The following is a 216,035-nucleotide window of genomic DNA, read 5'->3' as shown; positions in this document are numbered from 1 at the left end:
GTTCCAGTTCCAGTTCCAGTTCCAGTTCCAGTTCCAGTTCCAGTTCCAGTTCCAGTTCCAGTTTAAGGGCTGCTTCTCATCAAGTAAAGTCTCACCCTCATCTAATTTTCAATATTCCTGCAATTATGCATCTTTTCGCACCTGATTTAACCCAAAATCAGTAAATTCCTGCAATTGTGCATCTTTTTGAAGCATTATGCGGACTAAAGGCTGAAAAAACAGAAAAATTCCTGCACAATTGCAGGAATTCCCATTTTTCTCGCCATTTCGCTGAAAATGCCTGCACTTTCGCAGGTTTTCAAAGGTTTTCAGCATCCGGCTGGCAGATCCGCTACACTAAGCCGTGCCTCCTGCCTCCGTTCACCGCGTCTTGCGAAATATTCCTGCAAATATGCATCTTTTTGAACTTGATTTAACCCAAAATCAGTAAATTCCTGCAATTGTGCATCTTTTTGAAGCATTATGCAGACTAAAGGCTGAAAAACTGAAAAATTCCTGCACATTTGCAGGAATTCCCATTTTTCTCGCCATTTCGCTGAAAATTCCTGCACTTTCGCAGGTTTTCAAAGGTTTTCAGCATCCAGCAGGGAGATCCAGCACCCTCAAGCCGTGCCCCATACCTTCCCCGATCCCCTGAGAAAAATCCCTACAATTATGCATCTTTTTGCTCTCTGCTTAACCCAAAATCAGAGAATCCTACAATTAAAAGTATCTAATCCATCTACTTCTAACCATTCAACCCTATTCAGCAGACTGCCTAAACGAAGTAGGCGAAACGCCCATCACGCGCTTGAAAGCTCTGCGGAACGAATGCGAGCTGTTGTAGCCGACATGCGTGGCGATTTCATCCACATTGAATTCGTTTCGTTTTAGCAGAACAGCTGCGTGATCCATCCTTACTTTTTCCAAATGATCGGATAAATTGGTGCCCGTTACTTCTTTAAACAACTGGGAGATGTACTTCTCTGGACGTTCTACTTTTTCAGCGATTCGATATAGATTCAGATCCGGGTCCGAATACATCTCTGCGATAAACTCGTTAATTTGTTTCACGGTTTTGATATGGATATCGCTCTTTTTACTCGAAATAACCTCACACATCGCGACGATAATGTCTGATATTTCTCGGGAAATGATTTCAATTCCATCCTGCGTTTGAATACCAATGATTCGGTCTTTGATTTTCTCAAATAGGGGGGACTCCATCAACGCTTTCTGATCCAGCAGCTTCAGCAGGGTACCCTTCAATTCGCCGATAAATTGATGCTTCATTTCCATCGACAGCTCTCGATTACGCGTGTTTTGTTCAATAATGGATTGAACGATGCGCTCAGCCTCATGGATGTCTCCTGCTCTAATCGTACTGATCAAGCGCAGCTCCACATCAATAGGATAATAATAGGTGTTGCTCTCAATCTGAGTGTCGCTGAACCAAACGATCCCTTTTCGATTCATATAAACGGCGTATTCCCACGCTTGCCTAGCTTGCTCATAGGAACGGCTGACCTCCACAATGGAGGAAAAAGGATCGCTGATTGCTGCTGTAATCGTAATACGATATTCACTAAAGGCTGATTCAGCCAGCGTATTCATGAGTCCCTCGATGTCTTCCTTACGAATTTCCTCTAGTTCATCCTGCTCAACAGCGGTGAAAATGGCTACTATGCGATCAGAGCCAACATCTGTCATTTGAACGTTCAATGGACTGCCGGATTCCAGCAGGAATTGCTTCAAAATAAGCCTAGCGGCATTAAGCTCATTCAGAATTTCAACGCTGTCCATGCCTGAATAGCCGTTGATTTGCAAAATACCGGTATAGCCGGCATTCATACTCAAACCCGTATCCGCTTGCGCCGCAGCAGAAATAATCTCTTCTCTGGATTGAAATTCCCCGGCAATAAGCCGTTTCAGAAAAGCATCCCGAATGAGGGGAAGCTGGCGATTCAGTTCAGACTCAAGCCGCTTGTTGTTCGTAATAATATGAGAAATGTTGCCCTGCAAGAAGTCATATTCATTACGCCCCAGCGTCGCATCCTTGCCGAACTGCTCTTTCATTACACCCAGCAGCTTCGTGATAGGAGCGGTATTGCGATAGGATAACAGAAACCCTACAATGAGCCCAATAAGCAGCGCAACGCCCGTTACAGACCAAGTGATGTATTTAATTTTGTTCGCATTCTCCATTAAATTGTGTCTGGGAATGCCTGCACGGTATACCCAACCGGACGAATCGGAACGAATCGTAATGACGAGGTCATCGGCATAAAATTGACTCATTTTCTTTTTATCCAAACGGCTGTCCGAGGATAGCTGGTCAATCTCCTGCTGTTTGATGCCCTGCAAACTAAGCGTACGTCCCTGCGCATCGCTAATATACGTCCAACCGCCATCTGGGTCCCGCAGTCCAGAGAGCACGCCATTGATCGTTTGCTCATCGATAACCGTAACCACCATAGCGGGCGATGTATCATTGAAGCTGTCTAATGGGAGCGATTGCATAAAGGTAATCACAGACGTTTGCACGCCATTATTGATAAAAGGACTAAGCGGCAGCATCTCACTTCTATGAGTTTTGTCTAAAATACTGCTTTTCCATTCCTCCAATGTTAAATTGGCATAACGCGAGGTCTGATAATAATGCTCGGGCCGAAAATAGGCATTTCCCGGTGTGATGATCACATTGAAATTTCTTAAATAAATGTAAAAATGCTTTAAAAAATCATTGGTCTGGCTGTAAGCCTTAATGTCTCTCGTGATTTTCCAGATGCCATACACGTTTGCTTTCTCATCCACTAGATTTTCGCTCAACAATAAGCTTAAATCTTGATTTAGAGCCAGCTGTCTTGTAAAGCTCTCCACTTCGGCGATTCGACGCTCCAAAATCTCTTGACTCTTTTGCAGCTGCGTCACTTTATTTTCGATGGAGATGGATTGGGTAACCGAAATAGCCGTACGATAGGACATATAACCGGCAATGCTCGGAATGATTAAAATAACAATATAGGAGATCAAAAATCTCCGAAAAATACGTGAATATTTAGGCACGGCAATTCTCCCTTCCAATTTGGAAGTTTCGGAATGCTTTTGATGATTAAGCGGTATCGCTCAAAATGAATGCTATGCTCGTATGAAGCGAATATGCTCACCTGGTGTTGTTGGCATCGTGATCATGTGTCCAAATTTTGTTTCTTCTCCGCTTTGGCGTAAGCACCTCACGCCCTGTTCCCATGGATTATAAAGGCGAAGCTCCGAGCCTGCTTCACTATAAATTTCTATCCACTGGATATCGCCTTGATTCGCCTCTGCACTAACAAGAAATCCGCCTACAGCACGCAAGGTAGAGAACTCCGCACGGGTCTCCAGCGACCAGTTGGGAAAGAAGCGCAGGATGCCATTATAGCTTTGCAGCAAACATTCATTAATAACAGCAGGCAAAGCGAAATTCTCAAACCAGACACCCATTTCTCCCATGTAGCCATACTCTGTCGTATCGGAGTATCTGCCTCCGGATTGCAGCAATTTGTCCGTACAGGTCCCATTGGGCAGCATGCAGTAGGCCACGTGACGCTTAAAACGTTCTAGATCAAGCTGACCTAAACGAGCCCCGGCAAGATGATAAAAGACAAGATCATTGCCGCCTTCATTGCGGTGATTCCGATAGGAATTAACGGCGATCTCATACGTTTCCGGATCCGAATGCAAGCCATGGTCTTCTCCGGGAAATACCGTTGATACCCCATTAGGGACATTATAGACCACCTCCGGGTCCTCGCTTGGAACAGATACGAATACCTTGCCCCGCTGCGACTGCGCAACCGGATAGTCGGGAAATTTAAGCAACACCTCTTCAACTTCAGCCAGCAGTTCCGCCTCATCTTCGCTTCGCTCAAGCTCACTGCACGCTTGCTTATAGGCATGAAATAGAAATTTCGTTAAAGTCAGATCCACGATGCAGTCGCTGTTCTTTTTGAAGCCAGGCGTTAGCTCGTATAGCTCCGGCACCACTGTCGGGAAAATGTGATAGCGGTCATCTCCCCAGGATTCGCCGTGCGCATCCGGCCGTTTCATATAATCCACCATAAACAGAACCGCTTCTTTCATTGGCCTGAAAGCCCGTTCAGCCAAGAACGATTTGTCCATCGTATATAAATAATGCCACCAAAGGCTCTGCACCGTCCATGGAGTTTCGCATATCTCCCATCCCCAATGAGGCACTGGATACGGCATTACATTCATCTCAACCGGGTAAGCAGAATGTGGATAGTAGGCACCTCGAAGCCCATAGTAGTTTTTGGCCCATTTCTGGCTAATAGGCAGGACATGGTCCACCATATTCACGTAAGCCAGATGCTTATCCACATGATTGCTTGAGAACGCGACCCAAAAAGGCTGCTGTGTATTATAATTCATATGGTAATCGCCATGCCACTCCGCACCGATCCTGCCATAGCTCCAATTGGCAAAAATGCCTGGACATGTCGCTTCCGCTTTCACTGAGCAGTGGAAGAAATATAAATTTCGATACCACATTTGCTCCAGAAACGCATCTTCCAAGGCAACACCCGAACGAGACCAGTAAGCCTGCCAACTTCTTTCGGATTCCGAAAAAGCGGATTCGCAAGACTGCTTCGTAGGTGAATCGATCGGCTTAACTAATTCGGTAACGGTTGACGCAAGTCCTTCTTCCAATTGGACACAAACGAAGAAATCAGTTCCACTCCCGAGCCGCAGCTCCAGCTCCTGATCACTTTCCTGAACCGGGATGGTGGCGGAGAGCTTCGCGGATAAGCGAAAGGCGCGGTCTTGGGAAATATCCGCTGACGCATCTTCTTCTCTATCGGAGTACGGCAAAGTTTGACGAAAGGCAACCTCTTTGCTTGAAATATCAACCATAGATTGAAAGCGGGGAAGTTCTTGCGGCGTGGAAGGGTCAGGTATCAGCTTTAGTCGATTGACAAAGGAAGCTATCGAATCGGTCAGACTCTCTTCTTTCATAGCAACCCATAGGCGATCAGCTTGCTGATCAACAAATACTTGGAGCGTGGCAGGTGCCCCATGAACTAGAAAATGAATATCGCATCGTCCATTGTCGATATGTAAAGTATGTCCAAGCACTTCCGTCGTGCGTTGGTCAAAACCGAGCAGCAAGGAACCGCAAGGCATTGGGCGCGGATACGGATAGCTATAGTTCTCAGCAGCCATAGCAACGTACTCTTTGTACCAGTTCTCTTCACTTAATGAATCATAATGCTCAGGGATTTCCTTCAGTCTTGCAAATAAGCTCTCAAATGTGCCAAGTTGATCTTGGTTTTGCTCCGCAATTCTTATATCCCAAACGTTGTTATGACCAAAATGAATAAGCACCGAATCGGGGCGTGTCGTAACAACAGCTCCCAATCCTCCATTGCCCAGCAATGCCCCTTCAAAAAAGTGAACAGCTGGACGATCGTATAATATTGCATGCTGACTTGCCTGATGGAACGTATTCATTTTTTTAACCTCCCCAAATTACCCAAGAAGCATCAAACCATATCTCTATAATGATAGCGCTTACTTGATACACGCTGATTATATCGACTTTGGTTCATGCCGCCTAGGTACAATTGGGGTGCAGAGCATACAAATTTCCTTATTTCTGCTCCGTTATTTGCAGCTTGTTATTAAGTTTGTAGACTGCGCCTGGCTTCAGTTCAAGTGCTAAGCTCTGATTTCCATAAAATAAAATGGTGCGTCCGGAGGAGTACGCTTTTATCCAAGCGTCGCTTAACTCACCGTTTTCCCAAGTTATATCGACTTCGATATGCCCTTTGGCACGCAAGCCTGTCACTTTTCCTGTAGACCAGCTCAGGGGCAGTGCAGGAAGAAGCGTAATCTGTCCTAACCGGCATTGCAGCAGCATATCCGCAATCGCCGCCGTGCCTCCAAAATTACCGTCTACTACAAATATTTGTTTCTCCGCCCCAGCGATGCCCGGCTTGGAGTAGGTTAACAAATTATCGAAACAAAGCTCGCCAATCAAATGCGTCAAATGTTTATAGGCGTTCTCTCCATCCTGCAATCGCGAGAAGCTGGCTGCAAAAGCGGCAACTGTGAATTCAACATCTTCCAGCTCCTTACGCGACATCCGATTGCGAAGGGTTGTTCGTGCCGCTTCGCTTAATGCAGGTGTATCTTGTACGGTTACTTGGTGGCTTGGGAACAAACTAACCAAATGTGACAGATGCCGGTGATCCGGTTGGGCTTCCTCATAATCCTCAAGCCATTCTTGCAATTGTCCCTGCTTGCCGATTTGCAGCGGCGGCAGCTTGGCGATTGCTTTGTTCAGCTTTTCCTGCCAAGCAAGATCCACTCCCAGCCGTTTGGAAGCCTCCAAACAAAAAACGAATAAATCTCGAACCAGCACTTGATCAAGCGTTGGCCCCATCGACAACTGATGCTCATGACCATGAATATAAAAGCTGTTCTCCGGCGAATTAGAGGGTCCCGTTACAAGCCAACCAAAGGCCGGATGTACAGTCATATAATCCAGGAAAAAGGCTGCCGCTTCCTTCATGACCGGATAAGCCCGATTCAATAGAAACTCCTGATCCAAGCTGTATTCGTAGTGCTCGCGTATTTGCGCTGCAATCCATAAGCCGCCTGTCACATTCAGTCCCCATGAGGTCTCCCAGCCTGGCGCCGTAAACCCCCATGCATTGGAGAACACATGAGCAACCCAGCCTTCACATCCATAAAACTGCTGGGCAGATCTTCTGCCTGCCGCCGCCAATTGTTCAATATAAGACACTAAAGGAAGATGACACTCTGCCAAATTGCTCGCTTCCGTCGGAAAATAATTCATTTGCGTATTAATATCCAGATGATAATCGCAGCTCCACTGCATGCGGTTTGCCTCGCCGTCGTTCCAAATGCCCTGTAAGTTCAATGGCAGCGGAGAATTGGCACGTGAGCCGGCAATCATCAAATACCGCCCATATTGATAAAAAAGCGCATACAATTGCGGGTCATCTACCTGATCTTTGCGGAATAAACGGATTCTCTCATCCGTTGGAAGCAGACTGGCTTCAGAATGACCCAAATCTATGCTCACCCGATCATACAGCTGTTTGTAATCGGATAGGTGATTAGCCTTAAGCTGTGCATAGCCTTGTGCCATAGCTTGCTCCAGTTGACGATCTGATTCGTGGAGCCATTGCGCATCGCTTTTCCGATAGTCGGTATTGACTGTCACGTAAATGAAAGCTTCATCTGCATCAGTGACTTCGATTTGGCCGCCATTCATGCTCACGGTACCCCCATATGCGACTACTTTGAATATCCCATAGCTGTGTACACCGCATTCGCCGTTGCTGTGCATCGTTTCAGTCGCATGAGCTTTGATAATCAACGAATCGCCAGAGGCTGTCTCCCTTGTAAACCGCTCCGTCAACCCTTCGACACCAAGCGTAAAAGAAAGAGAGCCTTGCTGCTCGCCCCATAGATGTGAAACGATCAAGTCATCCGCATGAGAAGCGAAAGTCTCCCGCCGATAGGTAATCCCATTGGATTGGTAAGAAATCTGTAAAATCGCCGTTTCTAAATCTAATTCACGATGAAAATCCTGCCCTTGATGCGAAGTATGTAAAATGAGGTGGCACATCGGCAAATTCGTACCGAAATTTTGCTTCTTAGGCTGGAGCAACCGCTTGGCTTGCTCTTCCCCTCGCTGATAGTCGCCGGCGAAAAAATGCTGTCGCATCTCTTCCAAATCTGCTTTGCTATTGAAATCACCCTCAATCGGTTCCGACTGACCTGACCAAAATGTGACTTCTGACAACCGCCAGACTTCTTGTTCACTCCCCCCATACACAACGGCTCCAAGTCTCCCGTTCCCCAGCGGCAACCCCTGTGACCAATCCTTCGCTGATCTTGTATACCAAAGCTTCCAGTCATTCATGCTGAAGTCCCCTTTCTATCATCATATACTATGTATCGTGTATGATTTAATCTTAACACCGCTTTTTCCTTGTGTAAAGATGGAAGCTCTCATTTGCAATCGCATACATCTACTTGTTTATTTCTCGGGAAATAATGGGTTTCCGCTTGTCATTCCAATATATAATCTCGTATAGTAAAGAGCAAATGATGAGAAAGACTAGCCATCATGGAGGTGATTATCGTGGATCGAACTAAGCTTGAATCTGTTCCAGCCTATGCCATTGACACTTATACGAATCATTTTCTCGCCGCTTATCCTGTTCATTGCGAACTTCGCACAGTCCCTTTGGATATGCAGCTTCTTCATTCTCATAACGGGTATGAATTTTATTTTGTCTTCCAAGGATCAGGTTCCTATATTGTAGGAGACATCTTGTATCCCTTGCATGCCGGCACTTTAACGGTTGTGCATCCGAATGTCATTCATCGTCCTTTTCATGTCCTTAACAAAGAATTCCATCGTTATGTGCTTTCCATAGATGAATCTTATCTCGACAAGCTTCACACGATATGCCATCCGTCCGATTTATCGATTCAAAGACTCTTGAAGGAAGTACACCCCGATTCCAGTCATTATTTCTTAACTGTTCAACAGCTCAATCAGCTGCAAACCCTCATGTTCGAATTAGAACGTTCCCTGCGGCTTAAAGAACCTCATTTTGAATTAAATGTTCTGAAAGGGATCTCCGAATTCTTCTTGCTGCTTCTTAGCTTGCAAGGTGATCCTACAGCCATTCGTCCTGTCAAATCAGAAGATGAGCAAATTGTCGGAGATGTGCTTTCCTATCTAATCACGCATCACCAAGAGGAATTGTATATTGATGATCTGCTTGCCCGTTTCCCGGTTTCCCGCTCCCGATTGTTCAACTTATTCAAAGAGACAACCGGGATCACAATCAAGCAGTTTTTAACGGAGTATCGGCTAAATAAAGCGAAGCGGTTACTAGCTGAAACCGATTTGGCGATAACCGAAATCACAGCAGCTACAGGCTTCGGCGATATCTCTCACTTTTTTAATGTTTTCAAAAAAGGGACAACGCTCACGCCAAACCAGTATCGCAAAGAAGCTGTGAAACGCCAACTAGGCAACCCAGCGGATGCCAAGTTGCCTGATTCTAATCTTAATTAAGGAAGCTTCTCCGACTTGAAGCATTACATGCCAATCAGCTTTGCGTTTGAGGACTTCCTGCCTTTTGCCTTCTTAGCGACTCGGACAGCAGCATGAGCACCAGCCCTTGCCCGTATAGCGTTGGATAGATGGCAATCTCTTGATATGCCGCGATACTCTCCATGACGGGTGTCCCCCCAGATACGCCTCCGACAATTCCCTCCTCCGATATATAGGAAGACACGGCTTGCACGACCCTCTGGGCAGCGGCATCATACCGCGCATCATTCTCAATCAAACCGATATCCATCGCTTTCCATACCCCGTAGCCGATCCCTGCGCTTCCCGATACTTCGTGATAGAACTCCGGTTGATCCATCACCGTGCTCCATAAGCCGTCGGCTTGCTGAAAGGAAAGAAGACCGGCAATCAATCGGGAATAACGTTCCTGCAGCTCACTTGGGATTGCAATGAGCGGAGAAATCTGTTCCACGATCAAAGGAACCGCTGCTGCGATCCAGCCATTCGCTCTTGTCCAGCGCGCAGCCGACATATGATCGCCGGAATTGCAGTTCCAACCATGAAACAACACGCCTGTCTGCTCATCCTGAAGCACTCGAAGGTGAATGAGCACTTGCTGCAGCGCTTCTTCCGCATATTTGGTGCTGCCTACCAACGCTGCGGTGCGCGCCAGAAACAATACCGCCATAAAGATCGTATCCGCCCATACTTGCTCAGCGAACTCGGCATTTTCGGTTACCGTGTGCTCGAACGCAAGTTCGCGTGTCCGTGGTGCTTCGGATACCATCCACTCCGCTACCCGGAGTGACTCATTGCGAAACCACGGCTCATTCGTCAAGCGATAGAGCTTAGGGAAAATGGCAAAAGGTGCAACTGAGTTAATGACCGTGTTCCCCAAAGCTTTCTTCTTATTCTTCTCAACCCAGCTCAGAAGATAGTCCAGTACTTCATGCTGCTGAGTAGTCTCATAATACGACAGCAAAGCAATCACACCTACCCCAGGCACCCAATCCCAGTGATCGATATCCATTCCCCATTCTCCACTGTGATCCTTCAGCATTTCTTTCCAAACCTTTTCTGCGACTTTCTCCATCGTCATGAAATCAGCTCCTCTTCGGGTTACATAAGCTATACAAGTAATACCTCAACTGTATCACCGATGTATCCGAAGAAGCTTGGGGTTCCGTCTTAAAAACATGGGGAAAAGTCCAGAGAGATCACGCAATGAAAGATGAAAAGGAACTAGGATCCGTTAAATAGAGCTGAAACAAGTATTTCACACAGGTAACGGAACTAGGGTACGCTATTTTAACATTTAACCCTACATTTGAGTTAAAAGAACCCATATAGAGGATCCTAGTTCTCTTTGGATGAAATCAGAACCGATAATCGCCATTTAGAGGATCACAGTTCCGTTTCATCACTAGTTGAACAGTTTCTCCTAGTAAGGCCCCCGAATATGATCCTTCACTTGATTATGATAAAATTGCTGAAGACGTTCCAACTCAGCTGTCGCAAACGAGGCAGCTTGCGCCGTCCCAAGGTTATCCTCGACTTGATGCTCATTCTTAAATCCGGGAATCACACAGGTGATGTTCGGATTGTCCAGAATCCAACGCATGGAAGCCTTCGCCATGTTGCCACGGCCTTCCGCGATCCAAGCCAGTTCTCTGGCCAGCTCGACACCTTTGGCAAAAGGCAGGCCGGCGAAGGTCTCGCCTACATTAAACTGCTCGCCGTTCGCGTTGAAATTACGATGATCATCAGCCGCAAATGTGCTCGTTTCATTAAATTTCCCCGTCAATAAGCCGCTAGCCAGTGGCAATCTCACAAGAATACCTACACCGGCAGCCTTCGCTTGCGGAAACAAAGCTTCCGTAGGTTTCTGGCGAAACAAGTTATAAATAACTTGAAGCGCCTTCACACCCGGCACATTTAGACAGAACAAGCCTTCTTCAACGGTCTCGACGCTCACACCGTAATGACGGATTTTGCCTTCAGCTTGTAACTTCTCCAATACTTCAAATACATGACCATCCTTCAGAATCGCAAGAGGCGGGCAGTGAATCTGATAGAGATCAATGCGCTCGCGTTGCAATCGTTTCAGGCTATTTTCACAATAGGCACGGACAGACTCCTCTGAATAGGTATGTAAATCATGAATATCACCCGCACGGCAAAACTTCGTGGCTACATGAATATTGTCTTCTTTGCCTTTGGTCGCTTTCGCCAGCAGCTCTTCGGCATGACCGGAGCCATACACATCCGCTGTATCAAAAAAATTGACTCCCGCATCCATCGCTCGGCTCAAACCGTTCAATGCCTCATGGTCATCCGCATCTCCCCAGCCCCCGCCAATTGCCCAAGTGCCAAAACTGACCTCACTAACTTGCAGCTCCGTATTTCCCAGTTGACGATATTTCATCTGTCTTCCTCCTCCACTTATTCACGATTGCAAAGAAAGAACCGAGTGCACCAGACTACTCTGATGACAACTCGGTTTTCCGCTCCATTGAACATGGCACTACTATTCCTATTATAATCGTATTCATATCGGGCTGTCTAATCGTTTCAAGCCAAGGTGGCAAAGGTGCAAACAACCGGTCCTGTCTATATAAACCTGCCGATTGTGCAGCTTTTTGGGCATGATTTAGCCTGAAATCAGTAAATGCCTGCAAATGTGCATCCTTTTACGGCCTATTTCTGACTTCAGGATGAGAATGCTTGAAATACCTGCATAATCGCATGCTTTCCCACTTTTCAACCGATTTTGCTGAAAAAGCCTGCACTTTCGCAGGTTTCAGACTCGCCCTTCCTTTCATTTATTCAAAAGCTGCCTCTTGCTCGCTTGAAAAGTAAACCAAGCACTCCATGCATACAACAGCGCACTCGCGTAAAAAAGCACATTGATTGTAAGCCAATCAATAATGCACCCGCCAAGAACTACGGCAAATCCGGAGGCCACAGATGTCCAGAAATGAAAAGCTCCAATCATCGCCCCACGCTGGCCTTCCCTTGTGTGATCAGCAATAAGCAGGCGCTCGCTCATCTTTTGCATAGCATTGCAAACTCCCATGAGCAGTTGTATCGCAAGCACCCATGTGTAGCTCTCCACCCACGGAAACATAAGCATCGCAGCTGCCATCCCAAGAGAGCTCCAGGTCAGCATCTTGATCCCTTGTTGATCAATCCGAGGTGCAAGCCACTGCGAGACAGCCGCAGAACTAATAGTAAACACCGCAAAGGCCAGCCCATATTTCGAGAAGCTGTTGCCTAAATTTTTGAGAAACAGCAAGTAATAGGGATAAATCAAGCCAGCCGCTAGAGTCACGACGCTTTGAGAGCGAATAAGCCATTTGGTGTCCATTTCCAGCTATTCCCCTTTATAATCCATATAAAAATAGTTCATGAATAGATGATTCGGATCGTATTGCTCCTTTTTCCGAAAAAAAGCCTCTTGCGCAGGATAGACAGCTTTAAACTGATCAATCCTCGGATATGCGGCATACGGCAAATAATAGCTCCCACGGTGCTGAATAACTTGATCAATTACTTTTTGAATACCCGAACGTACTTGCGACTGCCCTTGATCTGACAAAGGAACATGAAACAAACAGACTAGCGCAAACATATCGTCTTTGGCATAAGAAAGCTCTGCTTCTTCATCCTGATTTACATAACGCACAGTAATATTGAGCAGATTCAAATTTTCTGACTTCAACAGCGCCCTAAACTCATTCACAAAACCGGCAAATTCCTGTACGGGCACAAAATATTCCTGCAGCAAATCATTGCTACCCGCTTGGTCGTACGCCATGAAAGCCGACTCCGAACGCATCGCGTTATTTCTAGTTATAGATTTGCCTGCTTGTTTGGCGAAATAAGGCTCTTGCAGCTGCCAAAGCAGCGTTTTCCCCCAGTCAAACGTTCGGTTCAAGTTAAACAATAGCTTGGATAGCTCAACGCCTGACTCTCGTGTTTTCAAAGCATCATGATCCTGCAAAGAAATGGAACGGTCAACCACATAATTCATGGCGTACATATCCGTCAAAAAGTGGTCCGGCGCTACCGAAATCCGCGCAATATGCATGTGAATATCGGGATTTGCCTTTACCTGCTCCATAAAATAGGTGGAGTATTCGCTTGCATCCATTTTATCAAATGCGATTTTATACATTTCATTGTCCGTTAATGAGAGCGTTACGTCCAGAATGATGCCAAAAAGACCGTACCCGCCAATTGCGAGCGGAAACAACTCGGCATTGTCAGAGCGGCTAACCTGTTTGATTTGACCATCCGCAGTAAGCAAACGGAACGATTCCACACTTTTGATAAGTGAACCATTGCGAATATCACGGCCATGCGCATTGACGCTTAATGAGCCCCCGATTGTAAATATGTTTTGAGATTGCATTGTTTTTACGGCTAAACCATACGGATTAATGTAATCTTGTACATCTTTCCAAGTCGCTCCGGCTTGAACGTTAATGAGCTTATGCTCCTTATCGAAGGACAGCACGCGGTTATAAGCAGTCATGTCCACTACAATACTGTCTTTGTAAAAGGTATGCCCACCCTGACTATGCCGCTGCCCGGCAATAGAGATGCTCAAATTTTTCTCCTTCGCTTCCTGCAAAATTGCTGCCAACTGCTCCTCTTCATGTCCTTTCTTTACACTTGCAACTTTCACAGGATGAAGTCTGCTGTAGTCTGTGATCAGGTAAGGATTTTGGTCCGGAGTGCCATTCCAGAAGTAACTGATCAAACAACATACAGTAAGAAGGAGGAGCGCAAGCCATTTTTTCATGAGAACCTCCTGAGCTTTTACAAACTACCAATTCCAACTTAACTTTCCCAACTATTCTACCACAATATGGGTATTCTCGGTTGTATCAATGAAGATCCTAATCCGCCGTTGCTCAAAATCGGAATGAAGAAGGCCACTCAATTCAATGGCAAACGGCGAAAGCGGCTATCTGTCTATGTCTGCAAGCAAAAACCTGCGATAATGCATCTTTTTATGCAAAAAAATTCCGCTTAGTAGTAAATGCCTGCAAATGTGCATCTTTTGGAGTCAGATTTATCCGTTTGGGGTGAAAAACAAGAAAATACCTGCACAATCGCAGCTATTCCCTTCATTTAGCACGACTTCACGGAGAAAACCTGCATTTTCGCAGGTTTTCTCCATCTCTGCGTGGCGCCGCCTCTCATTCGCCGTCTACCAGAGAGCATGCCAGTTGTTTTGCCCCACGACTCACGACTCACAACTCACGGCTCATTCACGAATCCTCATATTTCTGCCAGCCGATCGTATTCGAGCCAACGATAGGACAGCTCTTGTTCTTCAACTTAGCCGTCACCTGCACAATACAACCACACATCGAACAAGTATGGCCGCCATGAAGCTTGGGGCATTCCCTGCATATTCGCAATCTGTGCTCATAAACGGAGTCCGGAACACAGTTCGCCTCTTGAAACATCGGTGCGGCTAGTATCCTGCTAATCTGAGCATCTGTGACGTTGTAGTCATCCCGGCATCCCTTGCATGAACGATCAGTCTGCATCCGTTTTATTCCGAAGTCAGCTCTAAAACAGTAACAGACATCGGAACCAAATCAACTCGCAAATTGCGACCCTCCAGCGTAAAAGCTGTAAAAGCTGCCGGAGCCACTTGATCGGGATGCTCAAACGTATTGTGTCCATCAACCTTGTCAGCAGAAAGGATCGTTCCAGCAACCTTCACTTTGCCTTCAACCAAGCCTCGAAGTTCAATCTCTACGACCGCGTTCGACTGATGGTCCAGATTGCACAAGCTGATATGGATGCGTCCTTCATCATCTTTTGATGCTGAGCTCGATATTTGCGGGATCACCTGTTTGTCATTTTTTACATCCTGAGAAATTAGGTGGAGATCAAGCAGTTGTGCATCCTGATGTACTTTGTACATGTCAAACACATGATACGTGGGCGTAAGAAGCATCTTCTCGCCTTCCGTTAAAATGACAGCTTGAAGAACATTCACCAACTGGGCCAAATTTGCCATTTGAACGCGGTCACAGTGTTGGTTGAACATATTCAAAGTAATGGCTGCCACAAGCGCATCGCGAATTGTATTTTGTTGATAAAGAAAGCCAGGATTCGTTCCCGGTTCCACATCATACCAAGTTCCCCATTCATCGACGAGCAAGCCGATTCGCTTCTCCGGGTCATATTGATCCATGATGGCAGAATGTTTTACAAGCAGTTCTTCCATATAAAGGGCTTGCTTCAAGGTACGTGACCACTGTTCTTCGGGAAAACCCGTTGCTGCGCCTTTCTCCTGCCAGGAATCACCTGTGATCGTGTAATAATGCAGCGTTGTGGAATCCATAAACCGATGAGCTTGCTTCATCAACGTTTCCATCCAATGGTAGTCATCCCCGTTAGGTCCACAAGCAATCTTATGTATGCGATTATCTCCGTAATTTCGGACATAGGTCTGGAATTGGCGGTACAAATCAGCATAATACTCCGGGCGCATATTGCCTCCGCATCCCCAGTTCTCATTGCCGACACCGAAGTATTTCACCTTCCATGGCTCAGTTCTCCCATTCGCTTCACGCAGCTCAGCCATGGGGGACACACCTTCGAAAGTCATATACTCCACCCACTCTGACATTTCCTGAACGGTACCACTTCCGACATTGCCATTAATGTAAGGCTCACATTCCAACAGTTCACAGAGCATCATGAATTCGTGCGTACCAAAATGGTTATTTTCAACCACGCCGCCCCAATGGGTATTAATCATCCGTTTTCGTAGTTCACGCGGACCGATACCGTCCTTCCAATGATACTCATCTGCGAAACAGCCTCCTGGCCATCTGAGCACGGGGATCTTCATTTTCTTCAATGCCGCTATGACATCGTTGCGAATGCCATTGGTATTGGGAATGGGAGAATCTTCTCCTACCCACAGTCCTTCATAAATACAACGCCCGAGATGTTCGGAGAAATGACCATAAATATTGCGATTTATTGTACCTTTAACCCTATCTGCGTTTACAGTAATCCGGTTCGTCATGGGGAAGTTCGCTCCTCTTATTAATAAAATAATTAATCGATAAGTAAAATCATTAATTAACTTCTATCATAAAAGGATACAACTTCTTTTGCAACCGTTTTATTTGCGTACTGAGCAGGGAACTGCGCTGCCCTTTTGATAGAATCATCGCAGATGAGATGCTCTTCTCCTGGGCAGTCCCAAAAGTAGATTTATCCTCTAAGCAGCTTCTTTTTCTGTTTGCAAAGCTTGGAAGTGTGGTTGGCGTTCCCCAAAATAAGAGCCTCCAACGACTTCTATTCGAGAAGAATCATCCCTTTTTGCATAGATAGGAGCTAATGAAGACTCTTATTTGCGAAATAAAGAAGGGCTGCCCACAAGGTCTTGTGACCTTAGGGACAGCCCCTTACTTCGCTGGGACGCAATCTTCTTCCCCCCATATAAAAAACCTCAGAAGCAATTGCTTCTGAGAGTATCATTAATCTGCTTATGAAACAGCAACTGCGGGTTTTCTTGCAATTCGGACCGCCATCAAAGCGGCAATTAAACAAATGAATCCGGCTCCGAGGAACGGAAGCGTATAACTGCCCAGCCATTCCCGGACAAGTCCTCCGCTATATGCTGCTGCGGAAGCGCCGATTTGGTGGGCGACGACAACCCAGCCAAAGATCATGCCGGCTTTCTCTCTGCCGAACTCAACAGAGGCAAGCTTAACCGTAGGCGGCACCGTTGCGATCCAATCCAAACCGTAGAAAACCGAGAATATCAACAATGAGCTTGGACCTGCATCCAAAGCAAAAGGCAGGAACAACAAAGAAAGTCCACGTAACCCATAGTACCAGAATAGCAGCCAGCGATTGTCGAATCGGTCTGATAACCAACCGGAAAGCGTCGTGCCAATTAAATCAAACAGTCCCATTAATGCTAGCAAGCCTGCCGCCATAATTTCGGGAATGCCATGATCGCCGCAAGCCGGAATCAGGTGGGTGCCGATTAAACCATTGGTCGAGAAACCGCAGAAGAAAAAGGTACCTGCCAGCAGCAAGAATGTTTTGTTTTTCAAGGCAGAGAACAAGGTTTTGATAGGCGTTAAAAAGATGCTTCCTTTAAAAGCGTCCGGCTTTACGACCTCATCTGCCCCATATGCGGCAACTCCCAAATCATAGGGATGATTTCGCATCCAAATTGCTACAATGCCTATGAGTACTACAATGACAGCTACCGTTGTATAAATGGCAAAACGCCAGCCGATATCTACAATAATTTTGGCGAGAAGCGGCAGGAACAGCAGCTGCCCCGTCGCCGCGCTCGCAGTCAGCATACCCACGACTAATCCTTTTCGCTTCACGAACCATTGATTGGAAACCGTGACACCTAGCACATTCGCCATCATCCCAGTCCCAAGCCCCGCCACTAAGCCCCAGAGAATTTGAAACTGCCATAAGTGCGTCATCCAGGGCGTGACAGACAAACTTAACGCTAGAACAGACAAGGAAATGAGCATGATTCTTCGAATGCCGAATTTGACTAATAACGCCGCTGAAAATGGGCCAACCAAGCCATATAAGAATATACCGACTGAGATAACGCCGGATATCCCGCCTCGCGTCCAACCGAACTCTTTCTCGAAGGGAAGCATCAATATACTTGGCATTGCCCTAATTCCCGCAGCGACAAGCAATGTGACGAAGGTAATCAGCACAACAATCCATCCATAAAATAAAGGGGATGACTTAGCACCAGAATTCAGTTGATTCACGAGAACACACTCCCAATTTTAGTTGTACATACAAAATAAAACAAAAAAATTATTGTTCCAATTCCTCACTCGTCACAACAAGATGGTTTGAAAGATTAACTGCACGCTCATCTCCCAACACTTCACTGTAGCGTTCTTTTAACCTTTTGGAAGCTTTGCGAATTTCATCTAATAGCGCTGTGCCTTTGGGAGTGGGATACACGAGCACTGTTTTGCCAGATACTTGGCGTTCAACCAATTGTTTGCCTTCCAATTTATCGATAAATCTTGTCAATGTGGACGCAGCAATATACAGCTTTTCCGCTAATTCCTTCTGGGAAATGCCAGGCGTGTTATTCACTAGTCGAATTAAATAGCCGTACATCGGCGTCAATCCGGTTGGGGCAAATTCTTCTTCAGCCATTTTTGTAATGGCACGACTTAATCTATTTGTAGTAAAAAACAAGCAATTTTGCAGGAAGTCTTCATCCATGATCGTCTCTCCTATCTGCTAAATAGTATATGCAAAGTTGAACGTTCCTATTTCGTATTTTGTATGTACAACTAATATAAAATGTGATCATAAATCTGTCAATAAGGATCTCGTTATATAGGCGAGTAAATGTCGTATCCGAAAAACGACAATGATTGACATTTACCCAAATAAAGCTTATGATTATCTCATAATAAAGAATCTTAAATTTAAGACATAATTGGAGTGTGTACCTATGAATGATTTTATATCCATCGTGAAAGAACGTCGGTCAGCCAATAAATTTATTCCGAATATCGAAATTCCGAATGAAGATTTAAATGACATATTCAATACCGTCAAGTTTGCCCCGTCAGCTTTTAACCTCCAGCATTCCCATTACATCGTGGTAAAAGATCCTGCTGTCAAAGATGCCGTCTACAACGCTGCATACAAACAGTACAAGGTCCAATCAGCTTCGGCTGTCATTGTCGTATTAGGCAGTCTCGATGCCTATCAAGATGTTGCCAAAATCAACGAGGGTTTCCTTCAACTTGGTGTATTCAGCAAACAGGAATACGATATGACCGTGGAATCCGTCACTCAGTTTTATCAAGAGCGCGGCGAAGGCTTCATGCGCGATGAAGCTATACGGAATGCCAGCCTCTCCGCTCAACTCTTCATGCTCGCTGCCAAAGATAAAGGGTGGGATACCTGCCCGATGATTGGCTTCGACGCAGGAATGCTAACGCAAGCGCTGAACATTCCAGCTAATTATGTGCCTGTACTGTTAGTCGCTCTTGGGAAGGAAGATACAGAGAAACGCAGACCTCGCGGCTACCGTAAACCGGTCGGAGAATTTGTGAGTTTTGATAAATTCTAAGAATCGCTAGATCAACGAAAAAACGATGGAGCCAGATCAAACATCTGGATGCCATCGTTTTTTTATTAAGCCAAAATGGCTCTAGCTTCTTGAACCGTCTGTGCAACGATGTCTTCCGCCGATTGCTCTGAGGTCAGCAGTCGAGTACCCTGTCCCGCCCACAATGACATATACTCGGCATTCTGCGCGGTAGCGGCAGCATTTCGGATTTCGCGTGTCAGCGTATTTTGCGTCGGGAATGGGAGTGGATCTATACCGCTTGCTTCCCATTGCCGGATAAATGTATTCTTAATCCCGCGGGCCGGACGACCTGAGAACCCTTTCGTCAACACGGTGCTTTCTTCGGTGCTTTCGAGCAAAGCACGTTTGTACGCGGTGTGGGCACCAGATTCTACTGCCGTTAAGAAGCGCGTACCCATCTGAACGCCTTGGGCACCAAGTGCCAACGCGGCAACAAGCCCTCTGCCATCCATAATGCCTCCGGCGGCAATTACCGGAATGCTCAGTTTGTCCACCATTTGGGGGACTAACGCCATCGTGCCAATGTTCGCTCCCATCGGATGAGCCGTTATATCAAATGTGCCGCGATGCCCTCCGGCTTCTGTTCCTTGGGCAACTACCGCATCACATCCCGCTTCTTGCGCCAGCAACGCTTCTTGAACCGTCGTCACCATCGCAACCACGAGAAGGCCGGCCAACTTTGCCTGCTTCATATAAGCTTCCGGCAGTACGCCAAAAGCCGTGCTGATTACAGGGACCTTCTCCTCCAGCAGGACAGCAATCTGCTCTTCAAACAGGTCCGGCGACGTTATTTCCCTAAAATCAGCAGCCGATAATCCAACGGCTTCCCTTATTGGATTCAATACACGCAGCGCTTCCGCCAATCTCTTTTGATCATCGCTGGTCCGAATCGCAAATAGATTAACACCAAAAGGCGCTGCGGTTTGCATCCGTATCTCCTGAATCGCTTTACGAATCGCGTTTGGTTCCATATACGCCGCTCCCAAAGTCCCAAGTCCACCCGCATTGGATACGCCGCTCGTCAACTTAACTGTCGAAGGTCCACCTGCCATTCCTGCCAGAAAGATCGGATACCGAATGCCGAATTGGTGACACAATGCTGTTTCAAGTTGAATATTCATCGGTCCCTCCATTTGATTTATTCGTAATTCATTAAACATATCGCAAACGCTGTACTGCTTGCAAGATTCGCACTACACAGCATTTGCCGGCTTTCGTGATCGATACAGGAGCATAATCAGGTGAATGGCAACACCAACGGCAACACCTTTGGCCAGATCACGCGTGACCACGGACACGGCTGCGGTCATCACCATAATCACCCCATCGCTCTTAGGCTTGCGGCGCATGGCCCAGACATATTTCCAATCAAAAATTTCGTAGCAAACCATGAGCATGACACCGATCAATGCAGCCATAGGAATCAAAGCGACTACTTTCCCGAACGCTACGATAAGCAGCAGTAAACCAACCCCTGCGGCCAAATTGGATAATCGGCCTCGTCCGCCGAGCTTCGTATTAATGACTGATTCGGCAACAAGCGCGCAGCCCGCCATTCCGCCAAACCAGCCCGACACGAAATTCGCTATGCCTTGGCCTTTCATTTCCTTTTCCTTGCTTGTCACTGTTCCCGTCCGTTCATCTATTAAGTTTTGGGTCAGCAGTGTTTCGAAGTACCCAACAATAGCGAGTGACAATGAGTATGGCAAAATGATAAACAACGTCTGCAAATTCCATGCTACTTGGGGAATATGCAGAGTCGGCCACGCCGCAGTCAAAGGGGCAATGTCCCCAACCGTTGTCATGGCTCCACCGAGAAACAGCGTCAAAACGGTCATTGCCGTTACGGCAATAAGCGGAGAAGGAATCGCTTTAGTCACTTTGGGCCATAAATAAATAATGGCTAAAGTACCAACAACGATAAGTCCCATCCACCACGACTCCCCATGGAAATATTTTAACTGGGATAGGAAAATCAGGATAGCTAATGCGTTAATAAAACCTATAACGACCGCGTGCGGCACGTAATTCATCCATCTCCCCATTTTCAACACGCCCATTAGCCATTGCAAAATACCCGTTAGCAAAGTCGCCGCGAATAAATACTCAACGCCATGGTTAAGGACAAGTGAGGTCATGAGTACGGCCATGGAGCCGGCAGCAGCAGACAGCATGGCAGGCCTAGCCCCGAAGACCGAGAGCACAATGAGCATGCAGACTGACGCATAAACACCAACCATTGGGTTCACGCCAGCAATAAATGAAAACGCGATAGAATCTGGAATAAGTGCCAGTGTAGCGGTCAAACCAGCGAGTACGTCTGCCCTAACATTAAACAGCCAAACTCCCTTCAATCTTTGCAGCATAATGACTTACAACCCCTTTACTATGTACAAACGTCAGCTTTGTTTTCAGCTCCAATGCATGTATGCGGTTACTCCACTGAGCCACTAAGCTTCCTCCTCCGTCCATGTCTGATTTCTATTTTTCTTATCATAACGACTTGTCCTTATTTAAGCAATATGCCTTAGCGACATCGGGATCACCAGAATTATCATCCGCAAATCAATAATTGCCGTCCAGATCAAAGCCAAATGGAACGAAAAAAAGGCTGTACCTGTAGTTAATACTACAAGACAGCCGCAATTGCTTTCCTCTAAACCTCGCCCCAATAAACTAGCGTCTCATAATCAAAATGAACAACGCCCTCCTGCTGGGTCCTATCGAAAATCGCTTCGATCTCGGCGATCATCGGCTCATAATTCGCATGCCCAGGCAAAGGGCTGTAGGAGGACGACAGCAATCGACCCTTCAATGCCTCCAAATCAAGCTCCTGGCCCATGGTAAATTGTGCTTGCTTCATACCGCCTTGTTTAAAAAATTGCGCCAAACTGTCAGCAGATATGTTCTTATGCTTCACTTGCTCATAATCCGTACCAAATGTAAGAAGCAGTTGTTCATACGCCTCCAGAAACGGGGTCCCCTCTGTTAGACGCGAGTTCCAGATGAGGACTACCTTGCCCCCAGGTTTTAAAATTCTCCTAAACTCCGCTTGTGTCGCGGCTCGATCAAACCAATGAAAAGATTGCGCACATACGATAAAATCGACGGATTGATCAGATAAGCCTGTCGCTTCCGCTGCGCCACCAACCGCCTGAAATTTCGCTTCGGTATCCAGCTTCTGTTCAGCAGCTGCCCGCATCGCCTCATTCGGCTCGACAGCTATGACATTGCTTCCCCGTTCCAGAAGCAGACCGGAGAAAATGCCCGTTCCAGCTCCAACGTCAGCTACAGTGCTTTCCGAACTTAGTCCAACTGCACTGTACAAATAATCAAGCATTCCCGTTGGATACGTCGGACGATATTTCACATATGCATCAACACGATTGGAGAACCTTTTTTTATTATCCATACTCAATCACGCTCCGCTTTCATCTATTTATCAAGCTGTTCTAGAAATTCTAACCGATTCCCGAATGGATCATGCATATAAAAACGCCGAACCCCTTCATCACAACGCGCCTCATCATCCATAACTGAAATATCCGATCGAATCAAGTATTCCCTTAATTTATCGAGATGTTGAACTCGAAAAGCGGGATGTGCTTTGGTCGCGGCAGCAAAATCCTTCTGAACGCCAATATGCACCTGATGTGCACCGCACTGCACCCAAATGCCGCCACGCGCTTGCAGCAACTCAGGCTTCGGGATCTCCTGCCAGCCTAGCAAATCAACGAAGAAACTTCTCGCCTGCTCCTCGCAGCCTTCAGGAGCAGCCAATTGAACGTGATCTAAACCAATGAACGAATAAGTCATCGCATCACCTCTTAGTTTCATTGTATGAAATCAAGTTTCATTATATTCATTTTAAACGATAATTGAAGTAAAATCTACCTCTCGCTGCAAAAAACCTTCAACACCACGAAACGCGTAGTATTGAAGGCTCATCTTTCATCCTATAATCATCTACATCATCTACAACAAATAAAAGCCATCCGTTTCTTTGCCTTTCAAACTATAACGTTGGTAATGCTGATAATGGGCTTTGTACAAATCGCCATTTTTGCTTGGGGAATAGGTCAAGTACAGCTGTTTCCGGCTGACATCCGACACATTCGCTCCGCTTTGATGGGGAGTAAACGAGTGGAATATAATGATATCCCCCGGATTCGTTTCCACAATTGTACCGGTTGTCAAATCGATTTCTGCAATTTCTTCCGCATTCATATTCCGCAGTTCTCCCGCCGTGGAACGCAGTCTTTCGTGATAGCCTGGGAACAACTCCAGCCCTCCGTTAACCGTAGTTGCCCCATCAATGGCTACCATGACAGAAATCAAACCTTCGATTGGGAAACCTTGCCACCACGCTGCATCCTGATGCATGGCATAGCCATTTGAGCCTGGCAGCTTAAAGATCAGCTTATCTTTGAATAGCGTCGGCTCATCCAAATAAATATCTCTCAGTGGAGATAAAATACGCTCATCTTTCACTAAATCAGCGAAAACAGCCGAAATATCATGCACGGGATCCAGACGCTCAATGGCAACACGCCCATCCGCGTAGCCCTTATGTCCCGCACGGATATTGTATTTATCCGTATAGTCACTAAGCGTAAGCAGTTGGTCGCATTCCGTTTGAATCACCTTCGCTTCCTGCTCTGAGAAAACGCCTCTTAGCACGAGATACCCCTGTTCGTTATAGGTCTGTAATTGCTCTTCTGTTAAAATGTTCAATGCTGTCTTTTTCATCATTATTTCCGCCTCTCATTTGTTTTTTTGTTAATTCACTTAAGTGATCAGCTTGCTTATAAGCTAATAATAAAGCTGAATATTCCCTTTATCCATGCAGTAAGTTATACTATTTCATATACTTTTTTGCATCGAAGTGGGGGTCAATTCGTGAGTTGGAAAATCAAGTTCATGCGCTACTATTATGGTAAACAGAGAGAACAGTTTTCTCTCGCAGAAGATACCTACGGAGGCTGGTGCATGCTCGCTGCCGAATCCGGCAGGTTCACCTTTTCTGTGGAAGGCACCGATCAAGGGGAGCAAACAGCAGAGTTTGGCGAGTTGGTTTTTTGTCCACCTGGATGCACGCTGAAGCGGCGAGCTTTGGAACCCGTCACCTTTCACTTTGCCGAATTCTCGCATGAGGGCAATTGGACACTTCCCAGCAAAATACGCATTGCAGATGTTGGCAGACTTAGCTCAACCTATCGGTATTTGCAGAACTGGCAGGAGGAAGATAACGCAGGAGATACTCAGACTGAAGAGGTTCAACATCTTCTGGAGGACTTAATTTACATAGCCAATCGTGAATTTAATGCTGCCAAACGCGACACATCAGGCAAAATTGACCCCTTGATGAATCAGGCTGCAGCCTTTATTGAAAAGCAGGCTTTTGAGCCTGATCTGTCATTGCAGCAACTAGCAGATACGCTCCGAATCGGGGCTTCCCAGCTTACAAGGCGGTTTCAAGCCGCTTTTGGCATGTCGCCCGTCAAATACGTCACGAAGGTCAGGCTGGCCCGAGCTAGATTGCTGCTGATTGAATCCACAGATACACTGGATGCCATCGCAGAGCAATGCGGCTTCCAGAATGCTTTCTACTTCAGCCGTGTTTTCTCGCAGCATATGCAAATAAGCCCTTCGATTTACCGAAGGACTTTCCGCGTATGAGTGCACGATTTCTCAGTTAGTTAACATGCACAAATGACTCCTTTTTTTTGGGGTTTCAAACCCTCAAACTTTACTTTTCTTTGAAAATCTCAGAACCCTACTCACCAAAAGGAACTATGTTCCTCTATTTGACTCAAAATCGCCTATTTGCAGCTGAAAGGGAAGTATGATCCCCTATTTCACCTCTCCAGGGGGAAATTCCAGCAAATCAGACAAAATAGCGTACCGTAGTTCCGCTTGACTAGCCTAATGGCTCGTTTGAGCACGAATAAGGGAACATAGTTCCCTCTCTCGGCGGTACAATATTAGTTGAACTCAGCTCATTTGCGCACCTTCTCGCCAACAATTCGCATCGGAGCAAAAAACACATTCTCCACTTCATCGGCAGGCAGCGGTCGGCTAAAATAATAACCTTGTATCTTCTTGCAATCATTCTCCATTAGAATTTCAAGCTGTTCCTTCGTTTCGATGCCTTCCGCAATCACATCCATATTCAAAAACTGCGCCATGGAGATGATCGTAGAAACAATGGCTTTATCATTCTCATTTTCCGTAATATCTCGAATAAAAGAGCGATCAATCTTCAGCTTGTGGATCGGAAGCAGCTTCAAATAACTAAGAGAACTGTACCCTGTCCCGAAATCATCCAAACTGATTCGCACCCCGTACTCCGTTAATTGATTCAATATGGGACTTGATATCGTTGGGTCCATCATCATACTTTCCGTTATTTCCAGCTCCAAATATTGGGGTTCCAGTCCGGTTTCCTCTAGAATGGCTTTGATTTGTTCAATTAAATTAGATTGATGGAATTGCTGGGACGAAAGATTGACAGAAACCGGAATAAGCGGTCCTCCCGCGTTATGCCACTCTTTCATTTGCCGGCAAGCTTCACGGAGTACCCATGTCCCCATTTCATAAATCAACCCCGTCTCCTCGGCAATCGGGATGAAAAGGCCTGGAGATAAGGTCCCTTTCGTTGGATGTCCCCAGCGTACCAGCGCTTCAACGCCTATCATTTGACTGTCGCCTGCACGGATTTGCGGTTGATAATACAGAAACAATTCATTATGAGGAATGGCTTTCCTCAAATCATTTTCTAATTCAATTCTTTCTTGTAAGTGATTGTTTAATTCCTGGCTGTAAAATTGGAAGCCATTTTTACCATTTTTCTTAACCTCATACATCGCGGTGTCCGCATGCTTAAGCAGTTGAACGGCATCTTCGCCATCAAGCGGATATAGGGCGATTCCGATGCTCGCAGTGACGTAGAAATCATTTTCCTTGAGTCGATATGGAAGCGCGATAACCTGAATAATGCGTTCCGCCAATTCGGAAATCTCTTCTATACTTTCATTTTCATATAAAAGCGTAAACTCGTCGCCGCCAATTCTTGCAAGTGTGACTTGGAAATCACTTATACACGTGCGGATTCGCTCACTCATCTCCTGTAAAAATAGATCGCCATACGTATGGCCCAGCGAATCATTTATCATTTTAAAACGATCAATATCCATAACCATAACCGCAAACTGTTTCGGTTGGCTAACAATCTTTTGAGCAAGAACCTCGTTGAACATCCGCCTGTTCGGCATCCCAGTTAATTCATCGTGGTAAGCCTGATATTCGATACGATCCATGGCTAATTTTTCTGACGTAATGTCCCGCACAATGATATTGCTTCCTACAACTTTTCCCTCAAGTATGACGGGCACGTTAATCACGCTTAGATTCACTCTATCTCCATTTTGATGAATAATGACGGTTTCATACCTCTGCAATTCCCCACCTAGCGAGCTGATGAAGAAATTTCTGGTACGCTCTTGCTCTTCCATCACAATAATGGGATAAAGCTTATCAACGGTTTGATGGTGAAACCAATCCCTGGGTAATCCGGTTAGTCTAGATACCGCTGGGTTGGAGCCTTTAATTCGATAGTCGAGGTCCACCGTGAGGATGCCATCCTGATTGTTCTCGAACAAGGATCTGTACCACTTTTCATTCTCCATAAGCTCAAAGTCCTTGCGCGTCAAACGATTTGAAATGAAAATCCCAAATAAGGACAACCCTAAGGTAAGCAGCGTTCCGCCTGTGATAAAATAGGCCAGAAATTTCTGATCCAGTATCATCCCTGTCGTTAAGGTAGATTTCACTCCCAAGTGAAATTCAGCTGCGACCATTCCTGTGTAATGCATGCCAACAATAGCAGCCCCCATGATGAATCCACTGCCCAGCTTCTCCCAAACTTTTCGGGAGCCAGTCCCTTTTCGGAAGTAAAAAGATAGCCATAATGCCGCTATAGAGGCGACGATAGCAATTAGAATGGATAAATTAAAATATAATGGACGATATGATATATCAATCTGCATCGCTGCCATGCCAATATAATGCATCGCAGAAATACCGGCAGCCAGCAGTACGCCAGCTAACAGCAGTTGGCTCAACTTCAGCTCGCTTCGACCCACCACAAATAAGGCAATGAACGAAGCTGCAATAGCCACAATGACGGATTGTATGACCGTTAACAAATTATAAGCAACCGGGACGCTTAATGAAAAGGCAAGCATGCCGACAAAATGCATCGACCATATGCCCATTCCCATCGCTATCGCCCCAAAAAGCTGCCATAACCATCGGTATCCCCCTTTGGAGCTGCTTATTTTCCCGACTAAATCAAGAACCGTATAGGATGCTACTACGGCAACTATATAAGAAAAAATGACTAGCGCCACATCATAAGAACCATGTATATGCTCCATGTTTATTCCTCTTTTCAATGCTTCTGTTACTTAATTATTCATGGCGCACTAATCAATTCCCTCTTTTTAGCAATCCTTGATTTCATCGTACATAAACGCTGACATTGCAGCGATTCGGAGGCAACGAGAAGCTGGTTGGACGTGCACTCGAAGATCCGCGGGATAAGGCGATACTTGCAACCAAATTCGGAATAACGCATACGCAAGGACCAAAGGGAGACCCGGCATTTATCAAAAAGTCTGTGGATGCCAGTCTGTTCAATCTCGGAGTTGATTATATTGACCTTATGCAGGCTTTTTAAGCTTTTCCATCCTAAAAACGAAAAAAGGTCTCGAAAGGATGCATATTTGCAGGTTTTTCGCCAATATGCCTATTCCCAAGCCAAAAAGGATGCATATTTGCAGGAATTAGGCGAAACAAACGTCATGAAGCAAAAACTCACAGCGTGGGCGGGACTCCAACTACTTCAGCCACTCCAGCTACTCCAGCCATTCCAGCCACTCCAACCACTTCAGCCACTCCAGCCACTTCAACTACTCCAGCTACTCCAACCACTTCAACCACTTCAACCACTCCAGTCACTACAACCACTTCAGCTACTCCAACCACTTCAGTCACTCCAGTCACTACAACCACTCCAGCTACTCCAACCAACTCCAGCTACTCCAACCACTCCAGTTACTCCAGTTACTCCAACCACTCCAGCCACTCCAGCCACTCCAGCCACTCCAGCCACTCCAACCACTCCAGCTACTCCAACCACTCCAGTTACTCCAACCACTCCAGTTACTCCAACCACTCCAGTTACTCCAACCACTCCAGTAACTCCAACCAACTCCAACTACTTCAGCTACTCCAGCCATTCCAACCACATTTAAATATTCGTTTGGTTATCTTTACAATAATAAGGAACTAGCACAAAACCAAGGTTAGCGAATGTGCCAGCTATAGGTACCACCGATTTTGCAAAACCTGCAAAAGTGCAGGCTTTTTTGATCAAATTGTGTGAAACCACAAAAAATATTCGCTTCATTACGTTCGGGTCCATACCTCTATTTTACCAAAAATTTTAAATAAGGGGTAAGCTTCGCTCACCCCAAACCCCGAAACATATAAATTCTTATATGTTAAATAAGGGGTAAGCTTCGCTCACCCCAAACCCCGAAACATATAAATTCTTATATGTTAAATAAGGGGTAAGCTTCGCTCACCCCAAACCCCGAAACATATAAATTCTTATATGTTTAGAAAGCCTGCGATTATGCAGGCTTTTTAAGCTTTTCCATCCTTGAATCGAAAAAAGGTATCGAAAGGATGCATAATTGCAGGTTTTTCACCAATATGCCTATTCCCATGCCAAAAAGGATGCATATTTGCAGGAATTAGGCGATACAAACGGACGTGAAGCAAAACTCACAGGTTGGGCGTGACTCCTACTACTCAAGCGACTCTAACCACCCCATTATCAAAATATGTATAAAGGAAGCCGGCAAGTTTTAGCCTTGCCTCCAACTATGTTCACTAATAAACAGCCAATTTCAGAATGAAGAAGGCTGCCGTCTGCCCGCCACGTCGAATAAAGGAATTACGGGGATATTCGATAAGACGAATAACACAATTAAGGCGAGAAGCGGATACTCGGCAGCAGATGGATTTCGGCTTGAGCAGTATTCCGCAGTGGGGCGCTGAGCAATTCATGACGCGGACATTTCGAGCATCAACTGGCAACCTTGCGCAATGGGTTATGGACCAAAAGAAATGAAATGATTCGAGGGCTTCAGCAATGCATGGGCGATTCCGTCACATTTACAGAGCCTCTTGGGGGGCTTAACGAGTCGATCAAAAGAGGCGTGCTTTTCGTTCCGGGAAGCGTTTATGGCTCTGATCAGGGGTTTATTCGCATTAGTTATGCCAGACCTCAACTGGATGAGATCCATTCTGGACTTGCACATATCAATGACGCTTTGCAGCTTCATTTCAAGTAATAAGAGGACAATTTCTTCCTGTTGACTAGGAAAAAGTTGTCCTCTTTTTTTAAGCTGAATAATGAATATACGCCAGCAAGGCTAGCAAGCCTGCAGCAATTGAAACGACATATAGAGCTGTAAGACGAACCCATTTCACGCCGGTTTTTTGAAAATATGTTTGATCCCCATCACGGTTTTTGCGTGAAAGACCTATCATAAAGGTTGCAACTGAACCAGACAACAAAATCAAAGCAAATATCACATAATAGATATACAGGTTCATAAGCCATTTCTCCAATTGTTTATTTTAGTACCTCATTGAAGAAATTATATAGGAATAGCATCTGAATAGCATCAACCACTTTCAGCCTTTTACTACCATCCAGTTGCAAGATTAGTACGAGATGGTTTCGGAGCTAGCCTTGTCGGTGAATGTGACATTCGGCCAAGTCAAATTAAACTTCATGCCGCTATCTTCTACGATCAGGTTGCTTAACGTCAATTTGCTTGCGTTGGCATATGTCGGTGTAACCGTGAAGCCTTCTGTGCTGCCGCTTGCCGAATATTTCATGACCATAACAACCCAATCCCCGTTCACGTAGGACACGTTCGAAGCACTGTCAATGAGATTCACGCTTAATCTGTCCGTGTTTTTAATATTTCCCCATGTAAAGTTCGCTTTGCTGCCTTCGTCAGGATTCTCGCGCAATTTCTCAATGGTTTTGTAGTAGTTGCCTGGTACGTTAAAACCGAAGTTCGCTGTATCTGTGTTATTTTCCATGAGCAAGTTCGGCCAACCGTTTAACTTTAGACCATCCATCGTTAATTGCGTGCCGCTAATCGAACCGCTGTTCTGTGCGAGGTCCAAGGTCGCAGTTCCGTTAGATACGTTGATGATTCGATTCGCCGCCGACATATACGGCATGCCTACTAAATGATTCAGCGCTTTGAGCGAAACATTGCTATTGAACTTCACAGCCATAATGTTGTAAAGGGTCGTTCCATTCGTCACCCAATATTCACTGCGTGTATTCGAAATGGCTGAGTTTGTCTTATCCACTTTGCGCACCTGATAGTTCGCTGTACTGGCATACGCATTCGTACCTGATCCAGAATTCACTAAGAAATTCCAAGCATTATTCGTATCCTTGTAGTAAAGCCCTTCGCCCCTGCCGCCATTCACAGCCGCTTCCGTGAAAGCAGCGCCTTGAACTGAGATGGCTTGAGGCGTAGCCAAATTCGTGCCTGATTTATTGAAATAGACCGATACGTTATTTTTGCTCAAACTGAACTCATTGTTGTAGGTTGGCTTGCTTCCGCTCCAAGTCTTGAAATGTTCATGCATCTCAATGTTCGAATGTGCGCGGTGCCCAATTACTTCAGGGGTATAGCTGCTGTCTGCGAAATTCACCCTGACCGCCAGCAATCTGCCTAGATCATAGCCGGTTTCATGGCTGAATACATTATTCCCGTAATAGGTAATGTTGCCTTCGTCTCCATCAGACTCATCGTGTCTGGAGCCGGCGTACAGCCATCCGTTTTCGGAAAGGCGCTCATTGATATAAGCAGCCATTTCGGCACCGTCCAAATAGAAATTGGACGTTTTGTCGTTGACAAGCAGGTACAAGTCAGACAAGAACGAAAGGGCATAGAAACCGTAATGCGCATCGAACTTTTCTTTTTCATCGAAAATCATATGTCCATTTGCCAGAATACGATCGTTTCTGACGCCGCCAAATGCCCCGCCGTTCCCCGGATCAGCAATTGGATTATTCGTGCCATTCACGCCTGTATTGTAATAAGCGATGGCTTCATTTTGCAGAGCCGTGTCGTTCAGAACCTTGCCTAACGTTAAACCGCCTACCACCGTGCCAATGGCTTGGTTATCAGCATTTTGCGGATTGTAAATCGAGGTTCGGGTCAGCCATCTCCAAAGCGATCTGGCAATCGTCTCGAGCGTCGTTTTCTGAGCAGCGGTGAGCAGCTGCGGCTTGCCGCTTTCCGCACCGTATTTCAAAATTTGACCAATCGAGTTTAGTGCCCATGCCGTTGTCGGATAGTCGCCAATTGCATCGCCCTCACCGTCAATATAGAAGCGATTGTAGTATTCTCCGCTGTTAATCGTTCTTAAATAAGTCGTGTCCGGGTTGTCGAGCGTGTATGTTCTTTTGTTAATATAGAAATCAACAGCTTTCTGCGCAGCCTTCTGCACATCGGCATCCGATCTGCCGTTTTGGTTCCACCAATAGGTTAGAAGCGCAGCACCGCCGATCGTATTGTCAGTCATATCCCCGCCTTGTCTAGGCGCAATCAATTCTGCATCGTCAAACCAAACGGTCCCGCTGGCATACCATAATCCCAAATTGACCTCAACCTTCACGGTACCTGTCGGTACAGAGAAGACCGCACTGATTTCCTGCCAAGTCGTTGATGGCTGTGCCGTCACATAGACAGAAGGGGCAACATTCGTCCCATCGGCCTTCAAGAAGTTAACACGCAGCGTAACACCGTTAACAGCCTGAGCCCCGTCTGAGCTAAAAGCGGCCGACGTTTTATACTTCGCTTTGAATACCCTTCCGTCTCCCTCACGATATGTTCCTGTATATTGTTGATTCCAGTAAGCTCTTCCCGTGTTTGAAGTGGAGTTGATCCCAATGCTGTCAGCTCCGCTGCTCGCGTTCGCGCCTGTTGTATCATACAGTTTGGTTGGTTTCGGACTGCCTTCAGGGGCGCTGTAGCTCCAAGCATCCGGAGTCGTACCGCTTGCTGTTGCTTCGAAGCTTCCATTGCTGAGCACACTCGCGTATTCAACTTGCAGCTCATCAAACCACACCGTACCTGTCGCATTATAGAGATACAGCGATATTTCTACGTGATCCTGCGCTGTGGAGACAGGGACCGTGAATTGACCAGCAAGGCGTGTCCAGCCGTTCGTGCCCGCGGTGCCATTCAAGAATACTTCCGGTGCCACATCCCCGTTATTCGCGTCTTTAAAACGAATGCCCACGGCAACACCTTTGTCGGATGAGAGGACATTGCTCGTTTTGTACCAGGTGGAAATATTGAATGTTTTTTGCGTCAAATGGACGTCTTGCGTCCAAGATGCGGTAGTCGCGGTGCTTGCCGTAATTTTAGCGCTTTTTGTTCCCGTTTTGGCTTGCCCGGCATCAATTGAAAAGCTTGGATTTCCAGTAGATGTCACGAGTCTCCATGGAATCGCATAGTTATTGGTCGTATCAATGGTTACATTCTCAAAGCTGGTTTCCTTCGGCCCTTCCTTATTGGCAGCCACTTTGCGATTCATGAAGCGTGCCGCATCAAAAGCTACCGAGCCGGTTGCATTCCATAACATCAGCTCTATCGTCACGTGATCCAGATTGCTCAGGTTCGCCGGAATTTCCACGTCTCCCTTCAGCTCCGACCAATCTTGCGTGCCAATCTTGCCATCAAAGTAAACGCTCGTCGAGACGGAATTGTTCGCAGCATCCATGAACGATATCCGCGCAGTCACTCCTCGATCTGTCGAGACTATATTCGTCGTCTTATAATAGACGCTGAAGTAATAATTCTGGCCAGGCAGAACGCTGGCAAGACTTGTTGTCCAAGCCCCCATCGTCGAAGCCGCGCTTGAATCAATTTGCACCATTCTTTTGCCCGCTTGAGCGCCTGCCACATCATTAGTCACATAGGTATAGGCCGGAGTACCTGCATAGCTTATCTTCGACCAATCCGTCGGCGCGGTTCCGCCATTTTCGAAATTCCAGTTCGGGATGATATTCGTATTATGCGGAAAATCCTCGAAATTGCCATCCGGCTGCTGTCCAACAAGCAATTTATCCTTTTGTGTTGTCAGATTGTTCATGACGCTTTGCTGCGTCGGGTAAATATCCTTAATCGGTACCTTACCGTGCGCATAATCTGTTGCTGCATAGCTAGTCCCTTGAAACAACAAGCTTAGCATGACAACGCAACCGAGCACTTTGTGAATGTACTTTTTAGGTTGAAACATAATATATTCCTCCTGTTTGGGTGTTATTTTGACAGCGTTTACATTTACTTCGTTAAACTTAGTTGCTCATTTAGTGAAGAGGAGCTGTCCTACAAGTAAGAACACTTGAGGAAAGCCCTTTTTCACTTTAGGATGGCTGGGACTAGGAGTCCTGCCTGCCTTTTAACCGGAAGTCAGGCATCACTAAGCCCCAGTCAAAGATGCAGAATCCCATGAAGTGCACAGTTCTTCTTTTTAAAAACCTGCGATTATGCATCATTTAGCGCTTGGTTTAGCCCAAAATCAATAAATTCCTGCGATTGTACATCTTTTTGCGGCTTATTTCCGATTTCAGGATGATAATGCTTGAAATTCCTGCATAATCGCAGGCTTTTCCACTTTTCAGCCACATTCCCTGAAAAAGCCTGCACTTTCACAGGCTTTTCCACTTTTCAACCACTTTCTCTGACAAAGCCTGCACTTTCGCAGGCTTCGGACTCCGTGAACCAGCCGCAATGCCTAGACGTCAGTCCTACTTCGCGATTTGTGAAGCATTCTTCTCGTATTCTTTGGCTTTTTTAACAATTTCATCATACGTTTTGTCTACTGTACTTTTTCCGAAAGAGAGCAGATCTACGATACTGGCATAATCTTTCTGGAAGTTCCCCCAGCCAACAGCACCTGGATTGAATGGCTGCGCATTAGGAGCAGTTTTGTTAATGAGGTCAACTTGCGCTTTGTCCGTTGGATTGAACGTTGGCTCCATAACCTTCAGAATTTTTTTGGAAACCGGAATGCCTCTGGATGTGCCCAGGATATTCGCCGCTTCCTGATCATTAATGAACCAATCAATGAACTTCTTGCTTTCTGCGGCATTTTTGGAATCCGCGCTCACGCTCCAGAACATCGAAGGCTTCAGATAGCCGCTGCCTTTGGGACTTGTTACCAACGCAGCCCCCTTCAGGTTCGTAGCTAAGCCTGGGAATTCGGAAGCAAATGTCCGGCGTATAAGGGACTTGCCGTTAATCACAACATCCTGCTTCGGATCGCCAATCTTGTCAGTTGCCCACTGGTCTGGCGGCAGCACAACGCCGGCCTTGGTCAGCTCGAGATGCTTGTTCGCCCATTCCATCCATGTATCTTTGTCAATGTTGAATTTGCCTTCTTGCGTAACTGAATAGCCTTTTCCTTTGCTCAACTGGTACATATCATAGCTGAACAAATCGTTCAGCGAGTTATATAGGGCAAATTTATCGGCGCCAAGCTTGGCTTTCGCTTCTTTGCCGAATTGGAAATAATCATCCCATGTCCACCCATCGCTTGGTGCCTTGATACCCAAAGAGTCTACAACCGCTTTGTTGTAGCCCATGCCCATCGCGTTATTGCCCAGCGGAATGGCAAATTGCTTACTGCTGTATTTCCCTGAATCAACCAATGTTTTATCGACATCGGCTAGATTAATTCCTTGGCTCAGATCGGCCAATTGCCCGCGTCCGGCATATTCCGCCAAGTAAGCCGCATCCATTTGAATGATATCCGCTGCGTTATGAGCTGCCGCTTGTGTCGACAGCTTTTGGAAATATCCGTCAAAGCCTGAAAACTCCGGCTCGAACTTTACGTTTGGATGCTTGGTGGTATAAAGGTCCAAAGCTTTCTGCGTCGCTTCGTGCCGTGTCTGAGAACCCCACCATACAATACGCAAAGTAACCGGTTTATCTGATGTCGCCGGAGTTGCCGCTGCTGTCTTGCTATCCGTCGTTGCGGCCGGCTTCTCTCCTCCTGCTCCGCATGCGGAAAGCGTGACGACCGAGGCGACCATCATCGCGCCCGTAAGCACTTTGAACCATTTCTTTGTCATTGAAACCCCTCTTTTCTTCGTTTGAAATAAAGTTCTTACCTCTCAAAGTATAAAGCGGTTACAAGCGAACTTATATATAACAAATGAATCATTCTAGTTAGATATCGCACACATCGTCCGAAACAACCTCTCTATCTTTCATTAAATCGCTCGGATTTTTGCCTGTATACTTCTTGAACACAGTGCTGAAATAAGAAGGAATTGAATATCCCACCTGCTCGGCTACTTCGTAAATCATCCATTTGCCTTGGAGCAGCAGCAGTTCCGCTTTCTCCATTCGCACACGAATCAAGTAGTTCATGAACGTCTCGCCTGTTGTTTTTTTGAAAATTTTATTCAAATAATTCCGTGAAATGAAAATTTTATTAGCCAACGTCTCCAGTGTAATATCCTCGGCATAATGCTCATGGATATACTGAATCATGAATTCCACTGCTTCCTTATGGCGAGGATTCTCGTTCGTAGAACGATTGCCATATAGCTGATCCAGCTTGCCCAGCAGCCATTCTTCCAGCTGCTGCGTGCGATACATATTCTCCATTTCCTTCTGGATGTCGATCTTCATATACATATCCTGAATGAAGTCATCCAGATCGTTCAGCGCATAGCCAAGTACCGCCCACAGCTGCATGCCCAAATTGCGGACATACCCATCATCGACGTGAACATTGTCAAATTGGCGAAAGAAGTCTTTCGCGGTTTGGCGGCCTTGATCCAGCTGCATATAACGCAAAGAATCGGCTAATATTTGAAAAAACTTAACAGGCCCCGTCTCTAATTGTTCCAGATTCAAGCGGCCTTCCGTACGCTTCTGTTCAATAACGCTAAAGAACTTTACGGATTCTGACAAACTCCCCTCCGTCGCAAGAACCTGGAACGCTTCCTCTGCTGAGCTGGAGATTTCTCTCCAAGATAGCCTGGAGCCGCCAATGCCAATGCGCACCTGAAGCTTCAGATAGGTGTCCATACAGCGTACGATTTCGTGACCAAGCGCCGCGATTTGATCAACGGAGGTATGTTCAGGCACCGCCTCCGGTTCATGAAGCACAATCATGATGTGACTGCTTTGAATTTCTATGCATTGGGATTCCGGCCAATGCTGTGCGAGCAGCTCATTGATAATATTGCCAATGCCGAATCGAAATAAATGCCAATCCTGCAGACTGGCGTTTCTGATTCTTGGCGTCCTCAGCAGCTCCACAGCCATAACAAAGTGCCGCTGCTGATCCCAATCTTCAAAAGCATCCGGCAGTTGTGCAAATATAACCGGGTCCGTTGAACCGGAAATCAGCGCACGCAGCCATTGTTTCTGGACAAAAGGCTCATACATGGAAATTTTCTGGGAAAGCGTTGTCAATTCTTGACGGTTCTCCACCTCTTCATTTAATTCATCTAATACTTTGCCCAGCACCTGTTTCAAGTCGTCCAGGGTGATCGGCTTGCTCAAATAATCAGAGACGTTCAGGCGCAGCGCCTTCCGTGCATATTCGAAATCCGAGTACCCGCTGAGCACGATATACTTCGCTTCTATGCCTTCTGCGCGCAATCTATCAATCATGTCCAAACCATTCAGCTGCGGCATATAGATATCAGTAAGAACAATATCCGGCTTCTCTCGGGCAATAAGCTCATACCCGTCCTGTCCATTCTCCGCTTCTCCAACCCACTCAATGCCGAACTTTTCCCACATGATCGCTTTCTTGAAGCCTTGCAGGATATGAAAGTCATCGTCCACAACAACCAGTCTCCACATCTTCTTGTCCTCCTGTCATGCAATGCTTTCTATTATGGGCAACCGAATGACGACTTGCGTCCCTCCTTCGGGCACGGTAGACATCTCTATTCCGTAAGGAGCCCCATATAACGCGGTGATTCGTTCCTTCACATTTTTGATCCCGTAACCCCCAGCGGTTCTGGCAGCCGTTTGATCCCAGCCCTCTTGCAAGCCGCGACCGTTATCCACAATTCGTATCCAAAGGTCACACTCATCCTTGTGCAAACTAATGCATATACGACCTGATCGTCTTCCGTTAAATCCATGTATAATCGCATTCTCGATGAATGGCTGAAGGGTTAATTTCGGCACATAATAGTCTGTGCATACGGAATTCAATTCAAACTCTACTTCCAGGTTGTCACCCCAACGGATTTGCTGAATGGTCAAGTAGCACTCTGTATACACAATTTCTTCGGAAATGCGAATCAAGCTCTCCCCATTGGACAGCCCAATTCGGAACATTCGACCCAGCAGCGATATCGCTTTGCTTATATCAGACTGGTCAGCCTGAATAGCCATCCAATTAATTTGATCCAGCGTGTTGTACAGAAAGTGGGGGTTGATCATCGCTTGCAGCGCCTTTACTTCGACTTCTTGACGCAGCTTATACTGCTGCTCTAGGGACGAATAAAGCTCACCAATCCGTTCCTGAAGGTTCGTATACCCCTGAAATAAAGAGCCAAACTCGTTGCTATAGTCGGAAGGCAGCTGAACCGCAGGCTCCTCCAAAGAAAACTGATTCATTCTTTTGATTAATAATCGCAAAGGTTTTGTAAAGCCTCGCGATAATAAAAGCGCGATGACCAAAGCCAAAGCAATGGCAATGCAGCCGATAGATAAGGATACTTTCACACTTTTGATACTGCTCTCCGTTACGCGTTCCCAGGGTGTTAGCTCAATAATCGACCAATCTGAATTCTCAAAATTAGACCAAACCATGAGCTGGTCCTTATCGCTGTGCAGCTGGATCCGCTGATAGCCGGTTTCACGGTTCAGCTCTTCGGCAAATTTCTTGTAATGATTCGCATAAAAGGACTCGCTCCGACTGCCAATCGACGTGATGAGTCGTCCTTCATGATCAATCAACAGCCGGCTGATGTCCTCGGATTCATTGGTCATCGTTTTCTGAATACCCGCCGCACTTGTATTCAGCATCATAATCCCGTAGTACTGCCCAGAATCCGAGACAATTTTCTTCGTATAACTGATCATTTGCATTTTATTTTTCAGATAGCTTTGCACCGGATGTTCCGGAATCCAGGCTTGCGGCTTGTTTTCAATCAGAGGATACCATGATTCCTTTTTCAAGCTCTCCAAATCAAAGATTTGCACGGGGCTGTAAATGTCTGTTACCAGCTTCGGATCTTCGATATATATCGAGATTGATTTAATAAATGACGAGGTATACACGATGTTCGAGAACGTATTGCGCATATCCTGAAACCGAATAACATCTTCCTGCTGAGAGAATAGAAACTGCTGCAAATCATTATTTAACGAAGCGGTTGAAGCCGTTTGCTCAATAAATTTGATCTGGTTGTTCAGCTCGTCCCCCATGCGATTCAACAGTTTTTGCTGGTAAAATGAGACGCTTTGGACGTTCTCCTTCGTGGTGAAGCTGGAATTAAACCAGGTCATAATCGTGACCAGGATGAAAATGAGGACTGCAAAGCCGCCAAACAACAGCCAATCAATGCTGGACTTTTTGAACGGATTTTTCGTCAAACGCGCACCTCCTGAAAGAAGAAAAAAGCTACATCTCTGCAGCCTTTTAATATTAACCTTTGAGTGCACCTGCGGCAATGCCTTCAACAAATTGTTTTTGCACAGCGAAAAAGAAAATCGTGGAAGGCACGATTGAAATTAACGACATGGCAAGCAGCTGTCCCCAAGATCCGTCACCGGATTGGGTGTCAACAAACAGTTTAATGGCTAATCCCACCGTATATTTGCTTACTGAATTGATATAAATCAAATGGCCGAAGAAATCGTCCCAATTCCACAAGAAACAGTAAAGCGCGGTCGTCACCAAGGCCGGACGAATTAAGGGAAGCATGATGCGGAAGTATATGCCAAACCAACTGCAGCCATCCATTTTGGCCGACTCATCCAGCTCTCTTGGAATTCCCCGCATGAATTGGACGAGCAAATAAACGAAGAACGAACCGCCAATGCCGCCTGCCAGCAGATGAGGAATGATGAAAGGCAAATACGTGTTGATCATGTTCATGGAATGGAACATCGTGTATTGCGGAATTAATGTGACCTGCCCAGGCAGCATCATCGTGACCAGAAGAATGCCCAGCCACAATTTACGCATGGGAAAATCCAAACGCGCAAGGGCAAACGCCGTTAAACTGCAAGAAACCAACGACAACACGATCAAAATGATAACCAGTTCGAAGGTATTCGCATAAAAATGGGTAAATGAAAACTTCGGAATGGCGCTCCAGCCTTGTGTGAAATTACTGAGAACTGGATGTTCGGGAAATAGCCCGGGAAGCGTCAATTCACTGTCATCCTTCAGAGAAGCCCCAACCCACCACAAGACCGGATAGATCATAATTAGGCTGAAGAGAAGAATGCTTATCTGTCTGCCGGATATTTTTCTGATCACTTCTGTTTCCCCCCTGTTTCCGATTCATAGAACACCCAATATTTGGATGAAACGAAAATAAGTGCTGTTGCCACGCCGATAACAATTAACAATACCCAAGCCAGCGCTGAAGCATAGCCCATTTGCAATTGATCAAAAGCTCGTTCATATAAGTACAAAGCATACATGTAGGTGGAATTGGCCGGACCGCCTTTGGTAATAATGAATGCTTGTGTAAACATTTGAAACGACTGGATCGTTGCCAGGACGAGATTGAATAACAGAATAGGCGAAAGCATCGGCAGTGTAATCGAAATAAACTGTCTGAACTTCGAGGCTCCGTCAACGCTTGAAGCTTCATAGAGATCATTCGGGATCTGTTTCAAACCCGCCAAAAAAATGACCATCGTCGAGCCGAACTGCCATACGGCCAAAATAATCAAGGTTCCCAGCGACGAGCTTGGATCGCCGATCCACGATTTTCCAGCTATGTGGAAATAACTTAACAAATGATTAATGAAGCCGTCCTGTCCGAAAATTTGCCGCCACAAGATGGAAACCGCGATGCTTGTTCCGATCAAAGAAGGAAAATAAATAAACGTGCGATAGAAGGACATGCCCTTTATTTCTTTGCGCAGCAGCATCGCAACCAGCAAAGCGAAGATCAGCTTCAGCGGCACGGAGAAAACTACGAATTGCAGTGTGACTTTCAAGGACTGAAGGAACTTGTCATCATCAATGATAATCTGCGAGTAGTTCTCTGCGCCGATCCATGTCGGTTTCGCCAGCAAAGAGAAGTTGGTGAAGGAATAATATAGCGATAATCCCATTGGCCATAAGATGAAAACAAACAATCCGATCAACCAAGGCGCCATAAACAAATAACCGATATACGGGGTTTCCCATCTTTTTATTTTCTTGACTGTCTTTACTTGTACGTTAGGTATGTGGAGCTCAGTTGACTTCATACCGTACACCTCCCTGTTGCTTCAAGTATAAGGAATGGGCAGGTGCATTAGTATACTAGAATCGAGCAATAAACTTTAGAAATCGCGCACAAATCGTGGAGACAAACTTCACTTCCAGAACCATTTGTCATAAATGAAATATCCGATTAATGACAAGCCAGACAACGTTATATTAAGCCATCCTACAAAAAGCGCGCCTTTTTTTTCTTTGCTCATATTCTCTTTCACATAGATTTTCACGTCGAAACACAAAACCAGAATTCCGGAGAGCAGCAGCAGCATAATCGTATAATAGTTAAAAGTAATCATCGATGCTCCCCTCCTCTCTAGTTGCGCTATTTGGTTTTGGTACCAATACGCCGAATTTTAATGTGTAATTTAACGTCAACGGCTATGTCTTTGTACATGTCTTCCCATTTTTCCTTGCTTTTAATTTCTCTGTTCCAATAAGCCGGCTGGAAAGCGCGCACATTCTCACCGAAACCAAAAATGTCACTGCCATCGCTTTGCGTTTGTTGAATCAATTTTTCAAAGCTGACTTTTCCGTCTTTTTCAATTTTTTGTTCTAATTGTTTCAGCGTTTCTTTGGAAATGGTTAAATTTTCATTTGATTTCTCACGCAAATCCCCTTCAATTAAGCACACAACCGTGGCATGAACTTTGCCATCTTGAATCGATGTCGTTATTTTCGCTTTGCGGTGTGTGGATTGAAAGAAAATAGACGTGTCCGAACCGGGAAACTGCTCCATCACACTGTAACCGCCAGGATTGATCTGTTTCATCGCCAGAAAATGACCGATTTCCAAAGGCGTAGTCGTTCCTTTCATTTTATCGCCTTTGAAATAAGCCAAACCGGCAATTTCAATATTTGATGCTTTTTTCAGATCAAGGTAAGGAAGCACCCCTTCTTGTCCTTTGGCAGAGCTGGCACTATAAAAAACCCCCAGGAAATAATTAGGAAGCATCCCCATTTCAGTCGCATGGTCCAAAGTGGCGAGCAGATATAAGGACGGAACACGTTCTAATTGCGGAGTAGCATGCATGAACTCTGACGCTTTCCCTTTGGAAACAACCATCCAAACCGTTCTTCTGACTTGAGGCTGACGTCGAAAGAAATCTTTTTCGTTCTGAATCCCCTTCCTCGCGAGCGCTTCTGAGACTACGATGACCCTCAAATGCCCAAAAAATAATCGATCGGCCAGCTGCTGCTGAAGATTCATGAGCGAGTCGTCAATCGTAGTGCCAAAGCTGCTGAGCACCCAAACCGGCTTTTGTCCGGCTGTGCTTTCGCTTGTTCCTCCTGGCCCTAAGGGAATACGTCCAGGTACAGCAATTTGCACAGTCATTTTTATTAATGGTTTTTTGGAGCTCCCATTATTCTTTATGATTTGAGTGGCATTGCGGCTCTCATTCTTGTCTTCGGATGTAACCTCATCAATGGCAATGGCAAGAACAACAGCACGATATTCGATTTCCAAACGATCCCAGCATCCTGTAAGCGTAGGTACGAGCAGCAGGAACACGAGAAGCCGTTTAATCCGACTCAGCCACAACTTGATCACCCCGGCTCCCCTTACTTTTCTGTCGAATCAGGGCTATTACTAGCAAACCAAACGGGTATGCGACCGTGAAGAGCAAGCCCCAACGACCGACGATTTGAATAAACGCATACATGTCGAGTAGATTCTGTGGAAACATGGCAATGACATAGATGAAAGGAAGCAGGAAAAAAGAAAACATCTTGTGATCGCGCAAGCGCAATAGTTGGGTTAGAAAACGAATAGCCAAATAATAAGAGGAGAGCAAAGTAGTAAACACCGCTGTAACCCAAACAGCCAGAAAAGCTCCATCCAACCTCTCCAAAATATTAGCAGGCAGCGACGTCGTTTTGGCTAATTCCAAGGTTGGCCAAACCAAATTTTTGACCTCTTCCGCCCCGAACACGCCTACCGTCGCAACGACGATAAGCAAATAAAGTCCTCCCGCAATCAACATGCCGACGAAGCTCGATATCTTGGCTCTTTCCGGTCGGCGCATTGCAGGAATCACGATGGTCATGACGAAAGATCCCTGGAACAAGGAAGCCATTGTCAGCGTTCCCCCGAATATCCCACTAGGTTCATTGCCCCACACTGGAAATAAATAGACCATTTGCGCGTTTTTAAGCGATAAAACAACGATCAATACGAGAGGAAACACAATCACTGGAAAATAAAAGTGATGAAAATAGGTAAAGGTCGTCATGTTCGCACGGGACGAAAGGGCAGCTAACAAAAGCATGACAATAACAGTCACTTCCAGCGGTGTTTTGGTTAATACCGACGTCACAACGACCTCACCGAACTCGCGTGATGCCAGCGCCGTGATTATGCCAAAGAAGACGATTATTAAAATGCTGAATAGACAAGCCGCCCACTTACCGATCAAAGCTTCGCTATATTCAATAATGGATTGATTCGGATAACGCATACCCAGCAGGGTAATTAACCAAAGCCCAAAGAAAGCGATGATGATCCCCATCACCGTAACGAGCGGAGCGGCTGAATCGGCAGCTTTGACAGCAAAGAGCGAGAGAGCTAGCACGCCTACGCCTACAATGGTACTAATCAGTATGATCGCCGCTTGAATCAACGTTACTTGGCGAGCTTGCTCCATCTGTCTTCCCCCTCCTTGTATTCCCTACTTTCAATGGATCTAAGGTATTATTAGGCGCTTCCTTGAATGCCTCAACATCCATACCCAAGCGGGTTTTATTCGGCGTATGCAAAAGTACCGGCCTCTTGGGCATCGACCAGAGCGGAAACCGAGCGATTGTATCTTTCATGCCCTCGAAATTCCCAGGGACAATGGGGCTTAAATAGGGGACACCAAATGATCGTAGCGAGAGCATATGGTTGGCGATTAGAATTAAACCGATCATCACCCCGTACAAGCCAAAGATGCCTGCTATAATGACAAGCGGAAAACGGAGCATCCGTAATGCGAGAGCCGCGTTGTAGGCCGGTGTGGCGAAGGAGCCAATCGTTGTTAAAGCGATGATAACGACCGTAATCGGACTGATGAAGCCTGCCGCAACCGCAGCTTGTCCGATCACCAGCACCCCCACAATGGAGAGCGCTCCGCCGACCTGCTGAGGCAGACGCAAAGTCGCTTCCCTCAACACTTCCATAGAAATTTCCATAACGAGCACTTCGATGACAGAAGGAAACGGTACCCCAGCTCTCCCCCCCGATACCGCCACCGCGAATTCCGTCGGGATAAGCTCCGGATTGAACGAAATTAACGCCACATACAAGGAAGGGAATATCAAAGAGAAAATAAGAGCAACCAGTCGTGCTAATCGAATAAAGCTAACTAGGAGAAACCGTTCCGAATAATCCTCCACCGTCTGGTAGAACTGACTGAACACTGTCGGTAGGATCAATGCAAATGGCGAGCCATCTACCAACAGGATGACCCTGCCTTCCAAGAGATTGGCGACCGCCTTATCCGGTCGTTCTGTATTTTGAATTTGCGGAAAAGGAGAGAGATGGTTGTCTTCAATAAATTGCTCCAGATAGCCAATATCAATAATCCCGTCAATATCAATCAAGGATAATCGGTTAAACACTTCCTCAACCAGCTCCGGGTTCACAATACCGTCCAAGTAACAAACAGCCACTTTGGACTTGGTCACACGTCCTATCCGAATCGTTTTCACCCGCAGATCCGGCGTTGGCAGTCGATAGCGCAGCAGGGAAAGATTCGTACCCAATAACTCAATAAAGCCTTCCCGTGCTCCGCGGATAACTTGCTCAGTTTCCGGCTGTGTAATGGATCGCTTATCCACATGGCGAGTGTTGAAATGGAAGGCTTCCTCCAGCCCCTCCACCAAGAGAACCGTTTCACCCTGCACAATGGCCTGAACGACCTCCGTTAACCGTCCTTCCGTCCTGCCTTCGCAGGCGTAAAGGGTATCGTTTAATAAAACTTCCTTCAACGGAATGCTATTCGCATGGCCTTCGTTTTGCGACGAAGTTGGCATTAACGGTTTTAGGATATGCTCGTTCAAATACTGCTTATCAATCAAATCTTCAAAATACATAACGACTGCCGAGTACTGGCCAAAAATGTGAAACTTGCGCATGACGAAATCATCATTGTCGCCAAGAACTTGCTCTACGAATGCAATCGTCGCTTCAACATGCGGACTGATTTGTGCATTTTCTTTTTTCTCCATCATCTCATTGACAGGAATCGCCTTAGGCGGAAACTTTCCAAGCTGCTGCTGGTTAAGGGAACTTCGTCTTGCCCTCCGTTTATACCATTGCCACATGGCCATGTCGCTAATGCCTCCTAACCTTGCCGACTTCCATTCATTTCCGTCTACGTATTTTTATCCAATTCGCGGAATATATACTCTTCCAAAATAAAAAGACTGCATTCACCCCAGAAGGAAGAGTGATTGCAGTCGTCTGAATCAAATATTCAAATTTAAAGATGTTAAACTTCTTGCTCTATTCATGATTTTCAGAAACGTTTGGAGATCCTCTGCCGCAACATCTTCGTTCGATTTATTGGAGTCAAAGTTATGAGTCTTTTGATTTTTCAAATCGTTTATTTCAATCCTGAGCTTCGAATTCTCTTGAATTAACTGCTCAAACTTAAACGCTTGATCCTTCGCAATCTGAATGATTTGTCTGAAAGCTTCATCATATTTGATTGAAGTACCCTCATCATCCAGTGCTCGAACTGCAGAGACAGTTGGATGAACGTCTCTTTTTTGCTGTTTTTGTTTAATCCGATACAATTTAGCATCGTTTATCTCAGCTTCGTATTGTTTGCGCAATTCTTTATTCCATCGGAACCCACAAGCCGCCACAGTCCGATTCATTCTACTCGCTGATTCTTCAAATGCTGCAAGCTGCGTACTGCCATTTTTGATATGACTAATAACTGTTTTGGCTAAAGTTATATCATGATTCTCTATCCATGCATCTTCTCGTCTCTTATCTTTCATTCGGGTCCACCTTCTTTACTATGTTATTAGAAATTGTTGCCTGTAATAATAATTTTATTCAATGTTCATGCATAAAAGACCCACATATCGTATATGTGGGCCTCTTTCTAGCTTTTTTTCAGTGGAAATCGTTCCCTCCAATGATTCCAAATGATATTCTAGAAGGCAAATCTCTATCTTTTAAACTGGCATGGACATTTTGAATATCTGCCGCATACTCCCTCGTAATTATCATTCCACCAATGATTGATTTAATATTTTGCAAATCCTTTTGGTCCATTTTGGATAATTCGTCTATTAAGAATCTTACTTGTTTGCCGTAGTGATGCTCGAGTGCAGTTGATAGTGAATTTTTATCATCATCAGACAAGCGTTCGAATTCGGTCAGTACTTCTTTAGCAATCTCGTTCTTCATAAAAAACCCCTCCTACATATAGAGTTATATAATTTTTCTGCTTGTCCAAGTTCGGAGTTAGGGTCCATCACCTGCTGAGAACCGCCATTCACTTTCTGGAAGCTGGTCATTCTTTCCATATACATCTATCGCAGAACTAAACTCACTCTTTCGTCATATTTATTCCTATAATATCATAATATCCCATAATTTAGATTAGCCAAATGATTGAGTAATCCTGTTATTCTATTGTAGAGATATGAACTCACGTTTCTTGGAGAGCAGATGGTGACTTCGCAGTATATATATGCGGAACATAATCGAACGGAGAGTGACTAATGGTTTTTTTTAAGTGATCAAGTGACAAATATGTAAATTTGTCACTTGATTATTGTCGCGAAACAGGTTATATTAATTTCCAGAACATATTCAACCACTAAGGAGTTTATCAAAATGAGAATTCATGCTAAGTATCGTCAGCTTACTTTCATTTCCACGATGTCGATCGTGTTAACGTTCATCATGTCTGGTATCATGACTTATGTACTCGAGGGCGGATTTATCGCACATTTCATGAGCGCATGGATGAGAGACTGGGGCATTGCTTTCGTAATTGCGTTTGGACTTAACTTTTTCCTTCCGGTTAGAGTTCGTCGTTTCGCAAACCAATTTAAGAAGGCTCAGTTAATCGTCTATGCATTCACTATTTCACTCATCATGACGTGTATCTTGTCCTTCGTCTTGACTGCTGTTGCCATGCATGGCTTCACCTCAGAATTTGCAAGTCATTGGTTGGGGGCTTGGCGCATCGCCTTCATCATCGTCTTTGTGTTGAATTTCTTTCTGCCGCAATGGGTGGGGCGAATCGTGGGTAAACTAATCGCCAATCCAACGAAAAGCTCTGCCGGCACAGCCGCATAAAGCTTGAGAATCGGAATTCCTGCGATTATGCAGGCTTTTTTACTCCAAATCATCTGAAATGTGAAAACACCTGCAATTGTGCAGGTATTTTCAGCTTTTCCGTCCTTTATTCAGAAAAAAGCTTCAAAAAGATGCGCAATTGCAGGCATTTAAGGGGAAAGGCTGCTCCAGCAAACAAAAAGATGCATAATTGCAGGTTTGCAAAAAACTCGGGGTCCAGAGATGTTTTCTACTAGACAACACACAAGCAGCCTCAACTCTTGCGCAACCCCAGTCGTATGCTTGCTCAAGAACGCGGCCGATCACTCTAAACAAAATAGGACGGAGCAGTCCATACACACAGCTCCGTCCCATTATCATTCATACTCGAACTTCCTCACCCGCAAATCATCATTTCCCTAGGAAGCTTGTGACAATAAACGCGAGTTGCGCTTCAAGGGCACCGTGCAAGATTTGAACACTGCTCACACTATGTATGGAATCATCCAACCAAATCTTCGCACGGCCGCGAACAGCGCACAGGAAGGTGCTGGCCGGAAGATTGTATTCCCGCAATGTATCGCCCTGCTCCAGAAGTATATAGCGTACATCCAACATTTTAATTGAAGCATGGTTCCACAGCATAATATGCTCGTTCAAGTTCATCGCAGCGCTTCATTCCCTTCAGCCGCACAACTGCGGTCAATCGCCTATTTTTCTTCTGCCTGCAGACCTCTGAGTCACATTCCTCGTTTAAATCCGCAGGGTGTTGAGCCATTGCATGAAGGAAGCCATAAAACCGCTGCGCAGTTCTTCTTCAAGAGAAATGGCAAGTTCGGGATAATCCGTAATGATGCCGTCGACGCCCATGCTGAAAAAGCGTTGCATACTATCACTTTCGTTCACCGTCCATACGTAGAGCGGTTTGTGCTGTTGATTGGCCGAAGCGACCACCGATTCGTTAACCATATATTCCTCCATGACGACAAAATCGGCCTGAATCCGCTTGATATCAGGAACGCCGGCGAAAATAATATATCCGACCTGAAGCTCAGGCTCCGCGGCTTTGATCTTTTGCACGATTTCATAATCCAGAGATTGCACGACGCAATGGGCCTGGAAATTATTTTCACGCATGGTCCTCACGAAGGTATTCACCAAATCATGTTCTTTGCCATGTGTTTTCACTTCGATATTCAGCTTAATTTGTCCTCTAGCCGCGTTCATCACTTCCGCAAGACTGCTGATTCGGCCTGTTAAATTCCCCTGCTTCACTTCCAGCTTCCTTAACTCATCCATCGTTAGATCATAAACTTCCGCATTGCGGCCTGTCAGCCTTTTTAGATTGGTGTCGTGAATAACCGCGAGTTCTCCGTCTTTCGTTTCCAAAATGTCAATTTCCGCATAATCGGCATGGGCCGCAATGGCGCCTTGAATCGCTTCGATCGTATTCTCGGGACCTTTGGACGTATATCCCCTGTGAGCCATAATCGTCGCTTTCTTATCGCCAAGCTGGACATCTCCGATCGCCGGAACAAGTACAAGCGCTGTCGCAAAGGCGGTGATCAGTCCGAGTATGATCAGCTTGCTTCTATGCTTATGCAGTAATCCGTAGCTCGGAGAGGAACGGTTTTCGTTGGCATGACCGTCAGGCATTTGCAGCACGGCCTGGCTCGGGTCCGCTTTAGTAGTGTACATCTTGGTAAGCGTGGTGATATAAAGCGGCGTTACGAATAATGAGGCAATGTACAGGGAAATGACAGCACTCTTCGAAACGACAGATCGCACGACTTCAGCCAATTCTGTCTGTTGAGGCAATCTGTAATAAACGAAGATCACAATCCCTAAGATCAAGGCCATCAGCAAAGCCACGACGATCAGAAACAAAAGAAATACGCTCAGCATCACCACAGCCATTCGGATATAACTTTTTTTCTGAATGGCTGCACTCTTTTTGGCGGCTTGCCGGAAGCGGGCTGTCCCCTCGATGACAATCATATGCAGCAGGAAGGTCCACCGAACGTTGAAGAAAGCTATGACCGCAAGCACGCCTATATAGAGAAGCGTGCCTCCGCCCGTTTTGAACAGCTCGCCTGAGATGAAATTCGGAATTTCCAAAGAGGGCAGCAGAGAGGATCCTAGGCTCAAACTCAATGGGAGAAAGAGAAGCAGGTAGAGCGCCCAACCTACGAACCCGTATTTGAAAAGCGAAGGGAGATAGGCGAGTGATTGCAGAAAAGCCGGAAGAAGCCCGATTCTCCGTTTGTTTTGCCCGTAATAGGCAATGATGATCAGAACCGCAAACTCCATAAAGATAAGAATCGTAGCGATTGGAACCAAAATCAGCATGCTTAAAAAACCGTATCTGCTAACAACGAAATGCAGCAGCTCGTAATTCGTGGCGCCGGCAAACCCGCCCAAGCGGAGAAGCCAATGAAAGATGTAAGATATCGCCGGAATAAATATGAATAGCGTAAGTGTCTTGTATAGAAGCTCAAAAATGAAAACTTGCCGGTAAGTGAAAGCCAGCGTTGCGAATACATCGGCAATCTGCTTGTGTATCGGAGTTTTCGAGGATTTTCTCATGTTCTGCACCTGCTTATAAAAAAATAGAATATGACCCGGTTAGGCGATTGGCGCGGCCAAGACGAAGCACCCCTCATTTTAACACACGGGTGGGAAGATATAGAAATTGCGATTATCTATACGAACTCAAAATAATATTCCCTTACTCTAACATGGATTTCTAAATATTGTGCATATTAAAAGCATCTTAATTAGGAGGTGCAATACGTTTAATGAGCATGAAAAAGAAACTTGCGACTACAGGAATCGCGATATCCGTTGGTATTCTTGCAATGGTCTCGACAGGCTGTACGAATAAAGCCAAAAATGAAGTCAAGCAGCAAGGCGTACACATGCAACAAAATCACATCACACCCTTAGCAACAGCAAATACTGATAATCGAGTTCAAATTGCCAAACAGGCATCGGATCAGATTATTAAGTTAAACGGGGTCAAACAAGCTAATGTGCTTGTTACCGGAAAAAATGCCTATGTCGCTGCAGTCATTAACGCAAATCAAGGTCAACTGAGTTCTGACATGGAGCATCAAATAGCTCAGCAAGTCAAGGCAGCCGATCCGAACATTCAGAATGTCTATGTTTCCACCAATCCTGAGTTTGTTGATCGCGTTAACAGATATGTCTCAGATGTCAAGTTAGGCCATCCAATCAGTGGATTCTTTCAGGAATTTACCGAGATTGTCAAACGCGTTTTTCCAAAGGCACGTTAATTCGAATCCTTAAATCAAAAAGCTGATCGGCAGATAACGCCAATCAGCTTTTCTCTAGTTATGCCTATTGCCGTTGATAGTGGCTCACAGGTTCCGAAATCGTTAACAGCTCTGGTTCGGCCGAGTATCTTCTTTTAAGCTCAAGCACCGAAATAGCTACAATGCGCGGCGAGAGCAATCCTTTTTTCAAATCTATCCGCTGTCTACCGTTTGGATGAAGAACGAATAATAGGATTCTTAAATAGATAAGAGTAAAATAGTTAAATAATCCTTTTGGAAGTTCCTCCACAGTAAAGCCTAATTGTTTGGACCCTCGATGAATCATTGTTATTCCGTAAATGCCTTTAACTTCCGTGTGACGATGGAGATACTGCGTCATCTTGGGAAGGAAACGCTGTACATCACGTATCATATTTACCGCGAGTTGAACCATTGTGTTTGATTCGGCAATCAGTTGAGACAGCTTCTCATTATTGAAATGCAGTTCGACGACCTTATCTCCAGGACTAATTACTTCCCCATTTGCCAAATGGATCGTTTTACCGTGATATTTGCGCACCCTGCTATAAAAGATTTGATTGTTGACATCAATGGGATGGATATTAAAAAGCCTGTGAAACAAATGCTCCCATTTTAGCCACAAATAAATAATCAATCTTTTCAGTAGCGGTGCGGGTCCCTGCTTCGCCAAATTATTCAGCTGCATATACGTATCGATTCGTAAAAAATGATACCCGCGATGCTGGCAAATTTCCAAAAAATCGTCCAAAGCTGCCAGCATGTATTTTGGCGCATTTTTGTCAGCTCCAAAAGTTTGACCACTATCGTGAAGCACGATGACATCGTTGTTTTTTAGTTTGGCAAGTAATTGGGTTTCTATTCGTTCTTTTCCCCCTTTACTTCTCCAATCACCAACCATAATAGACCATAAAACCAATCGAAATTGTTTGAGCAGCAATAAATCAAATAAATTAATAATTCCCCATGGCGGCCGATAATAGATGGGCTTAATCCCAATGATATTCTCAATCACATTCACCGAAGAATCTAATTGTCTCCTCACCTTATTAGGGGTCATGAATGCATTCGCCCAATGAACGTAATTGTGAATCCCAATCAAATGCCCTTCCTGATGAATCCTTTTGATTAATTGCGGATATTTCTCCGCTTTGGATCCTAGCACAAAAAAGGTTGCTTTAATCTGATACTTTTGAAGTAGATCTAGTAGAATGGGTGTAAACTCGGGGTCGGGACCATCGTCGAATGTCAATGCTATCCCGCTGCCAGACTTTTTCTTTTTGTACATCCATAATCCAAACAGACGAATCAGGATAGTTGGTAAAATCGTATAGAGCATCAATAGTAAAAATATGATCCAGAACAATTTGCTCATGCCCAATCACAACTCTTTCCCAAGAGGATGGTCATCCAGATTCATTATGAAGATGGGGCTGAAATTCTTTTATTGTATCCAAGAATATGTTTTATAACGTCTTTGACAATACGTTCAGCAGCTCTTTCTCGATGAAAGATTTCCATTCTGGACTTTATTTGAGAGGCGTAGACATCATTAGATAAATAATCTTGAATCTGGTTAACTAATTCATATATATGATAAGAAATGAATGCAACGCCTTTTTTTGAAAAATAAGTCGCGTTGTCCATTTCTTGTCCAGCGAACGGCCGAAATATGAAAACTGGAATCTTTAGCGCGAGGGATTCTGCTAATGTTATTCCCCCTGCTTTACTTATAATACATGCGGCTGACGCCATTAATTCATTCATTTGATCGATGAATCCTAAAATTGTAATTTCTGAAACACCGCCAAATTGATGATGCAGAAATTGTTCCAGCTTTGTATTCCGTCCGCATACAATTGTAATATGATTTCCCTTTAAAGCTAAAAGCTTACGTATCATTTCTGATATTAGATGATGCTCACTGTGTGAACCTGCTAATAAAAGGATCATTTTTTTTCGCTTGTTTTCGTTTGGATAGGAATGCCTTTCGAAAGCTTCGCGGATCGGTATACCTGTCACTTCAATTAGCTCTTTATGGACCCCTCTATTCATCATATCCTGCTTTAAATCATCTGTTGCTACATAGAATTTGTTAATATCTGGATGAAGCCATCTTGCGTGCATCAAGAAATCGGTGATGATCGTGAACGTAGGAATTCCTAGCGAATGTCCGACGACAGGTGCCGAACCATAAGGAAATGTATTGATAATCGCGTCAGGTTGTTCCTTTCTGATAATATTTACAAGCTGCCTGTTTCCTAAGCGATTTAATCCCGCGAGAACAGGACTGCTGGGATTTGTTTTTTGTGTTAAGTAATAGCTCCAACCATAGTAGTTGATCCCGAATCTTGCAGCATGGAAACTTCCCATATACACGGCTGTTGATATTTTATTTAAGAGTGGGTGCGCCTCTTTCATTAAGTCAATGATTTGCACGTGTGCAAGTCCATAATGAAGACAATATTCTTTGATTGCGTAGGATGCTAGTAAGTGGCCTGCACCATAACTCGCTGTAAGCAATAATATTCGAGGTAATTGATTCACCTTATCAGCGCCCCCAATCTGTAACTCTCAATTCAATCATTATACGTTTCCAGAATCCGTAAAGTTTCTTGCTCCTTCGTTATAATTGCCGCACAATGCTGTCCGTTGCGTGAAATAAGCAAAACCGTCAGGGCAAACTTCCTGACGGTCCTTAAGGGGGAAGCTTCGCTGCCCCAAACCCAAAAACATATAAATTTTATGTAAAAAAAGAGAAGCCGCCGCGAAGCACGTTCCACTATTATTAATTGCGTAACTCGGCTTCACAAAACTTCTCTTACGACCTGACAAATCAAACTGCACCTATGACGCGATGAGGAACATACGGCTCTTCCAGCGAGGCAATTTCTTCAGATGTTAACGTAATTGAAAGAGCGGCGGCTGCATCTTCGAGATTAGATATTTTCGTAGCCCCTATAATCGGAGCTGTTACTGGTTCTTTCTGCAACAACCAGGCCAGAGCGATTTGTGCGCGGGGAACGCCATGCTTTTCTGCAATAGCTGCAACCCGCTCTACGATCAATTGGTCTGTGTTTGCAGTTGCCTCATATTTAGATTTCTGCACTTGGTCGGTTTCAGAGCGGTGCGTTGTTTCCGACCAATCACGCGTCAATCTTCCTGATGCGAGTGGACTGTATGGAATCACACCGATTTTTTCTTCCTTGCAAAGCGGCAGCATCTCCCTCTCTTCTTCACGGTAGATGAGGTTCAAATGATTTTGCATCGATACAAACTTGGTCCACCCATTTTTTTCGGCTACATGCAAGGCCTTTAGGAACTGCCAAGCATACATCGCAGAAGCACCTATGTATCTTGCCTTCCCAGCCTTCACAACATCATGCAACGCTTCCAGCGTTTCTTCAATAGGCGTACTGTAATCCCAGCGATGGATTTGATAAAGGTCAACATAATCAGTTCCCAATCTCTTAAGGCTCTTATCTACTTCACTCATTATTGCTTTCCGGGAAAGTCCTGCTCCGTTTGGACCTTGATGCATGCGGAAATGAACCTTCGTTGCAAGGACAATTTCATCTCGATTGGCATAGTCCTTTAAAGCTCGCCCAACAATCTCCTCGCTTGTTCCATCTGAATATACATTCGCCGTATCAAAAAAATTGACACCAAGCTCCAGCGCTTTTTTAATAATAGGACGACTATGTTCCTCATCGAGCACCCACGGATGAACCCACCGCTCTGCTACGCCAAAGCTCATACATCCAAGACAAAGCCGAGAAACATCCAAGCCCGTATTTCCAAGTTTCACATATTCCATTTAGTAGTTCCCCACTTTCTAATAGGTGTTGTTTCTTCATATATATAGCTTACTCCTTGGAGTTAACTCCAAGTCAAGTGATTTTACTATGCAAGGCAAGTTCTAAATTTCCCAACTTGGTAAATATAGGTTAATATATAAAATAAAAAGAGGAGGTTCCTGTATGGAAAGAGCAGAAATCTTGGCAATTATTTCATTACTGATATCCGTCTTTCTTATTCTTCGGCTAATCAGCCTGCAAGCTCGAGTGAATGAACTGAAATACGCTATTGCACGTCTGGAGGGCCGGCCGGAAGCTTATCCTTTATCCAAACAAGCAACGGCTGCCCCCGTTTCCTACGTGAAGCCCCAATTTGCTTTGGAACTTGCCCCGGAGCTGGAGCAGCGGCTGCATCATCTGCTGATAAGCGGTAAGAAAATAGAGGCCATCAAAGAATTAAGGGATGTCACTGGCCTCTCATTAAAAGCTGCCAAAGATTACGTGGATGCTATGAGAACCCGCTAGGAGTACTCAAGCTTGCGAATGAACCAACCTACGAAATATGATTTCTTTATCTATCTCATGTAAACTACTGACTTAAACTTGACTGCTTTTTCATCTTGGATCCGGAAGCTCTAACTTTGAAAGAGTAGATAAGCTGATAGATAATTGGCACGATGACCAGTGTAAGAAGCGTTGAAGTCGTAAGACCGCCAATAACCACTACAGCCAAGCCTTTTGAAATAATAGTCCCTTTGGATAATCCAAGTGCCAGCGGCATTAGGGCTATTATGGTTGCTCCTGCAGTCATAATAATGGGTCTTAGTCTCGTTAAGCCTGCTTCAACAAGTGAATCGTGAACGGAGTGTCCCTGCTCTATAAGCTGTTGAACACGGTCAATCAATACTATTGCGTTAGTAACGACAATGCCAATCAGCATCAAGAACCCGATGAGAGATGTTACATTAACCGATTCTCCGGTCACTATTAGCCCTAGTAACCCACCGATAACAGCGAGTGGCAGTGAGAATAAAATAGCGAAAGGAGCCCTGCCATTGCCAAAAGCAAGCACCATGACAAGATAAACAATAAAAATCGATGCAGCCATGGCGGCGTACATTTGCATGAAACTGTTATCAATATTTTTGGATACACCCTTCAACTCATGGCTAACACCGGACGGCAGTTCCAATTTGGCAAGTTCCTCTGATACTTTTTTACTGACACCTCCTTTATCCTTACTGTCAATTACCGCCGTAACAAACACTACCTGCTTCTGAGACTCACGACGTATGGAAACCGCTGCATCGATTTGTTTAACTTTCGCAATGTCTTTCAATTGAACGGTTTGCCCGGTATGTGTACTCATAAATAGATTACCTAATTGATTGGCTGAATCTTTAAACTTGGAATCCAACATGACTTTGGTCGTATAGGTGATATTATCTAATTTCAAATCACCAAGATTCTCTACCTTAATCCAGTTATGCACATTTTCCAGCACTTCTGTGGTTGTAAATCCATACAATTGGGCTTTATTCTCATCAACCGTGATTTCAATCTCGCTCTTCGACTCGCTCAAACTGTCTTTCTTATCCGTTAGTTCAGGAAACTCCTTCATTTTCTCTTTGACCATACTTGCTGCTTGCTCTAGATATAACTGATCGTCACCTATCAGGAAGTAATAGAAGTCTGGGCCGCTCCCACCACCATCCCCAAAACTAATGAGTTGACTGTTCACAGTTGAGCCTTTGGGAAGCAGATTAAGGATTTCGCCTTCGTACTGTTTCATTGCTGTCTTAGCATCTTGCTTTTGGCTAACCTCTGTAAACATCGTAGTCTTATACGCGGCGCGATCCATGCTAAAATCATACCCAACAAGCGCTTCATTATAGTTGAAAATAGCGTTGCCTTCCACATCTTTGGCATCCCGAAGCATCACTTCAATTTCCTTTGACTTGGCATTCATCATCTCGAACGAGGTTTCTCTTGGCATTTGAATTAGATAAACCACTTGTTTATCCGACTCGCTTGATGGCATAAAAGCTATACTGAGATGCGGTGCGATCAGCACGATTGATAGAACGAATACAAGCGCAGCAATGGCTAGAGTCTTAATCCTATTTTGCAGCGACCATACCAATGCCTTCTTATATCTGTTCAACATCCAGCCTTTTTGTATTTCATTATGATGCTGGATTTTGCTGCTTTTCATGACTAAGAGCTTTGCCAGCATAGGAATCACTGTCAATGCCACTAAAAGTGAAGATAACAGTGCACAAGCCAGCGTTAGAGCAAAAGGGCGAAATACTTCCCCAATCTCCCCACTGACGAAAGCGATTGGCGCGAAAACTCCGACTGTAGTAATTGTGGACGAAGTGATGGCTGAAGAAACCTGCTTAGTCGCCAATTTGATGACGGATTCATTGCGATCATGTGCTTTTTGCAATTGGCTGTATATATTCTCAATCACAACAATACTATCATCAACAACACGTCCGATCGCAATAGCTAAGCCCCCTAATGTCATAATGTTAAGCGATATGCCTAGGGGATTCATGAACAATAAAGTTATAAGTATAGAAAGCGGAATCGAGACGAGTACGATTAAAGTCATTCGTACATTTCGCAAAAAGAGCAATATCATAAGTGATGCTAATATCGCACCTAAACTGCCTTCTTGAACCATGCCATGAATAGATTCTTTGATGGAAGTAGCTTCATTAAGCACAATATGGAACTTTACACCGGGCAGTGTCTGTTCCCACTCCGTCATCATCCTATCTGCTGTATTGGCAAATTCAACGGCATTTGCCGCTTTTGTTTTGTACAAAAGTACTCCTATCGCTGGCTGACCATCCACTCTGGCGATGAAGGAAGACTCACTGATTGCTTCTATTTTAGCGATTTGTTTCAGTACCAGAGTATCCCCTTTCGGTGTCGATATTGGGAGATTATCCAACTTATAAATGGAGTTGAGTTGACCTTTAACACGTACCATCTGCGAATTCCCACTAACTTCCACGGAGCCCGCAGGGCTGGATACAAGTGATGCTTGAATTAAGTTTGAGACCTGGATCGGGCTAATCCCATAGTTATTGATCGCTCTTGCATCCAATTTTATCGTCAACATGGCGTCTTGATTACCAACCGAATCAACGTGATCAATACCTTTGATCGATTCAAAACCAGGCAGGATAGTATCTTTATATACCTTATCCAGCTCATTTTGATTCATCCCATTCCCTCCATATACCGCCATATAATAGACGGGACTAGAGGCGAAACCAGCAGTAAGTACCTTTGGCCTCTCAACACCTTGCGGTAGTCGAACATTGGCAACTAGGCTCTCAATATCTTTCTTGGCGTCATCTAATTTCTTGCCTTGCTCGAGATCCACAACAATTTGCGCGTAATTGTCCTGCGAGCTGGATGTAAGATTCTTTAATCCATCTAAACCAGACACGGCTTTCTCAAGTGGCTTGGTGATTTGTTCCAAAATATCCTTTGGCGAAGCTGTATACTGAGCAGTGATATAAATTCTAGAAGATGAAGTATCGGGCATCATTTCCACCTTTAATGTCGTGGAAAAATAACTGCCTCCCGCAATTAAGAGCAGCATCATAATGAAGATTGCCGTTATATTTTTCATTGAGAAATCGGTTAACTTATTCATTAATTCCCCTCTCTGCCAATCATTATGATTTGACAAATGTTTCCTTTCCTGCATTCTAACTAAAAAATCTGCAGAAAAAGCAAGGGTAATTATGAATTTATTCTTAAGAATGAAGAACACTATTCGTAAATTCGGCTAAACATGGACATACTTGGTCTCAAGGATTTTATTTTTCAAAAAAAATGACCAGAATAGCTTTTTGCTATATCCGGTCTCCCTTCCTGAAATTCTAGTATTATAATTCAATAAGTTATATGCCTCTACAACGATGGAATGGATTCACAGTTTCTCCCATACTAGCTGGCATGCTGCCTGAAACCGGCCCTTCCTGTTCAAGCAATGGTCGGACCAGGTTCTTCCACGGCCAGTTCGGCTGATCAAGCATTGAGGCTATGACTACAGCCTTCGCGTCTTCCGGCAGCTCAGCAAGAGCAATAGCCTGCTGCAAACTTTCCAACATAATTAACCAGAGCTGCTTCTCATCCATTTTAAATTGCTCAGCTATGGCTTCAAGTATGGCGTAGAGGTTCACTTGAATGCCTAATGTCTGCAAATAAACCAGCAGCTTCTGCGGCGTTTCGTTATACAGCGAATTCGGATAACCTGGCTTCATCTTATATTGCGGATCTTCCAGTCCATTTTTTATCATCCAAGGCACGTGCAAACGAACGGAATCATGATCGCGTAAAAGCAAGCCGCTAATCACCTGATCTTTTAGGATCAGGAGTACGTTTTGACCGTGGATTTCCGGCATCACGCCGCATTGGAACAGACGCAGACAAATCGTGAGGAATGTGAGGCATACCTCGCCAAATAGGGTGGCCGCAGATGCTGCCGAATGAGGCAAGTTCCGCTCCCTTATCCAGATATCAAGTATCGTATTTTGGTCCTCTCGTGGGTATGCTGCCAATGCCGACATCGGCAATAAGCGAATATTCTCCGTCTCCGTAAGTGAAGCAGGATATTGCCTTATCAAAGCAGAAAGATGCCGGGGAGGATCAGCAAAAAAGTCGCCACTTGCAGGCAAATAAGCCCACCATGTTCTTTCATCGCATAGGAATAGCTGATCTTTCAGCACTGAATCGTGCATTTGCGCCTGCTCCAGCAATCGCTGGCCTCGCTCACCGTTCATCATGTGCACAGCAGGCAAGTAGCGAACAGCACCGAGTGAAACGATGCCAAGCGGCAGCTTCAGATGGCGGTTGCTCCCGTTCCGAGGAGCCAACGATCGCGCAGATGAAGTCGCATAGTAAACGCCTGTTTGCACATCAAGGGGAATACAGATGCCCGATGCCAACTCTTCTTGCAGCATTTGCGGCAGCATGGCCGTTCGCTGCCATGGATGCACAGGCAGCGCAATATACAGCTCTTGCGACAGACCTTTCAGCTCCATCGCTTTATGCACAGCCTTGCGTTCCTCAGGTGCAAGCAGCAAATCGGCAGGTGTGAGCGCAGCTAAGGCACCCTCCTCACTTGCTTTGCCGCTGTATATAAACGCCTTGCTTACGGCCAACCACTCCAGTGTAATGGGTTGCCCAGATTCTGCGCTGAAGGCCTCATAATCGGCTTGTGTCCAGCCCCCCTTTGCCTTGGCTACAGGATGAAAAGGACGATCCCGCCATGCAGCTTGGCGCTCTAAAGCAATGAGACGCCAAGCCGCGTCATTTGCGTGAGCAGCATACGAAGTATCGCACATAGGCGCAGCGTAAGCGTCTGACCAACTTGTCTGCTCAAGCGACAGGCGAAGCAGCTCTTTTAATCGCGCTACCCCGTTGTTATCTCCGTCCCTCTCATGAGGAGCGCAGCGCTGCTCTGCAACCAGTTCCAACAGCTTCATGGCATCAATCCGGGTAGGCCCGATTTCCCTGCTGTACGGTTTCCCATCGCTCGCGGATCTTTGGCTCATTTCATTCACTTCATATATGCCACCGCCAAAGCAGTAACAGAATGCCTGAACCACAGCTGGACGCACAGGGAAAATCAGAAATCGGCCTGACTCGCGATTCAACCACCAACGGAAATAGAAGCCGGGATGTTTCTGAGCCTCAAAGAATGAATGCAAGCCGGCGGAGAACCTTGTCATCTCTGACAGTTCCAACAGTTCGCCTCTGCCATCCTCTTCTAATACGCCTTCCGCCAGCAGCGCATTAACTAAATCCATGCATATACGCTCCTGAGATTTGCTTGCAATAGCTCCATGAGCTGAAGCTTCTTGGACCGTTTGTCGTCCCATTTTGAAGTCCCCCCCTTTATAGAAAAATATGCTCAGGATGCTCATGGCTCAGGAAATCATGGGCTGAAATCGTCCAGCCATAAGCTCCTGCAAGACGAAAAAGCACAATATCCCCGACGCGAAGACGAGCAACATGAATGTCTCTTGCCAGCACGTCTTTTGGCGTACACAACTCACCCGCTACAGTTATTTCCTTATCCTGAATTTCTGGCCTTGCGAACGGATAATCCCATCGCTCCACAGGCACAACCTCGAAAGGATGGCTGTGCTGCCAAGCGCCTGGCAATCTAAAATGATGTGAGCCCCCGCGTAAAATCGCATAATGCTTATCATGGTTGCATTTCAGATCTACAACCTCTGTGGCATAGAAGCCGCAGGCCGCCGCCAAATAGCGGCCTGGCTCAAACAACAGCTCAACGCCAGCTATACCCTGCTCCTGCACAACTGTACGAAGCCCGGACGTAAAGGTATCCCACTCAAATTTGCGTTCCATATCTGTATAGGAAATCCCAAAGCCGCCTCCAGCGTTTAAATAAGACAATTGAAGTCCGAAGCGCTCCTTCCAGCCCCTAACACGTTCAAGGTAGACGGAAATTAATCTGACGTGCAAGCTGGCATCCAGATTATTGGAAATGGAATGCAGGTGGAATCCTTCCAACTGCACATGCGGCAGCGACAGGGCTAATTCAATGGCTTCAGCAACCTGCTCCTCGTCAATTCCAAACTGTGTCGGCCGTCCCGCCATAACAAGCGTTGCTTCAGGAAACGATGCTCTGAGATTTACTCGAATCAAGACGGAGGCTTGGACGCCAAGGCGAGCGGCAATAAGCGAAATACGTCTCAATTCAAGTGTACTTTCAGCATGAATCAGCTTAACGCCAAGCTCCAAAGCTTCTTCAATCTCAGCATCCTTCTTGCCGGGTCCGCCGAAGATAACAGGCTTATCTGCCGACACCTCGCGTATCTTCCTAATTTCCCCAATGGAAGCCGCTTCGAAGCCGTACACGATTGGCTCCAAACATTCCAAAATTTCTTTGGCTGGATTAGCTTTCATTGCGTAAAACAGGCTGCATCCTTGTGGCAGTCCGCTAACGGTTCGCCTCGCATGTTCTTGCAAGCCTTGCAAATCATAGATAAAGGCAGAGATCGGCTGGGCATGCGTTTCTTTCCACTGCTGAATCGTTGTTAATACCTTATTATCCAACACACTTTGTATCATGAACGCTTATTCACACCTTTCATGGGAATTGACCACCTAGCTTTGAACGAAACCTTGAAGATGTGCTTTCAGAGCCCGGAAAGCAACGCCTCGTTCATCCCCAAGCACAAATGCTTGAATACCTAACTCCGACCATTCTGCAAAATCTTCCGGCGCTCGCGGGATTGCACAGTAAGGAACATGACATTGCTTCGCAGTTGCAGCTACTTGCCGCAGCGCTTCTTTGACAACCGGATGGCGGGTTTGCCAAGGGATGCCATAGGACTGCGATAAATCAGCCGCCCCTTCCAATACCATATCAACCCCTGGCACGGACAAAATGTCATGGGCCATCTCCACGCCCGCTCTCGTTTCGATCATGGGGACGATCATGATTTCCTCATTGGCTCTTTGGACATAGGCCGCTAGATCATGCTTCCCGAATATGCCGGCCCGCCCGCTGTTGAGACTGCGGTTTCCAAGCGGAGCATACTTGCAGGAACGTACGATCAACTCCATTTGCTCTCTGCTTTCCACTTGCGGGACAACGATGCCTAACGCCCCCGCATCAAGCGCTCGCAATATTTCCTTCGCATTAGGCTCGGACACGCGTACAAGAGCAATCAAGTCAACGGCTTCAGCCGCCCGTATCATATGCTCAAGTGTTTCCGGATTCACTTGCACATGCTCATCGTCGATGATAATGAAGTCATAATCGGCACAGCCGATCATTTCAACGACGAGCGCTGAGGGAATAGAGACCAGCAAACCGAATACGGGGATGCCATTTTTTAGTTTTTGCTTAAGTTTATTCTCTTTGAGCATCTGATTCACCTAAACCTATGCAGTGGATTGGGTACTTCCTGGAGCCGAACTTCGGAATCGCCGAATAGTCGTCGTGCGGTCAACTGCTCAACTTGGATCGTTTCTGCAAATAAATCAAACGCTTGATAACGCATTTCATGCTGAGGGTGCGCCTGCCTGTAACGATGTATAATTTGAGCGGCTGCTTCCCAGAAATAGGCTTCGGACAGCTCATAATGCTCTTCAAGAAATAAACAAAGTTCCGTTAAATTGATAAAAAAGAAGGCATCATGCACGAAATCACGCACAATCGAGGCGTCCTTTGTTTCAATGAAGGAATTCGGATTGATTCTTGCATGATGGGCAGGCAGCGTATGCAGCCTTGGACAGCCTGCCGGATTAGCCAAATGTTCACGTGAGAAGCGGATACCATCATGAAAATCCTTAAAAGCAACGCGAACCGGTACCCCTTCACAATGAATTAAAATAATATTCTGGGCATGTGTCTCCAGCGCCACGCCGTGAGCAAATAATAAATGAAGCAAAGGCTCTATGGTTACTTGCAGCAATTGGTTAGTCCATGCTTCAACGCCCATATCCTGCACCCATGGAGCAATGAGCAGACGGCTCAAGCGGTCCACAGAGGTTAGCGCATTATAAGGGACCGCCTGCTCGTTGCCACGCAAATACGGATGCAAACTTTCCCGCCAAATGGCGCCAAGCGCGCCATACGCCCGTGATCGCAGCGTTTCCGGCCATGTTTCATGATCGTATGCGACGCCTGCAACTTCACGCAGAAGCACAAAATCAAGCCGCTTGGCATCAGGATCATCCTGAACAAGAGAATACAGCCAATCCGAAATTAGCGGGGCATTCAGCACCGTATGCTTGGCAAGCATTCGACTTGTTGACGTATTCGTCAAGCTCATCGGAAGCTTGAGATAGGGCTTCTCCTTAGAATGAACATTAGCAAGTGTACGAATCGATTGCTGTGGAGCATACGGATCCGCCCCCTCGCCGATCAGGATGATCCGTCCATCTGCCAGCTGGCGATGAAAGACGCGAATAATCGTTTCCCTCCATTGCCAAGGGTGAACCGGAATCAGCCGATAGTGTGAGAGATCTTTGCCAAAGGCTGCAAGCTTGGATCTAAAGCCGGCTACCACTTCCTCACCCAGCTCGGATGAGATCCATGTCTCGTCATGCAATGCTGAGGAATAAGCAGCCGAACTTTCATCCCTCGCAACTGCAAGCCATACGGGTTTAATCATTGGTTTAAACTCAGGCCCATACATCCAATTATCATCCAAATTGAAGCCAATTCTGGACTTGTAGCAGGGATGGTACGGATGGCCATCCATCACATTCGCTTCCAGCGCATCGTACTCGCGTTCAAGACCAGACAGTTCACGATTCGGATTGACATACTGGGCCTGGGTGTCTTTGATAAGCGTCTGTTCCAATTCTTCTATAAACGCAGGCAATTGGTTGGCAGGGATAACGGGCGCAAGCACCTCTACTATGAAATGTTCCAATCGCGCCTCCGAGGTGGCGCCATCTGGTCCAACGCGTTCAATCCCCTTCTGGCGACTCAAGCGAATACGGCCGAAACTTATCTTGAGGCTGCCCCAGCATTGGTAGATAAGCGGCAATCCCTCCGTAGAGACCCCCTTCATAACGAAACGCGATTCACTCGAAACCGCTGAAATAGGCTCATTCGCGGTAGAACATTCGATAATTCGTTCAAACAGCAGCGACTCCACCAATTGCCGTAATATTCGTTTCTCCACTCTGGCATATTCAGGCGATTGCAGCGCAGCAAGCCATCTGTTACCTGATAGGACTGCTGGTTTTTCTTGGATTTGCTGACCGATCATACGTCCCTCCCGCTGTGATAAATTGGATTTGGTATTTGCACATAATCAGGTGCTTCACTTCGCTGCTCAAATCGGCTGATAAAGTTGGCTTTTGCCGGAAAAAGTGGATTTTCCACTAAATCATGCAGATATCCACTGGACGGATGGTTAGCCTCTATAAGAGTCAACTCGTGCATGAGAACACGGCGAACAATTTGCCAATAAGAAGCTTCATCTACTTCATTGCAGCGGGCAATCGTATGAATGAGCGCGCCCAAATGGTTAACGAAAAAGTAGTATTTCAGCCTCTTCCACGCCTCTACCTCCGTGTACAGTACTGGACTGTCCGCCGGAATCAAATGCGGTGTCCATCCCTGCTTCTCTGCTAGGTTGCGGTTCACACTGATTCCTTCCAAATCACGTACGTAATAACGAACGGGGGCACCTTGATCAAGCACAATCAAGGAGTTTTGCACATGCGCCTCCAAACTTATGCCCTGTTCAGCAAACAAATGAAGAAGGGGAAGCATGGACAATTTCAAATAAGCAGCAAGCCAACCTTCCCAATTCGGCAGAAGTCCCTGATTGGATTGGCGAACCGCCTTAAACAGCAACGGCTCTTGGCCGTCTGGCGGCTGCTCCAGCAAAGCGGCTGCGACGAAACAGGCTGCCTGCTCCTCCATCGTCAACTGCTCGGCTTGACGGTACACGACGGCAAAGGAGGCAAATAACTCCTCCTGTTCATGCACAGGGATATCAGGAACATGAACGGTTTGAAAGCCAGTCTCAGCTAAAATGTCCATGCCTGGATACATGCCTGCTTTACGTCCTGACTGGAAGGCATGCAAAATGATCGAAGCATCCATCGTGCGGCGCACCTGATCCACGGAATTTTCACGGATGAAGTTCGTTATCCGCACATGCAAGGGCAGCTTGTAAAACAAACGCTCCTTTGGATCCCATACTGTACGCACTGAGGAAGTAGGGTAGACCTGCTGCCCATCTTCCAAACCAAGCGGCCCCAAATCAATCAGCTTGCTCTGACTCATTAACGCTTGAACATGCGGCTGCTGGCTAACATATTTCATCTGCCAAGGGTGAATCGGCAGCAGGCTGTATGCCTCAAAGCGCTCTCCAAGCTTGATCTGCGCAGCCCCAACAATCGTTGAAGGTGGAATGGGACGCTTGCCAATCCACTCCTCACATAGGAGTTCATTGGACACAGCCATGTAATGCAAAGCAAAGACAGCGCCCATTTCTGGTGCATATTGACTTAAATCAATATCCGTGAACCCTTCGGAGCTTTTGGGCGTAGGATGGAAAGGATGTCCATACACCATCGATTGCTCGGAACGAGTATAGCTCAGTGGACTTCCTTCGGCCCCCGCAACGTTTAATTGCGCATGTCTCACATAAATCGCTGTTCTCCTGATGCTGTTGGCAATCTGCTCCCGCATGTCCAGCAGAAGACTTTCTTTAATGGCATCATTCACGTTATAACTGACTTCGAGCAGTAAAAGTTCAACAATCTGCTGGGGGCTGACGGCGACAAATGCCTTCTGTGTTGCTGACATTGCCGACCCCTTGGTTGAAACATACAAATTGTAACCATACTGATGTTGACCTGTTATTGAATAATAGCTGAGAAGTCCAACAATCGTAATTTGGGTCAAAGGCAGCACAATTTTAAACCATTGTGTGTTATGCTTTTTTATAAGATCTATCGTCTCTTGATTAACAAAATCCACTTCTTCCAGAGTGCTTAATTGGCATCTGGGATCGTTGATTTCCTTTTCCCGTAAATAGCTATTCAGAAGTCCGCGCAATGCCGCTTGTTCTGCCAGTATCACATCTTGAAAGGAACGCGTTCCATATTTGTAGAGCATGCCTGCATGTCCTCCTCTTCGTGTTCCGCGACCAAGTCGCTGGATAACTCATTTAATAGAGTGGAAGTTTGAGTCCTACCTCCTCTTTGCAGGCAAGCAAATAGATCAAGCGGGCGCAAGCAATATCTTCAATAGCCATGCCCATTGGATTCAGAATAATAATCTCTTCCTCATTCTGGCGGCCTGGTTTGGCACCAATCACAATCTCGCCTAACTCCGCATAAAGCTGCTCTCTGGAGAATTTCCCTTCCAACACCAGTTGATTCAGCACTTTCTTCTCGCGATTCGATTGATCCCAATCATCAACAATGACTTTATCCGCTTGCAAGTAAACTTCTTTATGAACGTCCATGATCGAAATATTGCTGATAAAGGCCCCCTTGCGAATCCACTCAAACGGAATGTAAGGGGTATCCGTTACGGTGCATGTGACTACGAGTTCACCTTCGCGAACCGCTTGTTCGGCACTTCGCGCCGTCGTGCATGTCACATGGGGAAACTTGGCCTGCAATTGTCCCGCCAATCGCTCAGCAGCAGGGAGCGATTGGTCAAACAAATAAACTTCCTGCACGTGGTCAAACTGCTCCAACAAGGAATTCAGCTGGGCATGAGCAATTAATCCACAACCGACACAGGCAATCGTTCTGAAGCCTGCGCGCGCCAGATGCTTCGCAGCAACAACGGTGACGGCAGCCGTACGCATGCTGCTGATCAACCCGGCTTCGAGCACAGCGATCGGGAAGTGACTTGCTGCATCGTTCAATATGATGACACCGCTTGCTCGCTCTTTGCTTCTTTCCTGCGGATTATCATGCTTGCTTCCGATCCATTTCAGACCGGATAAAGGAAAATCTCCTCCAATAGAGGCTGGCATTGCAATAATTCGGTCAGCAATATGCCCCTTTTCGCCCGCTGATCGCAAATACGGCTTCAACGGCTGAACGTAGTCGCCTCTGGCATGCAGGGAAAGCGCCTCTTCCAATGCCTCTGTATACAGCCAAGAAGAGTCCCCGCCAAGCCAGGCAATGGTTTCTCGATTCAAGTACAGCAATTCAGGCACTGGTTTCTCTGTTCTATCTGCTTTTTTCAAACCTTGCAGTTGTAATTGAGATTGATCGATCATTGTATCTCACCTTTCACAGTTCATGTATTGGATTTTCATTCCTAAGGCAGCTGGGCTACCCACTTATCGTCATAAATTAGATCCAGATAGCGGTCACCGCGATCCGGCAGCAGGGTAACGATTCGCAAAGGCTTATTCGGTGCAGCATCGAGTGTCGGCAGCAGCTTGCGTATAGCTGCAACAATCGAACCTGACGATCCACCGGCAAAGATTCCTTCCTTTTTGAGCAAATCCCGGCAGCCTTGGGCAGACTCCCTGTCTGTAATATGGAAAGCAGTGTCGACCTCACCAGCATTCAATATTTCTGGAACGCGACTAGCGCCAATGCCAGGTAATTCGCGTTTGCCTGGAGTCCCGCCAAATAGGATCGATCCAACGGCATCGACAGCGATTACACGCAGGTTTGGGTACTTCTCACGCATTTTACGGCTCGTCCCCATAATGCTGCCTGAAGTGCTGACACCAGCGATAAAGATATCAACATGGTCCAGTGCATCTGTGATTTCAGTCCCGGTTCCTGCATAATGAGCTTTCCAATTATTATCATTTGCGTATTGATTCACCCAGAATCCATAAGGCGTCGTCTGGAGCAGTTCATTCACTTTGCGAATTCTCGTTTTGAGAAAGCCTCCTTGATCGTCTCGCTCTTCGACCATCACGATATTCGCTCCCATTTGCTGCATAATCGTTAAGTTAGAGAGCGCTATCTTAGGGTCCACCACACAGGTTACGTCCAGTCCATATACCCTACCCATCATGGCCAGAGCTACCCCCAGATTGCCAGAGGTGCTCTCAATCAAGTGCGTGTTGCTATTGATAGAGCCATCTCTCAGTCCTTGCTCGATAATGTAGCGTGCTGGCCGATCCTTCATACTCCCGCCAGGATTCATATATTCCAGCTTCGCGATAACTTGTACATGTGGTTGCGGAAACAGGTTGCTTAAATGGACGAGTGGCGTGTGACCCACACAGTCCGCAATTGAGTTTTTCACAGTGCTTAAGGGCAGGTTCGCTTGCAATAAAGACATCATCGTTCCTCCTTTAATTTTAAAAATCAGCAAAATGATTTATCAGCCTGCATCCTTACACAGGCAGGACAAGCTTGCCCGCAGGACGTTTCAGCCCCAAGTGATCTCTGAGCGTTCTTCCTGTATACTCCGTTCGGAATAAACCTCTTCTCTGCAGCTCCGGCACAACCAGGTTGACGAAATCTTCAAAACCGTCAGGGAAATACGGCGGCATCACATTAAAGCCATCAGCTGCCTCTTTGGTCATCCATTCCTCCATGACGTCGGCAATATGCTCCGGTGTCCCAGCCACCGTGTAGTGACCGCGAGCGCTGGCTGTTCGCAGAATGAGCTGACGAAGAGTCAAATTATGCTGCTGCACCATTTCACAAAACATCTGAAAACGAGCTTTCTGCCCTTTAACTTGATCGATCGGAGGCAGAGCTTCCAGATCCAGAGGGACATCCAGCGGAAATCTGCGCAGATCAGTTTCAAACAGATTGGACAGCCGAACGAGTCCGAGTTCAATCGAGGCCAATTGGGTCAGTTGTTCCTCTTTTTCGCGTGCTTCCGCTTGGGTGACGCCCACGATTGGACTGAAACCTGGCAGTATTTTCAACTCATCTCGGGAGCGGCCATACTTTTGCATTCTTTGTTTGACGTTCGCATAAAAGGCTATGCCATGCTCCAACGTATCCTGAGCTGTAAAAATAACTTCCGCTGTCTCCGCAGCCAAATTCATACCGGCTTCAGATGAACCTGCCTGAACAAGCACCGGGTACCCTTGGGGTGAACGGCAAATATTTAGCGGGCCACGCACTTTAAAATGCTTGCCTTCGTGGTGAATTGGGTGGATTTTATGATCATAATCGCAATAAATGCCGCTCTCTTTATCCGCGATAATCGCATCATCATCCCAGCTGTCCCACAACTGCTTTAATACATCAAGAAACTCCTTAGCCCGCTCATATCGCTCCTCGTGCTTGGGATGCTGCTCCATGCCAAAATTAACAGCAGTTACATCACCAACTGAAGTCACGCTGTTCCAGCCTGCCCGTCCACCACTGATATGATCGAGTGAGGCGAACATTCTTGCTACGTTGTAAGGTTCGTTATAAGTTGTTGATACGGTGCCGATCAAGCCGATTCGTTCCGTCCCCATCGCAAGGGCTGACAGCAGAGTGAATGGTTCAAGCCCCGCACTCACTTTGTACTTGATGGCCGGTGTCAGCACCAGCGCGTCTGCCAGAAACAGCGAATCCAGCTTCGCTTTCTCTGCCATTTGTGCCAACTTCGTATAGTACTGTATATCTGTAATCGACTCCGGCGTTGTAGCGGGGTGCCGCCATGATGTTTCATGATGGCCCGTGCTTAACAGAAATAAATTCAAATGCATTTGGCGTTTTGGCGAAATCATTACTATAGCTCCTTTACCTAATTAGATGATTGCAGCCTGATCTCTTTGCGTGTAGTCAATCTCAGAACCAGAAAGCCTCCTGCCAGCATCAGGCAGCCATGCAGCGTAAAAATGAAAGACGTACCGATGAATCCCCCGAAAAAGCCGCTTGCCAACGGACCAGCAATTTGACCAATAAACAGCGTGCTTCTTGTAAATCCATGCCTGGTTCCCAACTGTTCGCTCTGAGAGCTTCGCGTAACGATAAGAAAAACGGACTGAACTAATGCGCTTGAAGCAAAGCCTTGCAGGATTCTTAATGGAATGAACCAAGCAATACTTGGGGCAAACGCTTGTATGATAATGGCTGTACAGCATAGCATGGAAGCTAGGAAATACGTCCGATGAACCGGACTCCGGTCATTTCTCCTTCCCCACCAAGAGGAGGCTATCCAAGCAGACGCCCAATTAATCGCTTGTAAAATGCCGATCCAAACCGCGGTTTGGGAAGGATTGGCAAGATGCTGCTTCACGTGCACGGGCAGCACAGGGAGCAGTCCATGCAAGCAGAAATTGGCGCATATCCCTGCAAGCAAGAATCTAACGACCATCTTTTCTCGCACCAGTTGACCAAACTGTCCCATGAGGCCTGTTGACTTTGCAGTCGTTACTCGATTAGTTCGCGTCTCCTTCAAACCTATCAGGCAGAGGATTGTCCATAGGGCAACTAATCCGCCCAACAGCAGCAATAAACGATGGAAACCAAACCATTTGAACATCGTCCCTCCGAGCAGAGGGCCAAGCATCGAACCAGCAGCCAGCGCTCCTTCCAGCTTGCCGCGCACAAGCCCTTGTTCCTCAGGCTTTACCTGGGAAGCTGCCAATGTGCCGACGGCATCAACGACACCTCCCAAAGCCCCTTGCAGCAACCGCAGGATAAACAGTTGAAGTGGACTTGTGACGAGCCCTGTTGCCGTAAGTACGAGAGCCGTGCCAAAGAGGGCTCGCACGACCATCCACTTGCGGCTGGTTTTGTCTCCCAACAGCCCCCATAACGGTGCTGTCAGCGCAGCCGATACGGCAGGAGCCGCCAAGCTTAGACCGCTCCACATTAATATGGATGCTTGATCATCTGCACCTAACTGCTCTATATAGAAGGGAAGCAGTGGAGCAATAACCATTGAACTTAATACGGACAAGAAATGGCTGCCCCAGAGTAGCCGAAAACTTGCATTCCAATCTCCGGTCATACTAATCGACATCCTGTCATTCATTTTTTCAAGAGGCTCCCTCCCGTTCTCCTTGTTTTTTCAAATGAAAATCGGTTACCCATTGACTCTTTCATTGATAATGATTATCACTTAGACAAATGATATCATGTTTAATTCGCCTTATATATGGTCTGATTGGATGATTTTGGTTATCCGAATAGATTACGGCAGTGACGAAAAACCTGGCCTGCGACTTCCTGCGACTAGGTCACCAAGTCAATGTACTTTGAGGCAAATTTTAATCTTCCTTACGAACTCAATAACCTTTATTCGGCCAATAAAGGGTTCAATAGCGCACCCTAGTTCCCTTTGGGCGAATACAATATCACAGAACGCAGCTTGAAAAGGAACTACGTTCCGCTAATTGGCGGAAACCGAGGTAGAAGCAGCATGAAAGGGAACTGAGATACGCTATTTTAGCATAAGATGCCGGTTTCGGCGGGGAAACGGGGAGATAGCGGATCGTAGTTCCTTTTGGAGTGGAATATGGCGGTTTTCTAGCAATATAGCGCACCCTAGTTCCCTTTGGGCGAATACAATATCACAGAACGCAGCTTGAAAAGGAACTNACCGAGGTAGAAGCAGCATGAAAGGGAACTGAGATACGCTATTTTAGCGGAAGATGCCGGTTTCGGCGGGGAAACGGGGAGATAGCGGATCGTGGTTCCTTTTGGAGTGGAATATGGCGGTTTTCAGCAAGATAGTGGATCGTAGTTCCCTTCGGAGTGGAATATGGCGGTTTTCGGCAATATAGCGCACCCTAGTTCCCTCCCACCGAACGAAGCAGCCACTCTCAAACACAAAAAAGCCTCCGCGCGTTTCTAATGTTGCTTAGAAACGCGTGGAGGCTTCGAGTTATAACGGTTATGACATCGCTAATCCTGGTCAATCATCTGTTTAAGTGTGTAAATAAAATCAGTGCGGGATTGATCAATTTCCAATACTTTTTTTATATTTTGGGCATGCTTTTTGACCGTATTTTCGGACACGTACAGGATGTTGGCAATCTTTTTCACCGAGTAATGATTGCATAGCAGCTCAGCAACCTGTGTTTGTCGCTCACTTAGCTTATGGCGCGGATGATCGCTGGGGCGGTCGGCTATTCCCACCCCTGCTGTCCTCGCATTTCGTTGCTCCGGTCTATCTACATGAGCGCTTACCGTACTCTCCCAAGTAATAACGACCTTTTCAGATAAATCCAAGGCTGAGACCTCTTTTAGTATCATAATGTGCAGGGAATCCAGTTTCTCATTGACAGTGGAGTTATGGACATGAGAATCAATAGTAAGTTTTAATTTCTTGATAATCATAGCACTTATACCCCCTAATAGTAGGTCATACTTTTATTTCAAATCCCCGCTGTTCATAAGCAAAGAACAAGTATCTATGCTATTCAACTAGCGTCAGCTACCATTGATAATGATAATTATTATCAAATTTATTGTCAAATAATATTAAGTTCCTGCCTCTTCCCTCTAGGCGAAATCTTGCGCCCCTTCCCATGCGGAATACAAATCGGCGTACCAAATAATAGATCTGCGCCGATTTCGCACTCCATCCCATAAACCTCGCGAATCATCTCTTTGGTTACGATATCTTCCGGCATTCCCTGGGAATGAACCCCTTTATTGTGAACAGCGATCATATGATGCGCATACCGGCAGGCCAAATTCAAATCATGCAGCACCATGACAATGGTACGCTGTTCCTGTTGATTCAGTTCAAATAACAAATCCATGATTTCAACTTGGTGGGCCACATCCAAGTAGGTTGTTGGTTCATCCAACAGCAGAATCTCCGTATCCTGCGCTAATGTCATGGCAATCCAAGCTCGCTGCCGCTGCCCCCCGGAAAGCGAATTCACATCGCGATCCATCAGATGGCTCATGTGAGTCAGCAAAAGCGCTTTCTGCACCTGAAGCTCATCCTCCTCAGACCATTGATGAAACAAGCTCTGATACGGATACCGCCCCAGCCGTACTAGCTGCAGGACCGTTAGCCCCTCTGGCAGAACAGGTCCTTGTGGCAGCACGGCCATCTGTCTGGCTACTTCCTTGGTCGAGAGCCGGGCAATTTCGCGGCCATTCAAAAGAATCGAGCCTTGTGCAGGCTGCAGCAATCTAGCGAACGAACGCAATAAAGTAGACTTGCCGCAGCCGTTGCTCCCAATCAGAATAGTAATCTGCCCATGCGGAATATGTAAGTTTAGCGTATCCATAATGATCTGTTCTCCGTACCGGAGCGTTAACTGCTGCGCGGTTAGTGCAGATTTAGTCATCATTAATCCTCCTTCTGTCCTCCGTTTTTTCATTTCGGCTAGCCTTGCTGCCTTTTTACTTTGATTAGCATGTATAAAAAGAAAGGCGCCCCAATTACCGCTGTGAACACGCCAGCCGGAATATCCCGCGGCGCGAACAAGGTGCGTCCTACGAGATCAGCGGCAACGAGCAGAATGGCTCCCATCACTGCCGAACAGACGAGTAGAATGCCATGCGAGCCACCAACGATTCTGCGCGAGATATGCGGCGCCATCAAACCGATAAAGCCAACGCTGCCGACAAAAGCGACTGCCGACCCCGCTAACCCTGCTGCTGTGAAAATCAGCGCAAAACGTTGAAGCTGCAAACGTCCCCCCAATAAAGTGGGCAGTTCATTGCCAAGCACCTGAATATTCAGCCGTCTGCTTAGCGTAAACAGAATCGGCACAAATAGGATCAGCCAAGGTGAGTAATAGAGAACCGTATCCCAGTTGGCGCCGTATACCGTACCTGTAAGCCAGACCTTCGCTTGACTGAGCACAGCAATCGGACTGAAGATGAGAAAAAGCGTCTTCAGAGCTTCAAGAAGAGCAGATACGCCTAGTCCGACCAAAATGATTCGTGATGGCGATATTCCCTTTTTCCAAGCTGCCAGATAGATGAACACCGCAACCAACAAAGCGCCGGCGAAAGCAAACACTGGCATAAGAAATATACTCGTTTTGAGACTGAAGATAGCAAGAAACAACACTGCGGCCATCGCTGCACCGCTTGTAATCCCGATAATATCCGGAGAAGCCAGCGGATTGCGGACAACACCTTGCATGATCGTTCCGGCCAATGCGAGAGCCATTCCCGCCAAACAAGCCATGATAAGCCGCGGCAGCCGGAAGTTCCAGATGACAATCGATTCCATCGCCTCTCCATGAGGACCAGCCCATAGAACCTGCACCGTCCGCAGTGGTGAAATATAGAGTGTTCCCTCGCCTATACTTACAATAGAAAGGATCAAGAGGATCAGCATGCTTACAAAAAGCATTGCCATTCGTTTCTTTTCCAATAAAAAGGATAAACGCAATCGCTCAGAGCGAAAAGTGACATAGCGGCTCATTTCGCAACATACTCCTTTCTTGCCAAATAGATAAAGAACGGAGCACCGATGATAGCTGTCATAACGCCGACCGGAACTTCCTTCGGGTATGCAACGAAACGTGCTGCGATATCCGCAGCCAGCAAGAGCGAAGCGCCTGATACGATACTGTAAGGAATCACCCATCGATGATCAATGCCGACGATCCCGCGGACAACATGTGGAATGACCAAGCCAACAAAGCCAATAGGCCCGGCAATCGCCACGGAGGAACCGGCAAGCAGCACAATGACAATCAGTGCGACAATCTTGACACGAAGGGTGTTCTGCCCTAAACCTTTGGCAACATCCTCGCCGACAGAGATCACGTTCATCGCCTGACCAAGAAACAACGCGCATATGAATCCTGTCAAGAAAAAGGGCAGTACCGGCCATATCGCTTCAAGCTTGCGTCCTTCCACGGACCCCGCCATCCATAGAAAAATATTATCCAAAACACTTTCATTCGATACAAGAATTGCCGCAGTGAACGAGGTGAATAAAGCGGACAATGTGACTCCAGCCAACGTCAGTTTAAGTGGCGTTAAGCCCTCATGGCCAACAGAGGCTATGAAGTAAACCCCAACAGCTGCGACCGCGGCACCCAGCAGCGAGAGCCACATGAATTCGAGCTGCGAAGTCATCGAGAGCACAGAAAATCCGATAACAATGAAGAAACCCGCTCCCGCATTGATTCCAAGAACGCCTGGCGAAGCCATAGGATTCCTCGTTAAGCCTTGCATCAAGGTTCCCGCTGTTGCCAAAGCCCCTCCCACGATGCAGGCGATAATCGCTCGCGGCAATCGGATGTCGCGTATAACAACGTGTGCGTTCGTTCCATCAAAGCGCAGATAGGCAGCAAGGAATGTAGACCAGGATGTATCTGTATAGCCATACACATTGCTGCTGAGGAACAAAGCTGCCGCTATGCCCAAACCAACGACTAGCCCTGTAATTCTGGCTGAATTGCTTCGAAGTATCATCTTACGTTCCCTTCCGTATAAACGAAATTCAAACCCGTAGCCAAGTCATTCGACCAGATTACGGGTTTGTCCAACTTTTTTTATTTTAATAAATACTTCGACAATTCATCGACCATCAGATTAGCGGAAATAATGCCCCCTGAGGAATTCCAAATGCCATCGTTCACTTTGATCGCTTTTCCTTTTTTCACGACGTCCAAGTTTTTCCAAAGCGTTTCTTCTTGCCAAGCCTTTTCGGTTTTGGCTGTCATCCCTTTGTCATCTTCCAGCGTGAAATAGAACATGATATCACCATCCAGTTCTGGAATGCGCTCCTTCCCTATAATCTCGGCGAATGTTGGTTTATCTTGCGCTGCGGGTCTCTTGAGACCGATTTTTTTGAGAATACCGCCTGCAAATGTATCTTGATAGTAGACCCTTACTTTATCCTCCAAATAGAAACGAACCAACGAAACCTTAGTATTCGTTTTGTCTCCAAGTTTTTGCTGAAGATCCTTCACCTTGGTTTCAAAAGCAGCCAACTGTTTCTCGCCTTCTTCATTCTTATTCAATGCTCCTGCATAGATTTTGAAGTTGATCAGCGAGTCTGAATTGGTACGCTCGGAGAAAACCGTAGGCGCGATGCTCGATAATTGCTGATATATTTTCTCTTGACGCAGCTTGTTGCCGATAATTAAATCAGGCTTGAGAGCTGCGATTGCCTCCAAATTGGGTTGGTTTTCATCACCGACAATCTGCACGCCTTCCAATTTGTCCTTCAAATGGTCATAATAAGGTTGTACGCCCCATGCTTTAACCATTCCAACTGGTTTGATGCCAAGTGCCAGCGATGCCTCCACGGCATCATTAACCAAAATGACAACTCTTTGCGGATTACCTTTAACCGTAGTTTCCCCCATGATATGTTTAACCGTGTAGGGTGCGCTAGCTGCTGGAGTTGCCTTCGCTGTTGCTGCGGCGCCAGCTGCATTCGTTGTCGGCTGTGAAGATGTTGTGGTAGTTCCTGTTCCACATGCCGCCAAAATAAGTGATAAAATGATGAAAAGCAGCCCCACTGTATGTTTTCTAGTACCTTGCCGAATCATAGATTTCTCTCTCCCTTTTTGTATTGATAATGATTCTTGTTATCATCTATTAGTCTAAAGCAAGCGTTATTGGCCGTCCATGACCTGAAATATCCGATATGATGCACAATTCTACCAGTAAACTCATAAATGCTAGCGAGAGGGTGAGAATATTTTGCCTGCCACATCCATTCATCTTGTTTCCCCTAAAAGTCGTACCCTCCATATGCTCTCTTCCATCCGCAGGTTGAGGCGATTGCAGCCCTTCTTGCAACGAACTAGAACTGTTCATGTTTCTATGCTCTGCCTCATTGCCAAAGGAAGCGGAACCGTCGTGATTAATGATGTGCCGCATTCCTATGAGCCGCATCAACTATTTCATTTCAGTCCTGGTACAAGAATTAGCATGGAAACCATAGAAGCAGAAACCCAGTATTACCAAGTCGTTATCCATTCCGTAACAACAATGAGAAGCGGACAGCAATGGACGCTCAAAAGTGCTGCAGGTCCACTGAAAGGGCTGTCCACAGGACCTTTGATTTCGCGCGACCCCGATCAAGTACAGCAAAGAATCATTGCTCTTTATCATTTGATTCATCCCAATGAGGCTGTTGATGGGAATGGGGCAATAGATCCAGATTTGCAGCTGCAAGGCCTGCTTGACTTCCTCCTATCAGATACGGCAAAAAAGGAATCTCCACAGATTCCTACACATGGGATAGACGCCTGTATTGCCTATATTCATCAACAATACCACCAAAAAATTACACGCGAAAAACTGGCAGACATCGCGATGCTTACTCCTAATGCGTTTTGTCGCAGCTTCAAGCGCGCAGCAGGCATTTCCTTTACTGATTATTTGAATCGTGTAAGGATTAAACATGCCAAAGATCAGTTGACTCCCTCCTGCTCCATTAAAGAAGTAGCTAGCAGCGTCGGTTACAGCAGTGAGTATTATTTCAGCCGCTTATTTAAAGAAGCAGTTGGCTACTCGCCTACTTTGTATATCAAAAGAGAACGCCTTACAATCGCTTCCGCTTCGCGCACTGGATTTCACAACAACCTTGCCTCTATAGGACTGAATCCCGCTGCCGGGGTAGATTGCTTCAGATATCCTTGGATGAACGACGCAGATTATAATTTGCGATTAACGTCAGCATTGGAACAGCTTAGGCTTGTGAAACCTGATCTTATCATCGCCGACTACTTTCATAAATCCTTATTTGAGGTATTAAAACAGATCGCTCCTACAGTTGTCCTTGATCATCATCTCGACTGGCGTCTGACACACATGAATATTGCCGAGCTTGTTGGACGTGAAAAAGAAGCCTCACAATCCTTCCATCAGCTAGATGAAAAAACGTCAGAGGCCCGCTATTCGCTGAACAAATCGATCGGGAATGCACGTGTTACCGTCATGCAGGTTGTTCCGCATGCGCTTCGTATTCAGGGGGCTGTCAACCATCCGTTGAATGAATTGCTGTATGCCGAGCTTGGCATGAAGCCAGGCAATGCAGTATCTCCTACGAAGATGCGAGATGAAATGCTGGTCGAAGAATTCCCAAGTCTGGAGACCGAGCATTTATTTATTATCAAACATATTAATCATCCAGAATCGGATCAATTATTTAAGCAACTCATACAGACTCCTGCATGGAGCTTAATTCCCGCTGTTGCCAGCCAACAAACACACTATATTCCGAACTGGCTTCTCATGAGCTGGACCCCCATTGGCAGAAGCAAGATCATTCATGATCTTACGGAGATGTTCCGTTCACCGGCAAAATAAATCGAATTGCCTCGCTGCTCGGCCAATTCCGAGAGAGATCGGGGCCCTGCTTTATTCTTCTCATTGGAATTTGTCCACTGAAATCAGCCGTCAAAGAGTTTCTGCCAGCTTACACTGGAAATAATCCAATGAAATACTCATTAAAAGCTCAAAATACTTGCTTTTTAGATTATGCATTGGAGTTTATCCAGTGAAATCGTCCTTCAAGCTCTTCAAACTAACTTGCATTGGAATTAATACAATGAAACCAGCTTATCACTCTAACGCCCTTCTCAGAAAAAGGGGAGACTTCTGCTTTCCATTCATTTGCAGGTAGGAAAAACCGTCAGGAAAACATCCTGACGGTCCTTTTGCGTGTAAACCCATTCTTTATTGTCAACGAATCGGCTTGCGTTTGAATAACAAATAAAGGAAAAACGGCGCCCCAATACCCGCAGTGAATACCCCTGCAGGTATATCCAGCGGCATAAACAGCATACGTCCGGCCAAATCAGCCAACAGAAGCAGAATCGCGCCGGTGAAAGCCGCAACGGGAATGATGAGCGAATACGAGTTGCCTACGAGTTTGCGGGCGATATGAGGAGCCATGAGGCCGAGGAACGAAATCATCCCAGCCACCCCAACAGCTGCACCGGCAAGTGCTACGCTGTAGAGCAGTACGATAACTCGGGTAACTTGAAGCCGGCTGCCAAGCCCCATAGCCGTCGCTTCGCCTAATGTCTGAATCGTCAACTCCTTCGCATACACGTAGGAGAACGGAATAAAGACGGCAATCCAGGGAAAGATGATCTGCACGTACTTCCAGCTTGTCCCGTAGATGCTGCCTGTCATCCAGTTCAACACCTGAGCCGCCAAGTAAGCCGGCCCGCTAATGAGCAGGAACATGGTGAGCGCTCCCAGCGCGGTGGAAAGGCCGATGCCGATGAGCACCAGCCTGTAGGTCGATACCCCCCGCTTCCAAGCAAGGGTATAATTGATCAGCACTGCGAGAAGTGCTCCCACCATCGCAACAACGGGAATCCAATGGATGCTGTAGCTGGTGAACAGTGTCATGAAAGCAACAGCTGCTGCCGAAGCGCCTCCGGTGACGCCTAGAATGTCCGGTGAAGCGAGCGGGTTCCGAATCACCCCCTGCAGAAGGGCGCCTGATACGGCCAGCGCTGCCCCAACCAGGATCGCGGCAAGGATTCTCGGGAGCCGGAAGTTCCAGAGAATCAGCTCTGAACTGCCCATGTTCTGTCCGATCAACGAGCGGAAAACATCCTTCATCGGGATGCTTACACTGCCGACAGAGAGGCTAACCATTGAAAGCACAATCATCACGAGAAATAAACCGATAATGATCAAAGCCGATCTTCTCGAGCGTAATTTAGCCATGCTCCTTCCTCCTTGCCGCATGGATCAGAAAGGGAACGCCCAGCATCGCCGTAGCGATACCGACGGGTACCTCCTTAGGCATCAGCACGAAACGTGCCGCAAGATCCGCCGCTACGAGCAGCACAGCGCCGCTTAATGCGCAGCACGGCAGCAGCCACCGGTGATCATGCCCAATCAGCGACCGGCACAGATGCGGAACGATCAGTCCGACGAATGCGATTGGGCCGGCAGCCGCGACCGAGCTCCCGGCGAGCAGTACGACGGCAAGCGAGGACAGCAGTCTCACGAGCGTCACCCGCTGACCCAAACTTCGGGCACTGTCCTCGCCCAACACCATAATGTTGAAAGAGCCTGCCAAAAGCAGCGCTAGTCCTAAACCAATCGCCATATAGGGGGCAACAGACAGCAAATGGTCCAATTTCCTCCCGGTGACGGACCCGATCATCCAGAACAAGGCCGTATCCAGCGACTGCTTGTTAATTAGAATCAAGCCGGACGTAATTGACGAGGCCAAAGCCCCCATCGCCGCGCCGGCCAGGGTGAGTTTGATCGGCTCGAACCAGCTGCCCCGCATCGCCATGGCATATACGCAGATCGAGACGAACAGCGCGCCGGCAAAAGCGATCCAAATCATCGCATTCATCGAAAGAGCCGATCCGTATAGGACCAGCCCGATGACGATGAATAACGAAGCACCGGCATTAATGCCGAATATGGAAGGGGATGCCAGTGGGTTTCGCGTCAACACCTGCATGACGGCACCCGCTACTGCGAGACAAGCGCCTACGGCAGCCGCCACCAGAACCCGGGGGACCCGGGTCGTTCTAAGAATCAAATGCTCGTTCGAGCCGTCGAAATGCTTGTAACTCATCCACAAATCGCCAAACGTATATGTATGCGCCCCCAGTAGAACACTCGCTGTGGCTAGCATGAGCAGGAACACAGCTCCCGCTGACAATCCGATCATCTTGCTTTTGCGTGTGTGAAGCAATGCGGCTCTATTATTTGACATCGAAATACTTGATCAACTCATCGAGGAGCAGGTTAGCCGCTTTGTATCCGCCTGCGGAGTTCCAAATTCCTTCATCTACTTGAATCACTTTATTGGCTTTCGTAACGTTTAAGTTTTTGAATAACGGATCATTCATCCATTCCTTCACAACGTTCGCAGCATCCGTCTTCCCTTTCGCTTCCGATACGAAGTAGAACAGGACATCTCCATCCATTTTGGCGATATTTTCTTTATTCAAAATTTCAATGAAAGAGTCCTTCTCCTGCGACTCAGGACGTGCGATGCCCAGTTGGTTAAGCAGTACGCCGGCGAATGTCTGTTTCTGGTAAATGCGCACCTGTGTCGCCGAGAAACGCACTAGTGAGACTTTCGTTGCTGCCTTGCTGCCGAGCTTCGCTTTCACATCCGCTACCCGCTTGTCGAAAGCAGCCATTACTTTTTCGCCTTCATCCTTCTTATTCACCGTCTCTGAGTACAGCTTGAAATTGACTTTCCAATCCCCGACCAAGTCAGCCGCGAACACCGTAGGAGCAATTTGCTTCAGCTGATCGTAAATTTTCTCCTGCCTCACTTTGTTCCCGATAATGAGGTCCGGTTTCAAGCTGGCAATGAGTTCAATATTCGGCTGCAATTCATCTCCGACGACAGTTACATTCTGCATATCATTCTTAATATGGTCGTACCATGGTTCCCCAAGCCAGGACATAACGGCACCCACCGGCTTAACACCAACTGCGAGCAGCGCTTCCGTCCCCTCATTGGTCAGGATAACGACTCGGGACGGCGTACCCTTGATCGTCGTTTCGCCCATCGCATGTTTAATAACCCGCGGGGCATCAGCTTCCTTATTCGCCGCGGCCGATGGAGAGCTGCTAGCGGCAGGGACCGGCGTTACTCCACTCGTCGTGGTAGGCGTTGTCGTCGATCCGGTTGAACAGGCACTTAAAAGTAATGTGAAACAGATGACGACCATGGCAGTCATCCAGGCTCTTGATTTCTTATACATCTGTGAATCTCCCTCTTCTCTATAATGATAATGATTCTCATAACCATTACTACTATAGCGTCTAAGCCCCCCCTCCACAATGGGATATTTCGACACCGGGAATGGATTATTTCGACGCCATTCCCGGCCGTACGACTCTTTGAACCTTTGGGGAGAGATCCCCTCCTGCTTCTTGAAAATCCTGCTGAAATAATAACTGTCCGCGTAGCCGACACTCTCCGAGATCTCTTTCAGCGTTCTGTCCGTATAGACAAGAAGTGCCTTGGCCTTGTTCACCCGAAGCCCGATCAAATACACGATCGGACTTGTATTCATTTGATTTTTAAACAAACGGAGCAATTGTCTGGACGTACACTCCAGCGTTTCGGCCAACGCTTCCAGCGTCACCGTTTCCTGATAATGCTCCTCCATATAATAGATAGCTTGGCTGACGAGATCAGGACGGATAACATCGACCCCTTGTTCGTGCAGCTGCTCTACCAGTTCGTAAAGCAATTGATAAAATAGCGTTTTCACTTTGAATTTATCGAGCGAACTGGGCGCCTGCCATATTTGATACATATGCTCCAACTTCTGCAGCCAAGATATTGGAAACTTAGGTGATAAAGTATAGCGCAATTGGAACGGATTCTCCCGCTCCATAAGATTGACCAGTTCATATCGGCTCGGAAGCGGCAATGTTGCCTTGTACAGCACCATAAAATATTCCAGCTGCTCCACAGCCGCAATGTCGAGACTAAGGCCCTTCCCTACGTGCAGAACATGAAATCGCTGCAAGCGACTTTCAATTCCGTCTATGTGCAGCTCAGCACTGCCGCTGGTAACATACAAAAAAGCGCTTGTCGGCACGCGATATCCGCGCATGACTTCGCCAGGCTCCAGCATCATGCGGCGAACGTCCATCACTCTAATGAGAACATGATTCCACAATATAATATGGTCGCTAATTCTCATAAATCGGTCATTCCTTTCTTTCGCAATCTATTAAACTATCATATCACAATTGAAAACAATTCTCATTATCATATGCGTGTTGAAAAAGACGAAACCAGTTCGGCTCCGTCTTTCATCGGTTATGGTCCATTGCTTTCTTATAGCATTCAAAGTCTTACCCATTTGAATCCCTGCCATGTGTGTATGTAATACCACGTTTGTCCTTCGTAAGAAGTCCATTCAAGAGAAGCCATGACGGATTGTTTAGAGAAGTTCAAAGCATTGTTCAACGCATTACTATCCTCATATGGCGCATCTAACGCAATTGATGTCTGAGATAATTCAATGTTAACCTGGTTCTTCTTAACACCGAGCTTGTGATCTTTCTCGAAGTCGCCAGTCAATCGTGACGCAACTTCCCTAGATGGATTGATCCATACCCCAGCTCCTGAACCGTTAGCCAACGTAAAGTACCAATCGTTTATTTGGCCAATCGCATGTACGGCTTGTGCAGGTTCCTCTGACGTTGAAACGCTAATGTAGTTGTAGGGTGTTTTGAAATACTGGAAGGGTACGGGAAGATCAATTGTCCGATCAACTGCTTCGATTCCTTCAATTCCAAGTCCATAGTCGCTATCCAAATGAATCCATCTTAACCCTTGCGGGGTATCAACCTGATACCACACACTGGCGCCAGCCATACTTGTGATCAAATATTTGGTTCGTGCATTGGCCAATTGAGGTTTCAGTTTGGCTTCATTCTGTACGGGCTCACCAAAAGGGTACAGATACACAGCGCTTTCCCGCGCAATAGGTACAAGGCTTTTGAACGGAACCCCTTTGTATTTCTCAGCGTATTCGAAAGGGCGAATCCATTTATCTCCAAGCCATGATGTGTGAATCAAAAACCACTTATCTTCAGTCCGACATGGCGTATACGGGTCGCACACATCTAAAGAAGCAATGGCCTGAACCTTCTGAGGGGATAGCTTATAATCCGTCATTTTCGAAGGTGCCTTATAAATAGTAGTCTCCCTATCCAGCAAGGTCAGATTCTGATCCTCGGCAACTAACTTGCCGTACTTATAAGATCCCTCTTTTAAATTAATCCAAGCCTTCCCCAGCCATGTTTCAACCTGAACTTTTTCCAAACTTATGATGTTTAGCAGCATATTTTTCTTGATAGGTGCTAAGTGAACAGACTGAAGCGGGCTTAGAGCACCTATGGCATCATTGGCTCTAGTATCCTCCGATGCATACAAAGTAAACTCATCTAGAAGCGTAATAAAGGGCATATCACTTGATGCAGCAAGTTCCTGATCTGCGAAAGAATTGTGTGGTGCTGCTAACACCGCAATCACTGCGACCAACATCCATGTCAAAAATTTCCTATAAATAGGACTCATCTCCTTTCCTAATTTGCAGCCTCCATCTACAATATTTTAGTAAACATGATTTCCAACGGCTCATTTGCAAGCATCAAACACCCTGCATCCCTATAACCCAATTTCCGGTAGAAATGCTGTGCCTCTTCGTTCGCCAATGTAGATGTCATAACCAATTTAAAACCCTTTTGTTTCATTTCGTCTTCCCAAAAGAGAACAGCTTGCTTGCCTACACCTTTGCCCCGATGTGATTCATCTACCCAAATCATATTCATAAAGGGGGTGTTATCCCAGAAATATCCATACCTCATCCATCCAAAGCTAGCTTCTTCTTCGTCCTTCAGCATATATATTTCATTTCCCTTAATCTTCGGCAAAATTAAATTTTCTAAAATATGATGATCTCGCTCACGAATGTATTCGTAGTCTAGTTCAGTTGCGACAGCAATTCTCACTTCAATGCCCCTTTCATGTTGACATTTCCATCCGGCACGTACCAGTATTTCTTGAACAAATTCACTCTTGGCATTGGTATACGAGGCACGGTCATTGTGAAATCGTTGTGCCAGTTCCAGCTTCAAATTACCATATATTTTAGCGTCCTCAGGATGAATTCTCAAATAATCCCGAAAAATAATATGACGTTGATATTCGTCGTTTTCTACCGTGCATACGTACAGGTGATGCCAAGTTATGCCAGCTGGAGGAATAAAAGCCTCTCGCCCTGCAGCTCCTAAATCGCCTTCATGTACGTACCCAAGTGTGGCAAGCCCTAGAATTGCAGTCTGGACGTCTGCCTGCTTAGATACAATAACGTCGATATCAACAATTGGTTTAGCTGCTAATCCTGGAACGGCTGTGCTCCCGACGTGCTCTATTCTGACATTGAGATCGCTTAAAACCGGAAGTACGAAGTCTCGTAACTGCTCAAACAACAGAACCCAACTAGGATCGTATTCTACAACTACTACACTGGAACCCATAGAAATCCTCATCGTTTTCCTTCACCCAGTAAACCTATATAATTTTCAGCTTCACGTACGGTGAATCCATATATTTTTTGAGCTTTTCTAATTGATTTTCGTTTTTTTCCTTGAGTTACAAGTTTTTGGAGATCTTCGTCCAAAGGATTTCTTAACCCCATCTCTTTTACTATACTACGCAACAAATCATTTGTGGCTTTTTGCCGGATTAAGACTATACTAACTATTGCGGATACCGAAATAATGATAACAATACTCCAAACCATTCCAAATAAAGAGTCCAGATGATCCACCTCCACTAAATAGTAATATGTAGATTCGATTTTTTATTGCAGCGTCCTAAGATGTCTTGGATAAAAATGTATTATAGCATAAAATACTTCTATGAATTCTTGGAAATACCTTTCCTCTCTACGTGTCAATATATTTATGATAAGCTGCCCGTTCATAGAAGAGGATGTCACTTAAGCCGAATTTTAGTAGGTAAGCGTCGATCGATGATGGGGTTGATTACTTTCATGTGGACTGAAGGGGTTTCCAGATCAGATCCGTTCACCCGAGTGTAAAAGCCTGCGAAAATACAGGAATTTCCGGGCGAATTCGGTTAAAAAGTGGAAATGCCTGCATTTGTGCAGGCATTTTTATCTTTTTCAGCCGTACATTCAGAAAAAGCCTCAAAAGCCTGCACAATTGCAGGAATTTATTAGTTCTGGCTATTCCAAGAGCAAAAAAGATGCATAATTGCAGGTTTAGAGAAAAAAACTGGAGCTAGAGTCAGAGAAAGTAGGAGGCTAATCAAGGGATTATCAGGACCCGTAGGCACGATCGAGCCTCTCCGAATCCCAATCAAAAAGCAAAAAAGCTGTCCCTCAAGTAGGTTTATCTACTTATGGGACAGTCCCTTATCTTCCTTTTTCCATCTCGGCTTCCCACTTGGTTATTTCTTCCCGAACACGGGGCGCTACCTCCGTTCCTAGCAGTTCAATGGCTCTCATCACTTGAGCATGCGGCATAGTGCTTAACGGAACATACAGCATAAAGCGTGTAACCCCTACATTTTTACGAAGGTGAATGATCTTCTGAGCAACAGTGTCGGGATCGCCGACATACAGGGCTCCTTCAAAGCTGCGCGCGGCATCGTAGCTTGAACGATCATAATGCGCCCAGCCCCGCTCTTTGCCTAATTTGTTCATACCAGCCATGGTAGAAGGAAAAAATGTATCCGCAGCTCGTTCCGTATTCTCTCCAACAAATCCTATCGAGTGCGCCCCAACCTTAAGCCTCGATTCATCATGACCTGCGTGCGCTGCCGCTTTCTTATAAAGCTGCACAAGCGGTGCAAAATCCGTCGGTTTTCCACCAATTATCGCCAACATCAGCGGCAGTCCTAACAGACCTGCACGGATAGCCGACTCCTGTCTGCCCCCGCTGCCAACCCATATCGGCAAAGAATTTTGAACGGGCCGTGGATACACGCCTAAATTGTTAATCGCTGGCCGATGCCCGCCCTTCCAAGTTACTTTTTCAGACTCCCGTATTTTAAGGAGCAATTCCAAATGTTCTTCAAACAGTTCTTCATAGTCATTCAAGTCATAGCCAAACAGTGGAAAAGATTCAATAAAGGAACCCCGGCCCGCTATAATCTCCGCACGTCCGTTTGAAATACCATCGAGCGTAGCAAAATCCTGAAAAACGCGCACTGGATCAACGGAAGAAAGCACCGTCACTGCACTGGTCAGTCGAATCCGTTTCGTCTGTGATGCAGCCGCAGACAGCACAATTGCTGGTGAAGACGCTGCATAGTCCTTCCGATGATGCTCACCTATGCCAAATACATCAAGTCCCACTTGATCAGCAAGCACAATTTCCTCAACAACTTCACGCAATCGCTGTGCGTGACTCATCACTTCACCAGTCTCAACATCCGGCTTAGTTTCTACAAACGAAGTAATTCCTATCTCCATGACAATCTCTCCTATTCAAATTTTATTAACAGCACGGTTGGTCACAGCCCAAAACAGAAGAGCTAAAGCACTAACGGAGGCCCCGAGCACACATACTCCGTTCCAGCCATAGTGTGCATAGATATGGGTCGAAGCAATGGAACCGGCAGCACTTCCTATGGAATAGAAAACCATGTACCCAGCAGCTAGCCGACTGCGCGCCTCCGTACCCAAGGAGAAGATCATACTTTGATTAGTGACATGCACGGCCTGAACGGCCATGTCTAGAAGAACAATTCCAATGACCAATGCGAACAAAGACTGTTCCGTACGGCTGATCAGCAACCATGATATCAATAATAGAGTCAAAGCTATGCCCGTCGTTCTCTGCCCGTAACCTCGATCGGCTAGCTTGCCCGCTCTTGCTGCAGCTAACGCTCCGACAACTCCCACGAGACCAAACGCCCCAATTGCAGTGTGTGAAAGAGATAATGGCGGCGCGCTAAGAGGGAGGACTAATGGAGTCCACAAAATGCTGAAAGCAGTAAAAATCAGCAGAGCCAGAACAGCGCGGATGCGTAATATCCGTTCTTTTACGAGCAGCATAAGCACTGACCTAAGCAGCTGGGGATAAGACAGCGACCTTTCCTTACGCTCAACATTCGGCAACACCTTAAATAACGCACAAACCATAAAAAGCATCAATGCGGCGGAGACCAGATACACGGAACGCCAACCCGCAAAATCTGTTAGTATTCCTGAAATGGATCGGGCAAGCAGGATGCCAATCACAATTCCGCTTGTTATCATGCCAACGACACGTCCACGTTCAGCAGGTGCTGCCATTGTCGCCGCGAACGCCACAAGAGTCTGAGCCACAACGGAAAGCAGTCCCACTAATGCCATACCTGCGAATAGTACCTTGCTGGATGAAGCAGTGCCAACAATAACCAAAGCTATCATGGATAAAAGCATCTGACCGATTATCAGCCGGCGCTGGTTCAGTAAATCTCCAAGCGGCACCAGCATTAACAACCCTACTGCATAAAAGATCTGAGTAATAGTAATGAGAATGCCAATGGATGAATGGTCAATACCGAACTCACTAGACAGATTATCGAGTATCGGCTGTGCGAAGTAGATATTGGCAACAGACATCCCGCAGGCAACCGCAAACAATAGTGTCACATAGCGAGTCATTGAAGAACTTTTTTTAGCCTCCTCCATTTTGTACACACCTTACCTCCCTTAAATTTTGATATCGATCATTTACTGTACCGATCGGTATTTAAAACGCCTGATTAATATAACGCGCAGAAACGATCAATGTCAATGATAAAAATAGACTAAATTCTTTTTATTCTTCAGAAATGATCTTCCCTCATTAGAATAAACTAACTTGCATTTGACAATATAAACAGTAAATCATATAATTTAACATACTTATCGGTACATTAAAATCAAGGCGTTTACATGTGATCGAAATTTTGAATATTTCAGAAAAAATCAATGATAACGAGAGGTATGGATTATGGGACGAACCCGCGAATTTGACGAAGAAAAAGTATTAGATGCAGCTATGCAACTATTTTGGGAGAAGGGATATGAGGCTACTTCATTAAGTGACTTAACTTCCAGAATGGGCATTCAGAAACCTAGTATTTACGCAGCTTTTGGAGACAAAAAAGAATTATTCGAAGCTGCGCTGCGCAAATACATGATGTCCCGTGCTTCTCAAGTCCGTACCAGACTCCAAAAAAATCCATCTGTAAAAGATGCATTTCGCGCTTTTTTTGAAAGTGTGGTTGCCGATGAATATACTGAAAATCGCAGCCGAGGATGCTTTTGCATCAATACGATGGTCGAACTTGCGCCTCATGATGAAAAATTTGAGATTCTTACAAGGGAACATCAAATGTATCTATCAGTCATATTTCAAGAAACCATTGAACGAGGTATCCAATCAGGAGAGCTTCAAATCGGTGTAAATGCGAAGGCTTTATCACAGGCACTAATCGTTTCGTTAATTGGACTGACCGTAATCATGAAATCTCGTCCAGAGCGATCGTTTGTTGATAATACGATAGAGGTGACACTTACATTGCTTAAGTAAAAGGAATAGTTGCAGAGGGATTTTCCTGTAAAATGAGCTGGCCACTGCCTCTATGTCGGAATATAGCTGGCAGCGAGCGCATGTTTGATTTTCTTGATTTTGGTGTAAACCTTTGTTGTACGATGGTCGGCGGCGCATAACGCTAGCGTAAAAAGCATTCTTTCTTTCGTGAATAACCCGCTCAATGAAATGGGAATCGTATACATGGACTGACTTAAAAGGAGAGGGAGTGAGCAAGAGATGGGAACCATGACAGCAGTGGGGAGCTCGAACCCGCAGACTGGAACAGCTCAAAAAACTCTTGGCCAGTATTTGTTCGATTGCCTGAAGTTGGAGGGCATTACGGAAATTTTTGGCGTTGCTGGAGACTATAATTTCACTCTATTGGATACGCTCGAGCGGTACAACGGCATCCGGTTTACTAGTGGACGGAACGAATTGAACTCCGGTTATGCAGCGGATGGCTACGCAAGAATCAAAGGTCTGTCCGCTCTTATTACGACTTTCGGTGTCGGGGAGCTTAGTGCCTGCAATGCGATAGCTGGAGCTTACAGCGAACATGTGCCCGTGATTCACATCGTGGGCGCGCCTCCCGAGAAGGCTCAAAAGGAACACAAGCTCATGCATCACACGCTAATGGATGGAAATTTTGACATCTTCCACCAAGTGTATAAGCAGATTACGGTTTATACCGCTGTGCTGACGCCTGAAAATGCCGAGATTGAAATTCCTGCGGCGATTCGCATTGCGAAGGAAAAGAAAAAGCCGGTATACCTGGTTGTGGCTGATGATTTAGTGACCAAGCCGATCCTTGCACATCGAGAGTCGGTACCGCCGCGCCCAACCTCCAATCTTCAAACCCTTCAGGCAGCAACGGAACATGTCCGCCAACTGCTGGAGCGGGCCCATCGGCCGGTCATTCTGGTTGATGTCAAAACAATGCGTTTCGGCCTTGAGACAGCGGTTCGACATTTGGCCAACGCCTTGAACATACCTGTTGCGACAATGATGTTCGGAAAGGGCGCATTCGACGAAACCCATCCGAATTATATAGGGATGTATGGAGGCTCTTTCGGAAGTTCTGAGGTCCAAAGCAAGGTAGAAACTGCTGATTGTGTCATTGCGATAGGCATGGTATTGGCGGACAACAACACCGCGAACTTCACTGCGAAGCTGAACCCACTGGTGACAGTCGATATTCAACCGGACATGGTCAAGGTCGCAGAAGCGGAATACCCGAATGTGTTCGCAGTCGATATGCTGCTTGCAGTCCAGAAGGTTGGGTACAAAGGCCAAGGTTTGGTAGGAAAAGCGACATTCCCTTACGACCAAATAACTGGCGGTATGGATGAGCCATTAACTGCTGCCATTTATTATCCTCGTTTTCAGCAGATGCTGAAAGAGGGGGATATTGTGGTCGCCGAGACCGGTACATTTTACAATGGGATGGCGCAAGTGAGACTGCCGCGCAATGTAACGTATATTGCGCAAGGCGGCTGGGAGGCCATCGGTTATGCCACCCCCTCCGCATACGGTGCCAGTATCGCAGCGCCGGATCGACGGGTATTGTTATTTACAGGTGACGGCTCCTTGCAGTTGACAGCCCAAGAGATCAGCTCCATGCTCTATTATGGATGCAAGCCCATTATCTTCATCTTGAACAACGATGGGTATACGATCGAGAAATATTTGAATGTCAAAACAGAGAATCAGCTATATAACAAAATTCCGCGCTGGTCATACACGAAGCTGGCCGAGGCTTTTGGAGGCGATGCGTTTGCCGTGACTGTCCGAACCTATGGAGAGCTTGACCAAGCCATAACCCAAGCTGATAAGGAACGTGCCGGGAGACTCTGTATCATTGAAATGATCGCTGCCGATCCGATGGACGCACCCGAAAATATGCGCCGCATGCGCAACTATTTGGAGATGCAGGAGAAGCGGCAAAGCCAGAATTAGAAGCAGCGGGAATCTCCAGAGTCCGGATTTTCCATATGCCTACGCATAGCGCAAGAAAACCTGCAAATGTGCAGGAATTTCCGGGTGAATTCGGTTATAAAGTGGAAATGCCTGCAATTGTGCAGGTATTTTCATCTTTTCCAGCCTCTGATCCAAAAAAAACCTCAAAAACCTGCATAAACGCAGGAATTTCATCATTCAGACTACTCCAAGAGCAAAAAAGATGCACAATTGCAGGTTTATAAAAAACAACTGGAGCTAGAGCGGGACTGCATCAAGAATAACCTGCTACCAAGCTCTCTTTTCCAGAAAACTTCCTCATTTCAATACGAAGGAGCTGTCTCAAAAGTAGATTTACCTACTTATGGGGCAGCTCCTCCTTTGCAATCTTCCTTCCACTACTTAAACTCTTAAGTCGCATTAACCGGTTTCTTCGCTACATTGACTCTCGGTTCTTCTTCCGCCTGACCTACCCGTTTAATGAAGAAGGAAAGCACCAAGCCAACAACTCCGATGCCAATTATAACAAGATAAGAATCATTAATTCCTTGAATAGACGCCTCTTTCATAAGTTCCTTGGAAGCAGTCGCTGTTTGGCTTGCCGTCATCAGGTCCACAAGATGAAATTTGGTTCTGGTTGTCATAACCGTGACCAGTAGTGCCGTACCTACTCCGCCTGCCACTTGCTTAATGGTATTGGAAATAGCGGTACCATGCGCATTCAGTCTTGAAGGCAATTGATTGAGGCCCGCGGTGGTGATTGGCATCAAGAAAAGCGCCATACCGAAGCGTCGTCCTGTGGACATCAGCACTAAATACGTATAACTAGTAGAATCCGTCAAATTGATGAACCCAAGTGTGGTTACGATTGTAATGACCATACCAACAATGGACAACCACTTCGCTCCGAACTTATCAAACAGCTTGCCAGCCACTGGCATCATAATGCCCATGAGCAGCGCTCCAGGGAGCATAAGAATACCGGACTCCAACGCGGTATATCCGCGAGCATTCTGCAAATAGAGAGGAAGCAGCATCATATCCGCATACATGACCATCGTAACTGCAATGTTGATTAACGTTGTCAGGGTAAACATGTTGTACTTGAACGCCCTGAGATCGAGCAGCGGGCTTTCGATAACTAGTTGGCGCCATGTAAACAAAATTAATGCGACCACACCTACAATAATAGATATAATTACTTCCGCGCTTGACCAGCCTTTACCACCAGCACTGCTGAAGCCGTAAAGAAGGAAACCAAATCCGATTGTTGAAAGAATGGCACCCCATGTATCAATTTTGGGATATTGACGTTCCGAGACATTTTTCAAATAAATAAAAGCAACGGCAATAACAATGACAACAAATGGTATGATGCCATAGAAAAGAGTACGCCACGTATAATGCTCCAAAATATAGCCAGCAACAGCAGGTCCAACAGCAGGGGCAAAAATGATAGCCAACCCAACCATACCCATAGCTGCTCCACGCTTATCAGGCGGATAAATCGTCAGAATGACATTCATGAGAAGCGGCATTAATATTCCAGCCCCAGCTGCTTGAATTAAACGGCCAGTCAATAACAATTCAAAGCCTGGCGCCACGGCTGAAACAATAGTTCCAATGAGGAAAATAATCATAGATGCTTGGAAAAGCTCTCGCGTCGTAAAGCGTTGCATCAAGAACGCTGTGATCGGAATTAAGACACCGTTAACTAGCATATAACCCGTGGTCAGCCATTGGCCAGTCGAAGCGGTAATATCGAATTCGACCATGAGCTTCGGTAAGGCAACACTCATAATCGTCTGATTCAGAACGGCAATGAACGCTCCCAAAATCATAACAAACAACAAAGGACCTTTCTTAATGGAACTGCTATCAAATACTGCACTTTTACTCATATCACCACTCATTCCTTTCAAATTCGACTTCAAACTAATAGACAATGTGTTGTATAATTAACTTTGTGTAAATAGTATTATAGTCATCTATCCTAATGTTCACAAGTAACAGCTTTTTTATAAATGTTTATTAAATGACAGTTTCTAAGCATATGTAGTCTATCTCTCACATAATCTACAAATCTTGAGGAATTTGTTGCATATCCTATTTTAGGAAAAGGAAGTGATTGCTCCATGTCAACAAAATCACAACGAATAGACCCGCGTGTACTTCGTACGCGTCAATTGATTCGGGATGCATTTATTGAATTACTTCAGGAGTTGGAACTCGAAAAAATAACCGTGAATCGCATCGCGGAGCGAGCGACGATTAATCGTGTCACCTTCTATCTTCATTATCGAGATATTTCGGATATGATCGAACAATTGGCTGATGAGATGATTAACGAAATCCATGCCATCTTGAAGGAAGCTCCGGACCCACCCGAATTCAACATTGAAGTCCTCATTAAAATGCTTGAGCATATCGAGGAAAATTCGAAGTTCTACAAAGTTCTGCTTGCTTCCAAACGTATTCCCGTATTTACGGAACGACTCATGAAGCTGATCGCAGATTTCATGTCCAGTCGAATAAACAAGCTAGAGGAATCCTCAACTTTGAAGGTTCAAAAAGATATCGCGATCTGGTACGGCTCCTCCGCCATCATTGGTACGATTGTGTTCTGGCTTCGCAATGATTTACCCTATAAACCGATTTATTTAGCTGCACAGCTTTCAGAATTGCTCCATATCCCAGAGCCCGAATCTCGCTAAAGCCAAGCAAGAATAGTTCACAAACAAAAAAAGAGCTTCCGTGAGGCAAGCTCTTTCACTATCATTCTATTTACATACCATCAAAATACTACCATCAGGATCCATAAATTAAACAATTGCTCATTTCGATCTTTGTTGATACTGGTCGGTTTCCTGCCCTCTCAAATGCTTTTTCATCTTAATAAGCTCTATACCCGCAAGCAGCACAATGCCAATTCCGTGTGTATCATTCAGCTGCCAGCTTAACTGGTCTTTATAGTAATAGGAATTAAAGGAGTAGCCAGAACCGCGGCAAACGCCGTATACATTTCCATTTTTATCAATGCATGACCGGGTTAAGCCTTCCCACCCTTTCAGCACCGCTTCTATATATGTTTCCGAATCATCTAACCAACCGAATCGAACCCCGCGGGCGAAGGCATATATGAACATAGACGTGCAGGATGCTTCTTCATAAGACGTTGGGTCCGTCAGAACCTGGTGCCACAATCCATGAGTACCCTGCAATTGCCGGTAGCCTTCACACAGCTCGCAGAAAAATTTCAACAGCTCTGGACGATGTTCATGCTTCTCAGGCATAACAGCAAGCAGTTCTGTCAATGAAAACAGCACCCAGCCATTTCCTCTTCCCCATGGAACGCCATTCCCTTTTTGAAATTTAAAATCGTAAACATGGTGCATAATTTTAAGCTCTGGAATAAATAGCAGTTGTTTATACAGGAGAAATTGCATCGCCGCATCATTCAAGTAGCTGCTTTCTCCCGTAAGTTCATAGTACTTGCTAAGAAAAGGCGTACTCATATACAGATCGTCGCACCATACCGTGTCTTTCATAAAATCAGTCGTGCCTCGCATTCTGTACAAGGCTCCATCCGCTAAACGGCTCTGCTCCGCCGTGATGTATTGAGCAATCCGAGCGGCCGCTGAGCTGACCCCAGTCAGTTGCCTTGCTTTATTGGCCTCCAGCATAGCTGCACCGAAAGAGCCGCAATCGTCTAAACTGTCGATTAGCGCCAATTGGTGATTCATACCCGGTGAACCATATTGCTTTCGATCCCATAGGCTATAGGCATGGAATGAGGTGCATAGCTCAATATGATCCATGGCATAGCTCGTGAAGTAGGAATTCTCAAGCTGCAGGCCCGTCTTCAAAATACCATAAAGCGTCACCCCTAACGGATAGTTCCATTTGCCATAGATCGTGTTCTCTAAATAAGGCCGCACCCACGCTTCAGGTAAATCCGCACGCCAGAAAGTTTGCTCTAAGCCTGTTCCTATTAATGTGTCCATACGTATAATCTCAGATGGCTGTGGCGCACTTTCTGATCGGAAAGTCCCTGCATATAGCCAATGATCGGACATGCCTTCTACCTGGCGAGGTTTGCTCATCTTTACATTTATATATTTATTTTCTTTGGCCAGCTCCATCGTAAATCCCCATACTGGATTCACACATGCTGAACGAATAACGATATCGTGTGTACCGAAAGCAATCGGCAATGTAAGAACAAACGAACCTGCCTTGTTTCTCTCCTCATGAACCGGCTTGCCGTCAAGAAAGATCGTCACAGGGCCGTTATGCGCAACGTTCCAATGAACAGATTGCTCGTTCGCGCTTCTGCTCTCCAGCTTTGTCCAAGCATATGCGATGCTTTCAGGCTGATGTCCGAAGATTCGGGCGAAACATCCCAAGCTCATCTCCTCTGGCGACCATTCCGCCTTTGGGTGCCACTGGCCGACAAGCACATCGGTTTCCTCATCAGGCAGGAGGCTCCAAACCACAGCTTGAGGCTCGCTGTACACCCAGCCCTCCTGACCTTGGCGCTCCGACGTTGGGGCAAGAATGTGCATAGGGAACCCCTTCACGCTTCCAGTTCCGAATTTGCCGCCGCAGCCTGTCTCCGTTTTGACGAATTCAAGAAGAATGTGATTCCAGCCTTTGTGAAGCTTGGAGCGGAAATGTTGGATGCGTTCGGGGAATACATCATCATTAAGGTTCGATACAAATTGCAGCGATTGGTTCATAAACACGCGTACGGGGCTGAAGCAGCTCACACTAAACGGATGTTCGGCTTCCACGTCGCTCCATAGCTTTCCCCATACGTAGACATATTGCCCGTTCTCAAGCTCCGGCCATCTATGGACCAAGTTCATTTCATACCTGTAATCTTCGCCGCGCCTGAAGCCATTCGTCGTATGTATGCGATAAATAGGCCGATGCTTCGGATGAGAGCCGATGAATCTCCCTGCAACGGCTGCCAATATCTCTTCCTCATGATCGACCTTGCCTGCGATAGATTCGTTTTCGTGGAAATACGGATAATTTTTCATAGCTTCCTCCATTTATAACGTAATCTCTCCGCCAGGATACAGCGTCGAGCTGGACAAGCGTTTGGGCTGAGGCAGAGGAATGCCTGCCATCTTGGCTTTCAGATCCATAGGCCGGCTAGCATAAATGGCGGCAGTCTCATCATTGTAGATGATCACTTGCTCAGTCTCTCCGCCGACTAAAGCGGCATGCACAGCATAGCCTTCGGTTGGAAATTCAACAACGGCATTCATATGACCGTCATACAAAGTTGGGAATACGCCGCCTCCGCGGCGATAAGCGAGAATATAATCCGCGGAATCCTTCTCCCAGTCCCGAAGTGTCTCGATAATGGTCAGCCAACCATCTGTTGCGCGGTCTTCTTTCCAAAGCTCTTTCCCGTCGCTTTCCAGTAGGAAGAGCGCATCCTTTCCTTTCAGGCCTTTGCCATCATCCTCGCGGATAAGGCGATCCAAGCCAGCAATTTGCAAGCCTGGCAAATCGCTCCGGAACTTCCCTAACGCGATATGCTGTGACTCTATGGAGCCTTCATAACGCCACAGCTCCTTCCCACAGCGATCGTACATGACAGTGACACTGCCGCCGATAACAAGCTCCGGCTCGCCATCCCCATTCACATCGCCGATCCAGATGCAATCGGCATGATCATCCAGATCATGGCAGCTCCATAACCGGCTTCCATCGTGATCAAGCAGATCGTATCCAGCCATGACTTCATCGAACCCGTCTCCATCCAAATCATACACCCAGGGAAAATGCCCTGGATTTCCTTCATAGGTCCATAACAGATTGAAATCACGGTCATGCGCCCACATCTTGTGATAACGGTCCTTGAGAATGATATCGCTTGCCGAGCTTCCTCCTGTCAGGTTAGCCACGATGATGCAGTCATGGGCGTGAGGACTGGGCAGAACATGAGCCGCTTTCACCTGTCCATTCCGTCCATCCAGAATTAAAAATCGGTCATCCATGACGCACACAACCTCCAACAGGCCGTCCCCGTCAATGTCGACGATTTGGACTGGATAATCTGAACCCGGACCACCCGCTTCCGAGCTTGGCTTGCCTGTCTGCCAGAGCAGATTTCCTTCCAGATCGAATGCGGTCAGACACTGCACTTGATGAGGAATATAGCGCACATCCTGTCTATTGTCGGGCTGCACCATAAGCAGCTCCATGCGGCCGTCTCCGTTAAGGTCGCCTATTAACATTTTGCATCGTTTGCCCGCAGCCTGTGTATCCATTTTCCCTATCAGAAATGGTTCCCTGAGTGTTTGCTTCATTTCAAATCCCTCCATATCTAGGCTATACGCTAGTACCTGAGCATTACTTTCAGTGACATCGTAATCAAGTTTGAGGCTGCGTACAATCGAACATTTTTGCCTGTTTTGACCAGGTCTTTGCATTTTTTAACCGACTTGCCACTTTCTTGCGCAAACAGTGAAAAAAGAGGAAATGACGAAAGCTTTCTTCGTCATTCCCTCTTTTTAGTTCAACTTCTTTTGCTCTCCGCTTTTCACTTCCACCACTTGATCATCTGCGCGCAGCCAGACGCTCAACGCTGAAGGATTGTAAACAAAATCCAAGCCAGCGGAAAATTTAAGCTGTTCGAAAGCTTTTGTATAATCAACAATTTCGATATTTGTCGCATACCAGATATCCGAGTTGCCGCCGGCATACGCGCAAAATTTCTCCATCAAATCCCAGTTGTTATCGGTATCAAATTCATAGCTGTGTCCCCAAACGTACATGAGGTATAGATATTGGGTCTTATTCAAATTCACAAATGTTTCTGCATGTTTCATCAGATTGTCATTATGATGGCAGGTAGGCTGCCATTCCAGCCAATCATGCGGCATTCCGAAGTGTCCCGTCCCTGAGACAACTCTCGCATACTCAATGCCAAGGCCAGGCAGCAAATCTTTAATTCGGTTGTTGTAGGAGCCATTCGGATAAGACATCCCTCTTACGGTGTATCCCATGATCCGCTCCAGATTTTTGCGGTCTTCCATGACCTCATGAATAATTTGCTCATTCGGACAACGGGCGATAGTTGGATGCGTCAGGGTATGTGCCGAAACCTCATGTCCTTCATACTGCGACAGAATTTCATCTTCGGACAAACGGTCGGGAATATCGAATAATCCTGAATTGATATGAAAAGTCCCCTTGATCCCATTCCGGTTGAAAATATCCACCAGCCTTTTGTCCGCATTCCTTCCGTCATCATAGCTCATCGTCAGAGCTTTATGCCGTCCCCCAGGATAACACATTAATATTTTTGCCAATTTCGATTCCTCCCCCTTTTCCTAGCATCTAAATAATACCATTTCACTCACGTCTCTGGAAGAAAATCTGCAAAGCCAACTGATTCATCTCCTCTCGCAAGATAAGTTTACGAGGTTCGGCTAAGCTCCCTGTAACGTGTAGGCGTCATTCCCTCCAGCTTTTTGAAAATCCGGTTAAAATAGCTGTGCTGGTAGCCAACCTGCTCGGCAACATCGTTGATTTTCATAACAGACTCGCGCAGCAGCTCCTTGGCTTTCTCCATGCGCAGCTCGGTCAAGTAATCAATAAAGTTTTTCCCGGTTACTTGCTTAAAGGATTTGCTAAGGAAAAATATATTGGTCCCTGTATGCTCCGCGCAGTTCTCAAGAGAGATATCCTTCATATAATTTTGCTGCAAATAAATCATGGCTTCCTCAATAATCCGTTTAACTTGCGCATCGGTTCGTCCAGACAGCTCATTCAGAAAAGGAGTTAGCACTTTTTCCTGGAACCATTCCAATATCCGTTTCGGCTCTCTGATTTGCGAAAGCTGCTCATACAGATTCGCTCCCTTGAACAACCGGTTCGGATTGATGCCTGATACCATAATGGCGTGCTGAACGTTGCCAAGCAGGTGCAGCATGCCCTGTTGTACATCAATTCCCTTTGCTCCTTTGCAGGATAAGGCATGGAGGAAAGATGCCAATAATTGTTGCGCATCGTCTTCTCTACCCGTCCGCAGCGCTTGAACAAGCTCTCTTTCCAGTGTAAAAGGATACTGAGGCTCCGCTTCCGACTCTCCCTCCAGATTATCCTTTGACATATCAATGATCTGGTTGGCAATCTCAATATTGCGATAGCTGACTGCTTGTTTAACTCTTTCGAAAGCGAGAGGAACATCAGAAATATGCGCAATGGGACGACTTATCGCCAATGTTATCCGCATTTTCAGAATGCGATTGATCGACTGCATTAGTTCTTCGCTGAAAGCCTGACATGCTTCCGAATAGGATTGATTCTCCGGAATGATGAGAACGATCCCTGCTGTCAGATCATGAAAGTTAAGCGCGTTGCTCTGCTCGAAATGCTGGGAAGCCAATTCCTCCATCATATTAATCGCCGCAAACGTGATAAGTCCTTCATCCCCATCCCGAAAATTCCCTTCCATAGTCGTCATTCCGATTAACTGGGCATAGAGGACAATAAAGTAACGCTCCCTGACTTCCCACTTGAACCGCTCCATCCGGCGCAGCAAATCCTCATTCGAGAAAGCTGTCAAATAACCTTGAAGCAGTTGATGCAGAAAGCTGTCCTTTACGTGCGGAAGCTGTTCCGCAAGCTTCGTGTTCAGCTCTAAACTTTCGTCATGCAAATTACGCCATACAGGCAAATAGATGCGCCGCGAAGCCAGCCAGGATAGAAAGGCCGCTAACAGCAAAGCAACGAGACTTACCACGATAATCAGTTTGGAAATAACAAGAACAGGCGAGGTTATGCTTGTAATCGGAGATGCGGATACGAACATCCAATCTTCTGCAATGCGGGATAAGCTTCCAAAAGAAACCGTGTACGTGGATTTTTCCCAATCAAAAAAGAACGAACCTTGTATTGTTCCTAATGAATTGATCTTTTCCCTAAGCGCTAGGACAAAAGGCAAAGTGGAAGCGCTTCCACTCGTTGAGACAAAAAGCTCCCCCGATGTCTGCATCATGAACGTCTCTCCGTCGTTATAAGGTGTCATCGTTTTCAGAAGGTCGGCTATTTTCTCCTTATCGAATTGAAAGAGGAGTACGCCAAACGGATGCAAGCTTCCGCCGGGAATATGATGAACGAGGGTTAAATCCTGGGTGTCGGCACGTTTGGCATCGAGCGTCCATTGTGTCCAATACGTTACATTTTTACGCGCAATCAGGGGTTCATAGATGTCCGATGACGCACGCTCATCAAGCACGGAATATTCGGGATTAAACAAAACGGAACTCTTTCCGCCAACATAAAGCTCCGCCTTCTTCACCATTGCATTGGAGCCCTGCATAGCGACCAGTGTCCGCGTAATATCTTGTGTTCTTTCGAAGTTTTTAACAAAATCAAACCCATTTAAACTGTAATCAAATTTATTATCAAAAGCCCAGTGAGAAAGCAGCAGCTCGAGATTGCCAAGTTGATCATCAATATTTTGAGAACGCTGCTCAATCAGTCGGTAGTGCAGCTGAAGAAGCTCTCTTTCCACACGCCCCCCTGCCATCCAGTATATGAGCGCCCCCAGGATGAGCCCTGGAATACCAGAGACGATAAAGATCGTGATTAAGCTTTTTTTATAAAAGCGCCCTTGGCTGCCGACTGGCCGGCCCCGCCTTTTGGCAAGTCCCGCCCTTACTTTACTCAGCATGATCTCACCTACCGATTCTTAAGTTTTGTTTCAAGCCATGACCCTCACTTCGAGGTTATAACGGCAGACGGGATTAGGGAAGTTAAAAAACAGACTAAATCCTTTGAATTTCCGACATTTCCCTGTATTCCTTGTAAAAGGAGAAAAAGCCGTGTTGATACACACGGCTCTTCTAGGATAGCCCCCTTATTTCTTGGAAGCGGCATACAGCTCATTCATTTCCTTGACAAGGTCATCCCCGCCTGACTTTTTCCAGGTTTCGAAAGCAGCCAAGAGCGCAGCTTCATCACTTTGCCCAACAATGAATTTGATGCGGGCATCATTAATGACATTGTCCAGTTGCTGCCCTTTCTGCGAATACACCGAAGAAATGAACGGTTCTGCGGGATTCGCTACGACGAACTGCTCTGCTTCCTTCTGGATTTTGGCCGTTTGTAGACGAAGCGGCGTTTGCTTCACTTTCAGCCCGCGATCCTCCGGAATGAACGGCAGCATCTGGTTCAAGCCTTCTACTTCTGACTCCAGAAGGGCTGTGTCCTTGCTTGCCACAACGGCGTCGCCGTCCTTCGTATAGTGCTTTCCTTCAATGCCGTAACCAGCCAATGTGGTGAGTTCCGGTTCGTTCATCTGATCCAGCATCTTCAGAACACGCTTCAACTCTTCCTCCGTCTTCACAGAGGATTTGGGAATCGCAAGGAGTCCGGCGAATCCAGAGGTCGGCAGCGCTTTCAATCCATTCTTGCCTGTGACGCCAATCATATTATCAATATAATGGACATCTGGTTTATCTTTGCCTTCCTTGGCAAGCACCTGATGAATTTTATCGTCCAAGCGCGCTGCATTATCGGTTACGTCGATGATAACACCCGCCTGATTATTAACAACGGGGTCATTCCATTTGGCGGAATCGAATACGGCAAAATCCTGATTGATCAGCTTCTCATCATACAGCTTTTTCATAAACTTCAAAGCTTCCAAATATTCCGGTGTCTGATGCTCCGGCACCAGCTTGTCGCCAATGACGCCCCATTTGTTCGGGGAGCCGAACCACAGCTTAATAATATCAAAGCTGCTTGCCCATTGGCCGGTCCATTTGACCATCACCATGCCATACGTATCATCCTTGCCGTTTTTGTCCGGGTCCTTCTCTTTAAATGCTTTGAGCATATTATAAAAGTCATCAATCGTTTTGGGCGGCTGCATGCCGACCGCTTCCAGCCAATCTTTGCGGTAGTTGATACCATTGCGCCCTAAGGCGCGGCCCCGGTAAATACCGTAATTTTTCCCATCAACAGAGGAGTTGTTCAAGATAACTTGATTGGCTTGGCTCAGCGTCGGGAAATCCTTCATGTATTTGCCTACTTCCCAGAAAGCGCCGGACTTGACTGCATTCACGAAGCTCGGATTTTTCACATCCGGCACATAGATAATGTGAGGAAGCTTGCCTGAAGCGAGCGTGATGTTGAATTTATCTGGATACGAAGAGTTCGGGACCCATTCGAGGTGGATATTCGTATTGGTTCTTTTTTCGATTTCTGTTACAACGGGCCCATCGTCTTTGGGATAATTGGTCTTAAAAATCGGAAGCATGATGTTTAGATCCAGCGGAGCTTGCGGCTGCGGGGCCTTGGTTTGTGCCGCTTGACTAGGTGCAGACGCTGCCGTTGATGCTTCGGGGCTCTGTTTGCTGTCGCTGCAGCCGACGATGGTCGTCATCGTCACCGTACCTATTGCCGCAACGGACATCCATTTTTTCGTATTTTGTCTCATGTTCTCGTGCCTCCTCTAAAATAATGGCTTGCTTATATCGTAATCCGTGTTACCCCTTGACCGATCCGATCAAGACCCCCTTGGCAAAATGCTTTTGCAAGAACGGATAGACAAGCAGTATGGGGATGGTTCCTACCACGATAACAGCCATCTTAATCGACTGCTCCTGGTCTTTGACGAATTGTGGATCTACGGTACTCGCATCTCCGGCAGCCATCTGCGACAACAGCACGATCTGTCTGAGCATGACCTGCAGCGGCCACTTCGCAGGATCATTGATGTAAAGCAGGGCAGAAAAAAAGTTGTTCCAATGACCAACCGCGTAAAACAACGTGAAAGTAGCAAGTACCGGCATCGATAAAGGCAGGACGATTCTCCAAAGCAACCCTAATTCCGTACAGCCGTCGATTTTGGCCGCTTCTTCCAGCTCGGGGGGAAGCTCCTGGAAAAAATTTTTCACAATAATTAAGTTAAAAGCACTGATGGCTCCCGGGATCATCAATGCCCAGTAACTGTCTAGCAAATGAAGCTCACGAACGACTAAGTACATGGGAATGAGTCCGCCCCCGAACAGCATCGAGAAGACGACCATATTTAAGACAGCGTTTCGCCCCATTAATCCTCGTTTGGACAACGCATAGGCCATTGTAACAGTAAAAAATAGATTCACTGCTGTCCCGACCACCATGATATAGAGAGAGACCCAGATGCTCTTCATAATCGTGTCCGTTGAGAAAATAAATTTGTACGCCGATAAACTAAAAGTTTCTGGAACGAGGAAAACCGTTCTTTTCGTCAATTCTGCATCCGAGGCGAAGGAGCCCGCAATGACATAAATGAAAGGGAGAATGGCGGTCAAGCCGATCAACCCGAGAACAAGATAGTTGCCTACATCAAAGATGGTGCCTGAAGTGCTTCTGTACTTCTTGGACAAATCCGTTCTCCTCCTTTAGGTAAGATGTCCGAACGTTAGTAAATGCCGGATTGCCCGAATCTCTTCGCTGTCCAGTTCGCTCCCAGAACAAGGATGACGCCTACGATTGATTTGAACAAACCAACTGCCGTACTGTAACTGAACGCGCCTTGTGTAATCCCCATCAAATAAACATACGTATCGAACACTTCGGCCACCTCCCGGTTCAGCGGATTGCGCATAAGGAAAATCTGTTCGAATCCGTTGTCCAGGATATCCCCCATTCGCAGGATAAGCAGAATAATGATGGTACTTCGGATAGAAGGCAGCGTAATATGCCACATTTGCCTCAAGCGATTGGCTCCATCCATAATTGAAGCTTCATATTGTTCAACATCTACCCCAGCCAACGCAGCTAAAAAAATGATCGTTCCGAATCCGCATTCCTTCCACATCGTTTGAATAATGATCATTGGACGAAACCAATCGGGACTCGCCAAGAAATTGATTTTGGCACCTGTATATTGCTGAATAATTTCATTCACAAGCCCGCCCTCTGTCGTTAGAAAGACGTAGGTCAAACTGGCGACAATCACTAATGAAATAAAGTGCGGCACATAGATGAGCGTTTGAATTGTTCGCTTATATACATTTATCCTAATTTCATTCAACAGTAATGCCAGAATGATCGGGGCAGGGAAAAAGAAGACCAGATTATAAAACGACAGCAAAAGCGTATTGCGCAAGAGCATAAAAAACTCAGGATTTTCGAAGAAAATACGGAAATGCTCCAAGCCAACCCAATCGCTTTTCCAGAATCCCAAAAAGGGCTGGTAGTTTTTGAAAGCGAGCAGAACGCCCCACATCGGCACATATTTAAAAATAATGAAATATAACAAACCTGGGGTCAACAGCACATACATCCATTTATCCTTCCGTAATCGCCCTAGCACTCTAGCTCGGCGCAGCCCTTGGATATCATCGGTCGTTGATGCCGCGCGCTTATTGTTGGGGGCAACCGCCTGTTTCATCCCCTTCACCTCCTCATTCCTTGTTCGCCTCGTAAGCGGTGTAGCCTTATTATGCATTTGCCGGCGTTTTCCGCCAATTAGACATTTTTGAAAACCCTTCCATTTGTCCTGTTTAACCCTTTTCAAGATAATGCAAAGTTGTTAAAACTGTTGAAACGCGTAAAAAAGCGAGCCCCCATTAAATAGCAGGGACTCGCTTCAGGTGAAACTCATGCTTAGGAGGATTCCTTCATCCAGAAATACCATCCAATCGAAAAAATAATGGCAGCTAACAAAAGCAATGTACTGCCGAAAATGACAGGGCTATAGGTAAAAGCTCGAAACCATTAAAGACAAGAAGCCCTCCACTTACAGCACTTATTGCCGAGACGAGAAACGAAAGCAATATTTTAATTTGAAGCTTCAACCAATCACCGCCTCCTTGCTCACAACGATCCTTTTTATTCGACGTAACGCTTCATATACTCAGCATACGCATGCAAATGTATTTCCATGGCTCGCTTTTGCGTCTTTTCTTTTACTTCTGGTACATTCTCCGCCTCAATATAGTCAGCGAGTACATCAATGACATCATCCAGCAGCTTTGCCCTAAAGTAGAATTCCATCCTTTCAACAACTTCCTGCCCGGCTAATTGGGTGATGTAATCTTTCCAATATGTCCAATCTTTCGTCTGATATAACGGCCACAAGAAGACGGAATAATCCATCGCAGCATCCCCATTTACGGTTAAATCATCCCAATCAATCAGCCAAAAATCATCACGATCATTGACTAAGATATTCTGCCAGTTGATGTCATTATGTACGATATCCGTTGCCTGCTTTTGAAAAGAGGGCATCTGATTCACCGTTTCTCTTAAGGCATCCACCTCTGTGCTAAACCAAGCTAACGACTTATCTGTCACAAAATGCAGCTGATGTTTTTCCGCGTTAATTATGTCCAAATCTTCTTCGAACCGAGTAATATACTCCTCCGTAAAGGCATCTGAATACGAACGAGCTTGTTCAGTGGCGATAAGCTTTGGAATCTCTTTATCCGTATGCAATTGATTTAGTTTTACTAACACGTTCTGAATCACGGACTGAGGATTGGCAGCAAGGCTTAATGGTTTCCCCTCAATAAACTCGAACACCAAACCATAAGGATAACCCGGCAATATTTCCTCGTTCACTTCTTGAACAAGATTAGGAGCCTGATAATGTTGGCTAAGGTATTCACTAATCGCAGCCCATTGCTTCAAAAATGGTGCTTTTGCTGCTTGTGCAAATTTGACATGCCGAACCGTTTCGCTATCCGTTATTCGATAGGACTGGTTAACAAATCCTCCCGGATTCCAAATATAGGCTGCTTCTATGTTCGAATGACGAAATCCGAGCTCATCTGAACACGCTGTCGCCCACTCCACTACCCGTTTCTCTGCTAAAAGAAGATCCATTCTCATTGCCTCCCCTTTCTTGTTTAGGCTTCCTGCGCGTTTAGTTAAATTTTCGACTTTCAAAGGCCAAACTCCTCTATGTTTTTACATTTTTGAGCTAATATAGCAATAATAAATCATCATAATTCCTATGTCAGCCAAAGAATGACTAAGAATAGACCCCCATAATGTACGGAAGTGCGCAGCCATTCGCCCCCAAATGATTCCAGCAAGGAAGACTGCGCAGAAAAAGATTGCAGCGTAAGACGCTTTGAACATCGGCAGTAATACAAGAAAGTGGTACAAGCTATAAAATAAAGAAGAGATCATGACTTTATGCTTTACTTGATCAAGCTTTAGAAGGATGAACCCTCGCCAGTACAGCTCCTCCAAAAAAGGATTAACGAAGATTAGTACACATACAAGAAGTCCCGTGTATTCTCCTGAAAACTTCCAATCCTTTAGTAGGAGTTCAAGCTGTGAGGAGTCAAACAGTTCATGCTGCAGCAAAGCTCCTCCAGTCATAATAAGGACAATACTCCCAACACCGGTGCCCACCCCTGCAACAATATTTAAAAGCGAGCCCTTGTCCATTAGTTTTTTCAAGCCTTTTGGGTTGTTGAGGATGGGAATGAGCAAAAGCCACCCATAAAACAAGGCGAAAGTAACAGGTACGTTTTGAAACGTATACAAACCTAAATAAATGAAAATTGTTGGCGCAATCAGAAATGCAAATAGAGTCATGTTCAACCACCTAAAGAATAGTCTAGGACATTGTAGCTTCATCGTCCTCTATAGCCATCTTATCGCCAAACTTAGCTCCTATTAAGTACTAACTTTGCCTAGTACCCTACCCTGCTCAAAAAAAAGAGTCGTTGATGTCATCACAATCATGACAACAAACAACGAGACTGCTTTTTTCGCTGGCTCGGAGCAGATGCGCTGCTGTTTTCCTGCTGAGGATGCCTTTTTGGCTGGCTCAGCTTACTTTCGCAGGGAAAATACCGTATTCGCTTGGTGAGACTGCTTTTTTGGCTGGCTCAGCGCTGATGCGCTGCTGTTTTCCTGCTGAGTCTGCCTTTTTGGCTGGCTCAGCTTACTTTCGCGGCAAAAATACCATATTCGCTTGGTGAGACTGCTTTTTTCGCTGGCTCGGAGCAGATGCGCTGCTGTTTCCCTGCTGAGGCTGCCTTTTTGGCAGGCTCAGCTTACTTTCGCGGCGAAAATACCATATCCGGCTGGTGAGACTGCTTTTTTCGCTGGCTCAGCGCGGATGCGGTGCTATTTTCCTGCTGAGTCTGCCCTTTGGGCAGGCTCAGCTTACTTCCGCAGGGAAAATACCGTATTTGCTTGGTGAGACTGCTTTTTTGACTGGCTCGGAGCAGATGGGGTGCTGTATTCTTGCTGAGGCTGCCTTTTCGGCAGGCTCAGCTTACTTTCGCGGCGAGAATACCATATTCGCTTGGTGAGACTGCTTTTTTGGCTGGCTCGGAGCAGATGGGGTGCTGTTTTCCTGCTGAGTCTGCCTTTTTGGCAGGCTCAGCTTACTTTCGCGGGGAAATTGCCATATTTGCCTGGTGAGACTGCTTTTTTGACTGGCTCGGAGCAGATGCTGTGCTGTTTTCCTGCTGAGACTGCCTTTTCGGCAGGCTCAGCTTACTTTCGCAGCGAAAATACCATATTCGCTTGGTGAGACTGCTTTTTTGACTGGCTCGGAGCAGATGCGGTGCTGTTTTCCTGCTGAGTCTGCCTTTTTGGCAGGCTCAGCTTACTTTCGCAAGTCTAACTCACCTACTCATAAATTCTACTATCCACGGCACCATCTGCCTGTTCAACAAGGACTTCAGCCATTGTGTGTTTGGTGTGTTTGGTGTGTTTGGTGTGTTTGGTGTGTTTGGAAATTGCAGCGAGTACGGGATGCATATCCAATTAGTAGGCATAGGCGATAAATCCGAAGGACAGCACCTGCCGCGACATTCGAGCCCAGTCCGGCAGTGCAGCGCAGAATACATCACAGCTCTCGGGAGACAAGAAAATCCATGCCACCCACCATCAGGCCACATGCAGGATCCCAACGAGCAATGTACAGAAGTCTACGACGGTGCTAGCCAGCATGCTTAATCATTAATCAGATGGTCGTTATATACGACATACAGAGGCAGCCAAATTGTGAAGACAGATCCTCTCCCTTTACAACTAGTAACCTCAACTGCTCCTTCATGCATGTCCAAAATCCACTTTGCAATGGACAGCCCTAACCCCGTACCAGGGGTTTTCCCTCTTGAAGTGTCGGCTCGATAAAACCGTTCAAAGATGTGGACTAACTCGTCGTCATCCATGCCAATGCCGGTATCTTGGATGAATAGGCCGATTTTATTACCTGACCTTTCAACATCCATCTTCACAGATCCTTCAAGAGTGAACTTAAAAGCGTTATCAATAAATATAAATAATAACTGCTGCAAATAATCTGCATCACCCGAAATATACAGATTTCGCAAAAGCTCTATATTTTCTGCTGACCACTTCACAGACACAGATTTTGGGATGAATTCAGCCTTTCTTACTACTTTCTCGATGATAGGCTTTAATTCAAGTATTTCTTTATTAATTTGAAGACCAGCATCCACTCTAGCCAGTGACAGAAGATCGTTCACAAGTCTTCCCATTCTCCTAGATTCATCCGTGATATCCTGCAGCGCTTCAATAGAAAGTTCAACTTCCTCTCTTTCGGCTTGATGAGCAAGTTTCAGTCGTAAAGATTGCCACATTTTATAAAGCAGCTCAGCGTTTCCATGAATGGTTGTAAGCGGAGTTCTCAGTTCATGTGAGGCATCTGCTACGAATCTCCTCTGTGTCTCCGAGGATTTATCTAACTCAATGTAGATGGTTTGGATGCGTTCTAGCATTTTATCCATCGTGTCGCTTAGAAGGCCAATTTCATCTAATGGCCCTTTATAATTTATCCTGATTCCGAAATCTTCACTGTTTTTAATATTCTTCGTTGCATGGATTAAGGTATAGATTGGTTTTAGCGCTTTTCGCGAGAAAAGCCATCCTAAATACGTCGCAAGAGCTACGACAAATAGGGACAAGATACAAAGTATCCATCGCAAATTCGTAAGGAAGCTCTCAATAACACCAACGTTATAGGCAGCTTGCAAAACGCCAACTAATTTCCCATTTAATAGTAATGGATCATTATAAATCAAAAAAGGCGTATTATGAATACTTTCAATGGAGTAATAACCCACTCTGTTATTTTGTAATAACTCTGTTGAAAACGGAAGGTCTACCTTCCGTAAATTTGATGATTTGGTCTTATATCCACTGGTAAAGTTAGTAATTTGCATATACATGCCCGAGCTGACGGTATCAAAATCATCAAGCTGAATAAGCAAATTCCACCCTTTGGGAGAAAGCTCCAATTGATAAGCAACATTACGCTGTATCTGGGTTGTTTGATTTCTAAGTGTTTTTTTAAAATCGTTAAACATATAAAACTGCAAGAAAAAATATAAGCATAAACCAAAAATTAGTAAGACAAATCCTAAGATGCCTGAGTAAAGTAAGGTTAATCTTAGACGAATGGTCATTTCAACTTCACATCCAATTTCAAAATAATGATGAATATAACCTTAAAAAAAAGACTGTGCATCGGCTAATGATGCCGACCGACACAGTCTTTTTAGCGATTGTTAGTTATTGGAAAGCAGTTTGGTCACTGCTGAGGCATAATCTTGTTTGAGCTTAGCAGCATCTTGTTCGGACAGACTACCGTCGGCCACGAAGCCATTGATCTCCTCATTGGTATGCCGCAACAGCTTAATGAGAAGCGAATCGGCGTCAATGCCTACGGCTTGCTGCAAGCTTTTGCCGCTCGCCATGATTTTCAGAAGATCGTCACTTTTGGTCTGTGTTGCATCAGCGGAATCGGCGCTTTTCGTCTCCATGACATCAGCGGCATCGTCGACGATTCGATTCAGTCGGTCGGTCAGGTACTGCTTGGTATCCATAGTGGCTTTGTAATTGCTGTTCGTGATGGCGGCATTGAGCAGCCCGTATGCTTCTGTTTTCGTCGGCTGTTCATCTTCTTGTGTGAGCCAGCCGTTCTGAACAGCAGTGTCCAGGAATGTGTCAACCCGTGATTGAAGCATACTGGTCAATTCCGCGGGATCCACTGACGTCGCATTGACTAAAGGCTGACCGTCAGCCAGCTTACCACGCAGATCCGAAACGGCCACGCCTGCATAGTCTGCAATGTTCTCAACTACGGAACGAATGCTTTCGGCTGCAAGCGCCGGGTTGCTTGTTCCGGCTGCTGTTTGCGTTCCTAACCCGTTCTGGTCAACTGCTTTTTGAAGGGCATCCGCCGAATTTTGTTCTAACTTGGTGAGCAATTGAACAGACAAGTTGCCAGCTTCCCATTCGTGCTCCAACGCATCGTTAACATCAGCTGTCAATTGCGAAGTCAGATCAGCTTCGGACATTCCTGCTATTGTGCTTAGACTTTGACCTGCTAAGAGTGCGGAATGAACATCATCTATATCTTTGCCCGCGATAGTGGCTGCCTTCTGGACAATGGAACTAGGATCGAGTACATCCGCCAGCAATCGCTGTCCATATTGTTCCATCCATGGTGTCGTTGCGGAATCGTAGCCTGGGGTGTTCGCCGCGTCCCATAAGGCTGAGGCTCCGTCCTTCTCCGCTTTCTCCAACTGGTCTGAAGGAAGGGTGCCATTCTTCACAGCGGCTTCCAAATCCTGATTGAGTAGAGCTGTAAGCGCATCGCTCAAGGCGGAAGCATCCATGCCTGAAGCATCTACCAAACTTTTGCCGCTGCGCAGCGCTTTGCGCAGTTCAATAGTGCCAATTCCTGAAGGCAGCGAAGCATCATCGGCTATTGTACTTAAGTGGCTATGTATAATGGCTGCTCCGTTCGTTTGAATAACCGCTGTTTGGCTGTCCGTAGACCATCCGCTGCTAACGAGGTCGGCGATACGCGGGTAAGCCGTTTCTTCCAACGCCGCAGCCTCTGGTGCCGACAAATTGCCTGACTGCACCTCGCCAGCCATATCTTCTGCGAACATCGTCTTCAATTTATCGATTAAATCCGATGGGTTGAGCTTCGAGGCTGTCGTCAAAGTCGCTCCCGATGCGAGAGCATTTTGGAAATCTTCGGAATTCGTGCCCGCTGCCGCCTGCGTGTGGATATCCAACTTGCCAAGCCAATTGTTCAGCAGCAATGTATTGTAGCTTACAGCTGCTCCTGCCGTCGATGCGCCAGATTGTGTATCTGCGGTTGTCCCTGCCGATCCCTCAACGGACGTCGTTGTCGTTCCAATTTCCGCCGCATACGCCGACTTTACAGGAAATGCCGTCCCGCTTGCTCCTGCGACTAATAACGCTGCACCCATCAGTACTGCCAATTGTTTTCTCATCTCAATCTCCATCCTTCCGTTTCGTGGCTCCACGTCTGTTGTTGCTTACAAATCAAAGTATAGAGATGCTACCTGAATTTTTCATGAAACCGCCCTGAAAATTGGATGATTTTAACATAAAATTGAGCTTAAATTCCGCTGAATGAAAGCTGAAAGTGTTGCCGTTGGGAAACTTTACTGAGGGCTACTCGTGCAAGCTCCCTTGGAGAAGGACATAGTCGGAATAGTCCTGCATCTAATTTCAATACAAATAGGTTGAACTCTACTCGCATTTCATTTTTAGTCCAAACCTCCTCTTGACAATTTCATATGATAGAATATTGCATCGGGAGGTGTTTAACTTGGGGGAAGCCGTATGTTGCAAAAAAATTGCAAAAAAGAAAAGAGCGGTACGAAAACAGCAGCCTAAAAAGAAAGTACGTGGAATAACGGGATTGAAATTAGGGTGTACTTGTACGGAGCGAAAAAGAAACAAAGAACCTAAAAAAGTTATTACATTCAAAAAGAAACCTTGCCGAGCTGGTCCCCGAGGACCTCAAGGAGCTCCCGGCGTGCAAGGCACTCAGGGGCCTTCAGGGCCCTCAGGACCACAAGGCCAACTTGGGCTTTCTGGCCCTCAAGGACCTCAAGGGCTTCAAGGACTTCAAGGACTTCAAGGGCTTCAAGGACTTCAAGGACTTCAAGGCACACAAGGACCCACAGGACCCTCTGGTCCACCGGGATCTGTCATAATCCCCGACATCATCATTTTACCAACTGCTCAAAGATATTTTTATATAGCGACCTCAGATATTCAGTCCCGCGCAGCCATCCCTGCTGATGAATTCACAGATGATGAAGGAGTTTTCATAACCGCATTTCCAAACAATGGTCTAAATAGCTATACCAACCTTTACATCAATGGGATGCTGCAAGAAAGCAGCCTATACCGTTTAAGTGAAAGCGCCTTGCTCATTCATCTCAACGATCAAACGATTTTTTCAAATACACCTATTATTCTTGAATCTGTTAGTTTCTCGGCTCAAATTATCTCTTAAAATAATCAAATGTACGTTATGGATTAGCCGTTCCTATTAACTATCAATAACATATGCTAGTTGAGAGAAGAGAGGTGATATTCATGCCAATTACAAAGCCTTTTATGGCTTCGAGAAGATTCAGTGCTACAGCAGCAAATGGAACAGGTGTCGGGGTTGCTTTTAATATTCTTGCAACAGCAACCACCAATGACACAGGTACTCCTGCCACTGCTTTTCCAGCGGCGCCAGCGTATTATAATCTGTACATCAATGGACAGATTCAATCAGCTGATACTTCAACCGTTACTACTACGGCTATTACTATTCCAAATGGTGATGCACTCGATCCTGGGACTCCAATTGTCATTGAGTTTGTTGTGAACTAATATTTTTAATGACCAAATGTGACGAAGCAAAAAGGCCCACACGCGTTGTGTGGGCCTTTTTGCCTTGTTAAGTTATTTATACAAGCAATTTGCTTGGTTCGCGCCGCTTCTGCGGCATAGGGAAATAGCCAATATGTACAGCGTAACTAATTAATTTCTGAATGAAGGCAAAGTCGGATGCAGCACACTTAAAATCTGAATCGTCTAAGTATGACAAGGTAAGCTCACAGCCATACTGGAACTCCGAATCTTTGGCTCCGTCGCCTTCCAACTGCGCCATAGCCAGAGCAAGAGCCTCTTGATTTTTCACATAATTAGGATCGAGCAGCCATCTTGTATACGTGTCGAAGGGCAGCGTTTCTACTGGATATCCCATTTGATTGACGTAGTCGATGAGCTTCGAATACGGAATAGGATTCGGATTGCAAATATGAAACATATGCCCAATTGCCTCTTGCTTCAGAACAAGCTCGACAATCGAACTGCTGGCATAATCAATTGGTGTAAGGTCCACAAGCCATTCGGCTTCAGGCGCTTTGCCTAGCAGGAGCATGGCTTTCATCATACGATAAAAAGCATTGCTGTCAATGTTCGTCTGAAATTTGCCTGTCACCGAATGGCAGGTAAGATTCGCCGGGCGGTAAATGCTGACGGCCAATCCTCGCTTGGCTGCAGCCAGAACCAGTTTTTCGGCAGCCAGCTTACTGCTGGAGTACACACTCTCAATATTCAGATTGGGCGAGAAATCATTCAACTGCTCAACCGACTCCCACTGATGATTAAGTGCCAGATCTTCAGGGATAGCGATGGTTGAAATATGATGGAATTGAATGCCAGGCTTCGACTCCGCGAGTTCAATCAAATACTGGGTGCCTCGCACATTCGTCTGCTCAAACTGTTCCACACTGCCGAAATGTCTCACGTCAGCTGCTGCATGAATGATCGCATCCGTTTGACCGCTGATTCGCTCCCAGTCTTGGGTCGACAAGCCTAGTTGTGGTGTTGACAATTCACCTTCAATAACCTGAACCCGCTCTTTCATCAGTTCTAGCAAACTGTCCCCAAAGTACGTCAACATCACGCCCTGAAGCCTGCTGTAGGCAGATTGTCCCGGTGAATGACGGATGTAGGCGATGATCTGAGCTGAGCTTTTCTTCAAGAGCTCATACAAGATATGTGATCCCAGATAGCCGGTGGCTCCGGTTAACACAATGCACGCTGCTTCTTTGACATTGGCAGGATTCTCGGATAAGCCCGCCAGTTGTTCAATGCGCGGGTACTCATGAAGCACTTTGATCGCTTTGGGACGGGTGCGCTCGCGCACATACTGGACCTCTTGATCCAACTGCTCCATCCGCTTAGCAAGCTGCTCCATCGTTTTATACTGGAACAAGTCTTGGATTGCTAACTGCAGGCAGTATGGCTTCAAGTGCACAAGCACTTGAATAACGCCTAGCGAGTCTCCGCCAATTTCGAAAAAATCGTCCTCAATGCTAAGCTGTTTCTTGCCTAGATTAACTTCCCAAGCAGCAGCAATAAGCTTTTGATATTCGGTTGCAGGCTTCTTAGTTTCATCTATGAAGATTTGCTCTTCATTTTGTTCAAGCGCATAACCTGCAAGCTTCTTCCGCTCCACTTTTCCTGTTGGAGAAAGCGGCATTTCCTCAAGCTGAACGAGCCATTTGGGAACATAGTAAGCTGGCAGCTTGTCATGCAGGAACGTTCGAATTAACGAGGCAGGCAAAGGCGATCCATCCTTTGTCGTGTAGTAGCCGACCAACGCCTGCTGCCCGCCGGGCTCCTTCACTGGGATGACGGCTGTATCCTGGATATTGGGATACTTAGTTAAGTAATCCTCGATCGCTCCGATTTCTATGCGATGACCCCGAATTTTAACTTGCGAATCTCGCCGTGTTACATATTCGATCGTTCCGTCTTCCAGAAGCTTGACAATATCGCCGGATTTATACACCATCTCATCGGGATTAAACGGGCTCGGAATGAACGCTTCCGCTGTTTTGAGCGGTTGATTGAGATAACCCTTAGCCAAGCCCACGCTGGCAATTAGAAGCTCTCCGGGAACATTCAACGGACACAACTGCAGCTCCTGATTGACGATGTATACCCTATAATTCCCATTTGGCGTTCCGATCGGTATATGTGTCAGTTTCTCCGGGATAGGCTCACTGATCCGGTGAAACGTCGTGCCGATCGTGCATTCCGTTGGACCGTACAAATTGTAAATATCGATCTGACCATTCGATTTGGTTTGGAACGCCCTGACTTGTTCGCCATATAAGGCTTCACCAGCTATCATGACTGCTCTCAAACTAGCTAGCTTACGAAATCCTGTCTCAGACAGACGAACAGCCAGTTGATTGAAGAACACAGTAGGCACGGCCGGAATGATCGTCGTTTGCGCTTTAGCGACAGCATCCGCGAAAGCTTCGATCGAAACTCGTTCTTCCGCCGATAATAAATGCAAATGCGCTCCCGCATATAAAGCGCTAATGACTTCCCAGACAGAGGCGTCGAAGCTGAACGTTGCGAACTGGGTCAGCACGTCCTGCTCTGTGATCCCAAATTTGTGGCAAATGAACGTGCCCAGATTGACAGCGCCTCGATGCGCCAGAAGCGTGCCCTTCGGCTGACCGGTGGAGCCCGACGTGTAGATCACATAAGCTAGATCGTCCGGATCGACGCTTACCTGCGGATTATCCGCAGCATAAGCGCTCAAGTCACCATCGATCAGCATAATTTCCTTCACAGTTCCAAGACTTGCCGTGAGCTGCTCAGAGCGTTCGGCATGGATCTGCTTAGTCAGGATATAGCCGGCTTTGGTATCCCCAACAATGTAGCGAATGCGCTCTTCGGGATACTCCGGATCAACGGGTACATAAGCCCCTCCAGCTTTGAGAACGCCCAGTAAGCTGATGATCGTATCAAGGCTGCGTTCCATGAATAAGGTTACGAAATCACCCTTGCGCAGCCCTTTGCTGAGCAGCATATGCGCGACTTGGTTTGCCCGCTCATTCAAAGCTTCGTATGTATACGACCCCTCTTCAGAAGAAATAGAGAGGCGGCTGCCGAATCTGTCAGCAGCCTGTTCGAACATCCGATGAACCGTGAAGTCTGTTGGATAATGGAACGCTGTATCGTTCATCTGGTCGTAGATCGCAAGCTCCTCATCTGACAAGAGAGGCACCAAGCCGATATGAACAGCATCATCAGCCAATACAGCCTCGAGCAGTTTGACATACGCTTGTCTAAAGCGTTGAACCGTAGAATCTTTAAAAAGTGATACATCATATTCCAAGCACAAGCTGAGTCGTTGGTTGTTATGTGTAAACGACCAGTTCAAGATCGAATGATCCGGGGTTTCGAGTTGATGATTGAGAGTGAGAAACGTCTCTGGGTGACTAATCCCTTCTGACGATGGTCTGTCCAGTTGTCTGCGCACAGCGCTATACAGGTCTCGAAACGTTTTGGCGCGTTCTACAGAGACTAGAACTGAACAGGCTGGAAAACGATCTGCGATAGTACCGACGACAATATCATGCTCTCCGGAGAAGCGATAAATCCATGCCGCGTAGATGCTTAAGAATAAGGCTAAGCGATCCTGCTGACTTGTATACTGCTTGTCTATCATGCTCCGCAAAGGGGATGGCAGTTCCATTTGCAGCCTTGCATACTGATATGTTCTGGACTGGCGAGCAAAGTCTAACGGAATTTGAATCACATTGTACTCGATCTCTTTTCTCTGATCCGATGGGTTCATTCTCTCTATGGTCATATAGGGTATCCTCGCTCTTACAATTTTTTAACTTTAAATTGCTTGATAAGTTCCTTAAGATCCTCTGCCGTTGCTGAAAGAACATTGGATGATTGAACGATGGATTCTAAATGATGTTTCTGTTCGTCGATGGAGTGGCTGATTTCACTTGCGTTGGTCGCTGTCTTGCTAACGGCAACACTAAGCTCGTCAGCATTCGCGGATATTTGTTCCGTGCCTGCCGATATTTCCTGAGCAGCACTCGATACATCCTGAATTTGAGCGGACACATTTTTGGTTGCACTTAAAATGTCCGTGAACAAATGACCGGTTTCCTCCGCCATGATCACTCCTTTTTCAACAACGTGAGTACCTTCGTTGATGGATTGGGACGCTTGATGGATCTCTGTTTGCACTTCTTTGATCAACGAGGAAATTTGATCAGCGGATTGATTGGACTGCTCAGCCAGCTTGCGCACTTCTCCGGCAACAACGGCGAAACCGCGCCCGTGCTCACCTACCCGGGAGGCCTCAATAGCTGCATTCAATGCCAACATATTCGTTTGACTGGCAATACCAGTAATGACGCCGAGAATGTTCCCGATTTCCTGCGAACGGCGGTCTAACAAACGGACCGTTTCAGAAGTCGCATGTACGAACTGGTTGATGAGCGCCATCTGCTCAACCATGCTTTTCACGACGATGTCACCTTGCACAGACTTGGTCTCTACGTCGTTTACTTCGTCAGCAACGGTCGACGAGCTGTGTGCAATCGTTTGGATCACACTTGTAATTTCCGAAATTGCCCGCGAGCTTTCCATACTGGACTGCTCTTGATGCTGGATATTGCCCGTAATCATTTTGATATGAGAATTAATTGTTTCGGCATGCAGATTATTCTTTTCTGTGGTCGTATACAGACCTTTCGCCGATTCAGCCACATGGACAGAAAGCTCTTGTACTTTGACAATCGTATTGTTCATCGTGTTGACCATATGATTAAATTTCTTATTAATTGTGCCAAGATCGTCCGTACCTGTCCGAAGCTCGACATCCAGGTTGCCAGCGCTCACCTGTTCAATGCCTCGAATTAATTCCCGGATCGGCGACAACGTTCTTCTAACAATAAAATATTGAACCGAAATAATCACGATGAGGGAAACAATCAGGATCGTGAGCCCATAGATTAGCAGCTTATTTAAGCCCTCAGGTATAGCACGAGCGTCTGTGTCTACGGCGAAATAGGCATAGATCGCACCGCTTTGATCTTTAATCGGATATGTAATTGTTGTCCATGTCCCATAATCGTCGGCATATACGTCCGAGAATGTTTCAACTTTGGAACCCAGCATGTTTTTGACCGTTTTGGCTATGACTGGGGGCTGCTCATACATATCTCCGATTGTTAATTTGGCCTCCTCCAGCGGCTGGATGAGATGCGTCGGAACAACGCCAAGCGATGTTTTATTGCCGTCCTGCAGCTCTGTGCCGAATATATAAGCCTGTGCAATCGTCGGATTGTATTTACTAATGTCATCCATCAGCGATCTAAGCTCTGTCTGGACAGGACCTTTAAAGCTTTTTTCCTTCATTGCCGTTTGAACTTTATTTGAATCTATTTGCTTGAACCAGGTCTCTGTGACCGTTTGAATTTGATTGTGAAGCTGATTGATCAGAATACTCTTTTGAATAAAATAGCTGGAAACGATAAGCAATACGCCAATCAAAAAGATATTAAAGGATGAAAGCAATAAGTTCTTTGTAAAAAAAGACATACTGATTTTTTTGCCCATAATCGTTTAGCCTCCATTTTCTTTTAACTAGAATGAATCTATTAAACCTTCAAGGGCAGCACCCTCTTTCGAGAAATAAGAGTAAATTATTGTATATATTCGACATCATTTTATCCGAAAATCGTTGAATTGTCGAATCTTGGAAGTAAATAACCTTTTTTTATGCAAATCGAAGCAAAAAATAACTTTTTACTAAAAAAAGACCATTTTATGAAACGCTTTCATATTTACTGGGCAGGCGAAGTAAAATGACGAATCTTGTCAAAGTTTACAATCCTTTTACCTTCCAATAATACGGGTATTAAAGTACAGGCTTATAATGAAGACAAACTAACGCTTGAATGGGGAGACTATATGACATCGGATCAAATTTCACAATTTGAAAAGAAAGTGATTATCCGCAACATTGAAGCCGCAGATTTCCCGAAAATTATCGCCTTGCAGCACATATGCTTTCCGAATATGAACCCTTGGAAAATTGAGCATTTGGAAAGTCACATCCGCATTTTCCCGGAGGGACAAATTTGTGTTGAGCTGGATGGCGATATCATCGGCTCATGTTCGAGCTTGATCGTCAATTTCGACGATTACCTAGAGCAGCATACGTATTCAGAGATTACGGATAAAGGCTTTATTCGCAACCATAACCCACGCGGTGAAAACTTGTACGGTATGGAGGTCATGGTCCACCCTGACTATCGCCGTATGAAAATTGGCAGAAGGCTGTATGAAGCACGCAAACGTCTATCCGAGAAACTTAATCTACGGAGTATTATCGTCGGGGGACGCATTCCCGGCTATCATAAGCATAGCGATGAGATGTCGCCCAGAGAATATGCAGAAGAAGTGCTTCAGCAGAACATCTATGATCCTGTTCTTACCTTTCAAATGATGAATGGCTTCACGCTGAAGCGTATTATTACGAATTATTTGTCCGATGACGAGGACTCGATGAACTTTGCGGCTTTGCTCGAGTGGAACAATATTGACTACAAGCCGAGCAACAGCAAAACACACTATAAGCTCTCGTTCCCCGTTCGCATCTGCGTCATTCAATATATGATGAAAAAAATTGATTCCTTTGAGGAATTCGCTACGCAATGCGAGCATTATGTGGATGTTTCTGCCGATTACAAATCGGACTTTGCCGTATTCCCGGAAAATGTAACGATGCAGCTGCTCTCCTTCCTGGAGGAACGCTCGCCGAGTCTTGCCGTTCGGAAGCTAACCACCTACACGAAGCAATATGTTGAGTTGTTTACCGAATTAGCGGTTAAATATAATGTGAACATCATCGGCGGCTCCCATTTCGTTGAAAAAAACAACCGCATTTATAATGTCGGTCATTTATTCCGTCGCGACGGCACGATTGAACAACAGTACAAGCTCCACATCTCGCCGAATGAACGGCGCTGGTGGGGCATTAACGGGGGCTCGAAGCTGGAAGTCTTCGATACCGATTGCGGGAAAATCTCGATCCAGCTAAGCAGCGATATCGAATATCCAGAAATCTCGCGCATTGTAGCCGAGGAAGGCGCTCAAATTATTTTCGTGCCTTTCTGCGCGGAAGATCGTCAAGCCTTTCTGCGTGTTAAATATTGCGCGCAAGCACGTGCGATCGAGAATCAAGTTTTCACCGTGACTTCGGGAACTGTAGGAAATCTTACACATGTAGACAATGTGGATATTCAATACGCGCAGTCCGGCGTATACACGCCTGCTGATTTCTCCTTCCCGCGCGACGGGATCGCCGGAGAATGCAGCGAAAATACAGAAACGGTCATTATGGCCGAGGTGGATATGGAAATCTTGCAGCGTCATCGCAAGTCGACGGATGTCCTCACATTTCGGGATCGCCGAACAGATATTTATTCCCTTCAAATTCGCTCGTAGTCAAGGGAGGCGCTTAAGCCCATGTTCATGCAAACTCTTACCGTTGCAACCGCTCAGTACGGTCTGCAAGATGTCCAATCCGACGCCGCATTCTGGTCCCGGCTAGGGAAGAAATTACGTGAGGCAGCGGACCGTGGCGCTAAGCTCATTATTTTCCCCGAATATGTCACGGCACATTTGCTAAGCTATCAGCAGGTGATGACACATGAAGAGGCTTGCTCTCATCTAGACACTTATACCAACGCGTATATCACTTTTTTTCAGCGTTATAGCCGGGAATTGAATGTTATCATTCTTGGCGGCACCCATATTTGCCGGGAGGAACAAGGATTCGTCAATAAAGCTATCCTCTTCTTCCCAGATGGTCGTATGGAGGAGCAGAATAAGCTGCATTTAACGCCTGAGGAAAGAAACCGCTGGTCGCTTGTGGAAGGAGATAAACTGAATATCATTGAAACGCAGTGGGGACGTTGGGCCATTCTGACCTGTTATGATATTGAATTCCCCGAGCTTGCCAGATTAGCTGCTGAAAGCGGCGTGGAATTAGTTCTCTGTCCCTCCTACACCGATACGGCATTTGGCTATCACCGTGTTCGTTATTGCTGCCAAGCCAGAGCGATTGAGAATCAATTTTTCGTCGTACTAAGCGGTATGGTGGGATCCCTTCCGGAAGACCGCCCGCAGGTTGACCAAGGGTACTGCCAAGCTGGCTTATTCACACCGTGTGATACGCCTTTCTCTGAAGCAGGAATTATCCGCGCAGGTGAGTTGAACCAGGATATGTTTGTGATTGCCGAGCTGGATTTCGCTAAACTTCATGAGAATCGCAAGCAAGGCGTAGTTGCTCCCTTTTATGACCGTCGTCGTTTATACAAGAGAGAATTGCGCAAAATCCGAATAGAGGAGTGCTGAATGATGGAATATTCGACTTACGGACGTCATGTTGCTGTAGATGCTTGGGGAGTTGCGTTTGATAACTTGAATTCGGCTGATCGGTTATGCAAGCAAATGGTCCAAGCTGCGGAAGCCAGCGGAGCCACGATTCTTTCCATCCAATCCAAACAATTCGAGCCGCAGGGAGCTACCGTTCTCCTTCTTTTATCCGAGAGCCACATGTCCATCCATACGTATCCAGAAAAGGGATTCGCTGCACTCGACTGCTATACCTGCGGGGAAACCGTCGATCCGCAAGTAGCGATTCAAGCTATGCTTGATTTCCTGCAGCCTCTTTCAACTTCACTGGCAAGAATGACAAGAGGCATGGGAGCGCTCCATGTCAGCACAACCCCTGCAGATGAAGCTTCCGATGAATTCGGTGCTGCTGATACAAGCAAGTACAAGTAATGGTTGGATCACCTAGCTAAACACAAAAATGCGTTGATTGAGAAGAATGTTCTTCTCAACCAGCGCATTTTTTGTATCCATATACCACAAGTGCCATTCATTTAATTGAAACTGGGTGAAATTTGCTTCAATAGATCTGATATATCCTCTTTAGTAAACATCCCATCTTGATTGACATCAAAGAGCCTTGATGGATGAATAATGATTTGCACGATATCATCAATGCCAATTCGATGATCGAGCGTAAGATCCAAATTGTTGAATGTGATTACAGGTCGCCAAGGAACGGCATGGTTGAATTCATTATTGCTTGATTTGAATGCACCGCTTTGTATAGACAAATGAACTGAAGCAGCATTCGATAGCACCGGCGAGGAGAATGTTAGTTTAATGGTTTGATGACTGCTATCGGTTACATCATAGACAGCATTCATGACAGAAACAGGTGTTTCATCTTCTGTAACCATGAATTTATCCGCCTGTATACCATACGTTATGTCTAGAACCGAAGATACTTTTATCGTGATCGTATGTCCAGCAGCGTCTCCAAAAGCGGACAGGATTGCCACATCTATGCCTTCAGGAGGAGTGACAGCCTCCAGTGCGATAATGGCTTCTTCCGCGGCTGTTAGTCTACTTAGATTCGTTACAAAGCCTTTTTTTTGACTTGCAGCGAGCAACTCATACGCCGCACGAGCTGCTGTGATCGCAGGCTTATCAGATAATACAACTTCAGCTTGACTCGGCAAGTGTTCTATTCGCGTCATCACATCTGTTATTGCCTGTTCTTCCTCTTCCGTGTGATGCAAAAAAACTTCAAGCTCAACAAGGCCAACATACGCATTATTATTCGTAAATACAATTTTGAGTTTACACGATGTAACGGCATCAAAATTGACTGTATTTAAAAAGGCTTCGGGTATCGCTGGGGTTCTGATTGGGTTCGTTAGATTCATCCAACCGCTGCTGTCATCCCAATACTGGATCAGATAATCTGCCGATGGCTGAACACCTCCACCATCATCAAATACGTATAATTTGGCTTGATTAAACGTTCTAGCCGAACCAAAGTCAATAGCCAGCCAATCCTTTTCATTGCCTGAACCATAATTGGTCCATCGATCACGCGGATCATCCGTGTAAGAGATCACACCGTTCACTATGCTCCAAACACGATCACAGCCACAGGTATAAGATGCTGAAACGCTTGGAAATAAGTTCGTCTCGGGTGCCGGATTTAAGGCCAAATTCGTTTCATTCCTGGCATGAACCTGACTTGAAATCGAAAATAAAGATAGCGCAGAAACGATCACAATCACACTTTGTTTGAACACACCGATGAGCGAAATATAGAACCCTCCCCACGAATACTACCAATCGTATACATTCACTATTTGTTTAAGTGGAGCGATTCTCTTTCGTGTGCAGAATGACATGATTGATAAATAGGGAAAGCAATTTCCGTATAGAACGGCTATCGATTTTCTTCATCATATTGGCAAGATGATTTTTGACTGTTTTTTCACTAATCAAGCACTGTTCAGCGACTTCGCGATTAGACAAACCGTATACGGCAATCAGAATGAGAATTTCCGATTCCCGCTGAGTAAAGTGATAGGCATCTGAAAATAGCTGCATGGCGCGCTCCGTTCGCTGAGACAGAAAGTCATTCAATTGCTTGTATTCCCTGTCGCATTGTTCAAGAGCAGCGTCGTTCTTCATACAAGGTTTTCTTGCTGTCTGGTGGCAGCTCCGCCTGCTCAGACTTTCTTTCCCTTATTAAACCATTGACAATCAGCATTATAGAAATAAAAAGAAAGCAACCTATTGCGTTCCAGATAATCAGAAACATTGGTAAAGGACCCCTTTTAACTCTATTTCAAATACGGATGTTAGGATAAGTACAAAGTTCCACTCCGCTTCAGTCTATCTTCATTATAAATAAAACCAATGACCTATTGTAGATGAAGAACTTCACCAAACGGCACGAATTATAGCTATTTTTCGACAATAATTCCCAAAACATATGACTTAAGTCATGTTTATGTTAAAATAAGGAGTGTACATACTCCTATTCCATGCGAGGTCTAATTTGGATGCACAATTAAATTATCGAATCAAACTAATCTTGACGACGATCGTTCTCGGAACAACGATAATCTTACTGGTCCATACACCCGATTTTTCATTTGAGTTATGCTTGTTGTCAATTGGCTATATGGTTGCCGTGCTGATTCGGGATTATCTCTTAAAAATAAACTTAAATAGCCCGACGGGTTTCCTATTTTTAATCTTCCAACTGGCCTTGGCGATCGTTATTTCTGTCTTGTCGGAAGATTTTTTCGCACAAATTTATATCCTGATTCTCATAGGAGAATTTACTTTTTATCGCTCCAGAAACCAATCCATCTTGTTCACAATTGCCAGTTATCTGATCTGTGTGATAAGCCTTCGAATCTATCACTATTTTCCGCCTTTTGATGAAATCTATTATGTTTTGCCTCGTATCATTGAGTACTTTGCTATTTTTGGAATTAGCCTGCTAGCCAAAATTGCTTTTCAACAAAAGAATCAATTAGCCAGAGACAATGAACAACTACGCATCGCCTCCATTGAGTTGGAAAGAAGGGCAAAATTACAAGAACGAACGCGAATCTCTCGCGAAATTCACGACTCCGTTGGACATACGTTGACATCTGCGTTAACCGGCTTGCAGGCGGCATCTCATGCCATTGGCAAAACCCAATATTCGATTGCGGTAGAAATGATAGATCGAACAAAAGAGAATATTCTCAGCGGTCTGGATGACGTGAGAACTTCCGTGCATCTCTTGCGTGAAAATATCCCTGGACACCAGTTTATACTCGAGCTTCAAGGGTTGATCCATGAAACTTCCAAACAAACCAACGTGGAAATTGAAAGCCATATTGACGCGTCGCTGCCAGATCTGTCACCGATGATCGAGATCGCCATTTACCGGGCATTGCAAGAGGGATTAACGAATGGGATTCGCCATGGGGCCAGCACCCATTTCCAGTTTTCTTTGACATTACATACCGCATTCCTTCGATTTGTATTATCTGATAATGGCAAGTCCCCCATTCGCATTATTCATGGATTTGGTCTGAATGCTATGAAAGAGCGGGTTGAGGATGTAGGCGGTGAGTTATCCATATCAACCAAAGAACATGCCAGTGGCGTCATCCTGGAGATAACAATACCTGTTCAGACGAACAAGATCGGACGGAGTGAGTAACCTGACTAAAACAACGATTCTTATCGCAGATGATCAACCCTTAATTCGCGACGGCTTAGCAGCCATTCTAAACATGGAGGACAACTATACCGTAGTAGCCAAAACAGGCGATGGGTTGGCAACAATAACGCAAGTACAACAGCATCGTCCGCAGCTCGTATTGATGGACATTCATATGCCGAAGCTGGATGGTTTGGAAGCGACCAGGCAAATCAAATTGGAATTCCCTGATACTAAGGTGTTGATTTTGACAACCTTCGAGGATGAAGAATATATCTGGGAAGCACTTTGCCACGGAGCAAGCGGTTTCTTAATCAAAGGGGTTGAAACAGAGAAAATTCTTTCTACGATTCAAGACTGTCTCGATGGGCGTATCAATTACCCTTCCAGCATTCAGCAGCGCCTTGTTCAGGCACTCCATGCCTCCGAACAACACCAAAAAAATTCAGCGAAAGAAGTTGGCACCCCCACTTATTCCGACCAGCCCTATGAAGATAAGTTGCACTTTTTATCCATACAGGAACGAAATATTGTAAGGAACCTCAAACAAGGAAAGTCTAATCAGGCAATTGCTACCGAATTATTTTTGACAACTGGCACTGTAAAAAATTATTTGAGCACGATTTACAAAAAGTTGAATGTTACCAACCGATCTGAAGCCGTGGCTTATCTTCATGAGCTTAAAGAACAAAAAGAAGAAGCTTGACCAGCAAGCTTCTCCGCTATTTTTCTTTAAACATGAAAGCTTTTACGGCAAATCGAGGCAAAATCAACTGTCTTCTCCATCTGGACGGTTGATTTATTAATCGATACAGCCATTCCACATTTAACTTCCGCCAAACAACTGGCGCTCTTTTGACTGTCCCGGCGATGACATCCAGACTTCCACCAACACCAATAGCAACCCTAACATTCAATCGGCTTTTGAACTTATGTATCCAGAATTCAGCCTTTGGAGCTCCAAGCGCAACGACCAAGACATCGGGGCTCAAGGCCGCAATTTCTTCAACCATCCGCGACTCATCCTTCTCCTCAAAAAAGCCATGCTGTCTACCCATTAGGGAAATATTCGGGTATCTCGAATTTATCTCTTCTGCCGCTTTGCTACTTGTCATCTCACTAGCGCCCAGTAAATAAAATGACCAATGGTTTCTGTTCCCCATCTCCAATAAATGGATCAGCAGATCACATCCAGTAACGCGTTCAGGAAGTGGATTTCCTTTTAAACGAGAAACCATCACAATACCCGCACCATCCGCCGTGATGTGGCCCGCTTCATCTATGATAGATCGAAGCTGTGAATCATGCTGACAAGACATCGTTATCTCTGGATTAAGCGTTACCACATGGAACAATTCCGCTTTTTTTTCCGTAATGACTTGGTCAATGATTTCCACTGTTTCTTCCATCGTGATTTTCGGTACTGGAATTCCCATTATTTGCGAATAATTCATCGTTGAATCCACCTATTGTTTTAACCACATCTTAACATAGAAGGACCCGCCAAAAAAGACAACCCTCACACGGCTGCCTTTCCGTTGCTTGCGTGCACAAGCATAACTCACCCTTCCAGCACATCGGCCTCCAATTCGCTCGCAATCTCCAGCATCTTCGGAATCACAGCTTCATTGGTCCCGGATACGTAAATATCTCCCTGATAATGCCGAAAAGGAATCTTCGTATCGCCGCAGCTCCACATGAAAAAATCCCCCTCGATTGACATGCTTGTGGCCCCCGTCACCGTAAATAAGGACGTATAGGTGAAATCGGGTTGGGATGCGAAATACTGTTTGCACTCTTCCAAAGATATGGTGTTCGCTGCATTGTCCTTTTCCTGCATGGCTCTAGTGATTCGATAGCGCTGACTCATTGCGATTCCTCCGTTATTTGATTTCATTAAAATATAAGTGAGCAACTGATGAGGCAATTAAGAACACCAGTGTTGAATAATAAATTCCATAAGAATCGATATGCCTAATGAAATAAAACTTAGGAATTAACCAATTGGCGAGCTATTTCCTATAATAACAACAAAAAGCTTGATTTCTCAAGCTTTAGTCAAATACCTTGCAACGATTGTGTCAACTCAATCAGTAGGAAGAGGTTTACTCCGCGGCATTGACCGTCCCACCCCAGCTACAACTAGGCAGCTTAAGCAGCAAATACCAAAAAGTATTCGCATGGATACGCTGGTTTCCCCAGTCCCGCCCCCATCGAATCCCATGTGGCCGACCAAGAGTGTAGCTAAGCCAATTCCGGCAATTTGCCCCATGTATCGCACCATCGCGAGCAGGCTTCCAGCCAAGCTTAGCTTTGACTCGGGCGCAGCACTCATGATTTCCGCATTGTTTGTTGCGTGGAACAATCCTGTAGCGATACCGAACAAGGCAAGCTGCAATCCGATTGCAAGCCCGCTAACTTTTGGGAAACATACTACCAAAAGCATGGATACAGCTCCGAACAGAGCCCCTGACGTGATAGGGAAATAGCCCCCATACAAGTCTCGAAACCTTCCCGCGTAAGGAGCGACAATCCCCATAAGCAGCGGTTGCAGAATCAACAAAACACCTGTCATCCAAGTCGAGAAACCTAACTGTCCCTGCAAGTAAAAAGCGATGGGGATTAACGTTGCCGTCTGCGCTAAATTCATCAGAAATGAGCTTGCATTCCCTAATAAAATAGTTCGATTATTGAACAATTCCCGATCCAGGATGCCTTGTGGATTACGTCGTTCATATAAAATAAAAACAATTAAGTCAACAATACCTACAATGGCTTCCGTCAGAGTAGTCGTTGTAAAACCTTGCTCTTTGCTTCCTTCAGCCGCAAGCATCAACAGAAACATAGCACCAGCAAGCAAAAAAGAACCCAGTAGATCAAACGACGTGTTAGATCCATTGTTCTTCACCCTAGGGAACCACCGAAGTCCTAGCACAAAGGCTATCAGTCCAATCGGCACATTGATCCAAAACAGCCACGGCCAGCTCACCCATTCCAGGAGGATGCCTCCCAGTGCTGGACCGCCCATCGTTCCGATGGCGATGACGACTGCGTTTACGCCAAGTGCACGACCTCGTTCATGATCGGGGAATACTTGGCGAACCATCGCTTGACTATTCGCCATAATCATCGTAGCACCGATACCTTGCAAGCAGCGGGATAGGATCATCCCTAAGAAACTGTCCGATAAAGCGATGCACATGGAGCCTGCGCTAAACACCAGAAATCCGTAGCTGTAGATGTTTCTGCGGTCCCATTTGTCCGATATTTTGCCCATAAAAGGCAGTAAAGCGACCATCGTGAGCAGGTAAGCCGTCGCTACCCACTGAATTTGCGCCAAGGAAACGCCATACTGCTCTGCCATCGTAGGCAAGGTTACATTAACGATACCAACATCCAACGTTGATATAAGCGTACCCATATTAATGATTTGCAGGATGCCCCATCTTTTGGGATGGAGTGTGGTTGTCATTGAATTCCCTTCTTTCACATCTAGCCTCGTTTCCAACCATCTTATCACAGCTATTTCCGAATCTCTGCGGTTGCACAAAAAATGGTTAAATAATACATGTAGAGGCACTTATTGTCCATGCAATCAACGGCACGGACTTCCATGGAGATGCGGTTGTATCTTTAAAAGCCTGCGATTGTGCAGGTTTTTGAGCTTGTTTTAGTGGAAAATCAATAAATTCCTGCGATTGTGCAGGTTTTTGTGGGCTATTTCTGATTTCAGGATGAAAAAGCTGAAAAAGCCTGCATTATCGCAGGCTTTCCCACTTTTCGGATGATTTTGTTGAAAAAGCCTGCACATTTGCAGGCTTTCAGGCTTCGTGAGCCAACCCGCTTCGCCTCACCTTGCCGTATTTTAAAAGCCTGCGATAATACATTCTTTTGAGCATGTTTTAGCAGAAAATCAATAAATTCCTGCGATTGCGCAGGTTTTTGTTGGCTATTTCTGATATCAGGATGAAAAAGCTGGGAAAGCCTGCATTATCGCAGGCTTTCCCACTTTTCGGATGATTTTGTTGAAAAAGCCTGTACATTTGCAGGCTTTCAGACTTCGTGAACCAACCCGCTTCGCTTCACCTTGCCGTATTTTAAATAGCCTGCGATAATACATCCTTTTAAGCTTACTTTAGTAGAAAATCAATAAATTCCTGCGATTGCGGCTAGGCCCCTTAAATCCGGAGTCCTCCCAGCCAAAAATACAGTGTTCTTAGCCTTGCTTCTTATTTCGTGCCTTTACAACGCTTTATGAAACATCGTTCGATCCTCCAGCGTCATGACCCACTTGGAAAAGACCGCTGGAGGCATTTTTTTTAAGCTTCCATGCATTTTTCGGTTATTATAAAAATCCATATACCGATCCAATGCCTCGTAAGCCTCCTCGAAGCTCATGAATTCCACTTGGCTAAATAGATCACGCTCCAGTACACTATGGAACGACTCAATATATGCATTCATATTTGGCGTTCGAGGCGGGATCCGTTCGTGGTCCATATCCCAGCTTTCGCAGCTGTCGCCAAATAGTTTGCTCAGAAACTGCGGCCCGTTATCGGTCCGTATTGTGGGTAGTGATTCGCCCGTCGCTATGCGCTCCTTTAACGCCCATCCTAGCGTCTGCACGGCATGTTTGGCCTCACATACGGGTCCCCGATACTGTCCGACCACGACACGGTCAAACACATCGATTATGCTTAGCACGAAGAAAAAGCGCTCAAGTCCGATGATGTAGCCGTATTTAATATCCATCTGCCACAGCTGATTTGGCCCTGTTACTACGCGGTTTTTGGGCAACCTCCTCGGGTGCTTACGGCTCCTCGGACGCTGTTTTTGGAGAATGCCTAGTTCTGTGCATAAACGGTAGGACTTTTTCTTGTTTAGAATTAACTGGTGATCTCTGCGAAGACATGCAGCCAGAAGTTTGTACCCGTAAACATGTTCCTCGCCTTCAAGCAGCTCCAGCAGCTACGTCTTGATCTGCTCATCCTGGACGCGCGTTCCAGTTTTCGTTTCTGACCATCCGGGCTGAGGACGCCCTCTCTGACTGCTTATGTTTGGCTCGACAGAACGCTGCGCTCGTTTTCTCCGATCGTAATACGTCGATTCAGAAACGCTCAGAATCCGTAGGACCATTGCTGCTGGTTCTCCCCGCTTAATGAACTGTTCGGCTACTTCGTAGGCTTCAGATAAGCGGGGTTCTTCTTTTTTAGCAGCTCTCGCAGAATCTCAATCTCTAGTTCTTTCTCACCTAAAACCTTTACGGCTTTTTCATACCTGCTCTCGACTTCTTGTAGACGCTGCAGCTCTTGCACATGCTCGTCGGCTAAAGGAATTTCATCGGGGGTAATCTCATCCCGATGTTCCCGGATCCATCCTCGAATCGTCTCTGGGTGAATCGTGTACATCCGAGCTAGTACCCCCACTTTGATTCCCGCCAACGCTTCCTTCACAATTTGCAGCCGTGTTTCCTCGTTCAGTCGTTTTCCCATCCCGATCATCCCCTTTTCCCTAGTTTAAATCATTGTAGGGGAGGACTCCAGTTTAATTAGGGGGCCTTGGAGATTGTGCAGGTTTTTGTTGGCTATTTCTGATATCTGGATGAAAAAGCTGGAAAAGCCTGCATTATCGCAGGCTTTCCCACTATTCGGATGATTTTGTTGAAAAAGCCTGCACTTTTGCAGGCTTTCAGGCTTCGTGAACCAACCCGCTTCGCCTCACCTTGCTCTGAGGAAAGTAAAGCTATCAACAGTCAGGGGGCTGCAAAATGGCCAACCCCATGACATCACTCTTGGCACTTGAATGCTAATATGACTCACGGGGCAGCACATTATGCCATTTTTGTTACTTTGATCTTGTTTTGTTACCTCAAGCTTGTCTTGTTACCTCACACTTATCTTGCTTCCTCACACTTGTCTTATTACCATCTACTTATCTTGTTACCTCAGACTTATCTTGTTACCTTCTACTTATCTTGCTACCACACACTTGTCTTGTTACCTTCTACTTATCTTGCTTCCTTACACATGTCTTATTACCATCTACTTATCTTGTTACCTTACACTTATCTAGTTACCATCTACTTATCTTGTTACCTTACACTTGTCTTATTACCTTCTACTTATCTTGTTACCTCACACTTGTCTTATTACCATCTACTTATCTTGTTACCTCAGACTTATCTTGTTACCTTCTAAGTATCTTATTACCTCACACTAATCTAGTTTCCATCTACTTGCTCCCCCAAGCACATCCACCACTTCGCAGCGACACGCTACGAATCTCTTTCGCGCCGATTACGCAGCGTGCGTCCGTAAACGGCAAGAATAGGGACGAGCAGCACAGCGGTCGCAACCAGCGACGTGCGCAGCGAGAAGCGCTTCCCGACCCAGCCGACCAGAGGTCCGCCGGCTGTCTGACCGAGCGCATCCGACTGGCTCATCATCGAGAGCACGGTCGCGCGCGACCGGCTTTCGATGTTCAAGTTGAGCCACGTATCGTAGATCGGTCCGCTTAGCGTACGTACGGCTTCGAAGAACAGTACGGAGACCAGCGCCCAGATGAAGTTGGGCGCGAGGGCAATTGATACTATGGCGCCAATTCGCGCCAAGGTCAGGACGAACATCCCGCGCAGCACGACCTGCTTATTGCCCATATTAAGCCGTTTCTCGGCGAAGGCCATGACGCCTAGGCTGAGCAAAGTGGACAACAGCGCGATTGTACCGAACCAAACCGCTGCCGAGAGTGCAAACGAATCCGGGAATCCGATATCCGTGATGAGATGAGCCTGCCAAAGCCGATCATAACCCTCGGAGGCAGCACCGCTGAACAGCGTAACGATCACGATCATGAGCAAAACGGGTTGAGATCGTATGACCTTTGCTCCGGACAGCCATGTCGACGTCAAGCGCTGCCAATTTGAAGCGCCGGCCGAAGGCTGCGGTTTAGTAAATTTCGTCTCTTTCATATAGACAAGCAGAATAACACCCAGCAAGAGATAGATAAAGCCGCCTATCACATAGGGCAAATTCGGCGCAAGCGCGGACAAGCCTACACTCAGCGCAATGCCAAGCAGCGTAGCGGATAATCCGATGCGTCCAGCTTGCATAAAAATGGTCCCCGCATGCTCCTCGCCCACCTCGTCTACCATCCAAGCCGTATCGGCGCCGCTGACGAAAGTCGCCCCCAGCCCGAAAATCACTTGCGACAAGAGCAGCCACATGAACGCCGACAGCAGCGAGACCTCCGATCCCAGCCACATCGCGCTGCCCTCCAAAACAAACCCGCTTCCAAGAACAAACATACCAACAATGACAGACAGCCTTCTACTATACGTATCGGCGATGACACCAGTAATCCCCTCAAAAACAAGCACAGTAACTTCTAGAACCATCCCTACCAGCAGCAGCTGAAGAGGGTTCAAGCCCATTGCAATAACCTGATAAACCGCATATGTGGTGAACATCGTGGCATTTGCAAGCGATGTCATCCATTTCATTAACGTGAAAATCCTTGACGCATTATACTTACTAATCATTCCGATCCGCCTCTCTTTGATGCGGCAGATCCGTTAGTTTGGCTTACGTTCTACCGCTCTTTTCACCTTGCCGACAATTGAGATTCGTAATTGGGATTAGAATTTTTAACATGTTCGAACACCTCCGAAAGTAATTACTCGTATTATACCTTGCCATCTGTTCAGTCGTGTTAGGTAAAGTTTTATTTAAATAAATTTCTATGTTAGAAAACCGCCTCGTTAAAGAGGCGGCTTCTTGAGCTATCGTACCCGTAGAGTCCCTTAAATTTGGTTTTGCATTGATTTCCGTTAAAGTTCTTGCATCACGAAGTCACACCGAGTTAAGCAGCTTGCTCCCGGCCGCGATGCGGTTAGTCGGTGCGGATATGTCCCGACAATTACTTCCTCGTTCCTTGTTTCCAGGACCGAGGGTCGCCCAGGCCCGGAGCGAGAATGCGGTGTTTATATGATGCACCCGACATATCCGCTCTTGGGATTCTTTTTATTTCCAGTCAACTTCTATAGAAAAATGCGAGTGTTTGTTCGTAATACTGAAGGGCTTCTGGCGGAGCCAGATTGACCGGATGCCATGTTCTATTCCGGAGTCATCGCTCGAAGCGATGCTTGCCATTCGTGATCCCTAATAAACGAAAAGCACTTCGATTTCCACTGCACGATAAAATTTATACTTGATCTCGTGTGCGCTCGAAGCGATACAATACAAGGCAAGCAAGGCCAATAAATACAGAATGGTGGAGACAACACTATGAGCACAATATTGATTACTGGAGCGTCGACGGGAATCGGAAGAGCTACCGCGAAGCATTTTGCCGAAAACGGATGGAATGTGATCGCGACCATGAGAGCGGCGGAGGCCGAAACGGAATTGTCACAATGGAAGACGGTCTTAGTAGCACGCATCGACGTGGAGCAAAAGGAGACGATAAATGAGGCCGTTAACCAAGGCATCGACCGCTTTGGCAGTATCGACGTTTTGTTGAACAACGCCGGATACGGCTCGTCAGGAATCTTTGAAGCTGCATCTGACGAGCAAATTCGGCGGCAGTTCGAGGTTAACGTATTTGGGTTAATGAACATGACCCGTGCCGTTCTCCCACATTTCAGGAGCAACCGGAACGGTCTGATCCTTAATGTTTCTTCCGTTGGCGGAATCGTTACGATGCCTACGATGTCTTTATATCACGCCACGAAATTTGCGGTGGAGGGGTTTACGGAGTCACTTTCCTACGAGTTGGCTTCTCAAAACATCCGGGTGAAATTAATCGAGCCGGGATCGGTTCGGACGGATTTCGGAGGTCGATCAATGGACTTCTTTTTCGACGATTCGTTGCCCGACTATAAGGAATTTGCCGACGCTTACCGGGCAGTTCGTAAGCAAATGGGAGAGAATGCTGCAAGACAATCTTCACCGGAGTCTGTGGCAGAAACAATCTACCAAGCGGCGACGGACCCGTCGAACCGGCTCCGATACGCGGCAGGCGCCGATGCCGAGGCGCTCATCCGTCTGAAGCAAGAGTCGGGAGACTTGGCGGCTATGCAACAAATTGCCAGCTTGTTTTCATTACATGTGGCGGAGTAAGATGATAACATAATCCTTTTGCGTGGAAGGAGGCAGTCAAAATGGGGTTTACGATCGGAGATGTAGCGGAACAGACGGGATTATCCATGCACACTTTGAGATATTATGAGAATGAAGGCATCGTTCCGAACGTCAAGCGCAATGAAGGTGGGACCCGGATTTACGAACAGAAGGACATCGAGTGGCTGGAATTCGTCTGTTGCCTGCGCAACACGGGAATGACCATCGCGGAACTCAAAGGGTTCGTAGGATTGGTTCTGCAAGGACATGAAACGATCGATGAACGTATGCGAATGCTGGATCGGCAAATGGAAAGAATACAGACACAAATCGATCAACTCACCGTGTACAGGACAATGGTGGATAAGAAAATGGGTTGGTACCGAAATTATGTCGCCAAGCATCAAGCATGAGTGAAATTAACGGATTGTGTTCAACGGATTCTGGTCACGTCATGCTTTGAGAAGGTCAAGGAAGATGCGTTCAGCGGTTTCATGGATGCGGCGGAATCAGTAATGCGTTGAACATGGACAAAGATGTGCTTTTTGGCTTCGTGAAATGATCATATCCCCTTCATGCCCGGTTATTGCCGAACAAGTTTAACGTGTACATTAAGGATAAAACAACAAATACAAAAAAACGCAAGTTTTTGAATCAAGTTGTTGCGAGACCGGTTCCCTTTTTAGGAACCATTTTTTATCATACGATTGTCATGAGAAAACAAAGTATTAGACCGCATGTATTGCATCCATGCGGTTTTTCGATATACAATCCGATCCGTCAAACTCAAAAAAATAAGCATTAGACTGATGCGATACCCAATGTAACGATCATTAAACATCTTTGTTTTCTGCATAAGCCCCGGCGCGAATGTGTTATCAAGATTTACAGCAATCAAGTGAATGCCTTGCTGGAACCTTGGTAGGTACAAATAACGGGGACATATCTACACCTTCGTGTTCAAGCAACTTGATTTTTTTATTGATGCCTCCGGCATACCCTGTCAAGCTGCCATTTGCAGATGACGTACCCGCGCTAAAACTGGCGGCAATACAGGCAGCAAAGTTTCATTCACTGTGACGACCAGCGCATTATTTGAGGATTTGTGGCCTACTCGTATCCATGCTTCCCAAAGAATATCTTCCCGATAAATCTTGTCGTAAAGCGCGTGAAACCTTCGTTTAGGATTTTCCTTGGCGGCAAGATATAGCTTTTTTTGAAGTTCTTGAGCTTTTACTTTGGCGTAGTTAGCAGGTTTAACTGCATTCACTCACTTGTACCTCCTCTACTTGCTTGAACAAAGCAAGGGTTCTTCCCTCCATGAGGTTTTGTTGTCCTCACTTCATCAGTATTACAACCCTCTCCGACTCCCTTCCCGCAGCTCGCCACTTCACCTTTCGGGTTTATAGGTCCGCTCCTTACGAAAAAAAACTCGTGCGGGGGAGGGTCTCCCTAGTTCCAAGCACAACTTTCACAGCATGCCGATCCCCTTAGGCCGGAGAGTTCTTCTGCGCTGCACTTCCAAGGGCTTCACGCATTCCATGGTCTTCACCCATACACACGAGGTTCGACTCTCTCTTGTCCTTTTCAGGTTCTTTTTGACGACGCGGCAGGATTCACTTCATGTTACGGCCTGCTGTTTTGCTCGCTCCCCTTGAAGGGATACTTTGTCACAGGGCTTCAACTTTAGGATCTCTCCACCAGTTGCCTGTCAGGTACGAGGCGACTTGGCTCTTACCTCAATTGAACTTTCATCAATTAGTTGTGCCTAGCTTGGCTAGGCGCGCCATGCAAAAAAGGAACTGCAGCAGCAGTTCCTCTTTCCTTCATGCCTTTTATTTGTTGGGCGTTCCTGACTTGATCTTCGTAAACATAACATAAGTAAGTGCCCCAAGCAGCAGGCAGCCTCCCCATATCGTAAGGAAAAATGAAGATGCTACGTAACACATCAATAACAGCCAAGATGCTTTCTTAATTGACCGTACAGGTGGCTCGTCATGAATGAATACTCCCATGCTGAACACCGTCCTTCCATTGTTAGCTCAATTGTATACCCTATTTCCCTCAAAAGATAGTTGACGAGAACTCAATTCATGAAGCTTTTGTGGAGAAAGATCGTCTTCCGTCGTTTTCGTTAAGCAAAGAAAGTTTGCTTATCTCGCTTATGTGTGTTAGGATTACAGGAAATTAACTTTCCACATAAATTCACATATTGAAAAAGTGATCATTTGTGTTATGGTAACTTTTTCAATGTGTGATTTTTTTATTAAAAAAACATGTTAATACGTATTTTGGAGGTAATGAATAATGGAAACAGGAACAGTAAAATGGTTTAACGCAGAGAAAGGCTTTGGCTTTATCGAAGTGGAAGGCGGAAATGACGTATTCGTACATTTCTCCGCAATTCAAGGAGACGGCTTTAAATCTCTGGACGAAGGACAACGCGTTGAATTTAATGTAACTCAAGGCAACCGTGGACCTCAAGCTGAGAACGTTGTAAAACTGTAATCAACATCAAACTGCCCTTAACAATTGTTAAGGGCAGTTTTTTATTGCCTCAAGCTATTTATTTCATCCAGATGAGAGTGAATGCCTTTGCCAAAAACAATAGCTCCGGCCTCATCCGTGTAAGGATACGTGATTTCAAATTCATCTGTTCCCATCAGTCCTTCGATGGCTAGAACAGCGTTTGTTTGTTTCGATTTTGCTGTCAGAATTGTGTGCATGGAGCCATGGATATACACGCTACCATCCTTAAGTGTGTGCTTCATCAGTGTTGAAGTAGCATTGACGAATATCGCTATTTTTTGATCCCCATGAACCAATACACCACTCCCAACAGGATAGACCTCTTCGCTATTCACATCAATAGGTTTAAAGTGCAGGCTCAGTTGTAGTCTAGCCGATGGATTTAGATGATTGATGATGAGTTCAGGCATGACTCTTTTGACTTGTTCATAGCTTTCTAAATCTTCTTGCTTTGGCAGCCAATAATTGACTTCTCCCGACCATTGCAATCGTTCAAACTTCGTTTTTGCTTTTGGTTCTTCATGCCTTGAAAAAAAAGCGACCACTAGGGCAATCAGAAGAAAGATCCGCGCCCAGAACCAAATTCCCATGTTTATTTGTTTCATCGCATGTCCTAACCTTATCGAATTCTATGCAGGTGATTTCTTCTCTCCAAAAAGCTTCGCAGTAGCCACTCCTACAGCTAATGCCCAAATAGGAGACGAAATGCCCAGAAGTGTTATGTTTGATATCGCAATAATAAACGTAAACAACGTAGAAAATTTGAAATTTATATCTGAAAAAGCAAATTGCAAGCTATTCATCAGTACCCCGACTAGAGAAAAGCCTGTAATGATTGCAACGAAGGAGGAAGGAAGCAGCTCGATGATATCAATGATTAACCAAGCGAATAATCCAAATAACGCAACGAGTGTTCCTGAAACGATGGCCGCCCAAATTCGTTGATCGCGCGGACCCGCGTCCTCCCCACTGCAAAGCGCACTCATCATGCCGCCAATATTGGCAGCATGGCCTGAAAATAGCCCTGCTGCTGATGAAAATAAGCCTGAAAAAATAAGCGTCTTATTCACTGGAGGATGATATCCATTGTTTTTCAATGCTGCTAATGCTACGGCAATATCATTGCTTACAATTAATATAGAAATTGGAATAGCAATAGACACTAGGGCTTTCATCGTAAACGCAGGCATCACTGGAAGTGGTACGATAATGCCTGTATGCTGCATTTGCGGAAAATGGTAACTGAGAAGCAAGCCCGCAATTCCAAAAACAAGCACACCCATAAACGGCGGAATTTTTCGGGAACTGATTCGAGTAATAAAGAACCCCAGAATAGCGAGTAATCCTACTATCGGCATATCCTTCACAGCCGGAACTATTTTCACAACATAATTTAGAATCAGCCCCGCAAGCAGTGCATCAATGAACGGCTTTGGAATGGCATTGAGCACCTTATGGAATAGGCCAGTGAAACCAAGCAAAGCAATGATCAAGCCCGATAAGATAAACCCAGCGGCTAATTCATGGATTGAATATTGCACAACTGTGGACGTCAAGAAGGCGATTGCCGTAATGGAATGGGCCCCACCAAAAGGGATCTTGAACTTAAGCGTCATCGCGAGGTTCAGAAGTCCGCCGATAAAGTAAACAGCAAACATCCAAGTAACAATTTCACTCCGAGTGAACCCTGCGCTTTGTGCTGCATGGATAACTAATAAGGCCCCGCCGCTGCATGCCAGCAAAGAAGACATGATGCCTGTCATGATATTTTGAATATTCACAACGCTTCTGACCTGCTGTAATCTCTCACCAATTCAATCAGCATCGCCCCCATCCTCTCCAGCTCAGGCACAATGACTTGCTTCAAACCTTCGTCTTTCAAGGCTTCAGCTGTTACTTTACCAACGGCAGCCGCTTTGACATGCGTGGAAAATGCCTGAAGTACGGTTTCGATCATTCCCTCACGTCTCGCATAGTCGAACAAATATTTCACCTGTACCGCTGTCGTGAAGCAAACCGCATCAATCGAATTTGTCTTAAGCTCCTGACATAATGTTGCCAGTGTTGCTAGTTCCGGCTCAATATGCCGATAGGGCAGCAGCTGAATGACGCGGGCCCCCCGCTCCTCCAGAAATTGAATTAACGCAGGCTGGACTTCCCCATGCAGCTGGACGACTACCGTTTGGTTCGAGAAATCATAGGAAGACAATCGGTTCATCAGCCCTTGTGTCGTTCCATCTTCATCGATGACCTCTGGCTTAAGTTCCAGCTTCTTTAGCAATGCGTACGTCTTATATCCGCGTGCCGCAACCTTGGCAGCCTTCATTTGGTGTATCAAATCCGCATAAATGCCTAGCTGATCAGCTGCCCCGAGGAGTGTATCTGTTCCTGTACCTGTTGTAAGTACAAACCAATCTACTTGGTTATTCACGCAAAATAATAGTTCTTTCTCTACGGCCTTCTCATCCAAATAGATGAAACCTTGCAAAGAACGAACAAGCGGGATTCCTCCCTGCTTTTCGATTAACAAGCTCATTTCCTCTGTTTTTCTGGAACCGGCAATTACGATTTTCTTGCCTCTCAATTTATCCATTTCTCTATGATTTCCCCTTTGTTTGCTTGGATAGGATAGAATCCCTGTAATCTCCTTCTTAGAAAATAGTATATAGGAAAGTGCCCCTTCACTCATCAGCCACTTTGCCACGATTACTCCCATCCAATCTGCCTTTATTTAAGGTTCTGTTTGGGCATTTCTCCCGCATAAAAATAGAATGGCTGCACCTGAATGTTAACAAAATGAGGAGACGTCCATGATCATTCTCACAGGAACCAACCAAATAACCTTCGGTGAAGGTACGCTGACTGGGCAGGAATTAACTATTTTTCAGAAAAAAAATAACAGCGCTGTAGAGTATCACTATGACTCGGTGGATACCCTCTTATTTGAACTAAACATGCGATCCCAAATCATGGAGTCCGCGAAAGCGCTCAGCACCAGCGGCGTCTATTTCGCTGATCTCACAAAATCCATGGCTAATCCCGCCTATTGGCACATAACCGATCAGGGAAGATTCAAGTTGAATGCCGGCGCTTCCCCGCAAGAGGCAATTCGCGATATTTTCACCAATGGAAGCGCCTATGCTTTCGAGTGTTCCATGGCTGTCATCGTCGTCTTGTACAAAGCGATATTAGAATCCATCGACCCTAGGCAATTCGATAGGATGACTTCAGATCTTTTAATATTTGATTGGCAATCCAACAGCAAGCTGCACCTGGTCGACCGAATCGGGAATGAGGAAGCCATTACGGGGGATATCATCTATTTTGAGAACCCCGAGGTTCATCCTATGCTGCCTTGGTGGAAAGGCGAAAATGTCGTCATGATCGAGGAAGGTCTCTATTATGGACACGGTCATGGACTGGGCATCACCTCAGCAGAAGTGGTCATTACGATTTTGAACAAATACAGATTGGATGGCAGTATGCAATCAGCATTCATGACGGATCGGTATGTACATCCCGACTTTACCTACTTCGCGCCATTCCAGGGCAGTGATCGGAAGAAGCACATTACGGTGAAAATCGGGGATTCGATCTATGTTCGATGAAGCGATGCCATTAAAAAAAGAAAAAATTTCTATAGACAAGTGCCCTGTTTTCTACTCCTTGCATAGGATGACGTATGCCTACATCAGAAAGGGGAAAGAACAATGACACAACGTAATGCATCAACGGAGGATAACCTCCCTTTTTATCAACAAGCAACAAGAAATGAATCGCTCCTTCCAGTTCAACAAGCGCCAACACCAATGCCAATGCCAATGCCAGCCCCAGCGCCAGCGCCAACTTGGACCGGGGATAACCAGCCTATCTATCAACAACCTATTGCAGCAGCACCAGGCGTGCATTATCCTGCGCATCCGCAGCAACACTTTGCCCACCATCAACAACCGCATCATGTTTACCATCCACAACATCACTATGCTTACCATCCGCACCATCACCATGCCTACCACCCTATGCATCATCTTGCTTACCATCCTATACATCACCTAGCCTACTATCCGCACCCTCATCTTCTGGCTCAGCACCCGCATCATCACCATGCACAAACTGTCCATCACCAACCGCATCATCATGCACAAGGTACTCAGCACCACCATATGCATGAAATGCAGCATCACCATACACAAGGTATGCATCACCATACACACCATCATAACCCTTCGCAAACTAACAACTAATACGCCAAAAAAAGACCTGGACACATTTCTCGTGTCCAGGTCTTTGCTTTGATCAGACGGCCGTATATCCGCCATCTACCAGCAGGCTCGTTCCTGTGATAAAAGAGGCATCTTCACTGGCGAGGAACAGCACCGCTTTGGCGACTTCTTCCGGTTTGCCTAGACGCCCCATAGGGTGTAGTCCAACTAAGTGCTGCGTAACCGCCTCGCTCCGTCCTTCAATGAGCGGGGTGTCAATATACCCTGGGCATACCGCGTTAATTCGAATCCCTTTGGTTGCGTAGTCTGCGCCAAGCGACTGTGTCAACAGTTTAACTCCGCTTTGGCCGAAGCGTACGCCGTGACGCTCGCTTTGCCTACGTGACTGTGAATCGAGCCGCAGTTCACGATGGAGCCTCCTGTACCTTGTGCAAGCATCTGCTTGATCGCATATTTATCGCAAAGAAATACACCTGTTAGATTGATATCAATTGTTCTTTGCCATGCCTCCATACTTAGTTGATCTGCTGGCGCGTCCTTAGCTATTCCCGCGTTAGCGAATAAAATATCCAATTTGCCATATGTATTCACCGTTTGGGTTACCATATGAATGACATCATCCTCTTTGGACACATCGGTTTTTACAAACAAAGTATCCAAACCCTTCGCATTCAATTGATCCGAAACCGCTTGCCCCCGATCTGAAAAGTCGGCAATAACAACCTTAGCCCCTTCTTCAGCAAATAAGCGGGCTGCTACCTCCCCAATTCCGCTTGCACCGCCTGTAACAATCGCTACTTTCGAATGAAATCTCATGAGTGAACACTCCTTTTCTTCATTTCAAAACCACAGAAAAACCTCATCTATTTTGTCCATGATTTTCTAATTCAACTCCCGTAAATAAAAAAAACCGCGCAGAGCGCGGATAATTAAAACATGTATTCGAGTACCATTATTCGACGTTATGAAACACTTGCTGAACATCCTCTAAATCTTCCAAAGCATCAATCAATTTATCAAATTGCACTTGTCCTTCTTCCGGCAAGCTGACGTTGTTCTGAGCCAACATCGTTACTTCAGCAATGGAAAACTCCGTGATTCCAGCCTTTTTGAAAGACTCTTGAACAGCGTGGAACTGCTCCGGATCCGCGTAAACCATGACGATTTCATCTTCTTCAACAAGATCACGAACGTCGACATCCGCTTCCAGCAAAAGCTCCATGATATCATCGATGCTCTTGCCTTCAATCCCAATAACAGCTGTAGCATCGAACATGTAAGCGACTGAGCCGTTAACACCCATATTACCGCCATTTTTGCTAAATGCAGCTCGCACGCTTGATGCCGTACGGTTCACGTTATTCGTCAATGTATCCACGATGACCATCGCGCCGTTCGGTCCGAAGCCCTCATAACGAAGCTCCTCATAAATTTCATCCGAGCTGCCTTTGGCTTTATCAATCGCGCGATCAATAATCGCTTTTGGTACATTATAGGTTTTGGCACGCTCGAGCACAACTTTCAAAGCACGATTCGCTTCAGGATCTGGTTCCCCTTTACGAGCTGCCACATAAATTTCCAGTCCGAACTTCGCGTAAATCCGACTTGTATTTGCATCTTTGGAAGCTTTCTTTTCTTTAATGTTATTCCATTTACGGCCCACGATTGATCCCACTTTCTTTTTTTATTTCATTACACATAATAACCGATTTTGCGGCTAAATGGAAAAAATAAATCACATTTCTGCTTAAAACCGAAGCTTAGTCACGCTTTCCCAGCTCTTGCTTCAATTTAACCAACAAGGCAACATCTCGTGTCGTAATCGACGCAACGCCCAAATCTATGTACGAACGCATCAGCTTTTCTTCATTCACTGTCCAAATATAAACCGGAAGACCCAATGATTGGGCATACGCCATCAGCTCTTGGCGAACGTGGATATGCTCGATGTTGATCCCGAAACAGGAGGCTGAAAGAGCATCCTCGCAGGTTTTTACCATTGCGTCCTGGTACGAAAGTGTTTGGAAAAGAGTGCTGTCAGCATTCAGAAGTTTTCGCAGATCAGGATTTGAACGCTCAGCAAGCTCTGCTCGATTCAGTCCGCATCCAGACAGAAACACCTGGCCAGCCATGTCAAACTTCTTCACTAACGCGGCAATAGGTCCGATGCTCTCGTCGACCTTTACATCCAAATTCACAGTTTTACCTAAATCTTGGATAACTGGCAGAATGTCTTCCAGTCTGCAAATCGCAAACGTTTTGCGCTGCTGACCATGAGTGACCTCGATTTGGAGCTCCTTTAATTCTTCGTAGGTCATTCGCGAAAGGGACACTTTCCATCCATCGGCGGTCACCCATTCATCATTATGAGCCAGCACGGGAATGCCATCCTTCGTTACTCTGATGTCTTCCTCCACGACATCCGCACCAAGCTGAAGCCCTGTTTGTACAGATAACAGCGTATGATCGAGCGTATTCATGCTGCCGCAGTGCGCGGTAATGATGGGAAACGGATAACTCATATTCGCAACACATCCTTTTTGGAGAATTATAACAAGCGCCTATGAAAGATGGCAATCGAAATCTAGCTCAGCAGGTTGATGCTTGTTTCTTCAAGAGAAGGAATAAGAAATTTATGTTCGATTGGCGACGACATCACGATCAGAATCGTATAGGTCCCGTATTTATCACATTGGTTCCCGAATTCTTCGAGGGCTTTCGTGGAGTCGGACATCACTTTCAATAAGTAATTGTGTTCTCCACTTATGCGGTAACATTCCACCACATCGGGAGTTGAACGGCAGAAGTCAACGAATGCGTGACAGTCTCTTGAATGAAAAAGCATATAGGCAGCCGCCTGTTTGCCAATTTTCTCAGGGGAAACAATCGTGCGATACTCCCTGATGACTCCTTTTTCTTCCATACGCCTAACTCTTTCTGTTACGGCGGGTTGAGATAAATTGACGCATTTCCCCAGTTCCGTCATTGATATTCTCGCTTGGCTTTGAAGGTGAAAAAGGATTTGCTTATCTATATTGTCCATTGAAATTCACTCCTTTAAATTAAAGGTTTTCCCCTGCTAAATACCTTGATTTTATCCGTAGCAAGCTCGATTTAGCTTTATTGGCTTATGTAATTAACATAACTAATTTTATAAAATAAACTTACAATAGTAAAGCGCCAAAGGCTTTAACTATTTCGAAAGGATGAGCATATTGAGCACGATACATTCAAACATCATGAACTCTGACCATTTGCCTGGTTGCATCGATGAGGTCATCGAGCGCACGATCGCGGACAAAAGATTGGTTGGCGCTGTCATTCAAGTCGCCTTAGACGGCGAGTTGGTTTATAACCGGGCTGTTGGTCTTGCCGACCGCGAGAGGAACCGCCCTATGCGAGAAAATGCCTTATTTCGACTGGCCTCAGTTACCAAGCCAATCGTTTCAACAGCCGCCCTCGTCCTCGTTGCGCAAGGCCGCATGCAGTTGGACGATCGCGTTGACCGCTGGCTTCCAGCGTTTCGGCCGCGTCTGCAAAATGGCGAATTCGCAGCATTGACGATTCGTCACTTACTGACACATACCGCTGGACTGACTTATCGATTCTTTCAAGAAGAGAATGGCGCCTATCAGCGTGCCGGGGTATCCGATGGCATGGATCAGCCAGGAATTACACTCCAAGAAAACCTGCGCCGTCTAGCCTCCGTACCGCTCCTCTATACGCCAGGCACCGAATGGAAATATTCCATTGCAACCGATGTGCTGGGAGCTGTAATTGCCGAGGTCACTGACACCGCGCTTGGCGAGGCCATACATGCGCTGGTGACACAGCCGCTTGGCATGCGCGACACTGGTTTTACTGCTGCCGATCCAACACGGCTGGCTACTGCTTATGCTAATCATGCTCCAGAGCCGCGGCCTCTGCATGATCCCGATAGCATTGCCTTTCTAGAAGGTACGGCAGGCTTCAAACTATCCCCTGGCCGGGCACTGGACAGCAGCGCCTATCCTTCTGGGGGAGCCGGCATGGTTGGCAGTGCAGGCGACTTCTTGTTATTGCTCGAAACATTACGCAAGGACGGATCGCCGCTTCTGCCAGAGGCATTGGTTCGTGAGATGACGACCAACCAAATCGGTGATCTCCCTATGCCCTTTTGGCCAGGGCGCGGCTTCGGCTTAGGCATTACAGTGCTTAAAGATCCCATTGCCGCAAACACGCCCGAGTCACCTGGTACTTGGCGCATGGGCGGCACTTATGGGCATTCATGGTTCGTCGATCCGGTGCAGCGCCTCAGCGTTGTGGCCTTCACCAATACGGCATTGGAAGGCATGTCGGGCCAGTTTACCATTGACCTGTGCGAAGCGGTTTATAACAAAATCAACGAGTAAAGAACGAATACAGGAGCCTTGGTCCGGTATGAACTGGCCAAGGCTCTTCACCTACAAAATCATGAAGGAGTGGTCGCTTTGTCGCTAATACGATCTACAAGAAGACCCCTAAACCCTATTTTCTTTATTGCTCTAGGTTTATTTGGCGTATATACCATTGAGTTTGGCGTTGTCGGGATACTGCCCTCTATTATTGAACGTTATCATGTCAGCACGTCTCAAGCCGGAATGCTCGTCGGAGTGTTTGCACTTGTCATTGCACTTTTTGGTCCCTTTATGGTCTTATTTCTCTCAAAATTTAATCGTAAGCCTGTCATGATAATCTCTTTATTTATTTTTGCTGGAGCCAGTTTATTGTCTGCTTATACCTCCAATTTCTATATACTGATGGTGCTTCGGATCGTCCCGGCGTTGTTCCACCCTGTCTATTTTTCCCTAGCTTTTGTTGCAGCAGCTTCACTTTATCCTAAGGAGAAAACCACGCAAGCTTCCGCCAAAGCATTTGTTGGCACGAGTATGGGAATGGTTCTTGGGGTCCCGATTACTTCTTATCTTGCGGGTCAGTTCTCCTTCGAAGCAGCTTTTATTTTCTGTACCGTTGTAAATACCGCTGCAGGCATTGGGATCGCCATTATGCTGCCACGAACGCCCAAAGCCGAGCAATTATCCTACAAGAAACAACTCGGCATACTGCGTAAAGTCCCCCTTTGGATAAATATTGGCGCCTCCACTTTTCTATTTGCCGCGATGTTTTCCGTCTACAGCTATTCCACAGAATACTTGGGGCAAGTACTAGGCATGAGTGGCAAAGTAATAAGTATCATGCTTGTCGTTTTTGGGGTTGGAGGTGTGGCTGGGAACCTGTTAGCTGGGAGACTGCTGGCCATAAATATGGTGAAAACGACCATTTTCCAGCCGATTGCCCTAGCGCTCTCATTCCTGCTTCTTTATCTGGGGGAATCCTCTTTTTTGCCCTTTTTCATCCTCATGATTATATGGGGAGCCGCACATACCAGCGGATTGATTGTAACCCAGATTTGGTTAACCTCTGAGGCTCGAGAAGCTCCTGAATTTGCAACAGGATTGTATATTTCTTTTATTAATCTCGGGGTGTCGATGGGATCGATTGTTGGCGGATGGTTTATATCCGGTACAGACGTGCATGGAACCATCTGGAGTGGCATTCTCTTTATTGTGCTGGCACTTGCTTGCATCGTATCCAAGATTGTTTACGTTAATCATCAAGCATTAAAGGCCGCTCATCTTTAACAACGAGTCCCCCAAACTAAAAACGGAGTCCGCAAACCACGCGGCTCCGTTCATATAAGAATATGAATGAAAAATTGTATCAGCAACTCAGTCTCAGGCGCCATTGTCAGCCAAGGCCTCTTCGGTTATTCGTCTAATGTCAACGGAAGAAGTGATTTCATCGTTCACCATGTCCGGCAGAATATGGCTCAAGAAATAGTCCACACAATGCAAATCAATATTTTTGATTTTGATTAAGGCATTTCGGTACATTTTGACAAATTCTTTCTCCGTGTTTCCCTTCTGTATTTCAGCAAAAGCCTCATACACTTGGTCCATCTTATCGGCAACCTCCAGAATCAATCCTTCAATGGATTCATCTTTGCCTTCGCGCAGTTGATTATGAAATATTTCTTTGAATTCTTCCGGGATATGTTCCTCAATAAAGTTATACACCATGCCTTCTTCTACCTTTTGTATTAACAGCCTAAGTTCAGGCGAAGCATGCTTGACTGGCGTTTTGATATCCCCAATGAAGATTTCGCCATAATCGTGGCTGCTGGTAATTTCATATAATTTTTTCCAGTTGATACTGGCTCCATGTTTCTCTTCGATGTCTGCAAGCGTTTTGGCATATTGAATGACTTTCCAGGAATGTGCTGCGACGCTGTGCTCCTCAAACTTGAACTTGCCCGGGCACCTTATGATTCTTTCTAATTCATTTAGAGATCTAAAATAAGAGTGAATGCCCATGATGTAATCCTCCGTATTTTCGAATGTCGGCCATACGGTAAGTATACAATCCCCCTGTAAAGTACAGATTAAAACTAATCAACCGCATTGTTAAAAGTAAACAAGCTCAGGCGTTAGACGGCCTCAATCCTGATTTATCTTCCAGCCGGGTCCAACACCGCCAGGTCAAGCTGGCTTATGCGCGAGGGGCTGGAGATCAAATCGACCTCTGTGATCTTCCCGTCCTTCATTGTAAATTGAAGGACATAGAGAAGTCTTCCGCGAGGAGCTGCGATGATGCCTACTGCGCCGTTCACCAGGGCTGGCTGCGCAGCTTGCGCACGTCCCGATACCTGCTTGGCCAGCGCTACCGCGCCTCGCGTTACACTTAATGCTCCTGTCTGACGATCATCCCGGAGCACAACATCTGGATCAAGCGCCGCTACCAGCGCATCGAAATCACCGGAATGCGCGGCAGCAAGGAAAGCGTCAATAAGCTCGCGTTGACGAGCAAGATCCGCTTCAGACGCCGTCGCCGTTCCCTGCACCCGGCGTCGTGCCCGGCTTGCTAGCTGTCTGGCTGCCGCTTCGGACTTTCCCACAATGGGGGCTATCTCATGGAAAGGGATAGCAAAAATATCGTGCAGCACGAACGTAATGCGTTCTGCAGGACTCAGCGTGCCAAGTACGACCAGCAGCGCCAGTCCAACAGAATCAGCCAGCAATGCTTCTCGTTCGGGATCGCTCCCGTCCTCATGACTTGCCAACGTCTCAGGTACTTGAATTTCTATTGAATCTTCGCGTCTTGATTTTCGAGAACGCAGCATATCCAGGCACACCCGGGAAACAACCGTTGTCAACCATCCTCCCAGGTTCACAACAGCGCTCGTTTCCGAACGGCTAAGGCGCAGCCATGATTCCTGTACCGCATCCTCTGCTTCACTCAATGATCCAAGCATGCGATAAGCCACTCCCTGCAAGTGATTCCGATGCTCTTCGAATTGCTCGGCCAACCATTCATGTTCGCTCATCATTTAAATACCTTCTTTATCTGAATTTAGTCTATATACCTAATTGACGAACGAAATCCACCTAATGTGACAAGATTTTATCATTCGTTGATTTTCATACTAGGCTTGATCACCTCTGTCACACTCCTGAAGTTTGATCCGTCATTGTAGTGAAAGGCTGAGAAATCGGCTTCATTCACCACTTGAAGGAGGCAATTTTAGTATGGCAACCGTATTATATATCATAGCAAATCCGAACGATCATGAGGCATCCTATAGCTCAGCAGTAGGAAAAGAGTTCGTAGAGGCCTACCGTTCGGCTAATCCACAGGATGAAGTCGTTTATCTTGATCTATTCCAAATGGATATTCCACAAATTGATGCCGATGTTTTTAGCGGATGGGGCAAGCTGGGGGCCGGCAAGGGATTTGGAGAATTGACCTTAGCTGAGAAAACAAAAGTCAGTCGTCTTGGCGAACTCGTAGATCAATTTGTTGCTGCTGATAAATATGTATTTGTCAGTCCGATATGGAATTATTCCTACCCGCCCGTTATGAAAGCTTACATCGACGCCATCTGCGTTGCAGGCAAAACCTTTAAGTATGTGAAGGATATAGGACGAATTGGCCTGCTGGGTGATAAAAAAGCGGTTCACATTCAAGCAAGCGGCAGCCGACTTTCTTCGGGGTCCGCGAATGCAGACTATGAAATGGGTCATCGCCACCTGGCTGGCATTATGGAATTTTTTGGAGTTCCTTACTTTAAAGGCATCTTCGTGGAAGGTATGGCCGAGACACCTGATCAAGCCCACCTGATCAAAGAAAAAGCAATCCAACAATCACGTGAAATTGCCCTAAGCTTCTAAAATATCCCCTCCTCACTCTGGTATATCATTTGGCCCAGAGCTGAGGAGGGGATTTTTTTCTAAAACCTGTTTAAGCTTTACGAATAACCTCATCGATGATACCGTAAATTTTCGCTTCATGGGCATCCATAAAATGATCGCGATCGGTGTCTTTTTCTACCTTTTCAATGGGCTGATCGGTTTGCCGCGCTAAGATCTGATTAATATGGTCACGTATCCGCAAAATACGTTTAGCGCTGATTGCGATATCGCTTGCTTGACCGCGTGCTCCCCCGAGAGGTTGGTGAATCATGATTTCGCTGTTCGGCAGCGCAAACCGTTTACCTTTTGCTCCATTTGCCAATAGAAAAGCTCCCATGGAAGCAGCCATTCCAACGCATAAGGTGGATATATCGGATTTGACGAACTGCATCGTATCATAGATGCCCATTCCTGCCGATATGGAGCCGCCAGGGGAGTTGATATACATGCTGATGTCCTTCTCCGAGTCAGTTGCATCCAAAAATAACAACTGTGCGATGACACTATTTGCTACTTCATCGGAAATTTCACCTGATACAAAAATGATGCGGTCTTGGAGAAGCCGCGAATATATGTCATAAGCTCGTTCGCCTCTTGCCGATTGTTCAACAACATAAGGAATCAGATTCATGGATTAGGTCCTCCCCATCTAGTAATCTACACGGTATTTCTTCTCGAGATAAGCGTATTTATTACTCCTCAAATCAACGATTTTAGGCTGGATATTTACGAATTCTATTTCAGTTTTCGGCAATATCCCAGTAGAGCTGCCTAACTCTTTCAGATGCTCAATCAGTTGTTCGTCAATCTCGAGATCATCCATATCATCTTCACTGACGAAGCGAATAGGGATCTGTTGTATGAGTTCTTTGCAACTGTTTGACTGATCCTTGTAGCGAAGTGTCACTGTAATTAACGCTTCGCCGCAATCCACTGCGGCTTGTGTGTACAATTCAACAAATATATCCTTATCCTGTGAGATTTCAAGCCAGATAATCTTCGATTCACTTTCATCATATCCGTTAAGATTAGGTGCACGATGGAGTCCATTGGGGAGCTCAATGCACACTTCTGCTTTTACTACTGTTGAAAAATCCGCAGGAAAGATCTGAATCCATAAATGATTCATCCCTTCTTCCTGCTCCATGATTGATTTAGCCAACCTCAAATTGAGTCTCATTTCGTTTCCCCCCTTAAGACCTGAGAAACAGAGTCAATAACTTTTTGTTTTAATTCGGCTGAAATTCGCGGGCTTAGCGTTATTGTGACATCCTCAGATAGCGTGAGCGTTTCGTTTTGCAGAACACGACTTGGATCATAAAGGTGCATCTGTTGGCCGATCTTCTCTACTTCTTCTATCGAGAGCGTTTTAAATTTTTCTTGGATGGAAGCTAACGTTTCACCTATTCTTGATAAAGTGATAATGGCTCGAAAGTAGTAAACATGTGTATCCGTATACACCCTTTTATTGCCGGACAACTCTAATGGCGGTACCATTCCTATTTGTGTGTAGTATCTTACTGTTCTCAAATTCATTTTGGGGTCGTCTTGATGAAGAATCTCCGCGATTTGTTTTGCGGTATAACCATTCATAGTATCCCTCCTGTTACACAGAACTGATTACGATACAGTTAAATGTATTATATACAGTTTACTGTAACACTATACTTTTCGTCAATTGGGCAACATAAAGTTTTGCCTGAAATAAGAAAAACGGAGCCCGCTCGAACGCGTGGCACCGTTTTATTTCCAGCAAGCCGGATAGAACTTTGCACTTCTAATACTTCCGTGTAGAGATATCACGTTTCGCTGTATCTTGCGAGAAAATTCCCTCTGCTGTAATGATGTTGACGGGAATTTCTTTGCCTGCGGCGAGATCTTTGACCGCTTTAATAATTTGTGGACCAAGAAGCGGATTGCACTCCACAGACATGTTCAGCTTCCCGGCTTGCATAGCTTGAAAAGCGAGCTTTGTGGCATCCACAGAGAGCACAACAATTTCTTTCCCAGGCTTCAAGCCTGCCTTCTCAATCGCTTTGATGGCCCCCAGCGCCATATCATCATTATGAGCGAAGACAACTTGCGGAATTTTCCCCAAGCTGATCGCCTTACTCATTAAAGCTTGCCCGCTTTCATAAGTAAAATCGCCAATTTCCGAATCCAGCACACGAAAGCCGCTGCTTTGCGAGAGCACTTCCTCAAAGCCTTGTTTTCGCTCAATAGCAGGCGCAGAGCCAGCCGTCCCCTGCAGCTCCAATACGTTCGTGACTCCGCTGTCAGACGCCTTGTGCTCCACAAGCCATCTGGCTGCTCTTCGCCCTTCTTCAACAAAATCCGAGCCAATGAACGTTGTCCACAAGGAATCGTCTTCCACTTTGACCTTCCTGTCCGTCAAAATAACCGGTATGCCAGCTGCCTTCGCTTCTGTCAACACTTGCTCCCAACCCGTTTCTACGATAGGCGTAAAAGCAATGACATCGACTTTCTGCTGAATAAAACGACGAATAATCTCTATTTGCTTGTCCTGGCTCCCCTCTGCGTTCTGCATCATGAGATCAATGCCAACGTCTTGGCCAGCTGCGTTCTTGATTGATTCCGTATTCGCTGCGCGCCAGCTGCTCTCAGAGCCAACGATAGCTACGCCCAGCTTAATCTTTTTCGTGCTTACATCTAGTCCAGTAGTGGGAGGCTGCTTGTCATTTTGCTCATTGGCTGCTTCCACTTGGTCAACATTTTTACGTGTAATCAGATGACTTCGCAAAATAATCTTCTTGGGAATCACCTTCTCACGGTTCATGATATCCATTGCGTATTGAATCGATTCTCGGCCCCCTGTTGGGCTCGTAACCGTACCGCTTAGCACACCTTGTTTGACTAAATCGAATCCGCCGTTCTCGGTATCCAGCCCATCAATGCCGATGATAGGCACATTTGGCAAGCCTAGCGCTTCAATCGCCCGGTGCGCGCCAAGCGCCATGGCATCGCTGTGAGCAAAAACAAGCCGAACCCCCGGGTTGGAAGGCAATATGCGTTTTAATTCGTCCTCCGCCAAATCTCGCCGCCATTCTCCGTCTATCACTTGGGCAATCTTAATAGATGGCGTCCGCGATAAATAATCTTGAAAGCCATGGCTCGTCTCCTCGACCGATTTGGAATGAATGCTTCCTTTAATTTCTACAATTTCAGACGAAGTGCCTGCAAGCAAATCTGAAGCTAGTTTACCCGATTTTTTGCCGATGGAAAGATTATCAGACCCTATAAATAATGAGTAGTCGTAGCCGGTAACTCCGCGTCCCAGCACAATAACAGGAATATTTTTGTAGACCTCTGTCACGATAGGGGTCAGCTTCTCGGAATCATTTAACGAAATAATGAGAAGATCAATACCGTAGTTCATCAGCTTTTGAACATCGTGTATTTGCTTCTCACTATTTTCTGCTGCATCCGTAAAAATGAGCCTGACATTTTTATGCTTTTCGGCTTCTTTGCGAATTTCATTATTCATCATCATTTGCCGTGGTTCGTTTAAATTAGGCTGACTAATGCCTATCAAGAAATCAGGTTCATTGGTCACAGCCTTCAGATTCAACACACAGATGACCAGCATGAGTACGACCACTGTAAGCAACCCGAAAATAAAAGGTCCTCGTTTATTGCTTGATGGATCTCTCATCCTAATATTCTCCACGTTTTCTATATTCCAGCGGCGATACGCCTGTCATCTTCTTGAACGTATGACTGAAGTAGTGCTGCGATTGATAGCCGACTTTTTGGGCAATTTCGTAGATCTTGGAAGTCGGATCGTTCAAATGCTGGATAGCTTTCTTAATCCGAATATCGGTAAGGCAGTCTACGAACGATTTGCCGAGATCTCTTTTTAACAATTTGCTTAAATAAGTCGCATTCACATTCATCTGTTCGGCCACTTCCGATAACGACAAATCTTCCTTATAGTAATAAGTTTCTAAGTACTTCTTCGTCATCATCACAATAGGGGTCAGGACACTTTCACGGAGGAGCTCTTGATGCAGTTGTTCATAGGATGCCGGCACTTGTTCAAATTGTTCCACGACAGCATGACTAAGAAGCAAACTAACGCCCAAATAATTCATCACAGTACGTTCGAAATCTTGATAAATGGCGCGCAAGACAGTCAGCTTTGATATTTGAGTTAGCGCAGCAATCCGACCTTTGCCCACACTAAAAACAGCGGATACCGGCAATTGCGGAAGCATTTCATTCAGAATATTTTTGATAGCAAATTCCAGCAAGGAAGGGTCCCAAATCTTATTCGGCGCACTGACCGATACTTTGCTAAGTGGTTTCAGCAGCAGCAAACTGGTTTGTCCATGGAAATGCAGTTGAAAAAACGGCCATTCCTCCTCAAATTGTTCCTTGGTAAGCTGTCCTGTAATCCACTTGCTTAGAAATTCCTCCCGCATCGTTAACGCATTGAACTCCAATTTATGGTTCATCCATTGTGTATGTTTGAGTTCAACTCTGTCCTTCATTAGGACTTCCAATGCTTTATTTACCGCTGCGCTAAGCTCTGTTTTTTGAACAGGCTTTAGCAAATAATCGAAGACATTGAGTCGAACGGCCTGCTGGGCATAAGCAAACTCATCATGTCCCGATATGACGATTACCAAGCAATCCGGATTTTGCGCTTGCAGTTTTTCAATTAATTCAAGCCCATTCATGAATGGCATGTTGATATCCACAAACATCAGATCAGGGCAGATTAAGGCTGCGGTTTCCAATGCTTCTTTGCCGTTTTCCGCTTCTGCGACAACCTCAATGCCCATTTCTGACCAAGGCAGCGTTTTTCGAAGACCATTTCTTATACGAGGTTCATCATCTGCTATCATCAATTTCCACATATTCTGCCACCTCATTCTGTCTTTTTCGCTTCTTGCAATTTGGGATGCTTGATTTCAACGGTTGTTCCTTTGCCTAACTCACTATAGATCTGAAGACCATAAGATGTGCCGTATGTAAGTTGAATTCGTTCATTCACATTAAACAAGCCTATGCCATAATGTTCCTCTCGTTTTTTCTCGCCATGCAAAATTCGGTTCATTTCCTCCAGTTTCTCAGGCGGGATACCTGCCCCATCATCCGTAATTCGAAAACAGATCAGATCCAGCTTCTGCTCAGCTGTAATCGTAATTTTCCCTTTGCCTGATCTCGCTTTGATTCCATGATAGATGGCATTTTCGATCAACGGCTGAAGAATGAGCTTGAGGACATGGTATTGATACAAGGATTCGGGAATATCAAATTTAAAATCTAATTTATCCATATAGCGAGACATTTGAATAATCATATAACTTTCAGCATGCTTGACTTCATCACGTATCGGAATCCATTCATTGCCTCGGTTTAAACCGATTCGAAATAAATTCGTCAGCGCGCCAATCACTTCAATGATATCGTCCGCTTCATATTCCTGAGCCATCCATTGCAGCGTATCCAGCGTATTATATAGAAAATGCGGTTTAATTTGCGCTTGAAGCACTTGAAGCTCAGCCTCCCGCTTTTTTTTCTGCTCCTCATAGACCAAATTGATTAGATGTTTAATTTCTTCGAGCATATGATTAAAGCTATCTCCTAGCTGTCCGATTTCATCTTTGGTTTCAGAAACGAAACGTTGATTCAACTCGCCATTCTTGACATGCCTCATTAAGCTCATCAGCTTACGAATCGGACGAACCAAGGTGCCGGTAAAATAGGTAGATAAAAGCGCTGCCAAAACAATCGTGATGAGTGTAACAATTAACGTATACAATTGAATATCCTTCACAACCCTTTGGTAGTCATCATTAGGAATAACCCCTATGAATCTCCATTTGTTCGTGATGGAATCGTTAAACAAAATGCGATAAGCGTGCCCTTTAATTTCTTGCGTAAAGCTTCCTTGTGACCCATCTGGCAGCCACTTTCCTTGAATCCGATACACAATTTCGTTTGTAGGCGCATACACAATATTGCCTTTATGGTCCAAAATGTACATAAATCCGGATTGGCCTAACTTCACATTTTCAAAAATAGATTTGATCATATCCATTCGCAAATCCATGAGAACGACACCCATGACTTGTTTGGTTGCAGGATCTTGCACGGCATGTACGAGCGACATAACATCGTAAGAGCTGTAATTCAGCGTCGTTGATACATTCCGCCCAATCGGGTTGCTGATAATCATCGTTTCGCTTGGTGCTTTAATCGCGTCTTGATACCAGCTTTCTTCTGTCAGAGGATCACGAGTAATCCGGTACATATCATGGGAAGTGAAGGTGCCATTCTTATTCACCAGCATAATGCCCATAACTTCCTTATTGCGCTCAACGTACATGGATAAAGTTTTCTCAATTTCTGTAACGACCAGACTAGAAGGATCTTGACCTGCATCCAGCTTCATAAATTGCTCAATATTAGCATCCTGTCCCAAATAATGAAGGATATCTTTCAAATGTTCGATATAATAATCGACATTGCTCTCTACCTGATGAATCATCTGCAGTGTGCTTTGATCCGCCTGATTCTCGGAGTAATTGCTGTAGGCTCTGCTGCCCCAGAAGCTTAAAGATAGAATGGAGATTAGAATAATTAAGAGGAAGATGCAGTTAAGCTTAAAACGGATGCTGCGGTCCTGCCAGTAACGAAGATATGCCTTCACTGCGATCCTCCTCTTGATGTTTGCCAAAGCATAGGTTGCAGCTTCATCTTCCGATTTGGAAAATTGTCCCGATCGCTTTTATAATATCATAGCCGTACAACATTTTGGACGTTGTTTTTCAGTTTTTTTGGCGTGAGCGGGTTTCGCTTTTTTTCCCTTCTGGAGACGATGACGCGCTGCAAAGCAATAAAGGCGAATAACAGGAAGCCGATGACGATTTTGGTCCACCAGGAGCTTAATGAGCCTTGAAACATAATCATCGTTTGAATAACACCAGCGCTTAATACGCCAAGCATGGGCCCAACTAAATAGCCAAAGCCGCCCGTAAGCAGAATTCCACCTATCACACAGGCCGCAATCGCATCCATCTCGCCTCCCATCAAATGAAGGCCATATCCAGAGAGCATGTAGAAGGTAAAAACAATTCCGCTTAATGCCGAGCAAAAACCACTTAACGTATAGACGGCTAATTTGATCGTGTAAACGGGAAGACCCATTAATTCAGCGGATTTCTCATTGCCTCCAATGGCATATACATTTCTGCCAAAAGCCGTATATCTTGAAACATAAACAGCCGCTGCAACCGTCACTAACGCAATGACCACTCCAATGGAGATCGATCCTTCTCCTGGGATAGGAATTCTATAGTTCGATATTGCACTATAGATCGGATTATCGATTACGATGCTTTCCGGGCTAATTAAAAAGCACGTGCCGCGCGCTAAAAACATCCCCCCAAGGGTTACAATCCATGGATGAATATGATAGCGGCAGATCAGATAGCCTTGCAAAAGGCCAAATATCGTACCTAGCAGCAGCACGCTTGGCATGACGACAAAGGGATGAATGCCCGCCCTTAGCATGACTGCCGATAAGACACTCACCAAAGCGATTAAAGAGGCAACAGATAGATCAATGCCACCCGTAATAATAACGAAAGCTAAGCCCGTTGCCACAATGATCAGAAAAGCGTTATCGACAAACAAATTTAGAAACACTTGCATCGAGAAAAAACTATCGAACATGGCAGAGCCCGTGCCGTACAAGGAAAAGAACAAAAGCACCGTAGCTAGAATGGTGATGTTAGAGGATGTAATTTTAAGCGGCAGCTTCATTAACAAGCACCTTCTTCCTGATTTTTTTGCCAAACTGACGACTTAATTTATCTCTTAACACATCCGATTGAACTAGACTGACAACAATAATGACAATGGCTTTCACCACCATGACGGATTCCGACGGCACACCAAGCGTGTAGATCGTCGTCGTTAAGGTCTGAATAAACAGAGCACCTAACACCGTTCCACCTAAGTAGAACCGCCCGCCTCGCATCGAAGTCCCCCCGATCACAACGGCCAATATCGCATCTAATTCAAACCAAAGGCCGGCATTATTCGAATCCGCACCCGTAATGTTAGAGCTAACAATGATGCCTGCAAGCGCTGCGCAAAATCCGCAAATGACGTAGACGGACATCATAATGCGAGTGGAATGAATTCCAGCAAATTCGCTGGATACACGATTAGAGCCTACGGCTTCCAGAAACAAGCCAAATGCTGTCTTGCGTGTAATAACGTGCAAAATAACAAAAACAATGACCGCCAACAGGACGGAGAAAGGCAAGCCCAGCAAGTAGCCGCCCCCTACAAAGCGGTAGGCTGGATCGGCAATCGTAATGATTTTCCCGCCGGAAATGAGCTGCGCGATGCCTCGCCCCACCGTCAATAGAATAAGCGTGGCAATCATCGGCTGGATTTTCAGCTTAGCGACAAGCAAACCGTTCCAATATCCGCAAAGAGCGCCGATGCCCAGGCCTGCCAATAAGGCGAGGACAAAGGGAACATGCTTCTGCAGCAGAAAAGCAGCCAATGAAGCGGCAATAGCCAGCACCGAACCTACGGAAATATCAATGCCCTCTTTGGCAATGACCAGTGTCATGCCTAACGCAATGATCAGTATCGGAGTGCCTCGATTTAAAATATCAATTAAACTCCCGAATAAGTGTCCGTCCTGCAAGCGAATATTGAAAAATCCGGGCGTAAAGAACGCATTAAACAGCAGGATCAAAGCGATCCCGGCTGAGGGCCAAAACAATTTGGAATGCATAGCATTATGAAACATGCTCTTGAATCGAATCATTTGGGTACCCTCCTTCTGCGATCATTTGCATAATTCTTTGTTCACCGATTTCATTGCCGGACAACTCCCCAATAATTTGCCGATCCCGCAATACCATAATCCGGTCGCAACAACCGACCATTTCTTCCCATTCCGACGTTATCATCAAAATGGTCATTCCTTCTGCTGCTAGCGAAAGTATTAATTTGCGAATCTCCGCTTTGGAGCCTACGTCGATCCCTCGTGTCGGCTCATCCAAGATGAGGAGCTTCGGATTCGTCGCTAACCATCTTGCCAGAATTGCTTTCTGTTGATTGCCGCCGCTTAATTGATCAATTCTTTGTTCCATGCTGGACACCTTAATGCTCAGCAGCTTGATGTAATGCTCGGCAATTTCTTGCTGTTTACGAAGTGATAAGTTATGAAGTAGCCCTCGTTTGGCTTGCAAAGCGATCACGATATTTTCCCGCACCGTTAATTCTCCGATAATGCCTTCCACTTTGCGCTCTTCTGGGCAGAAAGCCAATCCATATTCAATCGCTTTTTTCGGAAACATCGTGCGAATTTTATCATTATCAATGGTCATAGCGCCTTCATCTGCCTTGTCGATCCCAAAAATCAGCTTCGCCATTTCCGTGCGCCCTGAACCAAGCAAGCCGGCAAGCCCCAGTACCTCACCTTTGCGCACCTTGATATCAAATGGCTCTATGGAGCCTCGGCGTCCTAATTGCTCGGCTGATACCCATACTTCGCCATTGCTTTTCCCGGCAACTTTGCTCTGCTGCTCCTCATCCTGCCATTCACGCCCGATCATCTTCGATATGAGCTTAATCCTCGGCAGCTCCTCGGTTCGATATTCGCCAACCAGCTCCCCATTTCTAAGCACCGTAATGCGATCGGATACCTCATACACTTGATCCATGAAGTGTGTGACGAATACAATCGCCAGCCCCTCATCCTTTAGCTTTCGCATAATCCGAAAAAGCTCTTTGACTTCCTGCTGATCAAGACTTGAGGTCGGTTCATCCAAAATAAGCAAGCCGGAGGAGATATCCACAGCTCGTGCGATAGCGACCATTTGCTGGATCGCGACCGAGAATTCCGATAGAGGCTTTGTCACATCAAGCGCGATACTTAACCGATCCAGAAGCTCTTCCGCCTTGCGGTTCAAGAGACTCCAGTCTATGCCGCCCATGCGCTTCTTCGGTTGACGACCGATAAACAAGTTCTCTGCTACGGATAGATTAGGACACAGATTCACTTCCTGATAGACCGTACTAATCCCTAATGCTTGAGCGTCCTTGGGAGATCTGATATGTACAGATTGACCATTCAAGGTCACGCTGCCATGATCCATCTCATGAACACCTGTCAAAACTTTAATCAAGGTGGATTTCCCTGCCCCATTCTGTCCCATCAAAGCATGAATTTCTCCTCTTCTAAGCTGAAAATCCACATTCGTTAAAGCCTTGACACCGGGGAAAGCCTTCGTGACTCCTGTCATCGTTAATACAGGCTGCTGCTGCATAGTTCTCCACTCCTTATCTGTTATGAAACGAAATCAAGAGCTCAGGAACGACTCTTGATTTCGTTTTTTCTATTTATTTTAGTATTTGCGGTTAGGCAGAGCGTCAATGGCCTTTTGACCCGTAAAGACGTCTTCATTGGATTTGATCCATTTCGGAAGCTGCTTGCCAGCTTTCAAGTCTTTAGCGGCTTGGAACAATTGCGGCCCAAGCAGCGGATTGCATTCAACAACAGTATTGAGCTTCCCGGCTTTAACAGCTTCGAAAGCTTCTTTGATCCCATCGATCGAGACGATTTTCACGTCAGAGCCTGGTTTTTTGCCGGCTTCTTCAATTGCCTGAATGGCGCCCAGCGCCATATCGTCATTATGCGCGTACACGCCTTGAATATCTTTGCCCTCTGGCGATTTCAAAATCGCTTCCATCACTTGCTTGCCGGTTGCACGGTTGAAATCACCGCTTTGCGACTTCACAATTTTGATGTTCGGATGATTTTTCATTTCATCGTCAAAACCTTTTTTGCGATCCGTTGCCGCGCTCGCGCCAACCGTTCCTTCCAGCTCAACGATATTTCCTTTATCTCCAAGATGCTCAGCCATTGCCTTGGCCGCATTTTGGCCTTCTACAATAAAATCGGAACCGATGAAGCTTGTGTACAGGTCTTCGTTTTTCTTGTCGACCCCACGGTCAACGAGGATGACGGGAATCTTAGCATCTTTCGCTTCTTTGAGAACGGCCTCCCAGCCTGTTTCCACGACAGGAGCCATCGCGATCACATCCACCTTCTGCGCGATAAATGAGCGAATCGCTTTGATTTGATTCTCTTGTTTCTGCTGCGCATCCGAGAATTTCAAATCGATAGTTGGATCTGCTTTCGCTGTGTCTTGAATGGATTGGGTTTCCGCACCGCGCCATCCGCTTTCTGCTCCGATTTGAGAGAAGCCGACGACCACCTTGCCGTCTCCTGCTTTGGCAGGCGCATCCGCTGCTTTCGTTGCTTGCGGAGCTGTAGAAGCTGTTGTCGGCTCCGCTGTTTTGGCTCCGCAGCCTGCGACCAGAGACATCAGTACGGTTGCTGTAACAAGTGCCCCCATGATTTTTTTTCTTTGTACCATTTGTGTTCCTCCTCCAGATAATTATTTACATCTTTAGTGTAATAGGTTAGCTAAGGAAGGTCTTTACACACAAAAGTCATTTTTTGCTTTATTCCGTCATACTGGAGGAAAGTGTCAAATAAATCGAAGAGGCCCATGCGCAATTGCATGAGCCTCTCGTAGAACTGGCTGCGCAGATCAGCGCAGCCAGCTTTTCCTATCACTATCTCCGCCGGGGTAGAAGTTCTACAGGCACAATCTCTGAACTGGTGAAAAGCCTGCGATTATGCATCCTTTTCTTCTTGAAAATAAGCAAAATGGTGAGATGCCTGCGAATATGCATCCTTTTGAGACCTTTATTCGTTTCAAGGAAGGAAACGCTCAGAAAGCCTGCATTATCTCCAAGGCTTTCTGATGTTTTCACACGATTTTGCTTGAAAAGCCTGCACATTTGCAGGTTTCTCCTGAATCGGTGAGCCACGGACAACGGATATCGCCAACATGGTGGGTGCATTCGCTGCACATGCCTCTAAATGTGGCGCATTCGATGCATATGCCTCTAAGTCAGCCCCTATCCTTACTCCATAATGGCTTTGGCAACGATAACAAGATCCGAGATATCGACTTGGTTATCTTTATTCAGATCCGCCTTAATCGCTTGCGCATCCCAATCGGCATCGCCTTGCTTTTTACCATAAGAAGCCGCGACAATGGCTAAATCTCCAACACTAACAGCAACTCCGCCTGCACGGAGGCTGGCATTGATCTTCTTCGCCTCAAAAGCCGTGATTGCTTCAGCCAGCAATTGCTTGGCAGCAACCAATTGTTCCTCCGTTGCAGCGTTATTGCCAGCAACAATTGCCGCTTGATCAATGGCTGCCTGCAGCGCCGCTTTTGCCCCCGCCATATAGTAACCATGTCGCTCTTCCTCAACAGCCTCGTCGTGCTTCGTTTGTGCAGAAGCAATGGCCGCTAGCAGGGCAGCTTGGTGTCCATTCGGGTTCGAAGGCACCAGAAGCTCAAGAATGAGCCTGTCGAGCTCAGCATAATTCGTCTTTTTGGTCAGCTTAATCGTGTTCAAGCCTGAATTCAACGCAATCGTAATCGAAGACGGGTTATAACGACCCCATCCGAATTGTTTGTAGTCGATGACTTGATTAGGTCCATTGTTCACGGAAACATCGTGCTGCGCTATGGCAGTGCCGCCAGTTCCGTTAGCGGCCATGAGCGTCATCGCGTAGGTGCCCGCTTCTTCCACGTTAACATGGAACACGATATAGTCAGTTCCAGCCGTGTCGATGTGACCGACTACCTTGCCGCCAGACGCATCGTCCGAGTTGTTTATTCTCGCGGTACCGCCCAGCTCAGCATCCTCTGCTTCATAGCTGTATATCGAGATCGATGGTGTGCCAGCTGGCTCTTGCACAGATGCGCCGTATGCGACCGGTGCGCCAAAGTTAAGCGTTCCATCCGCATTCCAAGTGAACTTCTGCGCTCGAACGCTGCGATTCCCCCAGCCTCCGCCAGATTTAAGATCAGCATGATACACGATCCAATCTTCTGTACCATCCGGAGACTTGGTGAAAGAGTTATGTCCCGGACCAAATGCGCTCGCTGCTTTGCTCAAAACCGGACCTGATTTCGTCCAAGAAGCAGGACTCAGCACATTGCCGTCCGTATTAGTCAACATACCTAGCGTGTAATCATCGCTCCAGCTGCCGCTTGCCGAATAGACGATGAAGATCTTGCCATCTTTGCTCAAAATTTCGGGGCCTTCGTTAATGTTCGGCGTGCCATGCAGCTCCCAAGCTTGATCAGGCGTGGAGAGCAGCGCTCTAGGTCCGCTGATTGTCCATGGATTGCTCATCGGAGCAATATAAATGTTCTGCCTCACATTGGCATCGCCATCCCACCCCGACCATACGAAGTACATGGAATTGTCGCTTTTCGTTAAGACCGTGCCGTCAATTGCCCATTTATCTGTGGCATCCGCAATCTTTCCTTTCATCGTATACGTACCTTGCGCGTCCTGCGAATTGCTTTCGATGACATACATTCTGTGATTATTATTGTTGCCGTCATCTGCTGCGAAATAGATGTACCATTTGCCATTCAAATACTGAATTTCAGGTGCCCATAATTCCTTGGAATACATTTGCAGGGCAGGTGGGGTATACACCGTTATGCGAGGCGCAGTCCCAATATCCTGAAGCCTCTTAGCTTTCGCCACTTGGATAGAACTGTCATTCTCAGACTTTACATAATAATAGTAGCCATCCTTGAAAACAACGCTCGGATCTGCCGAACCGGCCCCGCTGGAGACAGGCACGATCGGGTTCATGAAGGTGCCGCTGTCTTTCACTGTTACTGTCGCCTTGGCCGTCACTCCCCCTGCCGCCGTGACTGTGATGACTGCTGTCCCTTTGTTCACCCCTTTGACGTAACCATTGCGGTCAACAGTCGCCGTACCGGGATGGCTGGAGCTCCACGTTAATAGCTGGCTCGAAGCATCCGCAGGCGTGATCGTCGCTGTCAGTTTTTTTGTTTCATTGACTTTAACGCTCAGCGCAGCCGCGTCCAACGAAACAGACTGCACACTTTTCCCAGCATAAACAGGCGTTAAGGCTTGTTTGGCTAAATTGGCATGTGACCATTTGACATGCAAGCTTGCATCGCCGGCGGCATGCACATACTCGATTTTAACCGCGTACTGTTGTCCGGCCGTTAATACGATTGTTGCGCTTTTTTCTTCTCGGGTGCTGCTTGTTTTGTCAACAACCAATGAATCGCCAATCCACACTCTCGCGATGTTATCGCTATCTACATAAATCGTATGTGTGCCCGTGTTCACAGGCTGCACCGTGCCCACCCAACGTGTGGAGAAATGGTCTTCGCCAATGCTTACGGTTGGGTCCGGAGATCCGGTCCCTTTCTCATCGCCAAGATCAAAGTCCACCTTGGGTGTAATAGAAGATTTGACCAGACTCGTAAAATTATCATCCTTAAAATAATGCACGTTAAACACGGGCAGCGTGTCGAAGGCAGCGCCAGTAAGTGCCTTCACATCGTTCACATCCCATGGGTGACCATCCGGATAGGTGATGCCATGGAAAGGGACTGCCGGCTCCGAAGTCAACGGATTCGTATCCGACCCCCAAGGGAAACGCGTGTTATCCCGGCCAATGCCGAATTCCCACATGACGAATCCAATGCCTTGCTTCCCATAGTGTTCCACGATGCCAGGAACGGATTGCGTGAGTCTGTTCATCGTTTCATCCGCAAGAATTTCCTTGCTGATCCCGTAGGGTGTCGGATAGTCGGACTCATAAGGGTGCCAAGTGATGAAATCCGACGTCGATTCTCCGCTGAATTGGCCGCCCGTCGAGGAAACCGGATGCGTCGTATCGATCTCTTTGACCCAGATCCGCGCATCGTTCATAATCTGCTTCGTCATTTGATCCATAAGTCCGCTTTCGCCATTGCTTGGTTCATTATAAATGTTCCAGAAAGCAATTCTTGGATCATCCTTGTGTGCGCGCACAATCCCTTGCACATACGCTTTCAACTCTTGTTTGTTGGCCGCATAGTCGGACTTGACTGCATCACCGGGACCTTCCACCCAGCGGCTGTTATGCGCGCCGTATCTTGGGGCTAATTGCGGGCCCATGACAGGATAGTCGTCCCAGCAATCGTCGAACAATGCAAGCTCGACCTTAATGCCGTATTTGTCGGCAAGTGTGAGGAAATCTTCGAGATTGGCCAGCAGCTTGGCACTATTGTCTTTCCACAACAAATTGTGCACGAATACCCGTACCAAATTGATGCCGTACATTTGCGCATAACCTAATTCGCGATCGTTGATGGCATGATCATATTCGTCCCATTGCTGAATCTGATTCACGACATTCGTCGGTACGAATACCGCGCCTTTCACCCAAGACCAGTCATAGGTCGGAAGCGGAACGGCACCTAGATCTTTAACAAAAATATTGTCGTAGCTAGTAGCAACAAAGTGGGCTCTGACACCAATAGCTCCAGTCGAATAGCTTGTATCTACAGCGCTAACAATATGCTCGCCATCGATATAAATGTCGATATGGCTGCCTACCGCCGTCACCTTCATGTGATAGGCTTTATTTTGCTGAATCGGGTATAGAATGGAGGCCAGCTCTTTCCAGTTGTTGTTGAATTTCCCCAATTGCACGCGTCCGTTTGAGGTTATTCCTGCATAATAACCCTTCAGGTTGTCTCCGCCATTGCTAGGATTCGTAACGCGGAAGATTAAGCCTGCATTATCGCTGTTCACGCCGTCTTTCATCATAATGTCTGCTTCGTATTCAAAGTTGCTGAACAACGTGCCATCGGCAACCGATTTGAAGCCTGCCCCTTTATTCGTCACTTGGTACGCTTTGTCCGTTACGTTCCAAATGCCTTGATAAGTCGTCCAGCCATTGGCGTTGTCATCGTTAAAATCATCCGAGAATTGATGGCTGACCAAGGTGAACGTTGCGCTTTGAACAGCTGAATCCATCATACCGCTTCGCGCTGCATAAGCTCTCACCGTAGTCGTTGCCGTCAGCGTAATGGGACCGCTGTAGACGGGCGATGCCGCCGTAGGCATGCTTCCATCCGTCGTAAAGTGAATATCAGCTCCCGCTGTTGAACTCGTTATGGTGACAATTTGCCTATCGGGGAATGTTCCCGAGGAAGGATTAATGACCGGAGCTGCTGCTGGCAGCACAATAGGCGTTAACCGCTTCAAGGATACATTGTCAAAAGCAACTGTTTTATCATCATTCCAAGCACGCAGCCCAACGGAACCTGTTGTATATGTGGTGTCTGTAAAGTCGAAGGCAAGCTTGTCATTCACATAAATCACATAATGTGTCCCGATGGCGATCACTTTCAAGTGATTAAGTGAGTTCGAATTGACACCGCTTACAACGATTGAAGCTATTTCCGTCCAAGTGCCGGCAGCACCCGCAGTGCTCATCTTCCCCACTTGAAGCTTTCCAGCAGCGTTAATACCGGCGTAGTACGCATTTACTTTATCTATGCCATCAGCGGGGTCTGTTACTCGAAAGATCACTCCGCTGTTATTCGCTATAGCATCTTGCGGGTTCACATCAACCTCAAAAACGAAATTTTGATAAACGGCATCAATGACGGACTTAGCGCCTCTGGGATTCGCAGCAACATATTGATAGACCGAATACGTCACTGACCAAACCGTCGGAGCTCCAACGGTCAAACCCTGATAAGTCACCCAGCCCTCGGCATTGCCATCGTTAAAGTCGTCCGTGAATACTTGTTCACTCTCCGCGATGATATAGGAGGATGTTGCCACGCTAGAGACCATTTCACCCGCTTTTTCCGCATATGCTTTGATAATCGTATCGGACGATAGCACGATCGGCGACGTATAGACGGGAGAAGAAGCATTCGGTGTTGCGCCGTCCAGCGTATACCGAATGCTGGCTCCATCTGTCGCAGAAGTGAGTGCAATATGCTGCTCGCTGTTATAGACACCGTCAGGTGTGCTGAACATAGGTGCCGCAGTCGCCGACGGCGAATAGGCCCGAGCTTCGAGATTATCGAAGTTCGTTGTCCCCCACCAAGTTCTAAGACCAACAGCACCGGGAGAGGTGATCTGTTTGCCATCGTTATCGGTAAAATCAATCTTGGGTACAGTCATATCCTCGACATACACCTGAATGTGATTGCCTACTGCCACGACTTTCATATGACCGCTTGCATAAGGGTAAGATACTCTCTGAAGTTCCTTATATTCATTGCCGCCTGCACCCGTTACTCTTGACAGTGTAATGGTTTTGTCTACACGCAGAGCAGCGAAATAGCCATTATATCCGTCGGCAACATTAGGCGTTGGCGCAGTAACCCGAAACAGAAGTCCAGAATGATCATCATTGATTCCAGCAACTTGCAGATCCGCTTCATAAATCAAGTCTGCAAAGCTTGTATTCTGGAAAATGGCTTTCGAGCCAGGTGCGCCAGTCGCTCTATACTGCTTGGCGGCATTAACCGCCCAAGTCCCCCTGTTCCCTGCATCCGAAGACCCATAGGTTGTCCAGCCATCCGCATTGCCATCATTGAAATCCTCTCTAAATACAGGCAGGGGCTCTCCCGCTGCCGCCTCCACTGAAACGGAAGCAACTGGAAAATAAGAAACTGCCATACAAATAAGCAGCATATAAGCCCAGACTTGGCGAATCCTTTTTTGACGAAAAGCAAATATTCCTTTCAAACTGCACCCTCCCCTTTCCTAATTTCTAGGCAGCAAGCTGTTTTCTTCAATAGACGTTTTGGACAGATCGCGGCATCGTGATCCAGTCCAAAACGTCTCCCAGCTTACACTTATTGCAGAATTTTTTGCGCCATAATGGCCAAGTCTACAATGTCTACTTTATTATCTTGATTCAAATCCGCTTTTTTGAACAATTCCCAATCTGCATCCAAAGAAGACTTCCCGTATGCTGCAGCTACAATACCTAAATCTGCGATGGAGAACTTCCCGTCTCCATTGGTATCCCCTGGCGCGCTCGATATGACCGAATTCAAGAAGCGGTTTAACGCATCACGCAATGCAAGATGAGCTTGCTCCACTTCGTCTTGTGTCGCTGAGACATTGTCTGCCACCACTCTCGCTTGGCCAATGGCTGACCAAAGACCAGCCTTGGAGCCTACAGGGTATTGACCTGGGCTTGTGCCTTCAGCAGCGTTGTTATGCTTATCTTGTGCCTGAACGATCAAAGCATTCAGGACAGTTTTATCAATGCCAACTGCGATTTGCAAGCTGTGCACAACATCTTCGAGCTGTGTCTCCACCCCGGCTCCATCAGCTACAATAACTTTCGTCAATCTGATGTTTGTGGCGCTGGCCTGTGTGACTGACTTCACTTTCCACTTTAGCTTCAGCAAGTCATCATTGATATTGCCTGCTCCCAAGTTGACCATAATGTAACGAATTTGACCAGGAGCTTGCGCTTGATCTATGATCTTGGAGCCTTCTTTCAACTCCTCCACACCTGCGTACTCTACTTGACTAGGATCGTAAGTAATCGTTAAATCCTGAGCGTACACACTTTGCGTAACGCCGGAGAATCCTAAGTTAAGGCTAAATGACTCATTCGCATGAACAGCAGAAGGCCCTGTTAATGCGGCAGAGGCAGGGGTTTGTGGATTTGGCGCTGCCTGCAGCGGTCTGACTACGATATAGTCCAGCTCGTAGAATCCTGTTCCCTTCATGAAGGTGAGCGTGTTGGAGCCTGCGCTCAGTTGAACTTTCGTTGGGATAGCCATAAATCTTCCCCAATTTTGAGTTCCTTGCAGCTTCAGTAATTGTTCACTGCCATTTACGACAATTTTACCTGTCGCTGCCGTAAAATCACTGCCATTGGCAAACCAAACATCAACAACATATGTACCCGCAGTTGGAACTTTCACATCACTGAATTTCACATAGCTATCCGGGTAGTCGATTTCACCGACATAGCTTTTGCCAGAAGCATAATTGTTGTTCGTATTCACTTTCGCTTTGAACAGCTCGGCTTGTTCAGCCTCATATTTAATAGATGCAACAGAATCTGCCTGTTCTGTCACTTCGGGGAAATAGCTGACTCGCAGGTTTTCCGCTCCGAAAGGAACCAAGGTAATGTTCTCTGTCGGTTCCGTCGAGAGCAGCGGGCCGATCGGCGGCTCCGATGCTTCTACATTATTGGGCGATTTGCCCCATGATGGAATTTTCTTCGCTTTGGCAACCAGCTTAACAGGACTCGTCGCTTGAAGGAATGGATTCTCCGGCATCGGCCCCTGTATGACCTCAATCGACTTCTCGGGGTGCTCGCGATCAATCAATAGTCCGTAATTCCATGGCGTCTTAGACAGCACACGATACTGGCTGAAGCCAAGCGCTCCAGCATTGAATCCTGGTACTGCTGCAATTGGATTGGACTGGACCTGCCAATTCTCTTCCACTTGAAGCGAGAACACCAGCGGCCCACGTTCGATGCCAACAGAGTTGTTGACCCATGTCGATGTTTTCAGCTTCATCGGCACCGTCAGAACGACTTTATCCCCTGCAGCCCACGTCCTGTCGATCGTTACATATTCCCCAGCTTTCACAGCAGACTGAACTTGGCCATTCACGGTAATCGTAGGCTGCTGCGTCCATGCAGGAATTCTAAGTTTGAGCGGAAAACTTACAGATGCTGAAGTTTGGACTTCAAACCCGATTTGATCTTCAAATGGGTAATTCGTCGTTTCTTCCACAGATACATTCGCTGACTTTATTTGAACAGACACGCGACTTGGCCCATAGGCAATGACACCCAGACCTCCATCCGGTGTTGCCGCCCACATATTTTTCACAAAATACGGCCAGCCCATGTGCATATTGAAACGACAGCAAGGAAATCCGGATGTAGGCGAAGGCATCATCCCATTATCATAGTTCTGTTTGAAGCTATGATCGGCTAGATTGCTCTCTACCTGATTCGGCAGCGAATAATATTGATGCAGCTTCAAATCCTTACTCATCGCACCAGGCAAGGAATTGAAAGCAATTTTCTCGAGCGCGTCGCCAATATGGGGATCTCCGAGAATCATGGCAGCTTCTTCATTGCTTTGCATGCGTTCAGTAATCGCGCAGAGCTCTACGCCTTGTGTAGACCCAATGCCGGCCAACATCTCTGTGCCCGAGGGCATGCCCGTAATCTGCGAGTGTTTGGTCAAATTGGCTACTCCAGCCTGGAACGCATCGCGGTCTTCATTGTTATGCGATCTTTGATAATAGACAGCTGGCATTTTAATGGCTTCATTCACATTCACCGAATGAGTTGGCTGGAAGTCATTGCCGAAATTCTGAAACCCATCCTTCGCAAACGTATCGGTGATAGGGTATCCCTGTTTGGCAAGTGTATCCGCTAATTGCAGCAGAAACGCGTCGTCTGTCCGGTTATACAGCCAGAGCACTGTATCGATGTTATCGCCAACTCGGATTTTGCCCCAATCTCTCAAGGGCCTGGCTGGCAATTGAGCAGCTTGATAATGGAAATAATTCGTCATAAAGGGGAGTACACGCGCATCATTCGTCGCTTCGTAGTAGTCCTTCATGACATAGAGCGCAACCATGCGAGGCCACCAATCATCGCTGCTCTTGGGACCAAAAGAGCCATCAGCTTGCTGGCTAGCCAGAATCGCTTCTATCCATTTCTGCGATTTGGCAATTAAATCTTTGTCTTTCAGCGTGTAGGCTAGCGGGACTAAGCCCTTCAAATAATAGACAGGGCGCTCCCAATCGGAGTCTGGAGCCGTGCCCCCGAGCCAAGCTGCGTTCGTGCTGAGCTCTCCGTACAAATCCTCTGCATATCCGGTAGCTCCATCGCGCTGAAGTTCCAACTGTTTAAGCAGCCAGCCCTTAGCTTCAACAGAACCCAGCGGCAACGGGATAAACGGCGTTTGCACAAGCGGCGCTTTGTTCGCTACAGGCACAGCGTAAGTTTTGTCCGGTACGACATATTCGCTTGCGACCACATTATCATAGCTTGCTTGCGCACGGTAACTTCTTAATCCGATTCCGCCTTTCGTATACTTCTGCGGGCTATCGTCCGTGTAGACGAGGACCGGGGAGTGAGAATCGTTGACATATACTTTAATCTCATTCTGATAAGTAACGACCTTCATATGGTAAAAGCGATTGGGATCCGTGTTGTCAAACGCTTTTACTGTTTTGAGAGGCGTCCAGTTATTGTTCATACGTCCAAGGGTTACCTTGCCGTCACCGCTTAAACCGGCGTAATAGCCTTTCACATTGTCCGCCCCAGGCGAGGCGCTTTGCGTTTTGAACAACAAGCCTGCATCTCCTGTGCCTGTGTCACTCGGCAGCTTAATGTCGCTTTCCAGTGTCATATCCTGAAACTCAGCGTCACGGGCAATTATTTTGTACCCATCGCCTTTATTCACCGTTATGGCTCCGGCTTGCAGCTTCCAGCTTCCATCCACCACTTGCCACTGGTCAATCACTTGGTCGGCCGGCGTATCAAAGTTATCCGATAACAACGTGTCGCCCCCCACGGATTTCACCACGATATTGTCGTACGAAGGGAGAGAATTGTACATTCTAACCCCAACATTGCCCACAGTATAGGTACTATCCGTTTGCTCTAAAACTAATGCATCATTGAGATACACGTTAATTTGACTGCCTACAGCAGAAACTTTCAACCGATAGTCTGTATTTGGGTTGATCGTAACCGATGCCCGTTTCAGTTCCGTCCAATTGTTATTCATCCGTCCAAGGATGACGGCTCCAGTTCCAGCAGCGCTTAGTCCGGCATAGTAACCTCGTACATTATCAGCCCCCGGCGTCGCGCTTACCGTTCTGAATAACAACCCTGCATCTCCATTGCGATCTGCCAGACGGATTTCTGACTCTATCGTGAAGTCTTTGAAATCATCCTTATTAGAGATCGCCTTATAGCCTTGTCCTTTGGCAACGGTAAGTTTGCCGGATTGTATGGACCATGGGCCTTCAATGGCATTCCATGTATCGTTAATCTTTATTTTATCGAAATGATCGGAGAAATAACTGGGGATCTTCACCGTTTCTGCCGCTTGGACCGGATAGGGCGCAATAATGGTCATATATAAGGCAAGAATGAGCAATTGGACAATGGCCGTTTTTCCCTTCAATTCAGACACCTCTTCTCTTTAAAATTAGATGGCTTACTTGTTCCAACATAACGCACGTTTTCTACCGCTCTCCTCCTTTCTGAACAATTGCAGAGATTCATGAAGACTCAGCTAGATGTCTGATTTTCTCTTCCAATTCAAGCGGATCTACCATATGAAACGTATCCAGCACGAAGCCATCTTTGTCGATAAGAAAAACCGTAGGCAGCGCGTGAAGCTGATACAGATCAGCGGCATGTTTATGCTCATCCAACAGGATCGGATAGGTGAGGTTGTTCTGTTTGACGAACTTTTCGATGTTTTCCGGTTTTTCTTCGGTCGACACGTTAATGCCCAGGAAATCAACCTGATTCTTATACTGGCCGTACAACTTCCTCAGAGTCGCCACTTCAACCGAGCAAGCTTCGCACCAACTGGCCCAAAAATGGATGACAACCGGTTTATCGCGTTTGCCTCCAATCGTATGGTAAGAACCATCCAACGCTTTCAGTGTAAAAGAAGGAGCCTTGACATCATTCACGCCTGGCTTATCTCCCGAGCTGGCCAAATTCACAATGCTTTCCAACTTATGGACGTCCAGCCTCTGACCTTCCTTAGGACTGGGGTCCGTCGTTTTATGCGAGACGTGCAAGTAAAAAGGCAAGCTGCTAAGCAAGAGAATGCCAACGATCAGGCTGATCATTTTTTTCATTTGAACCTCTCCCTGAGCTTTGTTTATTTAGATTATATCTGCAAGGAAAAAGCCCGTCTTTACGCGATTAGGCCAAACTTTGCACGATTCTGACAAAAGTTCATTCCTCACGCTCAAGATCATACAAAAAGAAGCCCAGCCACGATATATGCTGTGGTTGGGCAAGTTTTATCCGGGCATGTCTATTGTAAAATCTGCCGAGCCAATGTTGCCAAATCGACTAGGTCAACGCGACCGTCATTGTTCAAATCGGCTAGTTTGTATTTCTCCCAATCTGCATCTGCAGATGTTTTGCCATAAGCGGCTGCAACAATCGCCAAATCACCGATCGAGAATTTGCCATCGCCATTGGTGTCTCCAGGCGTTGCGGTAACAACCGATTGATTAAACGTTTGCAGCGCTTGATTCAAGTCAGTAACCGCTTGCTCGACTTGAGCCTTCGATGCATTCGCATTGTTCGCAACGATGCTTGCTCGGCCGATCGCTGCTTGCAGCGCTGCTTTGGAGCCAGCTGGATACTGCCCAATCGATGATCCCTCTGTGGCAGCGTCATGCTTGCTTTGAGCCTGAGCGATGAGCGCATTCAGCGCAGCCTTATCCACATTTGCTAGAATCCGAATGCTCTGTACAGTTCCATCTATCTCTGTTTCGTTGCCTACACCATTGGCTAGTATAAGCTTGGAAAGCGTAATCCGGCTTGTTGTATCCTCTCCAGCAACCTTCGCTTTCCAGTGAAGCTTGATCAAATCGCCATTGATGCTGGAGCCACTAACGTTCACCGTGATCAGACGGACTATGCCTGGCTCCACTTTCTTATCGATGAGGATCACGCCTTCTTGTAAACTGTCTGCCGAAACAAATTCAAGTTGATTCGCATCATACAGGGCGGTCAAATCCTGAGCATAGACACTTTGTGTCACACTATCCAATCGTAGTGTAGAGTCGAAGGATTGCCCGCTCGCAATCGTTGCGGGTCCGGTTAAAGATGACGTCGGGTCATTACGGATAGGACCAACGGAGAAGTAGTCAAATTGTGCGGGGATCGATGTCCCATCCGTTGCCGAGAACGCATAGAATCCGACTTTCAGATTCGTTAATTGGACAGTAACCGGATCTGCGGCCTGTGTCCAGCCCGCGCCGTCCCAATAATACGTCGTATACACATTGCCAACCTTGCGAATTTGCAAGTAGGACGTATCGAATCCTGGATGAACGGCCATATGGCCAGCTTTGGTATAGGCGGCATTTTTCTCAAAGGCTGATTCCAAGGATTTACCCGTCGCGCCATCTGTATCCCACACGTGTCCCAGCTTTACATAGTTATCTTCATCCTGCCAAACAAACAGTCCTGCCTGCTGGTAGTTTTTCCTTACCTCAGCATTCACCTTCGTCGTGATGACGAAGTCGCCGCTTGGTGCATTTTGCAGAAACACATTCTTGATTGAATTCGAATTTCCAAAGCTGTCGCCCGAAAGTGTCTGAATTGTCAGTTTCCCGGGATTCGTCGATAGACTCCAATTCGCATTGTTTGGACGATAAATGTTCCAACTGCTGTGTAATGTCGCGCTGTCAAAGCCATCTACCGTTGATCCCTTCGGAAGCGGATCACGAACCGCAGCAAACACTTTCTCCTTGCCAGTCGTTAAGTTAAGGAGCGATTGCTGATATTCGCTGGCAGTGGCATGACTGTCTAAGAGCACTTGCTTAGCTGATTCGATCACACCTTTGTAGTGATTCAGATCATCTTGTGAATATTGACCTGGCTTATCGCCCGCTATCAGCTTTCTATAGAACTGCTCGGCTTCCTGAATACTGCTGGTCAAATCGCCCGCTGTTATCGTACCGATCAGCTCGCGATGTGCTTTGGCGATGCGATCAAAATCGAGCTTCTCCACCTTGCGGTCGTAAGAGAGCAAACCGTTGATTTCATATTCAACATCGGTAATCTGTGTATAGATCGCCGCACTCAAACCGGAGTTTGTTTTGAGACTTTTTAATTGATTAATATAGTCAATATATTTGTCCGTAATTTCTTTTTTGCTTTTCATTTCTTGGTATGAGAATACGAGCGGACTCCATTCATGTCCCGGCGTATGCAGCCCCAGACCTCCGTATTCACCAAGAACAGCAGCGCGTGTATCTGTAGGTTTCGGTGAATTCGGAGCAGGGTAGGCATGCATGTCAACAAGGTCGCCTGTTCCCGAATCTGCCCAGCCGCTGGCATTATTGATTAAGCGTGTTGAATCAAGACTTTTGACATAATTAACCGCATCCTTCGTTTGCTGTCCGCCCCAGTCGAATTCGCCCCAGCCTTCATTAAAGACTGTCCATTCGATGATGGATGGCGCGCTTCGCAGTTGATCGACCATTTCTTTATATTCCTTCAGCCACTGTGTTTTGGCCGCTTGCGTAATATCCGCGCCATGATTGCCTTGTCGATCCTCCAAGCTTGGCATATCCTGCCAGACGAGGACGCCCAGCTTATCCGCCCAATAATACCAGCGCGCCGGTTCCACTTTAATGTGCTTGCGGATTGTATTCATACCAATTCGCTTGACCGTTTGAATATCAAATTTGAGCGCCTCTTCGGTAGGTGCCGTGTAAATGCCATCTGGATAGAAGCCTTGATCGAGCGGTCCCATCTGGAAAACGAACTTGCCGTTCAGCAGCGGTCGCGTAACGCCGTCGACTTTCCCCAGCTTGATCTCCCTCATGCCGAAATAGCTGTTCACTTGATCAACGACTTGATTCCCATTTTTCAAGCGAACCTGTAAGTCGTACAAGAATGGATCATCCGGTGTCCATAGTCTTGGATTTGCTACTGGAAGCTGCAGCTCGGTTCCGGCCGGTCCGCTAATTCTCCCTGCTTCCTGACCATCTTTCAGCGCTACGGCTTCAACCGTTAAGTTGCTGGCAGGCCCGGCGGGAACGGTTACTTTCAGCACTTTATTTTGAATATCAGGCGTCATATCCAGCTTCTCAATATGTGCCGGAGCAACAGGCTCCATCCATACTGTTTGCCAAATACCGGATACGGACGTATACCAGATGCCTCCCAGCTTCTTCACGGTTTGCTTGCCGACAGCTTGATCTTCCCCCATATCGGTATTATCCAGCACATGAACGATCAGTTCATTATTGCCCGCTTGCAATTGATCGGTAATATCGAAGCTGAACGATGTATAACCGCCTTTGTGCGTGCCCACCTGCACACCGTTGACGTATACCGTAGCCAAATAATCAACGGCACCGAAATTCAACATAACTCGCTGACCGCTCCAATCACTCGGAACCGCAAACGATCTCTTATACCACATGAGATTCTCCACGCGTTTAATGCCCGAAAGCACCGATTCAGCGGCAAAAGGAACAACAATCTTCTCCTTTAGTGTTTTCCCGCTTGGCAGCGCCTCGCCTGCTTTGGCCGACTGGAATTCCCATTCCCCGTTCAAATTCTGCCATTTGTTGCGAACGAGCTGCGGCCTAGGATATTCCGGAAGCACATGATCTTTGTCCACTTGACTGGCCCATAGCGTCGTAATTTGATAGGTAGAATCATTTTGCAACATTTTTTCGAATGCTGGGATGACGGCACCGCCCTGAGCTTTCAATCCGCCTTGCCCATCATAGCTTGCCTTAACAAGCCATACATCCTTCGAGTACACCGGATATTGGAAGGTAAGCACCATGGTGGTGTTATCTCCAGTTTTGAGTGCTGCCGAAGCGATCGGCCAATCTGTGCCCATCACTTTGACGTTCAAATGATTCGCGAAGCCTTCCGGAAGCTGCGCTGCCGCTTGATCTAACTTCACTTCCGCTGTCGCGCCATCTTTAGAAACTTTCCCCCCATAGGAGAACCCGCTTGGCGGGGTGAACGCCTCTGTCGGTACCGGTGTTTTAGGCACGGACGGACTCGACCAGCGCATGTGCAAATTAGAGCCGCCGGTATTCTCGAAATATTCCACCTTGATCGCATATTTCTGTCCGGCAATCAACGGGATCGCTGCTCCCACCTGCTCCTTATCCCAATCATTGACCCAGTGATCAATGACGAGCTTATTGTCGATCCAGAGGCGGAAGCCGTTATCTCCAATCATCGAGAACGTATAATTTTCTGAATACTGGGGTTCAATGAACCCGCTCCAACGTACGTTCACATTATCCTGCTGTCCAGTCAAAATGCCAAAAGCCGGTTCCAAATTGCCAAAATCCAAATTCGGATCAAGAACCGTTGACTTTAATGTGCCGAAGTTAAACTGGGGAGAACCCGTATTGGTGTAGTACTCTCCCTTTAAGCCGTGAACGACCGGCTCGGCTGCCGCATCCGCAGCTTGTGCATGAATGGACAACATTGGAGCCGTTGAAATCGTGCCGAATGCGCAAGCTGCAATGAGCAGCTTACTTAACGTTTTCTTTAACCTCATCTTTTTTCCAGCCTCCTGATCACATATTGATAAAATGGGAGAGCGCTTTCAAAGACCTCTTTTATGAGCGGCATTAGCTCCTTTCCTCCTACTCTCGGGATGTTTACAGATACATTATGTATCAATTCGAAGAGCAAGTATTTAGGTTTATCCGTTCTTTTTTACGTTTTTTCGCTATTTCACACCTGCAACAGGAAGATCGTTACCCGCGTTACCGCAGTTTTGATCAAAAAAAGAAGCTGCACGATCGCAATTTCTGCTGATCAGGCACCTTCTCTCTCCTTGCTTATTTCATATTCAACATGTTATAAATCAACATTGCCGCTTGAGCGCGGTTCGTTGTTTCTTTGGGATGAATGCCATCGCCATAGCCTTGTATCAAACCTGACTCTACCAACGCAGCAACACTGGCGAGCGCATAATCCGATATTTCCGCAGCATCGTAATACGTGCTCTCCAAAGAAGTTCCTTGGCTTGCAGGCAGCTTATTCAGCACTTTCAAAGTGCGGGCCGTAAGCGTCATCATGTCCTCTCGGGTCACCGATGATCTCGGATGGAAGTGATTAGTCGCATCTCCCTCCACAATGCCTAAGCTTCTGGCTGCGGACAGGGCCTCATCGTAGTAAACGCCTTGCTCCACATCGTCAAAGCGCTCGCCCTTTGAACCTTTAAGCTCCAGCGCTCTTGTTAATAGCACCACAAAATCAGCACGCGTGACAGGCTGCTCCGGACTGAACAAGCGATCGCCCGTCCCATTCACAATCCCCTTGTCCGCCAAGAAGGCAATAGCCGTTTTCGCCCAGCCAAAATCACCGAGGTCATCGAATGGGAACAAATCATTCACGTTAACAGCAATTTTGGCAGTTGATTCTTGGTCGGTGCTGGCTAAAACGGAGTCAACCAATTTGACATGGCCAATCGCCAGCTCCGTCGCGCCATCGTCAATAGCTTCAAATTTTAATTTGTATAAAATCTGCTTACCACTGTCCCCTTGCGTTCGGCCGACACGCGTATGTGCGAGCTGAATATGATTGTCTTTCACAATGGGAGGAATCGAAAATCCGGGAATATCCGTAGTTGCTTCCTTCAATTTAAGCAGCTTTGGATTGAAGTCCAAATTGATTTCATACGCATAGACATCCTTCAGCTGATGCCCCTTAACGAGAACTTCAACGTTCTCTCCTTTAGATGGCTTATCGGTAACAATCGTTAGCGAATACGAAGGCCCGTCCTCTGCTGCCGCTGAAGCTCCCGTTACAATTGTCGCTGCAGCCAATGCCGTAATCAAGCTGCACGACAACATTTTTCTTACTTTCATATATCAAATACCCCTTTCCTTGCATAAGAATGTAGTCATGTTCATGATCCATACAGTCAATATAAGAAAATCTCGCAGTGAAGTATTTAGAATATAAAGAGTAAATTTGTTATTTTCGGTGATTTGAGGAGTGCTCATTCGAATGATTGAAAAATAGCTCTAGCGATGATCGCCAAATCAGCAATATCAATGATGCCATCATGGTTGAAATCTATCTTCTGAACCAGATTCCAGTCCGGGCTCGCCGAATTTTTACCATAGTTGGCGGCTCCAATGGCGAGATCACCAATGGTCACTTTGCCATCTGCATTCATATCTCCCGGCACATCAGAAGTGCCCGTGACCTTTACTTGATATGTGACAGGGGCTAGTAGTTTCTCCACACCCATGGAGTTGGCTATTTGTGCTCGCGAGAGCGTAATACTGCTCTGAGCTGTCTCTTTGTTAGCTTTCCAGTTTAATTTAAGCAATTCGCCATCCGTCGTAATAGAATGATTGGCACCTAAACTAACAAGCAGAATCCGAACTCTTCCCGGTACATCCTTCTTTAAGTCAACGACCATCAGTCCATCCTTCAAAGATTCGACTGATATCAAACTAAGCTTACCCGGATCATAATCCAATGTAAGATCCTGCGCATAGATCGCATCGACCACACTGCTTGATACATGGGTTAATCCATATTTCACCGTGAACGCAGTTCCTAATGGAACTTGAGGCACACCTGTAAGAGTACCCGTTAACTCAGTTGAAACAATGGGATTTGGTACATCTGCTTTATACATCGTTACATAGTCCAAATTCACATTGCCAATACAATCATTATCAATGCGATAACTAATGACATTTTTACCAGCTTTTAAGGTCAAACGCTCAGAAGCCGTAAACCATTCATCCCAGCTGATTGCTGTTTTATCAGGCGCAATTGTTTTTACCTGTACACCATTTACATAGACATTGATTTTTGCTCTGTCTGGCAATTGGGTTGTCGGATTGTTGGTGGATTCCCCGTTCACTTGTTCCCCATAAGCATATCTCACACCTACAATGTAATCACCGTCTTGTGCCGCATTAACGACAAAACTCGCTTCAGCACCTGATTTTTTGGGCAAGTTGATATAGCCTGTTCCTTGATAATTGGCGTGAGCCTTGCCTTTAGCAATATCCCCATAGAGAATGGCATCCTCTGCTTGATACATGTCCCCCTGCCCCAAATCGCCGGAAGGCAATTGCTGCCATACATTCGGAGCAACAGGCGTGCCAAAATTAGGCGTTCCATCTTCATTCCAAGCAAATTTCTTAATATTGACTTGCCGCCACCAGTTACGGCCCGTATCTTGATAAACACGTGAATGATAGATCATCCAATCTTCCTTACCATCTGCCGATTTGACAAAACCTGCTCTAGCAGGGCCGGATACATCATCGGTGGCAACGAAAACATCGTTTTTGCGAGTCCAAGAATTCGGGTTCAGAAAATCCCCATCTGTATTCATAAAATAAGATAACCGATAACCATCTGACGCATAGTCACCTTCCGACATGGTGATAAACACCTTCCCATCTTTTTGCAGGACACGGGGACCTTCCCATCCACCGCCAGGCAAGAAAGAACGATCTGCCGTGACCGTATAAGGGTTATCCATGGGAGCAATCGCTGGACCAATCGGTTCACCTGAACCTAAAGTCCCCCAAACGGCATAAAGTTTGCCCTTATAGTCGAATACCGTAAAGTCATTAGCTTGTTTATATACACCATTTTCGCCCGCATACAAAGCCCCTTTATCCACATATCCACCTTGCGGGTTATCCGTAACGGATTCCAAAACCGTAGCCATATGTTTATACCCATAAGCTTGCAGATCAGCACAGTAATAAATGTACCATTTGCCATCAAAGAAAAAGATTTCCGGTGCAAAAATACGAGTTTGCGTACCCTGCGAATCAAATACCATGACCTTTTCGCCTTGATCCGTCAGCGTCCGCGATTTGGATACATACACTTTATTGTTGGAGTCTAAATTACTAGAAGAAACAAAATAATAAAATCCGTCTTTATACGTGACAAAAGGATCCTGTCCTTGATACAAAGGGTTGTTAAATTTGTCAAACACCGCTGAACTCGTAACGCCCATTTCTTTCATAAAATCGGAACGCGCAATCGAAACATTTTTCATTTCAGCGATTAATAAATCCACCTTATCTCGATCACTCATTTGTTTGCCATCCAACGTATCCAGCAATTGCTTGGCAGCTATCTTCGCTGCTTTCAAGCTGTTTAATGCGCTTTCATTTACCTTAGTGGCAAAGTTTTCTGTTAAATAATCGATCTTTTGAATTTCTGCTGTCAAATCCGCTTTTTTCGTTATCATCACTCGATCCGACGGTAGATACAGCGCTGACTCTGGTACGATTTCTTTTAACTGGCTCGCACTTTCCCATTCCATACGCAGCCAAGTACCGCCCCAGCCTTGCAAATATTCAACCTTGATCTCATAGTGTTTGCCTGCTTCCAAAGAGACGGGAACACTTGTCTGTGGTTTGTCCCAAACTTGCTGCCACAAATCAATGATCTTCTCCCCATTAATCCACAGCCTGAACCCATCATCCCCGACCATATGGAAGGTATAGTTTTCTGTATATTTCGGTACAATCGTACCTGTAAAACGTGCTGTATTATAATCAGGCGTTCCTGAAAATTGATTGAAAATACTGGCAAACGAATCGCCATTCAAATTTCCTACGGCCCGCTCCCCTTTCTTATTATCGAAATTAAATATCGTAATATCCTCTCGGTTGTTAGGGTTTGGCTCGCACTTAAAAAATTCCCCCATCAATCCGTGACCATCCAGCGTCGGATCTGCCGCACGAACATTCAAACTTACGCTCAACGCGCTTGCAAAAAGGATGATTGCCAACAGTACTCCTACTACTTTTTTCAACGTTGTTCCTCCTATTTTCTCATTTATTCGTGTGTTCAACAGGGAATCAGCGAATAAAGCTCATCCCTATTGGAAGTGCTTTTAACTTAACATATTTCAAAAATTATAGATTTGTAATATCCAGATGTTTTTTACACTTTTCAACCCTTTTTTGTTTTTCGTGCGATTTTGCTGGAGTTTGCGGCTTTTTCCGGCTCGAGACTGCCTTTTGGGCAGGCTCAGCTCTCATTCCAGAACGTTTTGCCTCCATTGCAAATCGAGAACGAATCATGCATGATATCTATCAATATCATTCAATATGCGATATTGACCTATGATTAAGACTCTTTCATAATAGGGACTACTACAACAGTATGATCAAAGAGGAGACGCTCGATTATGATGATAAATCAGAAAACTGCTCAATACCGCCTTTTCCCGGTAGCGCCGGCTTCATTCTTCGCTATGACGCTAGGCTTGGCGGAGACAGGAAATATGCTTCGCTTCGCACACGATACTTGGATGATTCCCAGCATCTTCGGAGAGATCTTCGAGTTTCTAGCGGTTTTATCGTTCCTGTGGTTCGGGCTGCTTTTCATAAACAAATGGCTGCATCACAGAAGCGCTGCCATAACCGAATTGCGCGATCCGATTCAGGCTTCATTTATCGCATTGGTACCCGAGTCGCTTCTGCTGCTAGCTCTGGCAAGCTCTCACTACTTCAGTGTGCTGTCTCACACCCTTTTCTGGATTGCTTCCATTTCCAATGTCATATATGCTATGGTTCGGTTCTCCAACATGTGGACAGTGGTCCGCACTAGCGAGCAAATAACGCCATCCCTCTTCCTAACTTATACGGCTAGCGTGCTTGTCAATGCCCTTGTTGCCGGCCTTCTCGGTTACCAAACGTATGGCTGGATGCTTTTCGGCGTCGGAACGGTGGCTTGGCTCATTCTAGATTCCCTAGTATTGCAGCAGCTCATGACTGGCGGTCTCGCCACAAAATCACGCAACTTCATGGGCATCTATATGGCTCCGGCAGCTATCGTCCTTGTCGCTTATCAGGTGCTAAGTGGTGATAATTCATCCCTGATGGTAACCTATAGTTTAGCTGGCTATGCCTTCTTCTTGACGTTATCGTTGGGACTTTCTTATAAATGGCTGCGCGAGCAGGACTTTGCTCCTGGCTACTGGGCATATACCTTCGGGCTTGCTACCTTAGCGCAAGGGTTTCTTCTGATGGCTCGTGAGCAGCATGCCCCCCTCTTTCAAGCCGTGACATGGGTGCTTGTATCCATTTCACTGATGCTGACTTTAACCGTTGGAGCCCTTTCAGTCCGTTTATTCCTAGAAAAAAGATACTATCCCCCGGCTCCACATCCAGTGCTCGCTCAAAGCCGTGGGAAAGCACCTATCGATGGCGTTCAAAGATGAGCGGCCACGTTCAGTGGCAAGTTTTATCGTCAAAAAGAACCCTACCACCTCAGTGGCAGGGTTTCACTGGTTCTTATGTATGAATGAATCTAACTACTAGGAGGGTGATACTGTGGAATTGCGTCAGTTAGAATATTTTGTTGCTATATGCGAAGACATGCATTTCACGCGGGCTGCTGAACGACTGGGTGTTACCCAGCCGACTTTGAGCCACCAAATCAAAGCGTTGGAGGATGAAATAGGCACACCACTTTTTGACCGGATCGGCAAAAAAATTGCTTTAACAGCAGCTGGTTCCGTTATGAAAGCTCATACGCTTGTCATTTTTAATACACTGTCCAGCGCCAAAGATCAAATTAACGAGATTCAAGGAGGGGGCTATGGAACCCTTGCTTTAGGTTCTTTGCCCGGTGAACTCAATTATCTGATCTCATCTCAGCTGGCAGCTTTCAATCAACTGTTCCCTAAAGTGAAAATCAAGATATCGGCAGCCGAAGATGTCATCGATAAAGTTCTAAAAAATGAATTGGACCTAGCTCTCACCATCCATCCCGTGGATGACGATCGTCTCGAGCAAGACCAGCTTTACACCGAACAATTTTATTTATTGGCAGCCAGAGAACATGATTTGGCGAAGCTCGATCAGATTGATTTTAAGGAAATCGGCCAACACCCTGTCATTATGTTCCCAGCTAATCATCGCTGCCGTCAGTTGATTGACGCAACGTGCAGCACGTCCGGGTTCCATCTCGAGCCATTCATCGAAACGAACACCATTGATTCTATTTTCAGTCTGGTACGATCAGGAGTTGGGGTAAGCATTCTGTCTAAATCGTTGTGCGATCTGAAAAATGACGACAATCTTAAAGCCATCCCCATCGTCAATCCAACGATTACCAGAAAAGTCATTCTTATTTTTCTTCGCGGAAAATATATAAGCCGTGCTGCTCAAGCTTATATCGAGCTTTTACAGCAATTCGTTGTCACGCGTTCAGACTCAGCGCTAATTCCCTCTCAAATTGCTGAAGAAACAAGACAATAAATTGATGACGCGGTGCTGCTAGCTCCCTGCCGGGAGCGGTATGCATGCCTCCTGCAAGATGCAGCAGCTTCTCATAGAAATGCCGATAAACGGAGCCCTGAGGAGGAATGTCGGGGTCGAACAATGCAGCTTCCAGCATCGCTTCGTCCTCTGCCATTGGCAAGCCATGGGCTCCGCCGAACATGAACGTGCGGGCGACACCAACCGCACCAATCGCCTCGAGCCGATCGGCATCCTGCAAAATTTGCGCATCCAGCGATAATTCGCTTTCAGCCTCATCATTCTTCTTGTATCCATACCACTCATGTCGCGCTATCGCATCCATAACTCGCTCGAATTGTACTTCCTCGAGTGCAGGCATAAGCAGCGGCCCAAACTCTCTCCGCAATGCGTCGATCGCTTCCGGTCCATAATGAAGCCTGCCCGTTTGTTTCTCCTCTTTACGGTAGTAATCATGCAGCAGCCCGGCCGTCATCGCAATGCTCCGATCCGCTCCAAGCTGCCTGGCAATCTCATCGGCCAGCTCCATGACCCGAACCGCATGCAGGAAGTCATGCCCTGTCGCATCATCATTCATTTTGGTCCAAACCTTATGCACCGTTGCCATAAACCATTCCGGCAAAACCATCCGAACGAACGGAAATACGTGATTCAATCTGCTCACTCCTTTTACTCACATCCATGTTTACCAAGTCAGCCATTCATGCTGTCTCAGCAGTTTCATGCCTTGCAAATCAGACTCCGTCAAGTCGCGCGGAGCTTCGCCATAATGCATCAGATACATGCATCTGCGTATTTCTTCCGGATATTGGCACAGCTCTTCGAAGGCGGAGTGCACCGCGTTATGGCCAAAACAGGTTTCGTGATAAAAAACCTCAACTCCCTGTCTGGATAACTCCACAAGCAGCTCCTTATCGGGCTGCATGTCCGCGCTGTAGAAGAAACGGTTATTCAGTACCAGGGAACAGCTGAATTTGGACGGCACGTGAAGCGTCTGAATCCAATGAGCCGACAACGATGAACAACTAGCCTCAATAGCAGGAACTGCGGCATTTACGGATTGCGGGACGAACGAGAATGACTCCCCTTCCTCCACCCATTGCACATCAAAATAATCTTCCAAAGCCAGCTTATGATCCACAACATTCTCCAGTGTGCCTCTCAAGCAATGTTCCCACAACAGACCCTTTAGCGGCTCAGGAATCCAAAGCTTCATTCGCCTGTTGGCCGCATAAGCGCCATACAAAGCAGCTTCATCCAAACCGCCGCAATGATCATAATGAAGATGGGTAATGAAAATCCCCTCAATATCGTCAAAACCGAGACCAATATCGTGCAGACTTTGCCAAGCCAGAGAACCACAATCCACTAAATAGCGTTTCCCCTGTGTCTCAATCAAGGCGTTGTTATGATAAGTAGATTTAATAAATCCATTCCCTACGCCAAGCATCATGATGTGGAATGGTTGATTCATGCCAAACCTCCAACAGCCGCAAGCTCTTTATATTCACCTGCAAACCGCGCAATAAACTCATCGGATGTCAATGCCGGTTCCGACCATCCCAACGCATAGGAAAGTTCAACCACAGGAGGCAGTGTAATGTTATGGCGGCGCAGTTCTTCTCGTTTGGCAAAAATATGGCGGGTTGGCCCGTCCCAATGAATCTCTCCATCTGACATGACGATTGTTCTTGGCACATAATCAGCGACTACACGCATATCATGCGTGAGCATCACAATCGTATGGCCCTGCTGCCATAAGATCTGAATATAATTCATCATCTCCCGGCATCGCATGGCATCGAGACCTGTTGTTGGTTCATCCAAGATAATCACTTCCGGTTCCAAAGCAAGAATGGACGCAATTGCCACTCTTCGCCGCTCTCCCCTGCTCAGAAAATGGGGATGCTCCTGCAAATAGCTATCGATATGCAGCAGCTTGGTTACGCGCTTCACTCTTTCATCAATTGCTGCATCATTCAATTTCTGAATGCGCAATCCATAGGCCACTTCCTCATAGACGGAACGGCAGACGAATTGAAAATCAGGGTTCTGAAACACAAACCCGACATGCCGTACTCTTTGATCGGCCCGGTAGGAGGCCGCCGACTTGCTATGAATGAGGACTTGCCCGCTTTGCGGCTTCAACAACCCCGTAATCAGCTTGCATAACGTTGATTTGCCGGCTCCATTGCGCCCGATTATCGCTGTAAATTCGCCCTTGCCAATTCGCAAATCGACGGGCTTGATCGTCAGCTCATCCTCCTGTTTCTTGTAGCGAAACATGACTTGTTTGAGCTCAATTATCGGTTTGGCATTGGAGCACTCTTCGTTTAGTCTTTGTTCAGCATCCCCCGCCGCTGGGTAGCTGCTCGGAGCATATCCCCGCTCCAACTCTTCCCTCAGCTCGGCCACATTCAGTGGATCGCCATCGCTTGAAGCTGCTGCCTGCAATTCCTTGCGAACACCGAGCCTACGGGCGATCTCGATCACTTGCGGCATTGGCAGCCAGTCGCCAATACCAGGCTGGTCATACAGCTCTGAGGGCGGAGCATCCGCGATAATCCGTCCGTCCGCGACCACAATAACCCGATCTGCATAGGGAAACGACACATCTAGATTATGATCAACGAACACAACCGTATAGCCCCATTGTTCATGAAGATTACGAATCGTCTCTATGACCATCTCCTTGCCTAATGGATCAAGCTCCGCCGTTGGCTCATCAAGCACGATGACTTTGGGCTGCATCATCAGGCAAGCAGCAATGGCCACTCTTTGCTTCTGTCCCCCCGACAGTTCGAGCGAAGAACGCAGCAAAATCGGCTTGATTTGTACCTTCTCCACGACCTCAGCCAAGCGGCGGTCGATCTCTTCAACAGGAACGCCCATATTTTCCAGAGCAAACGTCAATTCTTCCTTAACCGTCCCTCTCACAAGCTGCCACTCCGGATCCTGCAGTACGGTACCAACTTCTGAAACTAGATCATAAGGAAACGTTTCCTGTACATTAATTCCATCCACCGTCACACTCCCTTCATACAAGGAACCTTCCATCTCATTGGGAATCAACCCGTTGATCGAGAAACAAAGTGTCGACTTGCCTCCCCCGCTTGGCCCTGTGACAAAGACGAATTCTCCCTTCTTGATGCGAAGATTAAGTGTATGCAAGAGCGGCTCTGTTTTGGCCGCATACGTACATGAATAATTATGAAATTCGATCATGTCTTCCCTCCTAGGGTTCCAACTAAAGTCCATAGAGCAAGCGCACGACCAACCAGATAGCACACATCAGCAGCGCCAATCCGATTGCCCGCTTATCCAGTGCAGTCAACCGAGGATTATAATAATAAGTTCGTTTGTTTGTTCGGCCAACTCCTTTGAGCGTAAGAGCGAAGCTGGTCGTTCGAAATCGTTTTAAAAATACAAATAACACAGGAACGAGAACACTCGCAAAATGTTTCGTACGTGTCAACAAACTTCCTGAGCGAAAATCAACCCCGCGGCAGAATTGGGCATCCATGACCGTTTTGACATCGAAAATCATTAAATTCCAATACCTCAGCGCCAAAGAAATAGATAAAGTGGCGAATTCGGGCAAGCCGAATTTTTTCAACCCTATAACTAAATCTTCCGAAGACGTAGAGAAGAGCAGCACAAAAAATAAAAGGCACCAAATCATCATTCTCATAAAAAAAGTCAAGGCATATTGCATATTGCCCGAAGAAATCGTTAACAACCAGTAGCCCAAATCAACCTGCGCGTACACTTCTCCGCCCATATCCGCAAAGAAATAGGTAAGACTCATCATAACTGCAAGCACTGATACAGGCACAAGCAGGATCCACTGCATGCGAGGCGGACGGATGTACACAAACAGCATGAGACTCAATAGCAGCATCACAAGCAGGCTGAGTGGTCGCTCCATAAATAGCGGGATGATCGTGAACAGCAATCCGAATATAAGAATCTTGGTGAACCCATGCATAAAGTGAATAATCGAATTTGAAGGATAGTAAAGCTGCATTAGATAATCTCTCCTCGTTTAACCCCAAAACCGTTTGAAAAACAAACCGGATTTATTCATATAATCAGACATCCAAGCGAACAAAAGGGGACTAAGTACAGCAGCCGTAAGTGTGTTGCTGACTTGCATCCAAGCCCAGACCGTACCCCATGCAATATGGGCAGGAACTTTTTGGAAAATAATGAGATTCAACACCACCAATGCCGAAGCAGCCACCATACCGATAGTTACCATCGCTATAAAAACCACACGATCCTTGGCACTTTCGAACTTCACCTTGCGGAACGCAATACCTGGAACAAATCCCATTATAAATTGTGCCAGCAAAGCAAGCGGGTAAACAGCCGGATTCATCCCCACTACAAGCATCGACAGAATATTGCCGACGACCAGCCCGGCCGATCCCCAGACTCCGAACCAAACGCCGAACAACGGAGCAAATACAGCTGCTGGATATACCGCTTGGACCGTTCCGATTTTGATTGGAAAGTACCGTGATATGTAAATCGTAGCTCCGAAAATTAATGCACTGATGACGATCGCCACGATGTGGCGGGCGGTTATGCCTTTTTGCTCCAGACCGCTTTTCATTGCTGTTGGCATTTGTGCCATGGTTTAATCGCTCCTCTTATTTAAATGTTCTCAAGCTCGGATAGTTCTTTTTCCATGATATGGCGGCTCCACTCATTGCAAATGATCTGATCTTTTTTCACGAAAATAATGCGACGATCCTTCAGTTCCTTCAGAATCCGGTTGATGCTGCGCACCGTAACGCCCCACTGAGCAGCAATCTCCTCACGCGATATGGAAGTCATGAACGCAACCTGCTCGTTAAAATCGAAATTCTCAACCTGTCTGTACAAATGGCGAATCAGCTTATGACGCAGCGACATGCTGACTTGGTCGATCGATTTTTGCGAAGCCGCGTAGAGCTTGCTGGATAGCTGAGCGGTTAGCAGCAGCAGAAATTGAATATCACCGGCAATCCATTTGCGGTAGGCCTCCGCTTTGAGCCTCAGCACCGCAGACTTTTTTACGACAGTAATTCGGCAAACATAGGGCCTTCCCAAGGCGATCTCAATATCGCTGATCAATTGCCCTTGAGTTAAGTAAGCAATAATCAGCAAGTGTCCATCATTCAGTACATGCTCAACCTTGAATTCACCTTCGAGCACGATACAGAAATAGTCAGCCGCCCCTCCCTGCTCGCAAACCATCTCGTTTGGTTGATAGCGGCGAAGCTCCCAATGGGCAAACAAGTCTGAAGGCATTCCGCCCAGCATGTCGTGCAGCCATCTATGTTTGTTCATCAGACCACGGACACTGAGTTCGTCCACTATCGAACCTCCTCTTTCAATTTCTATTCCATATTGTTCCAAAGGCGGACGGGGACTATGCTTCACCTCCCTTCAGCTCGACTGGTGCAAGCACCTTGTATTTCCATTAAACAACGAAGACTATGTCGACTGAAGGACATTTGTCCAAATTTACAATCTTATAACACTAGTAAAACCGGCCTTTTGAAATAAAAAAAGCCTAGATTAGCTCTCTAACAAGCTAATTTAGACCTCTTTCATCCAGCCCTTCACTCATCGAATTGGAATTGACATCTCCAACTCGTCAAAAGTAATCACATTGACATCGCCATAACTATAAACGAACGTTATCTGTTTCTTCGGATCATACGGAGGGTAGACAGACTCGAATTCGTAATGCGTGGGATCAATGTATTTAATTTTACTTTTCCCCAGCCTCTCATTGCCCGTCTCATCTTCCATATACAAGTTCTGACTAAAAATGTCGGGATTATTCTCCATGCGATAAGCAACCGTAGTTGCCTCACTTGTAAAATCAAGTTTCGTGATGACCAGCCTAAAAAGATCGGAACCCCCAGGTTCGATGATAATCGGGTTCTCGTTCGTCGGTTTATGATCCGGTACGACTCTCCATTTATGCATCTCCGGAATCTTCGTCGAAGGACGAGTATAGGGCAATATTCGAATCGAGTTCGGGTGATGATCCATGGGCTCATACAAGCTAGTTTGCCGAACTATTTCATTTGATCCATTCGCATCTCCATAACCACTTGCACTCAAATGCTTCATAATCATTCCTCTATCATCAATCAGGTGAAAACTAACATTTGGATAAGATCCATACGAAGACTTAGGACGGATCATTTCCGTATCAAGTACTGTTGCGCTTGGCGTGAAGCCAACTTTTTTTATCGTCAACGTTATTGGACTTGCTGTTTTGGATTTCATTGGCAGGTATGTTTGAACACCGCTAGAACCGTTTAACTTCGTCACTGGAAATTCAAAATTCCATCTACCATCCTGATTGCCAATATGGGTAATATCCAAATTCAATCTAATGGTTTCAGGGAATTCTTTCTCTGTGATGAACTGAATAACTCCTGCGAATGTATGTCCAATCTCTGACCCAATTCCGCTCCTGTTGGATTGAATCACCTGACCGTCAACTGAAACCGAGAATGTCATGTCGCTAGGCGCCCTCTCTCCATCGAGGGATTCTGTTACATACCCGATTGATAAACGGGAACCGTCATAGAGCACATCCGTAATTTTAACAATGACCCCATTATTCGCTACGCTTTGGTTAATTTCGGTCGTGACTCCTTTTTCAGATGCCTGTTTCAATCCCGTATCCCCCTGAAGATGAAGAATCGAATTCAGAATAGGAATGCGTGAGAGGGCTTTCGCTACTGCTGGTACAGTTCCAACAATAAGTACGATTAACAAGCCTGCAATAGAGGTATAGACAGCAATTCGCCACGATAGCAGTTTCAACAATCGTCTACTTTTGGCAGGCGAGACATCTTGGTTTCTACTTTCTGGCGCATCGTGCAGTTCGGAAAGATTAGCTAGCGTCCTATCGATCGTCGCTCTGACAATGTCGGGCATTTCTTTCTTACTCTGCCTGCCGTCCTCCCTTAATCTCTGCTCGAGGCTGTTCTCATTCATGACAAGTGCTCCTCTCTTCTGAATTATTCAATAAATCCGCCAGCTCAGCTCGGGCACGATGCAATCGTGACTTGACAGTCCCCTCCGGTATCTCAAGCAAATCAGCAATTTGACTAAGGGACATATCTTCGTAGTAGTATAAAATGATTAAAGTTCGAAGCGGCTGCTCCAGCTGATCTACGATTTCTCTTAATTCAATTTCCTTGTAATCCTCATCCAGTTGGTTCCTGCGGCTGTTTATTTTTTGCAAGATCACAACCTTTTTACGATTATTCAAAATACGATTGCATTCATTGATTACGATGCGGGTGAACCAGGTTTTAGCATAAACTGGCTCTTGTAACGCTCCTAATGATCGATATGCTTTCAGAATTGCTTCCTGAATGGCATCCGCACAGTCCTCATCACTATTCAGCATGGCACGGGCTACTGCGTACAACGTCTGCTCCACCTCGCGAACGAAACGGACGAAGGCATCTTGGTCCCCCGATTGTGCTTGTCTTACCCATTGTTCTAACAGCTGAAAACACCTCCAGTACGCCTCTTTAAAGAACTTATATCCATTAGATCACCAGCGGGTTAATTTGGTTCGCGAAGAAGCAAACAATATAGTAAAACATCGTTATACGTTCCTATCCATTCCACAAAAAAATAGCCAGCAGCGAAATAATCGCGATGCCGGACTATCAAATCACTTCCATTAAAACGAAAGTAAAAGTAAGATGAAGAAAGAAAAAAATAATGGTACATAAGGAGAGGTTCATTTGCTTCAATTTTTAGGACACATTGGCTCGTTCCCTATTCGTTCTTATAGTATTCTGTTCGTCTTAGCTTGTATTCTCGGCATTGGCGTTACTGTAACGTTAGCGAAACTTCAGAAGAAGCATCAGCTCGCTGAACATTTGTTAAATCTAGCTGTGCCTATGTTTATCGGTGCTATTGTAGGATCTCGTTTTTGGCAAGTTTTCCTGTTTGATTGGGGTTACTACTCCAAGAATCCAGGTGAAATCATTGCTATTTGGCACGGAGGGTTGTCCATTCAAGGTGGAATTGTCGGCGCTGTGCTTGTTAGCATTTGGTATGTTAGGAAGCATAAAATCTCTTTCTGGGAGCTTGCTGATCTATGTGCGCCGGGACTGATTCTGGGACAAAGTATTGGCCGCGATGCAAATTTGATGAATGGCGATGCCTTTGGTGATCCTACTGGAGGGAATTGGGGAATTCTATACCCAGCTGGCACTAACGCCAGAGACACATTTGGAGACCAGCCGTTGTACCCTGCCGAAGTCTGGGAAGGACAAATGGATGTCATTATATTTGCAATTGTCATGATGCTTTTACAGAAAAAATTAAATAGAGGCTATTTATTCCTAATCACAAACGTTTTATACAATATCGGACGGTTCCTGCTGGAAATGCTCAGAGGTGATACGCCCAAGTATATGCTGGGCTGGACTACCGCACAATGGACCTCCGTCAGTATGATTGTAATCTGTATAGCTGCTGGCTTTTATCTGCACTTTAAGCAGGCTTCGGTGAAGGATTCAACAGCCATTTAACTTGACGAGTTCTTCCTCTTCCGAAACTCAGTAGGCGAGACACCATGAAATTGGGTGAATTGTTTGGTGAAATGATGAACGGAAGAATATCCGAAATCTTCGGCAATAGCTGTAATGGAGCGTTCGCTTTCCCAAAGTGCTGCCTCCACGTGCCGCATGATCGATTTGGTCCAATACGCCTTGGGAGACATGCCGGTTGCTTGTTTGAACAACTCATGAAATTGGGTTTTTCGGAGTCCGCATGCGGCCATCCATTCGTCATAGCCTCGACTCGCATTGGCTTCTTGGTCCATTCGTTCGATAATCGGTTGGATTCGGTAATCTGTAAGCTGAATTTTAGAAGCGGTTTGCACTAGGGCTAAAAGGAATGCCTTAACTAGATTGCTGACGATTAACTCCGTATAGGGCTCTTTGTGCCTGAACTGTGCCACTGCTGATATGAAAAGCTGGCCTAGCCACGAATGATGCTGAATCGGAGTAACGACGGGCAGCGACGCAAGCTCTGGGCATGGCAAAACAAGCGCCAATAACGCAGAATCGAAATCAGATTCGTCCCAAACGAGATGCAGGCTGCTCATTGACTTCTCACTCCAGATGTCGCAATACACGTTGTATGTCGATAAGGGGTTTTCGGGATTGGCATAAAAGGAGTGTTTGACTTTAGGTGGGAAATAGATCAAGTCTCCCTTCTTGACTGGATATGTTGTCCCATCGATTGTGACCGTTCCTTTGCCTCCGGCAACGAAATGGAAGGCATAGCAATACCCGATTCTTCCTGACTCTGCTCTATTCCTTTCTACAGGAAACCGGTAAAAGTGCGCCATTCGCACAAAAGCGTTAGCTGAGGATAGAAGAGTCATAGGGAACCTCGCATTCTATGTATTTAACCGGAAGAATTGATCAATTCATGAACTCACAAGCAAATACAATCCTCCAACGAAATGCTACTATTTATTTATATTATAGACCATTTGGAGGGTGAGTAACATGAGTGCAAAAATAAACAGCGGAAGTTTAACTAAAGATCAAGCTCAGTTTTACGAAGAACAGGGCTATCTCGTTATTCCCGATTTATTGTCTGACGAGGAATTGGCTCCTGCACGCGAAGCGATGACCCGCAAGGTGTCGATGATTGCCGATGAACTGTTTCAGGATGGACTAATCCCTAACAAGCTGGAAGAGCGCCCCTTTCAATACCGTTTAGCCGAGCTTTTTCAAGACTTGTCTGCTGAGAATTTCCTGAAGTATGGCCGAAGCTGGCGTGACCGAATTCCCGGATATTTCACACTCATGAGTAATCCGAAAATTTTGGATGCTGTCGAATCCTTAATTGGGGGAGAATTATTTTCGAATCCGGTCTACAATGTACGGCCCAAAGTGCCGAAAGTAGCAGCCGGAGCCGTACCGTGGCACCAAGACAAATCGTATTGGCCTGATGCGAATTCCAATCCTGTCATTACCGTCTGGATCCCTCTTGTTGATGCCACTGAGGTGAACGGTTGCCTTCATATCAAACCGAAAACACACCGCAAACGTGTACTCAAATGGCATAAGGAGACCCATACGGGAACTGGCTACACAGCACTCAAAGAAAGCCAGCTTGGCAAAACGGAAACGGTTGTACTGCCAGTGACTGCCGGAAGCGCTATTTTATTCAATGATCGCTGCCTTCATATGTCAACGCCTAACCTGTCCAATGAGGTTCGCTGGAGCGTAGATCTTCGTTATCAGCCTACCGATCAAGATCCTATGACCAGCCATGGCGCAGGTTTTCTGGCACGGAGCCGCAAGAACCCTGCAAAGGTTGCTACCTTGGAAGATTGGCTTGCGGGCAGAGCAGAGCACATGTAAGCGTTCATTCTTTGGAGCGAACACTTCGTAAATCCTTATAACGAGCGATGCGGCTGCATCGTTCGTTTTATTTTGCCATCATACTGACGCCGTCTAGTTGAAAACGTAAAAGAATCCACCCCAACCTTAAATTCTTCAATACCAAACCGTGCATTTTGTACGTATGATAAATAAGGATATCTATTTGAAAGGAGACATAATGAAAACAGTAGCTACGAAGACGCATACGTTCACATTATCAAGCGACTCTGACTTATTTTCCTCTACACTGCATGTAAAAAACCTCGAACCAGGGGTAGATCTCATTCATCTGAAATTAACTGCCCCGCAAGCGGAGCGTCCGCCGATCTTCTACCTTCGCTGGATCCATCCGGTCCACGACATTCACGCTTGCTGGAACCCTATCTCGGAACGCAGTAAAAGCTTTAAAGTGGATTATGGGCAAGGATTTCGCTCCAATGCGGCTACCTCTGCCCCTGTCGTCTCTTTATTCAATACAAATGGAGAGAATCGTTTGACCTTCGCATTCTCCGATGCGTTGAATACGATTCGCTACCGGGCAGGGATCAGTGAGGAAGATGCGACATTCCACTGCTCCATTGAGATGTTCACGGAAGTAACGGCACCCCTGGACACCTACGAAGGTACGCTCTTGATAGATACGAGAAACTTACCCTATTACGAAAGCTTGAATAACGTACAAGCCTGGTGGAGCGGCATGCCGGAATACCTGCCCGCTCCTGTTCCAGAAGCTGCACGAAACCCTATGTATTCGACTTGGTACAGCATGCATCAGCAAATAACGGCTGCGGATATCGAAGCACAGTGCGCAATCGCCAAAACGATGGGCATGGATGCCGTTATCGTAGACGATGGATGGCAAACGGGAGACAACAATCGCGGGTATGCGTATTGCGGAGATTGGGACGTGTATACCGATAAAGTGCCGGATATGCGAGCGCATGTCGATGCCGTTCATCGTCTAGGCATGAAATTTATTCTTTGGTATTCCGTTCCGTTTATCGGCAAGTTCAGCCAGGTTTGGCAGCGATTCGAAGACAAAATCCTTACCTTCAATGAAAGGCTTGGAGCCGGAGTCCTGGACCCGCGGTATCCCGATGTGAGGGACTATATCATTGAGAAATATGAAGACGCGGTGAAGGAATGGGATCTGGACGGGTTCAAGCTTGATTTCATCGACAGCTTCTATGTTCAAGAGGAATCCGCTGCCATCACCAAGGATGGTCACGACCATACCTCCGTTCCGGCCGCCGTGGACAGACTGCTCACAGATACTATCAACAGATTGCGTGCCATTAAACCGGACATCATGATCGAATTCCGCCAATCCTATATTGGCCCGGCTATGAGGAAATACGGCAATATGTTCCGGGCTTCGGATTGTCCTTACGGGGCTATCAGCAATCGGGTGCGCACGCTCGATATACGGCTTATTTGCGGCGATACTGCCGCTCATGCTGATATGATTATGTGGCATGAAGGGGAACCTGTGGAAAGCGCTGCGCTGCAGATGCTCAACATTTTGTTCTCCGTCCCTCAAGTATCTGTTCTGTTGGATCGCCTTCCATCCGACCATAATCAAATGTTGCAGCACTGGCTTGGATTCTGGAGAGAGCATCGGGATGTGCTGCTGGATGGAAAGCTTTCTCCGCTGAATCCGGAGTTGTTATATCCTACAGTGCGAGCTGAAGCCAATGACAAGACCATCGTTGTGTCTTACCATGACGCAATGGTCACTCTTGACGAAGTCCTTCATGTGTCACAGATTATCGTAATAAACAGCAGGATGAAAGAAGGACTTTATTTAGAAACAAAAGACAGCTTAGGCAGTGTCCGTATCGAAATCTATGACTGCTGCGGCAACACAGTGAACACCAGAACGGAAACATTGCGATCCGGTATTCATCCGATGAACATTCCTGCAACCGGGTATGCTGTAATTAAGAAAGTAGATTAGGAGACGCAATCCAGCCACCGAATCTGATAAACCTGCGATAATGCAGGCTTTTGGGTTCATATCGCGTGGAATACAGTGAAAGCCTGCGATTGTGCAGGCTTTTTCACATTTTTCCCCCTAGCGTCGAAGAAAACTCTTAAAAGGATGCATTATCGCAGGCTTTTCTCGATTTTGCTTATTTCCAAGACGAAAAGGATGCATTATCGCAGGAATTATGCCCTTCTACAGCCACCCGTCTACTCAACAAGGATAGCCTCGTCCACATCACCAGACGTATACCCCTTCCAATCCTGTTCATCCCCGCGCAAATGTTTGTCAAACCAGGCCAAGAGCATTCGCCTAACCTGCAATTTCACCTTTGGGCGACCTCTGATGCCATGGTCTTCCCCACGGAAAAGAAGGAGCGAAACCTCTTTACCCATTGAGGTAAGTGCTGTGAACATTTGCTCAGACTCTGCCACAGGTACAATGCCATCAAGTTCACCATGCATGAGCAGCAATGGAGAATTTACTTTATCAGCAAGAAAGAGAGGCGATGAACGGACGAAACGTTCTGGATCACTCCAAGGGCGTGTTTTATCACGAAGGGAACTAAGCCCGTACTGATACCCATATACGCCAGCTCCCCAATAGGATGAAAGATTGCTAATCCCTGCCATGGAACAGGCAGTTTGAAACAGCTTGGAATCGGTCAGGCACCGCATGGCCAGAAAGCCTCCATAACTTCCCCCGTAAACGGCAACTCGGTTTGGATTCAGTGCTGTATACCGCCGGAGTATACACGCTACCGTTTCCAATACCTCAGGAATTGCGCATGTCCCCCAATCATCTACATGCAGATCAGACAACTCCCGTCCATAGCCAGCTGTCCCCGTCGTGTTGATGACCAACACCGCGTAGCCTTTGCTAGCAAGAAGTTGGTGAGTATCTTCGTAGGCCATGCAGAGTTGGGCCGCCCCTCCGTACAAGTATACAATTAACGGAACAGTCCCTTGCATTGCCTCAGCCATCCCATCAGGCTCATAGAGCCATGCTCCGGGAGCAGGTATTTCGTCCATCACTAGGGGAGGAGCCCATAAAATCTCTAAGGACCCCGAGCCCGCTAAGAGATCAGAATGGAGCGTCACAACCGGCCGATGGATACTAAAAACAGCAGGAACGAAAGGCATGCCATTTTCCGAATGCACACAAATAACTTTTCCGTCTGAAGTCATACTGTGGCACCGGGAAGCCCCATGCCCCAGAATTTCTATATCCAATTTGAACAATTCATCTTTATGTACTCGCGCTACTATGGTCTGATGTCCCCTTGTTGCCATGTACGCTAGAGATTCCTCATTCATCCAAAACACTTCTTGTTTCGCTGCGCTCATGCCCACCGGAGTCCCCGCACTGATCTTCTCTTGCGAACCGTATTCACCAAGAACCCCGTCTTCCAGATCAAGCACATACAACCGCGTGTCATAAGCATTGAGTTGAAAACCTGCCGGGTTCATCGCTTCATGTTGGAATGAGCGCATGAATAAAGACGATGATTCCGTTTCCAGCGATCTTGAAGCGATATAAGCAAGGTAACGCCCCGACGGAGATGAAACCGGAGTGCTCATGAAACTGTGGGGCAGCGGTATAGGTTCTCCTTCCAGCTTGGATTCCAAATGAATTCGCCTTAACCGCAATTGCGGAAGGGTACCGATCATGTTGACTTGATCTAAAAAGTAAAGGGTATCGCCGTAAGGCGACAGAAAACTATGATTGTATTCATAACCGGGACCAGCAAGCCGTACAAGGTCAGGCAAATCATTCTCGGTAAATCTGGCCGGCACATGCACAATAATTCTCTTCTTGCGCCACCATTCCCATCGCTCGGGAATCCTCGTGATATGCCAATAATCGCTATACTGGGGTGATTCTGCCGCAGCCGCAGCCCCCGCATCGCAGACCAAATAAAAGCCCTTCCCCCCCTCATCCCATAGAAGCGATGAGGCATTCTGGAACATCTGAGGGACTAGTCTTGTCGTTCCGTCTGCGACAGAATAGATGACTACGCGATCCCCTTCTTCCATCGTCTGAAGGATAGCGAGTTCATTGCCACTCGGGGAAAACTGGAGATTTCTTGCCCCTGCCGCGGGACTGGCCTGCCAAATCAGATTGACTGCCTCTTTTTCAACGAAAGAGCACATATGCAGTGTATGTTCAAATTCATCTTCTTCCAAGTTCCACATCGCCGAAAGAAATGCTGCATATCTTCCGTCGGCCGTGACCGCCGTTTCTTTGTAATCTGCAATTTCCTCCAGGTCACTAAACGCCATGCGCCGTCTTCTCATTCGTTAGATTCCTCAACAAACACCGTATTTGCATCCGTATGCTCGAAGCATAAATTCACTGTTCGCACCTTGGAACGCGTTCGATGCAGAACGCCAGCGGGGATGGTTACATATTCATTGGGAGCCAAAATAATGGATTCCTTGTCATGCAGCTCAATGATCAGCTCTCCTTCCAGAACGAGGAACAGCTCATCAGAATCGGGGTGGAAATGCCAAGGATATGTCCCGGTGAACACGGCCAGCCTTAAACAACTTTCATTGACTGTTCCGATAACGAAATTCTCATAGTCTGATAATAAATTCTGGTGTAAGGATGTCAGATTTCCCTTCTGAATTGATTCATTGGCATGCATGTTAAGACCTCCAAAGTAATTAATGTGTTATATTTGCTAACAACCACAAAAATAATATATTGTAAAATAGTTACAAATATTGTACACTGACTCCAGTGGACAAATGGATAAAAAAGGGAATTATTATATGTCCCATTATATCTGTCTGCGAATAATTTGGGAAGTGAGGTGAATGAAAATGATTAAAAAAACGTCCAAGAAGTCTACTACAATCCGCACGACAACTCCTTACATCGCGAACTAATACTTACGACGAGAAGAGACCTAAAGGCTAATCTTTAGGTCTTTTCTTTCCATTAACACTAATTGAATCTACTCAATTCTATTCAATTTGGAGGAATTACTGATGATCAACAACTTATCGCGAGCTCGTGAGGCTTTATATGCTGCACTGGATTCTGCGTGGGAATTAGTAGAGGAGCAAGATAAGACCTATCTATGTATTTATGGAGAATCTGGGGTAGGGAAGAAGGATACTTTAAAGCAATGGATGGAAGAAAAGTTCACGCAAGATACGCTCATCCACTCTGACGGCAAGTGTTCCTCCCATGGATACTTCGCTGGTTTGGATGTTCTTATTCATAGCATTTTGAAAGAAATGTACGAGACCCATCCCGAGTTCATTCACAAGCATGAGCAGTCCCTAAAGCGCCTCTTCCCTTACCTGCCTGCCAACTATTTTGCCTTAGATAAGGATTTGACCAATTTAGCGTCTCCAGACGAACGTACCCGCTTCTACCATCATGAATATCAGGAGAAGCTGCTGCATGGCGTTTATGAATGCTTGCTAGAAGCTGTATCTATAACAGGCCGTCAGTTCAAGATAATCATTCATCATGCCAATGAGTTGTCCCAAACGGTCAAAACGTTTTTGCGCATCTTCCACCGCCGTAATCAACTGTCAAAGTCCGTGCGGATTGTACTTCTTTGCGATCAACCGCTCGACCCTGATATGGAGGAAGCAGCGGTAATTCTTTCCTTTCAACGTATGACACGTGATGAGTTCAGATATTCAATAGGCCGCTTGCCTCAAGGAATCACTATGTCGTCCAAACAAATTGATCTTCTTTACGAAGCATCCGGTGGGAACATGGCCAAGCTTTATGCCCTTCTGGACGGAATGGCGACCGGCTTGGACGTGAATCCATACTTGCCATTCCATACCTATCTTGATTTTTGCCTGCAACTGAAAGGCGAGAAATCGCGCTATCGTCTGCTTAAAGCATTTATTGAAGGTAATTGTGCTTCCGATGATCCTATGGCTTTGCGTAATTATGCGACCTATCATCCCGAAACAAGGGCACGACTGCATCGGGAGCAAATCAAGAAACTCCACGACGGAAGCTCTTGGGGTAATTTGCTTCACCCGGTTCATGCCTTGTCATTGCTTACTCAAGCGGAACAATTGGAAGCTTTGGCCCCCCTCTCCATCCAGTTGCAAGAAATTGGCCTCTACGATACCTGGTTTGACATGTTTTCTCCTTACTATACGTCCAGTCACCTTCGCGTTCTTCCAGATGGAGAGCAGCCCTATAATTCGGTGTTTATACGAATGTCATTCATTTTGTACTCCCTCGGATTGTCCCGTCTATCCATCCCTTATTTGGAACTGTTTTATCATCAATTCCCGGAGAGCCACGCGGTCCCAATGATTCTGTACTCTCAGAGCATGACTTACGGACGTTATCAAATCCCGGTGGATCTACCGAAAGCCGAGTATTATGCCCTGTTGAACTTGGAGAAGATTGATCAACTGTTCTTTAACCATCCTAAATATGATTACATTATGGTTTTTGCTGAAAATGCGCTTGCTTATATCCGTGCCCGCCAAGGCCGGTTTGAAGAAGCCATAGAGCTATGTACAAAAGGCTTGGCCCGTATGGATGAGATCTACGGAAATGAGAAATATGCGCTGCACCAATCCATCTTGGTTTACAACACAGGGCAAGTATATGAGTTGGTGGGGGATTTTGACAAAGCCTATGAAACTTATAAACATGCCATTGCTCTGGATCCAAATTACGGAGAATACTACAATGATATGGCCAATCTGCTTAAAAAAGCCGGAAAATTCGAGGATGCCTTGGCGTATTACGACAAAGCCATCGAACTATGTCCGCCCTATTATGAAGCGCACATCAATCGCGGGGATCTATACGAGAAGCTGGGCAGGATCGCAGAAGCCGAAGCCGACTATCAGCGCGCACTCATCCTAAAGCCTGATACCGCCATCGCCTCTTTAGGTCTCGGTGTCATGTACTACCTTGAGGGGCGCTACGCCGAATCTTTGGAAATGCTCAATCACACCCTGTATCACCAGCCTAAGGAAGCGCAAGCCTATAATAACCGTGCGCTTGTTTTCCAGGAGTTGGATCGCCTGCAAGAAGCCGCCCAGGATTTAGATCATGCCATTCTCTTAAATCCTAAGTTAAGCGAAGCCTATAACAACAGAGCAATCATGTATTTCCACGATGAGAGGTACGAAGATTGTCGGAAAGATCTGGAATGTTCGCTTGAACTCCAGAAGGATCCTGATATTTATATGAATCTGAGTATGCTTTATCGGAAGCAGGGGCAGTTGAATGAGGCGCTCGAACAGCTCCGCACGGCTAGAGAAAATTTCGGCTCCTCGGAAGCCCTGAATCATTTACTTTTAGAAATAGAAGAAGAGCTCGTTTCCTAATGACAACCAAGGCATCGGCACCCTCCTCCAGCACGCTGGAGGTGCTCAGATCTTTATGGCCTCTTTATTTGGCCTATGCGTTAAGTCAACTGGGGAACTGGATGTTCCGCGCAGGCGCGGTCTACGAGATCTTCGACAAGCAAGGCGGGGCCGGATCATTATTAGGCTGGACCATCATGTGCGTGTATGTGCCCATTATGATTGGGGGGAAATGGCTCGCCCCCTTGTCGGACCGATTCAGAAGTGTCCCCCTCCTAATTGTATTGGATATTATTTGCTCACTATTATTAATTCCGTTACTGATATGGGCGGATATGGGCGATAGCTTCCAAGTCATTATAGCCCTTGGTGTAATCATAGGATTAAGCTTCTTGAACCCCTTATTTACGGCAGCTCAATCGAGTATGTTTCGCCGATTAAAGACGCAGCAAGTGGTACCGGCCATGTCGCTTCTGTCTAACATAACTTGGGCAACCCACATTGTTGGAACCATGTTCGGTTCCTTGCTGTTAATCTTGCTCTCATTTCGAATCATCGTTCTGATTGATATTTTTAGTTTTGTTCTATCCTTCGGTATATTAGCCCTTTGGTTGCGACCTCAAGTTCCGTCACTTGCGGAAGACGCGCTTAAAGAACCCGAAAGCTCTCCTCCTTCCTTAAGCACGGTGAAGGTGAAGTGGATCCTGCTCGTCTCTGTGTTCTTCCTTAATCTGGGTGCCGGAGTCATTAACCTATTCCCTGCGGCTGCAGCTCGAAGCATATACCATATGGATCAGGCTGGACTTAGCCTGTTTTACCTAGTTAATGGAATCAGCGCCTTCGCGGGAACCCTGCTCATCGGCCGATTGCGCAAGAAAATGGCGGATTTCCAGCTCCTTGCCGCCTCCAGCCTGCTGATTTCTGTTTCTTTGTTCGCCATGAGTTGGTTTCCCTCCTTGTCTTTCTCTATTGCCGCCAGCTCTTCCATGCTCTTGTTCGGTCAGATTTTTGGCGTGGTAGCTCATTCGTTCCTGCTCACTTCCCATCGCCCGGAGCAGGCAGGTCGAACATCCGGATTGTTTATGTCCTGTACCTTCCTTGGGGTAGCCGTGAACGCAGGTTTGTTTGCCCTTTTCTTCAAAACCGTCCAAACGGCACCTTTCTCTCTATTCATGCAGGCTTGCGGAGTATTCAGTCTGATTTCATTTATTATCATTTCCGTCCACGAACTCAAGAAACGGCAGAGAAGGCCGTCTAAATACGACACCGAAACCCAGAATATTTCCAAATAGCGCAGCCCGGGTACCTCCTTGGAGAAAGTAGGTATTGCGGGCTGTTTTGTCCAAATCTCGAGAAACCTGTTAAAAAGTCGGGATTGTCCATAATTAGGTCAAGATAATAAATTTGATCCCCTGCCCATTTCCAATATTATGGTATTAAGCTAGTTGGAGATCCAAAGGAGAGGAGCGGTGGTGGTGCGCTTGTTTTCATTGAAAGGGGGGATGCCCAGCGCAGTTTATATTTCTTTTACGCTGGAAAGTTAAAGCGTTTTAAGAATACACATTCAGTAAATAGGAGGGTAAATCTATGCATGTTGGCAAAGCGTTCAGGAAATCATTATGTTTTATGTTAGCGCTTTTATTCGTTGCAGCAGGTACGCCAACGGCTCAGGTAGGAACAGCCAAAGCGGCCGAGGTTGGCATAGAAGCGGATGTCACAGCAAAATCTTTAAGCGCAAGCACTGCATCCAATGTTTTTCCATTAAGCCAGAACTGGAATATTCAGTCATCAGCCATTGCAACAGCAAGCGGATCCAAAATTTCAACATCCGGCTTCGCAACATCCGGTTGGTTCGGCACGACGGTTCCCAATACCGTTCTGGGAGCGTTAGTTAATGCCGGCAATATTAAAGATCCCTACATTGGCCAGAATATGGCTTATATCGACGAAAGCAGATTCACTGTGCCATGGTGGTATCGCACGGAATTTACACTGCCAGCGTCAGAGGCCGGCAAGAAAATTGCCGTCAATTTCCAAGGCATCAACTATAAAGCGGACATTTGGCTCAATGGCAAACAAATCGCCAACAGCACGGATACCATCGGCTCCTTCCGCAGCTATGAATTGGATATTACCGATAATGTGACCGCTGACGGCTCAACCAAAAACACGCTCGCCGTTCAAGTCACACGGCCTGATTATGTGAAAGACTTGACCATCTATTGGGTGGACTGGGTCCCAAGGCCGGCGGATAACAACATGGGAATTTGGCGCGATGTCCTTATTAAAACCAGTGACACCGTAAAAACACGCAACCCGTTTGTTACCTCAACTGTGGATGCTAATCTTGCTGCCGCTCATCTCAACGCCTACGTGGAATTAAGCAATACGAGCAAAGCGGACGTAACAGGGTCCGTCTATGCCACCATCAAAGACCCTTCAGGCGCTGCCGTTACAAGTATTTCGAAGACTGTTACTGTAAAAGCTTCCGCCAAAGATCAGGAAGTCTCCTTCCTAGGGATCAATGTCGCCAGTCCTCAACTCTGGTGGCCGATCAATATGGGCGATCACCCGTTGTATACAGTTGACTTTAGTTTTAATGCAAACGGCAAAGTCTCCGATCGTGTGGTACAAAAATTCGGAATCCGTGAAGTTTCAACGGAAATGAATGTATCCCCTTCCAATTCGGTTGATCCGCCGCTCAAAGATATGGTGCAATTCTATATAAACCACAAGCCTGTTCTCATCAAGGCGGGTGGATATTCGCCTACTGATCTTCTTCTGCGCCGTGACCAGAATGCGAACAACGCGGTCGTTCAATATGTCAAAGATATGGGCCTGAACACCATTCGCGACGAAGGCAAGTTCAATGATGATCAGCTGCTCCAGCTTTTGGACGAGAACGGCATCCTGTTCATGGCGGGCTGGGTATGCTGCGACAGATGGCAGCAGCCTGCTTCCTTCACGGATAACGAAGCAAAAATCGCCGGAGCATCCCTCTACTCGCAGCTTCGCGAATTAAGAGTACATCCGAGCATGATTGCTTGGTTGAACGGAAGCGATAATCCGCCTTCGTATGGCAATATGGACGGCCAGCCGCCAGGCTCGACGGTAGCTCGCGGTAAATTTATCGAGCAGATGTATTTGGATTTGGAACATCAGATGCATTGGGAGGATTTCAGCGCTATCATTTCAAGCGCCTCTGCCAAAGTTGCAGAATTAACCGGTACAGTGGGTGGTATGCACATGGATGCTACCTATGATTACGCGCCGCCGGCGATGTATTTCGAAGATATGAAGCTAGGCGGAGCATTCGGATTTACATCGGAAGCAGGTCCTGGACCAAGTTTGCCTGTCACGGAAACCTTAAAGAAAATTCTCCCTGCAAGCGCACTCTGGCCTTACAACGTAGGCGGAGACAACTATCAACAGTGGAATTACCATGCATCGAGAGAAGCTTTCGGGAAGTTGGACGTGTTCCAGAAAGCGCTGGACAGCCACTATGGTTCATCCACTAATTTGGAAGAATTCAATATTAAAGCGCAAGTGCAGCAATATGACGCACAGCGCGCACAATTCGAAGCCGTGAACGCCAACAAATACACCAAAGCGTCAGGCTGGATTCAATGGATGCTCAACAATTCATTCCCAAGCTTATACTGGAATTTATTCGACTTTTATTTGAATCCGAACGGATCTTACTTCGGGGTCAAGAAAGCGAATGAGCCGGTACACATCATGTTCGATTACGGCTCGAAGGAAGTTAAGATTCTCAACAGCACGAAAGATGCTTACTCGGGCTTGACAGCTAGTGTCAAAGTCTACAATATCGACAGTACCAAAGTGTATGACAAAGCGTTCAATAACCTGAACGTTTCTCCCGACGGAGCAAGTCCGGCTGTGGGCGGAACGCCTAAAAAGGTTGGTTATGAAACCATCAATTTCGGCGGTAAAATCAAGACGGCGAGCGGCATTACGATCGTGAACAAACTGAATGAAGATTCGCTTAATCTATCGCCTACCTATTTCATTCGTTTGGAACTGCGCGATGCGAGCAACCAGCTGATCAGTGTGAACACCTACGCCCAAACGAAGAAAAAAGATCTGGTCCGCTATCAGAATCACGATTGGAATTACACGCCTCAAGATCAATATGCCGACTTCACGGAATTGCAAAGCTTGAACCCGGTTGACCTGCAGCTCGTCAGCAGCAAGATTGTGACAACAGGTTCTCAACAAACGCTCACGTATACGGTCAAAAATAACGGCAGTTCCCTTGCTTTCGCGGTTTTCGCCAAGATCAAGAAAGGCACGGGAGGCGATCTTGTAGCGCCGGTCAAAATGGAAGACAACTATTTCGTCCTGCTGCCAGGCGAACAAAGAACCCTTACCGCCGAGTATGCTGTCTCTGATCTTAACGGAGCTGCACCGGTCATCTCGCTGAATTGCTACAATAACATAATGACCAAAAAAAATCCGACGCCAACAACGCTCGATTTGGCCAAAGGGAAAAAGACTGCTGTATCGTCTACAGAGTCCTCATCCTTCCCGGCGAAAAATGCGGTGGATGACAGCGTGTTCACCGAATGGCAAAGCAATTCGAAAGACACATCCGGCAACGATCCGCAGTGGCTTTCGGTCGATCTCGGAGCGTCTAAAACAATCAATCGAACCATCACCAGATGGGGCTTTGAAAACTATGCGCAAGAGATCAAAATCCAAGTATCCGATGACAACAAAACATGGCAGACTGTCGCTACGGCAACCAACCCTTACGGCTCGACAATGAGTGATATTGCTTTTAATACCGTCACTAAACGCTATGTGAAAATTGTCATGTCCGGCAAGCGGCCTGGTGCTCCGCAAGTAGGCAGCGGTGGCTCAGGACAAGGATTCACCGGATTGAATGCTGTCCCTGCAGCCAAATCTTTTAAAATCGGTGCGTTTGAGGTCTACGGATCCAACTAACTTCACGAGGCCTAGCCTCCAGTCCCAAGTTACACGTGGGGCTGGAGGTTTCTTATTGCCTTACTTATCCAGAGCCCAACATCTAGGCGTTGCTGTTATGGTTTCGCCAGTTTGAATCGCTCGCTCAATCATCATGCCCAAATAATGATCCTGTGAAGCTTCATTGAGACTATAAAAGCTAGCTCCGCCAAACGTGTAATCAGCCATTTTCTGCAGGCAGCTGGCTATCGCTATTTCATCATCGTACAATCTAGCTGGAGCAAACGGATTCTCGTAGATCCATTGTTCTCCGCAAATGATCCCTTGCAGAAAATATCCTTCTGCATTCTCAAGCTCACCTTTGTTCATACGCTTTAGCTCCAGTTGAAGCGGTGTGCATGTTTCTTGTTGAATAAGCACTCTCTGATCGAAAATTTCTCCACGTTCACCTCTGACAGACAAATGATTCGAGCGAATCCATGAACGATGCTGATCCTTCGTAAAATCGTAAATACCCAAACGATCACCGAAATCCAACCAAGCCAGATCTCTGGAGAGCGGAATCATGTTATCTACGGTCGGTGGACCGCTGCGTGTGGGGCCTTGAACCCAATTCGATTCGAATCGCATCGCTTTGATTTTAACTTCTTCGTAAGCAACTCCCAGCATCTTCCGAATTAAGCTAACGCCATGGTAAAGTTGCGAAATCGACACACTCGTTTCGGTAATTCTCCCCAATCGACCTGATTGAATAAGTGCCATACGTGCTTGTTGGACAGGATGCAGATGGTACTGCTCAGCTACTTGAATACGAGCCCCCTGCAAAGTCAATTCTTCATGAAGCCGTTCAAGCCCTTGCAGATCAGGAGCAGGCGGTGTTTCCAACAAGACTGGGATATCTAAATTGGCTAATTGCAACAAATAATCCAAACTTGCGGAGGCGCTTACACAAAGGACGATGAAGTCCGGCTTTTCATGAACCAGCAGCTGATCCAGACTACGGTATGTTGCCGTCCCCCATTTCGCTTCCATCTCTTTGCCTTTGGATTCATCTCTTACAACCATACCGCTAACTCGGAATCGTTCCGGCAGTGCCTGAGCGATACGCAAAAAATATTGCGCCCGAAAGCCAGCCCCTCCAATCAAACTAAATGTCACGGGTCTTCCCATTACAGATACTTGCTTGTCCATGGTGATATCTCTCCTTCAGCGCTCATTAAATTAATTCAGCACTATGCGTTTCTATCTATTATACAGGAAGTCATACAGCAAAAAGAACCCGTAACTATGGCATGCATAGCAGCGGGTTCTTTCTTGTTCTATCGTAATCTCTTTCGTATTAGAAATTAACCCTCATTCATCCTTGACGATGACTCGTCCTGGACTTCACAACCTGTTATTTTCTCTCTAACCAAAGTGACTACGCCGTCTTTGCTCTTCAGAGTCGTCTTCACCTCACCAATTTTACAATCCTCACAGATCCAACTATTGCCTAGCTTCCTAAAGCCATTTGTCGTACCGCATTGCTCACATGTGATCATTATCCTCAGCTCTCTTTCTAATAAGCTGCTTCTACTATAGTACTTAAATCACTCAGGTTCTGTGAGATATATCACAGCTTGTACGAAAAGCGCCATGGAACCTGCGTTCTTTTCTGTTTCGTGACTTACATCACAGCAACTTCATGAGGCCAGGTTTACATTAAAGAAGAAGAAATTGCTACCCTCATGGAGGTAATGATTGTGGATAAAGAAGACAAAACAGCTACGAATACGTTCATGTTAAACACTAAGTTTCTCCTCATTTTGTTTGTGGTCATTGCCAATTGCATAGAGCCTCTTGTTCAACAAAATGCAGCATTGCATGTCTTGTATCTGGGGATTTACACCTTTCATATCCCGATGTTTGTCATGGTTACCGGATATTTCTCCCGAAATTTCAAGCTTGACGTCTCCGGTATTCAAAGCCTGCAATTAATTTTCTATCATTACCTTATCTTTCAAAGCCTCTACTCCCTGCTGGATGCTCTGGCTTTCCACGCGCCGAGTGTCCGCTATTCCTTTTTTATTCCGTATTCCTTGTTGTGGTTTTTATTCAGCCACTTTTGTTGGCGACTGCTCCTTCTGCTCTTCAGCAAAATGAAGCATCCACTTGGGATTTCGATTATTCTTGGCCTGCTCGTCGGTTATGCTCCTTTTAGCGGAACAATGCTTAGCTTCTCTAGAACGATCGTTTTCTTCCCTTTCTTCTTAGCTGGTTACTATCTTCAATGGGATAGAATCCTTAAAACGATCTTTCGGATGAATAAATACGTTAGTGCCATGCTCCTGTTGAGTATTCTGTTCTTGCTGCACGTCATGTTGCTTGATCCCAAATGGTTATACAGCAGTTTTACTTATATTGAGCTGGCTTCCATTCATTGGTATACCGGTGGGTATCGTTTGGGCATCTATCTGTTGGAAATAGTCGCCTCTTGCTGCTTCTTGCGTTTCGTACCACGGACTCCATCCCTGCTCACTGAATGGGGCAAACATACGGTCTATGTGTTTTTACTGCACGCGCTCATAACGAAAACAGCCATTTCTATGGGGCTCTTCACCTACGTTCATACTGCCGTACAGATAGCTCTGGTCTTACTGCTTGCCCCCGCGATGACTTGGTTGCTGTTGCAAGGATGGGTACGCCGTCTATGCAAACCACTTATTGAACCTAACCTAACTTTCTGGAAACGCTGGATAACCGACAAGCATCAAATATAAAAGATCGAACAACGGAACTCCTATATGCCAAAATAACCAGTAGTGCTGGAGCTTCCTCCTGCGCTGCTGGTTATTTTATAGTATTTCATGCTTTCAAGGGTTCAAGCGATTCCGATAAACCAAACCATACATTCCCGCTACGAACACAGCACCCCCGATTGAATTTCCAATATATACAGGGACAAAATTGTGCAGATATTCCATCCACGTAGCTTGACCGGCAAAAATAGCTGCTGGAATGACGAACATATTCGCCACTACATGCTGAAATCCAATCGCTACAAAAGCCATTGTGGGAAACCATATCCCCCACATCTTGCCTCCACTATCCTCAGCCCCATATGATAACCACACGGCAAGTCCAACTAACCAGTTGCAGCCTATACCCGATAGCAGTGCTATGATAAAAGGCTCATCCATCTTGGCATGGGCGATTTTCACTAATTTAGCTAAATAAACACCATGCTCAGTTAACCCAGCTAGATGTCCAAACGCATAAGCAATGAACATCGCCCCAAGCATATTGCCAACTGTGATAACCGCCCAGTTGCAAAAGACGTCAAGCAACTTGACTCGCCGTGAAATGAACGCCACGGGGACAGCCATCATATTCCCTGTCAGCAGCTCCCCTCCTGCAAGCAATGTTAGAATAAGACCAAGCGGAAACACGCAGGCCCCTATAAAATTGCCAAAATCACTCCAGGGAGCAGGAACGGCAGCACTAACTCTAATGTACAATAGAAATCCAAGAGAGATATAAGCACCACCCGCAAAACCTAATACAAGTTGTCCGTATAAAGGTAAATGGACCTTTTTCTCTCCCGCTTCCATCGCTCGTTCCCAAATCTGTTCCGGCTTGGCGATCCCCATACCCACACCTCCAGCAAACTCTTTTCCTTTAGTGTAGAGGATCGGGCTCAATTTTCATGTGAAATATATCACATCATGGATGGAATATATGATTCGTCTTACCTCATTCAACAACAAAAGAAGCTTCAGCCACCTCACTATCCTTATAACCAATTCTAACCGCAATCGCTCGAATGTGTGCATGACCTGCGGTTAAGATGATCGGGCCTGTGTACAGCTGCCAGCGTGGATTCAAATCTCCGTCGGTCGTATACGCAATGGAAGCACCCTGTGTAGCTGAATAAAGCATGAGCGCTGTCGCTTCTTTAAAGGTCCCTTCATCCATCGCATCTTTACCCGGCAACTGGCTATTGATCGGGATGAAGAGAGGTTTAGCTGTTTGCGGTTGAATGCCACTCGGCCACATGGCCGCAACCATTTGTGTCTCCGGAATATCACCCCAAACGTCGTATTTACCGCACCAATCGTCAAGCTCTTTGCGCAAACGAGTCCGTACAGTCCGGTACGATGGATCGTCCGCCAAATTATTCAGTTCATGTGGATCGTTTAAACAGTCATACAATTCCTCCGGAGGTCGCTTATTTTGCATGAGTACTTGCTTATCGCCCTCTAATTCGCCCGCCAATTGTAACCTCCATAGCTCCTGGCATATCGGGTGGAAATGACTAAACGGGATCCACTGAAGGTAAGGCTGGTCGGGATAATCATTACGAATGTATTTGAATTGCGTATCTCTTACGGCACGAACCTTATCATACGCTTCGTCATAACGGTCACGTGTGGCAAATACATAATCTCTCTTTTCGACATGCTCTCCCATGAACGACTGACCTTGGATATGCTGGGGAACGGGTATCCCAGCCAAGGCGAGCACCGTGGGTCCCAAGTCGATCATACTGACCAGTTGTTCGCTGATTTGGCCCTTCTCCACCTTTTCGGGCCACTTGACGATAAGCGGCACGCGAATTCCCGCATCATACGTCCAGCGCTTGGCGCGCGGCAATCCTTCTCCGTGGTCGCTCCATAACATAACGATCGTATTGTCACTCAATCCATCTTCCTCAAGCTGTTGAAGAATTCGACCTACGTACTCGTCGGCATTAGCCAGATTATCATAATGTCTGGCAAGCGCTGCTCGCGATTTCGGCGTATTCGGCAAGTAGGGTGGAAGTTCAACCTGATCCGGGTTGGTAATGAGCGGTCTCTCTTCGTAGTTAGGCATGAATTGCCTCATAAATTCAGCCGGCCACATGCCGCTTTCATGCGTAGCGTCATAATTAAATACGGCGAAGAAGGGCTGACCGTCTTCCCGTTTGCGGAAGTGGGCTTCCTTGCCATTTTCGTCCCATGCCGTTAGAGGCGGCTGAAACTGATAATCTGTTTTCGCATTGTTTGTACAATAATATCCGTTTGCCCGCATGATTTCGGAAATCGTTTTGACATGAGCAGGGGGGACTGCATAATAGGGCGTCGGCAGCTCAGGCGTATGAACATTCGTATGTGCTGTTCGCATATGATGCGTACCTATCGCTGTTTGGTACATTCCCGAAATGACCGCAGATCGACTTGGCGCACATACTCCTGCCGTGGCGAATGCGTTCCGATACAAAGTTCCCTCTTGGGCTAAGCGATCTATATGGGGTGTACGCGCCAAAGGGTCTCCGTAGCAGCCCATTCTCGGACTCGTATCTTCCAATGTAATCCACAAGAAGTTAGGTTTTCGTCCTTCATCCTTCATCTGGCAAACTCCTTTATGTGTTTTATCCACTCCGCCATCCCTTAGACCAAAAGCATTTTCAGAAAACCGACAAGTCGTGGCGCTTGATTGCCAAACAAGCTCGTAGCAAGCTGGAGAACGTCATCTTCACTCACTTCCGGCAATGGTTTGCTCTGTACCATCGTTGCCAGCTTCACGTTCAGCATTGATCGCATCGGCTTCGGCGTCAGGCAGCTCAGGGTGAAAAAGGCTTCTTTCGACTTCCCGATCCATCGCTCTTTTAGCCCCAAATCTACTTCGTTTTGTCTTCGCTTCGTTTCTTTTTCACGTTCAAGTTCCTCTACCGTCACCATTCCGTCCTTCGGAATTCCGATACGCGCATACTGCTCGACCGGTGCATCATGCTCCCGCATTAGCCTTGCGATGTGGCCAATCATGGTCGCCTCCACCACCGGATCAGCTATGACGGTCTCTTGTGACGGGTTGGTTTCAAGATCAAACAATAAATCACCGTATAGGTACGGGTTCAAAAAATTTGACGCTAGGAGCCTCATCACGGAACACCCTTTCGTGAACGAAAACGGAGCGGCGAGTTCCATTCCGGCAAACTCTTTCGGATTGAACATATGATGCATATGCGTCGGCATCAGCGTGTATTCATACAGCGGGCCGTTGTTTATGTCCTTAGGTCCCCTCATATACACGTACCTTCCATCAGTGCAATTAATGTGACCGCCATGTATGCCAAATAAAGCAGCTACACGAATGGGACTATTCGATTCGATAATCGGGCGGATGGAACTGCCTTGCATATCGGCAGGAATGTCTACCTCGAAAAACTCGAGCAGCGTTGGAGGAAGATCGATCGTTTGAACGAGTGCGTCTGTTCTCCTGCTTCGCACATCGTATCTGGGATCCCAGATAAATAGCGGGAGGTTCGTGATCTCATTGTAGAGAGGTTGGATGTTTTTGCCCCACCAGCGATGTTCACCTAGCAAAAATCCATGATCGGTATTCACGATTAACAGCGTATCTTTCCAAAGGTCGTACTGGTCGAAGGCGTCCAGCACTTTACCCAAATATTCGTCACACATGCTGACGAGCGCCGCATATTCATATTTCATATGCTGAACTTCCTCCGGCTGCTGCGTAACTTTCGAATAATCCGGCCAATCGTAATGTTTGCCTTGATAAGCATGAGGATACAAATCCTTATATTTAGGCTGGGTAAAAAAAGGCTCATGCGGATCGAAAGCTTCGATTTGCAAAAACCAGCGGTCTTGATCGCGGTTTTTCTCGATGAATTCAATCCCCCGATTGACCGTTACCGCTAGCGGCATCTTCTCTTCGCTATCCAAATACTGCCGATTCACCCAATCCTGCCTCCATAAATCGCCCTGCTTAGGACCGCTCAAGCTTTCCGGAATGTGTGGATCCTCGACATTTCCTTTCCACGGATCTCCCTCTTGACCGCGGGCATATTCCCACGAATTGTACCTTGTGTGATACGTAGCTCCCCCGTCCTCGAAATAATGAGTATGATCGGTCGTTAAATGCGTATACACACCGCTTTTCCGAAGTAAATCGATCATCGAATCGTCAAATGGCTCAAGCGGCCCCCAGCTTCGATGCAAAAAGTTGTAACGTCCTGTATGCAGCTCACGCCGTGATGGCACGCAGGGCAAACTGCCGGCGTAGCATTTGTCGAATGTCATCGTCCGCTCAGATAGACGTTGAAAATGGGGAGCGTGAATCCAATTGCAGCCGTAATTCGGCAGTATATGTTTATTTAAAGAATCGAACATGAGCATCACTGCTCTCATAACCTCATCCTCCTGTCATTTCTCTCTATTTTACAGAACCAATTGTAATTCCTTTGACGAAATACTTCTGGAAGAACGGATAAGCCACCAGGATCGGAAGTACACCAACGACAGCAATCGCCATTCTTACCGATGTGCTTGGAAGCTCAGCAGCCTTCGCTCCAGCACCCGAAGCCACGTCGGAGTTGCTGCTCAAGAATTGGACATCTTGGATGAGCCGATTCAAAATATTTTGAATGCTAAACAGTTTCGGGTTGGTCACATAGGTCATGCCATTAAACCAATCATTCCAGTACAAGATAGCCTCGAAAAGACCGATGGTTGCCATAATTGGAAGCGATAGCGGGAGGACGATTTTGTAGAACGTTTTGATTTCACCCGCCCCATCGATTTTGGCCGCTTCGATAAGCGCTGGCGGAATGGAAGTCATGAAGAAGGTGCGGACGAGCAGGACGTTAAATCCGTTCATGAGCAGTCCAGGAATAAGCAGCGCCCAAATCGTATTTTTCATATGTAAAACTTGCGTATAAATCAAGTACGTAGGGACAAGGCCGCCATTGAATAATAGTGTAAAGAAAACAAAAAATGCCCAAAATTTCTTCCATGGCAAATCTTGACGAGAAATCGGATACGCCAGCATGGACGTAATGGCCAAGCTGGCAGCGGTACCCACTACCGTGATGAAAACGGTAATCCCATACGCGCGACCCAACTCTTGCCAGTGATCCAATAAATAGACATACGCTTTGGAACTATATTCTTGCGGAAAAAGAGAGTATCCATGTTGAAGAATGCTTGTCTCACTTGAAATGGAGGACATAATAAGCAGTAAAAAAGGCAGCAGGCTTACAGCCGATAATGCAATCAGAACGATATGAGCTGTCCACTGCAGCGCTTTACTATCTTGTGCCATGAATTTTTTCCCCCTCTAGAATAAGGCATTATCTTTGCTGAATTTGCGCACCGCATAGTTGGATACGATAACCAGCACGAATCCGACAAGCGATTGGTACACACCGGCTGCCGATGACATTCCGATATCCCCAAGGTTCATCAGACCTCTATACACGTAGGTGTCAATGACATTTGTCGTTTTGGACAACGCGCCTGAATCCATTGGCACTTGATAAAACAAGCCGAAATCCGAATAAAAAATACGCCCGATCGCCAGCAAGGTCATCATAATAATGACAGGCATGATTAAAGGAATGGTAATGGAGCGAATCTGATACCATCTTGAAGCGCCGTCCAATGTCGCTGCCTCGTAATACTCCGTGTCGATGCTGATGATCGATGCCAAGTAAACCACACATAGAAATCCAACACCTTTCCAGATATGCACCAGTGTCAGAATGTACGGCCAGTACTTTGCTTCTGAATACCAAGAAATGCTGTCAATGCCGAACAGTGGAAGGATGGCTTTGTTCATCAAGCCTGATTCGACACTTAACATGGAGTAGACGAGATAGCTGACAATGACCATTGAAATCAAATAAGGGAGTAAAATGACACTTTGATAAAATCGGGATAATATCTTCTTCTTCACTTCATTCAGCAAAACGGCAACAAAAATGGCAATTACCGTGTGTACAACGATAAAAAGCGAATTGTACAGAATCGTATTACGCGTAATAATTAAGGCATCTTTCGTTTTGAACAAGTATTCAAAATTTTTAAAACCGATCCAATCGCTGCCGAGAATGCCTGCCTGATAATTGATATCTTTAAACGCGATAATAACACCAAACATCGGGACATAATTGTTAATGAGCAAATAAAGCACGCCCGGAATCATCAAAAGGTAAAGCGGAAAATAGTTTTTCCATCTACTCGTCCTTTTACTGGTTGAGGATTTATTCGTTATTTGCTGTGTCATCATGCACACTTCCTCCACTTCATGGCATCTATTGGTTGCTTACACTTTCATTATAGGAATTAGGCGGAACCGTCACTACTCCGTTTTCGACTTCCCGTTTGTACGATTCCGACTATGAACACTATTTATTTTGTACCCTTTTGCAATGATCGCTTTACGTTTAATATAAAAAAAGAAGGAGCCGTCTGCTCAATGTCATTAAGATAAGTTCAAAGACAAAATACGGAATAAAGATGAATCCGAAAACGGCATGGGAAAAATCCCTGTGCCGTTTGTTTTTTATGCAAACAAGGAAAAAAGCGCACAGCAAACAAACGGATGGAATATCCGCTAAAAAAATGGTCTTGTTAAACGATTTATGCTACTCTGTAGACGAAGCTAACAGCTGATTTATAGCGGATTTTGCGCGTATTCTGCTGTCCTGGGCGGATGGGTCGAATCGGCAAAATGTTTTTGTGAATCAACGCTTCAACATCGGGCGGGGGTTCATCATCTTTTGAACGCAGGAAATATCTACAAACGTGAACGGCAACCGTGAAGTTGACTTGGTAGTGGTGCCGTTTATCCATTTGGGAAATGACGACGTGTGAGGTCATCATTTCAGCGAAATTGTACATGATCATTCTTGCGAAAATCTCTTGGATGATGGACTCTTGTTTCTTTGCGTGAAAACTCGTCAATCCGACGGTGTATTTCAACGCTCTGAAAGAGGTTTCAATGCCCCATCGCATGTTATAAATGGACTCCAGTTCATCGGGTGGGAAATCTGCGGCAGAAAGATTCGTGATGACAGTTTCATAGGCGCCACTTGGCAGGACGAAACGAACAACCCGAAAGGAAATCGGGTAATACAAGTTTTCATGCAAATCCAAAAAATCAAATGTTGACTTGGAAGGGATGAACTTGTAAATCTCGGGATGAGCCTTGACCTCTTTGGTTTGTTTTTTTGTGAGTGTCAGATGAACTTCAATATCAAACGAACCGCTAGAGGGCAAACGCAAGCCCGAAAGAATACCATTGGAATCCAAATCCTTTACCCGTATGACGTAGTTCCATCCTTTGCGCTCAATATGCGCGAAATTGTTGTAACTTTCATAGCCTCGATCGGAAATAACAATGATTTTACCTTTGATGGGGGAACGATCAACCATAGCTGCAAGTGCTCTTCCCTCGCTACTCAATCTTCGCGGCTGAACAATGGCATCCACGTAAAGTCTGTTGCAGAGGTCATAGGCTGCGTTCAAATGCAAAAGGTTGTAGCCTTTCGTGTTCGGTTGACTTTGAAAATAGGTGTCCGTGTTGGCAGGGTCCGTTGCGATATGTAAATCCGAACCGTCAATCGCAAGTAATCGATACCCGTGGTAGTCTTTGATATCCGTATGCGATTGAGTAAATTCGTGAAACAGGAATTCCACAGCAGACGGCAGGATTTTATTCCTCTGCTGAACAAAAGCAGAAGTGGTTGCGGTGTTTACATCATAGCCCTGCGACTCCAAGAGTTCCTTATAGATGCTGTTACCGCCCATCGAGATCAGGAGTTGCATAACCGTTTCAAAGGGCAGCTTTTTCTTTCGGGTAAAATCTCTTTCGGGGTTTTTGACATATGGTGCGGGTAGCGCTGACATTTCTCGTATGAGAGATGTCAGCGTTTCTTTTAGCGAATTCGCGTACTCATTCATTGGCGTAACCTCCTCGTTTTTCAAGGGGCTTCGCCACACACTTTCAACTGCTTGTCAAGTTCTTTTTTTCTTTTTCATGCAAAAAAAGAGCGGGCTATCTTTTCAGATAACCTGCTCTTTTTTTGATTTTAACCCTGCGCCTTAACTTAATGACATTG

Annotated in this window: 162 protein-coding genes and 2 pseudogenes; 36 read left to right on the top strand and 128 right to left on the bottom strand. The window is 46.2% G+C overall.

Translation table 11 applies throughout. The annotated features are described in order from the left end of the window. Window positions 1–741: 741 nt before the first annotated feature. The 3 genes from BC351_RS12455 to BC351_RS12445 form a co-directional block, all read right to left on the bottom strand. Window positions 742–3,045, bottom strand: coding sequence for a helix-turn-helix domain-containing protein (locus BC351_RS12455; protein WP_079412387.1), 2,304 nt, complete (start codon window positions 3,043–3,045; stop codon window positions 742–744). A gap of 72 nt (window positions 3,046–3,117) precedes the next feature. Continuing rightward, window positions 3,118–5,490: a glycosyl hydrolase family 95 catalytic domain-containing protein gene (locus BC351_RS12450; protein ID WP_079412385.1), complete on the bottom strand. Its 2,373-nt coding sequence runs from the start codon at window positions 5,488–5,490 to the stop codon at window positions 3,118–3,120. Window positions 5,491–5,629: 139 nt separating this feature from the next. Then, window positions 5,630–7,936, bottom strand: coding sequence for a glycoside hydrolase family 95 protein (locus tag BC351_RS12445; protein ID WP_079412383.1), 2,307 nt, complete (start codon window positions 7,934–7,936; stop codon window positions 5,630–5,632). A gap of 222 nt (window positions 7,937–8,158) precedes the next feature. On the opposite strand from BC351_RS12445, the gene BC351_RS12440 reads away from it, so the two are divergent. Then, window positions 8,159–9,106, top strand: coding sequence for an AraC family transcriptional regulator (locus BC351_RS12440; RefSeq protein ID WP_158082066.1), 948 nt, complete (start codon window positions 8,159–8,161; stop codon window positions 9,104–9,106). A 34-nt stretch (window positions 9,107–9,140) separates the two neighbouring features. Here the strand turns inward: BC351_RS12440 and BC351_RS12435 are convergent, their stop codons facing one another. The 8 genes from BC351_RS12435 to BC351_RS12400 form a co-directional block, all read right to left on the bottom strand. Further along, window positions 9,141–10,205: a glycoside hydrolase family 88/105 protein gene (locus BC351_RS12435; protein ID WP_079412379.1), complete on the bottom strand. Its 1,065-nt coding sequence runs from the start codon at window positions 10,203–10,205 to the stop codon at window positions 9,141–9,143. Between the two features lie 342 nt (window positions 10,206–10,547). After that, complete coding sequence (locus BC351_RS12430; protein WP_079412377.1) at window positions 10,548–11,531, bottom strand: aldo/keto reductase; 984 nt, start codon at window positions 11,529–11,531, stop codon at window positions 10,548–10,550. A gap of 393 nt (window positions 11,532–11,924) precedes the next feature. After that, complete coding sequence (locus BC351_RS12425) at window positions 11,925–12,473, bottom strand: MFS transporter (protein ID WP_079412375.1); 549 nt, start codon at window positions 12,471–12,473, stop codon at window positions 11,925–11,927. Between the two features lie 6 nt (window positions 12,474–12,479). After that, complete coding sequence (locus BC351_RS12420; RefSeq protein WP_079412373.1) at window positions 12,480–13,913, bottom strand: FAD-binding oxidoreductase; 1,434 nt, start codon at window positions 13,911–13,913, stop codon at window positions 12,480–12,482. A gap of 472 nt (window positions 13,914–14,385) precedes the next feature. Continuing rightward, window positions 14,386–14,670 carry a DUF6171 family protein gene (locus BC351_RS12415; RefSeq protein WP_079412372.1) on the bottom strand — a complete coding sequence of 95 codons (285 nt, stop codon included), beginning with the start codon at window positions 14,668–14,670 and terminating at the stop codon, window positions 14,386–14,388. A gap of 5 nt (window positions 14,671–14,675) precedes the next feature. Continuing rightward, window positions 14,676–16,169 carry an alpha-N-arabinofuranosidase gene (locus tag BC351_RS12410; protein ID WP_079412370.1) on the bottom strand — a complete coding sequence of 498 codons (1,494 nt, stop codon included), beginning with the start codon at window positions 16,167–16,169 and terminating at the stop codon, window positions 14,676–14,678. A 466-nt stretch (window positions 16,170–16,635) separates the two neighbouring features. Beyond that, entirely contained in the window at window positions 16,636–17,907 is a 1,272-nt protein-coding gene (locus BC351_RS12405) for an MFS transporter (RefSeq protein ID WP_244208973.1), read from the bottom strand. Window positions 17,908–17,956: 49 nt separating this feature from the next. Next, window positions 17,957–18,379, bottom strand: a complete 423-nt coding sequence (locus BC351_RS12400) for a MarR family winged helix-turn-helix transcriptional regulator (protein WP_079412368.1) — start codon at window positions 18,377–18,379, stop codon at window positions 17,957–17,959. Between the two features lie 235 nt (window positions 18,380–18,614). Between BC351_RS12400 and BC351_RS12395 the strand changes: the two genes are divergently transcribed. Next, window positions 18,615–19,241: a nitroreductase family protein gene (locus BC351_RS12395; RefSeq protein ID WP_079412367.1), complete on the top strand. Its 627-nt coding sequence runs from the start codon at window positions 18,615–18,617 to the stop codon at window positions 19,239–19,241. Between the two features lie 65 nt (window positions 19,242–19,306). Here BC351_RS12395 and BC351_RS12390 read toward each other — a convergent pair whose 3' ends face one another. The 5 genes from BC351_RS12390 to BC351_RS12370 all read right to left on the bottom strand — a co-directional run bounded on the left by BC351_RS12390 (window position 19,307) and on the right by BC351_RS12370 (window position 24,014). Then, window positions 19,307–20,383, bottom strand: a complete 1,077-nt coding sequence (locus BC351_RS12390) for an NAD(P)H-dependent flavin oxidoreductase (RefSeq protein ID WP_079412365.1) — start codon at window positions 20,381–20,383, stop codon at window positions 19,307–19,309. Window positions 20,384–20,455: 72 nt separating this feature from the next. Then, on the bottom strand, window positions 20,456–21,628 hold the full coding sequence (locus tag BC351_RS12385; protein ID WP_079412363.1) for a SulP family inorganic anion transporter: 1,173 nt from the start codon (window positions 21,626–21,628) through the stop codon (window positions 20,456–20,458). Between the two features lie 290 nt (window positions 21,629–21,918). Next, entirely contained in the window at window positions 21,919–22,674 is a 756-nt protein-coding gene (locus tag BC351_RS12380; RefSeq protein WP_079412361.1) for a class I SAM-dependent methyltransferase, read from the bottom strand. A gap of 23 nt (window positions 22,675–22,697) precedes the next feature. Next, a complete protein-coding gene (locus tag BC351_RS12375) occupies window positions 22,698–23,078 on the bottom strand; it encodes a VOC family protein (RefSeq protein ID WP_079412359.1) in 381 nt (126 codons plus the stop codon). A gap of 159 nt (window positions 23,079–23,237) precedes the next feature. Further along, window positions 23,238–24,014 (bottom strand): phytanoyl-CoA dioxygenase family protein, encoded by a 777-nt coding sequence (locus BC351_RS12370; RefSeq protein WP_079412357.1) that lies wholly within the window; start codon window positions 24,012–24,014, stop codon window positions 23,238–23,240. 147 nt (window positions 24,015–24,161) lie between these two features. Here BC351_RS12370 and BC351_RS12365 point away from each other — a divergent pair, with 147 nt between their 5' ends. Continuing rightward, the gene (locus BC351_RS12365; RefSeq protein WP_079412356.1) at window positions 24,162–24,941 is read left to right on the top strand and encodes a helix-turn-helix domain-containing protein; all 780 of its coding nucleotides are present in this window, start codon (window positions 24,162–24,164) and stop codon (window positions 24,939–24,941) included. Between the two features lie 320 nt (window positions 24,942–25,261). Here BC351_RS12365 and BC351_RS12360 read toward each other — a convergent pair whose 3' ends face one another. Beyond that, on the bottom strand, window positions 25,262–27,700 hold the full coding sequence (locus BC351_RS12360) for an EAL domain-containing protein (protein WP_079412354.1): 2,439 nt from the start codon (window positions 27,698–27,700) through the stop codon (window positions 25,262–25,264). Between the two features lie 104 nt (window positions 27,701–27,804). Here BC351_RS12360 and BC351_RS12355 point away from each other — a divergent pair, with 104 nt between their 5' ends. Beyond that, window positions 27,805–28,002, top strand: a complete 198-nt coding sequence (locus BC351_RS12355) for an aldo/keto reductase (protein WP_244208972.1) — start codon at window positions 27,805–27,807, stop codon at window positions 28,000–28,002. A 137-nt stretch (window positions 28,003–28,139) separates the two neighbouring features. On the opposite strand, the gene BC351_RS42210 is transcribed toward BC351_RS12355, so the two are convergent. Further along, window positions 28,140–28,337, bottom strand: a complete 198-nt coding sequence (locus BC351_RS42210; RefSeq protein ID WP_167388016.1) for a hypothetical protein — start codon at window positions 28,335–28,337, stop codon at window positions 28,140–28,142. Between the two features lie 1,127 nt (window positions 28,338–29,464). Here BC351_RS42210 and BC351_RS12345 point away from each other — a divergent pair. Further along, a complete protein-coding gene (locus tag BC351_RS12345; RefSeq protein WP_079412350.1) occupies window positions 29,465–29,686 on the top strand; it encodes a hypothetical protein in 222 nt (73 codons plus the stop codon). Window positions 29,687–29,735: 49 nt separating this feature from the next. Here the strand turns inward: BC351_RS12345 and BC351_RS12340 are convergent, their stop codons facing one another. The 13 genes from BC351_RS12340 to BC351_RS12275 all read right to left on the bottom strand — a co-directional run bounded on the left by BC351_RS12340 (window position 29,736) and on the right by BC351_RS12275 (window position 46,269). Continuing rightward, window positions 29,736–29,951 carry a hypothetical protein gene (locus BC351_RS12340; RefSeq protein WP_079412348.1) on the bottom strand — a complete coding sequence of 72 codons (216 nt, stop codon included), beginning with the start codon at window positions 29,949–29,951 and terminating at the stop codon, window positions 29,736–29,738. A 111-nt stretch (window positions 29,952–30,062) separates the two neighbouring features. Then, window positions 30,063–33,677 (bottom strand): carbohydrate binding domain-containing protein, encoded by a 3,615-nt coding sequence (locus BC351_RS12335; RefSeq protein ID WP_079412344.1) that lies wholly within the window; start codon window positions 33,675–33,677, stop codon window positions 30,063–30,065. A gap of 511 nt (window positions 33,678–34,188) precedes the next feature. After that, complete coding sequence (locus BC351_RS12325) at window positions 34,189–35,514, bottom strand: ABC transporter substrate-binding protein (RefSeq protein ID WP_079412338.1); 1,326 nt, start codon at window positions 35,512–35,514, stop codon at window positions 34,189–34,191. Window positions 35,515–35,611: 97 nt separating this feature from the next. Then, the gene (locus tag BC351_RS12320; protein WP_079412333.1) at window positions 35,612–37,267 is read right to left on the bottom strand and encodes a response regulator transcription factor; all 1,656 of its coding nucleotides are present in this window, start codon (window positions 37,265–37,267) and stop codon (window positions 35,612–35,614) included. A 15-nt stretch (window positions 37,268–37,282) separates the two neighbouring features. Next, entirely contained in the window at window positions 37,283–39,016 is a 1,734-nt protein-coding gene (locus BC351_RS12315; RefSeq protein ID WP_079412329.1) for a cache domain-containing sensor histidine kinase, read from the bottom strand. Between the two features lie 52 nt (window positions 39,017–39,068). Next, the gene (locus tag BC351_RS12310; RefSeq protein WP_079412420.1) at window positions 39,069–39,854 is read right to left on the bottom strand and encodes a carbohydrate ABC transporter permease; all 786 of its coding nucleotides are present in this window, start codon (window positions 39,852–39,854) and stop codon (window positions 39,069–39,071) included. A 50-nt stretch (window positions 39,855–39,904) separates the two neighbouring features. Continuing rightward, entirely contained in the window at window positions 39,905–40,855 is a 951-nt protein-coding gene (locus tag BC351_RS12305; RefSeq protein ID WP_079412327.1) for a carbohydrate ABC transporter permease, read from the bottom strand. A 108-nt stretch (window positions 40,856–40,963) separates the two neighbouring features. Continuing rightward, a complete protein-coding gene (locus BC351_RS12300; RefSeq protein WP_079412325.1) occupies window positions 40,964–41,164 on the bottom strand; it encodes a CLC_0170 family protein in 201 nt (66 codons plus the stop codon). Window positions 41,165–41,190: 26 nt separating this feature from the next. Further along, window positions 41,191–42,417 carry a Ger(x)C family spore germination protein gene (locus BC351_RS12295; protein ID WP_079412323.1) on the bottom strand — a complete coding sequence of 409 codons (1,227 nt, stop codon included), beginning with the start codon at window positions 42,415–42,417 and terminating at the stop codon, window positions 41,191–41,193. Beyond that, window positions 42,389–43,510, bottom strand: coding sequence for a GerAB/ArcD/ProY family transporter (locus tag BC351_RS12290; RefSeq protein ID WP_079412321.1), 1,122 nt, complete (start codon window positions 43,508–43,510; stop codon window positions 42,389–42,391). Before BC351_RS12290 ends, BC351_RS12295 begins: the two co-directional genes overlap by 29 nt. Next, complete coding sequence (locus BC351_RS12285) at window positions 43,458–45,176, bottom strand: spore germination protein (RefSeq protein WP_425270917.1); 1,719 nt, start codon at window positions 45,174–45,176, stop codon at window positions 43,458–43,460. Before BC351_RS12285 ends, BC351_RS12290 begins: the two co-directional genes overlap by 53 nt. Before the next feature lie 138 nt (window positions 45,177–45,314). Further along, window positions 45,315–45,854, bottom strand: a complete 540-nt coding sequence (locus BC351_RS43885) for a hypothetical protein (RefSeq protein ID WP_079412319.1) — start codon at window positions 45,852–45,854, stop codon at window positions 45,315–45,317. 118 nt (window positions 45,855–45,972) lie between these two features. Further along, window positions 45,973–46,269 carry a hypothetical protein gene (locus tag BC351_RS12275; RefSeq protein ID WP_079412317.1) on the bottom strand — a complete coding sequence of 99 codons (297 nt, stop codon included), beginning with the start codon at window positions 46,267–46,269 and terminating at the stop codon, window positions 45,973–45,975. A gap of 432 nt (window positions 46,270–46,701) precedes the next feature. On the opposite strand from BC351_RS12275, the gene BC351_RS12270 reads away from it, so the two are divergent. Continuing rightward, window positions 46,702–47,169 (top strand): DUF2798 domain-containing protein, encoded by a 468-nt coding sequence (locus tag BC351_RS12270; RefSeq protein WP_079412315.1) that lies wholly within the window; start codon window positions 46,702–46,704, stop codon window positions 47,167–47,169. A 390-nt stretch (window positions 47,170–47,559) separates the two neighbouring features. Here BC351_RS12270 and BC351_RS12265 read toward each other — a convergent pair whose 3' ends face one another. Further along, on the bottom strand, window positions 47,560–47,814 hold the full coding sequence (locus BC351_RS12265) for a hypothetical protein (RefSeq protein ID WP_079412313.1): 255 nt from the start codon (window positions 47,812–47,814) through the stop codon (window positions 47,560–47,562). Between the two features lie 87 nt (window positions 47,815–47,901). After that, entirely contained in the window at window positions 47,902–49,734 is a 1,833-nt protein-coding gene (locus tag BC351_RS12260) for a glycerophosphodiester phosphodiesterase (protein ID WP_079412311.1), read from the bottom strand. Window positions 49,735–49,946: 212 nt separating this feature from the next. Between BC351_RS12260 and BC351_RS12255 the strand changes: the two genes are divergently transcribed. Next, a complete protein-coding gene (locus BC351_RS12255; protein ID WP_079412309.1) occupies window positions 49,947–50,444 on the top strand; it encodes a YhcN/YlaJ family sporulation lipoprotein in 498 nt (165 codons plus the stop codon). A gap of 64 nt (window positions 50,445–50,508) precedes the next feature. On the opposite strand, the gene BC351_RS12250 is transcribed toward BC351_RS12255, so the two are convergent. From BC351_RS12250 to BC351_RS12240, 3 genes are all read right to left on the bottom strand, one after another. Continuing rightward, entirely contained in the window at window positions 50,509–51,837 is a 1,329-nt protein-coding gene (locus BC351_RS12250; RefSeq protein WP_079412307.1) for a polysaccharide deacetylase family protein, read from the bottom strand. Between the two features lie 44 nt (window positions 51,838–51,881). Then, on the bottom strand, window positions 51,882–53,009 hold the full coding sequence (locus BC351_RS12245) for an MGDG synthase family glycosyltransferase (protein ID WP_079412305.1): 1,128 nt from the start codon (window positions 53,007–53,009) through the stop codon (window positions 51,882–51,884). A gap of 289 nt (window positions 53,010–53,298) precedes the next feature. Continuing rightward, window positions 53,299–54,279 (bottom strand): aldo/keto reductase, encoded by a 981-nt coding sequence (locus BC351_RS12240; protein WP_079412303.1) that lies wholly within the window; start codon window positions 54,277–54,279, stop codon window positions 53,299–53,301. A gap of 163 nt (window positions 54,280–54,442) precedes the next feature. Between BC351_RS12240 and BC351_RS12235 the strand changes: the two genes are divergently transcribed. Further along, window positions 54,443–54,784 carry a ribosomal protein L7/L12 gene (locus tag BC351_RS12235; RefSeq protein WP_079412301.1) on the top strand — a complete coding sequence of 114 codons (342 nt, stop codon included), beginning with the start codon at window positions 54,443–54,445 and terminating at the stop codon, window positions 54,782–54,784. A gap of 64 nt (window positions 54,785–54,848) precedes the next feature. Here the strand turns inward: BC351_RS12235 and BC351_RS12230 are convergent, their stop codons facing one another. The 15 genes from BC351_RS12230 to BC351_RS12160 all read right to left on the bottom strand — a co-directional run bounded on the left by BC351_RS12230 (window position 54,849) and on the right by BC351_RS12160 (window position 76,164). Next, the gene (locus BC351_RS12230) at window positions 54,849–57,935 is read right to left on the bottom strand and encodes an efflux RND transporter permease subunit (protein WP_079412297.1); all 3,087 of its coding nucleotides are present in this window, start codon (window positions 57,933–57,935) and stop codon (window positions 54,849–54,851) included. A gap of 250 nt (window positions 57,936–58,185) precedes the next feature. After that, a complete protein-coding gene (locus tag BC351_RS12225; RefSeq protein WP_158082064.1) occupies window positions 58,186–60,168 on the bottom strand; it encodes an IucA/IucC family protein in 1,983 nt (660 codons plus the stop codon). A gap of 16 nt (window positions 60,169–60,184) precedes the next feature. Next, entirely contained in the window at window positions 60,185–61,387 is a 1,203-nt protein-coding gene (locus tag BC351_RS12220; protein ID WP_079412289.1) for a type III PLP-dependent enzyme, read from the bottom strand. Between the two features lie 36 nt (window positions 61,388–61,423). Next, window positions 61,424–62,191, bottom strand: a complete 768-nt coding sequence (locus tag BC351_RS12215) for an HpcH/HpaI aldolase family protein (protein WP_079412284.1) — start codon at window positions 62,189–62,191, stop codon at window positions 61,424–61,426. A gap of 5 nt (window positions 62,192–62,196) precedes the next feature. Beyond that, window positions 62,197–64,047, bottom strand: a complete 1,851-nt coding sequence (locus tag BC351_RS12210; RefSeq protein WP_079412279.1) for an IucA/IucC family protein — start codon at window positions 64,045–64,047, stop codon at window positions 62,197–62,199. Then, window positions 64,044–65,912: an IucA/IucC family protein gene (locus tag BC351_RS12205; RefSeq protein ID WP_079412275.1), complete on the bottom strand. Its 1,869-nt coding sequence runs from the start codon at window positions 65,910–65,912 to the stop codon at window positions 64,044–64,046. The genes BC351_RS12210 and BC351_RS12205 overlap by 4 nt, the downstream gene beginning before the upstream one ends. 52 nt (window positions 65,913–65,964) lie before the next feature. Then, entirely contained in the window at window positions 65,965–67,035 is a 1,071-nt protein-coding gene (gene sbnB / locus BC351_RS12200) for a 2,3-diaminopropionate biosynthesis protein SbnB (protein WP_079412270.1), read from the bottom strand. Window positions 67,036–67,076: 41 nt separating this feature from the next. After that, the gene (gene sbnA / locus BC351_RS12195) at window positions 67,077–68,066 is read right to left on the bottom strand and encodes a 2,3-diaminopropionate biosynthesis protein SbnA (RefSeq protein WP_079412264.1); all 990 of its coding nucleotides are present in this window, start codon (window positions 68,064–68,066) and stop codon (window positions 67,077–67,079) included. Between the two features lie 52 nt (window positions 68,067–68,118). Next, a complete protein-coding gene (locus BC351_RS12190; protein ID WP_079412259.1) occupies window positions 68,119–69,459 on the bottom strand; it encodes an LLM class flavin-dependent oxidoreductase in 1,341 nt (446 codons plus the stop codon). A gap of 17 nt (window positions 69,460–69,476) precedes the next feature. Continuing rightward, on the bottom strand, window positions 69,477–70,712 hold the full coding sequence (locus BC351_RS12185; RefSeq protein ID WP_079412254.1) for an MFS transporter: 1,236 nt from the start codon (window positions 70,710–70,712) through the stop codon (window positions 69,477–69,479). Between the two features lie 872 nt (window positions 70,713–71,584). Beyond that, window positions 71,585–72,019 carry a helix-turn-helix transcriptional regulator gene (locus BC351_RS12180; protein ID WP_079412249.1) on the bottom strand — a complete coding sequence of 145 codons (435 nt, stop codon included), beginning with the start codon at window positions 72,017–72,019 and terminating at the stop codon, window positions 71,585–71,587. 134 nt (window positions 72,020–72,153) lie between these two features. Then, window positions 72,154–72,990, bottom strand: a complete 837-nt coding sequence (locus BC351_RS12175; protein WP_079412246.1) for an ABC transporter ATP-binding protein — start codon at window positions 72,988–72,990, stop codon at window positions 72,154–72,156. Window positions 72,991–73,025: 35 nt separating this feature from the next. Then, on the bottom strand, window positions 73,026–74,078 hold the full coding sequence (locus tag BC351_RS12170; protein WP_079412243.1) for a FecCD family ABC transporter permease: 1,053 nt from the start codon (window positions 74,076–74,078) through the stop codon (window positions 73,026–73,028). Then, complete coding sequence (locus BC351_RS12165; protein WP_079412240.1) at window positions 74,075–75,079, bottom strand: FecCD family ABC transporter permease; 1,005 nt, start codon at window positions 75,077–75,079, stop codon at window positions 74,075–74,077. The genes BC351_RS12170 and BC351_RS12165 overlap by 4 nt, the downstream gene beginning before the upstream one ends. Window positions 75,080–75,159: 80 nt before the next feature. Beyond that, window positions 75,160–76,164, bottom strand: a complete 1,005-nt coding sequence (locus BC351_RS12160; protein ID WP_079412236.1) for an ABC transporter substrate-binding protein — start codon at window positions 76,162–76,164, stop codon at window positions 75,160–75,162. Window positions 76,165–76,411: 247 nt separating this feature from the next. Between BC351_RS12160 and BC351_RS12155 the strand changes: the two genes are divergently transcribed. Next, on the top strand, window positions 76,412–77,932 hold the full coding sequence (locus BC351_RS12155) for a helix-turn-helix domain-containing protein (RefSeq protein WP_158082063.1): 1,521 nt from the start codon (window positions 76,412–76,414) through the stop codon (window positions 77,930–77,932). A 375-nt stretch (window positions 77,933–78,307) separates the two neighbouring features. Here BC351_RS12155 and BC351_RS12150 read toward each other — a convergent pair whose 3' ends face one another. From BC351_RS12150 to BC351_RS12110, 9 genes and pseudogenes are all read right to left on the bottom strand, one after another. Then, on the bottom strand, window positions 78,308–79,309 hold the full coding sequence (locus BC351_RS12150; protein ID WP_079412230.1) for a FecCD family ABC transporter permease: 1,002 nt from the start codon (window positions 79,307–79,309) through the stop codon (window positions 78,308–78,310). Then, the gene (locus tag BC351_RS12145) at window positions 79,302–80,321 is read right to left on the bottom strand and encodes a FecCD family ABC transporter permease (protein WP_079412228.1); all 1,020 of its coding nucleotides are present in this window, start codon (window positions 80,319–80,321) and stop codon (window positions 79,302–79,304) included. Before BC351_RS12145 ends, BC351_RS12150 begins: the two co-directional genes overlap by 8 nt. Next, window positions 80,311–82,281, bottom strand: a complete 1,971-nt coding sequence (locus BC351_RS12140; protein WP_079412226.1) for an AraC family transcriptional regulator — start codon at window positions 82,279–82,281, stop codon at window positions 80,311–80,313. The genes BC351_RS12145 and BC351_RS12140 overlap by 11 nt, the downstream gene beginning before the upstream one ends. A 146-nt stretch (window positions 82,282–82,427) precedes the next feature. Continuing rightward, complete coding sequence (locus BC351_RS12135; RefSeq protein WP_208629704.1) at window positions 82,428–83,666, bottom strand: hypothetical protein; 1,239 nt, start codon at window positions 83,664–83,666, stop codon at window positions 82,428–82,430. A 26-nt stretch (window positions 83,667–83,692) separates the two neighbouring features. Further along, complete coding sequence (locus BC351_RS12130; protein ID WP_079412415.1) at window positions 83,693–84,100, bottom strand: GNAT family N-acetyltransferase; 408 nt, start codon at window positions 84,098–84,100, stop codon at window positions 83,693–83,695. A 54-nt stretch (window positions 84,101–84,154) separates the two neighbouring features. Continuing rightward, a pseudogene (locus BC351_RS12125) lies at window positions 84,155–84,628 on the bottom strand (GrpB family protein); the annotation flags it as partial. A gap of 8 nt (window positions 84,629–84,636) precedes the next feature. Then, the gene (locus tag BC351_RS12120; RefSeq protein ID WP_079412222.1) at window positions 84,637–84,894 is read right to left on the bottom strand and encodes a hypothetical protein; all 258 of its coding nucleotides are present in this window, start codon (window positions 84,892–84,894) and stop codon (window positions 84,637–84,639) included. Between the two features lie 636 nt (window positions 84,895–85,530). Beyond that, window positions 85,531–86,592, bottom strand: coding sequence for an LLM class flavin-dependent oxidoreductase (locus BC351_RS12115; RefSeq protein ID WP_079412220.1), 1,062 nt, complete (start codon window positions 86,590–86,592; stop codon window positions 85,531–85,533). Between the two features lie 15 nt (window positions 86,593–86,607). After that, window positions 86,608–87,798, bottom strand: a complete 1,191-nt coding sequence (locus BC351_RS12110; protein ID WP_079412413.1) for an MFS transporter — start codon at window positions 87,796–87,798, stop codon at window positions 86,608–86,610. Between the two features lie 304 nt (window positions 87,799–88,102). Between BC351_RS12110 and BC351_RS12105 the strand changes: the two genes are divergently transcribed. Then, window positions 88,103–88,684, top strand: a complete 582-nt coding sequence (locus BC351_RS12105; RefSeq protein WP_079412218.1) for a TetR/AcrR family transcriptional regulator — start codon at window positions 88,103–88,105, stop codon at window positions 88,682–88,684. Between the two features lie 240 nt (window positions 88,685–88,924). Further along, the gene (locus tag BC351_RS12100) at window positions 88,925–90,643 is read left to right on the top strand and encodes an alpha-keto acid decarboxylase family protein (protein ID WP_079412216.1); all 1,719 of its coding nucleotides are present in this window, start codon (window positions 88,925–88,927) and stop codon (window positions 90,641–90,643) included. 410 nt (window positions 90,644–91,053) lie between these two features. Here BC351_RS12100 and BC351_RS12095 read toward each other — a convergent pair whose 3' ends face one another. Then, window positions 91,054–92,544 carry a DHA2 family efflux MFS transporter permease subunit gene (locus tag BC351_RS12095; protein ID WP_079412214.1) on the bottom strand — a complete coding sequence of 497 codons (1,491 nt, stop codon included), beginning with the start codon at window positions 92,542–92,544 and terminating at the stop codon, window positions 91,054–91,056. A gap of 234 nt (window positions 92,545–92,778) precedes the next feature. Here BC351_RS12095 and BC351_RS12090 point away from each other — a divergent pair, with 234 nt between their 5' ends. Then, window positions 92,779–93,357, top strand: a complete 579-nt coding sequence (locus tag BC351_RS12090) for a TetR/AcrR family transcriptional regulator (protein WP_079412212.1) — start codon at window positions 92,779–92,781, stop codon at window positions 93,355–93,357. A 120-nt stretch (window positions 93,358–93,477) separates the two neighbouring features. Here the strand turns inward: BC351_RS12090 and BC351_RS12085 are convergent, their stop codons facing one another. The 11 genes from BC351_RS12085 to BC351_RS12025 form a co-directional block, all read right to left on the bottom strand. Further along, window positions 93,478–95,688, bottom strand: coding sequence for a glycoside hydrolase family 88/105 protein (locus BC351_RS12085; protein WP_079412411.1), 2,211 nt, complete (start codon window positions 95,686–95,688; stop codon window positions 93,478–93,480). Between the two features lie 12 nt (window positions 95,689–95,700). Next, complete coding sequence (locus BC351_RS12080; RefSeq protein WP_079412210.1) at window positions 95,701–96,969, bottom strand: FG-GAP-like repeat-containing protein; 1,269 nt, start codon at window positions 96,967–96,969, stop codon at window positions 95,701–95,703. A 204-nt stretch (window positions 96,970–97,173) separates the two neighbouring features. After that, window positions 97,174–97,974, bottom strand: coding sequence for a polysaccharide deacetylase family protein (locus BC351_RS12075; protein WP_079412208.1), 801 nt, complete (start codon window positions 97,972–97,974; stop codon window positions 97,174–97,176). Between the two features lie 107 nt (window positions 97,975–98,081). Further along, entirely contained in the window at window positions 98,082–100,343 is a 2,262-nt protein-coding gene (locus BC351_RS12070; RefSeq protein ID WP_079412206.1) for a helix-turn-helix domain-containing protein, read from the bottom strand. 186 nt (window positions 100,344–100,529) lie between these two features. Continuing rightward, entirely contained in the window at window positions 100,530–102,113 is a 1,584-nt protein-coding gene (locus BC351_RS12065) for an extracellular solute-binding protein (protein WP_079412204.1), read from the bottom strand. 49 nt (window positions 102,114–102,162) lie between these two features. Next, window positions 102,163–103,047, bottom strand: coding sequence for a carbohydrate ABC transporter permease (locus tag BC351_RS12060; protein WP_079412202.1), 885 nt, complete (start codon window positions 103,045–103,047; stop codon window positions 102,163–102,165). A gap of 35 nt (window positions 103,048–103,082) precedes the next feature. Further along, window positions 103,083–104,057 (bottom strand): ABC transporter permease, encoded by a 975-nt coding sequence (locus BC351_RS12055; RefSeq protein ID WP_079412200.1) that lies wholly within the window; start codon window positions 104,055–104,057, stop codon window positions 103,083–103,085. 440 nt (window positions 104,058–104,497) lie between these two features. Further along, window positions 104,498–105,493: a phosphotransferase gene (locus tag BC351_RS12050; protein WP_079412198.1), complete on the bottom strand. Its 996-nt coding sequence runs from the start codon at window positions 105,491–105,493 to the stop codon at window positions 104,498–104,500. An 84-nt stretch (window positions 105,494–105,577) separates the two neighbouring features. Then, window positions 105,578–106,216, bottom strand: a complete 639-nt coding sequence (locus BC351_RS12045) for a CPBP family intramembrane glutamic endopeptidase (RefSeq protein WP_158082062.1) — start codon at window positions 106,214–106,216, stop codon at window positions 105,578–105,580. 1,373 nt (window positions 106,217–107,589) lie between these two features. Then, complete coding sequence (locus BC351_RS12030) at window positions 107,590–109,068, bottom strand: sensor histidine kinase (protein ID WP_079412190.1); 1,479 nt, start codon at window positions 109,066–109,068, stop codon at window positions 107,590–107,592. A gap of 102 nt (window positions 109,069–109,170) precedes the next feature. Further along, entirely contained in the window at window positions 109,171–110,913 is a 1,743-nt protein-coding gene (locus BC351_RS12025) for a hypothetical protein (RefSeq protein WP_079412188.1), read from the bottom strand. Between the two features lie 341 nt (window positions 110,914–111,254). Between BC351_RS12025 and BC351_RS12020 the strand changes: the two genes are divergently transcribed. Together BC351_RS12020 and BC351_RS12015 are read left to right on the top strand one after the other, a co-directional pair. Further along, window positions 111,255–111,950, top strand: coding sequence for a DUF4183 domain-containing protein (locus BC351_RS12020; RefSeq protein ID WP_167388017.1), 696 nt, complete (start codon window positions 111,255–111,257; stop codon window positions 111,948–111,950). A gap of 83 nt (window positions 111,951–112,033) precedes the next feature. After that, a complete protein-coding gene (locus tag BC351_RS12015) occupies window positions 112,034–112,318 on the top strand; it encodes a DUF4183 domain-containing protein (RefSeq protein ID WP_079412184.1) in 285 nt (94 codons plus the stop codon). A gap of 76 nt (window positions 112,319–112,394) precedes the next feature. On the opposite strand, the gene BC351_RS12010 is transcribed toward BC351_RS12015, so the two are convergent. Together BC351_RS12010 and BC351_RS12005 are read right to left on the bottom strand one after the other, a co-directional pair. Further along, complete coding sequence (locus BC351_RS12010) at window positions 112,395–116,111, bottom strand: non-ribosomal peptide synthetase family protein (RefSeq protein ID WP_244208971.1); 3,717 nt, start codon at window positions 116,109–116,111, stop codon at window positions 112,395–112,397. A 17-nt stretch (window positions 116,112–116,128) separates the two neighbouring features. After that, on the bottom strand, window positions 116,129–117,883 hold the full coding sequence (locus BC351_RS12005) for a methyl-accepting chemotaxis protein (protein WP_079412182.1): 1,755 nt from the start codon (window positions 117,881–117,883) through the stop codon (window positions 116,129–116,131). Between the two features lie 354 nt (window positions 117,884–118,237). On the opposite strand from BC351_RS12005, the gene BC351_RS12000 reads away from it, so the two are divergent. Genes BC351_RS12000 through speD form a run of 3 tightly spaced genes read left to right on the top strand, consistent with a single transcriptional unit; the run spans window position 118,238 to window position 121,120 of the window. After that, window positions 118,238–119,776 (top strand): bifunctional GNAT family N-acetyltransferase/carbon-nitrogen hydrolase family protein, encoded by a 1,539-nt coding sequence (locus BC351_RS12000; RefSeq protein WP_079412180.1) that lies wholly within the window; start codon window positions 118,238–118,240, stop codon window positions 119,774–119,776. Between the two features lie 21 nt (window positions 119,777–119,797). After that, window positions 119,798–120,688 (top strand): carbon-nitrogen hydrolase family protein, encoded by an 891-nt coding sequence (locus tag BC351_RS11995; protein WP_079412178.1) that lies wholly within the window; start codon window positions 119,798–119,800, stop codon window positions 120,686–120,688. 3 nt (window positions 120,689–120,691) lie between these two features. Further along, window positions 120,692–121,120, top strand: coding sequence for an adenosylmethionine decarboxylase (gene speD, locus BC351_RS11990; RefSeq protein ID WP_079412407.1), 429 nt, complete (start codon window positions 120,692–120,694; stop codon window positions 121,118–121,120). Between the two features lie 101 nt (window positions 121,121–121,221). Here speD and BC351_RS11985 read toward each other — a convergent pair whose 3' ends face one another. Both BC351_RS11985 and BC351_RS11980 read right to left on the bottom strand, forming a co-directional pair. Beyond that, on the bottom strand, window positions 121,222–122,439 hold the full coding sequence (locus tag BC351_RS11985; RefSeq protein ID WP_158082061.1) for a discoidin domain-containing protein: 1,218 nt from the start codon (window positions 122,437–122,439) through the stop codon (window positions 121,222–121,224). Window positions 122,440–122,518: 79 nt separating this feature from the next. Next, the gene (locus BC351_RS11980; protein WP_079412174.1) at window positions 122,519–122,842 is read right to left on the bottom strand and encodes a response regulator transcription factor; all 324 of its coding nucleotides are present in this window, start codon (window positions 122,840–122,842) and stop codon (window positions 122,519–122,521) included. A gap of 370 nt (window positions 122,843–123,212) precedes the next feature. Here BC351_RS11980 and BC351_RS11975 point away from each other — a divergent pair, with 370 nt between their 5' ends. Both BC351_RS11975 and BC351_RS11970 read left to right on the top strand, forming a co-directional pair. Next, the gene (locus BC351_RS11975) at window positions 123,213–124,376 is read left to right on the top strand and encodes a sensor histidine kinase (protein WP_079412172.1); all 1,164 of its coding nucleotides are present in this window, start codon (window positions 123,213–123,215) and stop codon (window positions 124,374–124,376) included. Further along, window positions 124,369–125,082 (top strand): response regulator transcription factor, encoded by a 714-nt coding sequence (locus BC351_RS11970; RefSeq protein WP_079412170.1) that lies wholly within the window; start codon window positions 124,369–124,371, stop codon window positions 125,080–125,082. The genes BC351_RS11975 and BC351_RS11970 overlap by 8 nt, the downstream gene beginning before the upstream one ends. 16 nt (window positions 125,083–125,098) lie before the next feature. On the opposite strand, the gene BC351_RS11965 is transcribed toward BC351_RS11970, so the two are convergent. From BC351_RS11965 to BC351_RS11940, 7 genes are all read right to left on the bottom strand, one after another. Further along, the gene (locus tag BC351_RS11965; protein WP_079412168.1) at window positions 125,099–125,830 is read right to left on the bottom strand and encodes a WecB/TagA/CpsF family glycosyltransferase; all 732 of its coding nucleotides are present in this window, start codon (window positions 125,828–125,830) and stop codon (window positions 125,099–125,101) included. Between the two features lie 107 nt (window positions 125,831–125,937). Beyond that, the gene (locus BC351_RS11960) at window positions 125,938–126,246 is read right to left on the bottom strand and encodes a hypothetical protein (protein ID WP_079412166.1); all 309 of its coding nucleotides are present in this window, start codon (window positions 126,244–126,246) and stop codon (window positions 125,938–125,940) included. Between the two features lie 216 nt (window positions 126,247–126,462). After that, complete coding sequence (locus tag BC351_RS11955) at window positions 126,463–127,848, bottom strand: MFS transporter (protein WP_079412164.1); 1,386 nt, start codon at window positions 127,846–127,848, stop codon at window positions 126,463–126,465. Between the two features lie 770 nt (window positions 127,849–128,618). Then, a complete protein-coding gene (locus tag BC351_RS11950; protein ID WP_079412162.1) occupies window positions 128,619–129,173 on the bottom strand; it encodes an integrase core domain-containing protein in 555 nt (184 codons plus the stop codon). A 171-nt stretch (window positions 129,174–129,344) separates the two neighbouring features. After that, complete coding sequence (locus BC351_RS42200) at window positions 129,345–129,512, bottom strand: hypothetical protein (RefSeq protein WP_158082060.1); 168 nt, start codon at window positions 129,510–129,512, stop codon at window positions 129,345–129,347. 35 nt (window positions 129,513–129,547) lie between these two features. Then, entirely contained in the window at window positions 129,548–129,868 is a 321-nt protein-coding gene (locus BC351_RS11945) for a transposase (protein ID WP_158082059.1), read from the bottom strand. A 782-nt stretch (window positions 129,869–130,650) separates the two neighbouring features. Then, window positions 130,651–131,913, bottom strand: a complete 1,263-nt coding sequence (locus BC351_RS11940; protein ID WP_079412158.1) for an MFS transporter — start codon at window positions 131,911–131,913, stop codon at window positions 130,651–130,653. Between the two features lie 745 nt (window positions 131,914–132,658). Here BC351_RS11940 and BC351_RS11935 point away from each other — a divergent pair. Beyond that, window positions 132,659–133,492, top strand: coding sequence for an SDR family oxidoreductase (locus tag BC351_RS11935; RefSeq protein WP_079412156.1), 834 nt, complete (start codon window positions 132,659–132,661; stop codon window positions 133,490–133,492). A gap of 41 nt (window positions 133,493–133,533) precedes the next feature. Then, window positions 133,534–133,905 carry a MerR family transcriptional regulator gene (locus tag BC351_RS11930; RefSeq protein WP_079412154.1) on the top strand — a complete coding sequence of 124 codons (372 nt, stop codon included), beginning with the start codon at window positions 133,534–133,536 and terminating at the stop codon, window positions 133,903–133,905. A gap of 590 nt (window positions 133,906–134,495) precedes the next feature. Here BC351_RS11930 and BC351_RS44310 read toward each other — a convergent pair. Next, window positions 134,496–134,762: a hypothetical protein gene (locus tag BC351_RS44310; RefSeq protein WP_244208970.1), complete on the bottom strand. Its 267-nt coding sequence runs from the start codon at window positions 134,760–134,762 to the stop codon at window positions 134,496–134,498. A gap of 565 nt (window positions 134,763–135,327) precedes the next feature. Then, window positions 135,328–135,507 (bottom strand): hypothetical protein, encoded by a 180-nt coding sequence (locus BC351_RS41530; RefSeq protein ID WP_144028364.1) that lies wholly within the window; start codon window positions 135,505–135,507, stop codon window positions 135,328–135,330. A gap of 292 nt (window positions 135,508–135,799) precedes the next feature. Between BC351_RS41530 and BC351_RS11920 the strand changes: the two genes are divergently transcribed. Then, the gene (locus BC351_RS11920; protein WP_068669720.1) at window positions 135,800–136,000 is read left to right on the top strand and encodes a cold-shock protein; all 201 of its coding nucleotides are present in this window, start codon (window positions 135,800–135,802) and stop codon (window positions 135,998–136,000) included. Between the two features lie 41 nt (window positions 136,001–136,041). Here BC351_RS11920 and BC351_RS11915 read toward each other — a convergent pair whose 3' ends face one another. The 3 genes from BC351_RS11915 to BC351_RS11905 are packed head-to-tail and all read right to left on the bottom strand — an operon-like array spanning window position 136,042 to window position 138,614. Further along, complete coding sequence (locus BC351_RS11915; protein WP_144028363.1) at window positions 136,042–136,626, bottom strand: hypothetical protein; 585 nt, start codon at window positions 136,624–136,626, stop codon at window positions 136,042–136,044. A 24-nt stretch (window positions 136,627–136,650) separates the two neighbouring features. Beyond that, window positions 136,651–137,802 (bottom strand): benzoate/H(+) symporter BenE family transporter, encoded by a 1,152-nt coding sequence (locus BC351_RS11910; RefSeq protein ID WP_244208969.1) that lies wholly within the window; start codon window positions 137,800–137,802, stop codon window positions 136,651–136,653. Beyond that, window positions 137,799–138,614, bottom strand: a complete 816-nt coding sequence (locus tag BC351_RS11905) for a uroporphyrinogen-III synthase (RefSeq protein WP_079412150.1) — start codon at window positions 138,612–138,614, stop codon at window positions 137,799–137,801. Before BC351_RS11905 ends, BC351_RS11910 begins: the two co-directional genes overlap by 4 nt. 217 nt (window positions 138,615–138,831) lie before the next feature. Here BC351_RS11905 and BC351_RS11900 point away from each other — a divergent pair, with 217 nt between their 5' ends. Together BC351_RS11900 and BC351_RS41525 are read left to right on the top strand one after the other, a co-directional pair. Beyond that, entirely contained in the window at window positions 138,832–139,629 is a 798-nt protein-coding gene (locus BC351_RS11900) for a hypothetical protein (protein WP_079412148.1), read from the top strand. A 102-nt stretch (window positions 139,630–139,731) separates the two neighbouring features. Continuing rightward, window positions 139,732–140,265 (top strand): hypothetical protein, encoded by a 534-nt coding sequence (locus tag BC351_RS41525; protein ID WP_144028362.1) that lies wholly within the window; start codon window positions 139,732–139,734, stop codon window positions 140,263–140,265. 52 nt (window positions 140,266–140,317) lie between these two features. On the opposite strand, the pseudogene BC351_RS11890 reads toward BC351_RS41525, so the two are convergent. The 4 genes and pseudogenes from BC351_RS11890 to BC351_RS11875 form a co-directional block, all read right to left on the bottom strand. Beyond that, a pseudogene (locus BC351_RS11890) lies at window positions 140,318–141,060 on the bottom strand (SDR family NAD(P)-dependent oxidoreductase). 136 nt (window positions 141,061–141,196) lie between these two features. Beyond that, entirely contained in the window at window positions 141,197–141,907 is a 711-nt protein-coding gene (locus tag BC351_RS11885; protein ID WP_079412144.1) for a YebC/PmpR family DNA-binding transcriptional regulator, read from the bottom strand. Between the two features lie 97 nt (window positions 141,908–142,004). Continuing rightward, window positions 142,005–142,766, bottom strand: coding sequence for a glycerophosphodiester phosphodiesterase (locus BC351_RS11880; RefSeq protein ID WP_079412142.1), 762 nt, complete (start codon window positions 142,764–142,766; stop codon window positions 142,005–142,007). A 62-nt stretch (window positions 142,767–142,828) separates the two neighbouring features. Then, the gene (locus BC351_RS11875) at window positions 142,829–143,287 is read right to left on the bottom strand and encodes an Lrp/AsnC family transcriptional regulator (RefSeq protein WP_079412140.1); all 459 of its coding nucleotides are present in this window, start codon (window positions 143,285–143,287) and stop codon (window positions 142,829–142,831) included. Between the two features lie 196 nt (window positions 143,288–143,483). On the opposite strand from BC351_RS11875, the gene BC351_RS11870 reads away from it, so the two are divergent. Together BC351_RS11870 and BC351_RS11865 are read left to right on the top strand one after the other, a co-directional pair. Then, a complete protein-coding gene (locus tag BC351_RS11870; protein WP_079412403.1) occupies window positions 143,484–144,635 on the top strand; it encodes a serine hydrolase domain-containing protein in 1,152 nt (383 codons plus the stop codon). A gap of 78 nt (window positions 144,636–144,713) precedes the next feature. Continuing rightward, window positions 144,714–145,904, top strand: a complete 1,191-nt coding sequence (locus tag BC351_RS11865) for an MFS transporter (protein ID WP_244208968.1) — start codon at window positions 144,714–144,716, stop codon at window positions 145,902–145,904. A 93-nt stretch (window positions 145,905–145,997) separates the two neighbouring features. Here BC351_RS11865 and BC351_RS11860 read toward each other — a convergent pair whose 3' ends face one another. Next, a complete protein-coding gene (locus BC351_RS11860; protein ID WP_079412138.1) occupies window positions 145,998–146,636 on the bottom strand; it encodes a YfbR-like 5'-deoxynucleotidase in 639 nt (212 codons plus the stop codon). A 134-nt stretch (window positions 146,637–146,770) separates the two neighbouring features. Next, window positions 146,771–147,646, bottom strand: coding sequence for a sigma-70 family RNA polymerase sigma factor (locus BC351_RS11855; RefSeq protein ID WP_079412399.1), 876 nt, complete (start codon window positions 147,644–147,646; stop codon window positions 146,771–146,773). Between the two features lie 202 nt (window positions 147,647–147,848). On the opposite strand from BC351_RS11855, the gene BC351_RS11850 reads away from it, so the two are divergent. Further along, on the top strand, window positions 147,849–148,490 hold the full coding sequence (locus BC351_RS11850) for an NAD(P)H-dependent oxidoreductase (protein WP_079412136.1): 642 nt from the start codon (window positions 147,849–147,851) through the stop codon (window positions 148,488–148,490). 70 nt (window positions 148,491–148,560) lie between these two features. Here the strand turns inward: BC351_RS11850 and clpP are convergent, their stop codons facing one another. From clpP to BC351_RS11765, 16 genes are all read right to left on the bottom strand, one after another. Continuing rightward, window positions 148,561–149,142, bottom strand: a complete 582-nt coding sequence (clpP, locus tag BC351_RS11845) for an ATP-dependent Clp endopeptidase proteolytic subunit ClpP (RefSeq protein WP_079412134.1) — start codon at window positions 149,140–149,142, stop codon at window positions 148,561–148,563. An 18-nt stretch (window positions 149,143–149,160) separates the two neighbouring features. Continuing rightward, complete coding sequence (locus BC351_RS11840) at window positions 149,161–149,691, bottom strand: hypothetical protein (RefSeq protein WP_079412133.1); 531 nt, start codon at window positions 149,689–149,691, stop codon at window positions 149,161–149,163. Beyond that, entirely contained in the window at window positions 149,688–150,104 is a 417-nt protein-coding gene (locus tag BC351_RS11835; protein ID WP_079412131.1) for a MerR family transcriptional regulator, read from the bottom strand. Before BC351_RS11835 ends, BC351_RS11840 begins: the two co-directional genes overlap by 4 nt. A 184-nt stretch (window positions 150,105–150,288) precedes the next feature. Next, the gene (locus BC351_RS11830; protein ID WP_208629702.1) at window positions 150,289–152,184 is read right to left on the bottom strand and encodes a substrate-binding domain-containing protein; all 1,896 of its coding nucleotides are present in this window, start codon (window positions 152,182–152,184) and stop codon (window positions 150,289–150,291) included. A 1-nt stretch (window position 152,185) separates the two neighbouring features. Then, window positions 152,186–153,391, bottom strand: a complete 1,206-nt coding sequence (locus BC351_RS11825) for a response regulator transcription factor (protein WP_158082058.1) — start codon at window positions 153,389–153,391, stop codon at window positions 152,186–152,188. 11 nt (window positions 153,392–153,402) lie between these two features. Then, window positions 153,403–155,190: a cache domain-containing sensor histidine kinase gene (locus BC351_RS11820; RefSeq protein WP_079412127.1), complete on the bottom strand. Its 1,788-nt coding sequence runs from the start codon at window positions 155,188–155,190 to the stop codon at window positions 153,403–153,405. A gap of 86 nt (window positions 155,191–155,276) precedes the next feature. After that, entirely contained in the window at window positions 155,277–156,305 is a 1,029-nt protein-coding gene (gene yjfF / locus BC351_RS11815) for a galactofuranose ABC transporter, permease protein YjfF (RefSeq protein ID WP_079412125.1), read from the bottom strand. Further along, complete coding sequence (locus BC351_RS11810; RefSeq protein WP_079412123.1) at window positions 156,289–157,329, bottom strand: ABC transporter permease; 1,041 nt, start codon at window positions 157,327–157,329, stop codon at window positions 156,289–156,291. The genes yjfF and BC351_RS11810 overlap by 17 nt, the downstream gene beginning before the upstream one ends. Then, window positions 157,301–158,836 (bottom strand): sugar ABC transporter ATP-binding protein, encoded by a 1,536-nt coding sequence (locus tag BC351_RS11805; protein WP_079412121.1) that lies wholly within the window; start codon window positions 158,834–158,836, stop codon window positions 157,301–157,303. The genes BC351_RS11810 and BC351_RS11805 overlap by 29 nt, the downstream gene beginning before the upstream one ends. A 78-nt stretch (window positions 158,837–158,914) precedes the next feature. Next, window positions 158,915–159,949, bottom strand: a complete 1,035-nt coding sequence (locus BC351_RS11800; RefSeq protein WP_079412119.1) for an ABC transporter substrate-binding protein — start codon at window positions 159,947–159,949, stop codon at window positions 158,915–158,917. 556 nt (window positions 159,950–160,505) lie between these two features. After that, the gene (locus BC351_RS11790) at window positions 160,506–166,193 is read right to left on the bottom strand and encodes a family 43 glycosylhydrolase (protein WP_079412115.1); all 5,688 of its coding nucleotides are present in this window, start codon (window positions 166,191–166,193) and stop codon (window positions 160,506–160,508) included. A 110-nt stretch (window positions 166,194–166,303) separates the two neighbouring features. Further along, window positions 166,304–170,638, bottom strand: a complete 4,335-nt coding sequence (locus BC351_RS11785; protein WP_079412113.1) for a 3-keto-alpha-glucoside-1,2-lyase-like domain-containing protein — start codon at window positions 170,636–170,638, stop codon at window positions 166,304–166,306. A gap of 97 nt (window positions 170,639–170,735) precedes the next feature. Then, entirely contained in the window at window positions 170,736–171,329 is a 594-nt protein-coding gene (locus BC351_RS11780; RefSeq protein ID WP_079412111.1) for a TlpA family protein disulfide reductase, read from the bottom strand. 182 nt (window positions 171,330–171,511) lie between these two features. Further along, window positions 171,512–175,753 carry a PA14 domain-containing protein gene (locus tag BC351_RS42195; RefSeq protein ID WP_158082057.1) on the bottom strand — a complete coding sequence of 1,414 codons (4,242 nt, stop codon included), beginning with the start codon at window positions 175,751–175,753 and terminating at the stop codon, window positions 171,512–171,514. Between the two features lie 286 nt (window positions 175,754–176,039). Further along, complete coding sequence (locus BC351_RS11770; RefSeq protein ID WP_079412109.1) at window positions 176,040–177,071, bottom strand: S-layer homology domain-containing protein; 1,032 nt, start codon at window positions 177,069–177,071, stop codon at window positions 176,040–176,042. A 134-nt stretch (window positions 177,072–177,205) separates the two neighbouring features. Then, window positions 177,206–180,013, bottom strand: a complete 2,808-nt coding sequence (locus BC351_RS11765) for a family 43 glycosylhydrolase (protein ID WP_079412107.1) — start codon at window positions 180,011–180,013, stop codon at window positions 177,206–177,208. A gap of 378 nt (window positions 180,014–180,391) precedes the next feature. Between BC351_RS11765 and BC351_RS11760 the strand changes: the two genes are divergently transcribed. Then, window positions 180,392–181,426 carry an SLAC1 family transporter gene (locus BC351_RS11760; protein WP_079412105.1) on the top strand — a complete coding sequence of 345 codons (1,035 nt, stop codon included), beginning with the start codon at window positions 180,392–180,394 and terminating at the stop codon, window positions 181,424–181,426. A 112-nt stretch (window positions 181,427–181,538) separates the two neighbouring features. Further along, the gene (locus BC351_RS11755; protein ID WP_079412103.1) at window positions 181,539–182,468 is read left to right on the top strand and encodes a LysR family transcriptional regulator; all 930 of its coding nucleotides are present in this window, start codon (window positions 181,539–181,541) and stop codon (window positions 182,466–182,468) included. Here the strand turns inward: BC351_RS11755 and BC351_RS11750 are convergent. The 8 genes from BC351_RS11750 to BC351_RS11715 all read right to left on the bottom strand — a co-directional run bounded on the left by BC351_RS11750 (window position 182,410) and on the right by BC351_RS11715 (window position 189,999). After that, window positions 182,410–183,123, bottom strand: coding sequence for an HD domain-containing protein (locus BC351_RS11750; protein WP_079412101.1), 714 nt, complete (start codon window positions 183,121–183,123; stop codon window positions 182,410–182,412). The genes BC351_RS11755 and BC351_RS11750 overlap by 59 nt on opposite strands. Before the next feature lie 30 nt (window positions 183,124–183,153). After that, on the bottom strand, window positions 183,154–183,942 hold the full coding sequence (locus tag BC351_RS11745) for an MBL fold metallo-hydrolase (RefSeq protein ID WP_079412099.1): 789 nt from the start codon (window positions 183,940–183,942) through the stop codon (window positions 183,154–183,156). Further along, a complete protein-coding gene (locus BC351_RS11740) occupies window positions 183,939–185,693 on the bottom strand; it encodes an ABC transporter ATP-binding protein (protein ID WP_158082056.1) in 1,755 nt (584 codons plus the stop codon). Before BC351_RS11740 ends, BC351_RS11745 begins: the two co-directional genes overlap by 4 nt. A 22-nt stretch (window positions 185,694–185,715) precedes the next feature. After that, on the bottom strand, window positions 185,716–186,495 hold the full coding sequence (locus tag BC351_RS11735) for an energy-coupling factor transporter transmembrane component T family protein (RefSeq protein ID WP_079412095.1): 780 nt from the start codon (window positions 186,493–186,495) through the stop codon (window positions 185,716–185,718). Between the two features lie 18 nt (window positions 186,496–186,513). Then, the gene (locus tag BC351_RS11730; RefSeq protein WP_079412093.1) at window positions 186,514–187,107 is read right to left on the bottom strand and encodes a hypothetical protein; all 594 of its coding nucleotides are present in this window, start codon (window positions 187,105–187,107) and stop codon (window positions 186,514–186,516) included. A gap of 20 nt (window positions 187,108–187,127) precedes the next feature. Continuing rightward, window positions 187,128–187,832 carry a Crp/Fnr family transcriptional regulator gene (locus tag BC351_RS11725; RefSeq protein ID WP_079412082.1) on the bottom strand — a complete coding sequence of 235 codons (705 nt, stop codon included), beginning with the start codon at window positions 187,830–187,832 and terminating at the stop codon, window positions 187,128–187,130. A gap of 252 nt (window positions 187,833–188,084) precedes the next feature. Next, on the bottom strand, window positions 188,085–189,479 hold the full coding sequence (locus BC351_RS11720; RefSeq protein ID WP_079412080.1) for a DUF4179 domain-containing protein: 1,395 nt from the start codon (window positions 189,477–189,479) through the stop codon (window positions 188,085–188,087). After that, complete coding sequence (locus tag BC351_RS11715; protein WP_079412078.1) at window positions 189,472–189,999, bottom strand: sigma-70 family RNA polymerase sigma factor; 528 nt, start codon at window positions 189,997–189,999, stop codon at window positions 189,472–189,474. Before BC351_RS11715 ends, BC351_RS11720 begins: the two co-directional genes overlap by 8 nt. Before the next feature lie 244 nt (window positions 190,000–190,243). Here BC351_RS11715 and lgt point away from each other — a divergent pair, with 244 nt between their 5' ends. Further along, the gene (gene lgt / locus BC351_RS11710; protein ID WP_079412076.1) at window positions 190,244–191,038 is read left to right on the top strand and encodes a prolipoprotein diacylglyceryl transferase; all 795 of its coding nucleotides are present in this window, start codon (window positions 190,244–190,246) and stop codon (window positions 191,036–191,038) included. Here lgt and BC351_RS11705 read toward each other — a convergent pair. Continuing rightward, on the bottom strand, window positions 191,035–191,898 hold the full coding sequence (locus tag BC351_RS11705; protein WP_079412074.1) for an AraC family transcriptional regulator: 864 nt from the start codon (window positions 191,896–191,898) through the stop codon (window positions 191,035–191,037). The two genes, lgt and BC351_RS11705, sit on opposite strands and share 4 nt — an antisense overlap. Window positions 191,899–192,025: 127 nt before the next feature. Between BC351_RS11705 and BC351_RS11700 the strand changes: the two genes are divergently transcribed. After that, complete coding sequence (locus BC351_RS11700) at window positions 192,026–192,889, top strand: phytanoyl-CoA dioxygenase family protein (protein WP_079412072.1); 864 nt, start codon at window positions 192,026–192,028, stop codon at window positions 192,887–192,889. 199 nt (window positions 192,890–193,088) lie between these two features. Next, on the top strand, window positions 193,089–194,867 hold the full coding sequence (locus BC351_RS11695; protein ID WP_079412070.1) for a glycoside hydrolase family 36 protein: 1,779 nt from the start codon (window positions 193,089–193,091) through the stop codon (window positions 194,865–194,867). Between the two features lie 236 nt (window positions 194,868–195,103). Here BC351_RS11695 and BC351_RS11690 read toward each other — a convergent pair whose 3' ends face one another. Beyond that, window positions 195,104–197,191: a S9 family peptidase gene (locus tag BC351_RS11690; RefSeq protein ID WP_079412068.1), complete on the bottom strand. Its 2,088-nt coding sequence runs from the start codon at window positions 197,189–197,191 to the stop codon at window positions 195,104–195,106. Continuing rightward, on the bottom strand, window positions 197,188–197,544 hold the full coding sequence (locus BC351_RS11685) for a cupin domain-containing protein (RefSeq protein ID WP_079412067.1): 357 nt from the start codon (window positions 197,542–197,544) through the stop codon (window positions 197,188–197,190). The genes BC351_RS11690 and BC351_RS11685 overlap by 4 nt, the downstream gene beginning before the upstream one ends. A 346-nt stretch (window positions 197,545–197,890) precedes the next feature. On the opposite strand from BC351_RS11685, the gene BC351_RS11680 reads away from it, so the two are divergent. The 3 genes from BC351_RS11680 to BC351_RS11670 all read left to right on the top strand — a co-directional run bounded on the left by BC351_RS11680 (window position 197,891) and on the right by BC351_RS11670 (window position 205,174). After that, complete coding sequence (locus tag BC351_RS11680) at window positions 197,891–200,227, top strand: tetratricopeptide repeat protein (protein ID WP_079412065.1); 2,337 nt, start codon at window positions 197,891–197,893, stop codon at window positions 200,225–200,227. Further along, the gene (locus BC351_RS11675; RefSeq protein WP_079412063.1) at window positions 200,227–201,498 is read left to right on the top strand and encodes an MFS transporter; all 1,272 of its coding nucleotides are present in this window, start codon (window positions 200,227–200,229) and stop codon (window positions 201,496–201,498) included. The genes BC351_RS11680 and BC351_RS11675 overlap by 1 nt, the downstream gene beginning before the upstream one ends. A gap of 295 nt (window positions 201,499–201,793) precedes the next feature. Then, window positions 201,794–205,174, top strand: a complete 3,381-nt coding sequence (locus tag BC351_RS11670; RefSeq protein ID WP_079412061.1) for a glycosyl hydrolase 2 galactose-binding domain-containing protein — start codon at window positions 201,794–201,796, stop codon at window positions 205,172–205,174. A 60-nt stretch (window positions 205,175–205,234) separates the two neighbouring features. Here the strand turns inward: BC351_RS11670 and BC351_RS11665 are convergent, their stop codons facing one another. Further along, entirely contained in the window at window positions 205,235–206,323 is a 1,089-nt protein-coding gene (locus tag BC351_RS11665; protein ID WP_079412395.1) for a Gfo/Idh/MocA family protein, read from the bottom strand. A gap of 572 nt (window positions 206,324–206,895) precedes the next feature. Here BC351_RS11665 and BC351_RS11655 point away from each other — a divergent pair. Continuing rightward, window positions 206,896–207,912, top strand: coding sequence for an acyltransferase family protein (locus BC351_RS11655; RefSeq protein WP_079412057.1), 1,017 nt, complete (start codon window positions 206,896–206,898; stop codon window positions 207,910–207,912). Between the two features lie 93 nt (window positions 207,913–208,005). On the opposite strand, the gene BC351_RS11650 is transcribed toward BC351_RS11655, so the two are convergent. The 6 genes from BC351_RS11650 to BC351_RS11625 all read right to left on the bottom strand — a co-directional run bounded on the left by BC351_RS11650 (window position 208,006) and on the right by BC351_RS11625 (window position 215,877). After that, entirely contained in the window at window positions 208,006–208,782 is a 777-nt protein-coding gene (locus tag BC351_RS11650) for a formate/nitrite transporter family protein (protein ID WP_079412055.1), read from the bottom strand. 103 nt (window positions 208,783–208,885) lie between these two features. Then, window positions 208,886–210,520: a sulfatase family protein gene (locus tag BC351_RS11645; protein ID WP_079412053.1), complete on the bottom strand. Its 1,635-nt coding sequence runs from the start codon at window positions 210,518–210,520 to the stop codon at window positions 208,886–208,888. A gap of 41 nt (window positions 210,521–210,561) precedes the next feature. Further along, entirely contained in the window at window positions 210,562–212,322 is a 1,761-nt protein-coding gene (locus BC351_RS11640; protein ID WP_079412051.1) for a sulfatase, read from the bottom strand. A 25-nt stretch (window positions 212,323–212,347) separates the two neighbouring features. After that, window positions 212,348–213,235 (bottom strand): carbohydrate ABC transporter permease, encoded by an 888-nt coding sequence (locus BC351_RS11635; RefSeq protein ID WP_079412049.1) that lies wholly within the window; start codon window positions 213,233–213,235, stop codon window positions 212,348–212,350. Window positions 213,236–213,250: 15 nt separating this feature from the next. Then, the gene (locus tag BC351_RS11630) at window positions 213,251–214,198 is read right to left on the bottom strand and encodes an ABC transporter permease (RefSeq protein ID WP_079412393.1); all 948 of its coding nucleotides are present in this window, start codon (window positions 214,196–214,198) and stop codon (window positions 213,251–213,253) included. Window positions 214,199–214,554: 356 nt separating this feature from the next. Beyond that, window positions 214,555–215,877 carry an IS4 family transposase gene (locus tag BC351_RS11625; RefSeq protein WP_079412048.1) on the bottom strand — a complete coding sequence of 441 codons (1,323 nt, stop codon included), beginning with the start codon at window positions 215,875–215,877 and terminating at the stop codon, window positions 214,555–214,557. Between the last annotated feature and the right edge of the window lie 158 nt (window positions 215,878–216,035).

Source organism: Paenibacillus ferrarius, from assembly GCF_002027705.1.
In the GTDB taxonomy this organism is placed as follows: Bacteria; Bacillota; Bacilli; order Paenibacillales; family NBRC-103111; genus Paenibacillus_E; species Paenibacillus_E ferrarius.
Note: the sequence above shows the minus strand (reverse complement) of the source record. Positions and strands in the feature narration are given on the sequence as shown.

Excerpts from the sequence above, each read along its gene's own strand:
- BC351_RS12450 (WP_079412385.1), bottom strand. The coding sequence starts at position 5,490 with ATGAATACGTTCCATCAGGCAAGTCAGCATGCAATATTATACGATCGT.
- BC351_RS12445 (WP_079412383.1), bottom strand. The coding sequence starts at position 7,936 with ATGAATGACTGGAAGCTTTGGTATACAAGATCAGCGAAGGATTGGTCA.
- BC351_RS12435 (WP_079412379.1), bottom strand. The coding sequence starts at position 10,205 with ATGACGATGGAGAAAGTCGCAGAAAAGGTTTGGAAAGAAATGCTGAAG.
- BC351_RS12430 (WP_079412377.1), bottom strand. The coding sequence starts at position 11,531 with ATGAAATATCGTCAACTGGGAAATACGGAGCTGCAAGTTAGTGAGGTC.
- BC351_RS12425 (WP_079412375.1), bottom strand. The coding sequence starts at position 12,473 with ATGGACACCAAATGGCTTATTCGCTCTCAAAGCGTCGTGACTCTAGCG.
- BC351_RS12420 (WP_079412373.1), bottom strand. The coding sequence starts at position 13,913 with ATGAAAAAATGGCTTGCGCTCCTCCTTCTTACTGTATGTTGTTTGATC.
- BC351_RS12415 (WP_079412372.1), bottom strand. The coding sequence starts at position 14,670 with ATGCAGACTGATCGTTCATGCAAGGGATGCCGGGATGACTACAACGTC.
- BC351_RS12410 (WP_079412370.1), bottom strand. The coding sequence starts at position 16,169 with ATGACGAACCGGATTACTGTAAACGCAGATAGGGTTAAAGGTACAATA.
- BC351_RS12400 (WP_079412368.1), bottom strand. The coding sequence starts at position 18,379 with ATGGATGAAGACTTCCTGCAAAATTGCTTGTTTTTTACTACAAATAGA.
- BC351_RS12395 (WP_079412367.1), top strand. The coding sequence starts at position 18,615 with ATGAATGATTTTATATCCATCGTGAAAGAACGTCGGTCAGCCAATAAA.
- BC351_RS12390 (WP_079412365.1), bottom strand. The coding sequence starts at position 20,383 with ATGAATATTCAACTTGAAACAGCATTGTGTCACCAATTCGGCATTCGG.
- BC351_RS12385 (WP_079412363.1), bottom strand. The coding sequence starts at position 21,628 with ATGCTGCAAAGATTGAAGGGAGTTTGGCTGTTTAATGTTAGGGCAGAC.
- BC351_RS12380 (WP_079412361.1), bottom strand. The coding sequence starts at position 22,674 with ATGGATAATAAAAAAAGGTTCTCCAATCGTGTTGATGCATATGTGAAA.
- BC351_RS12375 (WP_079412359.1), bottom strand. The coding sequence starts at position 23,078 with ATGACTTATTCGTTCATTGGTTTAGATCACGTTCAATTGGCTGCTCCT.
- BC351_RS12370 (WP_079412357.1), bottom strand. The coding sequence starts at position 24,014 with ATGATGAAAAAGACAGCATTGAACATTTTAACAGAAGAGCAATTACAG.
- BC351_RS12360 (WP_079412354.1), bottom strand. The coding sequence starts at position 27,700 with ATGGAGCATATACATGGTTCTTATGATGTGGCGCTAGTCATTTTTTCT.
- BC351_RS12345 (WP_079412350.1), top strand. The coding sequence starts at position 29,465 with ATGATTCGAGGGCTTCAGCAATGCATGGGCGATTCCGTCACATTTACA.
- BC351_RS12340 (WP_079412348.1), bottom strand. The coding sequence starts at position 29,951 with ATGAACCTGTATATCTATTATGTGATATTTGCTTTGATTTTGTTGTCT.
- BC351_RS12335 (WP_079412344.1), bottom strand. The coding sequence starts at position 33,677 with ATGTTTCAACCTAAAAAGTACATTCACAAAGTGCTCGGTTGCGTTGTC.
- BC351_RS12325 (WP_079412338.1), bottom strand. The coding sequence starts at position 35,514 with ATGACAAAGAAATGGTTCAAAGTGCTTACGGGCGCGATGATGGTCGCC.
- BC351_RS12320 (WP_079412333.1), bottom strand. The coding sequence starts at position 37,267 with ATGTGGAGACTGGTTGTTGTGGACGATGACTTTCATATCCTGCAAGGC.
- BC351_RS12310 (WP_079412420.1), bottom strand. The coding sequence starts at position 39,854 with ATGATCTATCCGGTCTTGTGGTGGGTTGGGGCTTCTCTGAAGGATGAC.
- BC351_RS12305 (WP_079412327.1), bottom strand. The coding sequence starts at position 40,855 with ATGAAGTCAACTGAGCTCCACATACCTAACGTACAAGTAAAGACAGTC.
- BC351_RS12300 (WP_079412325.1), bottom strand. The coding sequence starts at position 41,164 with ATGATTACTTTTAACTATTATACGATTATGCTGCTGCTGCTCTCCGGA.
- BC351_RS12290 (WP_079412321.1), bottom strand. The coding sequence starts at position 43,510 with ATGGAGCAAGCTCGCCAAGTAACGTTGATTCAAGCGGCGATCATACTG.
- BC351_RS12285 (WP_425270917.1), bottom strand. The coding sequence starts at position 45,176 with ATGGCCATGTGGCAATGGTATAAACGGAGGGCAAGACGAAGTTCCCTT.
- BC351_RS43885 (WP_079412319.1), bottom strand. The coding sequence starts at position 45,854 with ATGAAAGATAAGAGACGAGAAGATGCATGGATAGAGAATCATGATATA.
- BC351_RS12275 (WP_079412317.1), bottom strand. The coding sequence starts at position 46,269 with ATGAAGAACGAGATTGCTAAAGAAGTACTGACCGAATTCGAACGCTTG.
- BC351_RS12270 (WP_079412315.1), top strand. The coding sequence starts at position 46,702 with ATGAGAATTCATGCTAAGTATCGTCAGCTTACTTTCATTTCCACGATG.
- BC351_RS12265 (WP_079412313.1), bottom strand. The coding sequence starts at position 47,814 with ATGAACTTGAACGAGCATATTATGCTGTGGAACCATGCTTCAATTAAA.
- BC351_RS12260 (WP_079412311.1), bottom strand. The coding sequence starts at position 49,734 with ATGAGAAAATCCTCGAAAACTCCGATACACAAGCAGATTGCCGATGTA.
- BC351_RS12255 (WP_079412309.1), top strand. The coding sequence starts at position 49,947 with ATGAGCATGAAAAAGAAACTTGCGACTACAGGAATCGCGATATCCGTT.
- BC351_RS12250 (WP_079412307.1), bottom strand. The coding sequence starts at position 51,837 with ATGAGCAAATTGTTCTGGATCATATTTTTACTATTGATGCTCTATACG.
- BC351_RS12240 (WP_079412303.1), bottom strand. The coding sequence starts at position 54,279 with ATGGAATATGTGAAACTTGGAAATACGGGCTTGGATGTTTCTCGGCTT.
- BC351_RS12235 (WP_079412301.1), top strand. The coding sequence starts at position 54,443 with ATGGAAAGAGCAGAAATCTTGGCAATTATTTCATTACTGATATCCGTC.
- BC351_RS12230 (WP_079412297.1), bottom strand. The coding sequence starts at position 57,935 with ATGAATAAGTTAACCGATTTCTCAATGAAAAATATAACGGCAATCTTC.
- BC351_RS12225 (WP_158082064.1), bottom strand. The coding sequence starts at position 60,168 with ATGGGACGACAAACGGTCCAAGAAGCTTCAGCTCATGGAGCTATTGCA.
- BC351_RS12220 (WP_079412289.1), bottom strand. The coding sequence starts at position 61,387 with ATGATACAAAGTGTGTTGGATAATAAGGTATTAACAACGATTCAGCAG.
- BC351_RS12215 (WP_079412284.1), bottom strand. The coding sequence starts at position 62,191 with ATGCTCAAAGAGAATAAACTTAAGCAAAAACTAAAAAATGGCATCCCC.
- BC351_RS12210 (WP_079412279.1), bottom strand. The coding sequence starts at position 64,047 with ATGATCGGTCAGCAAATCCAAGAAAAACCAGCAGTCCTATCAGGTAAC.
- BC351_RS12205 (WP_079412275.1), bottom strand. The coding sequence starts at position 65,912 with ATGCTCTACAAATATGGAACGCGTTCCTTTCAAGATGTGATACTGGCA.
- sbnB (WP_079412270.1), bottom strand. The coding sequence starts at position 67,035 with ATGATCGATCAATCTCAATTACAACTGCAAGGTTTGAAAAAAGCAGAT.
- sbnA (WP_079412264.1), bottom strand. The coding sequence starts at position 68,066 with ATGATGTCTTTATTGCAAGCGAACCTGCCCTTAAGCACTGTGAAAAAC.
- BC351_RS12190 (WP_079412259.1), bottom strand. The coding sequence starts at position 69,459 with ATGATTTCGCCAAAACGCCAAATGCATTTGAATTTATTTCTGTTAAGC.
- BC351_RS12185 (WP_079412254.1), bottom strand. The coding sequence starts at position 70,712 with ATGAATGACAGGATGTCGATTAGTATGACCGGAGATTGGAATGCAAGT.
- BC351_RS12180 (WP_079412249.1), bottom strand. The coding sequence starts at position 72,019 with ATGATTATCAAGAAATTAAAACTTACTATTGATTCTCATGTCCATAAC.
- BC351_RS12175 (WP_079412246.1), bottom strand. The coding sequence starts at position 72,990 with ATGATGACTAAATCTGCACTAACCGCGCAGCAGTTAACGCTCCGGTAC.
- BC351_RS12170 (WP_079412243.1), bottom strand. The coding sequence starts at position 74,078 with ATGAGCCGCTATGTCACTTTTCGCTCTGAGCGATTGCGTTTATCCTTT.
- BC351_RS12165 (WP_079412240.1), bottom strand. The coding sequence starts at position 75,079 with ATGATACTTCGAAGCAATTCAGCCAGAATTACAGGGCTAGTCGTTGGT.
- BC351_RS12160 (WP_079412236.1), bottom strand. The coding sequence starts at position 76,164 with ATGATTCGGCAAGGTACTAGAAAACATACAGTGGGGCTGCTTTTCATC.
- BC351_RS12150 (WP_079412230.1), bottom strand. The coding sequence starts at position 79,309 with ATGGCTAAATTACGCTCGAGAAGATCGGCTTTGATCATTATCGGTTTA.
- BC351_RS12145 (WP_079412228.1), bottom strand. The coding sequence starts at position 80,321 with ATGTCAAATAATAGAGCCGCATTGCTTCACACACGCAAAAGCAAGATG.
- BC351_RS12140 (WP_079412226.1), bottom strand. The coding sequence starts at position 82,281 with ATGAGAATTAGCGACCATATTATATTGTGGAATCATGTTCTCATTAGA.
- BC351_RS12135 (WP_208629704.1), bottom strand. The coding sequence starts at position 83,666 with ATGAGTCCTATTTATAGGAAATTTTTGACATGGATGTTGGTCGCAGTG.
- BC351_RS12120 (WP_079412222.1), bottom strand. The coding sequence starts at position 84,894 with ATGGTTTGGAGTATTGTTATCATTATTTCGGTATCCGCAATAGTTAGT.
- BC351_RS12115 (WP_079412220.1), bottom strand. The coding sequence starts at position 86,592 with ATGGAGATAGGAATTACTTCGTTTGTAGAAACTAAGCCGGATGTTGAG.
- BC351_RS12110 (WP_079412413.1), bottom strand. The coding sequence starts at position 87,798 with ATGGAGGAGGCTAAAAAAAGTTCTTCAATGACTCGCTATGTGACACTA.
- BC351_RS12105 (WP_079412218.1), top strand. The coding sequence starts at position 88,103 with ATGGGACGAACCCGCGAATTTGACGAAGAAAAAGTATTAGATGCAGCT.
- BC351_RS12100 (WP_079412216.1), top strand. The coding sequence starts at position 88,925 with ATGGGAACCATGACAGCAGTGGGGAGCTCGAACCCGCAGACTGGAACA.
- BC351_RS12095 (WP_079412214.1), bottom strand. The coding sequence starts at position 92,544 with ATGAGTAAAAGTGCAGTATTTGATAGCAGTTCCATTAAGAAAGGTCCT.
- BC351_RS12090 (WP_079412212.1), top strand. The coding sequence starts at position 92,779 with ATGTCAACAAAATCACAACGAATAGACCCGCGTGTACTTCGTACGCGT.
- BC351_RS12085 (WP_079412411.1), bottom strand. The coding sequence starts at position 95,688 with ATGAAAAATTATCCGTATTTCCACGAAAACGAATCTATCGCAGGCAAG.
- BC351_RS12080 (WP_079412210.1), bottom strand. The coding sequence starts at position 96,969 with ATGAAGCAAACACTCAGGGAACCATTTCTGATAGGGAAAATGGATACA.
- BC351_RS12070 (WP_079412206.1), bottom strand. The coding sequence starts at position 100,343 with ATGCTGAGTAAAGTAAGGGCGGGACTTGCCAAAAGGCGGGGCCGGCCA.
- BC351_RS12065 (WP_079412204.1), bottom strand. The coding sequence starts at position 102,113 with ATGAGACAAAATACGAAAAAATGGATGTCCGTTGCGGCAATAGGTACG.
- BC351_RS12055 (WP_079412200.1), bottom strand. The coding sequence starts at position 104,057 with ATGAAACAGGCGGTTGCCCCCAACAATAAGCGCGCGGCATCAACGACC.
- BC351_RS12050 (WP_079412198.1), bottom strand. The coding sequence starts at position 105,493 with ATGGATCTTCTTTTAGCAGAGAAACGGGTAGTGGAGTGGGCGACAGCG.
- BC351_RS12045 (WP_158082062.1), bottom strand. The coding sequence starts at position 106,216 with ATGACTCTATTTGCATTTCTGATTGCGCCAACAATTTTCATTTATTTA.
- BC351_RS12030 (WP_079412190.1), bottom strand. The coding sequence starts at position 109,068 with ATGACCATTCGTCTAAGATTAACCTTACTTTACTCAGGCATCTTAGGA.
- BC351_RS12025 (WP_079412188.1), bottom strand. The coding sequence starts at position 110,913 with ATGAGAAAACAATTGGCAGTACTGATGGGTGCAGCGTTATTAGTCGCA.
- BC351_RS12015 (WP_079412184.1), top strand. The coding sequence starts at position 112,034 with ATGCCAATTACAAAGCCTTTTATGGCTTCGAGAAGATTCAGTGCTACA.
- BC351_RS12010 (WP_244208971.1), bottom strand. The coding sequence starts at position 116,111 with ATGACCATAGAGAGAATGAACCCATCGGATCAGAGAAAAGAGATCGAG.
- BC351_RS12005 (WP_079412182.1), bottom strand. The coding sequence starts at position 117,883 with ATGGGCAAAAAAATCAGTATGTCTTTTTTTACAAAGAACTTATTGCTT.
- BC351_RS12000 (WP_079412180.1), top strand. The coding sequence starts at position 118,238 with ATGACATCGGATCAAATTTCACAATTTGAAAAGAAAGTGATTATCCGC.
- BC351_RS11995 (WP_079412178.1), top strand. The coding sequence starts at position 119,798 with ATGTTCATGCAAACTCTTACCGTTGCAACCGCTCAGTACGGTCTGCAA.
- speD (WP_079412407.1), top strand. The coding sequence starts at position 120,692 with ATGGAATATTCGACTTACGGACGTCATGTTGCTGTAGATGCTTGGGGA.
- BC351_RS11980 (WP_079412174.1), bottom strand. The coding sequence starts at position 122,842 with ATGAAGAACGACGCTGCTCTTGAACAATGCGACAGGGAATACAAGCAA.
- BC351_RS11965 (WP_079412168.1), bottom strand. The coding sequence starts at position 125,830 with ATGAATTATTCGCAAATAATGGGAATTCCAGTACCGAAAATCACGATG.
- BC351_RS11960 (WP_079412166.1), bottom strand. The coding sequence starts at position 126,246 with ATGAGTCAGCGCTATCGAATCACTAGAGCCATGCAGGAAAAGGACAAT.
- BC351_RS11955 (WP_079412164.1), bottom strand. The coding sequence starts at position 127,848 with ATGACAACCACACTCCATCCCAAAAGATGGGGCATCCTGCAAATCATT.
- BC351_RS42200 (WP_158082060.1), bottom strand. The coding sequence starts at position 129,512 with ATGGTCCTACGGATTCTGAGCGTTTCTGAATCGACGTATTACGATCGG.
- BC351_RS11945 (WP_158082059.1), bottom strand. The coding sequence starts at position 129,868 with ATGGGAAAACGACTGAACGAGGAAACACGGCTGCAAATTGTGAAGGAA.
- BC351_RS11940 (WP_079412158.1), bottom strand. The coding sequence starts at position 131,913 with ATGATTAGTAAGTATAATGCGTCAAGGATTTTCACGTTAATGAAATGG.
- BC351_RS11935 (WP_079412156.1), top strand. The coding sequence starts at position 132,659 with ATGAGCACAATATTGATTACTGGAGCGTCGACGGGAATCGGAAGAGCT.
- BC351_RS11930 (WP_079412154.1), top strand. The coding sequence starts at position 133,534 with ATGGGGTTTACGATCGGAGATGTAGCGGAACAGACGGGATTATCCATG.
- BC351_RS41530 (WP_144028364.1), bottom strand. The coding sequence starts at position 135,507 with ATGGGAGTATTCATTCATGACGAGCCACCTGTACGGTCAATTAAGAAA.
- BC351_RS11920 (WP_068669720.1), top strand. The coding sequence starts at position 135,800 with ATGGAAACAGGAACAGTAAAATGGTTTAACGCAGAGAAAGGCTTTGGC.
- BC351_RS11915 (WP_144028363.1), bottom strand. The coding sequence starts at position 136,626 with ATGAAACAAATAAACATGGGAATTTGGTTCTGGGCGCGGATCTTTCTT.
- BC351_RS11905 (WP_079412150.1), bottom strand. The coding sequence starts at position 138,614 with ATGGATAAATTGAGAGGCAAGAAAATCGTAATTGCCGGTTCCAGAAAA.
- BC351_RS11900 (WP_079412148.1), top strand. The coding sequence starts at position 138,832 with ATGATCATTCTCACAGGAACCAACCAAATAACCTTCGGTGAAGGTACG.
- BC351_RS41525 (WP_144028362.1), top strand. The coding sequence starts at position 139,732 with ATGACACAACGTAATGCATCAACGGAGGATAACCTCCCTTTTTATCAA.
- BC351_RS11880 (WP_079412142.1), bottom strand. The coding sequence starts at position 142,766 with ATGAGTTATCCGTTTCCCATCATTACCGCGCACTGCGGCAGCATGAAT.
- BC351_RS11875 (WP_079412140.1), bottom strand. The coding sequence starts at position 143,287 with ATGGACAATATAGATAAGCAAATCCTTTTTCACCTTCAAAGCCAAGCG.
- BC351_RS11870 (WP_079412403.1), top strand. The coding sequence starts at position 143,484 with ATGAACTCTGACCATTTGCCTGGTTGCATCGATGAGGTCATCGAGCGC.
- BC351_RS11860 (WP_079412138.1), bottom strand. The coding sequence starts at position 146,636 with ATGGGCATTCACTCTTATTTTAGATCTCTAAATGAATTAGAAAGAATC.
- BC351_RS11855 (WP_079412399.1), bottom strand. The coding sequence starts at position 147,646 with ATGAGCGAACATGAATGGTTGGCCGAGCAATTCGAAGAGCATCGGAAT.
- BC351_RS11850 (WP_079412136.1), top strand. The coding sequence starts at position 147,849 with ATGGCAACCGTATTATATATCATAGCAAATCCGAACGATCATGAGGCA.
- clpP (WP_079412134.1), bottom strand. The coding sequence starts at position 149,142 with ATGAATCTGATTCCTTATGTTGTTGAACAATCGGCAAGAGGCGAACGA.
- BC351_RS11840 (WP_079412133.1), bottom strand. The coding sequence starts at position 149,691 with ATGAGACTCAATTTGAGGTTGGCTAAATCAATCATGGAGCAGGAAGAA.
- BC351_RS11835 (WP_079412131.1), bottom strand. The coding sequence starts at position 150,104 with ATGAATGGTTATACCGCAAAACAAATCGCGGAGATTCTTCATCAAGAC.
- BC351_RS11830 (WP_208629702.1), bottom strand. The coding sequence starts at position 152,184 with ATGAGAGATCCATCAAGCAATAAACGAGGACCTTTTATTTTCGGGTTG.
- BC351_RS11825 (WP_158082058.1), bottom strand. The coding sequence starts at position 153,391 with ATGTGGAAATTGATGATAGCAGATGATGAACCTCGTATAAGAAATGGT.
- yjfF (WP_079412125.1), bottom strand. The coding sequence starts at position 156,305 with ATGAAGCTGCCGCTTAAAATTACATCCTCTAACATCACCATTCTAGCT.
- BC351_RS11810 (WP_079412123.1), bottom strand. The coding sequence starts at position 157,329 with ATGATTCGATTCAAGAGCATGTTTCATAATGCTATGCATTCCAAATTG.
- BC351_RS11805 (WP_079412121.1), bottom strand. The coding sequence starts at position 158,836 with ATGCAGCAGCAGCCTGTATTAACGATGACAGGAGTCACGAAGGCTTTC.
- BC351_RS11800 (WP_079412119.1), bottom strand. The coding sequence starts at position 159,949 with ATGGTACAAAGAAAAAAAATCATGGGGGCACTTGTTACAGCAACCGTA.
- BC351_RS11780 (WP_079412111.1), bottom strand. The coding sequence starts at position 171,329 with ATGAAAAAAATGATCAGCCTGATCGTTGGCATTCTCTTGCTTAGCAGC.
- BC351_RS42195 (WP_158082057.1), bottom strand. The coding sequence starts at position 175,753 with ATGAGGTTAAAGAAAACGTTAAGTAAGCTGCTCATTGCAGCTTGCGCA.
- BC351_RS11770 (WP_079412109.1), bottom strand. The coding sequence starts at position 177,071 with ATGAAAGTAAGAAAAATGTTGTCGTGCAGCTTGATTACGGCATTGGCT.
- BC351_RS11760 (WP_079412105.1), top strand. The coding sequence starts at position 180,392 with ATGATGATAAATCAGAAAACTGCTCAATACCGCCTTTTCCCGGTAGCG.
- BC351_RS11745 (WP_079412099.1), bottom strand. The coding sequence starts at position 183,942 with ATGAATCAACCATTCCACATCATGATGCTTGGCGTAGGGAATGGATTT.
- BC351_RS11740 (WP_158082056.1), bottom strand. The coding sequence starts at position 185,693 with ATGATCGAATTTCATAATTATTCATGTACGTATGCGGCCAAAACAGAG.
- BC351_RS11735 (WP_079412095.1), bottom strand. The coding sequence starts at position 186,495 with ATGCAGCTTTACTATCCTTCAAATTCGATTATTCACTTTATGCATGGG.
- BC351_RS11730 (WP_079412093.1), bottom strand. The coding sequence starts at position 187,107 with ATGGCACAAATGCCAACAGCAATGAAAAGCGGTCTGGAGCAAAAAGGC.
- BC351_RS11720 (WP_079412080.1), bottom strand. The coding sequence starts at position 189,479 with ATGAATGAGAACAGCCTCGAGCAGAGATTAAGGGAGGACGGCAGGCAG.
- BC351_RS11705 (WP_079412074.1), bottom strand. The coding sequence starts at position 191,898 with ATGACTCTTCTATCCTCAGCTAACGCTTTTGTGCGAATGGCGCACTTT.
- BC351_RS11700 (WP_079412072.1), top strand. The coding sequence starts at position 192,026 with ATGAGTGCAAAAATAAACAGCGGAAGTTTAACTAAAGATCAAGCTCAG.
- BC351_RS11695 (WP_079412070.1), top strand. The coding sequence starts at position 193,089 with ATGAAAACAGTAGCTACGAAGACGCATACGTTCACATTATCAAGCGAC.
- BC351_RS11690 (WP_079412068.1), bottom strand. The coding sequence starts at position 197,191 with ATGAGAAGACGGCGCATGGCGTTTAGTGACCTGGAGGAAATTGCAGAT.
- BC351_RS11685 (WP_079412067.1), bottom strand. The coding sequence starts at position 197,544 with ATGCATGCCAATGAATCAATTCAGAAGGGAAATCTGACATCCTTACAC.
- BC351_RS11680 (WP_079412065.1), top strand. The coding sequence starts at position 197,891 with ATGATCAACAACTTATCGCGAGCTCGTGAGGCTTTATATGCTGCACTG.
- BC351_RS11675 (WP_079412063.1), top strand. The coding sequence starts at position 200,227 with ATGACAACCAAGGCATCGGCACCCTCCTCCAGCACGCTGGAGGTGCTC.
- BC351_RS11670 (WP_079412061.1), top strand. The coding sequence starts at position 201,794 with ATGCATGTTGGCAAAGCGTTCAGGAAATCATTATGTTTTATGTTAGCG.
- BC351_RS11665 (WP_079412395.1), bottom strand. The coding sequence starts at position 206,323 with ATGGGAAGACCCGTGACATTTAGTTTGATTGGAGGGGCTGGCTTTCGG.
- BC351_RS11650 (WP_079412055.1), bottom strand. The coding sequence starts at position 208,782 with ATGGGGATCGCCAAGCCGGAACAGATTTGGGAACGAGCGATGGAAGCG.
- BC351_RS11645 (WP_079412053.1), bottom strand. The coding sequence starts at position 210,520 with ATGAAGGATGAAGGACGAAAACCTAACTTCTTGTGGATTACATTGGAA.
- BC351_RS11640 (WP_079412051.1), bottom strand. The coding sequence starts at position 212,322 with ATGAGAGCAGTGATGCTCATGTTCGATTCTTTAAATAAACATATACTG.
- BC351_RS11635 (WP_079412049.1), bottom strand. The coding sequence starts at position 213,235 with ATGGCACAAGATAGTAAAGCGCTGCAGTGGACAGCTCATATCGTTCTG.
- BC351_RS11630 (WP_079412393.1), bottom strand. The coding sequence starts at position 214,198 with ATGACACAGCAAATAACGAATAAATCCTCAACCAGTAAAAGGACGAGT.
- BC351_RS11625 (WP_079412048.1), bottom strand. The coding sequence starts at position 215,877 with ATGAATGAGTACGCGAATTCGCTAAAAGAAACGCTGACATCTCTCATA.